General features: G+C 63.5%; 164 protein-coding genes, 1 tRNA gene, 1 other RNA gene and 1 riboswitch. Of the genes, 78 read left to right on the forward strand and 88 right to left on the reverse strand.

Annotated features, from left to right (window positions below; all coding sequences use genetic code 11):
- Positions 1 to 123 precede the first annotated feature (123 nt).
- Both AWB80_RS01860 and AWB80_RS01865 read left to right on the forward strand, forming a co-directional pair.
- Positions 124 to 501 carry a DUF427 domain-containing protein gene (locus AWB80_RS01860; protein ID WP_061172920.1) on the forward strand — a complete coding sequence of 126 codons (378 nt, stop codon included), beginning with the start codon at positions 124 to 126 and terminating at the stop codon, positions 499 to 501.
- A gap of 75 nt (positions 502 to 576) precedes the next feature.
- On the forward strand, positions 577 to 1377 hold the full coding sequence (locus AWB80_RS01865; RefSeq protein WP_061172921.1) for an SRPBCC family protein: 801 nt from the start codon (positions 577 to 579) through the stop codon (positions 1375 to 1377).
- A gap of 4 nt (positions 1378 to 1381) precedes the next feature.
- On the opposite strand, the gene AWB80_RS01870 is transcribed toward AWB80_RS01865, so the two are convergent.
- Positions 1382 to 2338 (reverse strand): helix-turn-helix domain-containing protein, encoded by a 957-nt coding sequence (locus tag AWB80_RS01870; protein ID WP_061173094.1) that lies wholly within the window; start codon positions 2336 to 2338, stop codon positions 1382 to 1384.
- A gap of 125 nt (positions 2339 to 2463) precedes the next feature.
- On the opposite strand from AWB80_RS01870, the gene AWB80_RS01875 reads away from it, so the two are divergent.
- Positions 2464 to 3102 carry a cysteine hydrolase family protein gene (locus AWB80_RS01875; RefSeq protein WP_087130888.1) on the forward strand — a complete coding sequence of 213 codons (639 nt, stop codon included), beginning with the start codon at positions 2464 to 2466 and terminating at the stop codon, positions 3100 to 3102.
- Here AWB80_RS01875 and AWB80_RS01880 read toward each other — a convergent pair.
- Positions 3085 to 3729, reverse strand: a complete 645-nt coding sequence (locus AWB80_RS01880) for a TetR family transcriptional regulator (RefSeq protein WP_061172923.1) — start codon at positions 3727 to 3729, stop codon at positions 3085 to 3087. The two genes, AWB80_RS01875 and AWB80_RS01880, sit on opposite strands and share 18 nt — an antisense overlap.
- A 448-nt stretch (positions 3730 to 4177) precedes the next feature.
- Here AWB80_RS01880 and AWB80_RS01885 point away from each other — a divergent pair, with 448 nt between their 5' ends.
- The 7 genes from AWB80_RS01885 to AWB80_RS45515 all read left to right on the forward strand — a co-directional run bounded on the left by AWB80_RS01885 (position 4178) and on the right by AWB80_RS45515 (position 17787).
- Positions 4178 to 5422, forward strand: a complete 1245-nt coding sequence (locus tag AWB80_RS01885) for an efflux RND transporter periplasmic adaptor subunit (protein WP_061172924.1) — start codon at positions 4178 to 4180, stop codon at positions 5420 to 5422.
- An 18-nt stretch (positions 5423 to 5440) separates the two neighbouring features.
- On the forward strand, positions 5441 to 8605 hold the full coding sequence (locus AWB80_RS01890) for an efflux RND transporter permease subunit (protein ID WP_061172925.1): 3165 nt from the start codon (positions 5441 to 5443) through the stop codon (positions 8603 to 8605).
- 1 nt (position 8606) lies between these two features.
- Entirely contained in the window at positions 8607 to 10136 is a 1530-nt protein-coding gene (locus tag AWB80_RS01895) for an efflux transporter outer membrane subunit (protein WP_061172926.1), read from the forward strand.
- 468 nt (positions 10137 to 10604) lie between these two features.
- Positions 10605 to 11783: an efflux RND transporter periplasmic adaptor subunit gene (locus tag AWB80_RS01900; protein ID WP_061172927.1), complete on the forward strand. Its 1179-nt coding sequence runs from the start codon at positions 10605 to 10607 to the stop codon at positions 11781 to 11783.
- 14 nt (positions 11784 to 11797) lie between these two features.
- Positions 11798 to 14977 carry an efflux RND transporter permease subunit gene (locus tag AWB80_RS01905; protein ID WP_061172928.1) on the forward strand — a complete coding sequence of 1060 codons (3180 nt, stop codon included), beginning with the start codon at positions 11798 to 11800 and terminating at the stop codon, positions 14975 to 14977.
- A 1-nt stretch (position 14978) separates the two neighbouring features.
- Positions 14979 to 16445, forward strand: a complete 1467-nt coding sequence (locus AWB80_RS01910) for an efflux transporter outer membrane subunit (protein WP_061173095.1) — start codon at positions 14979 to 14981, stop codon at positions 16443 to 16445.
- A 187-nt stretch (positions 16446 to 16632) separates the two neighbouring features.
- The gene (locus AWB80_RS45515; RefSeq protein ID WP_087130890.1) at positions 16633 to 17787 is read left to right on the forward strand and encodes an HNH endonuclease signature motif containing protein; all 1155 of its coding nucleotides are present in this window, start codon (positions 16633 to 16635) and stop codon (positions 17785 to 17787) included.
- Between the two features lie 188 nt (positions 17788 to 17975).
- Here AWB80_RS45515 and AWB80_RS01920 read toward each other — a convergent pair whose 3' ends face one another.
- Positions 17976 to 19367: a nucleobase:cation symporter-2 family protein gene (locus AWB80_RS01920; RefSeq protein ID WP_061172929.1), complete on the reverse strand. Its 1392-nt coding sequence runs from the start codon at positions 19365 to 19367 to the stop codon at positions 17976 to 17978.
- A gap of 334 nt (positions 19368 to 19701) precedes the next feature.
- Here AWB80_RS01920 and AWB80_RS01930 point away from each other — a divergent pair, with 334 nt between their 5' ends.
- From AWB80_RS01930 to fghA, 4 genes are all read left to right on the forward strand, one after another.
- Positions 19702 to 21135, forward strand: a complete 1434-nt coding sequence (locus AWB80_RS01930; RefSeq protein ID WP_061172931.1) for a xylulokinase — start codon at positions 19702 to 19704, stop codon at positions 21133 to 21135.
- Between the two features lie 108 nt (positions 21136 to 21243).
- Positions 21244 to 22458: an AGE family epimerase/isomerase gene (locus AWB80_RS01935; RefSeq protein WP_061172932.1), complete on the forward strand. Its 1215-nt coding sequence runs from the start codon at positions 21244 to 21246 to the stop codon at positions 22456 to 22458.
- A gap of 27 nt (positions 22459 to 22485) precedes the next feature.
- Positions 22486 to 23592 (forward strand): S-(hydroxymethyl)glutathione dehydrogenase/class III alcohol dehydrogenase, encoded by a 1107-nt coding sequence (locus AWB80_RS01940; protein ID WP_061172933.1) that lies wholly within the window; start codon positions 22486 to 22488, stop codon positions 23590 to 23592.
- A gap of 14 nt (positions 23593 to 23606) precedes the next feature.
- On the forward strand, positions 23607 to 24455 hold the full coding sequence (gene fghA / locus AWB80_RS01945) for an S-formylglutathione hydrolase (RefSeq protein ID WP_061173096.1): 849 nt from the start codon (positions 23607 to 23609) through the stop codon (positions 24453 to 24455).
- 43 nt (positions 24456 to 24498) lie between these two features.
- Here the strand turns inward: fghA and AWB80_RS01950 are convergent, their stop codons facing one another.
- From AWB80_RS01950 to AWB80_RS02010, 13 genes are all read right to left on the reverse strand, one after another.
- Complete coding sequence (locus AWB80_RS01950) at positions 24499 to 25287, reverse strand: metal ABC transporter permease (RefSeq protein ID WP_061172934.1); 789 nt, start codon at positions 25285 to 25287, stop codon at positions 24499 to 24501.
- Positions 25288 to 25295: 8 nt separating this feature from the next.
- Complete coding sequence (locus AWB80_RS01955; protein WP_061173097.1) at positions 25296 to 26180, reverse strand: metal ABC transporter ATP-binding protein; 885 nt, start codon at positions 26178 to 26180, stop codon at positions 25296 to 25298.
- Positions 26177 to 27058 (reverse strand): metal ABC transporter solute-binding protein, encoded by an 882-nt coding sequence (locus AWB80_RS01960; RefSeq protein WP_061172935.1) that lies wholly within the window; start codon positions 27056 to 27058, stop codon positions 26177 to 26179. The genes AWB80_RS01955 and AWB80_RS01960 overlap by 4 nt, the downstream gene beginning before the upstream one ends.
- A 39-nt stretch (positions 27059 to 27097) precedes the next feature.
- Positions 27098 to 27556 carry a Fur family transcriptional regulator gene (locus tag AWB80_RS01965; protein ID WP_061172936.1) on the reverse strand — a complete coding sequence of 153 codons (459 nt, stop codon included), beginning with the start codon at positions 27554 to 27556 and terminating at the stop codon, positions 27098 to 27100.
- A gap of 245 nt (positions 27557 to 27801) precedes the next feature.
- Positions 27802 to 28326, reverse strand: a complete 525-nt coding sequence (locus AWB80_RS01970; RefSeq protein WP_087130891.1) for an Lcl C-terminal domain-containing protein — start codon at positions 28324 to 28326, stop codon at positions 27802 to 27804.
- A gap of 18 nt (positions 28327 to 28344) precedes the next feature.
- Complete coding sequence (locus AWB80_RS43055; RefSeq protein WP_143327948.1) at positions 28345 to 28794, reverse strand: hypothetical protein; 450 nt, start codon at positions 28792 to 28794, stop codon at positions 28345 to 28347.
- An 11-nt stretch (positions 28795 to 28805) separates the two neighbouring features.
- Complete coding sequence (locus tag AWB80_RS01980; protein ID WP_061172938.1) at positions 28806 to 29483, reverse strand: hypothetical protein; 678 nt, start codon at positions 29481 to 29483, stop codon at positions 28806 to 28808.
- 127 nt (positions 29484 to 29610) lie between these two features.
- A complete protein-coding gene (locus tag AWB80_RS01985; RefSeq protein WP_061172939.1) occupies positions 29611 to 30171 on the reverse strand; it encodes a tetratricopeptide repeat protein in 561 nt (186 codons plus the stop codon).
- Complete coding sequence (locus tag AWB80_RS01990) at positions 30168 to 30914, reverse strand: enoyl-CoA hydratase/isomerase family protein (RefSeq protein WP_143327949.1); 747 nt, start codon at positions 30912 to 30914, stop codon at positions 30168 to 30170. Before AWB80_RS01990 ends, AWB80_RS01985 begins: the two co-directional genes overlap by 4 nt.
- A gap of 160 nt (positions 30915 to 31074) precedes the next feature.
- A complete protein-coding gene (locus AWB80_RS01995) occupies positions 31075 to 31941 on the reverse strand; it encodes a TauD/TfdA dioxygenase family protein (protein ID WP_208635589.1) in 867 nt (288 codons plus the stop codon).
- A gap of 93 nt (positions 31942 to 32034) precedes the next feature.
- Complete coding sequence (gene argJ, locus AWB80_RS02000) at positions 32035 to 33228, reverse strand: bifunctional glutamate N-acetyltransferase/amino-acid acetyltransferase ArgJ (RefSeq protein WP_208635590.1); 1194 nt, start codon at positions 33226 to 33228, stop codon at positions 32035 to 32037.
- Complete coding sequence (locus AWB80_RS02005) at positions 33225 to 34001, reverse strand: enoyl-CoA hydratase/isomerase family protein (protein WP_208635591.1); 777 nt, start codon at positions 33999 to 34001, stop codon at positions 33225 to 33227. Before AWB80_RS02005 ends, argJ begins: the two co-directional genes overlap by 4 nt.
- Before the next feature lie 24 nt (positions 34002 to 34025).
- A complete protein-coding gene (locus AWB80_RS02010; RefSeq protein WP_061172943.1) occupies positions 34026 to 35381 on the reverse strand; it encodes an asparagine synthase family protein in 1356 nt (451 codons plus the stop codon).
- A 1092-nt stretch (positions 35382 to 36473) separates the two neighbouring features.
- Here AWB80_RS02010 and AWB80_RS02015 point away from each other — a divergent pair.
- The 7 genes from AWB80_RS02015 (at position 36474) to AWB80_RS02045 (ending at position 43553) form a co-directional block, all read left to right on the forward strand.
- Positions 36474 to 37247: an L-iditol 2-dehydrogenase gene (locus tag AWB80_RS02015; RefSeq protein WP_061172944.1), complete on the forward strand. Its 774-nt coding sequence runs from the start codon at positions 36474 to 36476 to the stop codon at positions 37245 to 37247.
- 227 nt (positions 37248 to 37474) lie between these two features.
- Positions 37475 to 38833 carry an ABC transporter substrate-binding protein gene (locus tag AWB80_RS02020; RefSeq protein WP_061172945.1) on the forward strand — a complete coding sequence of 453 codons (1359 nt, stop codon included), beginning with the start codon at positions 37475 to 37477 and terminating at the stop codon, positions 38831 to 38833.
- A gap of 68 nt (positions 38834 to 38901) precedes the next feature.
- On the forward strand, positions 38902 to 39840 hold the full coding sequence (locus tag AWB80_RS02025) for a carbohydrate ABC transporter permease (protein ID WP_061172946.1): 939 nt from the start codon (positions 38902 to 38904) through the stop codon (positions 39838 to 39840).
- Positions 39837 to 40688, forward strand: a complete 852-nt coding sequence (locus AWB80_RS02030; RefSeq protein WP_061172947.1) for a carbohydrate ABC transporter permease — start codon at positions 39837 to 39839, stop codon at positions 40686 to 40688. Before AWB80_RS02025 ends, AWB80_RS02030 begins: the two co-directional genes overlap by 4 nt.
- A gap of 10 nt (positions 40689 to 40698) precedes the next feature.
- Entirely contained in the window at positions 40699 to 41412 is a 714-nt protein-coding gene (locus tag AWB80_RS02035; protein ID WP_061172948.1) for an HAD family hydrolase, read from the forward strand.
- Between the two features lie 43 nt (positions 41413 to 41455).
- Positions 41456 to 42592 (forward strand): ABC transporter ATP-binding protein, encoded by a 1137-nt coding sequence (locus AWB80_RS02040; protein WP_061172949.1) that lies wholly within the window; start codon positions 41456 to 41458, stop codon positions 42590 to 42592.
- A 97-nt stretch (positions 42593 to 42689) separates the two neighbouring features.
- On the forward strand, positions 42690 to 43553 hold the full coding sequence (locus AWB80_RS02045) for an MOSC domain-containing protein (protein ID WP_061173100.1): 864 nt from the start codon (positions 42690 to 42692) through the stop codon (positions 43551 to 43553).
- Positions 43554 to 43557: 4 nt separating this feature from the next.
- On the opposite strand, the gene AWB80_RS02050 is transcribed toward AWB80_RS02045, so the two are convergent.
- The 3 genes from AWB80_RS02050 to dalD form a co-directional block, all read right to left on the reverse strand.
- Positions 43558 to 44505, reverse strand: coding sequence for a sugar-binding transcriptional regulator (locus tag AWB80_RS02050; protein WP_061172950.1), 948 nt, complete (start codon positions 44503 to 44505; stop codon positions 43558 to 43560).
- Between the two features lie 148 nt (positions 44506 to 44653).
- Positions 44654 to 46135 (reverse strand): xylulokinase, encoded by a 1482-nt coding sequence (xylB, locus tag AWB80_RS02055; protein ID WP_061172951.1) that lies wholly within the window; start codon positions 46133 to 46135, stop codon positions 44654 to 44656.
- Between the two features lie 236 nt (positions 46136 to 46371).
- Positions 46372 to 47751, reverse strand: coding sequence for a D-arabinitol 4-dehydrogenase (gene dalD / locus AWB80_RS02060; protein WP_061172952.1), 1380 nt, complete (start codon positions 47749 to 47751; stop codon positions 46372 to 46374).
- A 315-nt stretch (positions 47752 to 48066) separates the two neighbouring features.
- Between dalD and AWB80_RS02065 the strand changes: the two genes are divergently transcribed.
- A complete protein-coding gene (locus AWB80_RS02065; protein WP_061172953.1) occupies positions 48067 to 49602 on the forward strand; it encodes an FGGY-family carbohydrate kinase in 1536 nt (511 codons plus the stop codon).
- A gap of 48 nt (positions 49603 to 49650) precedes the next feature.
- On the opposite strand, the gene AWB80_RS02070 is transcribed toward AWB80_RS02065, so the two are convergent.
- A complete protein-coding gene (locus AWB80_RS02070) occupies positions 49651 to 50475 on the reverse strand; it encodes an EAL domain-containing protein (protein WP_061172954.1) in 825 nt (274 codons plus the stop codon).
- Between the two features lie 231 nt (positions 50476 to 50706).
- Here AWB80_RS02070 and hmgA point away from each other — a divergent pair, with 231 nt between their 5' ends.
- Genes hmgA through AWB80_RS02085 form a run of 3 tightly spaced genes read left to right on the forward strand, consistent with a single transcriptional unit; the run spans position 50707 to position 54743 of the window.
- Positions 50707 to 52044 (forward strand): homogentisate 1,2-dioxygenase, encoded by a 1338-nt coding sequence (hmgA, locus tag AWB80_RS02075; protein WP_061172955.1) that lies wholly within the window; start codon positions 50707 to 50709, stop codon positions 52042 to 52044.
- The gene (fahA, locus tag AWB80_RS02080) at positions 52041 to 53327 is read left to right on the forward strand and encodes a fumarylacetoacetase (protein ID WP_061172956.1); all 1287 of its coding nucleotides are present in this window, start codon (positions 52041 to 52043) and stop codon (positions 53325 to 53327) included. Before hmgA ends, fahA begins: the two co-directional genes overlap by 4 nt.
- Positions 53328 to 53387: 60 nt before the next feature.
- Positions 53388 to 54743 (forward strand): MFS transporter, encoded by a 1356-nt coding sequence (locus AWB80_RS02085; RefSeq protein WP_061172957.1) that lies wholly within the window; start codon positions 53388 to 53390, stop codon positions 54741 to 54743.
- A 36-nt stretch (positions 54744 to 54779) separates the two neighbouring features.
- Here the strand turns inward: AWB80_RS02085 and AWB80_RS02090 are convergent, their stop codons facing one another.
- Together AWB80_RS02090 and AWB80_RS02095 are read right to left on the reverse strand one after the other, a co-directional pair.
- Complete coding sequence (locus AWB80_RS02090) at positions 54780 to 55931, reverse strand: MFS transporter (RefSeq protein WP_061172958.1); 1152 nt, start codon at positions 55929 to 55931, stop codon at positions 54780 to 54782.
- Positions 55932 to 55953: 22 nt separating this feature from the next.
- Entirely contained in the window at positions 55954 to 57126 is a 1173-nt protein-coding gene (locus tag AWB80_RS02095) for an MFS transporter (RefSeq protein WP_061172959.1), read from the reverse strand.
- Between the two features lie 311 nt (positions 57127 to 57437).
- Between AWB80_RS02095 and AWB80_RS02100 the strand changes: the two genes are divergently transcribed.
- Positions 57438 to 57881, forward strand: a complete 444-nt coding sequence (locus tag AWB80_RS02100) for a hypothetical protein (protein WP_061172960.1) — start codon at positions 57438 to 57440, stop codon at positions 57879 to 57881.
- On the opposite strand, the gene pdeM is transcribed toward AWB80_RS02100, so the two are convergent.
- The 4 genes from pdeM to AWB80_RS02120 are packed head-to-tail and all read right to left on the reverse strand — an operon-like array spanning position 57844 to position 63772.
- Positions 57844 to 58527 (reverse strand): ligase-associated DNA damage response endonuclease PdeM, encoded by a 684-nt coding sequence (gene pdeM / locus AWB80_RS02105; protein ID WP_061172961.1) that lies wholly within the window; start codon positions 58525 to 58527, stop codon positions 57844 to 57846. The genes AWB80_RS02100 and pdeM overlap by 38 nt on opposite strands.
- Positions 58528 to 61095: a ligase-associated DNA damage response DEXH box helicase gene (locus AWB80_RS02110; RefSeq protein WP_061172962.1), complete on the reverse strand. Its 2568-nt coding sequence runs from the start codon at positions 61093 to 61095 to the stop codon at positions 58528 to 58530. It abuts the gene before it with no gap.
- The gene (locus AWB80_RS02115; protein WP_061172963.1) at positions 61092 to 62747 is read right to left on the reverse strand and encodes an ATP-dependent DNA ligase; all 1656 of its coding nucleotides are present in this window, start codon (positions 62745 to 62747) and stop codon (positions 61092 to 61094) included. Before AWB80_RS02115 ends, AWB80_RS02110 begins: the two co-directional genes overlap by 4 nt.
- Positions 62744 to 63772, reverse strand: coding sequence for a ligase-associated DNA damage response exonuclease (locus tag AWB80_RS02120; RefSeq protein ID WP_061172964.1), 1029 nt, complete (start codon positions 63770 to 63772; stop codon positions 62744 to 62746). The genes AWB80_RS02115 and AWB80_RS02120 overlap by 4 nt, the downstream gene beginning before the upstream one ends.
- Before the next feature lie 241 nt (positions 63773 to 64013).
- Between AWB80_RS02120 and AWB80_RS02125 the strand changes: the two genes are divergently transcribed.
- Positions 64014 to 64511 (forward strand): plasmid fertility inhibition factor family protein, encoded by a 498-nt coding sequence (locus AWB80_RS02125; RefSeq protein ID WP_061173101.1) that lies wholly within the window; start codon positions 64014 to 64016, stop codon positions 64509 to 64511.
- A 53-nt stretch (positions 64512 to 64564) separates the two neighbouring features.
- Here the strand turns inward: AWB80_RS02125 and AWB80_RS02130 are convergent, their stop codons facing one another.
- Both AWB80_RS02130 and AWB80_RS43830 read right to left on the reverse strand, forming a co-directional pair.
- Positions 64565 to 65563, reverse strand: a complete 999-nt coding sequence (locus AWB80_RS02130) for a LysR family transcriptional regulator (protein WP_061172965.1) — start codon at positions 65561 to 65563, stop codon at positions 64565 to 64567.
- Between the two features lie 447 nt (positions 65564 to 66010).
- Positions 66011 to 66178: a hypothetical protein gene (locus AWB80_RS43830; protein WP_160147402.1), complete on the reverse strand. Its 168-nt coding sequence runs from the start codon at positions 66176 to 66178 to the stop codon at positions 66011 to 66013.
- A 15-nt stretch (positions 66179 to 66193) separates the two neighbouring features.
- Between AWB80_RS43830 and AWB80_RS02135 the strand changes: the two genes are divergently transcribed.
- Positions 66194 to 67042: an aldo/keto reductase gene (locus AWB80_RS02135; RefSeq protein WP_061172966.1), complete on the forward strand. Its 849-nt coding sequence runs from the start codon at positions 66194 to 66196 to the stop codon at positions 67040 to 67042.
- Positions 67043 to 67063: 21 nt separating this feature from the next.
- On the opposite strand, the gene AWB80_RS02140 is transcribed toward AWB80_RS02135, so the two are convergent.
- The 10 genes from AWB80_RS02140 to AWB80_RS02185 all read right to left on the reverse strand — a co-directional run bounded on the left by AWB80_RS02140 (position 67064) and on the right by AWB80_RS02185 (position 78082).
- Positions 67064 to 67483 carry a Rap1a/Tai family immunity protein gene (locus AWB80_RS02140; protein ID WP_061172967.1) on the reverse strand — a complete coding sequence of 140 codons (420 nt, stop codon included), beginning with the start codon at positions 67481 to 67483 and terminating at the stop codon, positions 67064 to 67066.
- An 85-nt stretch (positions 67484 to 67568) separates the two neighbouring features.
- A complete protein-coding gene (locus AWB80_RS02145; RefSeq protein ID WP_061172968.1) occupies positions 67569 to 69632 on the reverse strand; it encodes an ABC transporter ATP-binding protein in 2064 nt (687 codons plus the stop codon).
- Entirely contained in the window at positions 69629 to 70492 is an 864-nt protein-coding gene (locus AWB80_RS02150) for an ABC transporter permease (RefSeq protein WP_061172969.1), read from the reverse strand. The genes AWB80_RS02145 and AWB80_RS02150 overlap by 4 nt, the downstream gene beginning before the upstream one ends.
- Positions 70489 to 71496 (reverse strand): ABC transporter permease, encoded by a 1008-nt coding sequence (locus AWB80_RS02155; protein WP_061172970.1) that lies wholly within the window; start codon positions 71494 to 71496, stop codon positions 70489 to 70491. Before AWB80_RS02155 ends, AWB80_RS02150 begins: the two co-directional genes overlap by 4 nt.
- Positions 71497 to 73158 carry an ABC transporter substrate-binding protein gene (locus AWB80_RS02160; protein ID WP_061172971.1) on the reverse strand — a complete coding sequence of 554 codons (1662 nt, stop codon included), beginning with the start codon at positions 73156 to 73158 and terminating at the stop codon, positions 71497 to 71499. It lies immediately after the preceding gene.
- 139 nt (positions 73159 to 73297) lie between these two features.
- A complete protein-coding gene (locus tag AWB80_RS02165) occupies positions 73298 to 73780 on the reverse strand; it encodes a cupin domain-containing protein (RefSeq protein ID WP_061172972.1) in 483 nt (160 codons plus the stop codon).
- A 91-nt stretch (positions 73781 to 73871) separates the two neighbouring features.
- The gene (gene fusA, locus AWB80_RS02170) at positions 73872 to 75977 is read right to left on the reverse strand and encodes an elongation factor G (protein WP_061172973.1); all 2106 of its coding nucleotides are present in this window, start codon (positions 75975 to 75977) and stop codon (positions 73872 to 73874) included.
- Positions 75978 to 76193: 216 nt separating this feature from the next.
- Positions 76194 to 76631, reverse strand: coding sequence for a DUF192 domain-containing protein (locus AWB80_RS02175; RefSeq protein WP_096031967.1), 438 nt, complete (start codon positions 76629 to 76631; stop codon positions 76194 to 76196).
- 280 nt (positions 76632 to 76911) lie between these two features.
- The gene (locus AWB80_RS02180) at positions 76912 to 77121 is read right to left on the reverse strand and encodes a hypothetical protein (protein ID WP_061172974.1); all 210 of its coding nucleotides are present in this window, start codon (positions 77119 to 77121) and stop codon (positions 76912 to 76914) included.
- 385 nt (positions 77122 to 77506) lie between these two features.
- A complete protein-coding gene (locus AWB80_RS02185) occupies positions 77507 to 78082 on the reverse strand; it encodes a pseudouridine synthase (protein WP_061172975.1) in 576 nt (191 codons plus the stop codon).
- A 222-nt stretch (positions 78083 to 78304) separates the two neighbouring features.
- On the opposite strand from AWB80_RS02185, the gene icd reads away from it, so the two are divergent.
- Positions 78305 to 79561 carry an NADP-dependent isocitrate dehydrogenase gene (gene icd / locus AWB80_RS02190; protein ID WP_061172976.1) on the forward strand — a complete coding sequence of 419 codons (1257 nt, stop codon included), beginning with the start codon at positions 78305 to 78307 and terminating at the stop codon, positions 79559 to 79561.
- A gap of 174 nt (positions 79562 to 79735) precedes the next feature.
- Here the strand turns inward: icd and AWB80_RS02195 are convergent, their stop codons facing one another.
- A complete protein-coding gene (locus AWB80_RS02195) occupies positions 79736 to 79942 on the reverse strand; it encodes a cold-shock protein (RefSeq protein ID WP_035497884.1) in 207 nt (68 codons plus the stop codon).
- 522 nt (positions 79943 to 80464) lie between these two features.
- On the opposite strand from AWB80_RS02195, the gene clpS reads away from it, so the two are divergent.
- Positions 80465 to 80779: an ATP-dependent Clp protease adapter ClpS gene (gene clpS / locus AWB80_RS02200; protein WP_061135498.1), complete on the forward strand. Its 315-nt coding sequence runs from the start codon at positions 80465 to 80467 to the stop codon at positions 80777 to 80779.
- On the forward strand, positions 80776 to 83079 hold the full coding sequence (clpA, locus tag AWB80_RS02205) for an ATP-dependent Clp protease ATP-binding subunit ClpA (RefSeq protein WP_061172977.1): 2304 nt from the start codon (positions 80776 to 80778) through the stop codon (positions 83077 to 83079). Before clpS ends, clpA begins: the two co-directional genes overlap by 4 nt.
- Positions 83080 to 83156: 77 nt before the next feature.
- Here clpA and AWB80_RS02210 read toward each other — a convergent pair whose 3' ends face one another.
- The 7 genes from AWB80_RS02210 to AWB80_RS02240 form a co-directional block, all read right to left on the reverse strand.
- A complete protein-coding gene (locus AWB80_RS02210) occupies positions 83157 to 85553 on the reverse strand; it encodes a hypothetical protein (protein WP_244206351.1) in 2397 nt (798 codons plus the stop codon).
- A 534-nt stretch (positions 85554 to 86087) separates the two neighbouring features.
- Positions 86088 to 86534, reverse strand: coding sequence for a dUTP diphosphatase (gene dut, locus AWB80_RS02215; protein ID WP_061172978.1), 447 nt, complete (start codon positions 86532 to 86534; stop codon positions 86088 to 86090).
- 11 nt (positions 86535 to 86545) lie between these two features.
- The gene (locus tag AWB80_RS02220; protein WP_061172979.1) at positions 86546 to 87556 is read right to left on the reverse strand and encodes an LLM class flavin-dependent oxidoreductase; all 1011 of its coding nucleotides are present in this window, start codon (positions 87554 to 87556) and stop codon (positions 86546 to 86548) included.
- Positions 87553 to 88761, reverse strand: coding sequence for a bifunctional phosphopantothenoylcysteine decarboxylase/phosphopantothenate--cysteine ligase CoaBC (gene coaBC / locus AWB80_RS02225; RefSeq protein ID WP_061173104.1), 1209 nt, complete (start codon positions 88759 to 88761; stop codon positions 87553 to 87555). Before coaBC ends, AWB80_RS02220 begins: the two co-directional genes overlap by 4 nt.
- A 53-nt stretch (positions 88762 to 88814) precedes the next feature.
- Complete coding sequence (lspA, locus tag AWB80_RS02230; protein ID WP_061172980.1) at positions 88815 to 89321, reverse strand: signal peptidase II; 507 nt, start codon at positions 89319 to 89321, stop codon at positions 88815 to 88817.
- Positions 89321 to 92152: an isoleucine--tRNA ligase gene (gene ileS / locus AWB80_RS02235; RefSeq protein WP_061172981.1), complete on the reverse strand. Its 2832-nt coding sequence runs from the start codon at positions 92150 to 92152 to the stop codon at positions 89321 to 89323. The genes lspA and ileS overlap by 1 nt, the downstream gene beginning before the upstream one ends.
- 96 nt (positions 92153 to 92248) lie before the next feature.
- A complete protein-coding gene (locus tag AWB80_RS02240; protein WP_061172982.1) occupies positions 92249 to 93244 on the reverse strand; it encodes a bifunctional riboflavin kinase/FAD synthetase in 996 nt (331 codons plus the stop codon).
- Positions 93245 to 93394: 150 nt separating this feature from the next.
- On the opposite strand from AWB80_RS02240, the gene purN reads away from it, so the two are divergent.
- The 6 genes from purN (at position 93395) to nadC (ending at position 100287) form a co-directional block, all read left to right on the forward strand.
- Complete coding sequence (gene purN / locus AWB80_RS02245) at positions 93395 to 94045, forward strand: phosphoribosylglycinamide formyltransferase (protein WP_061172983.1); 651 nt, start codon at positions 93395 to 93397, stop codon at positions 94043 to 94045.
- Positions 94042 to 95358 (forward strand): RsmB/NOP family class I SAM-dependent RNA methyltransferase, encoded by a 1317-nt coding sequence (locus AWB80_RS02250; RefSeq protein WP_061172984.1) that lies wholly within the window; start codon positions 94042 to 94044, stop codon positions 95356 to 95358. Before purN ends, AWB80_RS02250 begins: the two co-directional genes overlap by 4 nt.
- Before the next feature lie 3 nt (positions 95359 to 95361).
- Positions 95362 to 96726 carry a mechanosensitive ion channel family protein gene (locus AWB80_RS02255; protein ID WP_061172985.1) on the forward strand — a complete coding sequence of 455 codons (1365 nt, stop codon included), beginning with the start codon at positions 95362 to 95364 and terminating at the stop codon, positions 96724 to 96726.
- A 238-nt stretch (positions 96727 to 96964) separates the two neighbouring features.
- Complete coding sequence (locus AWB80_RS02260; RefSeq protein ID WP_061172986.1) at positions 96965 to 98161, forward strand: DesA family fatty acid desaturase; 1197 nt, start codon at positions 96965 to 96967, stop codon at positions 98159 to 98161.
- A gap of 114 nt (positions 98162 to 98275) precedes the next feature.
- Positions 98276 to 99403 (forward strand): quinolinate synthase NadA, encoded by a 1128-nt coding sequence (gene nadA / locus AWB80_RS02265; protein ID WP_061172987.1) that lies wholly within the window; start codon positions 98276 to 98278, stop codon positions 99401 to 99403.
- Positions 99403 to 100287, forward strand: a complete 885-nt coding sequence (gene nadC / locus AWB80_RS02270; protein WP_061172988.1) for a carboxylating nicotinate-nucleotide diphosphorylase — start codon at positions 99403 to 99405, stop codon at positions 100285 to 100287. The genes nadA and nadC overlap by 1 nt, the downstream gene beginning before the upstream one ends.
- Here the strand turns inward: nadC and nadB are convergent.
- The 4 genes from nadB to radC form a co-directional block, all read right to left on the reverse strand.
- Positions 100284 to 101882, reverse strand: a complete 1599-nt coding sequence (gene nadB / locus AWB80_RS02275; RefSeq protein ID WP_061172989.1) for an L-aspartate oxidase — start codon at positions 101880 to 101882, stop codon at positions 100284 to 100286. The two genes, nadC and nadB, sit on opposite strands and share 4 nt — an antisense overlap.
- A 186-nt stretch (positions 101883 to 102068) precedes the next feature.
- Positions 102069 to 102236: a 50S ribosomal protein L33 gene (gene rpmG / locus AWB80_RS02280; RefSeq protein WP_006478046.1), complete on the reverse strand. Its 168-nt coding sequence runs from the start codon at positions 102234 to 102236 to the stop codon at positions 102069 to 102071.
- An 11-nt stretch (positions 102237 to 102247) separates the two neighbouring features.
- Complete coding sequence (rpmB, locus tag AWB80_RS02285; protein ID WP_008351171.1) at positions 102248 to 102481, reverse strand: 50S ribosomal protein L28; 234 nt, start codon at positions 102479 to 102481, stop codon at positions 102248 to 102250.
- A 225-nt stretch (positions 102482 to 102706) separates the two neighbouring features.
- Positions 102707 to 103444, reverse strand: a complete 738-nt coding sequence (radC, locus tag AWB80_RS02290) for a RadC family protein (RefSeq protein WP_061172990.1) — start codon at positions 103442 to 103444, stop codon at positions 102707 to 102709.
- A gap of 204 nt (positions 103445 to 103648) precedes the next feature.
- On the opposite strand from radC, the gene AWB80_RS02295 reads away from it, so the two are divergent.
- The 7 genes from AWB80_RS02295 to AWB80_RS02325 all read left to right on the forward strand — a co-directional run bounded on the left by AWB80_RS02295 (position 103649) and on the right by AWB80_RS02325 (position 110591).
- Entirely contained in the window at positions 103649 to 104104 is a 456-nt protein-coding gene (locus AWB80_RS02295) for an FKBP-type peptidyl-prolyl cis-trans isomerase (protein ID WP_061172991.1), read from the forward strand.
- A gap of 2 nt (positions 104105 to 104106) precedes the next feature.
- Entirely contained in the window at positions 104107 to 105069 is a 963-nt protein-coding gene (gene ispH / locus AWB80_RS02300; RefSeq protein ID WP_061172992.1) for a 4-hydroxy-3-methylbut-2-enyl diphosphate reductase, read from the forward strand.
- A gap of 428 nt (positions 105070 to 105497) precedes the next feature.
- Positions 105498 to 106718 (forward strand): branched-chain amino acid ABC transporter substrate-binding protein, encoded by a 1221-nt coding sequence (locus AWB80_RS02305; protein ID WP_061172993.1) that lies wholly within the window; start codon positions 105498 to 105500, stop codon positions 106716 to 106718.
- A gap of 212 nt (positions 106719 to 106930) precedes the next feature.
- Entirely contained in the window at positions 106931 to 107881 is a 951-nt protein-coding gene (locus AWB80_RS02310; RefSeq protein WP_061172994.1) for a branched-chain amino acid ABC transporter permease, read from the forward strand.
- A 24-nt stretch (positions 107882 to 107905) separates the two neighbouring features.
- Positions 107906 to 109075 carry an ABC transporter permease subunit gene (locus AWB80_RS02315; RefSeq protein ID WP_061172995.1) on the forward strand — a complete coding sequence of 390 codons (1170 nt, stop codon included), beginning with the start codon at positions 107906 to 107908 and terminating at the stop codon, positions 109073 to 109075.
- A gap of 16 nt (positions 109076 to 109091) precedes the next feature.
- Complete coding sequence (locus AWB80_RS02320; RefSeq protein ID WP_061172996.1) at positions 109092 to 109868, forward strand: ABC transporter ATP-binding protein; 777 nt, start codon at positions 109092 to 109094, stop codon at positions 109866 to 109868.
- An 18-nt stretch (positions 109869 to 109886) separates the two neighbouring features.
- The gene (locus AWB80_RS02325; RefSeq protein ID WP_087130924.1) at positions 109887 to 110591 is read left to right on the forward strand and encodes an ABC transporter ATP-binding protein; all 705 of its coding nucleotides are present in this window, start codon (positions 109887 to 109889) and stop codon (positions 110589 to 110591) included.
- Between the two features lie 49 nt (positions 110592 to 110640).
- On the opposite strand, the gene AWB80_RS02330 is transcribed toward AWB80_RS02325, so the two are convergent.
- From AWB80_RS02330 to AWB80_RS02340, 3 genes are all read right to left on the reverse strand, one after another.
- The gene (locus tag AWB80_RS02330) at positions 110641 to 111063 is read right to left on the reverse strand and encodes a GNAT family acetyltransferase (protein ID WP_061172998.1); all 423 of its coding nucleotides are present in this window, start codon (positions 111061 to 111063) and stop codon (positions 110641 to 110643) included.
- The gene (locus tag AWB80_RS02335; protein WP_061172999.1) at positions 111060 to 112244 is read right to left on the reverse strand and encodes an acetylornithine transaminase; all 1185 of its coding nucleotides are present in this window, start codon (positions 112242 to 112244) and stop codon (positions 111060 to 111062) included. Before AWB80_RS02335 ends, AWB80_RS02330 begins: the two co-directional genes overlap by 4 nt.
- A gap of 277 nt (positions 112245 to 112521) precedes the next feature.
- Positions 112522 to 113553 (reverse strand): CDP-6-deoxy-delta-3,4-glucoseen reductase, encoded by a 1032-nt coding sequence (locus AWB80_RS02340; protein ID WP_061173000.1) that lies wholly within the window; start codon positions 113551 to 113553, stop codon positions 112522 to 112524.
- 86 nt (positions 113554 to 113639) lie between these two features.
- Here AWB80_RS02340 and AWB80_RS02345 point away from each other — a divergent pair, with 86 nt between their 5' ends.
- The gene (locus AWB80_RS02345; RefSeq protein ID WP_061173001.1) at positions 113640 to 114653 is read left to right on the forward strand and encodes an NAD-dependent epimerase/dehydratase family protein; all 1014 of its coding nucleotides are present in this window, start codon (positions 113640 to 113642) and stop codon (positions 114651 to 114653) included.
- On the opposite strand, the gene AWB80_RS44305 is transcribed toward AWB80_RS02345, so the two are convergent.
- From AWB80_RS44305 to AWB80_RS02360, 4 genes are all read right to left on the reverse strand, one after another.
- Positions 114650 to 114826, reverse strand: a complete 177-nt coding sequence (locus tag AWB80_RS44305; RefSeq protein ID WP_167390421.1) for a hypothetical protein — start codon at positions 114824 to 114826, stop codon at positions 114650 to 114652. The two genes, AWB80_RS02345 and AWB80_RS44305, sit on opposite strands and share 4 nt — an antisense overlap.
- Before the next feature lie 221 nt (positions 114827 to 115047).
- A complete protein-coding gene (locus AWB80_RS02350; protein WP_061173002.1) occupies positions 115048 to 115758 on the reverse strand; it encodes a pseudouridine synthase in 711 nt (236 codons plus the stop codon).
- Between the two features lie 181 nt (positions 115759 to 115939).
- On the reverse strand, positions 115940 to 117037 hold the full coding sequence (locus AWB80_RS02355; RefSeq protein WP_061173003.1) for a TIGR03118 family protein: 1098 nt from the start codon (positions 117035 to 117037) through the stop codon (positions 115940 to 115942).
- A gap of 108 nt (positions 117038 to 117145) precedes the next feature.
- Positions 117146 to 118717, reverse strand: coding sequence for a hypothetical protein (locus AWB80_RS02360; protein WP_061173004.1), 1572 nt, complete (start codon positions 118715 to 118717; stop codon positions 117146 to 117148).
- Between the two features lie 299 nt (positions 118718 to 119016).
- Here AWB80_RS02360 and AWB80_RS02365 point away from each other — a divergent pair, with 299 nt between their 5' ends.
- A complete protein-coding gene (locus tag AWB80_RS02365) occupies positions 119017 to 119436 on the forward strand; it encodes a hypothetical protein (protein ID WP_087130926.1) in 420 nt (139 codons plus the stop codon).
- Between the two features lie 248 nt (positions 119437 to 119684).
- On the opposite strand, the gene AWB80_RS02370 is transcribed toward AWB80_RS02365, so the two are convergent.
- The 3 genes from AWB80_RS02370 to AWB80_RS02380 form a co-directional block, all read right to left on the reverse strand.
- Positions 119685 to 119769, reverse strand: a tRNA-Leu gene (locus tag AWB80_RS02370).
- A 114-nt stretch (positions 119770 to 119883) separates the two neighbouring features.
- Positions 119884 to 121044: an ABC transporter substrate-binding protein gene (locus AWB80_RS02375; protein ID WP_061173005.1), complete on the reverse strand. Its 1161-nt coding sequence runs from the start codon at positions 121042 to 121044 to the stop codon at positions 119884 to 119886.
- Between the two features lie 55 nt (positions 121045 to 121099).
- Positions 121100 to 122041, reverse strand: a complete 942-nt coding sequence (locus AWB80_RS02380) for a CysB family HTH-type transcriptional regulator (protein ID WP_061173006.1) — start codon at positions 122039 to 122041, stop codon at positions 121100 to 121102.
- 247 nt (positions 122042 to 122288) lie between these two features.
- Here AWB80_RS02380 and AWB80_RS02385 point away from each other — a divergent pair, with 247 nt between their 5' ends.
- The 6 genes from AWB80_RS02385 to cobA all read left to right on the forward strand — a co-directional run bounded on the left by AWB80_RS02385 (position 122289) and on the right by cobA (position 128425).
- Positions 122289 to 123965: a nitrite/sulfite reductase gene (locus AWB80_RS02385; RefSeq protein ID WP_061173007.1), complete on the forward strand. Its 1677-nt coding sequence runs from the start codon at positions 122289 to 122291 to the stop codon at positions 123963 to 123965.
- A 10-nt stretch (positions 123966 to 123975) separates the two neighbouring features.
- Positions 123976 to 124515: a DUF934 domain-containing protein gene (locus AWB80_RS02390; RefSeq protein ID WP_061173008.1), complete on the forward strand. Its 540-nt coding sequence runs from the start codon at positions 123976 to 123978 to the stop codon at positions 124513 to 124515.
- Between the two features lie 3 nt (positions 124516 to 124518).
- Complete coding sequence (locus AWB80_RS02395; RefSeq protein WP_061173009.1) at positions 124519 to 125241, forward strand: phosphoadenylyl-sulfate reductase; 723 nt, start codon at positions 124519 to 124521, stop codon at positions 125239 to 125241.
- An 89-nt stretch (positions 125242 to 125330) separates the two neighbouring features.
- On the forward strand, positions 125331 to 126293 hold the full coding sequence (cysD, locus tag AWB80_RS02400; RefSeq protein WP_061173106.1) for a sulfate adenylyltransferase subunit CysD: 963 nt from the start codon (positions 125331 to 125333) through the stop codon (positions 126291 to 126293).
- Between the two features lie 28 nt (positions 126294 to 126321).
- Positions 126322 to 127635, forward strand: coding sequence for a sulfate adenylyltransferase subunit 1 (locus AWB80_RS02405; protein WP_061173010.1), 1314 nt, complete (start codon positions 126322 to 126324; stop codon positions 127633 to 127635).
- Between the two features lie 34 nt (positions 127636 to 127669).
- Positions 127670 to 128425 (forward strand): uroporphyrinogen-III C-methyltransferase, encoded by a 756-nt coding sequence (cobA, locus tag AWB80_RS02410; protein WP_061173011.1) that lies wholly within the window; start codon positions 127670 to 127672, stop codon positions 128423 to 128425.
- Between the two features lie 67 nt (positions 128426 to 128492).
- On the opposite strand, the gene AWB80_RS02415 is transcribed toward cobA, so the two are convergent.
- The 5 genes from AWB80_RS02415 to lptF form a co-directional block, all read right to left on the reverse strand.
- Positions 128493 to 128915 carry a type II toxin-antitoxin system VapC family toxin gene (locus tag AWB80_RS02415; RefSeq protein WP_244206352.1) on the reverse strand — a complete coding sequence of 141 codons (423 nt, stop codon included), beginning with the start codon at positions 128913 to 128915 and terminating at the stop codon, positions 128493 to 128495.
- Positions 128915 to 129160, reverse strand: a complete 246-nt coding sequence (locus tag AWB80_RS02420) for an AbrB/MazE/SpoVT family DNA-binding domain-containing protein (protein ID WP_244206353.1) — start codon at positions 129158 to 129160, stop codon at positions 128915 to 128917. The genes AWB80_RS02415 and AWB80_RS02420 overlap by 1 nt, the downstream gene beginning before the upstream one ends.
- A 90-nt stretch (positions 129161 to 129250) precedes the next feature.
- Positions 129251 to 129628 (reverse strand): sirohydrochlorin chelatase, encoded by a 378-nt coding sequence (locus AWB80_RS02425; RefSeq protein WP_061173014.1) that lies wholly within the window; start codon positions 129626 to 129628, stop codon positions 129251 to 129253.
- A gap of 22 nt (positions 129629 to 129650) precedes the next feature.
- Positions 129651 to 130799 carry an LPS export ABC transporter permease LptG gene (lptG, locus tag AWB80_RS02430; protein ID WP_061173015.1) on the reverse strand — a complete coding sequence of 383 codons (1149 nt, stop codon included), beginning with the start codon at positions 130797 to 130799 and terminating at the stop codon, positions 129651 to 129653.
- A 4-nt stretch (positions 130800 to 130803) separates the two neighbouring features.
- Positions 130804 to 131895 carry an LPS export ABC transporter permease LptF gene (lptF, locus tag AWB80_RS02435; RefSeq protein WP_061173016.1) on the reverse strand — a complete coding sequence of 364 codons (1092 nt, stop codon included), beginning with the start codon at positions 131893 to 131895 and terminating at the stop codon, positions 130804 to 130806.
- Positions 131896 to 132066: 171 nt separating this feature from the next.
- Here lptF and AWB80_RS02440 point away from each other — a divergent pair, with 171 nt between their 5' ends.
- The 3 genes from AWB80_RS02440 to AWB80_RS02450 all read left to right on the forward strand — a co-directional run bounded on the left by AWB80_RS02440 (position 132067) and on the right by AWB80_RS02450 (position 134439).
- Positions 132067 to 133599 carry a leucyl aminopeptidase gene (locus tag AWB80_RS02440; protein WP_061173017.1) on the forward strand — a complete coding sequence of 511 codons (1533 nt, stop codon included), beginning with the start codon at positions 132067 to 132069 and terminating at the stop codon, positions 133597 to 133599.
- A gap of 18 nt (positions 133600 to 133617) precedes the next feature.
- On the forward strand, positions 133618 to 134034 hold the full coding sequence (locus AWB80_RS02445; RefSeq protein WP_061173018.1) for a DNA polymerase III subunit chi: 417 nt from the start codon (positions 133618 to 133620) through the stop codon (positions 134032 to 134034).
- A 63-nt stretch (positions 134035 to 134097) separates the two neighbouring features.
- A complete protein-coding gene (locus tag AWB80_RS02450; RefSeq protein WP_061173019.1) occupies positions 134098 to 134439 on the forward strand; it encodes a DUF2486 family protein in 342 nt (113 codons plus the stop codon).
- An 84-nt stretch (positions 134440 to 134523) separates the two neighbouring features.
- Here AWB80_RS02450 and AWB80_RS02455 read toward each other — a convergent pair whose 3' ends face one another.
- A complete protein-coding gene (locus AWB80_RS02455) occupies positions 134524 to 135612 on the reverse strand; it encodes a type I restriction endonuclease (protein ID WP_061173020.1) in 1089 nt (362 codons plus the stop codon).
- A gap of 479 nt (positions 135613 to 136091) precedes the next feature.
- Positions 136092 to 137765 (reverse strand): dihydroxy-acid dehydratase, encoded by a 1674-nt coding sequence (gene ilvD, locus AWB80_RS02460; protein ID WP_061173021.1) that lies wholly within the window; start codon positions 137763 to 137765, stop codon positions 136092 to 136094.
- Positions 137766 to 137873: 108 nt separating this feature from the next.
- On the opposite strand from ilvD, the gene AWB80_RS02465 reads away from it, so the two are divergent.
- A complete protein-coding gene (locus AWB80_RS02465; RefSeq protein WP_061173022.1) occupies positions 137874 to 138842 on the forward strand; it encodes a LysR family transcriptional regulator in 969 nt (322 codons plus the stop codon).
- Positions 138843 to 138878: 36 nt separating this feature from the next.
- Entirely contained in the window at positions 138879 to 139781 is a 903-nt protein-coding gene (gene lgt / locus AWB80_RS02470) for a prolipoprotein diacylglyceryl transferase (RefSeq protein ID WP_061173023.1), read from the forward strand.
- Between the two features lie 31 nt (positions 139782 to 139812).
- Here the strand turns inward: lgt and AWB80_RS02475 are convergent, their stop codons facing one another.
- The 5 genes from AWB80_RS02475 to AWB80_RS02495 form a co-directional block, all read right to left on the reverse strand.
- Positions 139813 to 140544: an SIMPL domain-containing protein gene (locus AWB80_RS02475; protein ID WP_208635592.1), complete on the reverse strand. Its 732-nt coding sequence runs from the start codon at positions 140542 to 140544 to the stop codon at positions 139813 to 139815.
- Positions 140545 to 140620: 76 nt separating this feature from the next.
- Positions 140621 to 141079: an EVE domain-containing protein gene (locus AWB80_RS02480; RefSeq protein WP_061173024.1), complete on the reverse strand. Its 459-nt coding sequence runs from the start codon at positions 141077 to 141079 to the stop codon at positions 140621 to 140623.
- Positions 141080 to 141159: 80 nt separating this feature from the next.
- A non-coding RNA gene (gene ssrS, locus AWB80_RS02485) (6S RNA) lies at positions 141160 to 141341 on the reverse strand.
- A gap of 105 nt (positions 141342 to 141446) precedes the next feature.
- A complete protein-coding gene (locus AWB80_RS02490) occupies positions 141447 to 141761 on the reverse strand; it encodes a cell division protein ZapA (protein ID WP_061173025.1) in 315 nt (104 codons plus the stop codon).
- Positions 141758 to 142126 (reverse strand): hypothetical protein, encoded by a 369-nt coding sequence (locus AWB80_RS02495; RefSeq protein ID WP_061173026.1) that lies wholly within the window; start codon positions 142124 to 142126, stop codon positions 141758 to 141760. Before AWB80_RS02495 ends, AWB80_RS02490 begins: the two co-directional genes overlap by 4 nt.
- 260 nt (positions 142127 to 142386) lie before the next feature.
- Positions 142387 to 142689, forward strand: a riboswitch (cobalamin riboswitch).
- Between the two features lie 83 nt (positions 142690 to 142772).
- On the opposite strand from AWB80_RS02495, the gene AWB80_RS02500 reads away from it, so the two are divergent.
- Genes AWB80_RS02500 through cobC form a run of 6 tightly spaced genes read left to right on the forward strand, consistent with a single transcriptional unit; the run spans position 142773 to position 148802 of the window.
- Positions 142773 to 144614, forward strand: coding sequence for a TonB-dependent receptor domain-containing protein (locus AWB80_RS02500; protein ID WP_061173027.1), 1842 nt, complete (start codon positions 142773 to 142775; stop codon positions 144612 to 144614).
- Between the two features lie 38 nt (positions 144615 to 144652).
- Entirely contained in the window at positions 144653 to 145651 is a 999-nt protein-coding gene (locus AWB80_RS02505; protein WP_061173109.1) for a FecCD family ABC transporter permease, read from the forward strand.
- On the forward strand, positions 145648 to 146424 hold the full coding sequence (locus AWB80_RS02510; protein ID WP_061173028.1) for an ABC transporter ATP-binding protein: 777 nt from the start codon (positions 145648 to 145650) through the stop codon (positions 146422 to 146424). Before AWB80_RS02505 ends, AWB80_RS02510 begins: the two co-directional genes overlap by 4 nt.
- Before the next feature lie 11 nt (positions 146425 to 146435).
- The gene (cobT, locus tag AWB80_RS02515) at positions 146436 to 147488 is read left to right on the forward strand and encodes a nicotinate-nucleotide--dimethylbenzimidazole phosphoribosyltransferase (RefSeq protein WP_061173108.1); all 1053 of its coding nucleotides are present in this window, start codon (positions 146436 to 146438) and stop codon (positions 147486 to 147488) included.
- A 1-nt stretch (position 147489) separates the two neighbouring features.
- Positions 147490 to 148248, forward strand: a complete 759-nt coding sequence (locus AWB80_RS02520; RefSeq protein WP_061173029.1) for an adenosylcobinamide-GDP ribazoletransferase — start codon at positions 147490 to 147492, stop codon at positions 148246 to 148248.
- Positions 148233 to 148802 (forward strand): alpha-ribazole phosphatase family protein, encoded by a 570-nt coding sequence (gene cobC, locus AWB80_RS02525; protein ID WP_061173030.1) that lies wholly within the window; start codon positions 148233 to 148235, stop codon positions 148800 to 148802. The genes AWB80_RS02520 and cobC overlap by 16 nt, the downstream gene beginning before the upstream one ends.
- Here cobC and AWB80_RS02530 read toward each other — a convergent pair whose 3' ends face one another.
- Genes AWB80_RS02530 through cobU form a run of 4 tightly spaced genes read right to left on the reverse strand, consistent with a single transcriptional unit; the run spans position 148803 to position 152197 of the window.
- Complete coding sequence (locus AWB80_RS02530; RefSeq protein WP_482764094.1) at positions 148803 to 149711, reverse strand: cobalamin-binding protein; 909 nt, start codon at positions 149709 to 149711, stop codon at positions 148803 to 148805.
- Positions 149702 to 150697: a threonine-phosphate decarboxylase CobD gene (cobD, locus tag AWB80_RS02535; protein WP_061173032.1), complete on the reverse strand. Its 996-nt coding sequence runs from the start codon at positions 150695 to 150697 to the stop codon at positions 149702 to 149704. Before cobD ends, AWB80_RS02530 begins: the two co-directional genes overlap by 10 nt.
- A gap of 1 nt (position 150698) precedes the next feature.
- Positions 150699 to 151640, reverse strand: coding sequence for an adenosylcobinamide-phosphate synthase CbiB (cbiB, locus tag AWB80_RS02540; protein WP_061173033.1), 942 nt, complete (start codon positions 151638 to 151640; stop codon positions 150699 to 150701).
- A gap of 5 nt (positions 151641 to 151645) precedes the next feature.
- The gene (gene cobU / locus AWB80_RS02545; RefSeq protein ID WP_061173034.1) at positions 151646 to 152197 is read right to left on the reverse strand and encodes a bifunctional adenosylcobinamide kinase/adenosylcobinamide-phosphate guanylyltransferase; all 552 of its coding nucleotides are present in this window, start codon (positions 152195 to 152197) and stop codon (positions 151646 to 151648) included.
- 56 nt (positions 152198 to 152253) lie between these two features.
- Between cobU and AWB80_RS02550 the strand changes: the two genes are divergently transcribed.
- Entirely contained in the window at positions 152254 to 153729 is a 1476-nt protein-coding gene (locus tag AWB80_RS02550; protein WP_061173035.1) for a cobyric acid synthase, read from the forward strand.
- Here AWB80_RS02550 and AWB80_RS02555 read toward each other — a convergent pair.
- Positions 153723 to 154142 (reverse strand): PaaI family thioesterase, encoded by a 420-nt coding sequence (locus AWB80_RS02555; protein ID WP_061173036.1) that lies wholly within the window; start codon positions 154140 to 154142, stop codon positions 153723 to 153725. The two genes, AWB80_RS02550 and AWB80_RS02555, sit on opposite strands and share 7 nt — an antisense overlap.
- 167 nt (positions 154143 to 154309) lie before the next feature.
- Here AWB80_RS02555 and AWB80_RS02560 point away from each other — a divergent pair, with 167 nt between their 5' ends.
- Positions 154310 to 154936 carry a ParA family protein gene (locus AWB80_RS02560; RefSeq protein ID WP_061173037.1) on the forward strand — a complete coding sequence of 209 codons (627 nt, stop codon included), beginning with the start codon at positions 154310 to 154312 and terminating at the stop codon, positions 154934 to 154936.
- Between the two features lie 54 nt (positions 154937 to 154990).
- On the opposite strand, the gene panD is transcribed toward AWB80_RS02560, so the two are convergent.
- The 4 genes from panD to AWB80_RS02580 form a co-directional block, all read right to left on the reverse strand.
- Entirely contained in the window at positions 154991 to 155377 is a 387-nt protein-coding gene (gene panD / locus AWB80_RS02565; RefSeq protein WP_061173038.1) for an aspartate 1-decarboxylase, read from the reverse strand.
- Positions 155378 to 155387: 10 nt separating this feature from the next.
- The gene (gene panC / locus AWB80_RS02570; protein WP_061173039.1) at positions 155388 to 156221 is read right to left on the reverse strand and encodes a pantoate--beta-alanine ligase; all 834 of its coding nucleotides are present in this window, start codon (positions 156219 to 156221) and stop codon (positions 155388 to 155390) included.
- Positions 156222 to 156281: 60 nt separating this feature from the next.
- Entirely contained in the window at positions 156282 to 157109 is an 828-nt protein-coding gene (locus AWB80_RS02575) for a segregation and condensation protein A (RefSeq protein ID WP_061173110.1), read from the reverse strand.
- 86 nt (positions 157110 to 157195) lie between these two features.
- On the reverse strand, positions 157196 to 157384 hold the full coding sequence (locus AWB80_RS02580) for a DUF3460 family protein (RefSeq protein WP_208635597.1): 189 nt from the start codon (positions 157382 to 157384) through the stop codon (positions 157196 to 157198).
- A 370-nt stretch (positions 157385 to 157754) separates the two neighbouring features.
- Between AWB80_RS02580 and AWB80_RS02585 the strand changes: the two genes are divergently transcribed.
- From AWB80_RS02585 to AWB80_RS02615, 7 genes are all read left to right on the forward strand, one after another.
- Positions 157755 to 159464, forward strand: coding sequence for an autotransporter assembly complex protein TamA (locus AWB80_RS02585; protein ID WP_244206360.1), 1710 nt, complete (start codon positions 157755 to 157757; stop codon positions 159462 to 159464).
- 34 nt (positions 159465 to 159498) lie between these two features.
- Complete coding sequence (locus AWB80_RS02590) at positions 159499 to 163617, forward strand: translocation/assembly module TamB domain-containing protein (protein WP_061173042.1); 4119 nt, start codon at positions 159499 to 159501, stop codon at positions 163615 to 163617.
- Positions 163618 to 164143: 526 nt separating this feature from the next.
- Positions 164144 to 164677: a fimbrial protein gene (locus tag AWB80_RS02595; RefSeq protein ID WP_087130896.1), complete on the forward strand. Its 534-nt coding sequence runs from the start codon at positions 164144 to 164146 to the stop codon at positions 164675 to 164677.
- Positions 164678 to 164906: 229 nt separating this feature from the next.
- Entirely contained in the window at positions 164907 to 165650 is a 744-nt protein-coding gene (locus AWB80_RS02600; RefSeq protein ID WP_061173043.1) for a fimbria/pilus periplasmic chaperone, read from the forward strand.
- A 284-nt stretch (positions 165651 to 165934) separates the two neighbouring features.
- On the forward strand, positions 165935 to 168589 hold the full coding sequence (locus AWB80_RS02605) for a fimbria/pilus outer membrane usher protein (protein ID WP_244206355.1): 2655 nt from the start codon (positions 165935 to 165937) through the stop codon (positions 168587 to 168589).
- A 9-nt stretch (positions 168590 to 168598) separates the two neighbouring features.
- On the forward strand, positions 168599 to 169687 hold the full coding sequence (locus AWB80_RS02610) for a fimbrial protein (RefSeq protein ID WP_061173045.1): 1089 nt from the start codon (positions 168599 to 168601) through the stop codon (positions 169685 to 169687).
- Between the two features lie 37 nt (positions 169688 to 169724).
- Positions 169725 to 170246 (forward strand): fimbrial protein, encoded by a 522-nt coding sequence (locus AWB80_RS02615; protein WP_061173046.1) that lies wholly within the window; start codon positions 169725 to 169727, stop codon positions 170244 to 170246.
- Positions 170247 to 170317: 71 nt separating this feature from the next.
- On the opposite strand, the gene metG is transcribed toward AWB80_RS02615, so the two are convergent.
- Both metG and AWB80_RS02625 read right to left on the reverse strand, forming a co-directional pair.
- A complete protein-coding gene (gene metG, locus AWB80_RS02620) occupies positions 170318 to 172447 on the reverse strand; it encodes a methionine--tRNA ligase (RefSeq protein WP_208635593.1) in 2130 nt (709 codons plus the stop codon).
- Positions 172448 to 172808: 361 nt separating this feature from the next.
- A complete protein-coding gene (locus AWB80_RS02625) occupies positions 172809 to 173465 on the reverse strand; it encodes a YiaD family glycine zipper/OmpA-like lipoprotein (protein WP_061173047.1) in 657 nt (218 codons plus the stop codon).
- Positions 173466 to 173729: 264 nt separating this feature from the next.
- Here AWB80_RS02625 and apbC point away from each other — a divergent pair, with 264 nt between their 5' ends.
- From apbC to AWB80_RS02645, 4 genes are all read left to right on the forward strand, one after another.
- Positions 173730 to 174818 (forward strand): iron-sulfur cluster carrier protein ApbC, encoded by a 1089-nt coding sequence (gene apbC, locus AWB80_RS02630; protein ID WP_061173113.1) that lies wholly within the window; start codon positions 173730 to 173732, stop codon positions 174816 to 174818.
- 119 nt (positions 174819 to 174937) lie between these two features.
- On the forward strand, positions 174938 to 175471 hold the full coding sequence (locus tag AWB80_RS02635) for a superoxide dismutase family protein (RefSeq protein WP_061173048.1): 534 nt from the start codon (positions 174938 to 174940) through the stop codon (positions 175469 to 175471).
- Between the two features lie 76 nt (positions 175472 to 175547).
- Entirely contained in the window at positions 175548 to 176117 is a 570-nt protein-coding gene (gene dcd / locus AWB80_RS02640) for a dCTP deaminase (protein ID WP_035508313.1), read from the forward strand.
- A 106-nt stretch (positions 176118 to 176223) separates the two neighbouring features.
- Positions 176224 to 178509, forward strand: coding sequence for an arginine/lysine/ornithine decarboxylase (locus AWB80_RS02645; protein ID WP_061173049.1), 2286 nt, complete (start codon positions 176224 to 176226; stop codon positions 178507 to 178509).
- A 79-nt stretch (positions 178510 to 178588) separates the two neighbouring features.
- Here the strand turns inward: AWB80_RS02645 and gstA are convergent, their stop codons facing one another.
- A complete protein-coding gene (gene gstA / locus AWB80_RS02650; RefSeq protein ID WP_061173050.1) occupies positions 178589 to 179194 on the reverse strand; it encodes a glutathione transferase GstA in 606 nt (201 codons plus the stop codon).
- A 203-nt stretch (positions 179195 to 179397) separates the two neighbouring features.
- On the opposite strand from gstA, the gene AWB80_RS02655 reads away from it, so the two are divergent.
- The gene (locus AWB80_RS02655) at positions 179398 to 179838 is read left to right on the forward strand and encodes a T6SS amidase immunity protein Tai4 family protein (protein ID WP_160147403.1); all 441 of its coding nucleotides are present in this window, start codon (positions 179398 to 179400) and stop codon (positions 179836 to 179838) included.
- Here AWB80_RS02655 and AWB80_RS02660 read toward each other — a convergent pair.
- The 3 genes from AWB80_RS02660 to AWB80_RS02670 all read right to left on the reverse strand — a co-directional run bounded on the left by AWB80_RS02660 (position 179835) and on the right by AWB80_RS02670 (position 183187).
- Positions 179835 to 180767 carry a bestrophin family protein gene (locus AWB80_RS02660; protein ID WP_061173051.1) on the reverse strand — a complete coding sequence of 311 codons (933 nt, stop codon included), beginning with the start codon at positions 180765 to 180767 and terminating at the stop codon, positions 179835 to 179837. The two genes, AWB80_RS02655 and AWB80_RS02660, sit on opposite strands and share 4 nt — an antisense overlap.
- 154 nt (positions 180768 to 180921) lie before the next feature.
- On the reverse strand, positions 180922 to 182325 hold the full coding sequence (argH, locus tag AWB80_RS02665) for an argininosuccinate lyase (RefSeq protein ID WP_061173052.1): 1404 nt from the start codon (positions 182323 to 182325) through the stop codon (positions 180922 to 180924).
- 55 nt (positions 182326 to 182380) lie between these two features.
- Positions 182381 to 183187 (reverse strand): helix-turn-helix transcriptional regulator, encoded by an 807-nt coding sequence (locus tag AWB80_RS02670; protein ID WP_061173053.1) that lies wholly within the window; start codon positions 183185 to 183187, stop codon positions 182381 to 182383.
- A 114-nt stretch (positions 183188 to 183301) separates the two neighbouring features.
- On the opposite strand from AWB80_RS02670, the gene AWB80_RS02675 reads away from it, so the two are divergent.
- A complete protein-coding gene (locus AWB80_RS02675) occupies positions 183302 to 184066 on the forward strand; it encodes a class I SAM-dependent methyltransferase (RefSeq protein WP_061173054.1) in 765 nt (254 codons plus the stop codon).
- A gap of 41 nt (positions 184067 to 184107) precedes the next feature.
- On the opposite strand, the gene AWB80_RS02680 is transcribed toward AWB80_RS02675, so the two are convergent.
- Positions 184108 to 184362, reverse strand: a 255-nt coding sequence (locus AWB80_RS02680) for a phosphoenolpyruvate carboxylase (RefSeq protein ID WP_143327950.1), incomplete at its 5' end; no start/stop codon positions are given.

Here is a 184362-nt window from a genome sequence, read left to right on the forward strand (position 1 = left end):
CGTCCGAGGCATCGAAAGCACTCACCCAGCCATCCAAGTTTGTCTCATAATCAAGCCACGGGTATCTCGATGCCTCGTGGCTTTTTCTATGGATGACGGTTCGCACGCGGGAGGCGCATCAGGATGGGCACGGAACTCAACGAGGGGCACGAGGCGGCGCATCGCATCGAGATCACGCCGAACGGCCGGCGCTGCCGCGTGATCCATCAGGGCGTCACTTATGCGGACACACACGCGTCCGTCACGGTCGTCGAAGCGGGCGCCGAAAAAGTGCACTACTTCCCGCGCGCCGACGTGAACATGGCGCGTCTGGAACGTTCCATCCACACCACGCAGTGCCCGCACAAGGGCCTGGCCACGCACTATCATCTGCTGACCGAAGACGGTCCGGTCGAAAACGCCGCGTGGAGTTACGAGACGCCGCCCGACGCCGCCGCGCGGATCAAGGGCTATCTCGCGTTTCATCGGTCGCGCGTCGATCGTATCGACGAAACTTCATAGGCGCGCGTCCGAACAGACACCGCCCCGCCCGCTGAGCCATAACGAACGCATGCGATCCTGGTCCCGGAGGCTCGAATGGAAGTCACCGATGCACTGTGCGTTCCGCTCGACCCGGCGCATGTCCGGGAAGCATTGGGCGATCTGGCGCTGCTGCGCGCGAGCCTCGACAACTGCGAGTCGTTCACGCGCACGCCGGGCGGCGAATATGTCCTCACGCTGATCGTGCCGCTCGGCGCGCTGCGGGCGCGTTACGAAATCCGCGCGCACGCCGCCGGGCGCACGCGTCAGGCGGCGCACGCGGAAGGCGAAGCCACCGAATCCACCGAATCCGACGATACCGCCTACGCACGCACGCTGAGCTTCAAGGCGCGCGGCGAGGGCGTCGGCTCGCTGCGCGGGCAGATCGCGGTCGCGCTGAATCCGGACGAAGATGCCGATGCGACCTGGATCGAATACACCGTCTGGGCGACCGTCTCGGGCCCGCTCGCGGGCTTGCCGTCGCGGCAGATCGAAAACGCGCTGCGCGAAGGCGCCGACGATTTCTTCGCCGAGTTCTGCGAAGTGGTGCGCGCGAAGCACGGCCTGCCGTCGATGCGCGCGGTCGGCGAAAACACCGCGCGGCGTCATGTGTTCCTGCGGCCGGGTTCGGTGTCGGCGGCGTTCTCGCGTCGCTCGGGCGCGCTGCGCGGTCCATCCGCCGATGCTCACGCGAGCGGCGTGCTGCGGCATCGTCTGCCTGGACACGGCTTCGCGCATCGCGAGCACGATCATTCCCACGATTCGCATCCGCTCGGCCTGCCCGTCTGGGCGTGGGCCGCGATGCTCGTCTGCGTCGCGCTCTTTGCGTACTTCGCGCAGCATATCGGCCTGCAATGACGCGTCACACGCCGCGAAACGCGCGGCGATAAGCCGACGGCGAAGTCTTCAGCGTCAGCGCGAAGTGCTGGCGCAGCGTTGCGCCGGTGCGAAAGCCGCTGTCTTCCGCGATGCGATCGATCGGCAGATCCGTATCTTCGAGCAGGCGCTGCGCGAACGCGACGCGTTGCCCGGTCAGCCACGCGCCGACCGTCGTGCCCGTCGTTTCCCGAAAGCGCCGCGTAAAGTTGCGGCGGCTCATCGCCATGCGCGCGGCGAGTTCATCGAGTGAATGATCCGTTTGCAGATGCGCGCGCATCCAGTCGAGCAGTCCGGCGAGTTTCTCGCCGTTGGCGCGCTCCGGCAGCGGTTCGTCGATGAACTGCGCCTGCGAACCCTGCCGATGCGGCGGCACCACGAGCCGCCGCGCGACTTGGTTGGCCGCGTGCGAGCCGGCCAGCTTGCGCAGCACGTGCAGGCAGCAGTCGAGGCCTGCAGCGGTGCCGGCGGACGTCGTGAGGTTGCCGTCGTCGATATAGAGCACGTTCGGATCGAGCCGCACGCGCGGATAGCGGCGCGCGAAATCGTCGGCCCAGGCCCAGTGTGTCGTGGCCGCGCGGCCGTCGAGCAAACCCGCCGCCGCGAGCACGTACGAACCGAGACACAGCCCGACGATATGCGCGCCGCGTGCGTGCGCTGCGCGCAGGGCGTCGAGCAGGGCGGCGGGCGGTTTCTCATCGGGATCGCGCCAGGAAGGAACGATGATCACGTCGGCGCCCGCGAGTGCGTCGAGCGAATGCCGCGCGGCGATGGTGAACCCCGCGGACGTGGCGAGTGCATCCGCTTCGAGCGCGCAGACGCGAAAGTCGAACGACGGCACGCCGATCCCGCCGCGCTCCTCGCCGAACACGATGCACGGCACCGCGAGATGAAACGGGCTGATGCGGTCGAATGCGACGACGGCGATCGAATGGCGATGCATGGCAACGACTCCCGCGAAACGACGAATGCAGATATTTTGGCCCGATTCAGGCGAAAGTTGGCAATCGGGCCACTTCTGACCGGTGCGCGGGCGCGGCGACAATGCTTCGACCATCCACGAAGGAGTTGAACATGCCGCGCCGCGCCCTGATCGTCATCGACGTGCAGAACGAATATGTCACCGGCAACCTGCCGATCGAATATCCCGAGGTGAACGTGTCGCTCGCCAATATCGGCCGCGCGATGGACGCCGCCGAAAGTCACGGCGTGCCGGTCGTCGTCGTGCAGAATTTCGCGCCCGCCAGCGCGCCGATCTTCGCGCGCGGTTCAGCGCTGGCGGAACTGCACGAAACCGTGGCGTCGCGGCCGCGCGCGCATTACGTCGAGAAATCGCTGCCGAGCGCCTTTGCGGGCACTGATCTCGCGGACTGGCTGACGCAGCACGACATCGACACGATCGTGATCGCGGGCTACATGACACACAATTGCGACGATTCCACCGTCAAGCACGCGGTGCATGCCGGTTTGGCAGTCGAATTTCTCGTGGATGCGACGGGCGCCGTGCCCTATGAAAACAGCGCGGGCCGGGCGAGTGCGGAGGAGATTCACCGCGTCTTCACGGTGGTGATGCAGTCGCGCTTCGCCGCCGTGCTCGGCACCGACGAGTGGATCGCCGCACTGCAAACGGGCGAGCCGCCCGCGCGCGACAACATCTACGCATCGAACCAGCGGGCGCGCGCCGCGAAATCAGCCGGCAACCGGTGACAGCAACGCCGGGCTGCAACGCAGGGCGTCGAAGCACGCGTCGATGAGCGCTTCGGCGTCGCGCTCGGGATGGACGAGATCCGGCAGCATCAGCGAGTCGCGCAGGATGCCGGTGAAGAGACAGTGCAGCATGGTGGTGGCGCGCAGCGTGTCGAGCGTCGCGGGCAACTGCTTCTTTTCGACGGCGTTGCGCAGCGCGCGCTCGATGCGCTCCATGCCGTCGCGCATGTTGTTCTGATGACGTTCGCGAACCGGCCCCATCTCCTCGACGAACTCGCATTTCGTGAACAGGATGTCGAACACGCGGCGCCGCTGCGCGTCGGTCGTGATGTTGCGCATGCACCAGATGAACAGCTCGCGCAGGCGCGCGAGCGGGTCTTCTTCCTTGCCGTCCAGGGTCGTTTCGATGAGTTCGTCGAGCGGCAGCAGGCTGCGGTCGAACATCGCGTTGAACAGATCGCCCTTGTTGGCGAAGTGCCAGTAAATCGCGCCGCGCGTCACGCCCGCAGCGTGGGCGATGTCCGCGAGCGTCGTGCGCGACACGCCTTTTTCGTAGAAGACGCGTTCGGCTGCGTCGAGCACCCGGTTGCGCGTCGCCTGCGCTTCTTCCTTGGTTCGTCTGACCATATCCTGCGGCCGATGGCCGTCTGCTCCCGCAACTGCAATTGAAGGACCGCGCGATGGCGGTCGTGTCGAAGATTCGTCGAACGTAATCGATTCCCCTGAGCGGTTTTTTCTCGCTTCCAATGGGGATAAACACGTACGGTTTTTTACATTCATCCACGAATGTATATACAATACCACCCGTTCACCAATATTTACAATTCAGCCAGCGAGCAGATTCCGATTTAAGCTTGCATTTCGATTGCCCGTTCTGGCCGTCCTCAGGCCTTGGGGCGGCGCTTTATCAAGCGCTGCGCACGGGCATGACGACCCGGCCGCTGGCCGGCGGTTGCGCTCACTGGTCTCACTGTCTTGTTTATTGGTCGGCGTCTCACGACGCTCGTGCGCGGCATTGTCCGGGGAAGGCCGCCGCGCACCCACTTCACTCTCAGTCTTAGACAGAGGTCGCTCCATGCGCGTCGAACGGGTTCCACTCCGCTTAATCACCGCCGCGACGGCTGCCGTGTTCCTGGCAGCGTGCGGACAAAAACAATCGGCACCTCCGCCACAAACGCCCGAAGTCGGCATCGTCACCGTGCAGCCGACGAGCGTGCCGGTCGTCGTCGACCTGCCGGGCCGCACCAACGCCTACCTCGTCGCGCAAGTGCGCGCACGGGTGGATGGCATCGTGCTGCGCCGTGAATTCACCGAAGGCGCCGAGGTCAAGGCCGGTCAGCGGCTCTACAAGATCGATCCGGCGCCGTACCTCGCCGCGCTGAACAACGCGAAGGCGACGCTGGCGAAGGCCCAGGCGAACGTCGCGTCGCAGAACTCGCTCGTGTCGCGCTACAAGGTTCTCGTCGCGGCCAATGCAGTGTCGAAGCAGGATTACGACAACGCCGTCGCCTCGCAGGGCCAGGCGGTAGCGGATGTAGCCGCCGGCAAGGCATCGGTGGATACCGCGCAGATCAACCTCGGCTACACCGACGTCGTCTCGCCGATCACCGGCCGCACCGGTCTGTCGCAGGTCACGCCCGGCGCGTACGTGCAGGCGAGCGCCGCGACGCTGCTCACGACCGTGCAGCAGCTCGATCCGATCTACGTCGACCTGACGCAATCGAGCGTCGACGGACTGAAGCTGCGCCGCCAGATTCAGGAAGGGCGGCTGCAGACCGAAGGCCTTCACGCCGCGAAAGTGACGCTCGTGCTCGAAGACGGCCGCACTTACACCGAACAGGGCAAGCTGCAGTTCTCGGACGTGAGCGTCGACCAGAGCACCGGTTCGGTGACCGTGCGCGCGATCTTCCAGAACAAGGACCGCGTGCTCCTGCCGGGCATGTTCGTGCGCGCCCGAATTCAGGAAGGCGTGAACGACCACGCACTCGTCGTGCCGCAGATCGGCGTCACGCACGATCAGAAGGGCACGCCGACCGCGCTCGTCGTCAACAAGGACGACAAGGTCGAGCTGCGCCAGCTCGTCACGAGCGCCACCTACGGCAACAACTGGGTGGTCGATAGCGGCCTGAACGCGGGTGACCGCGTGATCGTGAACGGCGTGGAGAAGGCGAAGCCCGGCATGCAGGTGAAGCCGGTCGACGCGAAATTCCCGTATCCCGCATCGGACGCGCAGGCGGCGTCCGCGCCGGGTGCCGCCGCTCCGGCCAACGCGAGCGGGGCGAGCGGTGCGCAGGCCGCATCGGCCGCCTCGGGCGCGTAATAACAGGGAGCCTGTTACATGGCAAAGTTTTTTATCGATCGGCCGATCTTCGCGTGGGTGATCGCGATCATCCTGATGCTGGCGGGGATGGCGTCGATCTTCACGCTGCCGGTCGCGCAGTATCCGACGATCGCGCCGCCTGCGATCCAGATCAGCGCGACGTACCCGGGCGCATCGGCGAGCACCGTGGAAAACACGGTCACGCAGGTGATCGAGCAGCAGATGACCGGCCTCGACCACTTGCTGTACCTGTCGTCGACCTCCGATGACTCCGGCACGGCCACCGTCACGCTGACGTTCGCGGCGGGCACCAACCCGGACATCGCGCAGGTGCAGGTGCAGAACAAGCTGCAGCTCGCCACGCCGCTGCTGCCGCAGGTCGTGCAGCAGCTCGGCACGAAGGTCACGAAATCGAGTTCGAGCTTCCTGCTCGTGCTCGCGTTCGTGTCCGAAGACGGCAGCATGAGCAAGTACGACCTCGCGAACTTCGTGGCGTCGAACGTGGCCGATCCGCTCTCGCGTATCGACGGCGTCGGCACCACGACGCTGTTCGGCTCGCAGTACGCGATGCGCGTCTGGCTCGATGCGACCAAGCTGACGAACTATTCGCTCACGCCGGTCGACGTGAAGAACGCCATCACCAATCAGAACGTGCAGGTGGCGGCGGGCGGTCTCGGCGGCACGCCGGCGGTGCCGGGGCAGATGCTCCAGGCGACCATCACGGAAGCGACGCTCTTGCGCACGCCCGAGCAGTTCGGCGACATCCTGCTGAAGGTGAATCAGGACGGCTCGCGCGTGCGTCTGAAGGACGTCGCGCGGATCGAACTCGGCGGCGAAAACTACAACTTCGACACCAAGTACAACGGCCAGCCGACGGCCGGCTTCGGTATCCAGCTCGCGACGGGCGCCAACGCGCTGCAGACCGCGAAGCTGGTGCGCCAGAAGATCGACGATCTGTCGAAGTACTTCCCGCACGGGCTGGTGGTGAAGTATCCGTACGACACGACGCCGTTCGTGCGCCTGTCGATCGAGGAAGTGGTCAAGACGCTGATCGAAGGCATCGTGCTCGTGTTCCTCGTGATGTATCTGTTCCTGCAGAACCTGCGGGCGACGATCATCCCGACGATCGCGGTGCCGGTGGTGCTGCTCGGCACGTTCGCGATCATGTCGGCGGTGGGCTTCTCGATCAACGTGCTGTCGATGTTCGGCCTCGTGCTCGCCATCGGCCTGCTGGTGGACGATGCGATCGTGGTGGTGGAGAACGTCGAGCGGGTGATGACCGAGGAGCATCTGTCGCCTCGCGACGCCACCCGCAAGGCGATGGACCAGATCACCGGCGCGCTGGTCGGCGTGGCGCTCGTGCTGTCGGCGGTGTTCGTGCCGGTGGCGTTCTCGGGTGGCTCGGTCGGCGCGATCTACCGGCAGTTCTCGCTGACGATCGTGGCTGCGATGGTGCTGTCCGTGATGGTCGCGCTGGTTCTCACGCCGGCGCTGTGCGCGACGCTCCTGAAGCCGCATCCGGAAGGGCACGAGCCGGAGAAGAAGGGTTTCTTCGGCTGGTTCAACCGCACCTTCAACAAGAGCCAGGAGAAGTACCACGGCGGCGTGAAGCACGTGATTCGCCGCTCGGGGCGCTGGCTCATCATTTATATCGTCGTGATCGTCGCGGTCGGGATGCTGTTCCTGCGTCTGCCGAAGTCGTTCCTGCCCGATGAAGATCAGGGCACGATGTTCGTGCTCGTGCAGGCGCCCGCCGGCTCTACGCAGGAATACACGGCGCACGTGCTGAAGGACGTGCAGGACTATCTGCTGAAGGACGAGAAGGCGATCGTCGAATCGGTGTTCACGGTGAACGGCTTCTCGTTCGCGGGACGTGGCCAGAACTCCGGCCTCGTGTTCGTGCGGATGAAGGACTACGCGGACCGCCAGCACAGCAACGAGAAGGTGCAGGCGCTGGTCGGGCGCATGTTCATGCACTTCGCGCCCTACAAGGACGCGCTGATCTTCCCGGTCAATCCGCCTTCGATTCCCGAACTCGGCACGGCGGCGGGCTTCGACTTCGAGCTGCAGGATCGCGGCGGCCTCGGCCACGCGAAGCTGATGGAAGCGCGCAACATGCTGCTCGGCATGGCGTCGAAGGACCCGACGCTCGCGCAGGTGCGTCCGAACGGCCTGAACGACACACCGCAGTTCAAGGTGAACATCGACCGCGAGAAGGCCAATGCGCTCGGCGTCGCGATTTCGGACATCGACCAGACGTTCTCGATCGCGTGGGCCTCGCAGTACGTGAACAACTTCCTCGACGTCGATAACCGGATCAAGAAGGTCTACGTGCAGGGCGACGGCCCGTTCCGCATGAATCCGGACGACCTGAGCAAGTGGTACGTGCGCAATGGCGCGGGAACGATGGTGCCGTTCGGCGCATTCGCGACCGGCAACTGGACCTACGGTTCGCCGAAGCTCGAGCGTTACAACGGTATCTCGGCGGTGGAAATCCAGGGCGCGGCGGCTCCCGGCAAGTCGACCGGTCAGGCGATGACCGCGATGGAAGCGATCGCGGCGAAGCTGCCGGCGGGCATCGGCTACGAGTGGACGGGTCTGTCGTATCAGGAACGCCAGTCCGGTTCGCAGGCGCCGATCCTGTACGGCATCTCGATCCTCGTCGTGTTCCTGTGTCTCGCGGCGCTGTATGAAAGCTGGTCGATTCCGTTCTCGGTGATCATGGTCGTGCCGCTCGGCGTGCTGGGCGCGCTCTTGGCCGCGACGCTGCGCGGTCTGGAGAACGACGTGTTCTTCCAGGTCGGTCTGTTGACGACGGTGGGTCTGTCGGCGAAGAACGCGATTCTGATCGTGGAGTTCGCGCGTGAGCTGCGCATGCAGGGCATGTCGACGGTGGAAGCGGCGATGGAAGCGGCGCGCCTGCGGTTGCGCCCGATTCTGATGACCTCGCTCGCGTTCATTCTCGGCGTGCTGCCGCTCGCGATCAGCAATGGCGCGGGCTCGGCGAGCCAGCACGCGATCGGCACCGGCGTGATCGGCGGCATGTTGACCGCGACGTTCCTCGCCATCTTCATGATCCCGATGTTCTTTGTCGTTATCAGCAAGTTCAGCAAGAGCAAGGACATGCCGGCACCGGGTTCGTCGGGCGACATCGAAGGCACGAACGGTAAGGAAGGACACTGAGATGCTTAAACATTCCTTGATCGCGGCCGCCGTGGCGGTATTCGCCGCGGGCTGCACGCTCCAGCCGAAGTACGAGCGGCCGCCCGAGCCCGTCACGCAGACGTTTCCCGAAGGCGGCGTGTACGCGCACCAGCCGGATGCGTCGTCTTCGGCGAGCAATGGCCGCACCGCGAACGGGCAGAGCGCGCCGGAAATCGGCTGGCGCGACTTCTTCGCCGATGCGCGCCTGCAAAAGATCGTCGAGCTCGCACTGAAGAACAACCGCGACCTGCGCGTCTCGGTCCTCAACGTCGAGGCGGCGCAGGCGCAGTATCAGATCACGCGCGCCGGACTCTTTCCGACGCTCGAAGGCGCCGCGTCGCAAAGCAAGCAGCGCACGCCGAAGAATCTGTCGTTCTTCAACCAGACGATCTCGAACACGTATTCGGTCGGCCTGAACGCGTCGTGGGAAATCGACTTCTTCGGGCGCATCCGCAGCCTGAAGGATCAGGCGCTCGCGCAGTATCTGTCGACGGCGGAATCGCGCAAGGCGGCGGAGATCGCGCTGGTGTCGTCGGTGGCGGACCAGTATCTGACGATGCTCGCCTACGACGACGCGCTCGCGGTTACGCAGAACACGCTGAAGACCGCGCAGGAGTCGTTCCGTATCACCAAGCTGCAGTACGACAACGGCACGGGCACGGAACTGGACTTGCGCCAGTCGGAAGGCGTGGTCGAAGAGGCGCAGGCGAACCTGCAAACGCAGGCGCGTCTGCGTGCGCAGGCGGAGAACGGGCTCGTGCTGCTGGTCGGCGAGCCGTTGCCGGCGGATCTTCCCGCTGGCATGCCGCTCGACACGCAGAACATCTTGTCCGATATCCCGGCGGGCCTGCCGTCCGATCTGCTGACGCGCCGTCCCGACATCGCGGCGGCGGAGCAGTCGCTGCTCGCGGCCAACGCGAACATCGGCGCGGCGCGTGCGGCGTTCTTCCCGCGCGTTTCGCTGACGGGCAGCTTCGGCACGCTGTCGCCCACGCTCGGCGGTCTCTTCAAGCCGGGTTCGGCGGCGTGGTCTTTCGCGCCGCAGATCACGGTGCCGATCTTCGAGGGCGGCCAGAACAAGGCCAATCTCGATCTCGCGAACGTGCAGAAGCGCATCGAGATCGCCAACTACGAGAAGGCGATCCAGACCGCGTTCCGCGAAGTCGCGGACGGCCTCGCCGCGCGCGGCACCTTCGACGAGCAGATCAAGTCGCTCGAGCGTTTCGTGAACTCGCAGAGCCGTCGTCTGGAGTTGTCGGACCTGCGCTATCGCAACGGCGTCGACAGCTATCTCGCGGTGCTGACCGCGCAGACGGCGCTCTACGAAGCGCAGCAACTGCTGATCACGGCGCGGCTGAACCGCCTGACCAACCTCGTCGATCTGTATCAGTTCATGGGCGGCGGCTGGATCGAGCGTTCCGGCGACGCGCCGCGCCCGGCCGATGCACCCGTCGACTACGGCTCGGAGCGCGCGCCGCAGCCGGCCTCGGCGCCGGCGGCGGCGGGTTGAGCTGCGAGTTGAGCTGATTCGACTCGATGTGTTGCAGATGAAGCCCGGCCTCGCGCCGGGCTTTTTCATTGTGTTTCCAATGTCCGCTCCCGCGTCCGCACGCGCGAGACTGTGACAAAACTTTGCTTCTGCAGACGCTTCGCCATCTTTGTTTTAATCACCATCAAATTTTCACAGATTTGCCAGTAGTTTAGGCATCCTCATCGCGGGCGATATCTATAATCGGCTGCTTGTCATAGCCAGTACCGCGCGATCGCTCGCCACATCCGGACCGAAAATTCGCGCTCGGGCCCGGTCTACATTCAGTTATCCCAAAAATATCGTCGCCTTTCAGGAGATGACGGCGCCGTCACGCGCCGGCGGCGCTTTACCGAGCGACGCGACGATCAGCCACTCCCGACGCGCCGTCGAACCGGAACACCGGTTCGCGCACGTTTCATCTTCAGCAACTTCAGAGGTCTGCGTCCCATGCTTCTCAAACGGATTCCATACCGCGTAATCGGTGTCACGACGGCGGCCCTGCTGGCAGCCGGCTGCGGGGAGAAACCTCCCGCGATGGCTTCGCACACGCCGGAAGTCGGCGTCGTCACGCTCGCATCGGTCGCGGTTCCGGTCACAGCCGAACTGACGGGCCGCACGAGCGCTTTCGTCGATGCCCAGGTGCGCGCGCGCGTCGACGGAATCGTGCTGCGCCGCGAATTCACCGAAGGCAGCGTCGTCAAGGCGGGGCAGCGGCTCTACAAGATCGATCCCGCGCCGTACATCGCGCAACTGAACAACGCGAAGGCATCGTATGCGAAGGCGCAGGCGAACCTCATTTCGACGACTGCGCAGGCGGAACGCTACAAGGTGCTCGTCGCGGCGAACGCGGTCAGCAAGCAGGACTACGACAACGCGGTGGCGTTGCAAGGTCAGGCGCAAGCCGATGTCGCTTCCGCGAAGGCCGCGATCGATACCGCGCAGATCAACCTCGGCTATACGGACGTGACCTCGCCCGTGACCGGCCAGGCCGGCATCTCGCAGGTCACGCCGGGCGCTTACGTCCAGGCTGCGCAGGCGACGCTGATGGTCACGGTCCAGCAGCTCGATCCGATGTACGTGGACCTCACGCAATCGAGCCTCGACGGCCTCAAGCTGCGCCGTCAGATCCAGGAAGGGCGTCTTTCGACCAACGGCCCGAACGCCGCGAAGGTCACGCTGATCCTGGAAGACGGCCGCGTCTATTCGGAGCAGGGCAAGCTGCAATTCAGCGACGTGACCGTGGACCCGTCGACCGGCTCCGTCACCGTGCGCGCGGTCTTCCTGAACAAGGACCGCGTGCTGCTGCCGGGCATGTTCGTGCGCGCGCGCATCGAGGAAGGCGTGAATCCGGACGCGCTCGTCGTGCCGGTGCAGGGCGTCACGCATGACCAGAAGGGCACGCCGATCGCGATGGTCGTCGACAAGGACAACAAGGCGGCGTTGCGTCCGCTCGTGACGTCGGGCACGCACGGCCAGAACTGGGTGGTCGACGGCGGCCTGAAAGCGGGCGATCGCGTGATCGTCGAGGGCATCGACAAGGTGCGTCCCGGAATGGAAGTGAAGGCGGTGCCCGCGCATCTGCCGGAAGCGTCCGCGGATGCGGCGACGCCCGCTTCCGGCGCATAAGGGAGGCACGCCATATGGCCAGGTTCTTTATCGATCGCCCGATTTTCGCGTGGGTGATCGCCATCATTCTGATGCTGGCGGGTCTCGCGTCGGTCACGACGCTGCCGGTCGCGCAGTATCCGACCATCGCGCCGCCCGCGATCCAGATTTCCGCCAACTATCCCGGCGCTTCGGCACAGACGGTGGAGAACACCGTCACGCAGGTGATCGAGCAGCAGATGAGCGGGCTCGACCATCTGCTGTATCTGTCGTCCACATCCGATGACAGCGGCACCGCGACCGTCACGCTGACCTTTGCCGCCGGCACCAACGCGGACATCGCGCAGGTGCAGGTGCAGAACAAGCTGCAACTGGCCACGCCCAATCTGCCGGCCGTCGTGCAGCAGTTGGGCATCAGCGTGACCAAGTCGAGCAGCAGCTTCCTGCTCGTGCTGGCGTTCGTGTCCGAAGACGGCAGCATGAGCCGCGACGACCTCGCGAACTACGTGGCGTCGAACGTGCAGGATTCGGTCAGCCGTCTGAACGGCGTCGGCACCGTGACGCTGTTCGGCTCGCAGTACGCCATGCGGATCTGGCTCGATCCGAACAAGCTGACCAAGTTCAACCTCACGCCGGTGGACGTGCAGAACGCGCTGCAATCGCAGAACGTGCAGGTCGCGGGCGGGCAACTGGGCGGCGTGCCCGCCGTGCCCGGCCAGTCGATGCAGGCGACCATCACCGAAGCGACGCTCCTGCGCACGCCCGAGCAGTTCGGCAACGTGCTGCTGAAAGTGAATCAGGACGGCTCGCAGGTGCGCCTGCGCGACGTCGCGCGCATCGGTCTGGGCGGCGAGAACTACAACTTCGAGACGCAGTACAACGGCCGTCCGGCGGCGGGCTTCGGCATTCAGCTCGCGACCGGCGCGAACGCGCTCGCCACCGCCAACGCGGTGCGCGCGAAGATCGATCAGCTTTCGAAGTTCTTCCCGCACGGCCTGGTTGTGAAGTACCCGTACGACACGACGCCCTTCGTGAAGCAGTCGATCTCCGATGTGATCAAGACGCTCTTCGAGGCCATCGTGCTGGTGTTCCTCGTGATGTACCTGTTCCTGCAGAACCTGCGCGCGACGCTGATTCCGACCATCGCCGTGCCGGTGGTGCTGCTCGGCACCTTCGCGATCATGTCGGCGGCCGGTTTCTCGATCAACACGCTGTCGATGTTCGGCCTCGTGCTCGCCATCGGCCTGCTGGTGGACGATGCCATCGTGGTCGTGGAGAACGTCGAGCGGGTGATGACGGAGGAAGGGTTGTCGCCGAAGGAAGCCACGAAAAAGGCGATGAGCCAGATCACCGGCGCGCTCGTCGGCGTGGCGCTCGTGCTCGCGGCGGTGTTCGTGCCGGTGGCGTTCACGGGCGGCTCGGTCGGCGCGATCTACCGTCAGTTCTCGCTGACGATCGTCTCGGCGATGGGCCTTTCGGTCCTCACCGCGATGGTGCTCACCCCGGCGCTGTGCGCAACGATGCTGAAGCCGCATCCGCAGGGGCACGAGGAAAAGAAGACGGGCTTCTTCGGCTGGTTCAACCGCACCTTCGCGAAGAGCCAGGCGAAGTATCACGGCGGCGTGGCGCACGTCATCAAACGCTCGGGGCGCTGGCTCATCATTTATCTCGTGATCATCGTCGCGGTGGGCATGTTGTTCACGCGTCTGCCGAAGGCGTTCCTGCCGGACGAAGACCAGGGCACGATGTTCGTGCTGGTGGCCACGCCCGCAGGCGCCACGCAGGAAATGACGCAGCGCGCGCTGGACGATGTCGCGGGCTATCTGCTGAAGAAGGAAAGCGCGATCGTCGAATCGGTGTTCACGGTGAACGGCTACAGCTTCGCGGGTCATGGCCAGAACTCGGGCCTCGTCTTCGTGCGGCTGAAGGACTTCAATCAGCGCACGAGCGCCAACGAGAAAGTCCAGGCGCTGGTCGGCCGCACTTACGGCACGTTCGCAGGCTACAAGAACGCGCTCGTGTTCCCGGTGAATCCGCCGTCCATTCCGGAACTCGGCACGGCTTCGGGCTTCGACTTCGAGCTTCAGGACCGCGCCGGTCTCGGCCACGAAAAGCTCATGCAGGCGCGCGCGATGCTGCTCGGCATGGCCGCGAAGGACCCGACGCTCGCTCAGGTGCGCCCCAACGGCCTGAACGACGCGCCGCAGTTCAAGGTGAGCATCGACCGCCAGAAGGCGATCGCGCAGGGCGTCGATCCATCGATGATCGACCAGACGTTCTCGATCGCGTGGGCATCGAAGTATGTGAACAACTTCCTCGATACCGACAGCCGCATCAAGAAGGTCTACATGCAGAGCGATGCGCCGTTCCGCATGTCGCCGGAGAACATCGACAGCTGGTACGTGCGCAATGCGTCCGGCTCGATGGTGCCGTTCTCCTCGTTCGCGACGACCGAATGGAGCTACGGCTCGCCCAAGCTCGAGCGCTACAACGGCTTGTCGTCGATCGAAATCCAGGGCGTCGCGACGCCGGGCAAATCCACCGGCCAGGCGATGGCCGCGATGGAAGCGCTCGCGGCGAAGCTGCCGGCCGGCATCGGCTATGAATGGACGGGGCTGTCGTATCAGCAGATCCAGTCCGGCTCGCAGGCGCCGATTCTCTACGGCATCTCGATTCTCGTCGTGTTCCTGTGTCTCGCGGCGCTGTACGAGAGCTGGTCGATTCCGTTCTCCGTGATCATGGTCGTGCCGCTCGGCGTGATCGGCGCATTGCTCGCCGTGTCGCTGCGCGGACTGGAGAACGACGTGTTCTTCCAGGTCGGCTTGCTGACCACGGTCGGGTTGTCGGCGAAGAACGCGATTCTGATCGTCGAGTTCGCGCGTGATCTCCAGGTCTCGCAAAAGATGGGGCCGATCGAGGCGGCGCTGGAAGCGGCGCGCCTGCGTCTGCGGCCGATTCTGATGACCTCGCTCGCCTTCATCCTCGGCACCATGCCGCTCGCGATCAGCAACGGCGCGGGCTCGGGCAGCCAGCACGCGATCGGCACCGGCGTGATCGGCGGGATGGTGACTGCGACTTTCCTCGCCATCTTCATGGTGCCGATGTTCTTCGTCGTCGTGCGCGCGCGCTTCGGCGGCGACAAGGAGGACACGGAGGCCGCGCTCGCGCGTTATGACGCGCAGCGGCGCGCGCAACAGGGCAACGAAGGACACTGACATGCGTAGACTTTCCTTGATAGCAACGGCCATCGCCATGCTGGCGACCGGCTGCACGATGGCGCCGAAATACGAGCGCCCCGCGGCGCCGGTATCGGCGAGCTTCCCGACGGACGGCGTCTACGCGACGCAGCCCGGCGCGGCGAACGGCGGCGCGCGCAGCGCGGACGGCGTGGCCGCCGCGGATATCGGCTGGCGCGACTTTTTCGTCGATGCACGTCTGCAGCGGCTCATCGACATCGCATTGAAGAACAACCGCGACCTGCGCGTCGCGATGCTCAACGTGCAGGCCGCGCAGGCGCAATACCGCATCACGCGTTCGGAGCTCTTTCCGACGCTCGACGCGCAGGGCAGCCAGTCGAAGCAGCGCACGCCGAAGGATCTGTCCTTTTTCAACCAGACGATTCAGAACACTTACTCGGTGGGTCTGAACGCGTCATGGGAAATCGACCTGTTCGGCCGCGTGCAGAGCCTGAAGGATCAGGCGCTCGCGAAGTACTTCGCGACGGCGTACGCGCGCAAGGCGACGGAAATCTCGCTCGTGTCGCAGGTGGCGACGCAGTATCTGCAAGTGCTGCAGGCCGATGACCTGCTCGCCGTCACGCGGCAGACGCTCAAGAGTGCGAGCGATTCCTACGGCATCGTGAAGCTGCAGTTCGACAACGGCACGGCGTCGGAGCTCGATCTGAGCCAGTCGCGCACGGTGATGGAAAGCGCGGCGGCGAACCTGCAGGCGCAGGAACGCGCGCGAGCGCAGGCGGTGAATGCGCTCGTGCTGCTGCTCGGCGAGCCGATGCCGGACGACCTGCCGGGCGGCATGCCGCTCGACGGGCAGAACCTGCTCACGGATATTCCGGCGGGACTGCCGTCGGATTTGCTGCTGCGCCGGCCGGACATCATGGAGGCCGAGCAGAATCTGCTGGCGGCGAACGCGAATATCGGCGCGGCGCGCGCGGCGTTTTTCCCGAGCATTTCGCTGACCGGCAGCTTCGGCACGCTGAGCCCGTCGCTCGGCGGGCTGTTCAAGCCGGGCTCGGCGGCGTGGAGTTTCGCGCCGACGATCACATTGCCGATCTTCGAAGGCGGGCAGAACCTCGCGAATCTGGATCTCGCAAACATCGAGAAGAGGATCGAGGTCGCGCAGTATGAGAAGGCGATTCAGTCGGCCTTCAGCGACGTCGCGAACGGGCTCGCCGCGCGCGGCACTTACGATCAGCAGATCGCTGCGCTCGTGCGTGATACGGCTGCGCAGCAGCGGCGGCTGGAATTGTCGACGCTGCGTTATCGGCAAGGTGTCGATAGTTATCTCGGCGTGTTGACGGCGCAGCAGGATTTGTATGCGGCGCAGCAGACGTTGATTTCGGCGAGGACGCAGCGGCTGGCGAATCTCGTGACGCTGTATCAGGCGCTGGGAGGCGGGTGGATCGAGCGGACGGGGGATGTGCCGCGGGCGGTGGATGCGGGTTAGGGAACCGGGTTGGCCACGTCGATACCATAGAGCGTCGCACGTCGGGATAGGCGAGGCCACTCGTTTAACGAAGCGCAAATCGTAGGATGCCCCACGATTCGAAATCATAGCGGGACGTGATCGAGCTCGCCACGTCCCGAACAACGCGGACCGGAGATTCAGAGTGAACCGAACCTTGAAAGCACTTATGGCGCGAGGTGTTGATTCGATAACAGCCGCGTCGATAAGTGATGGAGGGCATAGCATAGCCGCACTTAGGGCGAAATCTCTTCCGGAACTTCTCTCGCTTGGTTTGCCCGAAAATATTGCGAAAGATATATATTCGAAGCGAACACCGATTCCTGCTAAGACGCTACTGAAACTGCTTCACGACAATAAGTGGGTGTGCTGTGTCTGTCGGTCGGAAAGTGCGCCGGTTGTGATACATCATATTGAACCGTGGGCCAAGAGTCGGTCCCACGAGGCAGACAACTTGGTCGTACTTTGTCCGTCGGATCACGCCAAGGCCCACAGCAAGGGAGCGCTTTCACAAAACCTATCACCCGAAGCGCTTCGCGACGCGAAGCGTCGTTGGGAAGAGCAAGTTCACATTGACGACGCTCTAGTGATTCGTCGGGCGGCTCAGACGGTAGGTGAATATTGGTTTTTTTTCAATCTTCTTCGTCTCCACGAAATTGCGAGTCACGAGGGTATTGATTGGACGTCTCTGCCCCATTATTCAGAGTCAAGACGAGCCGGGATACTAGACGAATGCGGCCACTTGGTTCCGGAAACCACCGACAGTAATTACGCTTACTCAGGAAGGTTCGGCTCGCTGAGATATGCATACGCGAAGGATCTGTTCCTGACCGTGCTCGACCGATTGTCGATAGCTGACCTGTCAGGTTTTTCGAAGCGGGGCCATGTTGTAGCATCGCCCATAAAGAATGACATCATATATGTCGAAGGTGCATTCAATTTCAAACGTCTGAGTCGAACAGAGTTAGGCCCGAATCAACGAGTGCAAGCGTCGCGATTAAAGAAGGGTGTCCGCGTTACATTTTCGTTTGATCGTTGGTATGCGACGTCTACTTCCGCGAACTCCGTGTGGTTGACTGGTCGCAAGGTTGTAGGGTGCTTTTGTAGAGTCGGTGATGTTTCTCGCGAGAACGGAGAAATCGTATATACGTGCACAGTTCTCGCGATTTCTGAAGAGCTATCGAGCCTACGAGACTTGTCTTATCTTGATGCTTTTACGCCGGCCCTTCAAACGCCCCAAGATCAACGAGACACGGAGCGCCCGCCGATAGACCGAGACGCGCTAATCAAGGCTCTTGAATCTCAACTTTGGCACTTTAAGTAACATATTAGAGGTCGGCTCCGGAAGTGTAGAAGGCAAGGCGCGAGTAGGATGCCTGGCTGTGCAATTGTTTGCCTGTCACGGATTTGGAGCAGTTAGTTTGCTTGAGAGCTTTCGAAAAAAAGCGCCGCGATTCTCACCGCGGCGCCCAACGCAAGCCACCAGCCAACACTTCCAGGGTTACGACTTCCTCAATGCGCGTCGCCCGCGTGAGCGGCGCCTTCGAATTCATGCGCTGCCTCACGCGCATCACGCCGCGCTTCACGCTCCTTGCGCACACCATTGAACACGATGTTCAAAATCACCGCCGACACCGAAGCCAGCAGAATCCCGCTGTGAAGAATCGGCTCCAGCGCGTGCGGCAGTTGCGTGAAGAACTTCGGTGCGACCACCGGCACCATACCCATCGCCACGCTCACCGCGACGATGAACAGGTTGTGCTGATTCTTCGAAAAGTCCACGCGCGACAGCGTCTTGATGCCGTTCGCCGCCACCATGCCGAACATCACGATGCCCGCGCCGCCGAGCACGAACGGCGGGACCGAAGCCACCACCTGCGCCATCTTCGGAAAGAGACCGAGCACGACCAGAATCACGCCGCCCGTCGCGCAGACGAAGCGGCTCTTCACGCCCGTCACGCCGATCAGCCCGACGTTCTGCGAAAACGACGTATGCGGGAACGAGTTGAAGATGCCGCCGATCAGCGTGCCGAGACCATCCACACGCAGGCCGCGCACGAGCGCTTTCTGATCGACCGGACGCTCGACGAGATCGCCGACCGCGAGGAACATGCCCGTCGATTCGATGAACGTGACGAACATGACGATGACCATCGTCGCGACGGAGAGCGCATCGAAATGCGGCATGCCGAAATGGAACGGCAGCACGATGCCGACCCACGGCGCGCTCGCGACGCCATCCATGTTCACGTGGCCGAGCGTCGCGGCGATAACGAAACCCACGACGATCCCGAGCAGCACCGAAATATTCGCGATGAACCCACGCGCGAACTTGTTGATGAGCAGGATCAGCGACAGCACCACGAGCGAGAGCAGCAGATACACCGGATTGCCGTAATCCGGATTGCCGACGCCGCCCGCCGCCCAGTTGATGCCGACGCCCATCAGCGAAAGACCGATCACCGCGATCACCGTGCCGACCACGACTGGCGGAAAGAAGCGCAGCAGCTTGCCGATCATCGGCGCGAGCAGGATGCCGATCACGCCCGCCGCGATGGTCGCGCCGAACACGTCGAGAATGCCGAGCGAGGGATTCGTGCCGATCGCGACCATCGGACCGACAGCGGCGAACGTGCAGCCCATGATGACGGGCAACCGGATGCCGAAGATCCAGAGGCCGAGCGTCTGGATCAGAGTGGCGACGCCGCACGAGAACAAGTCCGCGCTGATGAGGAACGCGACCTGATCCTTGGGCAGGCCCATCGCGGCGCCGAGAATCAGCGGCACCGCGACCGCGCCCGCGTACATCACGAGAACGTGCTGTATGCCGAGCGTGAGCAGTTGTCCGGCGGGCAGCCGTTCGTCGCACGGGTGCACGGACGGTTTCACTGAACTTGAAGCCATGTCTCTCTCCTTTATCGCCTTCCATTTGATTGGCCTCCAAGTTAAGTGCATTAAAAGGCGCGAACAAGACCGCGCCGCGCTATACGTCGCGTTCGCGCGCCGATATGGGTTTGACGCGCCATCGGTGGCGCAAACGGTCGCAGACCTTTGCCACAAGGGGTTTGACGCATATCGCGCGAAAATCGTCGTGTGACGGAAGGCCGCTATCTTCGGGTGGTCGTTATGATGTGCATCACGCTGCGCGTATAGTCCGTTTTTCGCATTCTTTGCGCGATGGCGGGGTAAACCCCCGTTTTACGCGTTTTCCCTAACGTCTTTTCAGACTCGATATTCCATGCGTTTTTTAGGCATCGATCTCGGCACGGGCTCCCTGAAACTCGCCATCGTCGACGGCGACGGTCGCGAAACCGCAGCGTCGAGCGCCGCATACGCCGTGACCAGCGCGCAGCCCGGATGGGCCGAAACGACCGTCGACGCGTGGTATTCGGCGCTCGTCAGTGCCGCTTCGCGCCTGCCCGCGAACGAGCGCGAAGCAGTGTGCGCGATCGGCTTTTCCGGACAGATGCACGGCGTCGTGCCTACCGCCGCCGATGGCCACGCGTTGCGCGCCGCGATGCTCTGGCCCGACACGCGCGCCCGCGATCTGCTCGACGCCTGGCCCGGCCCGCAGCCGAATCCCGTCGCGCCCGGCATGGCTGGACCGTTGTTGCGCTGGCTTGCACTGAACGAGCCGCAGACCGCGGCCGCCACGCGCTGGGCGCTCCAGCCGAAGGACTGGCTGCGCGCGAAACTCGGCGGAACGTTCGTGACCGATGCGTCGGACGCATGCGCCACCGCGCTCGCCTTGCCATCGGGCGAATGGGACGATGCGCTCATCGACAAACTCGGTTTGCCGCGCGCGTGGTTCGCGCCGCTCGCGGCATCGCATGAAAGCGGCGGCGTGCTGTCGGCGGAAGCGGCGGCCGGACTCGGCCTGCGCGCGGGCATTCCGATGGCCGTCGGCGCGGGCGATACGCCGTGCGCCGCGCTCGGCAGCGGCCTCGCCTCCGATGGCGACGCGCTGCTCACTACCGGCACGGGCGGCCAGATCGTCGTGATGTGTGCGCGAGCGCCCGCGCCGGTGCACGGCCTGCACACGTATCGTGCCGCGACTGGCGCGTGGTATCGCATGGCGGCGATGCAGAACGTCGGCGTCGCGCTGGAAGCGGTGCGCGGCTGGCTCGGCTATCCGTCGTGGCCCGAAGCCTACGACGACGCCTTCGCCGCCGACGCGAGCGCTTCGTCGAGTTTTCTGCCGTATCTGAGCGGCGAGCGTTCTCCGTGGATGAACCCGAACGCGCGCGGCGGCTGGCTCGGTCTCGGCCTCGACGACACGCGCGGCACGATGATGCGCGCCGCCTTCGAAGGCGTGGCATTCGCCTTGCGTGCGGGACTCGACGCGATACGCGCGAACGGCGCCGCGCTCGATTCGATGTTGCTCGCGGGCGGCGGCTCCGTCGATCCGCGCTGGCGTCAGCTTCTGGCCGACGCGCTGAGCGTCGAGCTGCACGCCGTCGATTGCCCGAACGCGGCCACGCGCGGCGCGGCGCTGCTCGGCGGCATCGCGGCGGGCCACTGGCGCATGGACGATCTCGCCTCGCTCGCACCCACGGCGACGCTCGCCGCGACGCCGCGCGCGAACCCATCGCTCGATGAACGGCTCGCGCGCTTCATCGATCTGTACAGGCGTGCCGAAGACTGGTTCGCAGTGAAGCGCGAGTCCGCTTAAACTTTCGTACCCTTGATCCCGATGCAATTCGCGTCGGGCAGTATGAAGCGACGCTTCATATGAGCGGTAACTGAAGCTCGCTTCGTCACGACAACATCGAACTCAGCCATGTCCGCACCCTCGCCGTCACATCCCGATTTCCGCTCACGCGCGTTCCTGCGCGATCACGCCTTGCGCACGATGGCCTTTTATCACCCGCACTGCATGGACCCGGCGGGCGGCTTCTACCACTTCTACAAGAACGACGGCACGATCTACGACCGCACCTCGCGTCATCTGGTATCGAGCACGCGTTTCGTCTTCAACTACGCGATGGCGTACAAGCACTTCGGTCTCGATGAATATCGCGGCGGCGTGGCGCACGGCATCGACTATCTGCGCGAATTTCATCGCAATGCGCAGACCGGCGGTTATGCGTGGACGCTCGACGGCCGCGACGTCACCGATGCAACCAACCACTGCTATGGCCTCGCGTTCGTCGTGCTCGCGTATGCGAAGGCGGTCGAAGCCGGATTCGACGAAGCCCGCGCGTATCTCGACGAAACCTGGAACCTGATGGAAACGCGCTTCTGGGACGCGCCGCACGGACTCTACAAGGACGAAGCGAGCGCGGACTGGCAGGTGTCCGACTATCGCGGCCAGAACGCGAACATGCATACCTGCGAGGCGTTGCTCGCCGCGTTCGAAGCGACCGGCGAAGCGCGCTATCTCGATCGCGCGGCCTTGCTCGCGGACAACATGGTGAACCGTCAGGCCGGGCTCGCGGGCGGCCTCGTGTGGGAACACTACAAGCCGGACTGGTCGATCGACTGGGACTACAACAAGGGCGACCGCAGCAACATCTTCCGGCCGTGGGGCTTTCAGCCGGGACACCAGACGGAATGGGCGAAGCTGCTGCTGATTCTCGACCGTCATCGTCCCGAGGCGTGGCATGCGAAGCGTGCGCGCGAACTGTTCGACCGCGCGCTGGAACTGTCGTGGGATCACGAGCACGGTGGCATGGTCTACGGCTTCGATCCCGACGGCAAGTTCTACGACGAAGACAAGTATTTCTGGGTGCAGGCCGAATCGCTCGCGGCGGCGGCGCTGCTCGCGGATCGCGCCCAACGCGATGGCGACGCCGCGCTCGCGGTGCGTTACTGGAACGATTACGATCGCCTGTGGGCTTATAGCTGGGAGCATTTCGTCGATCACAAGTGGGGCGCGTGGTATCGCATCCTCACGCGCGACAACCGCCAGTACAGCGACGAAAAGAGCCCGGCCGGCAAGGTCGACTATCACACGATGGGCGCATGCTACGAAGTCCTGAACGTCGTGCGCTGAAACATTCACAACCTTGGGAGTTGAACGATGAAGACGAAAGCAGCAATCGCATGGGAAGCCGGCAAGCCGTTGACGATCGAGGAAGTCGATCTCGAAGGCCCGCGCGCGGGTGAAGTGCTGATCGAAGTGAAGGCGACGGGCATCTGCCACACCGACTACTACACGCTGTCGGGCGCGGACCCGGAAGGCATTTTCCCGGCGATTCTCGGGCATGAAGGCGCGGGCGTGATCGTGGATGTCGGGCCGGGCGTCGGCACGCTGAAGAAGGGCGATCACGTCATTCCGCTGTACACGCCGGAATGCCGCCAGTGCAAGTTCTGTCTGTCGCGCAAGACGAATCTCTGTCAGGCGATCCGCTCGACGCAAGGCAAGGGCCTGATGCCCGACGCGACCTCACGCTTTTCGCTCGATGGCAAGCCGCTCTTTCACTACATGGGCACCTCGACGTTTTCGAATTACATCGTCGTGCCGGAGATCGCGGTTGCGAAAGTGCGTGAAGACGCACCGTTCGACAAGATCTGCTACATCGGCTGCGGCGTGACGACGGGCGTGGGCGCCGTCGTGTATTCGGCGAAGGTCGAAGCGGGCGCGAATGTCGTCGTGTTCGGGCTCGGCGGCATCGGCCTGAACGTGATTCAGGGCGCGAAGATGGTCGGCGCGGACAAGATCATCGGCGTCGATATCAATCCGGGGCGTGTCGAACTCGCGAAGAAGTTCGGCATGACGCACTTCATCAACCCGAAGGAAGTCGAGAACGTCGTCGACCATATCGTGCAGTTGACCGATGGCGGCGCGGACTACTCGTTCGAATGCGTCGGCAACGTGAAGCTGATGCGTCAGGCGCTCGAATGCACGCACAAGGGCTGGGGGCAGTCGTTCATCATCGGCGTGGCGGCGGCGGGCGAGGAGATCAGCACGCGTCCGTTCCAGCTCGTGACGGGCCGCGAGTGGAAAGGCTCGGCGTTCGGCGGCGCGCGCGGGCGCACCGACGTGCCGAAGATCGTCGACTGGTACATGGAAGGCAAGATCAATATCGACGATCTGATCACGCATCATCTCAAGCTGGAGCAGATCAACGATGGCTTCGACCTGATGAAGAAGGGCGAATCGATCCGTTCCGTCGTCATCTATTGAGCGAGGAGAAGTCGATGCTGGAGCTCGTGGAAGAACACCGTTGCTTCGACGGCGTGCAGCGCATCTATCGTCACGATTCGCAGACGATCGGTTTGCCGATGCGCTTTTCCGTCTTCTTGCCGAAGGCGGCCGCGTCGCAAAAGGTGCCGGCGCTGTTTTATCTCGCCGGTCTCACCTGCACCGAGGAGACGTTTCCGATCAAGGCGGGCGCGCAGCGTTATGCGGCGCAGCACGGCATCGCGCTGATCGCGCCGGATACTTCGCCTCGCGGGGCGGATATTCCGGGTGAGAAAGACGCGTGGGATTTCGGCGTCGGCGCGGGTTTTTATGTCGATGCGACGCGCGAGCCTTGGGCCCGGCGTTATCGCATGGATTCGTATGTGACGCGGGAATTGCGTGAGACGGTGCTGGCGGAGTTGCCGGTGCGCGAGGATCGTATCGGCATCTTCGGGCATTCGATGGGCGGGCATGGGGCGCTCGTGCTCGCGTTGCGCAATCCGGAGCTGTATCGGTCGGTGTCGGCGTTCGCGCCGATTGCGGCGCCTTCGCAGTGCCCGTGGGGCGTGAAGGCGTTCTCGGGCTATCTCGGCGACGATCGCGAAGCGTGGAAGCGGTACGATGCGAGCGAACTCATCAAGGGGGATGCTGCGGCGCGCCTCGAAGGCGGGATTCTGATCGATCAGGGGCTGGCGGATCAGTTTCTTGCCGAGCAGTTACATCCGGAGGTGTTCGAGCGCAATGCGCGGGATGCGGGGCATGATGTGATCGTGCGTCGGCACGAAGGTTATGACCACGGGTATTTCTTTATTTCGACGTTCGTCGGTGAGCATGTCGCGCATCATGCGAAGGTGCTGTGTCGGTGAGGGATCTGGCTGGTTTGGTCCACAGCAGCCCAAGCCAGCCGCATCAATGCCCCCGCCGCCCAAGCAGACTCGCGCCATACACGAGCGCCGCCAGCATGGTGATCCAGAAGCTCGTCGGCCAGTCGGTGTAATACGCGAGCGTGAGCCCGACCCACGCTTGCCCGAGCGCGAACAACGCCGCGAGAACCAACCCTGACGACAGCCGCGTCGTCACGTTCTGCGCCGCGGCCGCAGGCCCGACCATCAACGCGAAGACGAGCAGCACTCCAACGATCTGCGTGCAAGCCGCAACCGCCAGTGCGGTAATGGCAAGAAACAGCACGGAAACGAGCCGCAGCGACACACCCTTGGCTTCCGCAAGCTCCGGCTGCAACGACGCGAACAACAAAGGCCGCATGATGAAGCCGAGCGCGCCGAGGCTCACGACCGCGAGCCCCGCGAGCACGACGAGCGTCTCATGACTCACACCGAGCACGTTACCGAAGAGCAGCGCCGTAGCCTGCGTCGCATACGCGGTGAAGAAGTGCAGAAACAGCAGCCCGAAGCCGAGCGATAGCGAAAGAATCACGCCGATCGCCACATCGCGGCCCGACAGCCGCTCGCCGAGCGCGCCCATGCCGACGCCCGCCGCGAGCGTGAAGCCGACCATCCCCCAGAGCGGCGACACGCCGAGCAGCACTGCGCCCGTCGCGCCGGTGAAGCCCACGTGCGACAGCGCATGACCCGCGAAGGTCTGCCCACGCAGCACGAGAAAATACCCGACGATCCCCGCCAGCACCGCGACGATCCCCGACGCCGCGAATGCATTCACCATGAAGTCGTATTCGAACATTGTGCTTTCTATTTGATGTGGCTGTGACCGTGACCGTGCTCATGCGCGTGATCATGCTCATGCTCGTGTTCATGCTCCTCGCCTTCCTCGTGCGCGTGATCGAGCTTGTCGATTTCCACATCGCCCGACATCACGAAGATGCGGCCGTTCACGCGCATCACGTCGATGGGCGATCCATACAGACGCGACAGCACAGGTTTGGAGATGACTTCATCGACGGTGCCGAGCGCCGCGCGCCCGCTGCCGAGATACAGCACGCGGTCGAGCGAATTCAAAAGCGGATTGAGTTCGTGCGCTGAGAACAGCACGGTGATGTTCAACTCGCGCTGCACGCGCCGAACGAGTTCGACGACACCCGTCTGATGACGCGGATCGAGGCTGATCAGCGGCTCGTCGAGCAGCAGCAGACGCGGATTGCCGAGCAGACACTGCGCGAGCAACAGGCGCTGACGCTCGCCGCCCGACAGTTCCGACAGCGGACGCGAAGCCAGTTGATGCGCGCCGACGAGATCGAGCACGCGTTCGACATCCGCGCGCGTGCGTGCATTGCGATGCGGCAGACCCCAGTGATGCCCGTCTGCCGCCATCGCGACGAAATCGCGGCCCAGCACGCGCCGGTTCGCGAGTCCGGTACGAATCTGCGGCATATAACCGATCGACGCATTGCCGCGCTCGACCACCTCACCGTTCACGCGGATCGTGCCGCTCTTGACCGGCACGAGCCCGAGCAGCGCGCGCATCAGCGTGGTCTTGCCCGCGCCGTTCGGCCCGAGCACGCCGATGAACTCGCCGTTGTGCACGGTGAAACTCGTGTCGTTGAGAATCTCGCGTCCGCCGAGCGCGAGCGTCACGCGATCGACTTCCAGCGCGGCTTGCGTTGCGGCGGCGTTCATCGTTGCCATCCTTGCAGTGCGCCCGCGAGCGCGTCGAGTTGCGACTGCATCCATTGCTGATACGTCTTCTGCGCAGGCAAGGTCTCCGTCACGCTGATGCTCGGCACATGCGCGTCCTTCGCGACGTTGAGCAGACGCTTCGTCAGCGCGCCTGTCGCCTGACTGTTGTAGATGAGCACGTGCACGCGGCGCTCGCGCAGATCCTTTTCGAACGCGGCGATATCGGCGGGGCTCGGCTCGGTCTCGTTCATCGACGCCAGCTGGAAGCGCTGGTTGCGCATCTCGAAACCGATCGCGTCGGCCATATAGCCGAACACCGGCTCGGTCGCCGTCACGGGCACGCCTTTGTAGTGCGCCTTCATCTGCGCGACGCTGGCGTCGATGGGTTTCATCGAAGCGAGGAAAGTCGCGAGGCGCGCGTCGTAGTCGCTCTTGTGCGACGGGTCCGCGCTCGCGAGATACGCACTCACCGCTTTCGCGACGGCGGGCATCGTCGCCGGGTCGTACCAGAGGTGCGGATTGTCGCCGGTCTTCTTGCCGACGAGCTTCGCAGCGACGATCACCGTTCGCTTGTCATTGCCCTTCGATGCCGCGAGCAGCTTGTCCATCCACGGGTCGTAGTCCGCGCCGTTATAGACGACGAGCGCCGCGTGCTGCAACGCGCGAGCTGTCTTCGGGCTCGCTTCGAACAGATGCGGATCTTCGTCAGGATTGCTGAGGATGCTCGTCACCTGCACGCGATCGCCGCCGAGCTGGCGGATGACGTCGCCGTAGAAGTTCTCCGCCGCGACGACCGGCACGCGCGCGGTCTGCGCCGATGCCACGTTGCAAAAGCCGAGCGCGAGGGCGAAGCAGGTCAGGACGTGCGCGAATTTCATCGGGTTCCTCGGGTTGTAGTGTTCTCGATGCGAAGCGCTTCAGGCGCCGCGATGCTTTTTCTGGCAATCAGCGCACAGCCCGCTCAGCTCGACGACCTGGTGATGCACCTGAAAGCCATGCGCGGGCGGACTTGCGGACAGCGACGAAGCAAGTTCGCGGCCCTGGATTTCGAGCGTGGCGCCGCATTCATCGCAGATGAGGAACTGGCTTTCGTGCGGCGTGCCCGCGTCGCAGCACGCGACGAACGCGTTCTTCGACTCGATGCGGTGCACGAAGCCGTTCTCGACGAGAAAATCCAGCGCGCGATAGACGGTGGTCGGCGGCACGCGCGCGCCGCGCTTGGGCTCCATGACGTCGATGAGGTCGTAGGCGCCGATCGGCTTGTGCGCCTTCAGCACGAGTTCGTACACCTGGCGGCGCAGCGGCGTGAGTGCGACGCCGCGCTCGATGGCAAGGGCTTCGGCGCGCGCCAGGATGGATTCGAGGGATGCGGTCATGTCAGGTCGGCCACCGGGGCGGCGCATTTGAAGATGTCTACGTCCCGACGCGCGCAATGGCGGACGTCAGGAAAAGTTGAGATGATATAATGTATCACATTGAGCCGCTAGAAGGGCTCCTCAACTTGCGCCTCGGTGAACTCAGAGCAGAAGGAAAGGATTTTCAAGCGATATTGTTGCGATGGTCGCGCGAACGCCACTGCGAAGCGCGACGGAGACTTCCTTCGACGAAAGTGGCCACGCGCTTATCGTGGTTGACTTTCCACGCTACGGACCAGAAGCACGGACAGGGTGAAGCCCGCGCTATGAAAATCGATGGAGCCGTCCGTGAGATTGAAGTAGTAGTACGTGCCGGGCATGGCTACCGTCGAGGTCCAGAATTTTGCGCCTTCGCCGAAGTCAGATAGCGCGACATCCGGAAACGCTCTGGCATCGATCTTGGGCCCCTTGCACGAATTCACGCGGATCGTGTCCATTTCACGTCCAGTAGGAACGCGCCATCCTGGACCTGCTCGTTGCGCAGCCCGTCGTGCTTCGTACTGACTCAGACCGGCTGGCTGACCGGCGCATCGTTGTTTATTCTTGTCCCATTCCCTGCCGACGGCACATCTTTTCCAGATCAGACCGGTCTTTCGGATGACCGCGAGGTCGCCTTGCAGCGTGATGTCTTTATCGAATCCTCGAACGCAGGTTGCCTTGCCTTCAGAGCATGTCAGAAATGACAACAGGGATACAAGAGGCAAACACCATCTCATTTTCGCAATATTCATGGGTTGTGATGTCCTGATTCATTTCGCTGAGTAGCTCAGTCGGCCGGCGCGCGCGTCATGCATGATCGCGTAGATGAGCGGATCGTTCGTGACGCGAATGCGGCCGGTGTGCACGAGCTTGTTGCCGATCAAGGTCGTGCCGCGCACGAACTGGCAGTTGTCGAAGCAACTCAATGTTCCGCTGCTCGCGCCATCCTGATATCGGATGACAGGTTCGTTCTCCTTGCTCGTGCCCGCGTACCAGACCAGCACCAGGCTCTGCACGTCGTCTGCGTCGCCGCCGGGCACCTTTGCATACTCATACGCGTCGCCTTTCCTGCCGACATAGTAGTGATTGGGTATGGGTGTTGACGTAGCGCGCCCGGCAGATGATCGGTCGACCGCTGAGTCCCCGAGAGTCGGGTGAGCGACGAACAGCGCTGGAAGCAGGACCACCTGAAACCTGAGAATGCGAAGAAGCAGGTTCATGTCCCGACACATCACATGCGACGCGGATTGCCCGCGAGACTTCTGGCGTCGAGATCGATATTCTCAGCCCGGGCAAACTCTGGCATGGTGTGCCACTTCGCGACACCGTTCGGCAAACCATACGCGAGCTCGCCATCCTTCGGCTCATCATAGGTATCGGGCGCGCTTGTAAAGCGTGTCTTTCTCCATGCCAAAGCGATGAGCTGCCTCTTTTTGCCAGGCAGCACCTTGAAGACACGGATCCATGCCGGGTGCTCGTCGAGCGCGGACAGCTCAGAACCATCACTGTCGCCCATGGAAGATGCACGTGCCCAGCCGACCTCGATGATCTTCACTGTTTTGCCCGCTTGATCCAGTTGCTCCTGCCTTTGAACCTGTTTGCCCAGTAACTGAAAGCGCGACACCGGAATATGCGAGCCGGCCCGAAAGTATTCTGCGATGACCCAGTCTCCGCCCGAGGAAACAATGGGCACGTCCCGGCGGCGGTCATAGCCATAGATTCCGGTCAGGTGCGACAGCAACGATTGTGGAACTTGAGCATCGGGAAATGCGTAGCGGGCGGGCTTGAAGTCGCCGGTTTCGGATGCGATCGAGTTGGCTGCATTCATATCGAGCTTCAACTGCTGAGGCGGCAAACTAATCGAGATGAGTCGCCCATTGGCGACGATGGCGACGTAGGGCGGATGCACGGATTGGACCGTCCTGGTCAAACGCGGGTTCGAAGTCAGAGTTGTAGCGCCGGAATGTTTCGAAGTGGCGATGAGTGCGGCCGTGAGCAAGAGCCCTATATGCCAAAATTTCATGATTCGGAAATCTTCAACGAGTGAGAGGCGGACGAGCGGTCCGTTCGAGGTCAAAAGAGCAGTGAGTTCCCATCGCATACTTGATTTCTTCAATGCCGCTATCGCCTGCGTGGCAGAACCATTTCACGGCTTCCCGACAATTTGCGGACGTGCCAGTACCGGTCGCATACAGGTAAGCGACGATCATCGCGGCTTCCACGTCGCCGTGTTCCGCGGCGCCAAGAAACGAGGCGAACGCTCGCTTCGAATCCTTCTCCGCGTGCTTGCCTGTCAGGTATGCAGCTCCGATATCGAAGCGCATCTCGTTCGACATCGTTCGCTCCGTTTGCGCATGGGGCGAAGCGATATCGCCGTCAGATGGCAGCCTTTTCGATCTTTGTTCGCTGAGGCGAAATGCAATCGCATTTTCTATATCCACACGGGTGACGATACTTCGCAGTAGCCCGCTTTCGAGCGCGCACGATGCAGGTTGGGCCAAGGTCTGCTGGTGCCCGTGCAAAAGAGATAAGCAGAGGGCGGCGCGTAGCAGGCGCCGCAGGATCGACGTCAGGCCCGCCACAAGCGAGCCCGTCATATCTGGTCTACGTCGAACAGTTTCTTGTACATGTGCCGGGCAGCCGGAAGACACGACTTCAGTTCCTCGACCATGTCGCGCGCGACGATGCGCTTCGTGTGCGCGAAGACCTGCGGCGAATAGCCGGCGAGCCTTTGTGCCCAGTGTAACGCGGTGGGCGTCAGGTCCTGGTCACGCACTGCCGAATTGATCAGGTTGTATTCCATGGCGGCAATCGCACCGATTTCGCGGCAGCCGTAGATCATTTCGGTGGCGACGCCATACGAGACGAAGTGTCGAAGGATCGTTGCACCGACCGCGCATCCCACGCCTTGAGTGAGTTCCGGTTCGGCGAATTGCGCGCCGTATGCCGCGACTCGAATATCGCAGAGCAGGGCAAGCTGCAGGCCTTGCCCCTTTACCTCGCCCTGGATGGCCGCGACGATGGGTTTAGGGCAATTGAGCAACGCAAGGTAGAGCGCGATGATGCTGTCCAGCCAGGCATCGACATCGTTTTCGCCTCTGATTCCGGCGACGTCCCGGACGTCTCCGCCGGCGCAGAACGACGCGCCGGCAGGACCCGAAAGGATCAACGATGCGATCTCGGGGTCGCGGCCCGCGGCCTCGATCGCGCGGACGGTTTTTCGCCGCGCATCCGCATCCAGGAAGTTGCTCGGAGTTGCGCCGTCCAGAGTCAATTGAACGACCTTCGACGAAGGATGTTCCACCCGAACGAGATTGTCCATGAAGCTGATTGTTTTCACTGTCTCCTCCAAACTAACGAGTCACCGCGCGAACGCAGCCCCGCGAGGCCTGCACGCATCAGATCGTCGCATGTAAAAATGTAAAATTGATTCGGATGACAAAATAATACAGCGTCACATCCATGACGGATGAAACGCTGTCGTGGAACCAGCCGGGCGCCTAGCCCAGTGCGACGTCGCGGACCGGGCCGCCCGTGGCCGTCTCAGCCGTCTGTCCGCGCCACAGGACGCGTTCGATGGCAGGGTCGTTGAACTCCTCGCGCTCGTGAATGCTTCGGCGGTTGTCCGTGATCAGCAGATCGCCTTCTTTCCAGTAATGCGTATAGGTGTAGCGCGGGTTCTTGAAGAAGCTCGACAATTCGGTGAAGAACTTATGGGTCTCGTAGGGCGAGAAGCCGACAATGCGAGGTTCCCAGCTTGCAGGTTGGCCTTCATCAAAGGGGAAGTAGAGCAGCATCTTCCTGACCCATCCGAGATCGGTGAAGACGGGCACCTTGAACCAGCCGTCCGGTGAAACGTCAACGTAGTATCCGCGCTCGGTGACGCGCACTTCAAAGGTCTCGTGTTCGAGCACTTCGCGCAGGTGAGCCGGCATCTCCTCCACAGCGAGAACGTGATCGGTCACCAGGGTTGCTCCGCGGAACTTCATATTCTGGATCCGCGCGCCGTAGAGGAAGACCAGATCGACCTGGCTCAGCAGCAGACCGCCGTCCGCATGGAACGGCAACTGACCGCGCCCCGTGACGATTTTTTTCTTGTCGCCGTCGAGTTCAAGGGTATCCCGATAGCCGTAGCCGACCTTTTCGCGCTCATTCACGTACGCGATGATATTGCCGTAACTCGAGTACAGCTTCAGAAAATCCTGCTTCTGAAGAGCTAAATCCCTGATCAGCACAAAGCCCTTTTCCTTCAGGATCTCCTTGATTTTGTGCGGATCGGCGCCTATAAAGGCGTCGCGATTCATCAATGCCCCGAATCCCGAAGGCAACAGCGATTGTTTCTCGAATAGACGTACACGTGTATCCACTTGCTTCTCCTATCTAGAGGTGGGAGGGTTTTTCCGAAAATCCCGTCGAGAGCGGCGACGCGCCGCCGCCGTCAGCGGAATAGTGAAACGCAACTACGTTGTGTAATGGCTGTTCAACTCGACATACGAGGGCGACAGGTCGCATCCCAGCACCTCGGCGCGCCCGTCGCCGATCGCTAGGTCAACGTGGATGTCCAGATGTCGCGAGCCGCGCATCGATTCGCGTACCGCAAGGACATCCGGTTCGCCTGATGACGGGTACACGCGGATGCCACAAATCGAAATGCGTGTGCGTTCCGGATCGATACGGTAGTTGCGATCGCATTTGCCAATGGCCATCGCGACTCTGCCCCAGTTAGGGTCATTGCCGTGAATGGCTGTCTTGACCAGTGGAGAGTTAGCAATCGACTTCGCGATCGCCTTGGCGACCGATGCCGATTCGGCCTGTTCGACGATGACCTTGAAGATCTTGGTCACGCCCTCGCCGTCGCCCATAACCATCGTCGCGAGGTGCGAAGCGGCATCGACCAATGCGTGTTTGAATGCGTCGGCGCCGACCGGACCAGCGAGTCCGTTCGCGAAGATCGCACAACTGTCGCTGGTGGACGTATCCGAATCGACCGTGATGCAGTTGAACGTCTCGTCGATGACCGAGGCAAGACTCGACTGCAAGATGGGCTGGGCGATTTGCGCATCGGTAAAGAAGTAGACGAGCAGCGTTGCCATGTCCGGCTCGATCATTCCGACGCCCTTCGCAACTCCTACGAGCACACTGTTCCCAACCGGAATGCAGACCGCCTTGGGCGTCGTGTCGGTGGTCATGATCGTTTGCGCGAAGGCGCGAAAGTCGGCTGGCGCGGTCAACCGGTCCCGATCAGAAGGCAGCGCCTTCGCGATCCTGTCAACGGGCAGTCGTCTGCCGATGACGCCCGTCGCGGCGCTTTGCACTTCGTCGGGGGCAATGGCGAGTTGCCCGGACAAGCGCCGTATGAGCGAGTCCAGATCCGCCACTCCCTGCGGGCCGGTCGCGACGTTCGCGTTCTTGGAGACAACGAGCAACGCGCGCGCCGAGCCATGGATCAGTTGCCGGCGCGACGCTCGAACCGCCGGACTGGCAAAGTGACTGCGTGTGTAGACGCCGGCCACCGCGCACGGGACTTCGCTGAACATCACGGCGACGTCGCGTGACGCATCCTTGATTCCAGCGGAGGCGACGAACGTTCTGAAACCGCGCGGCATCGGCGAGGCATCACTCAATGGCAGTGAAATGAAATCACGGTCTTTCATTGGGCGTCCATGCTCACTTCGCTTTCACCGAGCACGCGTGCGAAATGTGCGTGCGGACTGCGGGCTAAGAACGCAGCCTTGTGAACGCGCTTGGATGCATCAGCGGATTGCAGCAGCACTTCGCGCATGCTTTGCACGATGGTCTGCTTGGTCGCGCGATAGGGTACTTGCGGGTACGACGCCATCTCTTCCGCACGAGCGATGGCGTCGAGCAATAGTTGCTCGGGCGTCGATAGCCGGTTCACGATGCCATAGGTCATGGCCGTCTCCGCGTCTATCGGTTCGCACGCGAATACGATTTCCTGCATGCTCGAATACCCCAGGGCGTGCCGCAATATCGCTGCACCCACCGAGCAGCCGATACCATGCTTCAACTCCGGCATGCGAAATTCCGCCGACCTGGCGGCTTGCCGCCAGTCGAACATCAACGCGAACTGAAAGCCCATGCCGATGGCGTAGCCATCGATGGCCGCGACCGTGGGCTTGTCGACAGTCAGGACGCTCGAATACAGATCCGTGATTCTGTCGATCCAGCGATCGACTTCCTCGCCGCCCTTCATCAGCTTCACTTCGTTGAAATCACCACCTGCACTGAACGAGCGGTCCGGACCGCCTGTCACGACGACGGCGGTGACGGAGGGGTCGGCGTTCGCTCGCGCGAGCGCTGCCTTGATGCTGTTTTCGAGTTCAGCGCTGAACGGATTCATTCGGCTCGCGTGATTCAGCGTCACGACGCGGACGCCTCGTACATTGGTTTCCATGACCAGCGACATCGATCTTCTCCTGTTGAGGTAACGTTAATGCTTGTGCGTTTCCGCGTCGGGCGGCGCGTCTTCGCCGGACAGATACGCCCGATACTTGCAATAGGTGTATTTCGTCTTTGCTGCGTAGTCGCTGGTTTCGACGCCAACGTGGGCCGCGAAGATGCTGTTCACGGAAGATCCTTCGTGGATCCCGATCTTGCGTCGCCAGACGATCTCCTCCGGAAGCAGCGCGTTCTCCGCCGCGCATTCCCGCAGCATGACTTTGACTTCGTCATCCGAAACCTTCATCTCCGGCGCGAGGTTGAGCGCGAACGTCATGAGACGCGTCGTCCAGAACGGGTGGTGAACTTCGAGGCCGTATCGATTGGCGCCGTATTGAGAAAACTCACCGGTCCAGCGCGTCCGATAGACTTGCCGCCATAGTTCCGCATTTGCGTCATTAGGCGCGCTGCCGGCCTTCAGAACGCCGCCGAACAGCAGATCCGAGCCATAGCCCGTGACGATTCGACCGCCAGTGCTCTCAAGCGACCTGTACAGACACAGGAGACTGGCCTGGATTTCGGCCGACAAGCCGTCGAATATCTCGTTGTAGTAAATGGCTTCGTGGGCTCCTCGTAGGATCGCATCGTCGCTGAAAGTCAACTCGCGATGTGTGGTGCCGACATGGCGCGCCACCGTCTGCGCGAACGCAAATTCGTTGCTTGTGCCGGTGCCAATCGCGAACGTGCTGAGTTCCGGTCGATGCCGTGCGGCGATCGCTGTCACCATGCTCGAGTCCAGACCGCCGGACAGGGGAATCGAAACCGGACCGCTCGTATCCGTAACGCTTTTCACCGACGCTGAAAGCAATGAATAGGTCAGTTGTCGCGCGTGTTCGCGTTTCAGTCGCTGGGGCGTCGCGAGCCTGAGCGTCAGATACTGGCGTGCGTTGATCATCGAATGACCACGTCCATCGAAGCCGAATTGGCAGACTGATCCCGGCCGGATGCGCTCTGCGTTGCGAATGGGCAGAAAGGTATCTGCCCGGTCGTCGTGCGCGATGACCTCGTTCTCGGGCAGGAAATCGAATTCTCCCGGCCCGCACAGGCCAACATTCTTGAGTTCGGAGGTCACCCACAATGCGCGGCCGCGCACTACGTGGACGGGCTGCAAGCCGAGCGCGTCCGTGGCGACGGTCAGCTTGCCTCGCGGCCCGAAGGTCAGGAGGGTGTACGGCCCTTCGACGAGGGAAAGAATCGCGTCGCCGTAGGCTTCGAGAAGGATCACCAAGACTTGAACGATATTCGCCGACAGCGCTTCCGCCGTCACCAAAGTCGCGACCGAGCGCAACTCGTCCGCGTTGGTCGGGCGTCCGATCAGGACGTGAGTCTGATTGTTTTCGACATGCATGATTTCTGATTGATGGGTGCCGCGCCATCTTTTTAACCAGAATTGCCAGCCCGATATTTCGAGAATGTCCCCTTGGCGTCGTAAATCCGCCAGGGAAGCCGTAAGTGGCCGGGCTGCATTCGGAGTGGCGACAAATGAGAATGTCATGGCAATGATCAGTTGAGTTGAGCGCTCTCGCGCGTTAAATGCGCTAAATGCCTTAAAACAACAGGTCGGCGATTTTTAGCGGTGTCTGAATCGGGAATTTCTAGGCGAACAGCGCCAATGGCGCCCGTTCGCGGCCCCGAATCGCCATCGGCAATATTCACTCGTTGAGACTTCGTGCATGCGAGTTTGCTTCGTCGAGCAAGATCGCCATGAAATCCCGGCGAAACAGTCGTATCGCGGCAATAAAGACTGGGTGAGTCCTTTACTCGGCCGAGACGTGACGAAATGGGCTCAAGCGTGGATTGTCGTCGCCCGACTCTCTCTCGGTCAGGAGGCAAGAGGCCGAGCGCATCACGATCGATGTTTTTGTTCTTGCGCGAAATCGCGTCTGTGCTGGATTGGAATTGCTGAATTTAGGCAACATGAGGCGTCTCCTTTTTAAGCGCTCGATAGGGCGCTTCTACTGGTAAAACGTGAATCTATCTTTTCGCAAGTTGAATCGATGGGGAAGATTAAAGCATAACTAAGCATTTTATAAAATGGATTTGATTCGCAAAATTTTGTAACTCTCGTAATGTATCGCTTGTCGTGTGAATTGATTAATTTCGGGATGAGAGAAATTGCGTGATGCGTAATTCTGAAAAGGCATATTTATTGAGCGTGTCTGATCGATATTTAGCCCGACCGATAATTAGGAGAATCTCGGACCGAGATTATGCATCCATAATCGATCGTCCTTCGCGGTACGCTCCTTGCTCATTTGCCCCGTGCCAGACGGGTTTTCCCCAGCACCTCCGGCCGTTTGCGCGCCGCAACATCGAAACCCGCGCCGATGCCTTGACACGATCACGCACAACGCCGATCATTCGATCAAACAGAGAGCAATTGTTCACTCGCAGAGCGTTCGCTCACGCGAGAGGCGATTCAAAGCTATCGGAGACATCGGTGAGACTGAAAGACAAGGTCGCGATCATCACGGGCGCTGCGAGCGGCATCGGCGAAGCGGTCGCGCGGCGCTATCTGGAGGAAGGCGCGCAGGTCGTCGTCGTCGACGTGAAAGACGAGCACGACATGGCGCAGCGCTTCACGGATGTCGCCACGCGCGTGCTCGCGCTCAAGGCCGACGTCACGCGACGCGAAGATATCGAGCGCATCGTTGCGCGTACCGTCGAGCAGTTCGGCGGCGTCGACATTCTCTTCAACAACGCGGCGCTCTTCGACATGCGCCCGATCCTCGACGAATCCTGGGACGTCTACGACCGCCTCTACGCGGTCAACGTGAAAGGCATGTTCTTCCTGATGCAGGCGGTCGCGAAGCGCATGGTCGAGCAGGGGCGCGGCGGCAAGATCATCAATATGTCATCGCAGGCCGGGCGGCGCGGCGAGGCGCTCGTGTCGCATTATTGCGCGACCAAGGCGGCGGTGATCAGCTATACGCAATCGGCGGCGCTCGCACTCGCGAAGGAACGCATCAACGTGAACGGCATCGCGCCGGGCGTCGTCGATACCCCGATGTGGAAGGAAGTCGACGCGCTCTTCGCACGCTACGAAAACCGCCCGCTCGGCGAAAAGAAGCGTCTCGTCGGCGAGGAAGTGCCGCTCGGGCGCATGGGACTGCCCGCCGATCTGACCGGCGCGGCGCTCTTTCTCGCGTCATCGGATGCGGATTACATCACCGCGCAGACGATCAACGTCGATGGCGGCAACTGGATGAGTTGATGCTATTGCACTCGCGCGCGGCTTACGGCTTGAAGCGCGGGAAGCACCGTCTATAGTGAAACGGCGTCAGGACGAAGGCGCCATGGTGACGAAGGAAGGATAAACCCGGCAAGTACGCGATCCACGATCGCGCACCCTCGAAAGCAGGCAGCGGCATACACGGCACGTGCGGTCATGCATCGAGACCATCCGCTGTGCCCGTGCCAACAAAAAGGAGACGAACTTCCATGAAACGCACTCAACGCATCGTTCGAGCACAACCGCGCGCGCGCCGCGCCGTATCGGTTCTGTCGGCCGCGCTGGCCGCCGCCGCGCTCGTGCCGTTGTCGGGGCATGCCGCGACGACCATCACGATCGCCACGCTGAACAACCCCGACATGATCGAGCTGAAGAAGCTCGCGCCGGCGTTCGAGAAGGCCAATCCCGACATCCAGCTGAAGTGGGTGATCCTCGAAGAAAACGTGCTGCGTCAGCGCGCGACGACCGACATCACCACCAACAGCGGCCAGTTCGACGTGATCACCATCGGCACGTATGAGGCACCGCAATGGGGCAAGCGCGGCTGGCTCTCGCCGATGACCGGCCTGCCCGCCAATTACGATCTCGACGACGTGGTGAAGACCGCGCGCGACGGCCTATCGTCCGGCGGCGTGCTCTATGCACTCCCGTTCTACGTCGAAAGCTCGATGACGTACTACCGCAAGGATCTGTTCCAGGCGGCGGGCCTCAAGATGCCCGACCAGCCGACCTACGACCAGATCAAGCAGTTCGCCGACAAGCTCACCGACAAGTCCAAAGGCCAGTACGGCATCTGTCTGCGCGGCAAGGCGGGCTGGGGCGAGAACATGGCGTTCGTGTCGACGGTCGTGAACACCTTCGGCGGGGAATGGTTCAACGAGAAGTGGCAAGCGCAGCTCGACACGCCCGAATGGAAGAAGGCGGTCGGCTTCTACGCGGATCTGCTGAAGAGCGACGGCCCGCCGGGAGCGAGCTCGAACGGCTTCAACGAGAACCTCACGCTGATGTCCTCCGGCAAGTGCGCGATGTGGATCGACGCGACCGTCGCCGCTGGCATGCTCTACAACAAGGCGCAGTCGCAGGTGTCGGACAAGATCGGCTTCGCGGCCGCGCCCGTCGCCGTCACGCCGAAGGGCTCGCACTGGCTGTGGTCGTGGTCGCTCGCGATCCCGAAGACGTCGAAGCAGCAGGACGCCGCGAAGAAGTTCGCCGCGTGGGCGACCTCGAAGGAATACATCGAGATGGTCGGCAAGGACGAAGGCTGGGCCTCGGTGCCGCCGGGCACGCGCAAATCGACCTACGCGCGCCCCGAGTACAAGCAGGCCGCGCCGTTCGGCGACTTCGTGCTCAAGGCGATCGAGACCGCGGACCCCAACGACGCCACGCTCAAGAAGGTGCCGTATAGCGGCATCCAGTTCGTCGGCATTCCGGAGTTCCAGTCGTTCGGCACGGTGGTCGGTCAGTCGATCGCGGGTGTCGTCGCGGGTCAGACGGGCGTCGATCAGGCGCTGAAGGCGGCGAACGCAGCCGCGGATCGCGCCGTGAAGCAAGCTGGCTATCAGAAGTAAATCCGCGCGGTACACGGGCCGTTTCATCATGAAACGGCCCGCAGGCATCATCATCGAGAGGTGAAACGATGAGTCAACTGAATCCCCCCATCACCGATCATCCTCTGGAGGAGTCCGCCGCCGAGCGCGACAAGCGGCGCGCGAAGTCGGTGCGCTGGCTGATCTCGCCATCGACCGGACTGCTCTTCCTGTGGATGGCCATTCCGCTCGCGATGACGATCTGGTTTTCGTTCTCGCGCTACAACCTGCTGAATCCCGATGTCAAAGGCTTCGCGGGCTTCGACAACTTCGAGTTTCTCGTCACCGATCCGGCCTTCGGTCCGTCCATCGGCCACACGCTGACGCTGATCATTTCGGTGCTCGTCATCACGGTCGTGGGCGGCGTGCTGCTCGCCGTGCTGTTCGATCGCAAGTTCCTCGGGCAAGGCATCGCGCGGCTGCTCGTGATCGCGCCGTTCTTCGTGATGCCGACGGTGTCCGCGCTCATCTGGAAGAACATGATCCTGCATCCGGTGTACGGCCTGATCGCCAGCCTGATGCGCTCGATGGGCATGCAGCCGATCGACTGGTTCGCCGACTATCCGCTCTTCGCGGTGATCGTGATCGTCGCGTGGCAATGGCTGCCGTTCGCGTTCCTGATTCTTTTCACGGCGATTCAATCGCTCGACCAGGAGCAGAAGGAAGCGGCGCGCATCGACGGCGCGGGTCCGTTCGCGATGTTCTTCTTCATCACGCTGCCGCATCTGAGACGCGCGGTCGCTGTCGTCGTGATGATGGAAACCATCTTCCTGCTGTCGATCTTCGCGGAAATCTATACGACGACCGGCGGCGGCCCCGGTACCGCGACGACCAACCTCTCGTACCTGATCTACGCGCTCGGCCTGCAGCAGTTCGATGTCGGTCTCGCGTCGGCGGGCGGCATTCTCGCGGTCATTCTCGCCAACATCGTCGCGTTCTTCCTCGTGAGAATGCTCGCGAAGAACCTCAAAGGGGAGTACGAGTCATGAGCACCCAACCGGTTTCCGGCGTGCCGCGCACCACCGCGCTCGGTCACGCCAAGAACATCGTGCCCGGCATCGTCGCGTGGCTCGTGTCGATCCTGCTGTTCTTCCCGATCTTCTGGATGACGATCACCGCGTTCAAGACCGAGCAGCAGGCGTATTCGTCGTCGCTCTTCTTCACGCCGACGCTGGACAGCTTTCGTGAAGTGTTCGCGCGCAGCAATTATTTCGGCTTCGCGTGGAACTCGGTGCTGATCTCGCTGGGCGTCACGGTGATCTGTCTGCTGCTCGCCGTGCCGTGCGCCTACGCGATGGCCTTCTTCCCGACCAAGAAGACGCAGTCGGTACTGTTGTGGATGCTTTCCACGAAGATGATGCCGTCGGTCGGCGTGCTCGTGCCGATCTACCTGCTGTGGAAGAACACGGGCCTGCTCGATACCGTGTCCGGGCTCGTCATCGTGTACACGCTGATCAACTTGCCGATCGCGGTGTGGATGGCCTACACGTACTTCAACGAAGTGCCGAAGGACATTCTCGAAGCGGGCCGCATCGACGGCGCGACGACCTGGCAGGAAATCGTCTATCTGCTGATGCCGATGGCGCTGCCCGGTCTCGCCTCGACGGGCCTCCTGCTCATCATCCTGTCGTGGAACGAGGCGTTCTGGAGCATCAACCTGTCGAGCTCGAACGCGGCGCCCCTCACGGTGTTCATCGCGTCGTATTCGAGTCCGGAAGGCCTGTTCTGGGCCAAGCTCTCGGCCGCTTCGCTGCTCGCGGTCGCGCCGATCCTGATCGTCGGCTGGCTCTCTCAGAAACAACTGGTGCGCGGCCTCACGTTTGGCGCGGTGAAGTGAGGATGCGAGCGTGAACCTCACTCCATCCCACGAAGCCAATCTCGAAGATCGCCTGCTGATCTGCGATTGCGACGGCGTGCTCATCGACAGCGAAGCAGTGGCGGCGCGCATGCTCGTGACCGAGCTGGAAGCGCTGTGGCCGGGCGTCGATGTCGAGCCGGTCGTGATGCCGCTGCTCGGCCTGCGCATCGAGGCCGTGCTCGCGAGCGCCGCCGATACGGTGAACCGCACGCTCACGCACGAACAGGTCATCGTGATCCGGCGTTCGGTCGAAGTCGCGGCGATGCAGGCGCCGACGGTGACGGGCATCGCCGAGGCGCTCGCGGCCGTGCCCTTCACGAAGGCATGCGCGAGCAACAGCTTCTCCACCTATGTCGATGCCGTGCTGCAACGCACCGGCCTGCTGCGCTTCTTCGGCGAGCGGCGTTTCTGCGCCGATATGGTCGAGAATCCGAAGCCCGCGCCCGACGTCTATCTCGCGGCGGCGCGCGCGATGCGTATCGATCCGCTGCGTTGCCTCGTCGTCGAGGACAGCGTGACGGGCGTGACGGCCGCGAAGGCGGCGGGCATGCCGGTGCTCGGTTTCATCGGCGGCGGGCACGCGACTGAAGGACAGATCGGCGCGCTGCAGAGAGCGGGTGCGCAGGCGGTATTCGACGACATGACGCGGTTGCCGGCGCTCGTCGAGCAATGGCTGCAGAACGCGGCGTTCGAAATCAGATAGCGACGGCGCGCGACGCGTCGACAATGAAGACGGGAGACACACCATGGCTAGCCTGACACTGCGCAACATCACCAAGCGTTATGAAGAGACCGAGGTGATGCGCAACATCAACCTCGATATCAACGACGGCGAGTTCGTCGTGTTCGTGGGCCCGTCGGGCTGCGGCAAGTCGACGTTGATGCGCATGATCGCGGGTCTGGAGGACATCAGCGGCGGCGAACTGATGATCGACAACACGCGCGTGAACGAACTCGCGCCCGCCAAGCGCGGCATCGCGATGGTGTTCCAGTCGTACGCGCTGTATCCTCACATGACGCTGTACGACAACATGGCGTTCGGCCTGAAGCTCGCGGGCGAAAAGAAGCCCGCGATCGACGCCGCCGTGAAGAACGCCGCGAAGATTCTGCACATCGATCACCTGCTCGATCGCAAGCCGAAGGCGCTGTCGGGCGGCCAGCGCCAGCGCGTGGCGATCGGGCGAGCGATCACGCGCAAGCCGAAGGTGTTCCTGTTCGACGAGCCGCTCTCGAACCTCGATGCCGCGCTGCGCGTGAAGATGCGCCTCGAATTCGCGCGCCTGCACGACGACCTCAAGACGACGATGATCTACGTGACGCACGATCAGGTCGAAGCGATGACGCTGGCGGACAAGATCGTGGTGCTGTCGGCGGGGAACATCGAGCAGGTCGGCACGCCGAACACGCTGTATCACGCGCCGGCGAACCGCTTCGTGGCGGGTTTCATCGGCTCGCCGAAGATGAATTTTCTGTCGGGCACGATTGCGCAGGTACAGAGCGACGGCGTCCTCGTGAAGTACGCGACGGGCGAGACGCAACTCGCCGGCGTGTTGCCGGGCAACGCGAAGGCGGGCGATGCGGTCACGGTCGGCATTCGTCCGGAGCACTTGCAGCCGAACTCGCCGGGAGCGGGCGATTTCGGTGTTTCGGCGTCGGCGATGACGGTCGAGACGCTCGGCGACGCGGCGTATCTCTATGCCGAAACCGACGTCGCGCCGGATGGCCTGATCTCGCGCATTCCGCCGCTGGAGAAGCACGCGCGCGGCGAGAAGCTGAAGCTCGGGGCGTCGGCGGAGCATTGCCATCTGTTCAACGCGGAAGGGCAGGCGTTCACGCGCAAGGTCGTGGATTCGTGGTTGCGGGAGCATGCGACGGCGGCGTGAGCCTGTCGCCGCTTTTCGCGGGGCACGGGAGAAGAGCGATAATCGCGTTTGCGACCGGTCACACTCGATGACCGGCGCATGCCCACACGATATCGCCATGCCTGTCCTGACCGAACTCTTCGTCTATCCGATCAAGTCCTGCGCGGGCATTTCCCTGCGCCGCGCTACGCTTTTCGACACGGGTCTCGAGTACGACCGCCACTGGATGGTGACCGATGCGTCGGGCGGCATGTTCACGCAGCGCACGCATCCGCGCATGGCGTTGATCAGAACCGCGTTCGACGGTGACGATCTCGTGATCGATGCACCCAATATGCCGACGCTGCGCACGCCCTTGCGCGCCGAAGCATTGACCGATGCTCAGCCGATGCGGGCGACCGTCTGGCGCGATACCGTCGATGCGCTCGACACCGGCGCGCACACCGCGCAATGGTTCAGCGCGTTTCTCGGCCTGCCCGCGTGCCTCGCGCGCTTCGCGCCGTCCGCACGCCGCGACGTCAGCGACGAATGGACCTCGCCGCTTGCCGTGCATACGCGTTTCGCGGATCAGTTTCCGCTGCTGGTGCTCGGCCAGGCATCGCTCGACGATCTCAACGCGCGCCTGTCGACCAAGGGCGCGCCGGGCATCGCCGCCAATCGCTTCCGGCCGAATCTCGTGATCGGCGGACTCGATGCGTACGAAGAGGATTTCGTCGGCGAGATGCAGATTCGCGTGCCGGAGCGCGACGTGCAATTGCGCCTCGTGAAGCTGTGCACGCGCTGTCCGATTCCGTCGATCGATCAGGACACGGGCGCGCCGAATCCGTCGTGGCCGCACGAGCCGCTCGACACGATGAGCGCGTATCGCGGCAGCGAGCAGTTCGACGGTGCGCTGACGTTCGGCAAGAACGCGATCATCGTGGCAGGCGAGGGCGTCGCGCTGGAAGTCGGGCAGGAAGTGGAAGCCGAAATCGACTTCTGACGCGTCACGCGTCGAGCGCGGCCTTTGCGCACAACTCGTCGGTCACGAGTCCCGACAGCCATTGGCCTTTCAGCGCGGCGATCAGCGCCTCGCGCTTGCGCTGTCCGCCTGCGAAGCCGATCGTCGGGCGTTTCGGCGGCGTGTCGAGTTTGAGGCTCGTCACGCGCGCGCCGGTTTTCGACGTCACGCGCTTGCCTTCGGCATTGATCGGCAGCCCGAGCCATTCGGCCACGGCGCCCGCGCCCATCATCTCGTCGACTTCCGCGCGCGTGATGAAGCCGTCTTCGTGCAGCGGGCAGTTCACGCCCACGTTGCCGATGCCGACGAACGCCACATCCGCCTGCTGCGCGAGCGCGCTGACGATGCGATACAGCCGGTGATTGACCCACTGTGCGCGCTCGGTTTCGCTGTCGGCCATGAGCGGCGCGGGCAGCATGAAGTGCTTGCCGCCGGTCTTTTCCGACAGCTGTTGCGCGACGTCGTAGCGATTCGACGAACCGTCCTGCGCGATGGCGCCGACCATCGAGACGAAACGATGCTGCGGCCGGTCGAGCTGGCCGATCTGCGCGACGCAGGCCTTGAGCGTGCGGCCGCTGCCGATCGACACCACGAGCGGCTTCTCTTCGAACAGATAGCGCTCCATCACTTGCGCGCCCGCGACGGCGAGCTTGCGGTCGACCTGCTCGGGGGCGTCGCCGTCGATGGGGACGACTTCGCACATCGCGAGGCCGTAGCGGTCGCTGAGCGCCTTGGCGAGCGACAGGCAATCGGCGATGCGATGATCGACCCGCACGCGGATCAGGTTCTTTTCGACGGCGAAGGCGACGAGGCGCTGCGCCACCGGACGCGAGATCTGCAGTTTTTCTGCGATCTCGTTCTGGGTGTTGCCGGCGACGTAGTAGAGCCACGCTGCGCGCGTTGCGAGGTCGAGTTTTTCAGTGGACTTGGGCACTGGTGGTTTGGCTTTTTGTATTGTTGTTTTTTGGGGGTGTTGCCGAATCCCGTCAGCGGGTCGGTTTATTGGCGTTGCCCCGCACAGGGGCAACGCTAGCAGACTGACACGCCGACAAGTTCCATAGAAGCCCACCCGCACCACAAAATCAAGCCAACCTCGGCCGCGCCGAATCAAACAACGGCCTCACATGCTGATAAAGCTCCCGAAACCCTTTCAAACGCTGCCGAAGCAACTCATGGCGCTGCGGGTTCGGCGTGAACTCCTGCTTGATTTCGGGCTTGGCGAGCACCGTCGCCGGATCGCCGCCTGCCGCAAGCCAGCCAAGCCGGGCAGCGCCCAAAGCCGCGCCTGTTTCGCCACCACCGTGCGTACGTGTCGGCGTATCGAAAGCATCGGCGAACATCTGCGCCCAGTACGCGCTGCGTGCACCACCGCCGAGCATCGACAACGCCCGCGCCTGCGTACCCGCCGACTGCAGCGCATCGAGACCATCGGTCAGCGAGAGCGTCACGCCTTCGAGCACCGAATAGCCGAGCAAGGCGCGATCGGTCGCATGGGTCATGCCGAAGAACACACCTTGCGCGTACGGATCGTTGTGCGGCGTGCGCTCGCCGCTCAGATACGGCAGAAAGAGCGGCGCCGAAGGCAGCACATCGGCGGGCAAGGCTTCGATTTCCGCGAGCAGCGTAGGCTCGTCCGTCGACGTCAGCTTGCACACCCAGCGCAGACAACTCGCCGCCGACAACACCACGCTCATCTGATGCCAGCGATCCGGAATCGCGTGGCAGAACGCATGCACCGCCGACGCCGGATTCGGCCGGAAACGATCGCCGATCACGCACAGCACGCCCGACGTGCCAAGCGACAGGAAGCCATCGCCCGGATCGGTCGCGCCGATGCCCACCGCGCTCGCGGCATTGTCGCCGCCGCCCGCCGCGACGATCACGCCTTCGCCCAGGCCGAACTCGCGCGCGAGTTCGGGCCGCAACGTGCCCGAAGGCGCACTGCCCTCGGCCAGCGACGGCATCTGCTGGCGCGACATGCCGCACGCGGCGAGCAGCTCGTCGGACCAGTCGCGACGCGCGACGTCGAGCCACAACGTGCCGGCCGCGTCCGACGGATCCGATACCTTCGTGCCCGTCAGATGCATCCGCAGATAATCCTTCGGCAGCAGCACGCACGCGGTCTGTTTGAAGATTTCCGGTTCGTTGTGCGCGACCCAGAGCAGTTTTGGCGCGGTGAAGCCGGGCATCGCCAGATTGCCGGCGATCTCGTGCAGGTTCGGCGCGCGCTCGTAGAGTTCGGCGCACTCCTTGTCGCTGCGCATGTCGTTCCATAGGATCGCGGGGCGCAGCACATTGTCGTGTGAATCGAGCAGCACCGCGCCGTGCATCTGACCCGACAGGCCGATGCCGCGTATCTGCGCGAATTCACCGGGAAACTTTTCGCGCAGCTTGAAGAGCGCGGCGCGCGTGCCTTCCCACCAGTCGAGCGGATTCTGCTCCGACCAGCGCGGCTTCGGACGCGATACGGTGAACGGCGTGCCCGCCGTGCCGATCACGGCGCCATCGGCGGCGAGCAGCAGAACTTTCACTTCGGAGGTGCCGAGGTCGATGCCTAAGTACATGAACGGACCCTTTGTCGTTGCCGGGAACGAACCCGGCCAATGGCCAGGCGTGACGCCATCCAGCGGGAGGCGCTAATTTAACGCCACGCAGCGCGCCGCGCCATGGGCACATTACCCGAGCGGCGCGGCTTCTGGTTCTGGGAAGCGATGAGAATGGCGATAACGCGTGGCTTATGGCCGCGCTTCATGGCCGCGCGTTATGGCCGCGTGTTATGGCCGCGTGTTATGGCCGCGTGTTATGGCCGATTTCCGAGCCACGCATCGACCTTCGAAATCGCGTTGCGCATCACGCGCTCCAGCCCTTCGGTCTGCGCCATGCTGCCCCACAGGAGCTTGTCGCCGGTGAACGCCTTGATCGGATCCGGCGCCGTGAAGAAGCCGTGCGCGACGGCCGGGTCCATCACGCCATCCTGATACGCATAGGGCAGCTTGTCTTCGTGCCAGCGTTCGAGGAAGCGGAAGAAGAGCGCGGGCAGGATGGCGGTCGAATCCGGATCGACGTTGCGCGCGAAGCATTCGGAGAGCGTCGGCGCGATGAAGCCGGGGAGCTTCGAGAAGCCATCGGCGGCGACGCGCTGGTTCGTGTCCTTGATATACGGATTGCTGAAGCGGTCGAGCACGACATCGCGATACTTCGCGAGATCGATCGGGCTGGGCGTGAGGCAGGGAATCACATCGTCGGTGACGTAGGCATCCGCGAGCGCGCGGATTTCCAGGTCCTGCGTGCCTTCGTGGATATATTGCAGGCCGACGAGCGTGCCCGCCCACGCGATGCAGCTATGGCTCGCGTTGAGGATGCGGATTTTCGCCTCCTCGTACGGATGCACCGATTCGACCATCTCCGCGCCGACCTTCTCCCACGCGGGCCGCCCGGCGATGAAGTTGTCCTCGATCACCCACTGGATGAACTTTTCGCCCATCACCGGCGCGCGATCGTCGAAGCCCGTCGCGGCCTTCACGCGCTCGGCGACATCGGGCGTCGGACGTGGCGTGATGCGATCGACCATCGCGTTCGGGCACGACGTGTTCGCGATCATCCACTCGCGCAGCGCGTGCTCGCCGCGCCGCTCCAGAAATTCGAGCATGCCCGCCTTGAAGCGGTCGCCGTTGCTGCGCAGGTTGTCACAGTTCTGCAGCGAAACCGGGCCCGCGCCGCTCGTCATGCGCGCATCGAGGATGGCGGCGAGCGCGCCGTAGATCGTCGTCTTCGCGCCCTTGAGGTCGGCAGCGAGATCCGCGTTGGCGGTGTCGAGCTTGTCGTGTTCGTCGAGGTAATAGCCGCCTTCGGTAACGGTGAACGACACGATCCTGCACGCCGGATCGGCGCCCGTCGCGATGAGCGCGTTCAGATCCGCTGACCACGGCACGACCTTTTTGATCGCGCGGATGGTCTCGTACTCGCGCTCGCCTTTCGGCGTGACCGTTTCCAGCGTGTATTCGCCGTTCTGCGCGGCCAGCGCGTCGAGCACCGCGTTCATGTCGCCACGAATATTGCCGACGGCGAGCGACCAGCGCGTATCGCCCGTCTCGATCAGTCGATGCAGATACCACGCCTGATGCGCGCGATGAAAAGACCCGGCGCCGATGTGCAGGATCACGTTGGCTTCGCTAGTCATGTCGTCTCTTCCTCTGATTGGCTGTGCGCCCGTTCTGCGCGGACGGCGGTTCGCGATGCCGCGCGATCACGGTCAAGGCGGTTGAGTGAGCATTTGCTCTATTGATGATCTAATGATCGTATTCGCGGGAACGAAAGTCAAGACGCGTCGCGTCGTGCGATGCCGCGCAATTTACGCACCTCTGCGGCGCACAAATTTCATGGGCGGCAGCGGATCGGGAATAACCCGGATAGTCAACCCGACGGCCATTGAACGAAGGTGCGTGAGCCAATTGCCTATAACGATAGGCGGAAAATTAGAACGCGGGAGACAGACATGGATTACGTGATCGGCATCGACATCGGCACACAGAGCACGAAGGCGTTGCTCGTCGATACCAGCGGCGCGATCGTCGCGCAGCATTCGAGCGCCTACCATCCGGATACGCCCAAGCCCTTGTGGGCGGAGCAGTGGGCGTCGGTGTGGTTCGATGCCGTGACGGCGTGTATCGCGGGCGTCGTCTCGAAGGCGCGGGAGCAGGGCGTCGCGGCAAGCGATGTCAAGTCGCTCTGCGTGAGCAGTCTCTACGGCGGCTCGGGCATTCCCGTCGACGAGAACATGGAGCCGCTCTATCCGTGTCTCATCTGGATGGACCGGCGCGCGACGGCGGAGGTCGAGTGGGTGCGCGAGCATGTCGACATGAAGCGGCTGCAAACGATCACGGGCAACGGCGTGGACAGTTATTACGGCTTCACGAAGATCCTATGGCTGCGCAATCACCAGCCCGATGTGTGGAACAAGACGCGCTATTTTCTGCCGCCCAATGCGTTCGTGATCCAGCGTCTGACGGGCGAGCTCGCCGTCGATCATAGTTCGGCGGGGAACCTCGGCGGCGTGTACGACATCGCGGCGCGCGCATGGTCGAAGGAGGCGCTCGACATGCTCGGCATTCCCGCTTCGATGATGCCGCAGCGGCTCGTCGAATCGTCGGACGTAGTGGGCGGACTGGTGCCGGAGTGGGCCGGCAAGCTGGGTCTCGCCGCGGGCACGCCGGTCGTCGCGGGTGGCGTCGATGCGGCTGTGGCGACGTTCGCGGCGGGCGTTACCAAGGCGGGTCATCACGTCGCGATGATCGGCACCAGCATGTGCTGGGGCTATATCAACCAGACCGTCGATGCGAGTCACGGACTCGTGTCGATGCCGCATGTGTATAACGGCAGGCACGATCTGTATGTGTTCGGCGGCGCGAGCACGGCGGGGCAATGTGTGGCGTGGTATCGCGATCAGTTTTGCCAGGGAGAAATCGCCGCAGCGAAGGCGCTGCCGCATGGCGATCCGCATCGCCTGCTGGAGGAGGCGGCGTCGCAGGTTGCGGCGGGTTCCGATGGCGTCGTGTTCCTGCCTTATCTGATGGGCGAGCGCAGTCCGGTGTGGGATGCGCACGCGAGCGGCACGTTCGTCGGGCTCAATCTGTTTCATACGCGTGCGACGCTTTATCGTGCGGTGCTCGAAGGGGTTGCGTTTGCGTTGAAGCACAACATGGAGGCGGGGCGGCGTGGGGCGCAGTCGCTCGATGACCGGTTGATCGTCGTGGGCGGCGCGGCGCATTCGGATCTGTGGATGCAGATCATCGCGGATGTGACCGGGTATCCGGTGCTGTCGATTGAACAGGATGTCGAAGCGGCGATGGGGGCGGCGTTGCTGGCGGCGCTGGGGGCGGAACTCGTGTCGCGGGAGACCGCCGAAGGCGGGTGGGTGGTTGAGCGGGCTCGGCCGGATGGGGCGCGGGAGAGCGTTTATGCGGAACGCTTCGAGGTATATCGGGAGCTTTATCCGGCGTTGAAGCCGTTGATGCATCGGTTGCGGGGGTGAGGGCGTCTTTGGGGGTTATTTTGACATCCCATAGAAGCCCCAAAAACCCTACCGCCCCCCCAGCACCGGATGCGAATCAAACACCGGCCCCTGCACGAAATGCACGTCGAACTGCTGCAACGCATTGAACTGCGCTTCATCGCAGACATTGGAAAAGATGAGCGGAATCCTCAACCGATGTGCATAAGCCACCAGATGCTTCACCACGGAATCCCGCAAAGCCGCCCCCGCATCCATCTTGATGAAGTCGAGCCGGGCCATGTCCGACACCGCCATGATCTGCCCTGCATTGGGCAAATTCCCCGCGACCTTGAACCCGTAATGCTGATAGCTCTTGGTGAGATACCCAAGAAACGTCTTGTGCGCAACCGCTGCCGCCGGCAATTCGATCACCACCCGCGACGGGCTCATACCGAACTCCATCAGCACCGAAGAGAAGTGCAGCCCATGGTCGTACTTCACGCTCTTCAAAAGCCGCTCATGCACGCGCAAAAACAGCAACCCGGGCCGATGCGGCCCGAAGAAGTTGAACGCATGCAGCGCGCGCGATAACCGGTCCAGCGTGACCAGCTCGCGATCATCTTCCAGTTGCCCGAAAGGATCGCGCGGCGCGTCGCCCTGAATCAGCGTCAGCGCCTGCACGCCGAGCTCGTCGCCGAACCGCTCGGCGCTCTCCGGCGACGCGCTCAAGGTCTGCGGAAAACTGTGCGTGCCGACATCGAAGATCGGCTCGTACGCGCTCGAAATGCACAGGTCGCGGTAATGCGCGATCGCCTCGCCCGCATGCTCGTTCTCGCCGAGCACGACATGCGCGCCAAGAAACGGATGTTCCGCGGCGCGGGCGACGAGTTCAGGCAAGGACGGGGCGATCATGGATGGAGCGTTCGGTTTATGGGGGCGTGCCGCACCGGCGATTTTCGTTGGAATGGTCGATGGTATCAGCGCGCAACACCGCGTCCAGCACCAAATTCACATATTGATATGCCGGAAGAAGCGCGTCGATTAAGGGTTTACGATGAATTTCACTAATCGTAATTGGTTTTACTATGCGTAAAACGCGGCGGCAATGCGCCCGCACTCATTCTTTTGTCGAGGATTTCGACCATGCCAACGTTCGAGACGCACACGGACGCGAACCAGCACTATCAATCCGGCTTCGCGAACGACTTCGCCACCGAAGCGCTGCCGGGCGCGCTGCCGATCGGCCGCAACTCGCCGCAGCGCGCCGCCTACGGCCTTTACGCCGAGCAGCTTTCGGGTACCGCATTCACCGCGCCGCGCGCGCACAATCGCCGCTCGTGGCTGTATCGCATCCGGCCGGGCGCGGTGCACAAGCCGTTCACGCGCGTGCCCGCCGACGCGCTGCGCGCGAAGCTCGTCGCCAATTTCGCCGACGTGCCCGCTACGCCGCCCAATCAGCTTCGCTGGGACCCGTTGCCGATGCCCGCCGCGCCGACCGACTTCATCGACGGCTGGGTGACGATGGCTGGCAACGGCGCCGCCGAATCGATGTCCGGCTGCGCGATTCATCTCTACGCGGCGAACCGCTCGATGCAGGACCGCTTCTTCTACAACAGCGACGGCGAATTGCTGATCGTGCCGCAGCAAGGCCGTCTCGCGATTTCGACCGAACTCGGCAAGCTGGATGTCGAACCGTACGAGATCGCGGTGATTCCGCGCGGCGTGCGCTTTTCGGTGGCATTGCCCGAGGGCGAAGCGCGCGGCTACATCTGCGAGAACTTCGGCGCGCTGCTGCAGTTGCCGGATCTCGGGCCGATCGGCTCGAACGGACTCGCGAATCCGCGCGACTTCCTCACGCCGCACGCCGCCTATGAAGACCGCGAAGGCAGGTTCGAACTCGTCACCAAGATGAACGGCGTGCTGTGGCGTGCGGATATCGGTCATTCGCCGCTCGATGTCGTCGCGTGGCACGGCAACTACGCGCCGTACAAGTACGATCTGCGCCACTTCAACGCCATCGGCTCGATCGGCTTCGACCATCCCGATCCGTCGATCTTCCTCGTGCTGCAATCGCCGAGCGACACGCCGGGCGTCGACACGATCGACTTCGTGATCTTCCCGCCGCGCTGGCTCGCGGCGGAGGATACGTTCCGCCCGCCGTGGTTCCATCGCAATGTCGCGAGCGAGTTCATGGGCCTCGTGCACGGCGTCTACGATGCAAAGGCCGAAGGCTTCTTGCCTGGCGGCGCGAGTCTGCACAACTGCATGTCGGGGCATGGGCCCGATGCGGAGACGTTCGAGAAGGCATCGCGCAGCGATACCTCGAAGCCCGCGAAGGTCGATGCCACGATGGCCTTCATGTTCGAGACGCGCACGCTGATCAAGCCGACGCAGTTCGCGCTCGAAACCGCGCAGTTGCAGGCGAACTACTACGAGTGCTGGCAAGGCCTCACGAAACACTTCAACCCGGAGCAACGATGAACGACGCGCTGCAGGCCACACTCGCGCCCGCCTTGAAAAGCTGGATCGAATCCGCGAACGATCCCGCGAGCGACTTCCCGATCCAGAACCTGCCGTTCGGCGTATTCAGCGACGCGGTGAACCCACAGCCGCGCGCGGGCGTCGCGATCGGCGACTGGATCGTCGATCTGGCCGCGCTCGAACGCGCCGGCCTCGTCGATGCGCACGGCGCGTTCGACAAGCCGCGTCTGAACGACTTCATCGCGCTCGGACGGGAGAAGTGGCGTGAAGTGCGCATCGCCTTGAGCGGTCTGCTCGCGCACGGCAACGCAACCTTGCGCGACGATGAAACGCTGCGCCGCCGCGCGCTCGTGCCGCGCCCGGATGCGACGATGCATCTGCCCGTCGAGATTCCGGGCTACACGGATTTCTATTCGTCGAAGGAGCACGCGACCAACGTCGGCTCGATGTTCCGCGATCCGAAGAACGCGCTGTTGCCGAACTGGTCGGAGATGCCGATCGGCTATAACGGGCGCGCATCGTCGGTCGTGGTGAGCGGCACGCCGGTGCGCCGGCCCAACGGGCAGATCAAGCTGCCGGATCAGGATCGTCCGGTCTACGGCGCGTGCCGCAAACTGGATATCGAGCTGGAGACGGGCTTCATCATCGGCCGGGGCAACGCGCTCGGCGAGCCGATCGCGTGTGAGGACGCGGAAGCGCATATCTTCGGCATGGTGCTGCTGAACGACTGGAGCGCGCGCGACATCCAGCAATGGGAATACGTGCCGCTCGGGCCGTTCAACTCGAAGGGTTTCGCGACCACCATTTCGCCGTGGATCGTCACGCTCGACGCGCTCGAGCCGTTTCGCACCGCGACGCCCGTGCAGGAGCCGCAGCCGCTTGCGTATCTGCGCCACGCGGGCGATCACGCGTTCGAGATCGAACTGGAAGTGCTGCTGCGGGCCGAGGGCGCGCGTCAGCCGGCCAGCATTTCGCGCACCAACTTCAAGCTGATGTACTGGTCGATGGCACAGCAGCTCGCGCATCACACGGTTGGCGGCTGCAATACGCGCGTCGGCGATCTGATGGGCTCGGGCACGATCAGCGGGTCGACACCGCAATCGTGCGGCAGCCTGCTCGAAAGCACCTGGAACGGGCGGCGGCCCCTGAAGCTGGAAGAGGGCGTGGAACGCGTGTTCCTGCAGGACGGCGACGAAATCACCTTGCGCGGATGGTGTCAGGGCGACGGCTATCGCGTTGGGTTTGGCGCGTGCGCCGGGCAGATTCTTGCGGCGCGCGGTTGATCTGCGATCTTGTGAAGCGGCCCGGCGAGGCCGCTTTTTTTTCAAGCAAAGGAAAACGACATGGCGTTCGAGACCACTCCGCAGGGCAACGTGATCGATGTCGAGCGTGCGCTCGGCGACGCACATCGGCCGGCATTCCAGTTCATGCTGCTCGTGCTCTGCGGGCTATGCCTCGTGATCGACGGCTTCGACGCACAGGCGATGGGCTACGTCGCGCCCGCGGTCATTGCGGACTGGCATGTGTCCACGGCCGCGCTCGGACCGGTGTTCAGCGCGAGCCTCTTCGGCATGCTGATCGGCTCCCTGGGATTGTCGGTGCTGGCGGACCGCATCGGGCGACGCCCGGTGCTGATCGGCGCGACCGTGTTCTTCGGATCGTCGATGATCGCTACCGCGTTCACCCACGATCTCGCGCTGCTCACGGTGCTGCGCTTCATCACGGGTCTCGGGCTCGGCTGCATCATGCCGAACGCGATGGCGCTCGTCGGCGAGTTCTCGACTCCCGCGCATCGCGTGAAGCGGATGATGCTCGTGTCGTGCGGCTTCACGCTCGGCGCGGCGCTGGGCGGCTTTCTGAGCGCCGCGCTGATTCCCGCGTTTGGCTGGCGCTCGGTCTTCTGGGTCGGCGGCGCGGTGCCCTTGCTGCTCGCGCTGGTGATGATCGTCGCGCTGCCCGAATCGCTGCAGTTTCTGGTGCTCAAGGGCCGCGAAGCGCGCGCGAAGGCGTGGCTCGCGAAATTCGATCCGGCGCTGCCGATCGATGCGTCGACACGTCTGGTCGTGCACGAGAAGGCGGGCGGCGGTGCGCCGGTGGCCGAACTGTTCCGCGCGGGCCGCGGGCCGGTGACGCTGATTCTCTGGGCGATCAACTTCATGAATCTCATCGATCTGTACTTCCTGTCGAACTGGCTGCCGACCGTGATGCGCGATGCGGGTTACACGCAAGGAATGGCGGTGCTCATCGGCACCTTGCTGCAGACGGGTGGGGTGCTCGGGACGCTTTCGCTCGGCTGGTTCATCGAACGCTTCGGGTTCGTGCGCGTGCTGCTCGCATGCTTCGGTGTGGGTGCGGTGTGTGTCGGGCTGATCGGCGGCGTCGCGCACGTACAGGTATGGCTGTTCGTGGTGGTGTTCGCGACCGGCTTTTGTATCATCGGCGGGCAACCGGCGGTCAACGCGCTCGCGGGTCATTTCTATCCGACGACGCTGCGCTCGACCGGCATCGGCTGGAGTCTGGGCATCGGGCGCGTCGGATCGGTGATCGGGCCGCTCGTCGGCGGGCAGATGATCGCGCTCGGCTGGAGCAATGTCGCGTTGTTTCACGCCGCGGCGGTGCCGGTGTTGTGCTCCACGCTGCTGGTCGCCGTGCTGGCGGTCGTGCAGCGCGAAAAGGGCGGAACGCTGCGCACGGCCTGACGGTTCGGAGCGCGCGTCGGGCGGCGTGATCGATGCTCAGCGCGTCGCGCGCCGTTCCCACCAGACCGCCACCAGAAACGCCGCCGCCGCCGCAGTCAACACGCCGATCAAGGCATCCGCGCCGATACGCTGCATCAACGTCCCCGCGACGATCGGACCGCCGAAGCTCGCCACACTCCACGACGCCCCGATGATCGCTGTCGCCGACACGAGCGTCGGGCCGCGGAAGCGCTCGCCGCACGCGACGATCGAAAGCGTGTAGACGCTGCCCGCCGCCGCGCCGATCACGAAAAGCAGCGGCCAGCAGATCCACGGATGCTCGACAGCCCATGGCAGCAGCGGCAACAGCACCACGACGACCACTCCCGCGCCCGCATGCACCTTCGCGCGCCCGATGCGATCGGCGAGCCAGCCGATCGGGAATTGCATCGTCGTGTCGCCGAACAGGATGGCGGAGGCGAACAGCACGCCGGTCTCCTCGCCGATACCGTGCGACATCGCGAAGAGCGGCATCAGCGAGAGCGCGAGCGTGTCGAAGAGCGCGAAGAAGCCCGTGCCGATCACGAGCGCCGGCATACGCGGCAGCACTTGCCGCCAGTCGCCGTGCTCGCCTTCGCCGTCGCCGGAAGCGAGCGCGTGCGGCGTGCCGCGTATCGACGCGAGCGCGGGCAACGCCAGCAGAAAGATCGCGCCGCAGATCGCGAAGCGCATCGAGGGCAGGCCGCCGATCACGCTGACGAGCACCGGGCCGGTCATCTGGAAGAGCGTGAAGTTGGTCGCGTAGATGGCGACGACGCGGCCGCGCGTCGTATCGTCCCCGAGCTGCGTGACCCACGCCTCGCCGATCGTGAAGAGCAGCATCAGCGCCGCGCCGCACAGAAAGCGCAGCACGGCCCACAGCCAAAGATCCACGGTGAACTGCATCGCGATGGTGGACAGCGCCGCGACGATCACCGTGCCGACGATCGTCTCGCGCGCGCCGCAACGCGCCGCGACGCGGCTCGCGAACGGCGCGACCGCGAGGCCGCCGCCCGCCTGCATGGCAGTCATCAGGCCGACCAAGCCGGTGCCGTAGCCCGCTTGGGTCAAGGCGAGCGCGGTCAGCGGCAAGGTCGCGCCCAAGCCCAGGCCGACCACCGCGACGCTCAGGATCAGCGCCAGAAAATCACGCGAAAGGATGCCCTTCATGCAACGTACCGCCCGATAAGAATCAGGCGGCCTGTCCGATCGAAAGACGGCGCGCGCGCTTGTCGAGCGTCGCCGACAGCAACGTGAGACCGAACGCGCTCGCCGCCATCATGATGCCGACCCACGGCAGCGACGTGAGCGGCGCGCCCGCGCTGATCACGCAGCCGCCGAGCCACGCGCCCGTCGCGTTGCCGAGGTTGAACGCGCCCTGATTCAACGTGGACGCGAGGTTGGGCGCGTCGCTCGCGCGGTTCACGATCAGCATCTGCAGCGGCGGCACGATCGCGAACGCGAGCACGCCCCAGAAGAAGATCGTGATCATCGCCGGGACGGGCTCGTGCATCGTGCCGGCGAAGATCGTCAGAATGACGACGATCGCGAGCAGAAACGTCAGCAGCGAGCGCAGCAGCTTCCAGTCCGCGAGCTTGCCGCCGAGCGTGCTGCCCACCGTCAGCCCGAGGCCGAAGAGCAGCAGCACGTAAGTGACCGCGTGCGGCGAAAAGCCCGTGATGTCTTCGAGGATCGGCGTGATATACGTGAAGACCGAGAACAGACTCGCCGACGCGAGCACGCTGATGCCGAGCACCATCAGCACTTGCGGGTTCTTGAGCACGTCGAATTCGCGCAGGATGCTGGTGTCGCGCATCTCGATGTGCTTGGGCAGGCACACGGCGAGCGCGCCCGCTGCCGCGACGCCGATCAGCGTCACCACCCAGAACGTCGCGCGCCAGCCGGCCGCCTGGCCGAGCGCGGTGCCGAGCGGCACGCCGAGCACGTTGGCGAGCGTGAGTCCGGTGAACATCAGCGCGATGGCCTGCGCGCGGCGGTTCGGCGCGACGAGATCGGCGGCGACCACCGAGCCGATGCCGAAGAACGCGCCATGACAGAACGCCGTGACGATGCGCGCGCCCATCAGCACCCAGTAATTCGGCGCGAGCGCGCACAGCAGATTGCCGACGATGAACACGCCGATCAGGTTCATCAGCGCTTGCTTGCGCGGCATCTTCGCGGTGACCACAGCCAGGATCGGCGCGCCGATCGTGACGCCGAGCGCATAGCCGGAAACGAGCATGCCGGCAGCCGGAATCGACACCGCGAGATCGCGCGCGACATTGGGCAACAGGCCCATGATGACGAATTCGGTCGTGCCGATGCCGAACGCGGCAATGGCGAGAGCGACGAGGGGCAGAGGCATGGCGGAGGGCGCGCGCGGTGTCACGCTTCACGCGCATCGTCGGATTGAGATGCAGGCGCAAAGGCGGAGTTGAAGGCCCGGATTGTACCGAAAGGTAATTTTTGATGCTGGTATAAACCCTGATATCGACCGCCACGCGCCACGCCGCGCCTGAACGGATATTCTTCCGGACGCGGCGACGGCGCATGAGTCTTGCCAGCGCATCGCCGCGATGCGTCAGATGTTTCCGGTAACACACCCGCAGCCGCGCATTCCTTGCGCGTCACCTGCGCGGGAGAGTGTTGGAAAAACGCTGCAACTATCGAACGAACATGTCACCGACAAAAATCTGTATCCGCTTCGCCATCGCATCCACGCTGCTGCTCGGCGCGCTCGCGCACGCCCAGAGCGACGCCGCCGGTCCCATCGCCACGAAGGCCGGCGCGCTGCATTTTCTGCGCGACGAATCCGGCATGGCCGCGCTCATCGACACGCAGGTGTTCGATCGCTTCGACGCGAAACGCATCGCGCATTTCGATGAAACGTCGGGCGCGAGCGACACCGTCACTCGCATGCTCGTGCAATCCGATACCGGCCCGCTGCTCTACGACTTCCGCCGCAATCCGCCGCTCGTGCAGCGCGTGAATCAGCGCATGACGGTCAAGCGCGTGTTCTGGCAGGGCGAGGAAGTGGTGATGCAATCGAATCTCGGCTGGTTCGGTTTTCAGCGCGGCAAGCTCACGAAGCTGCAATCGTCGACGACGACCTATCACTGAGCGGAAACACGCGTTCGCCGGCGACCACATAGAGCGCTTCGCCGCGCACCTGGCCGTTCACCTCGAAGCCGCCCGTGAACGCGCCGAACGCCGGCAGCACGCCCGCGCGCGCGCCGAAGCGAAAGCACGGCAGGCGCGCGCTGTCGACGCGCGTCGCGAGCCGGTACACCGGATGCTCGTGGCCGGCGAGCGCGTAAGCGCCATCGACCGTCTGCGGATGATGGCAAAGCGCCCACGGCCCGAGCGCGTGCGGCTCCTTCACGACATCGACGCCGAACATAGCGGGCAGCGCGCCCGCGTGCCTGTCGTGATTGCCTTCGACGAGCACGAGCGCGAGTTCGCGATGTTTCGCGCGCCACGCGGCGAGCGCGTCGAGCGTTTCGTCGGCGTGCGATTCGCGCGCGTGCAGCAGATCGCCGAGAAAGACGATCGATTCCGGCCGATGCGCGGCGACGAGCGCATCGAGCCGCGCCAGGCTCTCGCCGGTCGTGCCGACAGGCACCGGAATGCCGCGCGCGCGAAACACCGCGTCCTTGCCGAAATGCGCGTCGGCGATGAAGAGGCTTTTGGCCTGCGGATCGAACGCCGCGCGCTCTGCCGACAGGACGAGTGCGTGGCCGTTCACATCGATGGTCAGTGCTTCCATTTATGCTTTCGCCGCTTTCTCTAAATCCGCGAGCATGCGCTCGACGCGATCCGACAGCTTCTCCGTGCTCACCCTTTCCCGCAAACGCGCGACGATCAGCGGAAACGCGAAGGGCGTCGGCTTCTTCGGGTGCGTGAGCGCAAGCCGGCTTGCGCACATGCGTTCGAGCGCGGCCCGGATGCGTCCGAGTTCCAGTTCCTGCAGCATCACTTCCTGATCCGCCTGCGTGAGCAGCAGATTGCCGCTGTCGTGCTTGCGGAAGACTTCGTAGAACAGTCCGCTCGACGCCTGCAACTGGCGCGCGCTTTTCTGCTGCCCCGGATGACCCTGATAGATCAGCCCCGACACGCGCGCGATCTCGCGAAAACGCCGCGCCGAAAGCTCGGACGCGTTGAGGCTCGCGAGAATGTCGTGCTCCAGATTCTGCGGAGAAAAGAGACCTTCCGCGATGAGCGTCTCCCAGTCGAACGGCTTGGCCGACAGCAGTTCGAAGCCGTAATCGTTCATCGAAATGGAGAACGTGCCCGGCTGGTCGCGCGACGCGCGCCAGCCGAACAGCGATCCCAGACCGATATGCGCCATGCGGCCCGCGAACGGATAGCAGAAGAAATGATGCCCTTCGCGCGAGCGCACCAGTTCGACGACGAGCACACCGGGTCCCGGCAAGGCCGACCATTTCGCCTGCAAGTCGAGCAGCGGTTTGACGGCGCGCATCTCGGGTTCGTCGTAGATGCCGTCGCTGGCGCGCGCGAGCATCACGAGTGCGGCGTCCGCGAGTTCCGACGAGAGCGGCATCTTGCTGCCCGCCCATTGCGGCATCGCGCCGCGCGATGAGCTCGCGCGCTTCACATAGGCGGTCATGTCGCGCACGCGCACGAGTTCGAGCGCGCGTCCGCCGAAGGTGAAGACATCGCCGGGCTTGAGACGCGAGATGAACGATTCCTCCATCGCGCCGATGCGCCCGCCGGTCATGTACGCCACGTTGATGGTTGCGTTTGCAACGATCGTCCCGACGTTGTTGCGATGCCTGCGCACGAGATCCTCGCGCGGCACGCGATACACGCCGTCATCGTCCTTCACGACGCGATGAAAGTCCGGATACGCCCCGAGCGACGCGCCGCCGCGCTCGACGAACGCGAGCGCCCAGTCGAACTCCGGCTGCGTGAGATCACGATACGCATACGCGCTGCGGACTTCAGCGAGCATCTCCGCCGATGTGAAGCCGCCGCCGATCGCCACCGTCACGAGATGCTGCACGAGCACGTCGAGCGGCTTGAGCGGCATGTCGCGGCCTTCGATGCGACGTTCCTGGATCGCCCAGCGCGCCGCCGCCGCTTCGACGAGTTCGAGCGCGTGCGTCGGCACGATCGTCACGCGCGACACGCGGCCCGGCGCGTGACCCGAGCGTCCCGCGCGCTGCATGAGGCGCGCGACGCCCTTCGGCGAGCCGATCTGGAACACGCGATCGACCGGCAGGAAATCGACGCCCAGATCGAGGCTCGACGTGCACACGACCGCCTTCAGTTGCCCGTTCTTGAGTCCCTGCTCGACCCAGTCGCGCACCTCCTTGTCGAGCGAACCGTGATGCAGCGCGAGCAGGCCCGCCCATTCCGGCCGCAGTTCGAGCAGCGCGCGATACCAGATTTCCGCTTGCGAGCGCGTGTTGGTGAAGACGAGCGAGCTTTGTGCCTGATCGACTTCATCGGCGACGGGTCCGACTTGCCGCACGCCGAGATGCCCGCCCCACGGAAAGCGCTCGATCGTGTCGGGAATCAGCGTATCGACGACGAGCGTTTTCGGCTGCGCGCCGCGCACGACCACGCGCGGCGTTTTCACGGGATGCAGCAGGGCGTCGTGCGCGAGCGCGAGATTGCCGAGCGTCGCGGACAGGCCCCAGATCTGCAGATCGGGCCGCCAGTGCGCGAGCCGCGCGATCGCGAGTTGCGTCTGCGTGCCGCGCTTGTTGCCGAGCAGTTCGTGCCATTCATCGACGACGATCATGCGCAAGTGCTTCAGTTCCTCCTGCGCGTTGGCGCGTGTGAGCATGAGCGTGAGGCTTTCGGGCGTCGTGACGAGCGCGGACGGCATGCGCCGGCTCTGCCGCGCGCGTTCGGTCGATGACGTGTCGCCTGTGCGCAGCCCGACCGTCCACGGCACCGACAGCGCGCTCACCGCGCTTTGCAGCGCGCGGGCGCTGTCGGCGGCGAGCGCGCGCATCGGCGTGATCCAGAGGACGGTGAGCGGCGCGGGCAGCGCGGCCGGTTTCGGCGGCGCGTGCGCGTAGGCCGCGAGCGCGCCGAGCCACACAGCCCAGGTCTTGCCCGCGCCGGTCGTCGCGTGCAGCAGACCGCTCGCGCCGCGTTCGATTTCACGCCACGCCTCGCGCTGAAACGCGAAGGGCTGCCAGCCGCGTTCGTCGAACCAGCGCGCGATGCGCTCGTCGATCGGCCTCACGGCTTCGTTCGCGTCGAACGCGAATGGCGCGGGCGTGAACAGTTCGGCGGCGGCATCGAGTTTCGCCTGCGCCGCACGCGTACGCGGCACGCGGCGAGGACGCGGCGCGCTCATGCCGTCGCCTCGTTCAGAAAGCCCTTGAGAATGTCGAGCGTATCGGCGTCTTCGATCTGCTTGTCGGTGCGCCAGCGCAGCATGCGCGGAAAGCGGACCGCGATGCCCGACTTGTGGCGCGGGCTCGCCTGTATGCCTTCGAAGCCGATCTCGAAGACGAGCGTCGGCGTGACACTGCGCACCGGACCGAACTTCTCGATGGTCGTCTTGCGCACGATCGCATCGACCTGGCGCATTTCTTCGTCGGTGAGGCCGGAATAGGCTTTCGCGAACGGCACGAGCGTGCGCGTGCCGTTCGCCTCGTCCCAGACGGCGAAGGTGAAATCCGTGTAGAGGCTCGCACGCCGTCCGTGGCCGCGCTGCGCGTAGAGCAGCACGGCGTCGATCGAATACGGATCGATCTTCCACTTCCACCACGTGCCCGATGCCTTCGTGCGCCCGACGCCGTACATCGACGCGCGCTCCTTCAGCATCAATCCTTCGACGCCGCGCGCGCGGCTTTCGTCGCGCAACGCGGCGAGCGCCCGCCAGTCCGATGCGACGACCACCGGCGACACGCGCAGCAAGTCCACCGCGAGATCGGACGCGAGCGCGTCGAGCTTCGCGCGGCGCGCATCGAGCGGCTCGGTGCGCAGATCGCGGCCGTCGGCTTCGAGCAGATCGTAGGCGAGCAGCGCGGCGGGTGAATCGGCGAGCACTTTTTTGGTGAGCGACTTGCGCGTGATGCGCGGCTGCAAACGCGCGAACGGCAGTGGCGCGTTCGCGCCCGGTTCCCACGCGAGAATCTCGCCGTCGATCACGGTGCCATCCGGCAACGCGGCGCCAAGCGCGGCGAGTTCGGGAAAGCGCTCGGTGACGAGATCCTCGCCGCGTGACCAGATCCACACGCGGCCCGCGCGCTTCACGAGCTGCGCGCGTATGCCGTCCCACTTCCATTCGACGATCCAGTCAGCGGGCGAACCGAGCGTCGCCGGATCGGCCTGCAGCGGATGCGCGAGAAAGAACGGATAGGGGAGGCCGAGATCACTTTCGTGCGGCGTGTCGACATCGTCGCCTTCGGCTGCGGGCGCGATCAGCCGCAGATAACGCGCGGCGCTCGGCGTCTGACGCGAATCGGTCCAGCCGACCATGCGCTGCGCGATGCGCTTGTGATCGACGCCCGCGACGGCGGCCAGCGCGCGCACGACGAGCTGCCGCGCGACGCCCACGCGAAAGCCGCCGCCGATCAGCTTCGTCAGGAGAAAGCGCTCGCTCCAGTTCAGTTCGTCCCAGTAGCCCAGCAGCCGCTCGCGCAATTCAGCCGGATTTGCGCCACGCAGCGTCAACACACGTTCCTCGATCCACTGCGCGAGCCCGAGCGACGATTCGCCCGACGCGGGCGGCAACACGTGCGCGATGGTTTCGGCGAGATCGCCGACCGCCTGATACGACTCCTCGAAAAGCCATTCCGGCAGGCCCGCGCGTTCGCGCGCGAATTCGGTGATGAGACGCGTCGGCACCGACTGGCGCGGCTTGCCGCCCGCGAGAAAGTACGACGCCCACGCCGCGTCTTCCGGTTCCGCACCCGAGAAATACGCGATCAGCGCTTCGAGCTTTTCGTTAGTCGATGTGGTCGCGTCGAGCGCGGCGTAGAGCGTCGCGAAGCGCTTCATGACGCTACGGCCGTATCGGCTTCGATGGCGTCGTCGCCGTATTCGGTCTTGAAGGCGCCCGCGTCCAGTCCCTGTTCGCAGAGCCAGCGCACCATCGGCTCGATCTGTCCGTGCGTGACGATCACGCGTTGCGCGCCCGTCGCGCCGATCGCCAGTTGCAGGCCCGGCCAGTCGGCGTGATCGGAGAGCACGAAGCCGCGATCGACGCCCTTGCGCCTTCGCGTGCCGCGCAGACGCATCCAGCCGGACGCGAAGGCATCGCTGTAATCGCCGAAGCGGCGCATCCACGTGCTGCCTTGCGCGGACGGCGGCGCGACGATCAGTGCGCCCTTGAAGGCGGCCTTGTCCTTCGCGGCGATCTCGCTGACGAGGCGCGTGTGCGGCAACGCGACGCCGGCCTCGCGGTACGCGCGATTGAGCGGCTCGACCGCGCCGTGACAGAAGATCGGGCCGATGGCGGCATCGACGCCCGCCAGCAGGCGCTGCGCCTTGCCGAACGAATAGCAGAACAGCACCGACGCGCGCCCTTGCGCCGCGTTGTGCCGCCACCATGAATCGATGCCGTCGAAGACGTCTTGCGAACGGTCCCATCGATAGATCGGCAGGCCGAACGTCGATTCGGTGATGAAGGTATCGCAGCGCACGGGTTCGAACGGCGCGCAGGTCGGATCGGGTTCGACCTTGTAGTCGCCGGACGCGACCCACACACGCCCCTTGTATTCGACGCGCACTTGCGCCGAGCCCAGCACGTGTCCGGCAGGATGCAGCGACACGCGCACCCCGTTCACTTCGATGGCTTCGCCATAGGCGAGCCCTTGCACGTCGATGCCGGGCAGCCTCGACAACAACACGCCGACGCCCGGTTGCGCGGCCAGATAGCGCGCGTGGCCAAAGCGCGCGTGATCCGCATGCGCATGCGTGATGACGGCGCGTTCGACGGGCCGCCACGGGTCGATATGGAAGTTGCCCGGCACACAGAAAAGTCCCTCGGGCCGCGCGACGATGAGATCGGAAGAAGTGTCCACTGGTCGATAGGCAATGCGTGTGTGACAGCCGCATGACGCGCGCGCCGCCGGGCAACGGGAAGTGTTCGATTCTGGCAACAAAAGCACGCCACGTGCCCGTCACGGCGCTTTCATCAATCGCGTGCAGGGTGTAAAAGTTTGATTGGCCTGAGCGCTCGTTCGCATGTGTCCGCTCAAGCCGCCGTCAGCGAAACACGCGCGCACGGGGCGCGCGCGCCGCAGTCTTCTTGATAAGCCGAACATGGATACGATGGTTGCGCCGACCGCCGCAGAAGCGGTCTGGATCGTCAGGCTCCAGGGCCATCCTCAGTACGACTTCGTGCGTCTGAAGCGCGTGTTCACCGGCCACGGTTCGCGCCATCAGGTCGTGCTCGTGGATGTCGGAAAGTTGCTCGCGTGCGCCAATCGCGACGACACCGATTACGTGCTCAAGGCCGTCGACGACTGGCACGCGGGCAAAGTGCGCGGCATCCGCGAATTTCTCGACCCGGACAATCCGCGCGTGCCGGAAATGCCCTACGTGACGATCAGCGTGCGCCGCTCGTCGGGCTTGCTCGGGCTGCTCGGCGTGCACAGGGAAGGGGTCGTGGCGTTTCGCAACGGGCAGCATCGCGCGCGCTACATGGCGCACGCCGGCGCGTTGTGCATGCCGGTGGAAGTGCATGAGCGCGAGGCGGCGCTGCTGCGCGAGATGTGCGCCGCGCCCGATGTATCGAGCGCGGAGTACGGGGAGAATTGAGTGCGGCGCGATCAGCCAGACGGCAGGATCGCCGCCTGGCTTTCGCGGATGCTTCAGTTGGCCGTCGCCGACGCGCCGCGCATCGTCTGCATCGGCATGATCGACGACATGGGCGGGCGCATCACTTCATCGGGGCGGCCGTTGCCAGAGGCGAATTCCCGGCTCAGATAGTCCAGCGCATAGTCGATGAAAAAGCGCGTCTTGGCGGGCAGATATTGCCGGCCCGGATAGACGATCGACACTTTCATGTCCGGGTCGTCGATGGAGTAATCCTCCAGAAGGCGCACGAGCGTGCCGTCGTTCAGATCCGCCTGCACGATGCCCTCGGGCAGGATCGAAAAGCCCATGCCCTTGAGCGTCGCGAGACGCACCATGAGGCCGTTGTTGACCGTGTACACAGGCGCGAGCGTGATCTGGTCGGCGTCGCCGAGACGATGCCGGAAGTGCCAGGTCTGGCTGCGCATCTCGTTCGGCAGCCCGACGGAAGGCAAGTTGTGCAGATCCGTGGGCGAACCGGGCATGCCGTGCTCGGCCACGAACGCCGGCGTCGCGACCGGGACGAGCGCGTTGGTGCCGACGGGGCGCTCGATGAGCGCCGTGCTCGACACCATGAACGCGGTGACGATGCCCACGTCGTAACCGTCCTCGACGAGATCGACATGGCGCTCCGCGAGCGTCAGGCGCACATTGACCTTCGGATAGAGCTTGCGGAAGCCGTCGACGAGCGGCGTCAGCGTAAGCAGCGAAAGCGCGCTCGACGCCACCACGCGCAACGTGCCACTCGGCTCACCCTCGGTGTGCGTGACCGTGGACTCCAGATGATCCAGTTCTTCGAGCAATGCGCGGCAGCCCTCCAGATAACGCGTGCCGGCTTCGGTTAGAGAAAGATTACGGGTGGTGCGGTTGATCAGGCGAGTTCGCAAATGCGCTTCGAGCATGGCAATCGCCCGAGTGACCAGCGCATTCGATACATCGAGTTGTTGAGCGGCGCGGCGAAAGCTTTCCGTATCCGCCACGCGCACGAAGACGCGCATTGCATGGATCTGGTTCATCTCAGGTGCCCTCTCGGTTGGGTCACATCGCGGCAGGCCGGCTCAATGCGACATGCGCATGTCCGAGCATTGAAGGATGTGTGAAGTCGATAATATTGACAGACGGCAAATATTGCAATAACGACGTTAGAACGATGTGGTAACTCAGGCAGATTTTTGAATCCTCCATTAGCGCTGCGCCCATGTGGGCGCGTATTTTGTCAGTTTGGCGCCATTAGAAATGACCGTGCGAATTCGTTTTGCACCCCGGACTATAAGGCGCAGCGGCCATTCCGACAATAAGTTTGTAGATTTTCTTATGATATATGTTGTGAATCCTTAATAAATCGCATTTTCTGCTGCGTTCACGAATCGAGATGAAATTGATATATCTACCCGTTAATTATTTTTATCGGTTTTTATGCTCGATTAACATTCTTGCTGTTTCCTTACAGCGCGAGTCGAGTTTCAATCTGCAGGAAGCGGGTTAATCGTTTTGCCGACCCGATCAGGAATATCGATTCCGTGATGCGCGCTTTTCATCGCCTCGCCTGATGTCCGATTCCTTTCAAACTCGACGGTGTTTGCGGCATGCTTCTCGTCGCGCTGATTACCGGTGTCATAATCGGCGGACACACATGGAGGCTTTGAATGGCTCAATCCAATCCGGCGACTGTCACGCTCCCGAGCGGCGAAGTGATCCCGAAACTCGGCCAGGGAACCTGGGAAATGGGCGAACGCGCGAATGCGCGCAGGAGCGAGATCGCCGCGCTGCGCGAGGGCGTCGAGCTGGGAATGACGCTCATCGACACCGCCGAGATGTACGGCGACGGCGAAAGCGAGAAGCTCATAGCGGAAGCGCTCGGCGACAGGCGCGAGGAACTGTTCATCGTGAGCAAGGTGTATCCGCACAACGGCAGCGAACGCGGCGTACAGACCGCGTGCGAGCGCAGCCTGAAGCGCCTGAAGACCGACCGGATCGATCTGTATCTGCTGCACTGGCGTGGCGGGGAAGATCTGGAAGGCGTCGTCGCGGGGTTCGAAAAGTTGAAGCGCGACGGCAAGATTCGTCACTGGGGCGTCAGCAACTTCGACACCGACGACATGGAAGAACTCTTTTCGCTCGATGGCGGCAGCGCCTGCGCAACCGATCAGATTCTCTACAACGTCGCGCGGCGCGGGGCGGAGTTCGATTTGCTGCCGTGGCTGCGCGAGCGACGCCTGCCCGCGATGGCGTACAGCCCCGTCGATCACGCGCGTCTGCCGCGCGGCGGCGCGCTGGAAAAGATCGCGGCGGCGCGCGGCGTGTCGGCGTTTCAGGTGGCGCTCGCATGGGTTCTGCGGCAACCGGAAGTGTTCGCCATTCCGAAGGCGGCGGACGTCGCGCATGTCCGCGAGAATCGCGCGGCGCTCGACCTCGATCTGTCCGCCGACGAACTCGCGGACATCGATCGGCAGTTCAGGCCGCCGAAGTCGAAACGCTCGCTCGAAATGCTTTGACTGCTTCGATGCCGCGCGCGATCACGTGCACGCGTGATGCGCGTGAACGGAGCCGAGCACCGCGACTTCCGCGGGCGTGCGCCTCAAATCTGCTTCGTTGACCTGCTTCGCGTCGGCGAGGAAATCGTCGACGATCGAGGACACTTTCGTGTCCGTCAGGCACAGCGACACGCGCTTCGTGTCGTTATCGGAAAGCGACGCGCGCTGCGACAGGAACAGCACGCCGTACTGATAACCGCGCACGATGCCGCGCACCGCGCCCACGCATTGGCCTTGCGCCGTGTTGTCGGACTTCGCGGCGCATTGCTGCGCGAGCGCGTAGGCGGAGAAGCTGGGGTCGGCGGCGCCGGGCGTCGGGGCTTGCGGTGCGGTTTGCGCGTGCGCGGCCATCGCGACACTGAAGGCGAAGGTGCTGAGCGCGACGGAAAGGGCGGGTTTCATCGGTTGAATCCTCGTTGTTGTTGAACATCGAACCGATGAGAGACGCGCGAAGACGCTTTGGTTCCGACAAATGGCCGCTTTGCCTTCACTGACGCTGCAGCGCGCGCAGTTCGTCGACGGGAATGTGGCAATGAATCGCGTGGCCATCGCCGGCGTCGCGGCACGGCGGCGTTTCGGTCTCGCAGATCGCGCCGACCTTGCGCCCGCAGCGCGTGTGGAACACGCAGCCCTCGGGCGGATTCGCCGCGCTCGGCAATTCGCCCGACAGACGGATGCGCTTCGCGTGCGTCCCGTCAAGCGACGGCACCGACGAAAGCAGCGCTTCGGTGTACGGATGCTGCGGGCCGTCGAAGACCGCCGCCGCGCGCCCGATTTCCATGATGCGTCCGAGATACAGCACCGCGATGCGATCCGACAGATAGCGCACGACATGCAGATCGTGCGAGATGAACACGTAGCTCACGCGCCGCTCGCGTTGCAGGTCGGCGAGTAGATTGAGGATCGCGGCCTGCACGGAGACGTCGAGCGCGGAGGTCGGCTCGTCGCAGACGACCACGCGCGGATCGCCCGCGAACGCGCGCGCGATCGCGACGCGCTGCTTCAGCCCGCCCGACAGTTGCCGTGTGCGCGAAGTCAGATAGCGCGCCGGCAGGCGCACGGCTTCGGTCAGCGTTTGCAGGCGTTGTTCCTTCGCCTCGCCGCGCAGCGCCGCGAGCTTCGACAACGAACGCGCGATCAGTTGCCGGACCGAATGCGCGCGGTTGAGCGCGGAATCCGGATTCTGGAACACGATCTGCAGCGACTTCACCTGTTCTTCGCTGCGCCGGGTCACGCGTTCGGGCAGCGCCGCGCCGTCGAGTTCGAGCGACGCGCCCTTGTCCGGCGCCACGAGGCCGAGCAGGAGCTTGGCGAGCGTGGTCTTGCCGCTGCCGGATTCGCCGACGAGACCGAGCGTCTCGCCTTGCACGAGATCGAGCGAGACATCGTGGACGGCGCGCACCTCTTCATCGCCGACACGGAAGGTTTTGGAGAGATTGCGCGCCGATAGCGCGAGCGGCTGCCCGTCGCGAGGTTCGACCGGCGCGGGCGCTTCGTCGGTCGAGCGCGGCAGCGTCTGTGCGCGCTCGTGATAGTGACAGCGCGCCATCTGATCGCCGTGCGCGGACGCGACACGATAGGGCGGCGGCGCATCGTTGAGACAGCGCTCGTCGGCGAGCTTGCAGCGCGGCGCGAAAATGCAGCCCTGCGCGATCGATCCCGGCAGCGGCAGCGAGCCGGGAATCGTGTCGAGCCGCCCGGTTTCCTTGCCGCGTCCCTCGCGCGGCAGGCAGCGCAGCAAGCCGACCGTGTATGGGTGACGCGGCTGCGCGAACACGTCGGCGGTGGCGCCTTCCTCCACGAGCTTGCCCGCGTACAGCACGCCGACGCGATCGCACATGCGCCCGATCACCGCGAGATTGTGGCTGATGAAGAGCACGGCCGTGCCGAGTTCCGCACGCAATTGCGCGATGAGATCGAGCACTTCGGCTTCGACGGTGGCGTCGAGCCCGGTGGTCGGCTCGTCGAGAATCAGCAGTTCGGGATTGCACGCGAGCGCCATTGCGATGACGACGCGCTGCTGCATCCCGCCCGACAGCTGATGCGGATAACTATCCATCACGCGCTCGGGCGACGCGATACGCACGCGCTTCAGCATCTCGGCGGTGCGGGACAGCGCTTCATCGGCGGACGCGCCCGTGACTTCGAACGCTTCCGAGACTTGCCGCGCGATCGTCAGCGACGGATTCAGTGCGCGTCCGGGGTCCTGATAGACCATCGATACGGCGTTGGCGCGCATGCCGCGCAGCGCGTCGGCGTTGAGCGTGGCGACGTCGCGCCCGGCGATGGAAATGCGGCCCGCCTTCACGCGGCCGTTGCGCGGCAGGTAGCGCAGCACCGCGAGCGCGGCGGTCGACTTGCCGCATCCCGATTCGCCGACGAGCCCGTATGCCTCACCGCGCTTCACGCGCAAGGTCACGTCCTGCAGCACTTCGCGTTCGCGTCCGCGCGCCCGATAGGCCACCGTCAGGCCGACGATCGTGAGCGCGTCGGCCTGATCGCCTTTGGCGGCGCCGAAGGTGGGAAAGGCCGATGGCGGCGGTCCGTTCATCGGTCGAGCGCTCCTTGCACGGCATCCGCGACGAGATTCACCGCGACGACCAGCGAGGCGATCGCGGCGGCGTCGAACACGACGGTCCACCACGCGCCGCCCGCCATCAGCGTATAGCTCTCGGACAGCGCGAGGCCCCAGTCGGCCGATGGCGGCTGGATGCCGAAGCCGAGGAACGAGAGCGTCGCGACGGCGAAGATCGCGTAGCCGAGCCGCACCGTCGCCTCGACGATGATCGGCGGCAGCACGTTCGGCAGAATCTCCGCGAACATGATGTAGAGCGCGTTTTCGCCGCGCAGTTGCGCCGCGAGCACATAGTCGAGATGCCGTTCGCTCAGCACGGCGGCGCGCACCGTGCGCGCGGTGATCGGCGCGAAGGTCAGGCCGATGACGAGAATCACCGTCGTGTTGCTCGCGCCGACCGCCGCCAGCGCGAGCAGCGCGACGATCACGAGCGGCAGCGCGAGCAGCGCATCGATCGCGCGGCCAATGACGGCGTCGACCCAGCCGTCGAAATAGCCGACGACGAGCCCGATCGCGGTGCCCGCCGCCGTGCCGAGCAGCGTCGCCAAAGGCGCGATGGTCAGGATGTCGCGCGAGCCGACGATCACGCGCGCGAACACGTCGCGGCCGAGCTGGTCGGTGCCGAACCAGTGATCGGTGGACGGGGCGATCAGCGAATTCAGCGGGTCCGACGCGTACGGATCGTGCGGCACGAGCCACTGGCCGGCGAGCGCGCACGCGACCCAGAACAGCAGGATCAGCACGCCGAGCACGAAGGTGCCCGAGCGCAGCAGCGCGCCGAGCGCTTCGAAGCGTTTTGGCTTGACGGGCGCGGGCGACGCGGTCGCGGTGCTCATCGCGAGGCTCCGGTGCGCAGGCGCGGATTGAGCACGACGTAGAGCGCGTCCGCGATCAGATTCGCCGCCGTATAGATCACGCCGATGGTCAGCACGCCGGCTTCGAGCATCGGAAAGTCCTTGCCTCGCGCGGCCGTGTAGATCAGCGAGCCGATGCCCTGGTAATGAAACAGCGTCTCCACCACGACGAGCCCGCCGATCATGTAGCCGAGCTGTGTCGCGGCGACGGTCACGGTCGGCAGCAGTGCGTTGCGCAGCACATGCCGCACGATCACGACGCGTTGCGGCAAGCCCTTGAGAATCGCGGTGCGCGTGTAGTCGGCGTCGAGCGCCTCGACGGTGCCCGCGCGCGCCATCCGCGCGATATAGCCGAAGAACACGAGCACGAGCGGCAGCACCGGCAGGATCAGATGCTTCAGTTGCACGAGGATGTTCGCATCGGCGGGCGCGGTCGCTTCGATCGGCAGCCATTGCAGCCATACGCCGAAGATCAGGATCAGCACGATCGACGAGACGAACTCCGGCACGACCGTCGCCGTCAATCCGCCGATGCTGATGAGCCGGTCGATCCAGCGTCCCGCGTGCAGCGCCGCGTACACGCCGCCCGCGATGCCGAGCGGCACCACGACGACGAACGCGAGCGCGCCGAGCTTCGCCGAGGCCCACAGCGCGCTGCCGATGAACGGCGCGACCGGCGCGCGAAACGCATAGGACTCGCCCATGTCGCCGCGCAGGAAATGGCTGATCCAGCTCGCGTATTGCGTGAGCAGCGGCCGGTCGACGCCGAGCTGATGATTGAGCGCCGCGACGGCGCGCGCATCGGCGAGCGGGCCGAGAATCGCGCGGCCGACGTCGCCGGGCAGGAGCTGGCCGCCGGCGAACACGATCATCGACAGCAGCCAGAGCGTGACGAGCGCGAGCAGCAGCCGCACGCCGACGAAGCGCACGATGCGTTTCATTTTGGCGAAGTCGGCGACGTGCGCCGTCGGCGTGATCGTGCTCATTTACGCGGACACCGTCGCGCGGTCGAACCACATCTGCGAGATCGCGTTGAAGCGCACGCCGGAGACATTGGCGCGCGTGACGATCAACTGGTCGTAGAAGTAGGGGATCACGACCGGCGTTTCGTCGAGCAACAGACGCTGGATCTGGCCGGAGAGCTTCTTCTGCGACGCGACATCGAGCGCCGCGACGAACTGCGCGACGAGTTTGTCGTACTCCGGATTCTTGAAGTGCGCCGCGTTCCAGGTGCCGCTGCTCGTCAGCGGCGCGTTGAGGAACACGTTCGGCACACCGCGATGCCCGTAATCGGTGATGCCGAGCGGCGAATCCAGCCAGTCCGATTTGCCGAACGTGCCCGAGCCGTAGTAGAGATCCTGGCTCTCCACCTTCAATTGGATGCGGATGCCGACCGCCTTCGCCGCGTTCTGCACGACCACCGCGAGATCGGGAATCTCCATGTACTTCTCGGTCGTCAGCGTGATGTCGAAGCCGTTCGCGACGCCGGCATCGCTCATCAATTTTTTGGCTTGAGCGATATCGATCTTGCGTTGCGGCACGGTGAGATCGCTCGACGGAAACACCGGCGCGAACGGGCTGTCGTTGCCGACCTGCGCGCGGCCGCGAAACAGTCCCTTGACGATCACTTCACGGTCGATCGCGAGCGCCAGTGCCTGACGCACGCGCTTGTCCTTGAACGCGCCCATGTCGCAGCGCATGTGAATCTGCCGGTGCGAACTCGACTTCGTGCCCAGCACCTTGAATTGCGGATTCGTGAGGATCGAGACGCCGCCTTGCACGGTGAAATCGCCCATCACGTCGGCCTGGCGGCCTTGCATCGCGAGGAGTTGCGCCTGCTGGTCCGCGTAGAAGGAGAACGTCACGCGATCGGGCAAGGACTTCTCGCCCCAGTAGTCGGGATTGCGCACGAACGACGCGCCGACCTTCGGCGTGTATTTCTCAAGCTTCAGCGCGCCCGTGCCCATGAAGGTCTTTTCATAAGGGCCGGTGAAACTGGCCGGCAGAATCACCGCGTTATACGTATTCGACGAAACGTAGTACGGGAAATTGCCGTTGGGCGCGTCGAGATGAAACTCGACGGTGTGATCGTCGACGGCCTTCGCCGAGTCCTTCGACAGCACGCCCTTGAGCACCGAAAGCGCGGCCGAGCCCGCGCCCGGATCGGACAGGCGGTTGAAGGTCGCGACGACGTCCTTCGCGGTCATCGGCTGGCCGTCGTGGAACTTCACGTTCTGGCGCAGCTTGAAGGTCCACACGTCGCCCTTCGCATTCGACGACCACGACAGCGCCAGCGCGGGCTTGAGCGTCAGATGCTCGCTGTCGTCGTCGATCAGGAATTCGCCCGTCTGGTTGATGAGCGCGAGACCGGCTGCATCCGTCACGGTGAGCGGATCGACGGCGCCCGCCGGCATCAGATGCGCGACGCGGATCGTGCCGCCCGGCTTGCCCGCGCCCTGCGCGCGTGCGAACGGCATGCCGAAGAGGCCGCCAGCGGAAAGCGCCACGCCCAGCACGCTCGCGTGGCGCAGCAGTTCGCGGCGCGTCAGGCGGCCGGCCTTGAATTCGTCGATCGCGTGATTGCCCAGTTCACCCGCATGCGGGCGGGCGAGATCGAGGAGATGCGCGTCGGTCGAAGGTTTCTTCATCGTGTGCGGATGTCGGTAATGTCGCGCTCGCGCGATTCGCCGCGCAAGCGCTCAGGATAGCCGCGCCAGAAGCGCCGCCGCGTCTTGGTGGGGTAGCAAGGAACGCGCCGGGGTTTCATCGCGCGCGCCTTGGCCCGCTTCAGTGATCGTGTGGATGCTTGTGAATGGGATCGACCCAGTAGACTGCCTCGGGCTGCTCCACGGCATCGATATTCAGGTTCACCACCACCGCTTCGTTATCGCTGCGCACGAGCACGCATTCGAGGGGATCGTCGGTGCTGGCGTTGATTTCCTGGTGCGGCACGTAGGGCGGCACGAAAATGAAGTCGCCGGGACCGGCCTCGGCGGTGAATTCGAGGTGCTCGCCCCAGCGCATGCGCGCCTGGCCGCGCACCACATAGATAACGCTTTCGAGCGCGCCGTGATGATGCGCGCCGGTCTTCGCGTTCGGATGGATCGTGACCGTGCCGGCCCAGATTTTCTGCGCGCCGACGCGCGCCGCATTGATCGCGGCCGCGCGGTTCATGCCCGGCGTCTGTGGGGTGTTGGTGTCGAGCTGATCGCCCTTGATGACCTTGACGCCGTGTTCGCGCCAATCAATGTGCTGATGTGGGTCGCTCATGTCGGTTTTATCGTCTGCGGATATGAAAAGTCCGTTGCCGCCACCAACCGAGCGAGCAACGGACTTCCGATACTACACGCTTAAGCGCCGGTCATTTCGCTTTCGCGTTGACGATCGCCTCCGAGACATTGTTCGGCGTTTCCGCGTAGTGCTTGAACTCCATCGTGTAGGTGGCGCGGCCTTGCGTCAGCGAACGCAGCGACGTGGAGTAGCCGAACATCTCGGCGAGCGGCACTTCCGCGCGCACCAGCTTGCCGCCGCCGCCCGCGATGTCCTCCATGCCCTGTACGATGCCGCGTCGGCCGGAGAGATCGCCCATCACGTTGCCCATGAAGTCCTCGGGCGTTTCCACTTCGACGGCCATCATCGGTTCGAGCAGCACCGGCCGCGCGCGGCGCATGCCTTCCTTGAACGCCATCGAGCCGGCCATGCGGAACGCGTTTTCGTTCGAGTCCACGTCGTGGTAGGAGCCGAAGGTCAGCGTCACCTTCACGTCGACGACCGGATAGCCCGCGAGCACGCCGGCCTTCAGCGTTTCCCGAATGCCTTTGTCGACCGCCGGAATGAACTCGCGCGGAATCACGCCGCCCTTGATCGCGTCGACGAATTCGTAGCCCTTGCCCGGGTCCGGCTCCAGCGTGATGACCGCGTGACCGTACTGGCCGCGCCCGCCCGACTGCTTGACGAACTTGCCCTCGACATCCGCGACCTTGTTGCGCACGGTTTCGCGATACGCGACCTGCGGCTTGCCGACCGTCGCCTCGACACCGAATTCGCGCCTCATCCGGTCGACGAGAATTTCGAGGTGCAGCTCGCCCATGCCGGAGATGATGGTCTGGCCGGATTCCTCGTCGCTCGTGACGCGGAACGACGGATCTTCCTGCGCGAGACGGTTCAACGCGATGCCCATCTTTTCCTGATCGGCTTTAGTCTTCGGCTCGACGGCCTGCGAGATCACCGGCTCCGGGAAGATCATCCGTTCGAGGATGATGACGTGATTCGGATCGCACAGCGTGTCGCCGGTGGTCGCTTCCTTCAGGCCGACCGCCGCCGCGATGTCGCCCGCGCGCACTTCCTTGATTTCCTTGCGCTCGTTCGCGTGCATCTGCAGGATGCGGCCGAGGCGCTCCTTCTTTTCCTTCACCGGGTTGTAGACCGTGTCGCCCGAATTCACCACGCCCGAATAGGTGCGAAAGAAGATCAGCTGGCCGACGAACGGGTCCGTCATGATCTTGAAGGCGAGCGCGGAGAACGGCTCGTCGTCGCTCGGATGGCGTTCCGCTTCCTTGTCGTCTTCGGTGTGGCCGAGAATCGCGGGCACGTCGACGGGCGAGGGCAGGTAGTCGATCACCGCGTCGAGCATCGCCTGCACGCCCTTGTTCTTGAACGCGCTGCCGCACAGCATCGGCACGATTTCATTGGCGATGGTGCGCTTTCTGATCCCGCTCTTGATCTCGTCTTCGGTCAGGCTCTCGTGATCTTCGAGATACTTTTCGAGCAGTTCCTCGCTCGATTCCGCTGCCGCCTCGACCATCTTCTCGCGCCATTCGTGTGCGAGCTCCTTGAGGTTGTCGGGAATCTCCTCGTAGTTGAACTTGATGCCCTGGCTGTCGTCGTCCCAGACGATCGCCTTCATCTTCACGAGGTCGACCACGCCCTGAAAATGATCTTCCGCGCCGATGGGAATCTGGATCGGCACCGCAACGCCCTTCAGGCGCTCGCCGATCTGCCGCTGCACGCGAAAGAAGTCCGCGCCGACGCGGTCCATCTTGTTGACGAACGCGATGCGCGGCACCTTGTACTTGTTCGCCTGACGCCACACGGTTTCGGACTGCGGCTGCACGCCGCCGACCGAGTCGTAGACCATGCACGCGCCGTCGAGCACGCGCATCGAGCGTTCCACTTCGATGGTGAAGTCGACGTGTCCCGGCGTATCGATGATGTTGATGCGGTGTTCCGGATAGTTGCCGGCCATGCCCTTCCAGAAAGCCGTCGTGGCCGCGGAGGTGATCGTGATGCCGCGCTCCTGCTCCTGCTCCATCCAGTCCATCGTGGCCGCGCCGTCGTGAACCTCGCCGATCTTGTGCGTCACGCCGGTGTAGAAAAGGATGCGCTCGGTAGTCGTCGTCTTGCCGGCATCGATGTGAGCGCTGATCCCGATATTCCGATAGCGCTCGATGGGAGTCTTGCGGGGCACGTGAACCTCCTGTTGATATGTCGACCCGTGGCCGTCATGCGGCGGCGGTCAGCGCGGCCTGAAGTGGTTGAAACCGGTCGCGCTGAATCCTTTTAGGATAGCGCGTCGGCAGGCTCTTTGCAGGAATCCTGCCAGCCCGCTGCCAGAGACTTTCGAGGCGCAAAAAAACCGGCGTGTCGTGCGACGACGCCGGTTTTCCGATGGAGCGCGGACGCGTTACTGCACGCGCGGCAATCCCTTGATCTGCGTGCCCGGCTTGATGCCCTTCGCCGCGAACCAGCCCTTGGGCATCTCCAGCGCGTACACGCCGTTATTGCGCGGGCAGTGATTGTTCTCGGTTTCGGCCTGCATCTCGTCGATGTCGGTGATCGTGCCGTCGGCGCGGATGAACGCGATCGACAGCGGGATCAGCGTGTTCTTCATCCAGAAGCAATGCACCGCATTTTCGTTGAACACGAAGAGCATGCCTTCGTTCGGTGCGAGCTGCGAGCGATACATGAGACCTTGCTCGCGATCGGCATCGTTCGCGGCGATAGCGGCGTCGATCACATACATGCCCGCAGTGAGTTTCGCGCGCGGAAAATCGGATGGCTGCTTGGCGCCAGGCGGCATCGTCTGCGCTTGCGCGAGCGGAAGCGCCGCGAACGGCAACATCAATGCAATGACGCATGCGCGGATCGTGGCGGCGATGCGCGAGCGCCGGGCCGAAGCCGTCGAACCGAATGAAGACACCAAGGCACGCAACAACAGATTCACGACGCTGCTCCTCTCAAGAGAATCGTTCTGCCGGAAGTTCCGGCGGCCCCGCGCATGTTACTCGATGCGCAGCCACAAAACAAAAGGGCAGATGCCTTGCGGCGATCTGCCCTTCAACGCCGTAAAAACGGCGGTAATGCTCGTTCTTGACTTCGCTATACCGCCGTTTACAACGAACTTACTGAGCTGCCGAAGCGGCTTCCGGAGCCGAAGCGGCTGCCTTCTTGTGCGACGACTTGTGCGACGACTTGTGCGACGACTTCTTGTGCGCCGACTTGTGAGCCGACGAAGCAGCTGCCGGAGCAGCAGCAGCCGGTGCCGAAGCTTCTTGTGCGAAAGCGGCGGTTGCGAACAGGCCAGCGACGAGAGCAGCGATCAGTTTGTTCATGTGTGAATCCTTTAGCTTGAGTAAATTAACCAAACGACCCGGTCATTGAGTCATGTCGGTAAACGAGCCACCTACCTTTCGGTTGACAGTCATATCGATAATTTGATTTTCGATACGGCCGCCGACGCTTGAACCTTTCAAACTCCCTGGAGCACACAGGTTGTTGTAATCAGTTTTCGCTCATGCCGGATAGCTTTCTGCGGCATCTGTGGCCCTTAACGCCTCGCGCGATGAGTCGGTTGACGCGATTTACAGAGAATTGCGCAGCAGACCAAAAAAATTTATTCGACGCGCGATAAGCGCTACTCGATCTTCGTGACACGCGTTCAAGCACATCGCCTTGAATCGTGCAATGTTGCTTATTTTCGAGATAGTTGAATGCGATTCAACGAACGCGCTGCCACGGCGCGCCCGGCGCCACCTCGACGGACTCGCCGGGCGCGATGCCCAGCGCGAAGATATCGAGCGCGCCGATCGCGACGCGCACGAGCCTTAAGGTTGGAAAGCCGACCGCCGCCGTCATGCGTCTGACCTGCCGGTTCTTGCCTTCGGCGATGGCGAGCTCGATCCACGTCGTCGGGATGGCGGCGCGATAGCGGATCGGCGGCGTGCGCGGCCAGAGCGCATCGATTCCGTTTGCGTCGACGAACGCGGTGCGGCACGGGCGCGTCACGTAGTCGCCGAGATCGACGCCCTTCGCGAGCCGCGCGAGCGCGTCGTCGCCGGGCGCGCCTTCGACTTGCGCCCAATAGCGCTTCACGAGCTTGTGGCGCGGCTCGGCGATGCGCGCCTGCAGCGCGCCGTCATCGGTGAGGAGCAGCAAGCCTTCGCTGTCCGCGTCGAGCCGGCCCGCGGGATAGACGCCCGCTGTCTTCACCCAGTCGCCGAGCGACGCGCGCGTTTCGTGCGCGGAGAACTGGCAGATGGTGCCGAAGGGCTTGTTGAGGGCGATGAGCGGCATCGAAGACTCTGGTGCGGGGGCTTTGATCGAATGCGGCATCTTAATGCATGCGCGTGGCCGCCTCGGGCGCGCCGGGGCAGGCCAGCATGGTTAGAATGATGTCCTGACCAACATCGCGGCAGCGTTTGTGCCTGCACCCGCGCCCGCGCATGCTGCATCGCATTGCTCTCTCTGTTCAGTTGCCAGTTTCCAATTCAAGCCCGGCCTTATTTGGAGTCGACCATGTCGTATCAGCACATCAAGGTTCCGGCGGACGGTGACAAGATCACCGTCAACGCGGACTATTCGCTCAACGTCTCGGATCAGCCGATCATCCCGTACATCGAGGGCGACGGCACGGGCGTCGACATCACGCCGGTGATGATCAAGGTCGTCGACGCGGCGGTGGAAAAGGCCTACGGCGGCAAGCGCAAGATCCAGTGGATGGAAATCTACGGCGGCGAAAAGGCGACGCGCGTCTATGGCCCCGACGTCTGGCTGCCCGATGAAACGCTCGACGCGGTGAAGGACTACATCGTGTCGATCAAGGGGCCGCTCACGACGCCGGTCGGCGGCGGCATCCGCTCGCTGAACGTTGCGCTTCGTCAGCAACTCGATCTGTATGTATGTCTGCGGCCGGTGCGCTACTTCAAGGGCGTGCCGTCGCCGGTGCGCGAGCCGGAAAAGATCGACATGGTGATCTTCCGCGAGAACTCGGAAGACATTTACGCGGGCGTCGAATGGCCGGCGGAGTCGCCCGAGGCGAAGAAGGTCATCAAGTTCCTGCGCGAGGAAATGGGCGTGACGAAGATCCGCTTTCCGGAATCGTCGGGGCTCGGCATCAAGCCGGTGTCGCGCGAGGGCACGGAGCGGCTCGTGCGCAAGGCGATCCAGTACGCGATCGACAACGATCGCCGTTCGGTGACGCTCGTGCACAAGGGCAACATCATGAAGTTCACCGAAGGCGCGTTCCGCGACTACGGTTACGCGCTCGCGCAGAAGGAGTTCAACGCGGAGCTGATCGACGGCGGCCCGTGGATGAAGGTCAAGAATCCGAAGTCGGGCAACGACATCGTCGTGAAGGACGTGATCGCCGATGCCTTCCTGCAACAGATCCTGCTGCGTCCCGCCGAATACGACGTGATCGCGACGCTCAACCTGAACGGCGACTACATCTCGGATGCGCTCGCGGCGCAGGTGGGCGGCATCGGCATCGCGCCGGGGGCGAATATGTCGGATTCCGTCGCGATGTTCGAAGCGACGCACGGCACCGCGCCGAAGTACGCGGGCAAGGATTACGTGAACCCGGGCTCGGAGATTCTCTCGGCTGAAATGATGCTGCGCCATCTCGGCTGGTTCGAGGCGGCGGACCGCATCATTTCGTCGATGGAGCAGTCGATTCTTTCGAAGCGCGTCACGTACGACTTCGCACGCCTGATGGAAGGCGCGACGCAGGTATCGTGTTCGGGTTTTGGAGCGGTGATGATCGAGAATATGTGAGGACTCACCTCGGTTCGTTCGTCGTGTTGAATAAAAACCCCGGAAGACCTACGGTCTCCGGGGTTTTTAACAGGCGCGGGTGTCTCATATATGAGCAAGACACAGCGGTAAAAAGCAGGCGTAAAAAAACCCGGCGCGCGGCCGGGTTTCACGAGGCAAAGTCCGATCGAACGGTCAGGCCGATTCCTGGATGTTCGAAGCCTGCTTGCCCTTCGGTCCCTGGACGATCTCGAAGCTGACCTTCTGGCCTTCCTTGAGTGTCTTGAAACCGTTCATTTGAATCGCCGAGAAATGTGCGAACAGATCCTCGCCGCCTTCATCGGGCGTGATGAATCCGTAGCCTTTCGCGTCGTTGAACCACTTGACCGTACCAGTAGACATTCGTACTTCCCCTCTAACTCTCGTCGCAACCTGAGCACGCTCGAAAAGCGGCCACCCCACAATGTGAACCGCCCCCTCCTCACAAGCTCACCTCGGCCTCTTTTTTTTGGTCCGCGGTTGGCCCCCGGAAAAAAGTGCCAGTTTGATTGTTAAATCTCTTAAATCGAGTGTCAAGGAATTTTTGGGATAGCCGTTAAGCTCGTTGCAAAGCGCGCATTCGTAGGGTAATTCCTGCATTGCGTGTGCGCTGCCGTCCAAGCACGTCATCTTGAAAAGTCGCATAATCGACTCACCTGTGGGTTATCCGGCGGCCCGCGACGCCCGGTGCTCGGTTTGTTTTTTTTGTAGCTGTGCGATACTGGATTCGACGAGGTGCAAGCGGGCCGCGCCGAATGGTTGGGCAGCGGCAGGATTCGATGGACGAGAGCTGAGCGAGTGCGATTCCGGCAGTTCATACCGACCAGGCGGTCGGTTCGCTGGAGCGGCAATTGCGGGGGCGTCCGTGTTGTTTAGAATGGGTGTATGGCGACAAATCCCAACAAGCAGGATGGCACGGTACTGGAGCGGCAGGAGCAGAAGCTCAAGAAGCCGGCCATGTACAAGGTGGTGCTGCTGAATGACGACTTCACGCCGATGGAATTCGTCGTGATGATCGTGCAGGAATACTTCAATAAAGATCGTGAGACTGCGACGCAGATCATGCTGAAAGTTCATCGCGAAGGCAGGGGAGTTTGTGGGGTCTACACGCGAGATATCGCGTCGACCAAAGTTGAGCAAGTCGTTAGCCATGCACGGCAAGCGGGACATCCGCTGCAGTGCGTGATGGAGGAAGCATGATTGCCCAGGAACTGGAAGTCAGTCTGCACATGGCGTTTATGGAAGCACGTCAGGCGCGGCACGAGTTCATAACGGTCGAGCATCTCCTGCTCGCCCTGTTGGACAATCCGACCGCGGCTGAGGTGTTGCGCGCCTGCGCAGCCAACATTGAAGATTTGCGTCAGAACCTGCGCAATTTCATTCATGACAACACGCCGACCGTGCCCGGCACGGACGACGTCGATACTCAGCCGACGCTTGGTTTCCAGCGCGTGATCCAGCGCGCGATCATGCACGTGCAATCGACCTCGAACGGCAAGAAGGAAGTGACCGGCGCGAACGTGCTGGTCGCGATCTTCGGCGAGAAGGATTCGCACGCGGTGTACTACCTGCAGCAGCAGGGCGTGACGCGTCTGGATGTCGTGAATTTCATTTCGCATGGCATCGCGAAGACGAACAGCGGCGATGCCGCGAAGGCGAACAGCGAAGTCAATCCGGAATCGGAAGACGCCGCCGCGCAGAAGGAAACGCCGCTCGCGCAGTTCACGCAGAACCTCAATCAGCTCGCGAAGGACGGCAAGATCGATCCGCTGATCGGCCGCGAGCTGGAAGTCGAACGCGTGGTGCAGGTGCTGTGCCGCCGACGCAAGAACAATCCGCTGCTCGTCGGTGAGGCCGGCGTCGGCAAGACCGCGATCGCCGAAGGTCTCGCGTGGCGCATCACGCGCGGCGAAGTGCCGGACATTCTGGCCGACGCGCAGGTGTATTCGCTCGACATGGGCGCGCTGCTCGCGGGCACGAAGTATCGCGGCGATTTCGAGCAGCGTCTGAAGACGGTGCTCAAGGAACTGAAGGAGCGTCCGCACGCCATTCTGTTCATCGACGAGATTCATACGCTGATCGGCGCGGGCGCGGCTTCGGGCGGCACGCTCGACGCATCGAACCTGCTGAAGCCGGCGTTGTCGTCGGGGCAGTTGAAGTGCATCGGCGCGACCACGTTCACGGAATATCGCGGCATCTTCGAGAAGGACGCAGCCTTGTCGCGTCGTTTCCAGAAAGTCGATGTCACGGAGCCGACCGTCGAACAGACTGTCGCGATCCTGCGCGGGCTCAAGACGCGCTTCGAAGAGCATCACGGCGTGAAGTACTCGTCGGGTGCGCTGTCGGCGGCGGCGGAACTGTCGGCGCGCTTCATCACGGATCGTCATCTGCCGGACAAGGCGATCGACGTGATCGACGAAGCGGGCGCGGCGCAACGCATCCTGCCGAAGTCGAAGCAGAAGAAGACCATCGGCAAGAGCGAGATCGAAGAGATCATCTCGAAGATCGCGCGCGTGCCGGCGCAAAGCGTGTCGCAGGACGACCGCAGCAAGCTCCAGACGCTCGACCGCGATCTGAAGGCTGTCGTGTTCGGGCAGGACCCGGCCATCGACGCGCTGTCGGCATCGATCAAGATGGCGCGCGCGGGCCTCGGCAAGCTGGACAAGCCGATCGGCGCGTTCCTGTTCTCCGGGCCGACGGGCGTCGGCAAGACGGAAGTGGCGAAGCAGCTCGCATTCACGCTGGGCATCGAACTGCTGCGCTTCGACATGTCGGAGTACATGGAGCGTCACGCGGTGAGCCGGTTGATCGGCGCGCCGCCGGGCTATGTCGGATTCGATCAGGGCGGTTTGCTGACCGAAGCCGTCACGAAGAAGCCGCACTGCGTGCTGCTGCTCGATGAAATCGAGAAGGCGCATCCGGACATCTACAACGTGCTGCTGCAGGTGATGGATCACGGCACGCTGACGGACAACAACGGCCGCAAGGCGGACTTCCGCAACGTCATCATCATCATGACGACGAATGCGGGCGCCGAGGCGATGGGCAAGGCGGTGATCGGTTTCACGTCGCGTCGCGAGTCGGGCGACGAAATGGCCGACATCAAGCGCATGTTCACGCCGGAGTTCCGCAACCGTCTGGATCAGATCATCAGCTTCCGCTCGCTGGACGAGGAAATCATCCTGCGCGTGGTCGACAAGTTCCTCATGCAGCTGGAAGATCAGTTGCACGAGAAGAAGGTCGATGCGGTCTTCACCGACACTTTGCGCAAGCATCTCGCGAAGCACGGTTTCGATCCGCTGATGGGCGCGCGCCCGATGCAGCGTCTGATTCAGGACACGATCCGTCGTGCGCTGGCCGACGAACTGCTGTTCGGCAAGCTGCTCAACGGCGGCCGCGTGACGGTGGATGTCGATGCGGACGACAAGGTCCAGTTGACGTTCGACGAGAACTCGACGCCGCCGCGCAATCCGAATCCGGAAGCGATCGAAGTCGACTGATTGGCTTGAAGCAGGACAAAAGGCGTGGACTTGAAAAAGTCCACGCCTTTTTCGTTTTTGCGCTCAACGCGTGGCGCTCATTGATCGAACCTGATCGGCGCGTTCATGTAGTCGTTGAGCTTGTTGCGCGTCCACGCCTCCGGATTGCCGACCGATGACACGATGCCCGTGGTCGATCCGCCGCCGAGCAGCACGGCGAAGATGCCTCGCAGCGCGAAATCCGTGTACATCGGCAGCGATACATCGAACGGTTCCGAGCGGATGAACATGTCCTTCGCCGTGTTCCCCATATACTGGGTCTCGTTCGGAAATACGAGCGCAAGAATGTTCGCGTTGACGTTGTTGTAATCCGAACCGATCGCGGCATCGCCCATGATGCAGCTTCCGCCCGTCCCCCAGTGTTGCGAGTCGAAGCTGGTGGGAACGGAGTCGGACGTGTTCGGCGTGCGGCTCGCGGGAATCTGCCATGGCATCACCGGCATTTTCAGCGCGAGACTCAGTTGCTCGCAAAAGTCGAAGTATCGGCCCCATTCGCGCGTCCAGTAGCAGTATCCGTTGACGTAGGCGCGTTGCGTGAAATCGTCCGCCTCGTAGCGGTCGACGGCGAGGAAGTCGGGCACATTGGGGCCGCCGTAAGCGCCGAGCGAGTTCACGTAGCTGGCCATCTGGCTCGCCATGGCGGCCGGATCGTCATCGCGGTAGATCCACTCCGAATCGCCCAGTCCCCACAGATTGACTTGCCAGCCGAAGGTCACGCTCGGAGCGACCGTGCGCGTCAGCCAGTTCACTGCGGCGACATAACCCGCCAGGGTGTCGGTGATGGTCGAGGGCACTGTTGCCTTCACCTTTCTGGCGGCGAGCGCATCCTTGAGCGGCTTGACCACGGGCATCGCATAGCTTGGTCCGAGTTTCATCTGCTGACATTCGCCGAGGAAATCGGGATTCACGATGAAGCCGGCCGGCACGGGATGCGCGCGGTCCAGCGCTTGCGTCGCGATGTCGAGCGCGAGGATGTAATTGGCGAAGCTATTGGTGTGCGCGGTCGCGTCCTGCAATACGTGGTCCGCGTCGCCGCCGGAAAGGTTGCAGGTGTACGAGACCATCACCGGCAGCACGGGCTGAACATTGCCGAGGGCCGTTTCCGTGTCGCGCGCGAGCTGGATGATCTCGCGCGTCTTCGGGTCGTCGTCCAGTATGACGCTTGCATCGCCGGCGCCGTCGTTCCCCGCGTACGAGAAGACCGACGTCGCGCGGGCCGCGACGAAATCGGCTTTGTCGTTCGGCGTCAGGTCCGCGCATCCGCCAAAGCCGAGATAGGGCGGGAAGCCTCGCACGTTGAGATTGGCCGAGCGCGTCACCGATACGGCCAGACTGTTCGTGCCCGACGCAGACACCGTGATCTGAGCGGGCGCGGTCACGGCGTACACAGTGCCGTTGTCGAGGAAGTTGCCGGTCACCACCGTATAGGCACCCGGTTTCACCGGTGTGCTGAACGCCGTCTGCTGCGTCTGCACGTCGAACGACTGCGAGTAGTTCGTGCTGCCGGTGAGACGCACCGTGATCTGCCGGTCGACGGTCTGATCGGCAGTCAGGCTGACCGGCAACGCGACGAAACCCTGCGTGTCGACGGGCGTCTGGGTCACGTTCGAGTCAGTGATACTGACGGTCTTCAACGCGTTCTCCAGCGCCACGGGGGGAACCACGAACGTGAAGTTGACGTTGTTGAGCGCGATCGGCTTGATCGAAACCTGAGCGGTCACGCCCACGGGCAGGCGGCGCAGTTGCGTCGTCTTGCTCACGCCTGACTGAAATTGCGCGAGCGTCGCGCCTGTGGCGGCGTTGCTCACTGTCACGTCGAGGGTTTCGGTCGAGAGGTCCGACAGATCGCCGATCGCGATGTCGAGCGCGGCAAAGCGTTGCACCGGCTGGAACGAGACCGTCACATTGGTGGTCTGTCCGGTTGCGATGTTAGCCTGGCCCGGCTGGATCAGAAGGTCGGCGACGACGGTTTGCTCCGCGTTGCTGAGCGGCTTGCCAGTGATGGTGTACGCGCCCTGCTCCAGATCGATCGAAGCGGATTGGCCGTATTGAAGGTTGAGCGGCGTGGATGTGCTGCCGAGCGTGAAGACGATCTGCGGTGTCACGGTGTCGAGCGCCGGATCGGGACTCGGCCCGCATGCGACCAGCGCGGTTCCGGTGATGGCGGGCGCCGCGTCGGCGGCGAAGATGAATGAGTTCAGCCAGGTATCGGTGTTCTTCGTCAGGTCGCCGTTGACGCCGATCGAGATCGCGTCGCCGGATGCGAGCGCATAGCTTGTAATCCCGGAAATCAGCGGCAAGGTCGCGGTCACCGAGAATGTACCGCCGTCGAGTTGCGTGTTGGTCACGATCGTGGCAGCCGGGTCGATCACCCACTGCGTGAACTGCACGGAGATAAACGTCGAATCGACGGATGCGGGAGATTTGAAATTCATTGAAAGAAACTTCGTGAATTTCACTGACGTGCCATCTTCGTAGCGCAAATTCTTCACGATGATATTGCCATACCACTCCGTTGCGCCGGATTGCACTGTCGCGTCGTACAGGATTTTCATCATATTTTCCTTGGGCCGAATTTCGCCGGTAAAGCGGCGTGTATCGGTTAAGTTGAAACATTTTTAACTAAGGATAACGAAATAAATAATCTGATTTTGGATGGGTAATGATTCCCTCCTTTATTCAAGTAATCGAGTTGGCGCCTGCGTGCTTGGGCGCGGGAAGGCGCGACGGTCGCTCACGCTCCGCGAGCCTGACCAACGATCATATGTATACCTTTCAAATTGCTTAAAAAGTATGAAAATTTGTAGTAAACAGCGTCTTGCGGCTACCCCGAATTGCGCTCATTTCTCAATGTCTGATTGGCCGCCGCGCGAAAAAAGAAAACGCGGATTATCGAGTGGATAATCCGCGTCATTTGCGAAATCTGATTCAAACTGAGTGGGTGAATACCCGTTTGTTTCAACGCCTGCTCAATGCTTGCCCGTGCTGCCGAAACCGCCCGCGCCGCGCTCGCTCGCCTCGAAATCGTCGACGATATTGAACTGCGCCTGCACGACCGGCACGATGACCATCTGCGCGAGACGCTCCATCGGATTGAGTGTGAACGCGGTGTCGCCGCGATTCCATGTCGAGACCATCAACTGGCCTTGATAATCCGAGTCGATCAGTCCGACGAGATTGCCGAGCACGATGCCGTGCTTGTGGCCGAGGCCCGAGCGCGGCAGGATCACCGCGGCGTAGCCGGGATCGGCGAGATGAATGGCGAGGCCGGTCGGCACCAGCACGGTCTGATGCGGCTCGATGACGAGTGGCGCTTCGAGACACGCGCGCAGATCGAGGCCCGCGCTGCCGGGCGTGGCGTAGGCGGGCAGATAGTCGCGCATGCGCGCGTCGAGAATCTTGACGTCGAGTTTCATGGATCGAGGCGTTATTGATGCGATCGGCCGAGCTCGAAGGCTTCGGCCAAAAGTTGATAGGACCGCGTGCGCGCGGCGTAGCTGCCCGAGACTGTCAGAACGATCAGTTCATCGGCGTTGAATTGTTCCTGCAGCGCGTGCAGCTTTTCCGTCACGCGCTCCGGCGTGCCGATGATGCTGCGCGCTTTCTCATGCGCGATCACCGCCAGTTCGCGCTCGCCGTAGACCTGCGAGATGCCTTGCGCGATGCTCGGAATCGGCTGGTTGACGCCATACGCCATCTGCACACGGCGCAGATCGACGGCGCGTTCGAGCGCCTCGGCTTCGCGATCCGTATCAGCGCAGATGACGAACACCGCCGCCGCCAGATACGGCTTTTCCTCGTGGCCAGCGGTGAAGCGCTCGCGATACGCCTCTGCCACGCGATGCCCGTATTGCGCGTTGATGAAATGCGCGAACGCGAAGCGAATGCCGAGCTGGGCGGCGAGCAAGCCGCCGAAATCGCTGGAGCCGAGCATCCACAATTGCGGACGCGTATCGATCTGCGGCTGCAACAGCACGCCTTTGGCGAGCGAGTCGTCGGGAAGATTGCCGCTGAAGAGCGCGACCAGTTCCGCCACCTGCTGCGCAAAGATGTCGCCGCGATTGTACGAACCCGCCGCGACCGCCTGCGCCGTGCGCATGTCGCCGCCGGGCGCGCGTCCGACGCCGAGATCCACGCGATTCGGAAACAGCGCTTCGAGCATGAGGAACTGCTCGGCGACCTTGAACGGCGAGTAATACGGCAACATCACGCCGCCCGAGCCGATGCGGATGCGCTTGGTCAGACTGCCGATGCGCGCGAGCATCACTTCGGGGCATGGGTTCGAGACGCCGTATAAACCGTGATGCTCCGCGCACCAGTAGCGCGTGTAGCCGAGGTCGTCGGCGAGTTGCGCGAGATCGAGCGTCGCGGCGATCGCATCGGCGACACTATGGCCGTGGATGACCGGCGTCTGATCGAGAACGGAAAGCTTCGTCATGACAGCAGCGGGCCGCCGGTTTTCGGTGCGCGCCGGGCGATTTCCGCGATCAGCGTGCGCGCGAGTTGCAGCTTGTCTGCGCGTGGCAGTGGCGTCGCGCCTGAGGCTTCGAACAGCACGACCTCGTTGTCGTCGCGGCCGAAAGTGAGCGGGCCGAGATTGCCGATCAGAAGCGGCACGTTCTTGCGTTTGCGCTTGTCTTCGCCGTGGACATCGAGATCGCCGCTTTCCGCCGCGAAGCCGACACAGTAGGGCGGATTCGGCAGCTTCGCTACCGTCGCGAGAATGTCGGGATTTTCGACGAAGTTAAAGGTCGGCAAGGCGTCGCCGGTCTTCTTGATTTTCTGTTCGCTCACATGATCGACGCGCCAGTCCGCGACCGCCGCCACCGCGATGAAGATGTCCGCGTCGGGCGTCGCCGCCATCACGGCGTCGTGCATTTGCTGCGCGGTCTGCACGTCCTCGCGATACACGCCCCACGGCGTGGCAAGCCCAACCGGACCGGCGACGAGATGCACATCCGCGCCCGCCTGCGCCGCCGCGCGCGCGAGCGCGAAACCCATTTTCCCCGACGAGCGATTGGTGATACCGCGCACAGGATCGAGCGGCTCGAAGGTCGGGCCCGCCGTGATCAGCACGCGCTGGCCACGCAAAATCTTCGGCTGGAAGAAGGCGCAGATCGCTTCGAACGCGGCTTCCGGCTCGATCATGCGGCCGTCGCCGACTTCGCCGCACGCCTGCGAGCCCGAATCCGGTCCGAGCACCTCGACGCCATCCGCGCGAAGCTGCGCGACATTGCGCTGCGTCGCCGGGTTCTGCCACATTTGCCGGTTCATGGCCGGAACCACAAGCAGCGGACAATCGCGCGCGATGCACAGCGTCGAGAGCAGATCGTCGCACCTGCCTTGCGCGAGCTTCGCGAGGAAGTCGGTGGAGGCGGGCGCGATGACGATGGCATCGGCCTCGCGCGAGAGATCGATGTGCGGCATGTTGTTCGGCATGCGCGCATCCCATTGCGACGTATAGACGGGACGGCCCGAGAGCGCCTGCATCGTGACGGGCGTGATGAACTGCGTGGCCGCTTCGGTCATCACGATCTGCACGGTCGCGCCGGCCTTGATGAGCAGGCGCGTGAGTTCGGCGATCTTGTAGCAGGCGATGCCGCCGGTCAGGCCTAAAACGAGATGTTTGCCCGCGAGTTCCAACTTGCCTCCATCGCAAAAGAACACGGCTCCGGTGAGGGAGCCGTGCGTGAAGATCAGCGCGAGCCGCGCACGCGCCGCAATTCGTCGAACACCAGCAGCACCGCGCCGACGGTGATCGCGCTATCGGCGAGATTGAACGCGGGCCAGTGCCACGCGTTCACGTGAAAGTCCAGGAAGTCGATGACGTGCCCGTACGCGATCCGGTCGATCACATTGCCGATCGCGCCACCCATGATGAGCGAGAGCGCGAGACAGAAGAGCCGTTGCGTTGCGTGCTTCTTCAGCAGATAGCAGATCACGATGGCCGCGACGACGCCCAGCGCCGTGAACGCCCAGCGCTGCCAGCCGCCGGCCATCGCGAGGAAGCTGAACGCCGCGCCGCGGTTGTACACGAGCAGCAGGTTGAAGAAGGGCGTGAGCGCGTGCGGATCGCCGTAGGCGAACACGCGCTGCACGGCGATCTTCGTCAACTGGTCGAACAGGATCACGATCAGCGCGACGCCGAGCCACGGCGCGAGCGACCCACTGCTGGAAGTTTGTTTCGCCATCGTTCGAGCCATTATGCTGCGCCTCGCGTTTCGCCGGCGCCGAAGAGGTTGGAGAAGCAGCGGCCGCACAGACCCGGATGATCCGCGTGCGAGCCGACGTCCGCGCAATAGTGCCAGCAGCGCTCGCACTTCATGTAGCTCGATGCCGTCACGTCGACGCCTTCATCCGCTTCGCCCGCCACCTTTTCCAGTCGCGCCGATGACGTGATGAGCACGAAGCGCAGCGCATCGCCGAGGCTTGCGAGCGCGTCGTAGCGCGCGCCGCTCGCGCGAACCAGCACTTCGGCTTGCAGCGACGAACCGATCTGGTTCGCCGTGCGCGCTTCTTCCAGCGCCTTCGTCACGTCGCCGCGCGCGTTACGGATGAGCGTCCACTTGTCGAGCAGATCGCCGCCGTTCGCGATGTCCGGATACGCCGCGAAGACTTCGTTGAAGATCGTGTCCTGACCGGGCTTGAGCACCTTGTACGCTTCTTCCGCCGTGAACGACAGATACGGCGCAACGAGCCGCAACAGGCCGTGCGCGATATGGAACAGCGCGGTCTGCGCGCTGCGGCGTTCGCGCGAATCGGGCTTCGTCGTATAGAGGCGGTCTTTCAGCACGTCGAGATAGAAGCCGCCGAGGTCTTCCGAGCAGAACGTCGCGATCTTCGCGACCACCGGATGGAACTCGTACTTCTCGTAGTGTGCGAGCGCGTCGTCCTGCAGGTTGCGCGTGAGCGCGATGGCGTAGCGATCGATCTCCAGCCAGTCCTGAACCGGCAGCGCGTTCTTCTCGAAGTCGAAGTCGGAAAGATTCGCGAGCAGGAAGCGCAGCGTATTGCGGATACGTCGATACGTCTCGGTGACGCGCTTGAGAATTTCCTCGGAGATCGCGAGCTCGCCGGAATAATCCGTCGATGCGATCCACAGGCGGATGATTTCCGCGCCGAGCCGGTTCGACACCTCATGCGGATCGATGCCGTTGCCGAGCGACTTCGACATCTTGCGGCCTTCGCCATCGACGGTGAAGCCGTGCGTGAGCAGCGCGTCGTAGGGCGGACGGCCGTCGAGCATCGACGCCGTCAGCAGCGACGAATGGAACCAGCCGCGATGCTGGTCCGAGCCTTCGAGATACAGATCGGCCGGGAATTGCAGCGAATCCTTGTGCGAGCCGCGCAGCACGTGCCAGTGCGTCGTGCCGGAATCGAACCACACGTCGAGCGTGTCGCGATTCTTTTCGTACATGTTGGCGTCGTCGCCGATCAGCTCGCGCGGATCGAGCTTCTGCCACGTTTCGATACCGCCTTCCTCGACGCGCTTGGCGACTTCCTCCAGCAACTCCAGCGTGCGCGGATGCAGCTCGCCGGTTTCCTTGTGGACGAAGAACGCCATCGGCACGCCCCATTGACGCTGACGCGAAAGCGTCCAGTCCGGGCGGTTCGCGATCATGCTGTAGAGACGCTGCTTGCCCCACGACGGATAGAACGCCGTGTTCTCGACGCCTTCGAGCGCGGTCTCGCGCAGCGTCTTGCCGCCGTCCTTCGGCTTCACGTCCATGCCCGCGAACCATTGCGAGGTCGCGCGATAGATGATCGGCGTCTTGTGGCGCCAGCAGTGCATGTAGCTGTGCGTGTACTTTTCGCTCTTCAACAGCGAGCCCGCGCCTTCGAGCGCCTCGACGATCTGCGGATTCGCCTTCCAGATCGACAGCCCGCCGAACAGCGGCAGCGATTCGATATAGCGGCCATCGCCCATCACCGGATTGATGATGTCGGAATCCGACATGCCGTGCGCCTTGCACGACACGAAGTCTTCCACGCCATACGCCGGCGACGAATGCACGATGCCCGTGCCGCTTTCGGTCGTCACGTAGTCGCCGAGATAGACGGGCGCGGTGCGCTTGTAGCCCGGATGCGCGGCCGCGAGCGGATGATGGAAGCGCAGATTGGTGAGCTTCTCGCCGGGCGCCGTCGCGATGACTTCACCGGGGATGCCGTAATTCTGCAGGCACGCTTCGACACGTTCTTCCGCCAGGATCAGCAACCCGCGCGGCGTATCGACGAGCGCGTAGACGATCTCCGGATGCACGTTGAGCGCCTGGTTGGCGGGAATGGTCCAGGGCGTCGTCGTCCAGATGACGATGCCGCCTTCAGCCTTCGGCAGCGCGGGCAGGCCGAACGCCTGCGCCGTCTTCCCGGGTTCCGCGAACGCGAACACCACGTCGATGGTCGGATCGGTCTTGTCCTTGTACTCGACTTCCGCTTCGGCGAGCGCGGAACCGCAGTCGAAACACCAGTTCACCGGCTTCAGACCACGGAACACATAGCCTTTTTCCATGATCTTGCCGAGCGCGCGGATTTCGCCCGCTTCGTTGGCGAAGTTCATCGTCTTGTACGGATTGTCCCAGTCGCCCAGCACGCCCAGACGCCGGAAGCCGGCCTTCTGTTTCTCGATCTGCTCGCCGGCATACGCGCGCGCCTTCTGCATCACTTCGGCGGCGGGCAGCGACTTGCCGAACTGCTTTTCGATCTGGATTTCGATCGGCATGCCGTGGCAGTCCCAGCCCGGCACGTAGACCGCGTCGAAGCCCGCGAGATTGCGCGCCTTGACGATCATGTCCTTCAGGATCTTGTTGACCGCGTGACCGAGGTGGATGTCGCCGTTCGCGTACGGCGGGCCGTCGTGCAGGATGAACTTCTTGCGGCCCTTCGAGGCGGCGCGGATCTTCTCGTAGACCTTGTTGTCCTGCCATTCCTTGACCCACGCGGGTTCGCGCTTCGGCAGGTCGCCGCGCATCGGGAAAGGCGTGTCGAGCAGGTTGACGGGGTACTTCGAGGAGGCTTTCTCTTTCTTGTCGCTCATGGGTGACTCAGTGAATTCGGTGAGACGGCGCTTTGACTTGCGCGCGGTGTGTCGATGAGGGCGGGGCAGCGGGCGACGCAAAGATGCGCCGCGCGCTCACCTAATTCGGTCGGTCGCCGAAATGGCGAAGCCCGTGGCGCGGCTGCCCGCGTTGCTGGCGGGCGGAAGGCCGAAGTACGCGCGCGCGTTGTCGACATCCCGCGCGATGGCGGCGGACAGCGTTTCGAGGTCGACGTACTTTTCCTCGTCGCGCAGCTTCTTCAGGAATTCGACGCGCACGAGCTTGCCGTACGCGTCGCCGTGCCAGTCGAGCACGAAGACTTCGAGCAGCACGCGGCCGGAATCGTCGACGGTCGGACGCAGGCCGAGACTTGCGACGGCCGGCAGCGGTTCACCGCCAAGTCCATGCACGCGCACGACAAAAATGCCCGCGAGCGCCGGCCGCTTGTGCGCGATCGGCAGGTTCAGCGTGGGAAAGCCGAGATCGCGGCCGAGCTTCGCGCCGTGCACGACGTGTCCGCTGATGATGTACGGCCGCCCGAGCGCGACCTGCGCCGCGTCCAGATCGCCCGCGACGAGCGACGCCCGCACCGACGACGACGAAATGCGCGCGCCATTCGGATGCGCGACGGTGGCCATCTGCTCGACCTCGAAGCCGTAGGTCTCGCCGGCGGCCTTGAGCGATGCGAAGTCGCCCGCGCGTTTCGCGCCGTAGCAGAAGTCGTCGCCGACCATCACCCAGCGCGCGTGCAGGCCATCGACGATGACGTTCTTCACGAACGTATCCGGCGACTGGCTCGCGAACGTCTTGTTGAAGTGCTCGACCACCACGCGATCGACGCCGTTGGTGCGCAACGCTTCGAGCTTGTCGCGCAGCATGGCGATGCGCGGCGGCGCGCCCGCCGGATTGAAGAACTCGCGCGGATGCGGCTCGAAGGTCATCACGCAGACCGGCAGGCCGCGCGCATCGGCGGCGGCCCGCACGTGCGCGAGCAGCGCCTGGTGGCCGCGATGGACACCGTCGAAGTTGCCGATGGTCAGTGCGCAGGGCGCCCGGCTTTCGGCATTGGGAAGGCCGCGAAAGACTCTCACGATAGGCGATGGTCAGTGGGAGGGGCTGATGCCGCAAAGCGTTAGATTATAAACGCTCGCACGGATCGTCGGGCGCGCACGGCCGCTCCGGCGCCTGCGTCGGTCCCTTTTGGCACGATTTTCGCACCGTTCAAATGATAAAATCCGCGGATGAAAAAAATCGTCATTCTGATCTCCGGGCGCGGGAGCAACATGGAGGCCGTCGTGCGTGCGTGCGCGCGCGACGGCTGGCCAGCCCGCGTCTGCGCGGTCATTTCCAACCGGCCCGATGCCGCCGGGTTAGGCTTCGCGGCCGCGAACGGCATCGAAACCAAAGTAGTGGATCACCGTCAATTCGACGGGCGCGAATCGTTCGACGCCGCGCTCGCGCGTGAAATCGACCGTTTCGAGCCCGATCTCGTCGTGCTGGCGGGCTTCATGCGCGTGCTGACCGACGCCTTCGTCGGGAAATACGCCGGGCGCATGCTCAATGTTCATCCGTCGCTCTTGCCGTGCTTTCCGGGCTTGCGCACGCATCAGCAGGCGCTCGACGCCGGCGTGCGCGTACACGGCGCCAGCGTCCATTTCGTGACGCCGACGCTCGATCACGGGCCGATCGTCGCGCAGGGCGCAGTGCCGGTCGTCGCCGGCGACGACGCCGCCGCGCTCGCCGCGCGCGTGCTGAAGGTCGAGCACGACATCTATCCGCGCGCGGTGCGCTGGTTTATCGAAGGGCGTTTATCTATCGAGGGCGAACGTGTCGCCCTCGCGCCGTCTGAGCCGCAATGGCTCTTTGCCGACATTGCCGGGGAGGGCGTATGAGGCTGCATGGATTTCTGATCGGACAAACCGAAACATTGCTCGCGGACGTATTGCGCTTTTCCGGCCCTGCCGACGCCGCGACGAGCCGCTTCTTCCGCGCGCATCCGAAGCTCGGGCACGGGGAGCGCGGCGTGATTGCCGAAGCCGTATTCGCCGTGCTGCGCCGGAAAATGGAGTTTTCGCATCTCGCGGAAAGCGGCAGCGGCAACCTTGCGCGCCGTCTCGCGCTGCTCGGGCTGATGCAGACCGCCGGGCTCTCCGCGCTGAAGCCGTTCGTGTCGGCGGACGAGTATCAATGGCTCGCGCAAGTCTCGAAGATCGATCCGGCGAGCCTGCCGGTGCGCGTGCGCACCAACCTGCCGCAGTGGATCTACGACGCGATGGGCAAGCGTTTCGCGCCCGAGGAACTCGCGCAACTCGCCGCCGCGCTGAACTATCCCGCGCCGCTCGACCTGCGCGTGAATCCGATCAAGGCGACCCGTGAGGCCGCGCTCAAGGCGTTGACCGAAGCGGGCATCGACGCGGGCGAAATGCCGTTCGCGCCGTTCGGCGTGCGCGTGGACGGCAAGCCCGCGCTGACGCGTCTCGCGCCGTTTCAGGAAGGCTGGATCGAGGTGCAGGACGAAGGCAGCCAGCTGCTCTGCTCGCTGATGGCCCCGCGTCGCGGCGAAATGATCGTGGACTTCTGCGCGGGCGCGGGCGGCAAGACGCTCGCGCTCGGCGCGATGATGCGCTCGACCGGCCGCCTCTACGCGTTCGACGTGTCGGACCGCCGCCTCGCCAAGCTGAAGCCGCGTCTCGCGCGCAGCGGTCTGTCGAACGTGAATCCGGTGCTGATCGACAGCGAGCACGACGCCAAGATCAAGCGTCTCGCGGGCAAGATCGACCGCGTGCTCGTCGATGCGCCGTGCTCGGGTCTCGGCACGCTGCGCCGCAATCCGGACCTGAAGTGGCGCCAGTCGCCCGCCACCGTCGCGGAGCTGACGCCCAAGCAGTTGTCGATTCTCACGAGCGCCGCGCGCCTCGTGAAACCCGGCGGCCGCCTCGTCTACGCAACCTGCTCCATGCTCGAAGCGGAAAACGAAGGCGTCGTGAAGCAGTTCCTCGAAACGCATCCGAATTTCCGCGTGGTGCCCGCGCGCGACGTGCTCGCGGAACAGCGCATCGATCTGGACACGGGCGAATTCCTTTCGCTGTGGCCGCACAAGCACGGCACGGACGGCTTCTTCGCGGCCGTGCTGGAACGCGTGCCGGACGCCGCGAAAGCGCCGAAAGCACCGGAAGCGCCGGAAGCGCCTGAAGAAACCGCGTAAGCAATGCAGAACCGCTTCCTGAACGAACTCTCCGCGCGGCTTTTTCGCGATTTCGGCGAGCCGGAAGTGATCTGGCAGGTGGCGGTTCTGCTCGGCCTGCTCGTGGTGGCCTGGTGGTGCGCGCGGCTGCTTCGCAAGAAGCTCGATGCGCGCCGCCAGTCGCGTTTCGAAGCCGTGCGCTTCGGCGCGGAAAGTCTCAACAAGGCGCTGTTTCCGCTGCTCGGCACGGTTTTCGTGTCGATCGCGCAGGTGGCGGTTGCGCCGTTCATCCACACGTCGTTCCTGCGCCTCGCGCTCGTTCCGCTGTGCGGCATCACCGTCATCTACACGATGCTGTACGTCGCGCGGCGCGTGTTCAGCCGCGGTCAGGCGGAGCATCAGGCGAACGCGCTGCTGTATCTGTTCGAAAAACTCGTGACGGCGATCGTCTGGATCGCGATGCTCTTTACCGTCATGGGCATCCAGGACGACGTCGTGCACTGGATGGGAAGCGTGCGCTTCAATTTCGCGAACGCGCACATGACGCTGCTCTCGCTCGCCTCGGGCGTGCTGTGGGTGTGCGTGACGCTGATCGTCGCGATGTGGGCGGGCGCGCTGCTCGACGACCGCCTGATGCGCGCCCGCTCGCTCGACGGCAATCTCAAAGTGGTGCTCGCACGCGTCGGCCGGGCGCTGATGATCCTCGCCGCGATTCTGGTGAGCCTGTCGATCGTCGGCATCGACATCACGGTGCTCGGCGTTTTCGGCGGCGCGCTGGGCGTCGGTCTTGGCTTCGGTTTGCAGAAGATCGCGAGCAATTACGTGTCGGGCTTCATCATTCTGCTGGACCGCTCCTTGCGACTCGGTGACATGATCAGCGTAAGCGGCAGCCAGGGCACCGTCACGCAGATCCGCACGCGTTACACGGTCGTGCGCGGGCTGGACGGCATCGAAACGCTGATTCCGAACGAAAAGCTCATCACCGATGTGGTGCAGAACCATTCGTCGTATCTGACGCGCGGCAACGCGAAGATCGCGGTGCAGGTGAGCTACCGCTGCGACGTCGAGCGCGCGATGCAATTGCTGGTCGAAGCGACGCAGGGCGTCGAACGCGTGCTGCAGGATCCGGCCCCCGCCGCGCTGCTCGCGAGCTTCGGCGCGGACGGCATCAATCTGGAGCTGAGCTTCTGGATCGAGGAAGCCGCGAAGGGCACGGGCGGCGTAAAGTCGCATGTCAACCGCGCGGTCTGGCGGTTATTCTCCGAACATGGCATTGAAATCCCGTACGCCCAGCGCGAAATACGGATTATCGATGGCGTGGTCCGGACAAGGGACGAATCGGTACTTAATTCCGAAAACCGCGAACCTGGCGCCGCGCCAACGGCGTGACCGGTAGCGAAAGCTGAATCTTTCGATTTGACCGGGGAATCAACCTCAATTCGGGGCGTGAGTTTTTCCTCGTTTTGCTACGATTCAAAAAATTTCACCTTTAGGACAAAGACTTGGAACGCATGCAGTAGAATGCGATCGAACTTGCGCACATTCCTTTCATGCGCACAACAAGTTGCCCGACGTCAGTTTGACTGGCCATTTTTCCCGAATTTCACAGCTACTCAGGTAAACCGCCTTGCTGAATTCTTCCCTCGAATTTCTCGCCAACGGATTGCTCGACTTTTCCTGGTGGCAGATTCTGCTGTTCACGCTTGCGATGACGCACGTCACGATCGCCGGCGTCACGATCTATCTGCACCGTTGCCAGGCGCACCGCGCGCTGGACCTGCATCCCGTCGCGAGTCACTTCTTCCGCTTCTGGCTGTGGATGACCACGGGCATGCTGACCGGCCAGTGGGCGGCGATCCACCGCAAGCACCACGCCAAATGCGAGACCGAAGAAGATCCGCATAGCCCGCAGACGCGCGGCATCTGGAAGGTGCTGCTCGAAGGCGCGGAACTCTATCGCTCCGAAGCGAAAAACGAAGAGACCATGCGCAAGTTCAGTCACGGCACGCCGAACGACTGGATGGAGCGCTACGTCTACACGCGTTACCCGATTCTCGGCATCAGCGTCATGATGGTGATCGATGTCGCGCTGTTCGGCATCGTCGGGCTGTCGGTGTGGGCCGTGCAGATGATCTGGATTCCGTTCTGGGCGGCGGGCGTTGTGAACGGTCTCGCGCACTGGTGGGGCTATCGCAACTTCAATTCGGCGGATGCGTCGACGAACATCTTCCCGCTCGGCATCCTGATCGGCGGTGAAGAACTGCATAACAATCACCACACGTTCGCGACCTCCGCGAAGCTGTCGAGCAAGTGGTACGAGTTCGACATCGGCTGGATGTATATCCGCCTGATGTCGATGGTCGGTCTTGCGAAGGTGAAGAAGGTCGCGCCGACGCCGAAGCTCGCCGCGAGCAAGGCTGTCGTGGATCAGGACACGCTGCAGGCGGTGCTGTCGAACCGCTACGAAGTGATGGCGCGTTACGGCAAGGCGCTCAAGCGCGCCTACGCGCAGGAACTGGCGAAGCTGAAGGAAGCCGGCGCGCGCGAGAAGTATCAACTGATGCGTGGCGCGCGCACGTGGTTCCACAAGGAAGAAGACGGCCTGAACGAGCCGCAGCTGAAGCAGTTGCCGGAACTCACGTCGGATAACCAGAAGCTGCGCACGTTCATCGAGCTGCGCAAGGATCTGGCGGCGATGTGGGACCGCTCCAATGCCTCGCGCGAGCAGCTCGTCACGCAATTGCAGGACTGGTGCCATCGCGCGGAAGAGAGCGGCATCAAGGCGTTGCAGGATTTCGCGTTGCGTCTGCGCCGCTACGCCTGACGCGCGATATCCGTTAAAATTTAAGCACGTCACAAGACCCCGCTCTGGCGGGGTCTTTGTTTTTGTGCGGCCGAATTTGCATCGCGTTGTTGGCATGGAGCAGGGGACAGGGACATGGAAGCGATCAGGAGTGTCGAGTACGACCGGCCGCAAGGCCTGACGTGTGGGGTGGGCGAGGCGTGGGCGCGGGTGCCCGGCGCGCCGTCGCCGGAAGAGCGGCGCGAGTTGAAGGAGCGCATTCGCGCGCTTCTGAAGCGGGAAGAGGCGGTGCTCGTCGCGCACTATTACGTCGATGCCGAACTCCAGGAACTGGCCGACGAAACCGGCGGCTGCGTCGCCGATTCGCTGGAAATGGCGCGCTTCGGCCGCGATCACGCGGCGAAGACGCTGGTTGTCGCGGGCGTGCGCTTCATGGGCGAGACGGCGAAGATCCTGAGCCCGGACAAGCGCGTGCTGATGCCTGATCTCGACGCGACCTGTTCGCTCGACCTCGGCTGTCCCGCCGACGAATTCTCCGCGTTCTGCGACGCGCATCCGGACCGCACGGTCGTCGTGTACGCGAATACGAGCGCGGCAGTGAAGGCGCGCGCGGACTGGATGGTCACGTCGTCGATCGGGCTCGAGATCGTCGCGGACCTGCACGCGCGCGGCGAGAAGATCCTGTGGGCGCCGGACCGTCACCTGGGCGGTTACATTCAGAAGAAGACCGGTGCGGACATGCTGTTGTGGCAGGGTTCGTGTCTCGTCCACGACGAGTTCAAAGGCATCGAGCTCGATCTGCTGCGCCACGAATATCCCGACGCGAAAATTCTCGTGCACCCGGAATCGCCCGAAGGCGTCGTCGCGCTCGCGGATGTCGTCGGCTCGACCACGCAACTGATCGACGCCGCCGTGAAGCTCGACGCGACGCGCTTCATCGTTGCGACCGACCTCGGGATTCTGCACAAGATGCGGCTCGCCGCGCCGGGCAAGACGTTCATCGAGGCGCCGACCGCCGGCAACAGCGCGACCTGCAAGAGCTGCGCGCACTGCCCGTGGATGGCGATGAACGGCCTCGCCAATCTCGCCGAGGTTCTGGAGCGCGGTCACAACGAGATTCACGTCGATCCGGCCATCGGTTTGCGTGCGCGCCTGCCGATCGACCGCATGCTCGATTTCGCCGCGCGTCATAAGAAGCGCGTGCAGGCGAGCGGCGATCTGGCGAAGGACACCACGCTGTTCTCGAACGTGGGAGCCGCGTAATGACGAATGAAGCGACGTATCCGGCGATTTTCGAGGAAGTCCGCAAGCAATACGGCGCAGCGTTCGACGCGGCGCTCGCGCGCAATGTCGTCGATGCGCTCGATGAAGACGTCGGCAGCGGCGATGTCACCGGCCGTCTCGTGCCGGCCGATTCGCGGCGCACGGCGCGCATCATCGTGCGCGAGGACGCCGTGCTGTGCGGCGCGCCCTGGTTCGATGAAGTGATGCGTCGCGTCGATCCGTCGATCGAAGTCGAATGGCAGTATCGGGAAGGCGCGCGCATGGCGGCGAATTCGCCGGTCGTGCTGCTGCACGGCACGTCGCGCGCGCTGCTCACCGCGGAGCGCAACGGGCTCAACTTTCTGCAACTGCTGTCGGGCGTGGCGACGGCGACGCGCCGCTATGTCGATGCGATCGAAGGCACGCGCGCTCGCATCCTCGATACGCGCAAGACGCTGCCGGGCTTGCGGCTCGCGCAGAAGTACGCGGTGCGCGTGGGCGGCGGCGCGAACCAGCGCCTCGCGCTCTACGACGGCATTCTGATCAAGGAAAACCACATCGCGGCGGCGGGCGGCGTCGGTGCGGCAATGGACGCGGCGCTCGCGCTGAATTCAGGCGTGCCGGTCCAGATCGAAGTGGAAACGCTCGAACAGCTCGAAACGGCGCTCGCACATCGCGCGGAATCGATCCTGCTCGACAACTTCACGCTCGACACGATGCGCGACGCCGTTCGCATCACGGCGGGCCGCGCGTTGCTCGAAGTGTCCGGCGGCGTGAACTTCGACACGGTCCGCGCAATCGCTGAGACGGGCGTGGACCGCATCTCCATCGGCGCGCTCACGAAGGACGTGCGCGCGACCGATTTCTCGATGCGTCTCGTCTAGATAGCCGTACGGCGCGCGGCCGGCGGCATCAGCACCGTCGGCAGCGCCTTCGGCAACGTCCCGGGCCAGTCGCGGCTGTAGTGCAGACCGCGGCTTTCGCGCCGCGAACACGCGCTTTCCACGATCAGCGACGCGACATCGACGAGATTGCGCAACTCCAGCAGATCGCGGCTCACCTTGAAGTTCGCGTAGTACTCGTGGATCTCGTCGCGCAAGAGCGCGATCCGATGCTGCGCGCGCGCGAGGCGCTTGTCCGTGCGCACGATGCCCACGTAGTTCCACATGAGACGCCGTAGTTCGTCCCAGTTGTGCGCGACGACGACTTCCTCGTCCGGATCGGACACGCGGCTTTCATCCCAGTCGGGCAATTCGGCGTGGCAGCCGTTCGAGAAACCATCCGCTTCGATCGCGTGCGCCGCCGCGCGGCCGATCACGAGGCATTCCAGCAGCGAGTTGCTCGCGAGCCGGTTCGCGCCGTGCAGCCCCGTGTACGACGTCTCGCCGACCGCATATAGCCCCGGACGATCGGTGCGCCCGGCGAGATCGGTGACGACGCCGCCGCACGTGTAGTGCGCGGCGGGCACGACGGGAATCGGCTGCTTCGCGATATCGATGCCGAATTCGCGGCAGCGCGCGAGGATCGTCGGAAAGTGTTCTTCGAGAAACGCGCGCGGCTGATGGCTGATGTCGAGATACACGCAGTCGATGCCGCGCTTCTTGATCTCGAAGTCGATCGCCCGCGCGACGATATCGCGTGGCGCGAGTTCGGCGCGTTCGTCGTGCGCGGGCATGAAGCGCGTGCCGTCCGGCAGACGCAGGACGCCGCCTTCGCCGCGCACCGCTTCGGAAATGAGGAACGACTTCGCGTACGGATGGAACAGGCAGGTCGGATGGAACTGGATGAACTCCATGTTCGCGACGCGGCATCCCGCGCGCCACGCCATCGCGATGCCGTCGCCGGTCGCGGTGTCGGGGTTCGTCGTGTAGAGATAGACCTTGCCCGCGCCGCCTGTTGCGAGCACCGTATGTGGCGCCTGAATGGTCACCGTGCGGCCCGAGTTCACATCCAGCGCGTAAAGCCCGTGGCAGCGGTGGCCGGGCAGCCCGAGCCGGTCGGACGTGATCAGATCGATCGCGTAATGATCTTCGAGAACGGTGATGTTCGGATGGTTGCGCACGCGCGCGCTGAGCGTCGTGACCACCGCGTGGCCGGTGGCGTCCGCCGCGTGAATGATGCGGCGATGGCTGTGACCGCCTTCGCGCGTCAGATGGAAACCGAGTTCGGCGGAGACATCGCGCGTGAAGGGCACGCCTTCCTCGATGAGCCATTCGATCGCCGCGCGCCCGTTCTCGACGATGAAGCGTGTCGCCGCTTCGTCGCACAGGCCGCCACCCGCGATGAGCGTATCGCCGACGTGGTTATCGACGCTGTCGGCCGAGTCCAGCACGGCGGCGATGCCGCCTTGCGCCCAGTCGCTCGCCCCGACGCTCGCCGCGCGCTTGGCGAGGATCGCGACCCGCCGCGTTTCGGCCAGATTCAGCGCCACGCTCAGTCCAGCGAGCCCGCTCCCTACGATCGCCACATCGAAATTCATGCTGCCGGTTCTCCGTCCGTGTTCTCATCGATAGCCGGCAAGCATACCCCGCGTGAACAATCAGTGACAGTGAAAACCCCCGCACGATCGTGTGTAAAGCGCGTGAAAAAGGCGGGCGAAAAAACAAAAAGCCCCGCGATTTGCGGGGCTTTTTGCTGTCTTCGTACAGGTTCTCAAGTTCAAGGCTTACTTGATCTTGGTTTCCTTGTACTCAACGTGCTTGCGGACGACGGGATCGAACTTCTTGATCGCCATCTTTTCCGGCATGTTGCGCTTGTTCTTGGTCGTCGTGTAGAAGTGACCCGTGCCTGCGGTCGATTCCAGCTTGATCTTGTCGCGTGCGCCCTTGGCCATATGCGTGCTCCTTAGATTTCACCGCGTGCGCGCAGGTCTGCGAGCACGGCGTCAATACCGTTCTTGTCGATCAGGCGCAGACCGGCGTTCGAAACGCGCAGACGGACCCAGCGATTTTCGCTTTCAACGAAGAAACGGCGGTTCTGCAGGTTCGGCAGGAAACGACGCTTGGTCTTGTTGTTTGCGTGGGAAACATTGTTGCCCGACATCGGGCCTTTCCCAGTTACTTGGCATACGCGTGCCATGAGGACACTCCTAATACACGTTGAGTCTGAATCGAACGCTCGAGACGAAAACACTCGCTTTCATTTCGATGCCTCTTATCGCCCAATTTGCCGATCGGGGACTTGGCAGCACGGTTATGCCAATGAGGACCGCGTAAGTTCAGAGCAGGCGGGTTGAGAAAAGCAAACGTGGATTCTAGCAGGAAAAACGCTGCAATATCAAACCTTTTGTCGCTTTCTCGTGCGTTACAGCCAGCCGTGGCGCGCAAACGAGAAGACATCGTTGGCCGCGACGACGATGTGATCGAGCAGCCGGACGTCGATTAGCGTCAGCGCGTCCTGCAGCGTCTTGGTCAGCCGGCGGTCGTTGGCGCTGGGCTCGACGCCGCCCGACGGGTGATTATGCGCGACGATCAGCCCCGCCGCGTTGAGCGTGAGCGCGCGCCGCACGATTTCACGCGGATAGACCGCCACGCGCGTGAGCGAACCGCGCGCGGATTCCTCTGCTTGCAGCAACTGATGACGCGCGTCGAGATATAAACAGATGAATACTTCATAGGGCCGCGTACCGATCAGCAAGCGCAGATAGTCCTCGACCGCGCCCGGTGAGTTCAGCAGCGCGCGATCCTGCGCTTTCTCCGCCAGCGCCCGCCGGCACAGTTCGGACACGGCGAGCAAGGTCGCCGCGCGCGCCGGCCCGATCCCGCGCTGTTCGCGCAGGTCGACCGCCGACGCCTCCAGCACGCCGCGCAGCGAGCCGAAGCGCCCCAGCAACTGACGCGCGACATCGACGGCGCTCGCGCCGGGCAGGCCGGTGCGCAGGAACAGGGCGAACAGTTCCGCGTCCGATAACGCCTCCGGCCCAGTGTCGAGCAGCCTTTCGCGTGGCCGGTCGCCGCGCGCCCATTTGTGGATCGGCACATGGGGCGCGATGATCGGGTCGTCGGTTGCGGGCGGCGTCACGAGCCGCAGATCGGCGCTCATCGCTGCGCTCCGGGACGTCTTGTCGCGCGGGCGAGCGCACGCAGGACATCGCGGCGTGACGCGTCCCGACACAACTCTGTCTTACAATAGCGGCTTTGGCGCCCGGTTCGCACCGGCGCCGCGCGGTTCGCTGCTTCGCGCCGAAGAGCCGCCCCATGCGGAGCCCACGCTCTGCCTTCAAATGAACGGCCACATCCAATACTCATGAGCATCATCGATATCTCCGAGGTGAAACCCGGTTCGCACGTCACGCTTCATTACCGGCTCGCGCTTGCCGATGGCGCCGACATCGTCAACACGTTCGCCGACAAGCCCGCGACGCTCCTGCTCGGCGCAGGCCAGCTCGCGGAACCCCTGGAAGAGATTCTGCAGGGCATGAAGGTCGGCCACCATTCGACCGTTCAGCTAACGCCCGATCAGGCGTTCGGTCCGCGCAATCCGGAACTCGTCCAGTGGGTGTCGCTCGCGACGCTGCGCGAAAACAGCATGATCGGCGAGGATTTTTCGCCCGGCGATCTCGTCGAATTCAACGCGCCGAACGGCGGACGCTACGCGGGCGTGCTGAAGGAAGTCGGCGAGACCGCGGCGCTGTTCGACTTCAACCACCCGCTCGCGGGCCAGGCGCTCGTCTTCGAAGTGAAAATCATCGGGATTCTGTAACCATGATTGAAAGCCTCAACGAAGTTCAGACCGACGTCGAAATCCTGCTCGCGCAGCCGCGCGGGTTCTGCGCGGGCGTCGATCGCGCGATCGAAATCGTCGAGCGCGCGATCAAGCTGTTCGGCGCGCCCATCTACGTGCGCCACGAGATCGTCCATAACGCTTATGTCGTCGCGGATCTGCGCAAGAAGGGCGCGATCTTCATCGAAGAGCTCTCCGACGTCCCCGAAGGCGCCACGCTGATCTTCAGCGCGCACGGCGTCTCGAAAGCGGTGCGCGGCGAAGCGGAAGCGCGCGGTCTGCGCGTGTTCGACGCCACCTGCCCGCTCGTGACCAAGGTGCATATCGAAGTGGCGAAGATGCGCCAGGAAGGCTTCGATATCGTGATGATCGGCCACAAGGGCCATCCGGAAGTCGAAGGCACGATGGGGCAGTCGGGCGAGGGCATGCATCTCGTCGAGGATATCGAGGACGTGCTGAAGCTCGATCTGCCCGATCCGCAGCGCATCGCGTACGTCACGCAGACCACGCTGTCCGTCGACGACGCCTCGGCGATCATCGACGCGCTCAAGGCCAAATATCCCGACGTCAAGGAACCGAAGAAGCAGGACATCTGCTACGCGACGCAGAACCGCCAGGACGCGGTGAAGTTCCTCGCGCCGCAATGCGATGTCGTGATCGTCGTCGGCAGCCCGAACAGCTCGAATTCGAGCCGTCTGCGCGAAGTGGCCGAGAAGCGCGGCATCCCCTCCTATATGGTGGATTCGCCGGCGCAGATCGATCCGCAGTGGGTCGAAGGCAAGAAGCGCATCGGCGTGACGGCGGGCGCCTCGGCGCCGGAAGTGCTGGCGCAGGCGGTCATCGCGCGCTTGCGCGAACTCGGCGTGCGCAACGTGCGCTCGCTCGAGGGCATCGAGGAGACGATTTCCTTTCCGCTGCCGCGCGGCCTCTCACTGCCGCAATGATTCGACGAGTTATTCGAAAAAGCGCCTCCGGGCGCTTTTTTTTCGCCTGGAGAAACACATCACGCGGCGCACTAGGGAACCCGTGCGCGAGATACGAAACCAAGCGTAGGCACCGTTTCGGGGCGCGCATTCAATGGGCGTTTTCCTCTAAAACTCTTCAGGGCTTCCCCGTAAATCCGATAAGCAAACGTAACCCTCGAAATTCACCCGATTAAACCTGTTTCCGTTATGGTGCAACTACTGCACAAAATCGAATCGCAACCCGGTTGCGACTTTGCGGGAAAATGGCCGGAAAATGGCGGTTGCAATGCTGGAAAACCCCGCCACGCAAGAATATTGCTCGTCTCATATTTAGCGTTACAATGCGCGCGTCTTGAGGCCAGAAGGGTTCACGACGACTGTTTTTAGAGGCGCAGGAGACCTATTTGATGCGATTCAAGTTTGCTCACGCCGTGTCCATCGCGGCTGCGGTTGCAATGGTCACCGCATGCGGCAAAAAGGATGAGGGTGGGGCGAGCACGGCAGCGTCGGCAGCGAGTTCCGCTGCTGCGCCGGCTGCGTCCGCGCCTGCGCCGGCGAGTGAGGCAACTGTCGTGAAGATCGGTCACGTCGCGCCCCTGACGGGCCTGCAGGCGCATCTCGGCAAAGACAATGAAAACGGCGCGCGGCTCGCCCTCGAAGAGATCAGCGCGCAGGGTTTGACGATCGACGGCCATTCCATCCATCTGGTGCTCGACGCCCAGGACGACGCCGCCGATCCGCGCGTCGGCACGGAAGCGGCGCAGAAACTCGTCGACGACCATGTGGTCGCGGTGATCGGGCACATGAACTCGGGCGTGTCGATTCCGGCGTCGAAAATCTACAGCGATGCGGGCATCGCGCAGATTTCGCCGTCGACGACCAACCCGCAGTACACGCAACAAGGCTACAAGACGACGTTCCGCGTCGTGGCGACCGACGCGCTGCAAGGCCCCGTGCTGGCCGGCTACGCGATGAAGACGCTGCATGCGAAGAAGGTCGTGGTGGTGGACGACGCCAGCGCCTACGGGCGGGGACTCGCCGACGAATTCGTGAAAACGGCGCAGGCCGGCGGCGTGAAGGTCGCGGCGCGCGAGGCCACTACTGAAAAGGCGCGCAACTTCAAGGCGATCCTGACCAAGATCAAGCGCATCCAGCCGGATGTCGTCATGTACGGCGGCATGGACGTGACGGGCGGCCCGTTTGCGAAGGAAGCGGCGGCGCTCGGCATCAAGGCGAAGATCCTCGCCGGCGACGGCGTCTGCACCGACAAGCTGGCCGAGCTCGCGGGCGACGCGGTGCAAAACATCATCTGCTCGGAGGCGGGACTCGCGCTTCCGAAGATGGACAAGGGAGCGGACTTCGAAAAGAAGTACGAAGCACGCTTTCACACGCCGGTGCAGATTTACGCGCCGTTCACGTATGACGCGATGTACGTGATCGTCGATGCAATGAAGCGCGCCAACTCCATCGAAGCGCCCAAGGTGCTGGCTGCGATCGCCACGACCGACTACAACGGTCTGACGGGGCATATCGCATTCGACGACAAGGGCGATCTGAAGGCGGGGACCATCACGCTGTACGACTTCAAGGACAAGAAGAAAGACGTACTCGACGTCATCAGGCAGTAGGCAGTCTGGCGGCGCCAGCTATCCGGCGGCGCCGTTTTCGTATCCGTCCGTGAAACGCTTGCAGCCTCATCCGGCCGCGAGCGGACGATCGGCGCTCAACCTTTACCGGTTTTTTAAAAAGTACGCGCAGTGCCGCTTAGATTTCGCTTCCCACCGGTTTATCGGCCGGTGATAAAAGCGTTATCGAAACGCACGGGGCTAAGGAGCTTTGAATGGATATTTTCATCCAGCAGATCATCAACGGTCTGGTGCTTGGCAGCGTCTACGCCATCATCGCACTGGGCTATACGATGGTGTACGGGATTCTCGGCATCATCAACTTCGCGCACGGGGACGTGCTGATGGTCGGCGCGATGGTGGCGCTCTCGGCCATCGGCGTCATGCAGAATCACGTTCCCGGTCTGCCCGGGCCGATCATGCTGACGATCGCGCTCGTGGTCGCCGCGGTCGTTTGCGCGCTCGTTGGCTACACGATCGAAAAAGTCGCGTACCGGCCGCTGCGCAAAGCGCCGCGTCTCGCGCCACTGATCACTGCGATCGGCGTGTCGATCCTCTTGCAGACCGTCGCGATGATGATCTGGGGCCGCAATCCGCTCGCCTTCCCGCAGCTTTTGCCGACCGATCCGATCAACATCATCGCCGCCGACGACACCCGTCCGGGCGCGGTGATCTCGATGACGGAAATCGTGATCATCGTGGTCGCGTTCATCGTGATGGCCGGCTTGCTGCTCCTCGTGCACAAGACGAAGCTCGGCCGCGCGATGCGCGCGATCGCCGAGAACCCGGCGAACGCCTCGCTGATGGGCGTGAATCCGAACTTCGTGATCTCAGCGACCTTCATGATCGGCTCGGCGCTCGCTGCGCTGGCGGGCGTGATGATCGCGTCGGAATACGGCAACGCGCACTTCTACATGGGCTTCATCCCCGGCCTGAAGGCGTTCACGGCGGCGGTGCTGGGCGGTATCGGCAACCTCGGCGGCGCGATGGTCGGCGGCGTGTTGCTGGGTCTCATCGAACAGTTGGGCGCCGGTTATATCGGCAATCTGACAGGCGGCGTCTTCGGGTCGAACTACCAGGACGTGTTCGCCTTCATCGTGCTGATCATCGTGCTCGTGTTCCGTCCGTCGGGTCTGCTCGGCGAACGTGTCGCGGACCGCGCTTAAAGACCGTGTGAGGAGCTCAAAAAAATGACATCGATTCAACCGATTGAGCCGTCCACGACGCTCATCCCCGAGAAAAATACGACGAAGACGCTCGTCATCGGCATTCTCACCGCCGTGTTCGTGATCGCCGCACCGATGGTGATCGGCGCCGCCGGCGGCAACTACTGGGTCCGCGTGCTCGACTTCGCGATGCTGTACGTGATGCTCGCGCTGGGTCTGAACGTGGTGGTCGGTTTCGCCGGCCTGCTCGATTTGGGCTACATCGCGTTCTACGCGGTGGGCGCGTACACGGCGGCATTGCTGTCGTCGCCGCAGCTGACGACGCATTTCGAATGGATCGCGCAGCTCGCGCCCGGCGGATTGCATGTGCCGTTCCTCATCATCGTGCCCTGCGCGATGGCGCTCGCGGCCACCTTCGGCGTGCTGCTCGGCGCACCGACCTTGCGTCTGCGCGGCGACTACCTCGCCATCGTGACGCTGGGCTTCGGGGAAATCGTCCGGATCTTCATGAACAACCTCGACCGGCCGATCAACATCACGAACGGTCCGAAGGGCATCACGGGCATCGATCCGGTGACGGTGGCGGGCTTCAACCTGTCGCAGACACACGAGTTCTTCGGCATGAAGTTCCCGTCGGTCTACATGTATTACTACCTGTTCGTGCTCGGCGCGCTGCTGGTGATCTGGGTGTGTACGCGCCTGCAGCATTCGCGCATCGGCCGCGCATGGGCGGCGATCCGCGAAGACGAAATCGCCGCGAAGGCGATGGGCATCAACACCCGTAACGTGAAGCTGCTCGCGTTCGCGATGGGCGCGTCGTTCGGCGGTCTGTCGGGCGCGATGTTCGGCGCGTTCCAGGGCTTCGTGTCGCCGGAATCGTTCACCTTCTGGGAATCGATCGTCGTGCTGGCGTGCGTGGTGCTGGGCGGCATGGGCCACATCCCCGGCGTGATTCTCGGCGCGGTGCTGCTCGCCGTGTTCCCCGAATTCCTGCGCTCGACGATGGGCCCGCTGCAGAACGCCATCTTCGGCCATCAGATCGTCGATACCGAAGTCATCCGTCAGTTGCTCTACGGTCTGGCGATGGTGCTGATCATGCTGTATCGCTCGGAAGGCCTGTGGCCCGCCGCGAAACACGAAGACAAGATCGCGAAGATCGCGAAGCGCGGCGGCAAGAAGCCGGTGCGCGCATAAGGCGGAGATCCAGAACATGAGCGAAAAACAAACGCGACTTTCCGTCAAGGGCGTCAACAAGCGCTTCGGCGGCTTGCAGGCGCTGTCCGATGTCGGCCTGCAGATCAAGGAAGGCGAGATTTACGGTTTGATCGGCCCGAACGGCGCCGGCAAGACGACCTTCTTCAACGTGATCACCGGTCTGTACACGCCCGATTCTGGCGAGTTCAAGCTCGATGGTCAGGCGTACACGCCGACCGCCGTCTATCAGGTGGCGAAGGCGGGCATCGCGCGCACGTTCCAGAACATTCGCCTCTTCGGCGGCATGACCGCGCTGGAAAACGTGATGGTCGGCCGTCACGTTCGCACGAAGCATGGTCTGATCGGCGCGGTGTTCCAGACGCCTGCCGAGCGCCGTGAAGAGCGTGAGATCAAGGAGCGCGCGCTCGAACTGCTCGAATACGTGGGCGTGCTGCAATACGCGGACTACACGTCGCGCAATCTGTCGTACGGTCACCAGCGGCGTCTGGAGATCGCACGCGCACTGGCGACCGATCCGAAGCTGCTCGCGCTCGACGAACCGGCCGCCGGCATGAATGCGACGGAGAAGGTCGAACTGACGCGTCTGCTCGACAAGATCCGCTCGGACGGCAAGACGATTCTTTTGATCGAACACGACGTGAAACTCGTGATGGGATTGTGCAACCGCATGACGGTGCTCGATTACGGCAAGGTGATCGCCGAAGGTCTGCCGCAGGACGTGCAGAAGGACCCGAAGGTGATCGAGGCATATCTGGGTGCGGGGGTGCACTAAATGGCGACCACAAGCGCAATGTTGAAGGTCAAGGGTCTACAGGTGAATTACGGCGGCATCCAGGCGGTGAAGGGTGTCGATCTGGAAGTCGGGCAGGGCGAACTCGTTACGCTGATCGGCGCGAACGGCGCGGGCAAGACCACGACGATGAAGGCCATCACCGGTCTCAAGCCGTACTCGGGCGGCGATATCGAGTACATGGGCCAGTCGATCAAGGGCGTGCCCACGCACGAGCTGCTCAAGCGCGGCCTCGCGATGGTGCCGGAGGGCCGCGGCATCTTCGCGCGCATGTCGATTCTCGAGAACATGCAGATGGGCGCGTATCTGCGCAACGACACCGACGGCATCCAGAAAGACACCGAGCGCATGTTCGGTTTCTTTCCGCGCCTGAAGGAACGGGCGTCGCAATACGCGGGCACGCTCTCGGGCGGCGAACAGCAGATGCTCGCGATGGCGCGCGCGCTGCTCTCGCGTCCGAAGCTGCTGCTGCTCGACGAACCGTCGATGGGTCTGTCGCCGATCATGGTCGAGAAGATCTTCGAAGTGGTGCGCGAGATTTCGTCGGAAGGGCTGACGGTGCTGCTCGTGGAGCAGAACGCGCGTCTCGCGTTGCAGGCCGCGAATCGCGGTTATGTGATGGATTCGGGCACGGTCACGATGTCCGGCGATGCGAAGATCATGCTCGATGATCCGAAGGTCAGAGCGGCTTATCTGGGCGAGTAAGCGTCGCTTGTTTGTCGATGAAAGGCCGGCTCTTGCAGCCGGCCTTTTTTCAAAGCCGCTTCCCCAGACTCACGACTTCATCCATCCGATAGCCGAGCTTTTCATAAAAGCCGCGCAATTCCGTCTTGACCGACAGAATCTGCAAATTCACCTTCGGACACCCAAGCTTCGCCAACGCCGCCTCCGCGTGCTTCATCAGCGCGCCGCCAAACCCGCGTCCGCGCAGCAACGGCGTGACGGCCAGCGAATACACCCAGCCACGATGCCCGTCGTATCCGGCCATCACCGTGCCGACCACGCGGCCATCGGCCAGGCCGACGAAAAACAGTTCCGGCTGCGTCGTCATCTTGTTGGCGATCGACAAGGCCGGATCGCGCTGCGGCCGCGATGCATCCGCGTACTCGGGAAACACCTCGCGCCACAGCGCGATCACGGCATCGCGATCGGCTGTGTCGAACGTGCGGATGATCACAGCGAATCGAGCACCGAGCGCAGCATGGCCATCATCTGGTCGATCTCGTCCTTCGTGACGTTGAGCGCGGGCATGAAGCGCAGCAGATTCGGGCGCGCTGCGTTCAGCAGCAGGCCATCGGGCTGCATCAGACGCGCTTTCTCGACGATCTGCGGACCCTTGTCGCTGTCGAGCAGCAACGCGCGCAACAGGCCTTCGCCGCGTTCGCCCTTGAAGCCGCGCTCCGCCGACAGCTTCAGCAGTTCCTGCTTCAGATACTCGCCTTGCTCGCGCACGCCTTCGAGAAAGCCCGGAGCCACGAGCTGCGAGATCACGGAATAACCGACCGCCGACATCAGTGGATTGCCGTTGTAGGTGCCGCCCTGATCGCCCGCTTCGAAGCACGCGAACTCCGCCTTCGAGAGCAGCGCCGCGAGCGGCACGCCGCCGCCGATGCCCTTGCCGAGCGTCATGATGTCCGGCTCGATTCCCGACAGCTCGTACGCGAACAACGTCCCCGCGCGGCCGCAACCGCTTTGCACTTCATCGACGATCAAGAGCAGGTTGTGCTTCTTCGTCAGCTCGCGCAGTTGCTGCATGAACTCGCGCGTCGCCGGAAGCACGCCGCCTTCGCCCTGAATCGGCTCCAGCATCACGGCGACGGTCTTCTCGCCGATGAGCTTCTCGACCGACGCGATATCGTTGAGATCGGCCTTCGGAAAGCCCGGCACTTGCGGCGCGTAGATCGTGTCCCAGCCGGCCTTGCCGCTCGCGGACATCGTCGCGATCGTGCGGCCGTGAAAGCTGTGATCGAACGTGATGATTTCGTACGCGCCGTTCCTGAACTTCTTGCCCCACTTGCGCGCGAGTTTGATCGCGCCTTCGTTCGCTTCCGCGCCGCTGTTGGCGAAGAACACCTTGTCGAAGCAGCTGTTCGCGGTGAGCAGGCCCGCGAGCTGCGCCATCGGCGCGTTGTAGAACGCCGGCGAAGGATTGATCAGCGTGCGCGCCTGCTTTTCCATCGCCTCGATCATGCCTTCGTTGCAGTGGCCGAGCGAGTTGACGGCCCAGCCCTGGATGAAGTCGAGATAGCGCTTGCCCGTGTTGTCGTAGAGCCAGGAACCTTTGCCGTGCGTGAACACGATCTCGGGACGGTTCGTGATGTACATCAGCGAATCAACGGGGTACTCATTGAAATTCATGACAGCGGGCTCCACGAAAGCTAGTGCGAGAGAAAGAAAAAGACGGCGCGAAAAAAACAAAAGCCACGGAATTCCGTGGCTTCATTTCGTACGCTTCGAACAAACCGAACCGTGAGCGCAAATGCATGACGAGCCAGCGGCATCCCTAGGGAAGCGGCGAGCGGCGACGTCGAAGTGCGTTCAGGATTTTGATCATTCGCGAAGGATACGTTAAGCGGTTGCCGCCTGTAAACCGTGCACGCGGATTTTTTATCCGCGTGCAGGCTTTCATGCGGAATCAGACCGGATGCGCGAGATCCGCCGCGCTGGTGAACGAATCCGCGTAGAACTCGTCCTCCGGCAGGCGATGATGCTGCGTGAAATCGCGCTGCGCGGATTCCACCATCACGGGCGCGCCGCACGCGTACACCTGGAACGCGCTCAAGTCTGGCAGATCCTCGATGACAGCACGATGAACGAAGCCCGTGCGGCCCGTCCAGTTGTCGTCCGCGTCGGGCTCGGAGAGCACCGGCACGAAGGCGAAGTTCGGGATGTCCTTCGCCCATTGCGTGGCGAGTTCCATCATGTAGAGGTCCTTCTTGCGGCGGCCGCCCCAGTACAGCGTCATCGGCCGGTTCAGGTTCTTGAACACCGCATGCTCGATGATCGCCTTGATCGGCGCGAAGCCCGTGCCCGACGCGAGCAGCACGATCGGTTTCTCGGATTCATCACGCAGGAAAAACGTGCCGAGCGGACCCTCGAAGCGCAGGATGTCGCGCTCCTTCATCGCGCCGAACACGTGATCCGTGAAAGTGCCGCCCGGCATATGGCGGATATGCAGTTCGAGCGGGCCTTCGTGATGCGGCGGGCTCGCCATCGAATAGCTGCGGCGCTTGCCGTCCTTCAGGATAAATTCGATGTACTGACCCGCGTAGTACTGCAGGCGCTCGTTGGCAGGCAGTTGCAGCTTCAGTTCGATGACGTCGTCGGCACGGCGTTCGAGCGCGTTCACGCGGCACGGCAGCTTTTTCACCTGCACGTCGCCGACGCCCGCGACTTCGCGCACGTCGATTTCGAGGTCGGTCTGCGCGGTCGCGCAGCAGAAGAGGGCGAGGCCGCGCGTTTTTTCGTCGTTCGACAAGGCCGACGACGAATGCGGCGCCTGCTCGACTTCGCCGCTCACGACCGCGCCCTTGCAGGAACCGCACGCGCCGTTCTTGCAGCCGTACGGCAGGCCGATGCCCTGGCGCAGCGCGGCGCTCAGCACGGGTTCGTCGGGTTCCACTTGAAACTGCCGGCCGCTTTGCCGGAGCGTTACGTTAAAAGCCATAGATCGATTTCTGCGATGTGTGGAGTTGTCTCGTTCGTCTTTTGCGACGCCGCACGCGGGTTTCAGGCGACGGATAGAATGCCCGGATGATCGCCACTCGAAACCTTCGCCGCGCGCGTGTCCTGATCGTCGGATGCGGCGATGTCGGCATGCGCGCGCTGCCGCTTCTGCATGCGCGGGCCGGCGCGCCGCGCGTGATCGCGCTCACGCATCATCCGGAGCGCGCGGGCGAGTTGCGCGCGGCGGGCGCTACGCCCGTTTCCGGCGATCTCGATGCGCGCCGCAGCCTCGAAAGGCTCGCTGGCCTCGCGCGCAACGTGCTGCATCTGGCGCCGCCTCAGCGCGACGGCGACGCGGACCGCCGCACGCGCGCGCTGCTCGCCGCGTTGCGCCGCCCGCGACGCTCGGCGGCACGTGGCGCGAGGAGCCACTGGCTGCATCCGGATCGAGCCGGAAAATCGTCTTTCATTGTACCCGACCGCCTTCGCGCGGCGACCAAGCGCCTGAGCGGTCCGCGCACGCGCTTCGTCTACGCGAGCACGAGCGGCGTCTATGGCGATTGCGCCGGCGCGTGGATCGACGAAACACGTCCGGCGCGGCCCGAGAACGAGCGCGCGCGGCGGCGCGTGTCGGCGGAGCGGCAGTTGCGCGAGGCCGGCGTCGGGAGCGGCTGGCGCGTGTCGATCGCGCGGATTCCGGGCATTTACGCGGCCAATCGCCTGCCGCTGGCGCGCATCGAGAAGGGCATGCCGGCGCTGGTCGAATCCGACGACGTCTACACGAATCACGTTCACGCCGACGATCTCGCGGCGATTCTCGTGCGCGCGTTGTCGCGCGGGCGTCCGCAGCGTGTGATCAACGCCTCTGACGATACCGACCTGCGCATGGCGGAGTATTTCGATCGCGTGGCCGATGCATACGGCCTGCCGCGCGTGCCGCGCATTTCACGGCGCGACGCCGAAGCGACTCTGGAACCGGTCACGCTTTCGTTCATGCGCGAATCGCGGCGGCTCTCCAACGCGCGCCTGAAGCGCGAGCTGGGCTATGCGCTGCGCCATCCGACCGTCGACGATTTCCTACGCGCGAACGCGCGGCGCTAGATCAGCGCCGGAATCGTTTCGAGCAGGACGAAGCACATCAACGCGCCGATCAATGCGCCGATGAGATTCGGCGAATACTTGTGGCGCATGTGCATGACGACGGCCAGCACCCCGATGAGGACAGCGCTCAGCGCGACGAACGCAACCAGCGCGGCGGTCGAGTGGGAGACCATGATGCCCTCCTGCTTTTTTGATAGTCATTATTGGTATCCGTAAGACCAGTATATGAGTGCGGATCGCGGAAGGCATGCTGCGCCGCAACGCCCGTGCTTAAGGGCTTGTACTGATTTGCATGTCGAATGTGCGCCGGTCGGGCGCGTCATGGCCCGCGCGGGCTTTCGGGCTGTCGATGGCGTCGTGCGCGCACAACGCGCGCGGCAGCACAGAAGAGGTGTTATGGCGTCCCGCGCAAAGCGGCGAGATCGCTTTCGTCGAGCCAGCGCCACGCGCCTTCGGCGAGCGACACGGGCAGCGCGTACCCGCCGACGCGCTCGCGATGCAGCTTCTCCACACGGTTTCCCGCCGCCGCGACCATCCGCTTCACCTGATGGTATTTGCCTTCGAGCACGGTCAGTTCGAGCAGCCGTTCGTCGCGCTGTTCGGCCGCGAGCGCGGCGCTCGGTTTCGTTTCGCCGTGCAGCAGCACGCCTTCGCACAGTTTCGCGAGTTGCGCGTCGTCGAGCGGATGACGCACGGTCGCGAGATAGACCTTCGGCACCTTGCGTTTCGGCGATGTGAACGCGTGTACGAACGCGCCGTCATCGGAGAGCAGCAGCAGCCCGGTCGTGTCCTGATCGAGCCTGCCGACGGCCTGCACGCCGCGCTCGACGAGCTGCGGCGGCAACAAATGAAACACGCTCAGATGATGTTGCGGATCGCGCGAGCATTCATAGCCCGCGGGCTTGTTCAGCGCGATGTACGCCTTTTCACGATACGTCCAGCGATGATCGTCGACTTCGAACTCGAGACCGGGTGTGACGGGGAGATCGGCGTGCGGATCGTCGCGCATGACGCCGTCGATGCGCACGCGGCCTTCGGCCACGATGCCGCGGCACTGGCGGCGCGACCCGAAGCCTTGGGAGTAGAGGAGGGTTTCGAGGTCCATCGGATGAGCGGAGTTGAAGCGCGCATTCTAGCAAGCCGCGCTTGGCCGCTCGCGGAGCGCGTTTCGCGTCGGCAAAAAAAGCGCCGCCCCGACAACGGGCGGCGCCGAGCGTGGCGATGCGCATACGGACGAAGGGGCGTCCGAGGCCGGCGTCATCGCCCAGGGAAACGCGCTGCGCGCGTCACTGCATGTCGATGCGGCCGTACACGCCATCGGCTTCGAAATTCGGCCCGGCGGCGAAGAAGAGCGTGTTCGTCGGCTGCGCCTGCAGACCGTTGCCGAACGCGATGCCCCACAGGCCGCGCTGCACGAGCGTCGTGCCGTCGCTGTTCATCAACTGGCCGACGAACGCGCCGCTCGTCGGATCGAACGCGTTGATCGTGCCGTCGCCGAAATTGCCGACCAGAATGTCGTTGCTGAACGTGCCGAAGTTGCCGGGCGCCTGCGCGAGACCCCACGGCGCGTTCAGCGGACCGTTCTGGGCGAAGCGCTGCATGAGATTGCCATCGATGTCGAACACGTCGACGAAGCCCTGGCCCGCGCCCGGCACGTCGTCTTCCGCGTCGGCGTCCTGCTTCGCGTAGGTGACGAAGATCTTCGAGCCGATCGCCTGGATGCCGAACGGCGCGAAACCCGCCGGAATCTGCGCGTCCCTGAATCCGCCGGGCACGACGATCTGCGTGAACGTGCCGTCGAAGACGTCGATCCTGTTGTTGTGGAAGTCGGTCGCGTAGAGGCGATGTCCGCCCGCCGCCGTGGCGGCGATCGCAAGCCCTTTGTAGATCGCGCCTGAGGCGCTCGCATCGACGACGGTGAACGCGTGCGTCATATCGACCGCGGGCGCCCACGCGGTGATCGAGCCGCCTTCGCCCGCGAAGATGAACGCCGCGACGCCCGACTTGCCGTTGCGCGCGAGCGTGAGGTCCGGTCCCTTGTTGAAGACGATGCCCGTTGGGTTCGCTGGGCCCGTCGCGTTCGGCGGAATCGAGACGACCAGCGACTGCACGACGCCGTTGCCGTCGTAGAGCGAGGCCGTCTGCGTGCCGTTATTGGCGACCCACACGAAGCCGTTCGGGTTGAACGCGACACCCCAGCCGTTCTTAAGATTCGGGTCCGTGTGCGGCGCGGCGACGGCGCCATCGGACACGACGATCGACATCTTGAAGCGCGTGGCCGATGGCATGCTGTTGTCCGAGCCGCCGCCGCACGAGGCGAGGGCCGTCAACGTCACGACCGCGGCGGCGCAAGCGACGAGGCGGGTCCACAATCCGGTTTGCATGATGGTGACTCCTCGAGCGCGACGCGCCTTCAGTTCTTTCGTCACCTCTAAACGGATAGGCGCGGACGCTTATTCCGTTCGCAATCGGCGGAATTGTTTCGCCGTGCTTCAGTGCGCGTCGCCGCGTCCTTTCGATACCACCGGCACGCCCCAGCCGAACAGCGTGACGCGCGCGTCGTCGTCGGACGTCGAGCCATGCCGCGTGCCTGCGCGCCAGTGGCCGTCGAAGGCCATCGTCGGCGTAAGCGGCTTTGGAATTCCGCTGGCCTGGCGGAAGTACTCGGTGTTGGTCTCGTTCTGCACGGCGAGCGCGCGGCGCAGCGTCGCTTGCGTTTGCGCGTTGCGCGGGTCGAGCGCTACGGCGCGGCGGGCGTTGCGTAACGCGCACGCCGGGTCCTCGTTGGCGGCGCATGTGCGGGCACTTGCCATCGCGCTGTCGCGCGCGCGTTCCTGACGCGACAGTTCGGCCGCAAGCTGCTGGATTTCCGGACTGCGCGGCTCGTTCGCATAGAGGCCGCGCATGTGACGGCGCGCGGCCGCGAGATCGCGGCTGGCGAGTGCCTGTTGAGCTGCGGCAATGCTGCGTGCAACGGCTGCGGGAAGTGGTTCCTGGACCGGTTGAGCCGGAGGTGCGGCGGGCTTTTCGATCGAGGCCAGCGTCGGCGCGGGGGTTGATTTGCGGGGTGGCTCGCTAGCCTGTGCCGCTGGTTTTGCCGCGACGCTCAGCGTCGCGTTCGTGCGCTGCTCTGGCTTCTGCGCCGAAGCGATCGCTGGCGTTGCCGGTTTGATCGATGGCGCTGCTGCGGCGATGGACGCGCCTGCCGGAGCCGCCGCGCTCGTCGCGACGTTCGGCGTGGCGGGCTTTGCTGCGGCGACCGCGACCGATGGTGCGACGCTGGGCGCAGGCGGATTTGCCGTGGTGCGTATCGTCGTGGGCGCTGCGGGCATGGAAGGCTTCACCGGCGCAGCGGCCGCAAGCGTGCTGACCGATGCCGACGCCGGCGCGCTCGCTACTGCGACGCGCGGCTCGGCGCGCGGCTCGGCGCGCGTGACGACCGTTGGCGTTTCCGTCGCCGGTCGAGCGGTGACCGAAACAGCCGGCGCGACAGGCGCGCGTTCATTTCGCGCGTGGTTCGCCTGCGCCATCGCCGATGACGCGGGCGCGACGGCCTGCGCATTCGTCGATTCCGCTTTGGACCGCATCGCCGATGCATGCCGCGAAGCCTCGGCATTGATCGCGGCTGCGCGCTCGTGAACCAGGCCGGCCACGCTGATGCCGGGTTCCACGCTCGCGGGCGGGGCGTTGTCGTCCAGTTGCACGTAGAAATACGCGCCGACCGCGAGACTCGCGACCACTCCGCCGACCAGCACCGCGATGCCCGTGCGCGCGGGCTTGCGTTGCGTCTCTTGCGTTTCGCCGGGTTCGACGAAATTCGGATAGGACGTCAACATCCTGCGGCGCACCATGCGCTGGAGCCAGTGGCTGTCGTCCCAGTCCAGTATGTCGAGCGGCACCGGCACGGCCGCCGATGGCGCGCGGGTTTCCGCCGCACTCGTGAATATCGCGCCCTGACGATCGGCCCCGCAGGACGGGCAGGTGTCCTCCTCGGCAGGCGACACGAAGTTGCAGCGATGGCAGATGACGGAGTCGAGAGACAGCGAGTATTCAGGTCGATTCATGTCGTACTCTTCTTCGAGTTATGGCTCGCCGCGTCGCGCGAGCGGATCACGACATCAGGAAAGTCCTAAGCAACCCGAACTGCGGGCGCCGCGCGCGCAAGCATCCCCGCGATGCCCCGCGCGCCGGGATTCTGATTGCCGATGGTGACTCATTCTTGCGGGTGCGTTGCGGTCCGTCTACGCGATTGCGCACATTCGCGCGCGCGTCACGTTCGACACGGGCTGGCCATTCGGACGACTTTCGCGGTGTCACGTTGTCGGCGAAATTGCGTGTCATCGGCTACGAAAGGATGACGACAATGCAATCGAACGGCTTCGAGGCGACGGCGCGGCAGTTGATCGTCGGATTGCCGCTCTTCATGGGCGCTATCGAATACATATTGCGAGTGGCACTCAAGCAGCCCGGCCGCGACGAATTTTTTCCGATCTCGCTCGTCGCGTCGAGCGTCAGTCTGAACATCGCGCTGGCGGTGCTGCCGGGTGAAATGCGCAACGGACTCCGGGCGTCGAGGAAGCGAATCGGTCAGGCGATCGTTATCGCAAATATGGGAATTTTCGCCTCTCTGATTGGCGTGCTTCTGTGGATATACTTGCTCGTCGCTTCGTTCAGTGGCGAGGTCAGAGCAATCTTGCCGATGCATCCGCTGCGGGATGCTTTGGGCTACTACGTTTTTTCAATCGGGTTGAATGAAAGCAAGGCTTGGGTGGCGAAATGTTGAACTTCGTATTGGGATTCTTTAGGGAGTATTGGCCGGTCGTGGTCGCCTGCGCGTTCGCCCGATTCGGCGTACCGGTTCTGGTCGACTGGCTGTTTCGTTATTTGGACAAGGAAGCGTCTCATGGCAGAACAGAACACCGCTCGGGCGTCGAGTGAAAACGCTCGGGCGCGAATCCGTCAGCGCGGCGGAACACACCGCGCCCAAACGCAAAAAAGCCGCTCACATGGAGCGGCTTTTTCAGAAAATCCTGGTGCCCAGGGCCGGAATCGAACCGGCACGCCTTGCGGCGGGGGATTTTGAGTCCCCTGCGTCTACCAATTTCACCACCTGGGCCTGAATCGGCTCGTACCGGAGAAGACATGGCAACGAGCTAATCGAGTCGGCGATTATGACCGAAAACGCCCGCGCCGGCAAGCAACAACAGCGGCGTCCTCGCAAGCTCGGAATTTACTGGGCGAGATACGTGAACGCGCCGTTCCTGATCACGCCCATCACGCTCGCGCGCTGATCCAGACCGACGTGATCCGTCGCGCTCGTGTTCACCACGCCGTTCGGCACGACGAGTTCATGCGCGTGCTCCAGTTCCGAGCGCAGCGCCACGCGAAATTCCTTGGTGCCCGGCTGGGCCGTCTTGAGCGCGCGCGCCACCGCGTCTTGCAGGCGCGGATACACGCCGGCCGCATCGCCCGCGAATTGCGTGACGGAGCCCTTGCCGTACTTGTCCTCATACGCATTCGCGAACGCCAGCGCCGCCTTCTTCGACGGATGATCGGCCGGCAGCGTGCGCGCAACGACGACCGGCTGCGTCGGGAACAGCGTGCCTTCGACATCCTTGCCGCCGAGCTTGATGAACTCCGGCGTCGCGATGCCGTGCGTCTGGTAGATCGCGCCCTTGTAGCCGCGCTCGACGAGCGTGCGCTGCGGCAGCACCGTCGGCGTGCCCGCGCCCGCGATCAGCACGGCATCCGGCTTCGCGGCCATCAGCTTCAGAATCTGACCGGTCACGCTCGCATCGGTCCGGTTGAAGCGCTCGCTCGCGACAATCCTGATATGCCGGAGATCGGCGAACTTGGTGAACTCGTTGAGCCAGCTATCGCCGTAGCTGTCCGCGAAGCCGATGAACCCGACCGTCTTCACGCCGTGATTTGCCATGTAACGCGTCATCACATCGGCCATCGCGCGATCGGTCTGGGCCATCTTGAACGCCCACACCTTCTTGCCTTCCTGCGGCTCGACGACCGATGCCGAGCCGATCAGCGTGATCATCGGCGTTTCGGATTCGGCGACCGGATCGAGCGCGGCGAGCGCGGCCGGCGTGATGTTCGGCCCGACGATCACGTCGACATGGTCCTCGCTGATCAGCTTGCGGATATTGCGCACGGCCGCACCAGGGTCCGAGCCGTCGTCGAGGATGATGTACTCCGCGTTCTGCCCGGCGATGGTCTTCGGCCACATCAGCATCGCGTTCTTGCTGGTGATGCCGATCGCGGCGGCGGGGCCGGTGCTGGACAGATCGATGCCAACCTTCAACTGCGCGTGCGCGGCGGCGGTCAAGACAGACAATGCTGCGCCGGCCACGAGCCGGCGCGTGAACTTCGACAACGTCATCGGAAAGGTCTCCAAGGGAGGGAATTTTTTGCGGCAGCGCGCGCTGCCATTTTATTCAGAGCTCGTAGCTCTCGTGCTCGCCCGACAGCGCCTGCTCGATCAGCTTGCGGTTCAGCGAAGGCGACAGCAGTTCGACGAGCGTATACACATAGCTGCGCAGATACGCGCCCTGTTTCAGCGCGAGCCGCGTGACATTGGTGCCGAACAGATGGCCGACCGGCATCGCGCGCAGATGTTTGTCGCGCTCCGGGTTGAACGCGATATCCGCGAGAATGCCGACGCCGAGCCCCAGTTCGACGTAAGTCTTGATCACGTCCGCGTCGATGGCTTCGAGCACGATGTCCGGCGTCAGATTGCGCAGCGCGAACGCCTGATTGATCTTGGTGCGCCCGGCGAACGACGCCTCGTACGTGATGATCGGAAATTGCGCGAGATCGTCGAGCGTGAGCGTCTTGCGTTCGAGCAGCGGATGATCCGGCAGCATGACCGCGAGGTGCTGCCACTGGAAGCAGGGCAGCGACACCAGTTCCTTATAGTTGGCGATCGCCTCGGTCGCGATGGCGATATCCGCCTGATCGTGGATCACCATCTCCGCGACCTGCGTCGGGCTGCCTTGCAGAATCGAAAGGTGCACCTTCGGAAAGCGCTTCTTGAACTCCGCGATCGCCGCCGGCAACGAGTAGCGCGCTTGCGTATGCGTCGCGGCGATGACGAGATTGCCTTGATCCTGCGCCGCGTAATCCTTACCGACGCGCTTCAGGCTCTCCACTTCCTGCAATATTTTCTCGACCGACGCGAGAATGATTCGCCCCGGCTCGGTCAGCGATCTCACGCGTTTCCCGTGCCGCGTGAAGATTTCGACGCCGAGTTCGTCCTCCAGCTCGATGATCGCCTTCGAGACGCCCGGCTGCGATGTATACAGCGCCTTCGCGGCTTCCGTGAGGTTGAAGTTCTGCCGAACGGCCTCACGCACGAAGCGGAACTGATGCAGATTCATTTATAACCTTTGCTTATTACCACCGGGCATATCAAAGTAATTTTTCAGTCGTTTGCAATATATAGCAGGTTCTTTACTATCAGTCCAATTTTTCCAATATCCATATCTGTTTTTGTCATTAGCAAATGAGCGTTTCGTCTGAACGACGCTCGCGACAGGCACTCAATGGATATTCGATGGACGAGACGCGCTGCGGGTCTGGACACTGAGCTAGGACGTCGCGCTTAAAAGAACTTGGGGCCCCCGAATGTACCAATACGATCAGATCGACCAACGCATCGTCGACGAACGTGTCGCGCAGTACGCTGACCAGGTCCGCCGCCGTCTGTCGGGCGAATTGACCGAAGAGGAATTCCGCCCGCTGCGTTTGCAGAATGGCCTGTACATGCAGCGTCACGCGTACATGCACCGCATCGCGATTCCTTACGGCAACCTGCGCAGCGACCAGCTCCGCATGCTCGCCACCATCGCGCGCGAGCACGACCGCGGCTACGGTCACTTCTCGACGCGCACCAACATCCAGTTCAACTGGGTCGAGCTCGAAGAGACGCCTGAAATCCTGCGCAAGCTGGCTTCGGTGCAGATGCACGCGATCCAGACGTCGGGCAACTGCATCCGCAACATCACCGCCGACCAGTTCGCGGGCGTCGCGCCCGATGAAGTCGTCGATCCGCGTCCGTGGTCGGAAATCCTGCGCCAGTGGTCGACCTTCCATCCGGAGTTCGCGTGGCTGCCGCGCAAGTTCAAGATCGCGGTGAACGGCTCGGCGGAAGACCGCGCGGCCGTGCAGGTTCATGACCTCGGCGTGTATCTGAAGAAAAACGCGCAGGGCGAAGTCGTGATGGACATTCTCGCGGGCGGCGGTCTCGGCCGCACGCCGATCGTCGGCGCGATCATCAAGCGCGATCTGCCGTGGCAGCACCTGATCACGTATTGCGAAGCCGTGCTGCGCGTGTACAACCGCTACGGCCGCCGCGACAACATGTACAAGGCGCGCATCAAGATTCTCGTGAAGGCGCTGTCGGCGGAGAAGTTCTCGAAGCAGGTCGAGGAAGAGTGGCAGCATCTGAAGGACGGCCCGTCGACGATCACGCAGGAAGAAGTCGATCGCGTGTCGAAGTTCTTCGCGCCGCCGGTCTACGAAAAGCTCGCCGACACCGACGCCACGTATGAAAAGCACCTGATCGAAAGCAAGCCGTTCGCGCGCTGGGTCGAGCGCAATGTGCGTCCGCACAAGGTGCCGGGTTACGCGGCGGTGACGCTCTCGCTCAAGCCGCGCGAGATCGCGCCGGGAGATGCAACCGACAAGCAGATGGACGACGTCGCCACGCTCGCCGACGAGTTCTCGTTCGGCGAAATCCGCGTGTCGCACGAGCAGAACCTGATTCTCGCGAACGTGCCCAAGCGTGACCTCTACACCGTGTGGGAACGCGCGAAGGCGCTCGGCTTCGCGACGGCGAACATCGGCCTGTTGACGGACATCATCGCCTGCCCGGGCGGTGACTTCTGCTCGCTCGCGAATGCGAAGTCGATCCCGATCGCGCTGGCGATCCAGGATCGTTTCAACGACCTCGACTACGTGCACGACCTCGGCGACCTGTCGCTGAACATCTCGGGCTGCATCAACGCGTGCGGTCATCACCACGTCGGCAACATCGGCATTCTGGGCGTCGATAAGGACGGCTCGGAGTGGTATCAGGTGACGCTCGGCGGCGAGCAGAGCTCGGGCGCGACCGGCGCGCATCTCGGCAAGGTGATCGGCCCGTCGTTCTCGGCGGAAGAAATGCCCGACGTGATCGCGCAAGTGATCGATACCTTCGTCGACAACCGCGTCGAGGACGAGCGTTTCATCGAGACGTTCAACCGCATCGGCATGGCGCCGTTCAAGGAGCGCGTGTACGCATCGCGCCAGGCTCACGCTTAAGGATTTGCAAATGACGTTGATTATCAAGAACCGCGCGGTGGTCGAAGACAATTTCACGGTGGTGCGCGCAGCCGAAGACGGCGCATTGCCCGCGGTCGACGCGCTGCCCGCCGGCAAGATCATCGTGCCGTTCGCGCTGTGGAAAGAGCACAAGGCGGCGATCGTCGCCTCGCGCGCGAAGGAAGACATCGGCGTGTGGCTCGCGCCGGACGACGAACCCGCCGACCTCGTGCCGGACTTCGACTCGCTTGCCGTGATCACGGTCGACTTCCCGGTGTTCCGCGATGGCCGCGGCTTTTCCATCGGCCGCCTGCTGCGCGAGCGCTATCAGTGGACGGGCGAGCTGCGCGCGATCGGCGACGTGCTGCGCGATCAGGTGCTGTTCCATTCGCGCTGCGGCTTCGATGCGTTCGCGGTGCGCGCGGACAAGGACATCAACGACGCGCTCAACGCGTTCAATGAGTTCACCGAGCTGTACCAGGGCGCGACCGACAATCTCGAACCGCTGTTCCGCCGTCGCGCGGCGCTCGTCGCAGCGTCTGGAGCCTGATGTATGACGCCTGAATTGCAAGCCAAGGTTGAACGCCTGGATGCGCTGCTCGATTCGATCGCGGCGCGTCACCAGAGCGTCAAGCTAGCCAGCAGCCTCGCTGCCGAAGACATGGTGCTCACGCACGCCATTCTTTCGCGCGGCGTGAAGATCGGCATCTTCTCGTTGAACACGGGCCGTCTGCATGCGGAAACGCTCGGCATGCTCGATACCGTGAAGGAACGCTACGGCTACGACATCGAGCAGTTCCTTCCGCAGCAGGACGCGGTCGACGCCTACGTGCGCGATCACGGCCTCAACGCGTTCTACGAGAGCATTGATTTGCGCAAGAGCTGCTGCCATATCCGCAAGGTCGAGCCGCTCAATCGCGCGCTGTCGGATGTGTCCGCGTGGGTCACGGGTCAGCGTCGCGAGCAATCGGTGACGCGCGCCGAGCTGCACGAGGAAGAGCAGGACGCGCCGCGCGGCATCGCGAAGTTCAATCCGCTCGCGGACTGGAGCGAAAGCGATGTGTGGGATTACCTGAAGGCGTTCGATGTGCCCGTGAACCCGCTGCATGCGCGCGGTTATCCGAGCATCGGCTGCGAACCCTGTACGCGCGCGGTGCGCCCCGGCGAGGACAGCCGGGCGGGCCGCTGGTGGTGGGAATCGCGCGATACGAAGGAATGCGGCCTGCACATCACGAATATCAAAGTCGTCGAAGAAGCTCCGAGCTCGGCGATTTAAGGCGCACAAGACGCCGCATCAAACCCTGTCATTGAACGCATCGTCACATCAGGAATTGCATGACGCTGCATAAAAAAGGATCGACGAACATGAGCACGACGCTCGACTCAACCGTCACCGCACCGATCGCCAACAAGGCGACGCGCATGGATCACCTGGATTGGCTCGAAGCCGAGTCGATCCACATCATTCGCGAACTCGTCGCGGAATGCAGCAAGCCCGCGCTCCTGTTCTCGGGCGGCAAGGATTCGGTCGTCGTGCTGCACCTCGCGCTGAAGGCGTTCGGTCTCGGCGCGGGCCGCAAGACCCAGTTGCCGTTCCCGCTGGTTCATATCGACACGGGTCACAACTTCCAGGAAGTGATCGACTTCCGCGATCGTCGCGCAGCCGAAATCGGCGCGGAACTGGTCGTCGGTCATGTCGAGGATTCGATCAAAAAGGGCACCGTGCGTCTGCGTCGCGAGACGGACTCGCGCAACGCCGCGCAGGCGGTGACGCTGCTCGAAACCATCGAGCAATACGGCTACACGGCGATGATCGGCGGTGCGCGCCGCGACGAAGAGAAGGCCCGCGCGAAGGAGCGCATCTTCTCGTTCCGCGACGAATTCGGCCAATGGGACCCGAAGGCGCAGCGCCCGGAACTGTGGAGCATCTATAACGCGCGTCTGCATGCGGGCGAGCATCTGCGCGTGTTCCCGATCTCCAACTGGACCGAACTCGACGTGTGGCAATACATTGCGCGCGAGAAGCTCGAACTGCCGTCGATCTACTACGCGCACGATCGCGAGATCATCCGCCGCAACGGTTTGCTCGTGCCGCTCACGCCGCTCACGCCGCTGCGCGAAGGCGAAACGTCGGAAGTGGCGCAAGTGCGTTTTCGGACCGTCGGCGATATCAGCTGCACGTGCCCGGTCGCGAGCGATGCTGATGACGTCGAGAAGATCATCGCCGAAACGGCCGTGACGGAAATCACGGAACGCGGCGCGACGCGCATGGACGATCAGGCATCCGAAGCCGCGATGGAACAGCGCAAGAAACAAGGTTATTTCTAAGCCACACGCCCCGAGGAACGAAAGAATCATGAGCATTTATCAAGCTGAAGACCTGGGCGTGTTGCGCTTCATCACGGCGGGCAGCGTCGACGACGGCAAGAGCACGCTGATCGGCCGTCTGCTGTACGACAGCAAGGCTGTGTTGTCGGATCAGTTGTCGGCGATTTCGCGCGCGAAGAACAAGCGCACCGTCGGCGATGAAATCGATCTGTCGCTGCTGACGGACGGCCTCGAAGCCGAGCGCGAGCAGGGCATCACCATCGACGTCGCGTACCGCTATTTCGCGACCGCGAAACGCAAGTTCATCATCGCCGATACGCCGGGCCACGAGCAGTACACGCGCAACATGGTGACGGGCGCATCGACTGCGCATGCCGCGATCATTCTCGTCGACGCCACGCGCGTCACGTTCGAAGACGGCGTCGCGCAACTGCTGCCGCAGACCAAGCGCCATAGCGCGATCGTCAAGCTGCTCGGTCTGCAGCACGCGATCGTCGCGATCAACAAGATGGATCTGGTCGATTACAGCGAAGCGCGCTTCAACGAAATCCGCGACGCGTATGTCGTGCTCGCGCGTCAGCTCGGTCTGTCGGATGTGCGCTTCGTGCCGGTGTCGGCGCTCAAGGGCGACAACATCGTTTCCGCGAGCGAGCGCATGCCGTGGTACGCAGGCGAGCCGCTGCTCGATCTGCTGGAATCGCTGCCTGTCGCGCAGCCGAACGATCAGGCGCTGCGTTTCCCGGTGCAATGGGTCGCGCGTCAGGATGGCTCGCAAGCCGACGACTTCCGCGGCTACATGGGGCGCGTGGAGGCGGGCGAAGTGCGCGTCGGCGATTCGCTGCTGGTGCTGCCGGCCAATCGCGAAGCGACGGTTGCCGAGATCATCGCGCCGGTGCCGGGCGGCGTCGCGCCCGTGGACCGCGCGTTCGCAGGCCAGACGGTGACGATTCGCCTGACGGAAGACGTCGACGTGTCGCGCGGCGATACCTTCGTGCCGGCGGCTCAGAAGATCGAGCCGGCGAAGAAGCTCGAAGCCGACATCTGCTGGTTCGATGAAGAGCCGCTTTCGCCGCAGCGCAAGTATCTGCTGAAGCAGACGACCAGCACGGTGTTCGCGCGCATCGGCGCGGTGAAAGAGGTGCTGGACGTGCACACGCTGTCGCATTCGGTCGACCGCGGCACGCTCGCGATGAACGATATCGGCCGCGTGTCGCTCACGTTGCAGAAGCCGATCGTCGCGGACGAGTACGATACGCATCAGGGTACCGGCGCGTTCGTGCTGATCGACGAGGCGACGCATCACACGGTCGCGGCCGGTATGATTCGTGCATTCTCTGCGTGAACCATCTGACCGCTTGATTTCATCGATTAAAGCTATGGGTAAGGTCTATCTGATCGGAGCGGGGCCGGGCGCGGCGGATCTCATCACCGTGCGCGGCATGCGGTTGCTCGAACAGGCGGATGTCGTGCTGCACGACGCGCTCGTCGAGCGGGCGATGCTCGATTACGCGCCGAACGCGAAGAAGATCGCGGTCGGCAAGCGCTGCGGACAGCGTTCGACGGCTCAGCACTTCATCAACAAGCAGATCGTCGATGCGGCGCTGGAGCATGGTGTCGTCGTGCGTCTGAAGGGCGGCGATCCGATGCTGTTCGGCCGCGCCGACGAGGAAATGCGCGCGCTGGAGGCGGCTGGCATCGAATTCGAAGTAGTGCCGGGCATCACGGCCGCGCTCGCGAGCGCGGCGACGCTCAAGCGCTCCCTGACCTTGCGCGGCGTGGCGCGCAGTGTCGCGCTGGCGACGCATTCGCGCGCCGCCGACAGCGACGAGATTCGCGAGCAGGCCAAGGCGGACTCGCTCGTGTTCTACATGGGCCGCGACAGCGCGCCGGATATCGCGCAGCAATTGATCGATGCGGGCCGGCCGGGTTCGACGCCGGTGGCGATCGTCGAGGCGTGCAGCACGCCGCGCGAGCGCACGTTGACGTTGACGCTGGCGCGCATGGCGTTGGGTGAGGCGCAGGAATGGCTGGACCCGTCGCAGCCGAGTCTGCTGATGATCGGCGAGGCGTTTCGCGAGCGGGCTTCGGCGAAGCCGAAGGTGCATTTGAAGGGGATGCAGGCGGCGGCTTGATGCGATTGAATCGGCAGATAAACGAAGCGCACCCATTTTCCGGTGCGCTTTTTGTTTGCCCGTTGGCTCAAAACTCCACCGGCCTGATTTTCTTCCTCTTTGAATTGTTCGCCAAAACGGTATCCAGTGTTGCGATCGTTCTGGCCTTGCAATCGAGCGCCGCGGCAAGGTGAAGCGCATCGCCAGCCCGGAGTCCGGTCGATGCATCGAGCGTGAGCACGGCCGCCTGATGGAAAACCGGCGGCTCGATCGGCGTGAGGTGCAGGTCGCTTGCGCACATTCGTTCGAAACTGCGCCACGCGAAGGCCGATTGTTCTTCGGTTAACTGTCCGGTGCGCCGTTTGATGCCGAGCGCGCTGGCGAACTCCGTCACGCACCAGACTCCGGATATCAGATCGTCCTTGACCGACGCATACCATTGGGACACGGCGGCGGTCATTCGCTCCCGTACGCACAGCGCGACGAGGACGCTCGTATCGACGTAGACCATCAGTAGCGCGCCCCACGTCGGAGTTCATCGATAACCGATTCTGTCATCGGCATGGCGTCGCGCGTTTCGGCAAGTTCCGCCATGAACGCCCGGCGGTCCCATTTGGCCGGACGAAGGCAGATTCCGCCGTCGACCGTGAGACTGGCCTGGACCTGATCGCCCTCCGAGAGTCCGGTATGCCGAAGGTAATCGGCCGGGAGACGTACAGCGAGGCTGTTGCCCCACTTTGAAATGAGCAAGTTCACCGTGAACCTCATGGATATACTGGAATGTATATCCAGTATAGCTCGCGATTTCGAGCGCTGGAATTCGGCCGAATGGCCAACGCTGAACGATCAGCTCTCTTGGCCGACCTGCCGCAAACAATACGCCTTCACCGCCTCCAGCACCGCATCATCCTCCCCAACCGCCGTCGCGCAGGAAATATCCACACCCGGATTCGCGGCCCGGCACTGATCGACGATCTCCGGCAGGTCCTTCCTCACATGCCCGCCTTGTCCGAAGAACACAGGCACGACGGTGATCGCATCGCAACCATCCGCGGCTTGCTCGGCGACCGCAGCCGGCAAATCCGGCGCCATCAGTTCGAGGTAAGCCAGCGACACCGGATCGTTCCGTGAAGCGCGCAGCTTCAACGCGAGCCGCTCGAACGGCTCGGCCCAGCGCGGATCGCGCGCGCCGTGGCCGAACAGGATGATGCCGTGCTTCTTCATTGCGCGCTCCTGGCAGGAAACGTCAGTGCCGCTCCACCCACTTCAGCCCGATCAGGCCGACCACCAGATAGGCGAGGGCGGGCGCCGCCGCGGTGATCGGCGCGGGCCACGTGTTCAGATTGCCGATATGCGAGAACAGCGTGTTGACCAGTTGAAAGCTCATCCCGATCATGATGCCGCCGAACACCTTCACGCCGACCACGCCCGCGCGCGTATGCAGATAAGCGAACGGCAGCGACAGAATCAGCATCACGAACACCGCGAACGGATAAAGAATCTTGCGCCAGAACGCGATCTGATACCGCTGCGTATCCTGATGATTCTCCGTCAGATGCTGGATATAGCGGAACAGATTGAACATCGACATGCGATCCGGCGACACCAGCAGCACCGACAGAATCTGTGGCGTCAACTCGGAGCGCAACGAGTACTCGGGCAGCGTCGTCTGCTGCGCGCGATACACCGGGTTCAGCGTGTCGCCAGGATTCGCCGCTTGCGGCGGTGCATCGCTCAGTTGCGTGTCCGTCACGCCCGTGAGCTTCCAGTGTCCCGGCGGCTCGTACGCGCCGCTTTTCGCGATACGTACGTTCGTCAGCCGGAACTTCGAATCGAACTCGTAGATGCGCACGTTGGCGATCGTCGTGTCGGGATTCAGCGTGCCCACGTTGACGAAGCGCGTCACCTGCTCGCCGTTTTCCTTCGCGGTCAGCGTGTCCTTCACCCAGACGCCCGACTGAAAGTTCGACGACACCGACGACCCGAGCGCCTCCAGCCGCACGCGCTCCGACAGCTGATCGGTGTAAGGCCCGACCACTTCGCCGATGAGATACGTGATGAGCACGAGCGGCACGCCGATCTTCAGCAGCGAACGCAGCGCCGCGCCGGTCGACAGGCCCGACACGCGAAAGATCGTGAACTCCGACGCCGCCGCCATCTGCGCGAACACGTAAATGGCCGAGATCAGCGCCGCGACGGGAATGATTTCGTAGAAGCGTGACGGCGTCTGCAGCCCGACGCGCAGCACCGCGAGCGTGAACTTGTAGTTGCCGTGCCCGACCGTGTTCAACTCGTTGATCAGGTCGAAGAAGAAGAACAGGCCCGAGAACGCGAACAGGATGAAGATGAACGCGAGATAGATCTGGCGCGCGAAGTATCGTTCGTAGATGCGCATCGCGTCAGGCCCCCTTCGACAGCGACGGCAGCTTGAAGAGCGGCCGGTTGCGAATCCGCAGCCAGAAGATGAACGCGACGAGCGCCCCTACGATCACATGTAGCCCGACCAGCCCCACGCCGAACGACAGCTTGCCCTGCTCGATCCACGACTGCACGACGTTCAGCAGGTTCGAGTAAGTGAGGTAGATCAGCACGGCCATCACGAGATTGATCGTGCGGCTGCGGCGCGGGTTCTGATAGGAAAGCGGAATGGCGAGCAACATCAGATTGATGGCGATGAGCGGCAGGCCCAGACGCCAGGCGAATTCCGCAAGATTCTCGTTGGTCGGATTGGCGAGCAGGTCAGGCGTGTAGATACCCGTGGTCGTCGGCGTATTCACGACCTGGTGGCTCAAAATCTTCACACCATAGCGCTCGAACTCCATGATGCGAAAGTTCGGCTGGCCGGGCTCGCCGTCATAACGGCGGCCATTGTCGAGCACGATGAAACGGTCGCCGTCTTCACGCGTTTCCGTGTGGCCGGTCTGCGAGACGATCACATTGACCTTGCCGCCTTCCGTGCTCGTCACGAACACGTTCTGCACCTGGCTCTGGTCAGGCGACATCTTCTCGATGAAGAACACGCGATGGCTCGACGGCGATTCGCGGAACTGCCCGGGCGCGAGCAAGGACACTTCGTCGCGCTGCTGAAAGCGCTGCTTGATGAGCTTGCTCTGCTGGTTCGACCACGGCCAGCCGACCAACGCGAAGAAAATGATGAGGATGATGATCGGCGTGGAGAACACCGCGATCGGCTTGATGAGCTGCGTCTGACTCACGCCCGACGCGAGCCATACGACCATTTCCGAGTCGCGATACCAGCGCGTGAGCACAAAGAGAATGGAGACGAACAGCGTCACGATCAGCATGACCGCGAGATAGCCGATGACGGTGAGCCCGATCAGCACGACGACGTCTTTCGGGTCGATTTGACCCTGCGCCGCGAAGCCGACGATGCGGATCATCATTGTCGTGAGCATGATCGTGAGCAGCACCATGAACACGGCGCCGGCCGTATACGCGAGTTCGCGCTGCAGGGAGCGTTCGAAGATCATTGAATTTTTGCTTGGAGCCGGCGGCGATGCGGAAATCATGCACGCATCTCGTGGCTTACGGGAAGGGTCTTCGCTTACCCTCACGCCGCCTGCCTGTGACCGCCGCGGAAAAAATAGCGGATAATTGCGGCTTTCATCCTTCAGCCAAGATTTTATCCGAGGATAAGCGCGATGGACTTTAGCATAAAAGCCTGTGATTGGAGCAAGGGCGAGGCAAATGGTTTCCTTACCGGAAAGTCGGATGTCATCGTGCTCGGCATCTTCGAAGCGCAGACGCTCACAGGCGCCGCGCGCGACATGGATGTCGCGACCAAAGGCCTGATCACGCGCGTCGTGAAAGCCGGCGACATGAGCGGCCGTGCAGGCACGACGCTGATGGTGCCCGAAGTGACCGGCATCGGCGCATCGCGCGTGCTGCTCGTCGGTCTCGGCAAGCAGGACGCCTTCAATCAGAAAGCTTATGGCGAAGCCGTGCGCGCCGCATGGCGCGTCGTGCTCGGCTCGAAGATCGGCCAGGCGACCTTCACGCTCGCGCAATTGCCGATCCAGGAACGCACCGGCGACTGGGCCGTGCGCGCCGCGATCCTCGCGCTGCGCGAGCTGACCTACAAGTTCACGCAGATGAAGAGCAAGCCCGACAACGGCGCGCGCTCCTTGAAGAAGATCGTATTCAGCATCGATTCTGCCGACGAGAAAGCCGCCAAAGTCGCGGTGAAGCAGGGCGTCGCGATCGCGAACGGCATGGATCTCACGCGCGATCTCGGCAACCTGCCGCCGAACGTCTGCACGCCGACCTATCTCGGACAGACCGCGAAGAAGCTTGGCCGCGACTGGAAGCTCAAAGTCGAGGTGCTCGGCCAGAAGCAGATCGAAGCGCTCAACATGGGCTCGTTCCTTTCGGTCGCGAAGGGCTCGGTCGAGCCGCCGCAATTCATCGTCATGCAATATCAGGGCGCGGGCGCCGAGACGGGCAAGACGAAGGGCAAGAACGCGCCGGTCGTGCTCGTTGGCAAGGGCATCACGTTCGATTCGGGCGGCATCTCGATCAAGCCGGGCGAGGCCATGGACGAGATGAAATATGACATGTGCGGCGCGGGCTCCGTGTTCGGCACGATGCGCGCGGTCGCCGAGATGGGTCTGAAGCTCAACGTGATCGGCGTGGTCCCGACCTGCGAGAACATGCCCGCGGGCAACGCGGTGAAGCCGGGCGACATCATCACCGCGATGAACGGCACGACCATCGAAGTGCTCAACACCGACGCCGAAGGCCGCCTCATCCTGTGCGACGCGTTGACCTACGCGGAGCGCTTCAAGCCTGCCGCCGTGGTCGATATCGCGACGTTGACGGGCGCGTGCATCATCGCGCTGGGTCATCACAACACGGGCCTGTTCTCGAAGGACGACGCGCTCGCGGGCGAACTGCTCGACGCCTCGCGCGAAGCGGTCGATCCGGCCTGGCGTCTGCCGCTCGACGATGAGTACCAGGATCAGCTCAAGTCGAATTTCGCGGATGTCGCGAACATCGGCGGCCGTCCGGCGGGCAGCGTGACGGCGGCGTGCTTCCTGTCGCGCTTCGCGACGGCTTATCCGTGGGCGCACCTCGATATCGCCGGAACCGCGTGGAAGAGCGGTGCGGCGAAGGGCGCGACGGGCCGTCCCGTGCCGCTGCTCTCGCAGTTCCTGATCGATCGCGCGGGCGCGTGAAGCACACATGAGGCAGGCATGACCCGCATCGACTTTCATACGAACGTCGGCGATCCGCTCGCGTACGCCTGCCGCCTCGCGCGCAAGGCGTATCTGAGCGGCAAGCCGCTCGTCGTGCTCGCCGAACCGCAGCGCCTCGCTGCGTTCGACGAGCAGTTGTGGACCTTCCAGCCGCTCGAGTTCGTGCCGCATTGCATGGCGAAGAGCCCGCTCGCGCAGGACACGCCCGTCGTGCTCACGTCGAATCTCGACGAAGCGCCGCATCATCAGGTGCTCGTGAATCTCGGCGCGCCGGTGTCCGCGCAGTTCGCGCGCTTCGAGCGGCTGGTGGAGATCGTGGGCAGCGATGGCGACGAACTCGCCGCGGGCCGCGAGCGCTATCGCTTCTATCGGGATCGCGGCTATGCGATCGAGACGCACAATCAGGGCGGTTGAGCGCACAGAGAGCGCCAGCGCGCTGCACTATGCTCCGCTTAGATAAAGAGGAGACCTCCCGACATGACCAATACGCCCGAATCCTTCGATCCGTCGATCCCCGTCCTGACCGATGTCGTCGTGCCCGGCAGGCCCGAATATGCGCGCGCGCCGTCCGCAGGCGCCGAGGCGATCGAATACGATGCGGAGCAGATCGCCGAGCGGCTGCGCGGCCGCTTCACGGGTTTTCTGACGGGCGAGGCGCGCGCGCTGATCGAGGAGCGCTGTCGCGAAGTGCTGCGCGAACATTCGACGCAACTCGTCTCGGCGATCACGCGTGAAGTCGCGATGGCGCTCGAAAGCCGGATGAGCGGATGGGTGCGCGAGGCGGTCGAAGAAGAGTTGCGGCGTCAGCGGGGGGAATGATGCCCATCGGGCGTGAGAGCCGATAAGCGCGACCAAGTCGCGCGCGCGTCCGTGAGGCATTGAAGCCGGCGAAAAAGTCAGTCTCTATAAGGCCGCGGCCTCTTCGTCTCGCGTGTACCGCGCGACACTTGCCTTCAGCCTGTCGGCGAGTTCGAAGAGATCGTCCAGGCTGTGCAGCGGTACCCGTTCTTCCTCCTTCTTTTCATCAAACACTCCGACGACGAGCCGGTTCTCGTTCTTGAATCGCAATCGGCAAATGGGCTTCCGATTGTTGTCGTCGAACAAAACGGCGCAGTAGCTGGCCGCACCGCGTATCGCCACCCTGTCGGCGGATACAACGGATCTCAAAATGGCGCGAACGATCTGGTACGCCTCGACCTCAATGGCTGTCGGTTCCGTTGTTTCACCGGGCAAGGAGTCTGCTTCGGCATGAGTGACGGAGGCAAGCAGTGCCGGCTCCGGAGTCATTGCGCCTTTCAGACGCTCATTGATTTTGTCGGCCACCAATTGCTGAAACGCGTGTTTCGCAATCTGTGTGAACTGGTCCTTCACTGTATTCTTGAAGTGCTTGCCAGCCAAAAATTCTGCGGACACGAGCCGAACGAAGTCTTCAGGTGGCTCAGTCATCCAATCATTCAATGTGTTTTTTATCGCGCGTGTGTATTTCAGGTGATTCGCCGTTGTCAATATGCTTTCCAGGTCGAAGACAGTCTTGGCGAATTTCTTCAACTCGTCGACGTCCTGATCGCGAAAGTCTGCGAAACTGAATTCGAAGAACGGCTTCTCATCCATCTTATTTGGTTGCTCAAGATCAGTGAAAAATCGATAAACGATGCCGTTTGTCAACACACCAAATCGTGCTTCCGTCACGTGGAAATATCGGAACAGTTGGCTCGCATGATTGATGTTCAAGTCTCCGCCACATTTTTTGCACTCGAACAACATAATTGGCTTGCCGTCCTTCAGGATAGCGTAGTCAACCTTTTCGCCTTTCTTTGTCCCAACATCAGCGGTCAACTCGGGCGTCACCTCCAACGGGTCAAACACGTTGTAGCCAAGCAGGTGAATGAACGGCATCACCATCGCGTTTTTGGTCGCCTCTTCCGTTTGCACCATGTCCTTAGCGGCGGCTACGCGTGCTGCCAATGCCCTTACTTCATCGATGAAATCCATTTCTTACCTTTTCTTTTTGAGATAATCAGATGCCCGAGTTCAACTGAAAAAACTTTGCGGTGTTCGTCGCTTGGCTCCAGTTCGTCGAAGTGACATTGAGCGAGCGCGGAACTATGCTCGGTCATCAAGAGAATTCACGCTGATGAGATCGGCGACACGAAGCGAAGCGACGATTGTGTTTATAAAACATTCTGATCCGTTTTAACAAGCCCGCTGCGAGAGACGGGCGAGTGCTGACGATGGTGTGTAAAGAGACGTCGTTAAATATCGCAAAACGACAAATGACTGTGCAGCGTCAATTATTTGAGTCGAGTTGCACGACTTTCGGCAATAAGACAGGAGCGGTAAAGTCCTCTGCTTTGATCAATTTGTGCAAGAAATAATAAGGGCCGCCCCAACGTTACTGGGCAGCCCTATTCGTCGATCGAAGCACGTCATGAAGAACGCGCACTATTGAATCATTCGGCTTTGTGTACCGATCACCCCGTCACCGCCCCCTTGTTCGCCGGCTGCACGAGCGCCGCGAACTTCGCCAGCACGCCGCGCGTGTACTTCGGCGCGGGCTGCTTCCACGCGGCGCGGCGGCGCGCGAGCTCGGCATCGTCTACATTCAGTTGCAGCAGCAGCTTGTGCGCGTCGATGGTGATCGAATCGCCTTCCTGCACCAGCCCGATGGTGCCGCCCGCGTACGCTTCCGGCGCGACGTGGCCGACCACCATGCCCCACGTGCCGCCCGAGAAGCGCCCGTCGGTGATGAAGCCGACCGATTCACCCAGCCCCTTGCCGATGATCGCCGATGTCGGCGCGAGCATCTCCGGCATGCCGGGACCGCCTTGCGGGCCGAGATAGCGCAGCACGAGGATATCGCCGGCCTTGATCTTGTCGGCGAGAATCGCATCCATCGCGCTTTGCTCGTCGTCGAACACGCGCGCGGGGCCGGTGATGACCGGATTCTTCAGGCCCGTGATCTTCGCGACCGCGCCGTCTTCCGCGAGATTGCCGCGCAGGATCGCAAGATGGCCTTGCTTGTAGAGCGCCTGCTCGATCGGAAAGATGACCTTCTGATCCGCGCGCGGCTTGCTCGGCACATCCTTCAGTTCTTCCGCGATGGTGCGGCCGGTGATCGTCATGCAGTCGCCGTGCAGGAGGCCCGCATCGAGCAGGATCTTCAGTACTTGCGGGATGCCGCCGGCCTTGTGCAGATCCGTCGCGACATATTGACCCGACGGCTTCAGATCGCAGATCACCGGCACTTTCTTGCGCATGCGCTCGAAGTCGTCGATGCTCCATTCCACTTCCGCCGCGTGCGCGATCGCCAGAAAGTGCAGCACGGCGTTGGTCGAGCCGCCCGTCGCCATGATGAGCGCGACCGCGTTCTCGATCGACTTCTTCGTGATGATGTCGCGCGGCTTCAGATCCTTCTTCACCGCCTCGACGAGCACGCGCGCCGATTCCGCCGCGGAATCGACCTTTTCCTGATCCGGATTGGCCATCGTCGATGAATACATCAGCGACATGCCGAGCGCCTCGAACGAAGAACTCATCGTGTTCGCCGTGTACATGCCGCCGCACGAACCGGTCGACGGGCACGCGTTCTTCTCGACGCCCTTGAAATCCTCTTCCGACATGCGGCCGGCCGTGAATTCGCCGACCGCCTCGAACGACGACACGATCGTCAAGTCCTTGCCCTTCCAGTTGCCGGGGCGGATGGTGCCGCCGTACACGTAGATCGACGGCACGTTCATGCGCGCCATGCCGATCATGCCGCCGGGCATGTTCTTGTCGCAGCCGCCGATCACGACCACGCCGTCCATCCACTGGCCCTGCACGGCGGTCTCGATGCAGTCCGCGATCACTTCGCGCGACACGAGCGAGTACTTCATGCCTTCGGTGCCCATCGACATGCCGTCGGAAATCGTCGGCGTGCCGAAGATCTGCGGATTGGCGTCGGACTTCTTGATCGCTTCGATGGCGGCATCCGCGAGACGCTGCAGGCCCGCGTTGCACGGCGTGATGGTGGAATGCCCGTTCGCGACGCCGATCATCGGCTTGTCGAAGTCTTCCTCCTTGTAGCCGAGGGCGTAATACATCGAACGGTTGGGCGAGCGCGCGACGCCCTGGGTGATGTGCTTCGAGCGACGATTGAAGGCCATGGTGTGCTCCTGAGGGGATGTTTTTGGTCTAGTGCAGCAAGAATGCAGCCCCCGCGATGTGTCTGTCCAATATATTATTCAAGGCTTACTAGGTCGCAAAACATATCAATGGAGCAGAGAAATCCGCCCATCGAGCTGCGTCTGCTGCGCTATTTCGTGACGGTCGCCGAGGAGATGCACTTCGGCCGCGCCGCCGCGCGTCTCGCGATGACGCAGCCGCCGCTCTCGCAGGCGATCCGCGCGCTGGAAGACGCGCTCGGCGTCGCGCTCTTCGTTCGCACGAAACGGACCGTGGAACTCACGCCCGTCGGCAAGGACCTGTTGCCGGAAGTGCGCCGCCTGCTCGCGTCCGCCGATGCGCTGCGCCCGCTTGCGCAATCGCTCGCGCGCGGCGAGGCGGGCGTGCTGTCGCTCGCGTTCGTGTCGACGGCCGATTACGGTCTTCTGCCGGCGCTGCTGCGCGATTTCGGCGCGCGCTATCCCGGCGTGCGACTGCAACTGACCGAAGCGACCAGCGACGTGCAGATCGAAGAACTCGTCGCCGGGCGCATCGACGCGGGCCTCGTGATTCCGCCGCTGCCGCCGCGCTACGCGAGCGCGTTGTCGTATGTGGCCGTGGCGCGCGAACCGCTCGTCATCGCGATGTCCGCCGATGCGGCGCTGGAACTGGGGCAGGGCGCGCAGGAATGGGCCGATACGCCCGTCGATCTGCACGATCTCGTCGCGGCGCCGCTCGTCGTCTTCCCGAGACGGCTCGCGCCCGGTTTGTATGACATCATCATGGGCTGCTACGGCGCGGCGGGACTGACGCCGCGCATCGGCCAGGAGGCGATCCAGATGCAGACCATCGTGAGCCTCGTGTCCGCCGGCATGGGCGTCGCGCTCGTGCCGCAATCGCTGCGTCATCTGCGGCGCACGGGCGTGGTATACCGTCCGCTGCGCGTGGCGGGCGAGTCGGGCGTGTCAAAAATGGTCGTCGAAACCGGGCTCGTGTGGCGCGCGGCGGAAGTGAGCCCGGTGCTCGCCGGGTTCATCGAGATCGTCCGTTCGCGGGCCGAAAGCGCGGGTTCTGTATGATTCGCCCTTGTAGTTCGCTCAAGCTCTCACTTCAGAATGCTCATACATCCCAATTTCGATCCCATCGCGATCCATCTCGGACCGCTCGCCGTGCGCTGGTACGGCCTCATGTATCTGGTGGCGTTCGTATCGGCCATCGTCATCGGGCGGCTGCGTCTGCGGCTGCCGTATGTCGCGGCACAAGGCTGGACCGCGAAGGACATCGACGACATGCTGTTCTACGGCGTCCTCGGCACGATTCTCGGCGGGCGTCTCGGTTATGTGGTCTTCTACAAGGCGAGCTATTACGCGGCGCATCCGCTCGACATCTTCAAGGTGTGGGAAGGCGGCATGTCGTTTCACGGCGGCTTTCTCGGCGTGACGCTGGCGATGGTGCTGTTCGCGTTCCACCGCAAACGCACCTGGCTGCAAGTGACCGATTTCGTCGCGCCGATGGTGCCGCTCGGCCTCGCGGCGGGGCGTCTGGGCAACTTCATCAACGGCGAGCTGTGGGGCCGCGTGACGGACCCGAACGCGCCGTGGGCGATGCTGTTCCAGAATTCGACCAACGACGACGCGATCTGGCTCGCGAAAAATCCGCAACTCGATGCGCAGTACCATCTCACCGAGATTTTTCAGCGCTATCACATGCTGCCGCGCCATCCGTCGCAACTGTACGAGATCGCGCTGGAAGGGCTCGTGCTGTTCATCGTGATCTGGACGTTCTCGCGCAAGCAGCGGCCCGTGGGCGCAATTTCCGCGCTGTTTCTGATCGGTTATGGACTGGCGCGCTTCACCGTGGAATTCGCGCGTGAGCCGGACGATTATCTCGGCCTGCTGGCGTTCAACCTCTCGATGGGCCAGTGGCTCTCGCTGCCGATGATCATCGCGGGCGTGCTGATGATGGTATGGGCGTACAAGCGCAATCTGCGCCTGCCGCCCGAATCCGCGCAAGCCTGAGCGCGTGGCGGGGCGGCGTGCCCCGCATCGTTCAACGTCCCATCTGCACCGAGCCGGAGACGTCGACGGTCACCGTCGACGTGCCGGCTTCCATGGCGATCGGCGCGGCCATCTTCGCGTCGTTGCTCATCGCGCGCGCCTGCATCATCATGACCGGGCGCGGCTGACTCCCGCTGCGTCCGACATTCACTTCCCGAATCGTGAAATTGCTATAGCCGAACGCTTGCGCGGCGGTTTGCGCCTGCTTGCGGAACGAATCGATGGCTTGCGACACGAGCTTCTGCTCCGCCGCGCGCTGCGCTTCCGGCGACAGCGAGAACGCGACGCTGCCCACCTGCATCGACGAACTCATCTTGCCCGCGAGCTTCGACGCCGCCGCGAAATCGTGCGATTCGAGCACGACTTCCGTGCGGCCGCGCCATGCGGAGATCTTGCCGTCGCGGTCGGTGGTCGGGTAGACGGTGAACGAGCCGCTCTTGGCGGTCACGTTCTCGACGCCCTTGGCTTCGCGCAACGCGGCTTCTGCGCGCTGATTGAGCGTGTTGGTGAGCGAGGAGGGATCGGCCGCTTCCTGCTCGTAGAAGAGCGTGATGTCGACGACATCCTGCGGCACTTGCGCGTTGGCCTGCGCCGATAGGGACAGCACGCCCGAAGGCTGCGGCTGCGTAATCACCGTTTGTGCGGCGGCCATTTGAGAGAAGCTGAGCGCTGCGCCCGACATCGCGAGAAGCGCGAGCGCGGCAGCGGTTTTCTTGTTGATCATCGAAGGACTCCGAACGCGGGATATCGCGTGATTCGCGACGGACTTTAGGCGCGGCCCGCGTGTCGTAAGTTCCTTGTTAGACGAGTTGCTCGGTAATAAATCGCCATTGCGCTTCGGTCACCGGCGTGATCGACAGGCGATTGCCGCGCGCGAGCACCTGCATGTCGGCGAGTTCCTCGTGCTCGCGCAGCGCGGCGAGAGGAACGAGCGGCGTCTTCTTCACGAACTTCACGTCGACGAGCATCCAGCGCGGCGTTTCCTGCGTGGATTTCGGATCGTAGTAATCGCTCTTCGGATCGAATTGGGTGGGATCGGGATAGGCCGTCGAGCACACTTTCGCGATGCCCGCGATGCCCGGCTCCGGACAGCTGGAATGATAGAAGAGCACGCCGTCACCGATCTGCATCTGATCGCGCATGAAGTTTCGTGCCTGATAGTTGCGCACGCCGGTCCACGGCAAGGTTTTTTTCGGCGCGTGCGCGAGATGATCGATGCTCGCTTCGTCCGGTTCGGACTTCATCAGCCAGTAGCGCATGGTTGTTCGCTATGCGTGAATCGACGATGTGCCGATGCAAATGAAAACGGCACCGGAAAAACCGATGCCGTTCTTTTGAAGAGGTCCCCGCCACAGCCGCTAGGCCGGCATCCTGAACCTGGGTTCAAGATTGGTCGCGGTAAGCAACACTTCGGGTACATCGGACTAGCGACGCGCGCGCCCATGTTGCAAGGTTCCGCAACCGTGCCAATGTAGCATTGGTTCAAGGAATATATGACCTTGGCGAACCAGGCAGGGAAACGTCACTCTACACCAATCGTTTGCCTTCTGCAGCCTCTTGTCATCGATTCGGCGGTTTCTTTTTTCGATTGACATTGCGCGCTGATTGACTCAACGCGTGGACGCGTTACTGCGCTTCGTATTGCGCGATGACGGCGCCCAGTTGCTCGTTCATCGAATGCATCGTGCGGCGGATTTCTTCGGCGGGGAAAGCTTCGCCGTGGCGCACGCTGTCCTGCAGCTTAAGCAATTCCGACGCCAGCGAAAGCGCCGCCATGACCGCGATGCGATCCGTGCCGCGCACGTTGCTTGCATTGCGCACCTTGTTCATCTCGGCGTCGACGCGCGCGACCGCTTCACGCAGCGCGCCTTCCGTTTCCGGCGAGCACGCGAGGCGATACGGCTGCCCGAGAATGGAGACTTCGATCTGCGTGTTCGTCATGCCTTCTCTCCCTGATGATGTTCGCCGTGCAATTCCGCTTCATGTGCTTCCTGGGAATCGGCTTCGAGGAGATTGAGTTGATTGTCCGCTTCGGCATGTTGCGCGGACTTCGCACGCGGCAGCTTTTCGAGAATCGCGTTGAGGCGCACTTGCGCGTCGTCGATTTTCGCGGAGAGCGAGTCGCGTTCGGATTGCAGCGTGTCGCGTTCTTCACGCACCTGCTCGAGTTCGGCCTGCACGTTCGCGTGATCGGCGCGCAGCTGTTCGAGTTGTTCCTGCAGCGCTTCACGCGCCTGCTTGTGGCGCTCGCTGATCTGGATCAGCCGGCCGATATTTCCTGACAGTGATTCGAGTTCGTTGAGCATGTGCTGCGTCCTCTAAAGACCTCGCATTTTAGCGCGGTTCAACGGAGCTTCCGATAATTGTCTCGTTTCGAGACGTAACAGCATGCGATCTCGCGCTTAATCCATCGAATCAAGCGCATGTCGCCATGCATTCGTGTGCAGAAAAACGCGAGCGCCGATGCTTCGCTCGTGAAGGACAGGCCCGGCTGATTCTCGTTCGATTCGTCATGCGCCGCGCCAATCTGTCCGCGCCGTTTTCTTGACGGCCCCAACCCGCGCTCCTACACTTGCCGCACTTTTGGTGCTCGCATCCGCGGATCTCGCGGATGCAGTCAAACGGGAAACAGGGAGCGAAGTCCCCGAAGTTCAACCGGGACGAGCCAACCTGTGCTGCCCCCGCAACGGTAAGCGACCGCAACGCAAGTTGCAAGTCGTCTCATGCGCGTTTTTGCAGCGCGAGCGTGTGGATTTTCATCACATGGACTCGACTGCAAGAAACGTGTCGACGCCACTGCGCACGAATGCGCGGGAAGGCGAGACGATCCGTCGCCAGCCCGGATACCGGCCAAGGCTCGACGCATCGGCGTATATCGCGCGATGCGTTCGTCGCGCATCGTCCTCGCGGGGAGCGGGGTCGCGCTCACGCTCCACGGGAACGCTTTACACCATGTCATCGCCTCGGGGCGCGCTCGCCGCTCTCATCACCTTGCCGCTCGCCAGCGTCGCGCATGCCGCCGACGACCCATCGCAAACGCTTGCGCCGGTTGTCGTCACCGCGACGCGCGCGCCGCAGCCGCTCGCCGAATCGATCCCGCAGACATCGGTGTTCGACGAACAGGACATCGCCGACACCAACGCCACCGACGCGCTCGGCCTCGTCGCGCTCGCGCCCGGCGTGCAGGTCACGCGCAACGGCGGACCGGGCGCGAACTCGGGTCTCTACATCCGCGGCGCGGCGTCGTCGCAATCGCTGGTTCTGATCGACGGCGTGCGGGTCGAATCGGCGTCGCTCGGCGCGGCGCAGTTGTCGCAACTGATGCTCGACCAGATCGGGCGCGTCGAGGTCGTCAACGGCAATGTGTCGGCGCTGTACGGTTCGAATGCGATCGGCGGCGTCGTGCAGATTTTCACGAAGGAAGGCGAGCCGCATCCGCCGCGTTTCAGCTTCGAGGCCGAGTACGGCAGCTATCACACGCAGCGCCAGTCGGCGGGCGTGAACGGCGCGCTCGACAAGGACGGCCGCACGACCTTCAGCCTGAACGTGTCGCGCGAGAAGACCGACGGCTTTTCGTCGCTCGATCCGGCCATCGCGCCGGGCGCGAATCCGAACGCGAACGGCTATCTGAACGAGAGCGTCGCGGCGACGCTGCGTCATCAGTTCAGCGACAAATGGGATGCGGGCGTGCGCTTCCTGCAATCGAACGGCATCAACAGTTTCGACGATGCCTACGGTCAGCCTACCGACATCAACGAAACGCACGACCGCGTGCGCTCCACGTCCGTGTTCGCGAACGGCAGGATCACCGACGACTGGACCACGCACTTCATCATCGGGCAGGGACAGGACCGCGCGAATATCGAGCAGAACGGCGTCTATACGAGCCGCTTCAACTCGGAGAACCGTCAATACACCTGGCAGAACGATGTCAGGATCACCGAGGCGCACAAGCTGCTGTTCGGTTACGAGCATCTCGATCAGACGCTCGATTCCGATCAGTTCAGCGCGCCCGATCGTCACGTGAACTCGGTGTTCGCGGGCTACGTGGGGCATATCGGCGCGAGCGATTTGCAGGCGAATCTGCGTCACGACCAGTATTCCGATTTCGGCGGCGCGAACAGCTACTATCTGGGCTACGCGTACAACTTCGATACGCACTGGAAGGCGAGCGCGAGCTATGCGGCGTCGTTTCGCGCGCCGAGCTTCGACGACCTCTACTATCCGTTCAGCGGCAATCCGTCCATTCAGCCGGAGCGCAGCCATTCGGTGGAGGCGGCGTTGCAGTACGCATCGAATGCGCTCGGCGTCGCGCGCGTCACGCTGTTCCAGACGCGCTACTCGAATCTGATCGACTATGTGTCCGATGGCGGCTTCTACTATGTCGCGCAGAACGTCGGGCGCGCGAAAGTGCAGGGCATCGAGGGATCGTGGGCGGGCCATGTCGGCGCAACGGATGTGCGCGCGGGCGTGACGTTCCAGAATCCCGTCGACGAAACGAATAACCAGGACCTGACGCGGCGCGCGCGGCATTTCGCGACGTTCACCGCGCATCGCACGATCGGGCGCTGGCGCGTCGGCGGCGAGTGGATCGTGAGCGGAGAGCGCAGCGATTACGACTCGACGCTCGCGGGATATGGCATCGTGAATCTGTCGGCGCGCTACGACATCTCGAAGTCGTGGTACGTCACGGCGCGCATCGACAACCTGTTCGACAAGGACTATGAACTCGCGTACTCGTACAACACGCCACGACGCGGCGCCTATGTCACGCTCGGCTGGCATCCGTCGTGATCGGCGTCGTGAGCCGCGTCGTTGAGCGTTCGCGCGCGATGAACGCGAGTCGCGCGGCCGCGATCTGGTGCGCGCTCGGCATCGCGACGCTCGTCGTGCTCGTCGCGTCGCTCGCGTTGGGCAGCGTCGCGTTGCCGGTATCGCGTGCGATCGGCGCGCTCTTTCACGCGCATGCCGCGACACCCGATATCGCCGATGAAATCGTGCTCACGCTGCGCCTGCCGCGCGCGCTCGCCGGCTTCGCATCCGGCGCGCTGCTCGCGCTCGCCGGCGCGCTGTTGCAGGTGCTGTTGCGTAATCCGCTCGCAGAACCGTACGTGCTCGGCGTGTCCGGCGGTGCGGCAACCTTCGCGCTTACCGCGATGCTCGTCGCGTTGCCGTGGTGGGGCGTCGATATCGCCGCGTGCGCGGGCGCGTTCGCATCGATCGTCATCGTGCTCGGACTCGCGCGCCGCGATCTCTGGCAAAGCGGACAGGACGCGTCGCCGCGACTCTTGCTGACGGGCGTCGTGATCGCATCCGGATGGGGCGCGTTGATCACGCTGATGCTGAGCATCGCGCCCGAGAACCGGCTGCGCGGCATGATCTTCTGGCTGACGGGCGATCTCAACGGCGCGTCGGCGCCGTGGCCCGCATTGATCGCGCTCGCCGTCGCGCTCGTCGTGATCGTGCCGGTCGCACCGCAACTGAACGTGCTGCTGCGCGGCGACACCGCGGCGCGCGCGCTCGGCGTGCCGGTCGAACGCCTGCGTCTGCGTGTGTATCTCGTGGCGTCGATCGCCGCGGCGGCGGCGGTGACGACAGCCGGGACCATCGGCTTCGTCGGGCTCGTCGTGCCGCATCTGCTGCGCCTCGCGTTCGGCAACGATCAGCGCATGCTCGTGCCCGCCGCCGCGCTCGCGGGCGGCCTCGCCGTAATGGCCGCCGATCTCGCCGCGCGCACCGTGATCGCGCCCGCGCAATTGCCGGTGGGCGTCGTCACCGCGTTGATCGGCGTGCCGATGTTCCTGTGGATGCTCCTGCGGAGACCGCGATGACGCTGCGTCTCGATGCCATCGTGCTTCGCGTGGGCGCTCGCACGCTGATCGACGGGCTGACGCAGACGATGTCGGCGGGCGAGGTGTGGTGCATCGCCGGGCCGAACGGCGCGGGCAAGACGACGCTCATCAACGTGCTCGCCGGTCTCATGAAACCCGCATCGGGCCGCGTGTCGCTCGAAGGCCGCGCGCTCGCGTCATGGCGCGCGGCGGACCTCGCACGCGCACGCGCCTTGATGCCGCAAGCCACCCACGACGCCTTCAGCGCGACCGTGCTCGATACCCTGCTGCTCAACCGTTTTCCGTATCTGACCGGCTGGGGCTGGGAAAACGACGACGATCGCAGCGCCGCGCGCGCCGCGCTCGACATGCTCGGCCTTGCGTCGTTCGCCGCGCGCGATGTGCTGACGCTGTCCGGCGGCGAACGCCAGCGCGTCGCACTGGCGGCGGTGCTGTGCCAAAACGCGCCGCTGCTGTTGCTCGACGAACCGCTCTCGCATCTCGATCTGCATCATCAGATCGATTGCCTTCACGCACTGCGCGACGCGGCGCGCGAGCACGCGCGCACCATCGTGTTCTCGTGCCACGATCTGAATCTCGCGCGCCGTTTCGCGACGCACGCATTGTTGCTCGACGGTCACGGCGGCGCCTTCGCGGGCCGCGTCACCGACGTTCTGACGCCCGAACGCGCGAGCGCGGCTTTCGGCTATCCGCTCGCGTTGATCCGCGACGGCGAGCACGAAGCGCTCGTGCCATCCATTCATCGTTCATGAAAGGAATTTCGATGTCCACCCTCAACGACCTCCCGCTGCCCCGCGCACTCGACCGCGCCATCGAAGCGGAACTGCGCCGCATCATCGACATGAAGACGAAGCCACCGGGCAGCCTCGGCCGGCTCGAATCCCTCGCGCTGCAGATGGGTCTGATTCAACGCACGGTCGAGCCGCGCATCGAGCGTCCGGCGATGATCGTCTTTGCCGGCGATCACGGCATCGCGAAGGAGGGCGTGAGTTCGTATCCGCAGGAAGTGACCGCGCAGATGGTCGCGAATTTCTTGAGCGGAGGCGCGGCGATCAACGCGCTGTCGCGCTCGGTCGGCATGACGCTCGAAGTCGTCGATGCGGGCGTCGCGACGCCGATTCCCATCGATCACAGCTATGAACGTCTGTCGCTCGGACTCGGCACGCGCAACTTCGCGCAAGAACCGGCGATGTCGCGCGAGACCGCGCTCGAAGGCATTGCGCGTGGCGCTGCGCGCGTGCGGCATCACGCGTCGCTCGGCACCAACGTGATCGGCTTCGGCGAGATGGGCATCGCGAATACATCGGCGGCGGCGTGCCTGATGAGCCGCCTGTGCGGTTTGCCGATCGACGAATGCGTCGGGCGCGGCACGGGTCTCGACGATCGCGGCCTCGCGCATAAACGCGATGTGCTCGGCCGCGCGCTCGCGCTGCATCGCCATGAGGGCGACGCGATCGATACGCTCGCGACCTTCGGCGGCTTCGAAATCGCGATGATCACGGGCGCGTATCTCGCCGCCGCGTGCGCGGGCATGACGATTCTCGTCGATGGTTTCATCGCGACATCGGCATTGCTGGTGGCCGCGAAGATCGCGCCTGACGTGCTCGACTATTGCGTGTTCGCGCATGCGTCGAACGAGACGGGGCATCGCCGCATGCTGGCGCATTTCGATGCCGCGCCGCTGTTGCAACTCGATCTTCGGCTCGGCGAAGGCACGGGCGCGGCGCTCGCGCTGCCGATCCTGCGTGCGGCTGTCGCGTTCGTCGACGAGATGGCGAGCTTCGAGTCGGCGGGTGTATCGAACAAAGCCGATTGAGATGCGCGCGCTCGACGAACTGCGCTATTTCTTCACCGCGCTCGGCTATTTCACGCGCGTGCCGGTGCCGCGTTGGGTCGGCTTCGAGCGCGCGTATCTGAATGCGGCGGCGCGTTACTTTCCGCTCGTCGGCGCGATGGTCGGCGGCGTCGCGGCGCTCGTCTATCTCGCGGCGTTGCGTGTGTTTCCCGCGAGTGTCGCGGTGCTGCTTTCGATGGCCGCGACGCTCGTGCTGACAGGCGCGTTCCACGAAGACGGACTCGCCGATTGCGTCGATGCATTCGGCGGCGCGTACACGCGCGAAGATGCATTGCGCATCATGCACGACTCGCGCATCGGCGCGTTCGGCGCGATTGCATTGATGATCGCGCTTGCGTTGAAGTGGCAGACGCTTGCGCTTATGCCGCCGCAACGCGTCGCGTGGACGATGATCGCCGCGCACGCCGCGAGCCGCGTGTTCGCGATCAGCTATCTCGTCACGCTCGATTACGTGCGCGCGGAAGGCAAGGCGAAACCCGTCGCGCAGCGCATGAGTCTTGCGTCGTTCGCGCTGGCGCTCGTGTTCGGCTTGCCTTGGCTTTTCGTGATCGACTGGAAGTTCGCGTGCTTCACGATCGGTGCGCTCGTCGTGTTGCGCTTTTTCATCGGACGCTACTTCGTGCGGCGCATCGGCGGCTATACCGGCGATTGCCTCGGTTTCGCACAGCAGGTGTTCGAAATCGCGATCTATCTCATCGGGCTCGCATGGATCTCGTTCTGATCCGGCATCCGGAAGTCGCCATCGAGGCGGGCGTTTGCTATGGGCAAACCGATGTGCCCTTGCAACGCGATGCGCGTGAACTGGCCAGTGCATTGACGGCGCGCATGACGGCGCTGAACGTGCCAGCGTGTGTCGATGGATGGCATGCGAGCCCGCTTCGGCGCTGTGCATCGCTCGCGCATGCGCTGGCCGTTGATCCGCATATCGACGCGCGGCTTTCAGAAATGCACTTCGGCGCGTGGGAAGGCCTTGCGTGGGATGCGATCGATCGCGCGCTCATCGATGCGTGGGCCGGCGATATCGAACATGCGCGTCCGCATGGCGGGGAGAGTCTCGCGCAGTTCGCGCAACGCGTGATCGCGTGGTTCGAATCGACGTGTGTCGATCAGAAGGCCGTGCATGTGATCGCGCATGCGGGCGTCGTGCGGGTGATTGCGGCGCATCTGCTCGGGATCGCGCGTGAGGACGCGTTGCAGTGGCCGCTGGATTTCGGCGCGGTCGCGTGGTTCAGGCGCGTGCGCGGGGAGTGGGTGCTCGTGCGGTGGAATGCTTAGTCATTTCACCCGCCGCCCCCGCGCCGCTTCCAGATCGCGGCAAAGCTCCGCCGCACCCAGCGCAAGCCTCGGCGTAGGCCGATTGATGAGATCCCCGTCGATGCCAAAGAGATTGCCCCGCGCCACCGCCGTCAACGACTGCCAACGCTTCCATCGGTCGAGCGCTGGCAACGGGCGATCCGGTTCCGTCGCGCCGGGCGTCGAGGTGACGATCGCTTCGGGATTCGCCGCGAGCACGGCTTCGGTCGATATCGTCGGCACGCGCGGCTTTTCCGCCGCGAACACGTTCACGCCGCCGCACAGCCCGATCACTTCGTCGAAGACGTTGTCGCGATTGAGCGTCATCAGCGGATCGTCCCAGACCTGATAGAACACGCTCACCGGCGGCCGCTGCGCATAACGCGCGCGCAACTGCGCGATGTCGCGGGTGAACGCATCGGACGCGTCGCGCGCGCGTGCCTGCGTGCCTAGCAGCGCGCCCAGTTTGTCGATGCTCGTCGCGATATCGTCCAGATGCTTCGGCTCGCTGAAGTAGATCGGGATGCCGAGCGCCGTCAGCCGGTCCATCTGGCGCGCCGCATTGCCATGCCGCCACACGACGATCAGGTCCGGATGCAGCGCGACGATGCGTTCGAGATCGAGCGCCTTGTTGTCGCCGACGCGCGCAATCGCCCGCGCTTCCTTCGGATAGTCGCTGTACGTCACCGCGCCGACGATGCGCGCGCCGCCGCCCGCCGCGAACAGCAATTCGGTGACGTGCGGCGCGAGACTGACCACGCGTTCGGCGGGTTTGGCGAGCGTGACGGATGCGCCGCTGTCATCAATGACGGTGATCGCATGCGCTTGCGTCATTTGTGTCATCCAGCAGCCGATCAGCAATGCGAACACACGACGCAGCATCACGCGCAAATCTCCCGCAGCGCGAGCGTGAGGCGCGCCCAATCACCCTCCGTGCCCGGCAAGCCGACGCGCAGACTCGGCGTCATGCCGGGCGGATCGAAGAGGCGCGTCCAGATGCCGCGCAGCGCCAGTGCGTGTTGAAGTTCGGGCGCTCCGGGCGTCGGTGTCCAGGCGAAAAGCGGCGTCCCACGCACGTCGAAACCGTGGCTCGCGATCAAGGCGGCGAGACGCGCGCCATCGCGTTGCAGTTGCGCGCGCGTTTCGCGCTGCCATCCGATATCCGCGAAAGCGGCGACGACGGCATGCCGCGCCGGACCGCTCACGGTCCACGCGCCGAGCGCATCGCGCAAGGCATCGGCGATGGAAGGCGCGGCGAGCACGAAGCCCGCGCGGATGCCCGCGAGCCCGAAAAACTTGCCGACCGAACGCAGCACGACGAGGCCATCGCGCGCGGTGTCGCCTGCCAGGGACGACGCGGGATCGACATCGGCGAACGCTTCATCGACGATCAGCGTCCCGCCGCGCGATGCGAGTTGCGCGTGCCAATGCAAAAGCGTGTCGCGTGACATGCGTTGCGCGGTCGGATTGTTCGGATTGGCGACGATCACGTGATCGAGCGTCGCGGGCAAATCGTGCGCGTCGATATCGAGCGTCGCGATGGCGTGCCCCGCGCGCATGAAGGCCGGCGCATATTCGCCGTAGGTCAACGGCGCGACGCCCGCCGTGCCGCGACGCAGAAGCGTGGGCAACGCGCGGATCGCCGCCTGCGAGCCCGCCACGGGCAACGCGAACGGCGCGCCGTAATAGCGCGCGGCGCACTCGTCCAAACCATCGCCGTCTTCGGGCAGACGCCGCCATGCATCGGGCGGCACGGGCGGCACCGGATAGCCGCGCGGATTGATGCCGGTCGACAGATCGAGCCAGTCATCGAAGGCAATCGCGTAGCGGCGCGCGGCTTCGCGCAGATTGCCGCCGTGTCGGATGGTTTGCGCCATGTCAGCCACTCGTCGTCGCGCCCAGAGCCGCGAGCACTAAAAATACCGCGAGCCACATCAGCGTCGCGCGCTCGACGAGCCGCAACGCCGCGACCACATGCTTCGGGTTCGCCGTGTGTCCCGCGCCGAGCGTCGGCCGCGTTTCGGTCACGCCGTGGTACACCGCCGCGCCGCCGATCAGCACGTTCAGGCTGCCCGCGCCCGCGGCCATCACCGGACCCGCGTTCGGGCTGTCCCACGAGCGCGCCTGCGTGCGCCAGCAGTGCCACGCCATCTGCGTATCGCCCGCGAGCGCGTAGGTCGCCGCCGTGAGCCGCGCGGGGATGAAGTTGAGCACATCGTCGAAGCGCGCGGCCGCCCAGCCGAAGCGCAGATAGCGCGGCGTGCGATAGCCCCACATCGCGTCGAGCGTATTGGCGAGACGGAACATCAGCGCGCCCGGACCGCCCGCGACCGCGAACCAGAAGAGCGCGCCGAAGATCGCGTCGTTGCCGTTTTCCAGCGCGGATTCCACGGCCGCGCGCGACAGGGCGTTCTCATCGGCTTTCGATGTATCGCGCGACACGATGCGCGAGGTCAGCGTGCGCGCACTGTCGATATCGCCGAGGCTCAACGCTCGCGCGATCGGCGCGATATGCTGGCGCAGGCTCTTCGCGCCGAGCGCGAACCAGAGCAGCAGCACATGCACGAGACACGCATAGCCGAACGGCAGCACGCTGACGAGCCACCACGCGATGACCACCGGCGGTGCGACCGCGACGAACCACGCGAGAATGCCCGCCGGCCGCGCGCGAAAGCCGGTGTTCATGCGCGCTTCGAGCTTCGTCGCGAACTGGCCGAAGCCGACGAGCGGATGCCGCGCGCGCGGCTCGCCGAAAATGCGATCGACGATCACGCCGAGCACCGCGAGCAGCGCCATCGCGTAGGCGGAGAGCAGGAGCATCGCGCCTATCCCTTGAGCGTGAGCGGTAGACCCGCGACCATCATCGTCACGCGCGTGCTCGCGGCGGCGACGCGCTGGTTCAGGCGGCCGAGTTCATCGACGTAAAGACGCGTGACCGAGCCGAGCGGCACCACGCCCAGCCCGATTTCATTGCTCACGACGATCACCTTGCCGCGCGTATTTGCGAGCGCGGTATCGAATTGCGCGAAGGCATCGCGTGCGCTGACGGGCAAGACGGCGATCTCATCGTTCGCGCTCGCCGATGCGAACAGCACATTCGCGAGCCACAGCGTCAGGCAGTCGATCAGCACGCAATGCCCCGCGCGGTCCGCTTCGCGCAACGCGCCCGCGAGATCGAGCGGCGCTTCGAGCAGCGCCCAGTGCGCGGGCCTGCGTTCGCGATGATGCCGCACGCGCTCGGCGAATTCCGCATCATCGCCGATGCGTGCGGTCGCGATATACGTGACGGGCAATCCGCTTTCGGCGGCAAGGCGTTCGGCGTGCGCGCTCTTGCCGGAACGCGCGCCGCCGAGGATGAACGTGAGATCGGGAGTCATCGCGATATTGTACTGACGGGCTAAGATAGCGCGTCGTTCTTCATGAGACTCTTCCGATGCCATTCACGCCACGCGGCTCGCTGATGATCCAGGGCACGACGTCCGATGCCGGCAAGAGCACGCTCGTCGCCGGATTGTGCCGTCTCGCGCGGCGCGGCGGTGTGCGGGTCGCGCCGTTCAAGCCGCAGAACATGGCGCTCAACAGCGCGGTGACCGTCGATGGCGGCGAGATCGGCCGCGCGCAGGCGCTGCAGGCTGTCGCGGCCGGCGTCGATGCGCGCATCGACTTCAATCCGGTGCTGCTCAAACCGACGAGCGATCGCGGCGCGCAGGTCATCATCCACGGTCACGCGCACGCCAATCTCGATGCGCGCGCGTATCACGACTACAAGCGTATCGCGTTCGACGCCGTGCTCGCGTCCTACGCGCGCTTGCAGAGCGAGTTCGACGCGGTGATCGTCGAAGGCGCGGGCAGTCCCGCCGAAATCAATCTGCGCGACGGCGATATCGCCAACATGGGATTCGCGGAGCGCGTCGATTGCCCGGTCGTGCTCATCGCCGATATCGATCGCGGGGGCGTGTTCGCGCACCTCGTCGGCACGCTGGCGTGCCTGTCGGAGAGCGAACGCGCGCGCGTGCGCGGCTTCGTCATCAACCGGTTTCGCGGGGATATCGGCTTGCTCGAACCGGGGCTCGACTGGCTTACGGCGCAGACCGGCAAGCCGGTGTTCGGCGTGCTGCCGTATCTGCACGGCCTGACGCTCGACGCCGAAGACATGCTCCCGAGCCAGCCGCACGTTCGCGGCGCGGCGAGCGTTTTGAAGGTGATTGTGCCTGCCTTGCCGCGCATCAGCAATCACACGGATTTCGATGCGCTGCGCGCGCATCCTCAGGTCGATTTCAGCTATGTGCGCGCCGGCGTCGCGCCGCCGCCCGCCGATCTGATCGTGCTGCCCGGCTCGAAAAGCGTGCAGCGCGATCTCGCGTGGCTGCGCGCGAACGGCTGGGATCGCGCGATCGAACGGCATCTGCGTTACGGCGGCAAGCTGATCGGCATCTGTGGCGGCATGCAGATGCTCGGGCGCACGATCGACGACCCGGATGGCGTCGAAGGCGCGCCGGGTTGTGTTGAGGGACTCGGGTTGCTGGAACTCTTCACCGTGCTCACGCAGCAGAAGCAGCTGGAGAATGTCGTTGGCCGATTGACCATCGACGGCACGCACGCGAGCGTGCGCGGCTACGAAATCCACATGGGCCGCACGCACGGCGCGGCGCTCGCGCGTCCACTCGTCGCGCTGGATTCGGGGCGCGTCGACGGTGCGGTATCCGACGATAGCCAGATCGCCGCGACCTATCTGCACGGCATATTCGATACACCCGAAGCGTGCGCCGCGTTGCTCGCGTGGGCGGGCGTGCAGGGCGCCGAGCCGCTCGATTACCCGTCGCTGCGCGAAGCGTCGCTCGACCGGCTGGCCGATTCGTTCGCGCAATCGCTCGATCTGGACGCGTTACAGGCCGCGTTCGCTCAATAAAGAATCATCTGCGTGCAGCGGAACATGGCGATGAGCTTGCCGTCGCCATTCGTCACCGTCGCGTCCCACACCTGCGTGCTGCGCCCGAGATGCACGGCTGTCGCCTTCGCGACGATTTTCCCGTCGCGCGCGGTCGAGACGTGGTTGCTCTTCAGTTCGAGCGTCGTGAAGTTCTGCGCCTTGTCTGGCAGATGCGCGATGCACGCGTAGCCGCAACACGTATCCGCCAGTCCGATGACGGTCGCCGCATGCAGAAAGCCGTTCGGCGCGAGCAACTCCGGACGGATCACGAGTTCGCCGCTCAACTGGCCCTGATCGAGCGAAATCAGTTGTACGCCGAGCAGGTCGGGCAGGCGGCCTTTCTGGCGGTTGCGCAGGAAATCGAGAGTGACGTCGGGGCGGAGTGCGGTCATGGGTATCGTCGTGTCGAAGAGTTGAATTTGGCATGGCCGTTCGGTCAACATGCCGGATGCATCACTTTTGCCGATAATATCAACGCTCGAATCATGCACCTGTTCTCATCAAGACGAAATCGCGCGCGGTGGGGCGTGCGCGCGCTCAACAAAATCCAGGACACTTCATGACCGTGATCGTGGTGGCAAATCCGAAGGGCGGCGTCGGCAAAAGCACGCTCGCAACCAATCTGGCAGGGCATTTCGCGGCAGGCGGCGAATGGGTCGCGCTCGCCGATCTCGACAAGCAGCGCTCGTCGCACGCGTGGCTGTCACTGCGCGACGACACGCTGCCGAAGATCGAGGAATGGGCGATCGACGTCGATGCCCCCGCCAAACCGCCGAAAGGTCTGGAGAAAGCCGTGGTCGATACGCCTGCCGGCGTGCACGGCAACCGGCTCGCGCTCGCGCTGGAACTGGCCGACAAGGTGATCGTGCCGCTCCAGCCGTCGATGTTCGACATCCTCGCGACGCAGGACTTTCTCGCCAAGCTGGCGAAGGAAAAGGCGGTGCGCAAGGGCGCGATCGAAGTCGGCGTGGTCGGCATGCGCGTAGATGCGCGCACACGCTCGGCGGACCAGTTGCATCGCTTCGTCGAAGGGCTCGACCTGCCGGTGCTCGGCTTCCTGCGCGACACGCAGAACTACGTGCAGCTCGCCGCGCATGGACTCACCATCTGGGACGTGGCGAAAAGCCGCGTCGAGAAGGATCTGGAGCAGTGGGCGCCCATCATCGAATGGGTGGTGAAGAAATGAAAAAGCCGGCATCCTTCGAGGAGTCGCCGGCTTCTTCATGCAACAGCGTTGAAATCAGGTCCAGTTCTGCGTCGGGACGTGATCGCGGCTGCCCTTGATGCGGTTGTCGTCGTCGACGAATACGAGATTCGGCTTCCAGCCCGCCTTGATCTCTTCTTCGTCCACCTGCGCGAACGCCGCGATGATCACGAGATCGCCCAGTTGCGCGCGGCGCGCCGCCGAGCCGTTCAGCGAGATCATGCCGCTGCCGCGCTCGCCCTTGATCGCGTAGGTGGTGAGGCGCTCGCCGTTGTTCACGTTCCAGATGTCGATCTGCTCGTTTTCCATCAGGTTCGCGGCTTCGAGCAGGTCTTCGTCGATCGCGCACGAGCCTTCGTAGTGCAATTCGCAGTGCGTGACCGTCGCGCGGTGGATTTTCGATTTGAGCATAGTGCGCTGCATGATGCTTCCTTCAGATTTCCAGATTGTCGATGAGTCGGGTCGCGCCGAGCTTCGCCGCTGCGACCACGACGAGCGGCGCGTCCACGTCCGCTTCGCCCGGCGGCAGCAAGTTCGAGCGCTTGCGTACGCTGATGTAATCGGGCTTCCAGCCGCGTTCGGCGAGCGCGTTCATCGCGTCGCGTTCGAGCGCGGCGATATCGCGATTGCCGGACAGCAACGCTTCACGCACGCGCTGTAGCTGTTCGGCGAGCTTCGGCGCTTCGGCGCGTTCGTCCGCCGAGAGAAACCGGTTGCGCGAGGACAGCGCGAGCCCGTCCTCATCCCGCACCGTTTCCGCCGCGACGATTTCCGTGGGCAGCGCGAACTGGTTGCACATGGCCCGCACGATCATCAACTGCTGGTAGTCCTTCTTGCCGAACACCGCGACGCGCGGCTGCACGCACGACATCAGCTTCATCACGACGGTGCATACGCCGGTGAAGAAACCGGGGCGGAACTCGCCTTCGAGAATGTCGCCGAGATTGTGCGGCGGGTGCACGCGATACTCCTGCGGCTCCGGATACATGTCCCGCTCGGTCGGCGCGAAGAGCACGTAGACGTTCTCTTTCTGCAGCTTATCGATGTCGTCCTGCAGCGTGCGGGGGTATTTGTCGAAGTCTTCGTTCGGCCCGAACTGCAGGCGGTTCACGAAGATGCTCGCGACGACCGGATCGCCATGCTGGCGCGCGAGGCGCATCAGCGAGAGATGGCCTTCGTGGAGATTGCCCATCGTCGGGACGAAGGCGGTTCGGTTCTGGCCGCGCAACTGGTCGCGCAGTTCATGGATGGAGCTGATGACTTTCATCGAGCGGGTGTCTCCTGTCGGGCGGCTCTCGTTGCCGCCACGCGGGAAGGGTAAGAAAACCTAGGCGGGGGAATACGCGAGCCGCACGTAGATCGGCGCGTACGGCTCGGGCTGCGTGATTTCGATCAGCGCTTCGCGCGACAGCTCCAGCATCGCGATGAAATTCACGACGACCACCGGCACGCCGCGCGAGGTATCGAAAAGCTCCGTGAACTCCATGAAGCGCGCGCTTTGCAGGCGCCGCAGGATCACGCTCATGTGCTCGCGCACCGAAAGCTCCTCGCGCGAGATCTTGTGATGCTGGACGAGCTTCGCGCGCTTGATGACGTCGGCCCACGCGGCGCGCAGGTCGTTCATGTCGACGTCGGGGAAGCGCTGCTCGGCGGCCTGCTCGATATAGATATCCGCGCGCAGGAAGTCGCGGCCGAGCTGCGGCAACTGGTCGATCCGCTGCGCGGCGAGTTTCATCTGCTCGTATTCGAGCAGGCGGCGCACGAGTTCGGCGCGCGGGTCTTCGGCTTCCTCGCCGGTGTCCGCTTTTCTGACCGGCAGCAGCATGCGCGACTTGATCTCGATCAGCATCGCGGCCATCAGCAGGTATTCAGACGCGAGCTCCAGATTCGATTCGCGAATCTGGTCGACATAGCCGAGGTACTGCGCGGTGACATCCGCCATCGGGATGTCGAGCACGTTGAAGTTCTGCTTGCGGATCAGGTAGAGCAGCAGGTCGAGCGGGCCTTCGAACGCTTCGAGAAAGATTTCGAGCGCGTCCGGCGGGATGTACAGATCCGTGGGCAGCTTCCAGAGCGGCTCGCCGTACAAGTGCGCGATCGCGACGCCGTCGATGATGTCGGGCGTCGAATCGGTCGCGGGCGTGGCGAGCGCCACTGCGCGGTCATCCCGTGCACCGTCGCGCGCCGGCTCGTGCGGCCCATGCGCGGGCGAGTGCGGCTCGTGGCCGGCTGCGCTCACGTTCAGAAGTTCTGGTAGTAAACGTAAGGCGTCTGCTTCACGCGCGATTGCTGTTGCTCGCCGCGCTCGTCGAGGTCGATCGGCTGCTTGTCCCACAAGAGCGCGCGGCCGCGGCGCTGTTCGTCTTCCAGCGACGGCTTCTGCTCTTTCAACTGATTGATGAACTGGGTGATGTCCGACTGATACATGATCCGGCTTCCGTTGGTTCGAGGCGTTTGAATTCGCAATTTTACCGCAAGCGTACGGCGGCAACGCATCTCGACGCGCGGGTTGTTCCATGCTTTGAAAGTCGCACGCACGTGCAGGTTTCGCGGAACCCCGCCGGCTTGACGCCGTCCAAAGGCGCACGCCGGGCGCGAACCGGGCCGCTTTGCGGTGCCGGCGCATGGCGATGTGGTGAAATAGCGCCTGCGCCCGTTTCGCACGGCCGCATGTCTTACCTTTCAATTCCAATATCCCGATGCCGGAGGTCGTTTGGCGGGGCGTTCGTTTGATCCGCTGCGCGCACTGCGCGTGAAGCCTCCCGGCGCGAGGCGCTTGCCGTCCGTGTCGATCCTGGTCATGGCGCTCATCGCGTTCGGCTTCGCCGTGCCCGCTTTCGCCAAGTACGACGTCGACATCGACGCGCCGCGCAGCATCAAGAAGCTGCTCAAGGAGAATCTCGACATCTCCCGCTTCGCGAAGCGCGACGACGTGAGCGACGACCAGTTCCAGTTCCTCGTCACCGCCGCGCCGAAGGACGTGCGCGATCTCGTCGCGACCGAAGGCTATTTCACGCCCGTCGTGCGCACGGACGTCACGACCGTCGACGACAAGCGCAACGTCAGGGTGAGCGTCGATCCCGGCCCGCGCACGATGATTGCCTCGGTGCAGCTTCATTTCACCGGCGCGGTGACGACCGAGGACCGCTCGCGGGAAAACGCGGCGCGTTTCGCCTTTTCAGTGAATGAAGGCGATCCTTTCACGCAAGGCGGCTGGGACGACGCGAAAAACGCGGCGTTGCGGGCGCTGCAAGCCAAACGGTATCTCGGCGCAAAGATCGTGCGCTCGCAGGCGCGCATCAATCCGCGCGCGCATCTCGCCGATCTCTCGGTGACGTTCGACAGCGGCCCGACCTTCACGCTCGGCAAGCTCGACGTCGCCGGGCCGAAGCGCTATCCCGCCTGGATCATCGATCATGTGAATCCGATCGAGCCGGGCGAGATATACGACGTCGCGCGCCTGAACGAGCTGCAGCGGCAGATCCAGAACACGCCATATTACGCGAGCGTCGCCATCGACGCGGACGCCGACGTCAACAAGCCGGTCGAAACGCCGCTGCATGTGAAGGTGAGCGAGTACCCGTATAACAGCATCCGCTACGGCGTGGGCTACGCGACCGACACGGGTTTCCACATTCAGGGCGCGTACAGCTATCTCAACACGTTCGGCGCCGCGTATCCGTTCACGATTTCCGGCCGGCTCGATCAGACCCAGCAGTACGGCCGCGTGCAGCTCGCGATGCCGCCCGATTCGCACGGCTGGGTGAACGCCGTGTTCGGCTCCTACACGATCACCGATGTATCGAGCACGAAAATCTACAGCGCGCGTGTGGGCGTGCAGCGTTCGCGTTCGCGCCAGAACATCGACACGACCTATTCGCTGACGTTCTACGACGACCGCCTGACGCAGAACGAGCCGAATCCGTCGACGGCGCGCGCGCTCGTGCCGGCGTGGAGCTGGGTGCGCCGCGATGTCGACGATCCCCTGTTCCCGCGGCGCGGCAACATCATTCGCGCGGAGGCGGGCTTTGCCGTCAAGGGCGTGATGTCCGACCAGACCTTCGCGCGCCTGTACACCAACGCGCTGCAATACGTGCCGCTCGGCAAGAACGATCTGCTCGTGTTTCGCGCGGAGTTCGGCGGCGTGTTCACGAGCGGGCCGTCGAGCGGCGTGCCCGCGTCGCTGCTGTTTCGCGCGGGCGGCGCGAACTCGGTGCGCGGCTATAGCTATCTGAGTATCGGCAACAATGTCGCCGGCTCGATCCTGCCGACCAAATACATGGTGACCGGCAGCAGCGAATATCAGCACTGGTTCACGCACGACTGGGGTGGCGCGGTGTTCTTCGACATCGGCACTGCCACCGATACGTGGGGCGAGCGCGTGTTCCAGCCGGGCGTGGGCGTCGGGGCGCGCTGGCGCAGCCCGGTCGGCCCGGTCAACGTCGACGTGGCGTATGGATTGAAGAACAAGAGCATCAAGCCGTATCTGACGCTCGGCATCGCGTTCTGATGCGCGTGAGAACGATGAAGGATAGTGAACCGGCATGACGGACCCGACCAGGCAAAGAGACGCTGAAGCACCGCCGCCCGGCGACGAAGGCGGCGGCGCGAACGAGACGCCGCCGCGCAAGAGCGGCTGGCGGCGTCTCGCGCGCTGGATCGGCGCGCTCGTGCTGGTCGTCGTGCTGATCGCCGGGCTGGCCGTCGGCGGCGTCTTTTACGTGCTGACGACCGAGCGCGGCACGCGCTACGCGTGGGATGCGGCCACGTCGTTCCTCAAAGGGCAACTGACCGGCAAGCTCGACGGCGGCGCGATCGCCACCGGCCTGCAACTGCGCGACGTGCACTGGAAGGACGGCAAGGGCACGGACATCGCGGTCGACAGCGTGTCGGGCCGCTGGGCGCTCACGCGCGAGCCGCTGCGCTTCACGATCGACTATCTGCATGTCGGGACCGTCGATGCGCGCATCGCGCCGTCGAACGAGCCGAGCAAGAAGACCGAATTGCCGAAGGATCTGCGTCTGCCGATTCAACTCGCGATCAACGACCTCTCCCTTGAAAAGCTGCGCGTGCATCAGGGCACGACGACCACCGAATTCTCGCGCCTGCTCTTCAATGGCCACAGCGACGGCCAGCATCATCAGGCAACGGTCCAGCGTCTCGATACGCCGTTCGGTTCGGTGACGGCGTCGCTGAAGCTCGACGGCGGCGCGCGGCCGTTTCCGCTGTCGGGCGACGCGGGCTATGCCGGCAAGGTCAACGGCGAAGCGGTGAACGTGAGCGCGCGGTTGTCCGGCTCGCTGGAAGACCTGATCGCGGACGTCGATGCGAGCGGCATGAAGCTCAAGGGCGAGGCGCACGTCGAGGCGCTGCCGTTCGCCGACGTGCCGCTCAAATCCGCGCTCGTCACTTTCGATCACGTGAATCCGCAGGCATTCAGCCCGAGCGCGCCCGAGGCCGATCTCGCCGTGCGCGCCGAGGTGAAGCCCGTCGAGGGCGCGGACCCGAAGGCGTTCGTGGTGAGCGGGCCGGTGTCGATCGTCAACGCGAAGCCGGGTTCCATCGACAAGAAGCTGCTGCCGCTCATCGACGCGCACGCGAACGTGCGGCTCGATGCATCCGAGCAAAGCATCACGGACCTCAATGTGCGCCTTCTGAAGAACGCGACGGTGACGGGCGGCGGCACGCTCGCGGGCAGTAAGGGCAAGTTCGACCTGAAAGTGGCGAAGCTCGACCTGAACGCGATCGAGCCGACCCTGCGCCCGACGGATTTCGCCGGGCCGATCGGCATCGTGCTGGATGGCGACACGCAGCGCATCACCGCCGATCTGAACGATCCGAAAGCCGCGATCCGCGCACAGGCCAAGGTCAAGCTCGATCCGAAGCAGACCACGCTCGACGACGTGAAGCTGACGGTCGGCAAAGGCCGTGTCGAACTGAACGGCGCGCTGAAGAAGGACGCCAATTCCACCTACGATCTGAAGGCGAAGATCGTCGACTTCAATCCGCTGCTGCTGCAACAGCAGTTGATCGCGCAGAAGCCCGCGCCGGCGAAGAAGGGCACGGCGAAGAAGGCCGCCGCGCCGCCGCGTGTCGTCGAAGCGCGCGTCAACGGCACGCTGGCCGCATCGGGCCAGCTCGCGCCGACGCTCACGACCAAAGCGACCTTCAAGCTCACCGACAGCATGTACGACAACCTGCCGCTGACAGGCGAGGGCACCGTGCAGGTTGCGGGCACGCGGCTTCTGCCGAGCAAGGCGGCGCTGTCGGTGGCGGGCAACAACGTCGATCTGAACGGCAGCTTCGGCGCGCCCGGCGATCGCCTGCGCTTCAAGGTCGACGCGCCCGCGCTCGAACGGCTCGGCTTCGGCATCACGGGCACGGTCAAGGCAGACGGCGACCTGACCGGCTCGATCGCGCACCCGAACATCGCGGCGAACTATCAGGCCGATGGCGTCGTGTTCGGCGCGAATCGTCTGGGTCACGCGGAAGGCCGCGCCGATATCCGCGACGGCGCGAACGGCGCGCTCGTCTTCACGCTGAAGGCCCGCGATGCGAGCACGGAAGGCATCGAAGTCGCGAACCTCGACGCGAATCTGAACGGTACGCGCGCGCATCACACGCTCGATCTCACTGCGACCGGCAAGGTGCGCGGCCAGCCGGTGAATGTCGCGCTCGGCGCGAACGGCAAGTTCACCGATGCGCCCGACGGCCCGCACTGGGACGGCGCGATCACCAAGCTCTCGAACAAGGGCGTGCCGTCGCTGAACCTTGAATCGCCGCTGACGGTGAGTTACGGACCGAAGCGTCTCGTGCTCGGCGCGACGCGGCTCGCCGCGGAAGGCGCGGTGCTGAACCTGAAGTCGTTCGCGATGGAAAACGGCCGCCTGCAATCGGCGGGGACGCTCACGAACCTCTCCGTGCCGCATCTGCTCGACGTGCGTCAGGAACTGACGGGCGCGGAGCCGCCGATCCGCACGGACCTCGTCTTCGATGGCGACTGGAACTTCACGCTCGGCGCTACCGCGACCGGCTACGCGCAGATCAAGCGCCGCACCGGCGACGTGACGATCGACGGCGCGCGCGGACTGGCCGCGCTCGGCATCACCGATATCTCGGCGCGCGCGGATTTCAGCGATGGCAATCGCCTGAACGCGTCGCTGCATGCGCTGGCGAGCCGCATCGGCGTGATCGATGCGAACGTGCACACGCCGCTCGTAAATCGCGACGGCATGCTCACGCTCGACGACAACGCGCCGCTCACCGGCGGCATCGACGCGAACATTCCCGAGCTGCGCACGACGGGCGGGCTGCTCGGCGCGAACTATCTGCTCGGCGGCAAGATCGCGCTCAAGCTCGCGATTGCGGGGATCGTCGCGAAGCCGAATCTGTCGGGGTCGCTGACCGGCGACAACATCTCCGCGACGGTCGTCGATCAGGGCGTGCAACTGAAGGACGGCATCATTCGCATCGCGCTGTCGGAGAATCTCGTCGATTTTCAGCGCGTGGAATTCCACGGCGCGAGCGGCACGCTGCGCGCGACCGGCAAGGTGCGGCTCGATCAGCAGCAGCCCGATCTGACCGCGAGCATCATCGCGGACAAGCTGGAGCTGTTCGCCTCGCCGGACCGCGAGCTGATGCTGTCGGGCAGCGCGACCATCGCCAACGCGGGACTGCAGGGCGGCATGGCGATCGACGGCAAGTTCACCGTCGACCACGCGTTGTTCGATCTTCCGGAATCCTCAGCGCCGTCCCTCGGCGACGATGTCGTGATCGAACGCCCCGACGGCACGATCAAGGGCGAGAACCAGCCGGTCACGGCGGCCGCAGGGAAACCGGTCGGGCCATTCACGCCGCGCGCGAACATCGAGATCAATCTCGGCCAGCGCTTTCGCTTCAAGGGCGCGGGCGCGGATCTCGGCCTTGCGGGCACCATCACGGCGATGAGCGCGCCGAACATGCCGCTGCGCGCGGTCGGCAACGTGCGCGTGACGACGCCGGGTTCGTCGTACACCGCGTTCGGGCGCAAGCTGAATATCGAGAACGGCTTTTTCACGTTCAACGGGCCGGTGGCGAATCCAGGCATCAATATTCTCGCGATGCGGCGCAATCAGGAAGTCGAGGCAGGCGTGCAGGTGACGGGCACCGTGCAGGCGCCGGTCGCCAGGCTGATTTCCGAGCCGAGCGTGCCCGATAACGAAAAGCTCTCGTGGCTGCTGTTCGGGCATGGCACGGATCAGGGCAACAACGTCGGCCAGCAGAGCGCGATGACGAGCGCGCTCGCGCTGCTCGGCAGCAAGGGCGGCGCGAAGATCGCGCAGACGGTCGGGCTGGACGAGTTCACCGTCGGTTCGAGCGAAGTGGGCCTGACCGACCCGCAGGTCGTGCTGCTCTCGAAGGCGATCAACGAGCGGCTCGTGATCGGTTATGAACAGGGATTGCAATCGGCGAGCAACGCGGTCAAGGCGACGCTGAACCTGTCGCGGTACTGGGCCGTGACGGCGTATGGCGGGACGTATCAGGGCGTCGATCTGTCTTATACGCGAAGGTTCAATTCGTGGGCGCGGTTGTGGTCGTCGTCTTCGTCGGCCTCGCGAGCGTCGGCGGCGGATTCGGCGTCGGCGGCGTCGGATGCATCCGCGGGCGTCGATTCTTCGGATTGAGTCATCGGTTCGCCGCCGCTCTCCGCGAGCGGCGGACCTGCTGGATGGTCGGAATCCGCATCGTTGTTATCGCCGCGCCATTCACGCGTGATCGGCGGCATTTAGCCACCATCGGTGATATTCCTTCTCTTTATCGTAATCGAATTCGAACCTGAATTTAATTAATAATGAAGGAATAATGCTGTCTGCGCTGCTGTTTTTTTGCGAATAATTAATATATCAGATAATGCGACATTCAATGAAAATATAGCTTTCCCCCTTATTGTTCAATGAGTTGAAATGTTGAAATGGCAAAAAACGTTTAACTAAAATGGCTTCTAAAAGAGAGGCATTTTTTAGGAAATTAATCAAAGAAATTCTATTGCCCAGTCTTTATAGTTAGCGCGGACCGTCAGTGTCTGCGTCGGCGCCAAGGCGTGATCACCAACCGTCATGCCTGGTTTAAGCGTGCTGTTGCAATCCTGAAAGGTCCGGCGAATATATCTGGTTTGATAAATCGAAATCCGTTCGATAAGGAATGCTTAAAATGAAAAAACTCGCTCTCTCGTTAGTCGCGGCAGCAATGGGTCTGGCCAGCGTCGCCGCGCACGCTGGCAATGTGCTGACCATCAATGGCCAACTGGTCGCCAATACCTGTGATATCAGCGGAAGTGGCCAGGGCCCGAATTTCACGGTCACGCTGCCGACGCTTTCCGCCAGTCAACTCTCGCAAGCGAATTCGACCGCCGGGGCAACCGGTTTTAACATCGCCTTGACGAACTGCACGCCGTCCACCGGTAACGTGCATACCTTCTGGGAATACGGCGCGAACACGCTGGCCGACGGCAATCTGAAGAACAACGGAACCGCAGCGTCCGTCGAAGTTCAACTGCTCGACTACAACGGCGCTGCAAAGATGCTCGACGTAAGCAAGGCAGACGGCGCGCAAGGTTCGCAAAGCGTTGCGCTTACGGGTGGCCAGGCAAACCTCAAATACGCCGCGCAATATATCTCGCCGGCCGGTTCCGCGGGCGCGGGCAGCGTCACGACGAGCGTGACCTACTCGATCGTCTACCAGTAAGCAGGGTCGCACGAACCTCGCTCGTTCAGGCGCGGCGTGCAACGCGGTCGCCGTCGCCCGCCTGAAACGGGTCGAAAAGATCCGGTCCGGATTGCTGTCCAGCCGGCTTTCGGCTGGTCCCAGTCGTCCGAGTCCTTGATGAATCCGTGCGCATATCGCGGTGCCGCGTCACAGGCATCCGATTGAATCGCGGGTCTCGCCGTCGGTTGTCGCTTCCATCGTTGGTCCCATGAATTTTCTGACATTCGCGATCAGGTTTTTTGCTACGGCTCTTCTGGCCACCGGTGCATTGTTCTCGCTGCCGGCTCACGCGTCCGTCGTGATAGCCGGGACACGTGTCGTGTACAACGCCGCGGACAGCGAAGTCACGCTCAAGCTCACGAACATCGGCAAAAATCCGGCGCTGACGCAGGTCTGGCTCGACAAGGGCGATGCCAGCGTAGACCCGAGCAGGCTCGACCTGCCATTCCTGCTGACGCCGGCGCTTGCGCGCATCGAACCCGGCAAGTCGCAGACCATTCGCATCTCGTACACCGGCGAACCGCTGGCGCAGGATCGTGAAACCCTGCTGTGGCTCAACATGCTGGAAGTGCCGCCCAAGCCCGTAGCCGCTCAGGCCGGCGCCAACTACGTGCAGCTCGCGTTTCGCTCGCGTCTGAAGTTCTTCTTTCGGCCGGCCGGGCTGCCGGGCGATGCGAATGACGCGCCGGGCAAACTGACCTGGCGCCTGGTCACGGAGCAGGGCAAGTCCGTGCTGCAGGTATCGAATCCCACGCCTTATCACGTCACGATCATCGAGGCGCATATCGGCGCCGGCGATCACGCGCCGAAATTCGATGAAGGAGACATGGTGGCGCCCCACGGGCAAGCCTCGCTGCCGCTGACCGGGATGGCGCCCGCGGACGGCAAGGTTTCGTTTACGACGCTCAACGATTACGGGGGCGCCATGAAGTACGAAGCGGCATTGCAGTGATTGTCGCGCGCCAGCAGTAGCCGATTGTTCGGAGCAGTCAGGGTCGCGACTTCCGCAGGCTCGCTGCGAAGCAGGCAATCAGCATCGATCGGACTCGAGCCCCGGCTCGCCAACCAACAGCAGGCAGTAGCCCTCTATCGGGCTTGCAGCCGGTGCGTATCCGCATCGGCTGCAAGCCCGGGGTTTGCCTGTGATTCCGGCTTAGTATGAACCATCGCCATTCAAGACCGACGATAAGACCACTGAACGCTGACGTCCTGTCGCTGAGTCAGGCCAGCGTCGCCGTGCTGCTGGCGTTCTCCGCTGCGCATGCACAGGCAGACGAAGCCACGGACGCGGCTGCGGTGGTGCAAAGTGGCAACGACAGGCAATGGTCCGCGGGCGGAGGGGGCGCGACGCCGCCTGCATCCGCGCAGCCCGCACAGCCCGCGCAGCCCGCACAGCCCGGTCACGCGGCCTCGCAGGTTCCGCCTCCGGCGCCCGAACCCGCAACGGTCGAGTTCAACCCGCAATTTCTGAACGGAAACGGCGCGGCAAGCGTCGATATCACGCGCTTCAACAAGGGCAATCCGGCGGCGGCGGGCCGCTATCGCGCGGCGCTGTATGTGAATCAGACGTGGATCGGCGTATCCGACGTCACATTGCGCGAGACCAATGGTCCGGGACATGGCGTGCAGCCGGCGTTCACCGAGGAACTGCTTCTGCGCATCGGCGTCGATATCGCGCGCCTGAGCGAAGCCGCCCGTGCAAAGCTGAGCAGCGCGGGCGAGAACGGCGTGCCACTACCCGAACTGATTCCGATGGCCACGGCCGTATTCGACGTGGGCGAGCAGCGTCTCGACGTGAGCGTGCCGCAGGCCATGATGAGCCGACGCGCGCGCGGTTGGGTCGACCCGAAATACTGGGACGACGGCGTCAATGCCGCCGTGCTTCAGTACAACGCCAACGTCTATCATGCGACTGGCAATGGTTTCTCGACGACCCAGAGCTATCTCGGGCTGAACGCGGGCGTCAACATCGGAGCCTGGCGCTTTCGCTATCTCGGCAACGTCACCAATGCGTCGGGATCGGGTTACAGCAACGGCACGCACGTGCAGAGCATGCAGACGTATCTGCAACGCTCGTTCGCGCGCGTCAAGAGTCAGCTCACGATCGGCGACGCGTACACGGATGGCTGGATCTTCAATTCGATCGGCGTGCGCGGTCTCCAGCTCGGCACCGACGATCGCATGTATCCGGAGTCGGAGCGCGGCTATGCGCCCGTGGTCCGGGGTATCGCGAACTCGAATGCCAAGGTTCAGGTCAGGCAGAACGGCAACATCATCTATGAGACGACCGTAGCGCCTGGGCCGTTCCAGATCGACGATCTTTATCCGAACGGCTATGGCGGCGATCTGCAGGTCGTCGTGACCGAAGCGGACGGTAGCCAGCATGTTTCGTCGGTTCCGTATGCGGCGCCCGTCAACGCGCTGCGTGAAGGGCGGTGGCGTTACAACGTGGCGGCGGGCCTGTACCGCAACGCCGCGCTGAACACGTTGCCGTTCGTGTTTCAGGCAGGCGTGCAGCACGGCCTGAACAACCTCGTGACGCTGTATGGCGGCGTGCTCGGAGGCGAGGACTACATGTCCGCGGCTCTTGGCGTTGCGCTCAACACGCCTATGGGCGCGTTCGGATTCGACGTGACTCAGGCGAGCGCGACGATTCCCAAGGCGCCGGGCCGCAGCGGTCAGAGTTTGCGGCTGTCGTATTCGCGCACGTTCACGCCCACGAACACCGATGTGACGCTGGCCGCCTACCGCTATTCGACGAGCGGCTTCCTGAACTATCAGGACGCGATGATCCTGCGCGAGCTCGCAACGGGCGGCACATCGTTCGCCAATCAGGGCATTCAGAAGGGCCGCCTGCAGCTCACGCTCAATCAGAACCTGAACCGGTACGGCTCGATCTACCTGTCGGGCTACACGCAGAACTACTGGAACCAGCCGCGTCGCGACACGTCGTTCCAGGTGGGCTACAACGTCAACATCGGCCGGGTGGGGGTAGGCGTATCGGCATCGCGTGAAATCGATACGAGCACCGCTCGCTGGGATAACCGCTACATGCTCAATCTGAGCATCCCGCTCGATATCGGCTCGTCGACCGCCACTTCGATGACCAGCTATTCGCACGATACGAGCGACAACAGCAACCTGATTCAGGAAACGTTCACGGGTTCGGCGGGCAAGAACAACGCGTTCAATTACGGCGTCACCGCAGGGCATCAGTGGGGCGGCCAGAGCGGCAACAGCATCAACGCAAATGCGGGATATCTGTCGCCATTCACTCAGGTGCGCGTCAACGTGGGTCACGCCAACGGATACACGCAGGCGGGCGGCGGACTGGCGGGTTCGATCGTCGCGTACAACGACGGCGTGGTGCTCTCGCCGCAGACAGGCGACACCTTCGCGATCGTGGAAGCGAAGGACGCCGCTGGCGCGCGCGTCGCCACGTCGCCGGGCGTGAAGGTCGACCGCTTCGGTCACGCGCTGATCGCGGGCATGGACCCCTATTCGCTGAACACGGTGGAAATCGACACCAAGGGCCTCGCGCTCGGCGTTCAACTCAAGAGCACGGAGCAGCGTTTCGCGCCGACTGCCGGTTCAGTGGTACGCGTGAAGTTCGACACCGAAGATCGCGGGCAGGCGATGGTTCTGCGCGTGCGTCGTCCGGGCGGCGATCCGGTGCCGTTCGGCGCGGACGTGATCGATGCCGACAGGAAGATCGTCGGCACGGTCAGCCAGGGCAGTCGCGCGATGTTCTACAGCAAGGCAAAAAGCGGGGACCTCGCGATCAGATGGGGCGAGGCCGTCGAGCAGACTTGCAGGATCCATTACGAGATGCCTGTCACGAGCACGAGCAAGTCAGCAATGCCCGTGTTCTCCGACGTAACCTGCCAGTAGGCGACAAATATGAGCAAGCGCGTGATTTTCAGGAATGCCGATGGCAAGCGACACACCGGCATGCGGTTCCTTCTGCTCGCTTTCCTTCTGTGTCTCTCGTGCGGGCGTTCATTCGCGTCGACGTGCAGCGGCACCGTGCAAACCTTCACGTTGACGCTTCCCAGCAGCATTTCCGTGCCGCGCGATGCACCCGTCGGCTCGCTTCTGACCAACTGGGTCTACAGCACATCGAGCACGAATCTGTGGAGTTGCAGTGCCAACAATGATGCAGCGGGCGTCAGCGGCAAGGTCGGGCCGTCGTTCACCGTTTCCTCGGGGGTCACGTATGGTAGCGGTCCCGGTGGAGCGAGCGTCAACGTCTACCAGACGAACATACCGGGCGTGGGTATTGCGCTCGCCGGATCGCTCTATCACGGCTATGCCGGGTGGACTTCGTGGAACGGCTTCAACACGTCATGGGGTGGCCCGGTTTTTTCGCCTCTCTCAGGCACCTTTCCGATGGGCGGCCAGATTGCCGTCGCGCTCGTGAAAACGGGCGCGGTCACCGCGAGCGGGACCATCGCTTCCTCCACCGTGCTCCAGCTCGCGCCCTATACGAGCAGCGGCGCCCAGTCCGGCCAGGCCGATTCATACGTCATCACGGCTGTCAATGTCGTCCCCATGAGTTGCACCACGCCGGACGTCAACGTTCCGATGGGCACCTTCACGCTCTCCGACTTTCCTGCGGTCGGTTCGCTTTCACCGAGACCGGCTGCGTTCAACATCCAGCTTCTCAATTGCCCGGCAGGCGTCGCTGTTTCCGGCACGCAGTCCGGCACCATCCATAGTGTCATGTACAGAATCGATCCCACCAATGGGCTTGCCGCGACGAACGTCGCCAAGCTCAGTGGAAGCCCGACTGCAGCCGGCGTCGGAATTCAGTTGTTCACGTCCACCGGGAGCGTGTTCCCGCTGGCGAGCCTTCAGACCCTGAGCGGTTTCAGCGGTACGGCAGGCGGCAATTACACGATCCCGATGACCGCGCGGTATTACCGCACGGGTACGGTGAGCGCAGGTCCGGCGAACACGACGATGACCCTGACCGTTTCCTACCAGTAAGACAGTGCGATCACGCTTCTCGAGGAGGACTACGTCCATGAAGCAATCCATCAAGGTTGTCCTGAGCATTTCCGCCATGACCATGACCGGTGCGGCGCTTGCAGCGGACGCCAACCTGAATTTCACCGGGCAGATTCTGACGTCTTCCTGCACCGTCGACACCGGGTCGGTCACACAGACGATCAATCTGCAAAGCGCATACGTCAGCAGTTTCGCGGCGGTCGGTGCGACCAGCAATCCGACGCCGTTCAGCCTGAAGCTGACGAACTGCTCTCCGTCCGCAAAGGTCTCGATGACAGTGGCAGGCACCATGGACACGGTGGCGAGCGTGCTGAAAAACACGGGCCTGGCCACGCAAGTGGGCGTGCAGTTGCTGCAAGCGAGCGCGATAGGCGGGACCACCGGCACGCCGATCACGCTCAACAGCGCGATCAGCCTCGGCACCGTGGATGCGACCGCGAGCATGACCATTCCGATGGTGGCTCAGTTCTATCGCCTCGGGACGATGACGGCAGGCACGGTGACGACGTCCGCGACGGTCAACTTCACCTATAACTGAGGTTTTGCGCGCCTGGCGTGTGGAAAAAAAAGGCTCGTCCGTGGATGAGCCTTTTGCGGAAGACGCGCGTCTTATTTCACGCGCATGCCCGGCTTCGCGCCGCTGTGCGGTTCGAGAATGTACAGCCCCGGTTCGGCTTTCTCGTCGGCCGCTGACGCCGCGAGCACCATCCCTTCCGACAAGCCGAACTTCATCTTGCGCGGCGCGAGATTCACGACCATCACCGTGAGCTTGCCGATCAGATCCTGCGGCTGATACGCCGACTTGATGCCCGAGAAGACATTGCGCGTCTTTTCCTCGCCGACATCGAGCGTGAGTTGCAGCAGCTTGTCGGAGCCTTCGACCGCTTTGCAATCGACGATTTTCGCGATGCGCAGATCGACCTTCGCGAAGTCGTCGATGGAGATGACGCCCGCGTCTTCCTGCTTCTTCGCGACGGTTTTGGCGGGCGCGGCCGCTCCCGTTTCTGCAGACGGCGCGAGCGATTCGCGATTCGCGGCCAGCAACGCCTCGATCTGCTTCGGATCGACGCGCGTGGTCAGATGCTTGTACGCGTTGATCGCATTCGCCGACGACAGCGGTTTCGCGGCATCGGCCCACACGAGCGGCGCGATGCCGAGGAACGACTCCACCGCTTCGATGAGCTTCGGCAACACCGGCTTCAGCGCGAGCGACAGCAGGCGGAACGCTTCGAGACTCACGCTGCACGTTTCATGCAATGCAACGCCGTTTGCCGGGTCTTTCGCCTGTTCCCACGGCTTCGCCGTATCGACATAAGCGTTGACGGCGTCGGCGAGTTCCATCGTCGTACGCAGCGCGCGGCCGTATTCGCGCGACTCGTAGAAGCCGGCGATCTGCGCAATCGCGGCGCGCAACTGGCCGATCAGCGGATGATTCATCGCGCTGTCCTGCACGCGGCCGTCGAAGCGCTTGATGAGAAAGCCCGCCGCGCGGCTCGCGATGTTCACGTACTTGCCGACGAGATCGCTGTTCACGCGCGCCTGGAAGTCCTCCAGGTTCAGGTCGATGTCTTCCATCGTGCTGTTGAGCTTCGCCGCGAAGTAGTAGCGCAGCCACTCGGGGTTGAGGCCCGTGTCGATCACGCTCTGCGCGGTGATGAACGTGCCGCGCGACTTCGACATCTTCGCGCCATCGACGGTCAGAAAGCCGTGCGCGAACACGTTCGTCGGCGTGCGATGGCCGGAGAATTCGAGCATCGCCGGCCAGAACAGGGTGTGGAAATAAAGAATGTCCTTGCCGATGAAGTGATACTGCTCGGTCTTCGAGCCGGGCTTCACGAAGGCATCGAAGTCCACGCCGACGCGGTCCGCGAGATTCTTGAAGCTCGCGTAATAGCCGACCGGCGCATCGACCCAGACGTAGAAGTATTTGCCCGGCGCGCCTGGAATCTCGAAGCCGAAGTACGGCGAGTCGCGCGAGATGTCCCAGTCGGCGAGTTTCGCTTCGCCCTTGTCGCCGAGCCACTCGCGCATCTTGTTGGTGGCTTCCGGTTGCGCGAGGCCGCTCACCCAGCCGCGCAGGAATTCTTCGCAACGCGGATCGGAGAGCTTGAAGAAGTAGTGCGTCGACGTCTTGCGGATGGGCGTCGCGCCCGACACGACCGAATACGGATTGATGAGCTCGGTCGGCAGGTAGGTCGAGCCGCAGACTTCGCAGTTGTCGCCGTATTGATCCTTCGCGCCGCATTTCGGGCACTGGCCCTTGATGAAGCGGTCCGGCAGAAACATTTCCTTGACCGGGTCGTAGGCCTGCTCGATATCGCGCGCCTCGATCAGGCCCGCTTGCTGAAGCGCGCCGTAGATCGTGTTGCACAGGGCGCGGTTTTCCTCGGCATCGGTCGAGTAGTAGTTGTCGAACGAGATGCCGAAGCTGTCGAAGTCGCGCTTGTGCTCTTTCCACACGCGCTCGATCAGCTGTTTCGGCGTGATGCCTTCCTTTTCGGCGCGCAGCATGACTGGCGTGCCGTGGGTGTCGTCCGCGCCGACGTAGTAGACCTCGTGGCCATGCATTCGCAGCGTCCGAACCCAGATATCCGTCTGAATGTATTCGACCATATGGCCGATATGAATCTGACCGTTTGCGTACGGCAACGCGGACGTGACGAGGATCTGGCGGCGGCCGCTTTCGCTGGCGGAGGCGGCAGGCGCGGCGGTGGCAGTGGCTGAAATCGGTGCTGACATAAAGGCGCGGCCCGTGTGGGAGTGCTTGGGGTTGGAGAAAAAGGCGGATTTTGATTTTAGCAGGGCGGGGGAGAACGCCGGGGTGCCGAGCGATCCTTGGGCCATTCAGGGGAGGAGGTGCCGCGCAGAGCGCGCGCTGAGAAAATCACGCGCACAAAAAAAAACCGGGGTCCAATCGGGCCCCGGAGCAACAACGACAAGAGGAGAATGGCAGGTGATGGCCTCGCCATCCACCTACCGTAAAGAAAGACCCGCGCCACGCGCTCAAGTTTCAAATTTTTTTCAGCCTGATGCGCGCGACGGCCGGACCGCTCTCGCCACCGCGCTCACGGTGGCGATTTCTCCTTTCAAATCAAAAGCTTTACTGCACCTGACCCGGCTGCGCCGTCGCGCGCAGATAGATTTCCACGCGACGATTCTGCGCGCGGCCCGCTTCCGTCGAGTTGTCGGCGATCGGCTGGTTCTGGCCCATGCCCGAAGCCGACAGACGTTGCGCCGGCACGCCGTGCGTCGCGACGTACGACGCCACGCTCTGCGCGCGGTTCTGCGACAGCGTCTGGTTGTAAGCCGGCTGGCCCGTGTTGTCCGTATGGCCGACCACGCTTGCGACCAGCTCCGGATGCTGCTGCATCGTCTGCGTGACGGAATTCAGCACCGGATCGAACGACGGCTTGATTGCGTAGCTGTTCGTGTCGAACGAGATCGAATTGGGGATGTTCACCTTGAGCGAGCCGTCCTGCTGCTCGGTCACTTGCGTGCCGGTGCCCTTCGAGTCGCCGGAAATCTTGTTCTTGATCGACTGCCAGTTGTAGCCGGTGATGCCGCCGACCGCCGCGCCCGTGGCCGCGCCGATCGCCGCGCCCTTGCCACCGCCGAAGATGGCGCCGATGCCCGCGCCGGTCGCGGCTCCAACGCCGGTGCCGACTGCGGTGTTGGTGCCTTGCTGCGAGGCGCAGCCGGCGACGAGTGCGCCTGCCACGGCAAACACGGACAGACGGGTGAAGAATTTAGTGTTCATCTTCGATCTCCTTAAAAACGACGAGCGATTCGGCGAGATGTGCCGACAGTGCGAAAGGGTCTTCGGACGAGCCTCCTGACGACCCTCTACAATAATGAGAAAGGCGTCCGGTTGCCCGATGCGATGCGTCCCCGGAAAGATTTGCAGCAGGATAGTGCAGTGCGCCAGAGCCTGCGCGCAACGGCGCTAACATTTACTTTCAATTTCCTCAGTTTGTTGCAAACCGCCGAGGGCGAAAAGCAACAACCGTTCCATGGAGTCTCGATGAGTATTGACCGCGCGAAGATCGACATCGCACTCGCCACACTGACCGATCCGAACACCAACCGCAAGTTCGTCGATACCAAAAGCATCCGCAACGTGGCCGTCGACGGCGCGAACGTCGCGGTGAGCGTCGTGCTCGGTTATCCCGCGAAAACCCAGTTTGCCGCGATCCGCGAGCAGGTCGCGGGCGCGCTGCGCGAGGTTGACGGTGTCGCGAACGTGACCGTCGACGTTTCTTCGCAAGTCGTCGCGCACGCGGTGCAGCGCGGCGTGAAGTTGCTGCCGAACGTCAAGAACATCATCGCGGTGGCATCGGGCAAGGGCGGCGTCGGCAAGAGCACGACCGCCGCGAATCTCGCGCTCGCGCTCGCGGCCGAGGGCGCGTCGGTGGGCATGCTCGACGCCGACATCTACGGCCCCTCGCTGCCGATGATGCTCGGCATCACCGGCCGCCCCGAATCGCCCGACAACCAGACGATGAACCCGCTCGAAGGCCACGGCATCCAGGCGAATTCGATCGGCTTTCTGATCGAGCAGGACAACCCGATGGTCTGGCGCGGCCCGATGGTCACCTCCGCGCTCGAACAACTGCTGCGTCAGACCAACTGGAAGGACCTCGATTACCTCGTCGTCGACATGCCGCCGGGCACCGGCGATATCCAGTTGACGCTGTCGCAGAAAGTGCCGGTCACGGGCGCGGTGATCGTCACGACGCCGCAGGACATCGCGCTGCTGGACGCGAAGAAGGGCCTGAAGATGTTCGAAAAGGTCGGCATTCCGATTCTCGGCATCGTCGAGAACATGAGCACGCACATCTGCTCGAACTGCGGTCACGAAGAGCACATCTTCGGCGCGGGCGGCGGCGAGCGCATGGCGAAGGAATACGGCGTCGAGATTCTCGGGTCTTTGCCGCTCGATATCTCCATTCGCGAGCGCACCGACGCTGGCCAGCCGTCCGTCGTATCGCAGCCGGATAGCCGCATCGCCGAGACCTATCGTGCGATCGCGCGCCGCGTCGCGATCTCGGTCGCCGAGCGTCAGCGCGACATGACATCGAAGTTTCCGAGCATCGTCGTGCAGAACACCTGATTCAGAGCAATCCATCGAGGCTTCGCGAGCCTTGTGCAATGCGGCTCGCGGTATCATGTCGCCTTCGATGCGCGGCAGCGTGGACGCACTGGGCGTCGGCGGGCCGCCGAGAGGATCGCATGAGAGACAGATTCGACGGGAGGGCGCTGCACGCCTTGATCGCGATGGCCGCTTGCAGCGTCATGCTGAGCGGTTGCGGCCTCATCTTCCAGAATCACGAGAAGCGCGCGGACGCGGTGCTGAAACCCACGCCCGGTAACGCGACGCGCGGCACCGTCACGCTGATCGAGCGCTCGGACGGCGTGCAGGTTTCGTACAGCTTCACCGACATGCCGCCGAACAGCGACCACGCGCTGACCGTGCACGAGCGCGGCGACTGCATCGCGGTGAACGATCAGGACACGAGCCCGGTGTTTGCGCTGCCCGCCGAGCGCAGAAAGCCGTCGTCGCGGCTCGAAGGCGAACTCGGCAATATCCACGCGGACGCGACCGGCGCGGCGACCGGCTTTATCGTCGCGACGGACGTCTCGCTCGACGGCGTGCGCTCGGTCATCTCGCGCGCGATCATGCTGCACCGCGAGGCGCTCGACCCTTACGCGAGCGCGCCGCACAACGTGGGCCCGTCGCTCGCCTGCGGCGTGATTCGCCGCTAGAGGCCGCGCCCGTTTGCGTCGCGGCCCGATCGCGTAAAATACGCGCTTTCGCGTTCACCGTTGAGTAGCGTCCCCTATGAGCATCAAGTCCGACAAGTGGATTCGCCGCATGGCCGAAGAGCACCGAATGATCGAGCCGTTCGTGCGCGATCAGGTGCGCGTGACCGAGGATGGCCGCAAGATCGTGAGCTACGGTACGTCGAGCTACGGCTACGACATCCGCGTCGCCGACGAATTCAAGATCTTCACGAACATCAATTCGACGATCGTCGATCCGAAGAATTTCGACGAAAAATCGTTCGTCGACTTCAAGGGCGATGTCTGCATCATTCCGCCGAATTCTTTCGCGCTCGCACGCACGGTCGAGTATTTCCGCATTCCGCGCTCGTGCCTGACGGTGTGTCTCGGCAAATCGACCTACGCGCGCTGCGGGATCATCGTCAACGTGACGCCGTTCGAGCCGGAGTGGGAAGGTTACGTGACGCTCGAATTCTCGAATACGACACCTTTGCCTGCCAAAATCTACGCAAACGAGGGCGTCGCCCAGGTTCTGTTCTTCGAAAGCGATGAAATGTGCGAGACGTCGTACGCCGATCGCGGCGGGAAATATCAAGGACAGCACGGCGTGACGCTGCCAAAAACCTGACGTCCGTTGCGCTTTAAGAAACGCATATAGCAAACGCTTGTCGAAAGACCGCTGGCCTCGGGATTGCATCCCAGGCGGCGGTCGTTTCCATTTGGAGAATCGCCTCATGAAGTTTCGCTTCCCCGTCGTCATCATCGACGAAGATTTTCGCTCCGAGAACATTTCGGGTTCCGGCATCCGGGCGCTTGCCGAGGCGATCGAGAAAGAAGGCGCCGAAGTGCTCGGCCTCACGAGCTACGGCGATCTCGCCGCGTTCGCGCAGCAGTCGAGCCGCGCGTCGTGCTTCATCCTTTCGATCGATGACGACGAACTGCTGCCTTACGCGGATAACGTCGTCGTCGAAGGCGACACGCCGGAGCTGGCATCGGCAATCGTCGCGCTGCGCGCGTTCATCAACGCCGTGCGCCGCCGCAACGCCGACATCCCCATCTTCCTGTACGGCGAAACGCGCACCTCGCGCCATCTGCCGAACGACATCCTGCGCGAGCTGCACGGCTTCATTCACATGTTCGAGGACACGCCGGAGTTCGTCGCGCGGCACGTGATCCGCGAGGCGAAGGTGTATCTCGATTCGCTCGCGCCGCCGTTCTTCAAGGAACTGGTGCAGTACGCGGAAGAAGGTTCGTATTCGTGGCACTGTCCGGGGCACTCGGGCGGCGTCGCGTTCCTGAAGAATCCGCTCGGGCAGATGTTCCATCAGTTCTTCGGCGAAAACATGCTGCGCGCGGACGTGTGCAACGCAGTCGACGAACTCGGCCAGTTGCTCGATCACACCGGCCCGGTCGCGGCGTCGGAGCGCAACGCGGCGCGCATCTTCAGCGCGGATCATCTGTTCTTCGTGACGAACGGCACGTCGACGTCCAACAAGATCGTGTGGCACGCGACCGTGGCGCCGGGCGATATCGTTCTGGTCGACCGCAACTGCCACAAGTCGATCCTGCACGCGATCACGATGACCGGCGCGATTCCCGTGTTCCTCACGCCGACGCGCAATCACTTCGGCATCATCGGGCCGATTCCGCGCGACGAGTTCAAGCCCGAGAACATCCGCAGGAAGATCGAGGCGAATCCGTTCGCGCGCGAAGCGCTCGCGAAGAACCCGAAGATCAAGCCGCGCATCCTGACGATCACGCAGAGCACGTACGACGGCGTGATCTACAACGTCGAGATGATCAAGGACCTGCTCGGCGATCTGCTCGACACCCTTCACTTCGACGAAGCCTGGCTGCCGCACGCCGAGTTCCACTCGTTCTATCAGGACATGCACGCGATCGGCGCGGGCCGGCCGCGCACCGGCGCGCTCGTGTTCGCGACGCACTCCACGCACAAGCTGCTGGCGGGCATTTCGCAGGCATCGCAGATTCTCGTGCAGGACAGCGAGAACAGCACGTTCGACCGCCATCGTTTCAACGAGGCGTATCTGATGCATACGTCGACGTCGCCGCAATACGCGATCATCGCGTCGTGCGACGTGGCCGCCGCGATGATGGAAGCGCCGGGCGGCACGGCGCTCGTCGAGGAATCGATCGCCGAGGCGCTCGATTTCCGCCGCGCGATGCGCAAGGTCGACGCCGAATATGGCGACGACTGGTTCTTCAAGGTCTGGGGCCCGGACGCGCTGGCGGAAGAGGGCATCGGCGACCGCGAGGACTGGATGCTGAAGCCCAACGACCGCTGGCACGGCTTCGGCGCGCTTGCGGAAAACTTCAACATGCTCGATCCGATCAAGGCGACGATCATCACGCCCGGACTCGACGTGGACGGCGAATTCGGCGAGTCCGGCATTCCGGCCGGGATCGTGACGAAGTATCTGGCGGAGCACGGCATCATCGTGGAGAAGACGGGGCTTTACTCGTTCTTCATCATGTTCACGATCGGCATCACGAAGGGCCGCTGGAACTCGATGGTCACCGAACTCCAGCAATTCAAGGACGACTACGACAACAACCAGCCGCTGTGGCGCGTGCTGCCGGAGTTCGTCGCGCAGCATCCGTCGTATGAGCGCATCGGCCTGCGCGATCTGTGCGAGCAGATTCACAGCGTCTATCGCGCGAACAATATCGCGCGCCTGACCACCGAGATGTATCTGTCGAGCATGGAGCCGGCGATGAAACCGTCCGAGGCGTTCGCCAAGCTCGCGCACCGCGAGATCGATCGCGTACCAATCGACGAACTCGAAGGCCGCGTGACGTCGATTCTGCTGACGCCGTATCCGCCGGGCATTCCGTTGCTGATTCCGGGCGAGCGCTTCAATCGCACGATCGTCGATTACCTGCGTTTCGCGCGCGAGTTCAACGAGCGCTTCCCGGGCTTCCATACGGATATCCACGGGCTCGTGGGCGAGATGATCAACGGGCGCATCGAGTATTTCGTCGATTGCGTGCGCGATTGATGTTCGTCTGATCCGCTGCTGCAAAAAACAAACGGCCCTTTCAAAGGGCCGTTTGTCGTTTCAGGCACTGCCGAACGGTTCAGATCAGCCCTTCCGCCTTCATCGCTGCCTGCACGCCGGGACGCGCGCCGACACGCTCCTGATACGCGACGAGCGCGGGCCACTTGCCGAGATCGATATCGACGTGCTTCGCCCAGTTGAGCACGGTGAAGAGATAAGCATCGCCGATGCTGAATTCGTTGCCGAGCAGGAACTGCTTGTCGTCGACCTGTTGCGCGACGTAGGTGAGACGGCGCTCGAGGTTGGCCATCGCGGCGGCTTTCCAGTCGCTGCTGGCGGCCGGATTGAAGAACGGCGAGAAATTCTTGTGCAGCTCGGTGCCGATGAACGTCAACCAACTTTGCAGGCGATAGCGCGCCATGGCGTCGTTGAGCGGCGCGAGATGCATCGCCGGAACCTGATCCGCGATGTATTGCATGATCGCGGGGCCTTCGGTCAGCAGTTCGCCGTTGTCGAGCAGCAGGGCGGGAATGTAGCCCTTCGCGTTGATCTTGTTGAAGTCCGCGCCGCTCGCGGTGATCTTGGTCTTGAGATCGACGGCTTCGATTTCGTAAGGCAGCCCCGATTCTTCGAGGGCGATGTGCGATGCGAGGGAACAGGCGCCTGCTTTGTAGAACAGTTTCAAAACGATTTCTCCAGGATGAACCGGCACGATTATGAACTATGTCGATCGCGAATAAAGGTCGAAAATGTGAAATTGTCTGTGCCGCATTGATTGATGAATGCGTTCAAGTACGCGCAAACTGCGGCCCGAAGTGAAAGCGCTCTCGGAAATAAGAATTTCCGTGTATGTACTTAGCATTACAAAGAATAGTATTCAATCAGACTGTGGCTCAACCCAAAGAAGATATTTATGAATGCGAGGCCGTCATTTGCTGGTGTGTGACTTTGACATTGCTGCGGACCACCGCTCTCGCATTCGTTGCGGTGAACCAATTAGCGAACGCCGCGACGGAAGTCGCCCCCAAAGACGTGCAAATCACGCTCCTGAAAGACTGGGCCCTGAGTCGATGTCTTGCGAAGGTGTACGTCGAAGCTGCTGCGAAAAGCGACGCCAACGCCTCGGCGAGCGCTTACCTCGAGAAGGGTGATTTGCCGATGGAGGCGTACGATGCAGCCGACCGCCTGGCTTCGGACTACGCAAACCGGAAGTACACGGGCTCGATCGAATCGGAGTTCGGCACAAAGAAGTGCATCGATCTTTTCGAAAGCGAGGCGCTGAGCGAACTCGCGACGAGACAAGTCGGCGCGCAGCGAAAGGCTCGCTAATCGATCACGAACTTCCGCTGCAACGTCGGGCCGCCTGCCGGCGGCATCGCGAATTCAGCATCGGCGGCCATATCATGCAGCGCGGTCTCGATGGCTTCGCATATCGCGTTCAGTGCGAGATCGTTTTCTTCGAGCCCGAACGGATCTTCGATCTGCGCGGCGATCGCTTCCAGCGCCATGAAGGCGTAGGCCACGAGCAACGCGAAAAGCGGCGTGAGCAAGCCCGCACCATCGACGAGCCCAAAGGGCAGCAGCGCGCAGAAAAGATAGATCGTGCGGTGAATCATCACCGAATACGAGAACGGCAGCGGCGTGGTCGCGATGCGCTCGCATCCGCCGATCACTTCCGACAGCGCATTCAGATTGTGCTCGATCGCGAGCACCGCATAACCGTCGATGGCGCCTTCGCGTCGGCGTTGCGCGACCCATTCGCCGAGCCAGAGCAGAATCAGCGCGGGCCGGAATCTGGCGGCGGCCACGCGCGCGTGGAGATCGGGCGGCAGACGCGGTGAGAGATCGGCGAGTGCGTCGGTGCCGCGCAACTGATGCCGCAGCGCATGCGCCAGCCCGCCGAGCGCGGCGAGAAAACTTCGCGAGTGCGCGCGATCGCGCGGGTCAGGCAGCGACAGCACCTGCTGCGCCAGCGCGCGCGACGTATTGAGCAGCGAACCCCACAACTTGCGGCCCTCCCACCAGCGTTCGTAACTCGCGCCATTGCGAAAGCCGAGAAACACCGCGAGCGCGATGCCGACGAGCGCGAACGGCGGCGTGCCGAGCCCGATCGGATAGGTTCGCATGTGGTCGTGCATGAAGATCGCCGCCACAGACAGCGCGAAGATCAGCCCGAGGCGCGGCAGCAGTTGCGGCAGCACGGAGCCATGCCACACGAACAGCAGCCGGAACCAGTTGAGCTTGGGGCGGATGATCATGACCGGCCGTTTCGATGAGCGCGAGTGACTAACACTCGATTATCTCGAAAATGTCGCGCATCGCGCAGAGACATGTCGCCGCGTCGGGCAACAAAAAAGGCCGTCCTTGCGAACGGCCTTCAATGTCACGAAGAAAACGCCTCGGAAGAAGCGATCAAAGCGCCGCGCGCGCCGCCTTCGCCGCCGCGCGGACCTGATCCGGCGCGGTGCCGCCCGGATGATTGCGGCTCGCAACCGAGCCTTCGAGCGTCAGATACTCGAACACGTCTTCGCCGATCAGATGCGCGACATTCGGCAATTCGCGACGCATCTCGTCGAGCGACAGATCCGCGATGTCGCATTCGCGATCCACGCAGATCCGCACCGCATGCGCGACGGCTTCGTGCGCGTCGCGGAAGGGCAGGCCGCGCTTCACGAGGTAATCCGCGAGATCGGTCGCGGTCGAGAAGCCTTGCAGCGCCGCCGCGCGCATCGCTTCTGGCTTGACCGTGATGCCCGCCGCCATTTCCGCAAAGATGCGCAGTGTGTCCGCGACCGTATCGACGGTATCGAACAGCGGTTCCTTGTCTTCCTGATTGTCCTTGTTGTACGCGAGCGGTTGGCCTTTCATCAGCGTGAGCAGCGCCATGAGATGGCCGTTCACGCGACCGGTCTTGCCGCGCGCGAGTTCGGGCACGTCGGGATTCTTCTTCTGCGGCATGATCGACGAACCCGTGCAGAAGCGGTCCGCCAGATCGATGAACCCGACGCGCGGGCTCATCCACAGCACCAGTTCTTCGGAGAAGCGCGACACGTGCGTCATCACGAGCGCGGCCGCCGCCGTGAATTCGATCGCGAAATCGCGGTCGGACACGGCATCGAGCGAATTCGCGCAGATGCCGTCGAAGCCGAGCGTGGCCGCCACCGCGTGACGGTCGATCGGATAGCTCGTGCCCGCGAGCGCCGCCGCACCGAGCGGCAGACGGTTCACACGCTTGCGCAAATCGCGCATGCGCTCGGCATCGCGCGCGAACATTTCGACATACGCGAGCAGGTGATGCCCGAACGTCACCGGTTGCGCCACTTGCAGATGCGTGAAGCCGGGCATGATCGTGCCGGCGTGCTTCTCGGCCATGTCGATGAGCGCGAGACGCAAGTCCTTCAGCAGATCGCCGATGCGGTCGATTTCGCCGCGCAGCCACAGGCGGATATCGGTCGCGACCTGATCATTGCGCGAGCGGCCGGTGTGCAGGCGCTTGCCCGCATCGCCGATCAGGGCCGTCAGGCGCGCCTCGATATTCAGATGCACGTCTTCCAGATCCAGCTTCCACTCGAACTCGCCGCGCTCGATCTCGCCCTTGATCTGCGCCATGCCGCGCTCGATGGCGGCGAGGTCGTCCGCGCCGATGATCTTCTGCGCCGCGAGCATCGACGCGTGCGCGAGCGAGCCCTGAATGTCGACGAGTGCGAGCCGATTGTCGAAGAACACCGACGACGTATAGCGTTTGACGAGCTCCGACATCGGCTCGGAGAAGCGAGCCGACCAGGCTTCGCCTTTTTTGTGCAATTGGGACGTCATGGTGATGTTCTCAGCGGTTTGTGCTTCGGGAAGAGGAAAATTTTAACATTCGGCACTATGCCGACCCGACGAGAATCACCAGCTTCAGATCCTCCCGGTGCGCTGGCTTGAACGTGATCTGATTGAACACGATGCGCCCGCGCGCCGGATGATTGAACGCGCGCTCGCCGCCTTCGCGCTCGAACACGTCCTGCGACGCCCAGTAGCGCGCGAACGCATCGCTCGCGGCGCTCAGACTGTCGATCAGCGCGCGCGTCGGCGCGTCGTTCAGATGACGGATCGAATCGGCGCGGAATTCGGCGGCGAGACGCCGCGCGCGCGTGTCCCAATCGACGATCAGCGCGCGCGCCGCCGGCGACGTGAACGTGTACGTCAGAAGATTGCGGTCATGCTCGCCATCCAGCCAGCCGACGAACAACGCCGATGCCGGCTCGTTCCAGCGCAACGCGTTCCATTGACGGTCGAGCACGTAGGCGGGCGCGCCGATCAACGCGACCGTCTGCAACAGCGCGGCGGGCGCGTCCTGGCTCGCGGGATCGGGCTCGGCGGGATCGCGTTGGGCGGCGAGTTCGAAGAGATACGCGCGTTCGGCGCGCGACAGTTGCAGCGCCACGGCGATGCGCGCGAGCGCATCGGCGGAAGCGGACACCGGGCGGCCCTGCTCGATCCACGTGTACCAGGTCGGGCTCACGCCGCACAGTTGCGCGACTTCCTCGCGACGCAGCCCCGGCGTGCGGCGGCGCGGGCCCGGCGCGAGCCCGACGGCCTGTGGCGACAGCCGTTCGCGATGCGCGCGGATGAATTCGCCGAGCGCGTGGGCGGGCGTTTCGGCGAGTGGTTCGTTCTTGTCGGTGAGGTTCATTCAAACATCGACGGGTGGTTTATATACCAGGATAGCTGCACAACTTGTACTGGTACAAAGCGGGCTCTATTGTACTGGCAGGTCCCTCACCCAGAACGAAAATCGGAGCGCACGATGAAACACCACGACCAGGTCGCAGACGCATTCGGCAGCACGGCCGCCGCCTATCTCACGAGCGCCGTCCACGCGAGCGGCGCGGATCTGCAAAATCTTTCCGCGACTTTCGCGGCCACCTGCGGCAACGCGAGCGTGCTGGACATGGGCTGCGGCGCGGGTCACGCGAGCTTCGCGATCGCGCCGCACGTGCGCGAGATCGTCGCGTACGACATCGCGCCGCAGATGCTCGCGACAGTCGAAGCCGCCGCGAAAGCGCGCGGCCTGACGACGGTCCGTACCCAGCAGGGCGCGGCCGAGACGCTGCCGTTCGCCGATGGCACGTTCAACTGGGCCGTGAGCCGCATGAGCGCGCATCACTGGCGCGACGTGCCCGCTGCGTTGAAGGAAGTGCATCGCGTGCTGAAGCCGGGCGGGCGGCTCAAGTTCATCGATATCGCGGGCATCGACGATCCGCTCTACGACACGCACATTCAGGCGATCGAACTGCTGCGCGACGCGTCGCACATCCGCGACTATCGCGCCGACGAATGGATCGCGATGCTCGATGCCGCCGGTTTCGATGCGCAAGTCACCGAGCGCTGGCGCATCGCGCTGGAATTCGAATCGTGGGTGACGCGCATGCGCACGCCGCCCGAGCGCGTGACGGCGATCAGATCGATGTGGACGAGCGCGCCGGATGAAGTGCGCCAGTACTTCGGCGTGAAGGAAGATTGTTCGTTCGAACTCGATGCGGTGATGATCGAGGCGAAACGAAGAGACTGACAAAACGGCGTCGTGCGCTAAACGCACGACGCCGTCCGGACTCAACCCGTATTGCGCAATCCCGCCGCAATCCCGTTGATCGTCAGGTGAATGCCGCGCCGCAACCGCACGTTCTGATCCCCCGAGCGATGCCGCTTCAGCAACTCGACCTGCAAGTGATTGAGCGGATCGAGATACGGAAAGCGGTTCTTGATCGAGCGCGCAAGCAGCGGGTTGTCCGCGAGACGCTCGCCTTTGCCGGTGATCTCGGCCAGCACGTTCGACGTGCGCTCATGCTCCGCGACGATCTTGTCGAA

This window comes from Caballeronia pedi (assembly GCF_001544915.2).
Taxonomy (GTDB): Bacteria; Pseudomonadota; Gammaproteobacteria; order Burkholderiales; family Burkholderiaceae; genus Caballeronia; species Caballeronia pedi.

Coding starts and splice junctions, on each gene's coding strand:
- AWB80_RS01860 (WP_061172920.1), top strand. CDS start 124: ATGGGCACGGAACTCAACGAGGGGCACGAGGCGGCGCATCGCATCGAG.
- AWB80_RS01865 (WP_061172921.1), top strand. CDS start 577: ATGGAAGTCACCGATGCACTGTGCGTTCCGCTCGACCCGGCGCATGTC.
- AWB80_RS01870 (WP_061173094.1), bottom strand. CDS start 2,338: ATGCATCGCCATTCGATCGCCGTCGTCGCATTCGACCGCATCAGCCCG.
- AWB80_RS01880 (WP_061172923.1), bottom strand. CDS start 3,729: ATGGTCAGACGAACCAAGGAAGAAGCGCAGGCGACGCGCAACCGGGTG.
- AWB80_RS01885 (WP_061172924.1), top strand. CDS start 4,178: ATGCGCGTCGAACGGGTTCCACTCCGCTTAATCACCGCCGCGACGGCT.
- AWB80_RS01890 (WP_061172925.1), top strand. CDS start 5,441: ATGGCAAAGTTTTTTATCGATCGGCCGATCTTCGCGTGGGTGATCGCG.
- AWB80_RS01895 (WP_061172926.1), top strand. CDS start 8,607: ATGCTTAAACATTCCTTGATCGCGGCCGCCGTGGCGGTATTCGCCGCG.
- AWB80_RS01900 (WP_061172927.1), top strand. CDS start 10,605: ATGCTTCTCAAACGGATTCCATACCGCGTAATCGGTGTCACGACGGCG.
- AWB80_RS01905 (WP_061172928.1), top strand. CDS start 11,798: ATGGCCAGGTTCTTTATCGATCGCCCGATTTTCGCGTGGGTGATCGCC.
- AWB80_RS01910 (WP_061173095.1), top strand. CDS start 14,979: ATGCGTAGACTTTCCTTGATAGCAACGGCCATCGCCATGCTGGCGACC.
- AWB80_RS45515 (WP_087130890.1), top strand. CDS start 16,633: ATGGCGCGAGGTGTTGATTCGATAACAGCCGCGTCGATAAGTGATGGA.
- AWB80_RS01920 (WP_061172929.1), bottom strand. CDS start 19,367: ATGGCTTCAAGTTCAGTGAAACCGTCCGTGCACCCGTGCGACGAACGG.
- AWB80_RS01930 (WP_061172931.1), top strand. CDS start 19,702: ATGCGTTTTTTAGGCATCGATCTCGGCACGGGCTCCCTGAAACTCGCC.
- AWB80_RS01935 (WP_061172932.1), top strand. CDS start 21,244: ATGTCCGCACCCTCGCCGTCACATCCCGATTTCCGCTCACGCGCGTTC.
- AWB80_RS01940 (WP_061172933.1), top strand. CDS start 22,486: ATGAAGACGAAAGCAGCAATCGCATGGGAAGCCGGCAAGCCGTTGACG.
- fghA (WP_061173096.1), top strand. CDS start 23,607: ATGCTGGAGCTCGTGGAAGAACACCGTTGCTTCGACGGCGTGCAGCGC.
- AWB80_RS01950 (WP_061172934.1), bottom strand. CDS start 25,287: ATGTTCGAATACGACTTCATGGTGAATGCATTCGCGGCGTCGGGGATC.
- AWB80_RS01955 (WP_061173097.1), bottom strand. CDS start 26,180: ATGAACGCCGCCGCAACGCAAGCCGCGCTGGAAGTCGATCGCGTGACG.
- AWB80_RS01960 (WP_061172935.1), bottom strand. CDS start 27,058: ATGAAATTCGCGCACGTCCTGACCTGCTTCGCCCTCGCGCTCGGCTTT.
- AWB80_RS01965 (WP_061172936.1), bottom strand. CDS start 27,556: ATGACCGCATCCCTCGAATCCATCCTGGCGCGCGCCGAAGCCCTTGCC.
- AWB80_RS01970 (WP_087130891.1), bottom strand. CDS start 28,326: ATGAATATTGCGAAAATGAGATGGTGTTTGCCTCTTGTATCCCTGTTG.
- AWB80_RS43055 (WP_143327948.1), bottom strand. CDS start 28,794: ATGAACCTGCTTCTTCGCATTCTCAGGTTTCAGGTGGTCCTGCTTCCA.
- AWB80_RS01985 (WP_061172939.1), bottom strand. CDS start 30,171: ATGACGGGCTCGCTTGTGGCGGGCCTGACGTCGATCCTGCGGCGCCTG.
- argJ (WP_208635590.1), bottom strand. CDS start 33,228: ATGAAAGACCGTGATTTCATTTCACTGCCATTGAGTGATGCCTCGCCG.
- AWB80_RS02005 (WP_208635591.1), bottom strand. CDS start 34,001: ATGTCGCTGGTCATGGAAACCAATGTACGAGGCGTCCGCGTCGTGACG.
- AWB80_RS02010 (WP_061172943.1), bottom strand. CDS start 35,381: ATGCATGTCGAAAACAATCAGACTCACGTCCTGATCGGACGCCCGACC.
- AWB80_RS02020 (WP_061172945.1), top strand. CDS start 37,475: ATGAAACGCACTCAACGCATCGTTCGAGCACAACCGCGCGCGCGCCGC.
- AWB80_RS02025 (WP_061172946.1), top strand. CDS start 38,902: ATGAGTCAACTGAATCCCCCCATCACCGATCATCCTCTGGAGGAGTCC.
- AWB80_RS02030 (WP_061172947.1), top strand. CDS start 39,837: ATGAGCACCCAACCGGTTTCCGGCGTGCCGCGCACCACCGCGCTCGGT.
- AWB80_RS02040 (WP_061172949.1), top strand. CDS start 41,456: ATGGCTAGCCTGACACTGCGCAACATCACCAAGCGTTATGAAGAGACC.
- AWB80_RS02045 (WP_061173100.1), top strand. CDS start 42,690: ATGCCTGTCCTGACCGAACTCTTCGTCTATCCGATCAAGTCCTGCGCG.
- xylB (WP_061172951.1), bottom strand. CDS start 46,135: ATGTACTTAGGCATCGACCTCGGCACCTCCGAAGTGAAAGTTCTGCTG.
- dalD (WP_061172952.1), bottom strand. CDS start 47,751: ATGACTAGCGAAGCCAACGTGATCCTGCACATCGGCGCCGGGTCTTTT.
- AWB80_RS02065 (WP_061172953.1), top strand. CDS start 48,067: ATGGATTACGTGATCGGCATCGACATCGGCACACAGAGCACGAAGGCG.
- AWB80_RS02070 (WP_061172954.1), bottom strand. CDS start 50,475: ATGATCGCCCCGTCCTTGCCTGAACTCGTCGCCCGCGCCGCGGAACAT.
- hmgA (WP_061172955.1), top strand. CDS start 50,707: ATGCCAACGTTCGAGACGCACACGGACGCGAACCAGCACTATCAATCC.
- fahA (WP_061172956.1), top strand. CDS start 52,041: ATGAACGACGCGCTGCAGGCCACACTCGCGCCCGCCTTGAAAAGCTGG.
- AWB80_RS02085 (WP_061172957.1), top strand. CDS start 53,388: ATGGCGTTCGAGACCACTCCGCAGGGCAACGTGATCGATGTCGAGCGT.
- AWB80_RS02090 (WP_061172958.1), bottom strand. CDS start 55,931: ATGAAGGGCATCCTTTCGCGTGATTTTCTGGCGCTGATCCTGAGCGTC.
- AWB80_RS02095 (WP_061172959.1), bottom strand. CDS start 57,126: ATGCCTCTGCCCCTCGTCGCTCTCGCCATTGCCGCGTTCGGCATCGGC.
- AWB80_RS02100 (WP_061172960.1), top strand. CDS start 57,438: ATGTCACCGACAAAAATCTGTATCCGCTTCGCCATCGCATCCACGCTG.
- pdeM (WP_061172961.1), bottom strand. CDS start 58,527: ATGGAAGCACTGACCATCGATGTGAACGGCCACGCACTCGTCCTGTCG.
- AWB80_RS02110 (WP_061172962.1), bottom strand. CDS start 61,095: ATGAGCGCGCCGCGTCCTCGCCGCGTGCCGCGTACGCGTGCGGCGCAG.
- AWB80_RS02115 (WP_061172963.1), bottom strand. CDS start 62,747: ATGAAGCGCTTCGCGACGCTCTACGCCGCGCTCGACGCGACCACATCG.
- AWB80_RS02125 (WP_061173101.1), top strand. CDS start 64,014: ATGGATACGATGGTTGCGCCGACCGCCGCAGAAGCGGTCTGGATCGTC.
- AWB80_RS02130 (WP_061172965.1), bottom strand. CDS start 65,563: ATGAACCAGATCCATGCAATGCGCGTCTTCGTGCGCGTGGCGGATACG.
- AWB80_RS02135 (WP_061172966.1), top strand. CDS start 66,194: ATGGCTCAATCCAATCCGGCGACTGTCACGCTCCCGAGCGGCGAAGTG.
- AWB80_RS02140 (WP_061172967.1), bottom strand. CDS start 67,483: ATGAAACCCGCCCTTTCCGTCGCGCTCAGCACCTTCGCCTTCAGTGTC.
- AWB80_RS02145 (WP_061172968.1), bottom strand. CDS start 69,632: ATGAACGGACCGCCGCCATCGGCCTTTCCCACCTTCGGCGCCGCCAAA.
- AWB80_RS02150 (WP_061172969.1), bottom strand. CDS start 70,492: ATGAGCACCGCGACCGCGTCGCCCGCGCCCGTCAAGCCAAAACGCTTC.
- AWB80_RS02155 (WP_061172970.1), bottom strand. CDS start 71,496: ATGAGCACGATCACGCCGACGGCGCACGTCGCCGACTTCGCCAAAATG.
- AWB80_RS02160 (WP_061172971.1), bottom strand. CDS start 73,158: ATGAAGAAACCTTCGACCGACGCGCATCTCCTCGATCTCGCCCGCCCG.
- AWB80_RS02165 (WP_061172972.1), bottom strand. CDS start 73,780: ATGAGCGACCCACATCAGCACATTGATTGGCGCGAACACGGCGTCAAG.
- AWB80_RS02175 (WP_096031967.1), bottom strand. CDS start 76,631: ATGTTGCCGTTCGCGGCGCTTCCGCTCGCGCAAGCGCAGACGATGCCG.
- AWB80_RS02180 (WP_061172974.1), bottom strand. CDS start 77,121: ATGAACAAACTGATCGCTGCTCTCGTCGCTGGCCTGTTCGCAACCGCC.
- AWB80_RS02185 (WP_061172975.1), bottom strand. CDS start 78,082: ATGCCGCTCATCGCCCTCAACAAGCCCTTCGGCACCATCTGCCAGTTC.
- icd (WP_061172976.1), top strand. CDS start 78,305: ATGTCGTATCAGCACATCAAGGTTCCGGCGGACGGTGACAAGATCACC.
- AWB80_RS02195 (WP_035497884.1), bottom strand. CDS start 79,942: ATGTCTACTGGTACGGTCAAGTGGTTCAACGACGCGAAAGGCTACGGA.
- clpS (WP_061135498.1), top strand. CDS start 80,465: ATGGCGACAAATCCCAACAAGCAGGATGGCACGGTACTGGAGCGGCAG.
- clpA (WP_061172977.1), top strand. CDS start 80,776: ATGATTGCCCAGGAACTGGAAGTCAGTCTGCACATGGCGTTTATGGAA.
- AWB80_RS02210 (WP_244206351.1), bottom strand. CDS start 85,553: ATGAATTTCAAATCTCCCGCATCCGTCGATTCGACGTTTATCTCCGTG.
- dut (WP_061172978.1), bottom strand. CDS start 86,534: ATGAAACTCGACGTCAAGATTCTCGACGCGCGCATGCGCGACTATCTG.
- AWB80_RS02220 (WP_061172979.1), bottom strand. CDS start 87,556: ATGACGAAGCTTTCCGTTCTCGATCAGACGCCGGTCATCCACGGCCAT.
- lspA (WP_061172980.1), bottom strand. CDS start 89,321: ATGGCTCGAACGATGGCGAAACAAACTTCCAGCAGTGGGTCGCTCGCG.
- ileS (WP_061172981.1), bottom strand. CDS start 92,152: ATGAGCGACAAGAAAGAGAAAGCCTCCTCGAAGTACCCCGTCAACCTG.
- purN (WP_061172983.1), top strand. CDS start 93,395: ATGAAAAAAATCGTCATTCTGATCTCCGGGCGCGGGAGCAACATGGAG.
- AWB80_RS02250 (WP_061172984.1), top strand. CDS start 94,042: ATGAGGCTGCATGGATTTCTGATCGGACAAACCGAAACATTGCTCGCG.
- AWB80_RS02255 (WP_061172985.1), top strand. CDS start 95,362: ATGCAGAACCGCTTCCTGAACGAACTCTCCGCGCGGCTTTTTCGCGAT.
- nadA (WP_061172987.1), top strand. CDS start 98,276: ATGGAAGCGATCAGGAGTGTCGAGTACGACCGGCCGCAAGGCCTGACG.
- nadC (WP_061172988.1), top strand. CDS start 99,403: ATGACGAATGAAGCGACGTATCCGGCGATTTTCGAGGAAGTCCGCAAG.
- nadB (WP_061172989.1), bottom strand. CDS start 101,882: ATGAATTTCGATGTGGCGATCGTAGGGAGCGGGCTCGCTGGACTGAGC.
- rpmG (WP_006478046.1), bottom strand. CDS start 102,236: ATGGCCAAGGGCGCACGCGACAAGATCAAGCTGGAATCGACCGCAGGC.
- rpmB (WP_008351171.1), bottom strand. CDS start 102,481: ATGGCACGCGTATGCCAAGTAACTGGGAAAGGCCCGATGTCGGGCAAC.
- radC (WP_061172990.1), bottom strand. CDS start 103,444: ATGAGCGCCGATCTGCGGCTCGTGACGCCGCCCGCAACCGACGACCCG.
- AWB80_RS02295 (WP_061172991.1), top strand. CDS start 103,649: ATGAGCATCATCGATATCTCCGAGGTGAAACCCGGTTCGCACGTCACG.
- ispH (WP_061172992.1), top strand. CDS start 104,107: ATGATTGAAAGCCTCAACGAAGTTCAGACCGACGTCGAAATCCTGCTC.
- AWB80_RS02305 (WP_061172993.1), top strand. CDS start 105,498: ATGCGATTCAAGTTTGCTCACGCCGTGTCCATCGCGGCTGCGGTTGCA.
- AWB80_RS02310 (WP_061172994.1), top strand. CDS start 106,931: ATGGATATTTTCATCCAGCAGATCATCAACGGTCTGGTGCTTGGCAGC.
- AWB80_RS02315 (WP_061172995.1), top strand. CDS start 107,906: ATGACATCGATTCAACCGATTGAGCCGTCCACGACGCTCATCCCCGAG.
- AWB80_RS02320 (WP_061172996.1), top strand. CDS start 109,092: ATGAGCGAAAAACAAACGCGACTTTCCGTCAAGGGCGTCAACAAGCGC.
- AWB80_RS02325 (WP_087130924.1), top strand. CDS start 109,887: ATGTTGAAGGTCAAGGGTCTACAGGTGAATTACGGCGGCATCCAGGCG.
- AWB80_RS02335 (WP_061172999.1), bottom strand. CDS start 112,244: ATGAATTTCAATGAGTACCCCGTTGATTCGCTGATGTACATCACGAAC.
- AWB80_RS02340 (WP_061173000.1), bottom strand. CDS start 113,553: ATGGCTTTTAACGTAACGCTCCGGCAAAGCGGCCGGCAGTTTCAAGTG.
- AWB80_RS02345 (WP_061173001.1), top strand. CDS start 113,640: ATGATCGCCACTCGAAACCTTCGCCGCGCGCGTGTCCTGATCGTCGGA.
- AWB80_RS44305 (WP_167390421.1), bottom strand. CDS start 114,826: ATGGTCTCCCACTCGACCGCCGCGCTGGTTGCGTTCGTCGCGCTGAGC.
- AWB80_RS02350 (WP_061173002.1), bottom strand. CDS start 115,758: ATGGACCTCGAAACCCTCCTCTACTCCCAAGGCTTCGGGTCGCGCCGC.
- AWB80_RS02355 (WP_061173003.1), bottom strand. CDS start 117,037: ATGCAAACCGGATTGTGGACCCGCCTCGTCGCTTGCGCCGCCGCGGTC.
- AWB80_RS02360 (WP_061173004.1), bottom strand. CDS start 118,717: ATGAATCGACCTGAATACTCGCTGTCTCTCGACTCCGTCATCTGCCAT.
- AWB80_RS02365 (WP_087130926.1), top strand. CDS start 119,017: ATGCAATCGAACGGCTTCGAGGCGACGGCGCGGCAGTTGATCGTCGGA.
- AWB80_RS02375 (WP_061173005.1), bottom strand. CDS start 121,044: ATGACGTTGTCGAAGTTCACGCGCCGGCTCGTGGCCGGCGCAGCATTG.
- AWB80_RS02380 (WP_061173006.1), bottom strand. CDS start 122,041: ATGAATCTGCATCAGTTCCGCTTCGTGCGTGAGGCCGTTCGGCAGAAC.
- AWB80_RS02385 (WP_061173007.1), top strand. CDS start 122,289: ATGTACCAATACGATCAGATCGACCAACGCATCGTCGACGAACGTGTC.
- AWB80_RS02390 (WP_061173008.1), top strand. CDS start 123,976: ATGACGTTGATTATCAAGAACCGCGCGGTGGTCGAAGACAATTTCACG.
- AWB80_RS02395 (WP_061173009.1), top strand. CDS start 124,519: ATGACGCCTGAATTGCAAGCCAAGGTTGAACGCCTGGATGCGCTGCTC.
- cysD (WP_061173106.1), top strand. CDS start 125,331: ATGAGCACGACGCTCGACTCAACCGTCACCGCACCGATCGCCAACAAG.
- AWB80_RS02405 (WP_061173010.1), top strand. CDS start 126,322: ATGAGCATTTATCAAGCTGAAGACCTGGGCGTGTTGCGCTTCATCACG.
- cobA (WP_061173011.1), top strand. CDS start 127,670: ATGGGTAAGGTCTATCTGATCGGAGCGGGGCCGGGCGCGGCGGATCTC.
- AWB80_RS02415 (WP_244206352.1), bottom strand. CDS start 128,915: ATGGTCTACGTCGATACGAGCGTCCTCGTCGCGCTGTGCGTACGGGAG.
- AWB80_RS02425 (WP_061173014.1), bottom strand. CDS start 129,628: ATGAAGAAGCACGGCATCATCCTGTTCGGCCACGGCGCGCGCGATCCG.
- lptG (WP_061173015.1), bottom strand. CDS start 130,799: ATGCGCATCTACGAACGATACTTCGCGCGCCAGATCTATCTCGCGTTC.
- lptF (WP_061173016.1), bottom strand. CDS start 131,895: ATGATCTTCGAACGCTCCCTGCAGCGCGAACTCGCGTATACGGCCGGC.
- AWB80_RS02440 (WP_061173017.1), top strand. CDS start 132,067: ATGGACTTTAGCATAAAAGCCTGTGATTGGAGCAAGGGCGAGGCAAAT.
- AWB80_RS02445 (WP_061173018.1), top strand. CDS start 133,618: ATGACCCGCATCGACTTTCATACGAACGTCGGCGATCCGCTCGCGTAC.
- AWB80_RS02450 (WP_061173019.1), top strand. CDS start 134,098: ATGACCAATACGCCCGAATCCTTCGATCCGTCGATCCCCGTCCTGACC.
- AWB80_RS02455 (WP_061173020.1), bottom strand. CDS start 135,612: ATGGATTTCATCGATGAAGTAAGGGCATTGGCAGCACGCGTAGCCGCC.
- ilvD (WP_061173021.1), bottom strand. CDS start 137,765: ATGGCCTTCAATCGTCGCTCGAAGCACATCACCCAGGGCGTCGCGCGC.
- AWB80_RS02465 (WP_061173022.1), top strand. CDS start 137,874: ATGGAGCAGAGAAATCCGCCCATCGAGCTGCGTCTGCTGCGCTATTTC.
- lgt (WP_061173023.1), top strand. CDS start 138,879: ATGCTCATACATCCCAATTTCGATCCCATCGCGATCCATCTCGGACCG.
- AWB80_RS02475 (WP_208635592.1), bottom strand. CDS start 140,544: ATGATCAACAAGAAAACCGCTGCCGCGCTCGCGCTTCTCGCGATGTCG.
- AWB80_RS02480 (WP_061173024.1), bottom strand. CDS start 141,079: ATGCGCTACTGGCTGATGAAGTCCGAACCGGACGAAGCGAGCATCGAT.
- AWB80_RS02490 (WP_061173025.1), bottom strand. CDS start 141,761: ATGACGAACACGCAGATCGAAGTCTCCATTCTCGGGCAGCCGTATCGC.
- AWB80_RS02495 (WP_061173026.1), bottom strand. CDS start 142,126: ATGCTCAACGAACTCGAATCACTGTCAGGAAATATCGGCCGGCTGATC.
- AWB80_RS02500 (WP_061173027.1), top strand. CDS start 142,773: ATGTCATCGCCTCGGGGCGCGCTCGCCGCTCTCATCACCTTGCCGCTC.
- AWB80_RS02505 (WP_061173109.1), top strand. CDS start 144,653: ATGAACGCGAGTCGCGCGGCCGCGATCTGGTGCGCGCTCGGCATCGCG.
- AWB80_RS02510 (WP_061173028.1), top strand. CDS start 145,648: ATGACGCTGCGTCTCGATGCCATCGTGCTTCGCGTGGGCGCTCGCACG.
- cobT (WP_061173108.1), top strand. CDS start 146,436: ATGTCCACCCTCAACGACCTCCCGCTGCCCCGCGCACTCGACCGCGCC.
- AWB80_RS02520 (WP_061173029.1), top strand. CDS start 147,490: ATGCGCGCGCTCGACGAACTGCGCTATTTCTTCACCGCGCTCGGCTAT.
- cobC (WP_061173030.1), top strand. CDS start 148,233: ATGGATCTCGTTCTGATCCGGCATCCGGAAGTCGCCATCGAGGCGGGC.
- cobD (WP_061173032.1), bottom strand. CDS start 150,697: ATGGCGCAAACCATCCGACACGGCGGCAATCTGCGCGAAGCCGCGCGC.
- cbiB (WP_061173033.1), bottom strand. CDS start 151,640: ATGCTCCTGCTCTCCGCCTACGCGATGGCGCTGCTCGCGGTGCTCGGC.
- cobU (WP_061173034.1), bottom strand. CDS start 152,197: ATGACTCCCGATCTCACGTTCATCCTCGGCGGCGCGCGTTCCGGCAAG.
- AWB80_RS02550 (WP_061173035.1), top strand. CDS start 152,254: ATGCCATTCACGCCACGCGGCTCGCTGATGATCCAGGGCACGACGTCC.
- AWB80_RS02555 (WP_061173036.1), bottom strand. CDS start 154,142: ATGACCGCACTCCGCCCCGACGTCACTCTCGATTTCCTGCGCAACCGC.
- AWB80_RS02560 (WP_061173037.1), top strand. CDS start 154,310: ATGACCGTGATCGTGGTGGCAAATCCGAAGGGCGGCGTCGGCAAAAGC.
- panD (WP_061173038.1), bottom strand. CDS start 155,377: ATGCAGCGCACTATGCTCAAATCGAAAATCCACCGCGCGACGGTCACG.
- panC (WP_061173039.1), bottom strand. CDS start 156,221: ATGAAAGTCATCAGCTCCATCCATGAACTGCGCGACCAGTTGCGCGGC.
- AWB80_RS02585 (WP_244206360.1), top strand. CDS start 157,755: ATGGCGCTCATCGCGTTCGGCTTCGCCGTGCCCGCTTTCGCCAAGTAC.
- AWB80_RS02590 (WP_061173042.1), top strand. CDS start 159,499: ATGACGGACCCGACCAGGCAAAGAGACGCTGAAGCACCGCCGCCCGGC.
- AWB80_RS02595 (WP_087130896.1), top strand. CDS start 164,144: ATGAAAAAACTCGCTCTCTCGTTAGTCGCGGCAGCAATGGGTCTGGCC.
- AWB80_RS02600 (WP_061173043.1), top strand. CDS start 164,907: ATGAATTTTCTGACATTCGCGATCAGGTTTTTTGCTACGGCTCTTCTG.
- AWB80_RS02610 (WP_061173045.1), top strand. CDS start 168,599: ATGAGCAAGCGCGTGATTTTCAGGAATGCCGATGGCAAGCGACACACC.
- AWB80_RS02615 (WP_061173046.1), top strand. CDS start 169,725: ATGAAGCAATCCATCAAGGTTGTCCTGAGCATTTCCGCCATGACCATG.
- metG (WP_208635593.1), bottom strand. CDS start 172,447: ATGTCAGCACCGATTTCAGCCACTGCCACCGCCGCGCCTGCCGCCTCC.
- AWB80_RS02625 (WP_061173047.1), bottom strand. CDS start 173,465: ATGAACACTAAATTCTTCACCCGTCTGTCCGTGTTTGCCGTGGCAGGC.
- apbC (WP_061173113.1), top strand. CDS start 173,730: ATGAGTATTGACCGCGCGAAGATCGACATCGCACTCGCCACACTGACC.
- AWB80_RS02635 (WP_061173048.1), top strand. CDS start 174,938: ATGAGAGACAGATTCGACGGGAGGGCGCTGCACGCCTTGATCGCGATG.
- dcd (WP_035508313.1), top strand. CDS start 175,548: ATGAGCATCAAGTCCGACAAGTGGATTCGCCGCATGGCCGAAGAGCAC.
- AWB80_RS02645 (WP_061173049.1), top strand. CDS start 176,224: ATGAAGTTTCGCTTCCCCGTCGTCATCATCGACGAAGATTTTCGCTCC.
- AWB80_RS02660 (WP_061173051.1), bottom strand. CDS start 180,767: ATGATCATCCGCCCCAAGCTCAACTGGTTCCGGCTGCTGTTCGTGTGG.
- argH (WP_061173052.1), bottom strand. CDS start 182,325: ATGACGTCCCAATTGCACAAAAAAGGCGAAGCCTGGTCGGCTCGCTTC.
- AWB80_RS02670 (WP_061173053.1), bottom strand. CDS start 183,187: ATGAACCTCACCGACAAGAACGAACCACTCGCCGAAACGCCCGCCCAC.
- AWB80_RS02675 (WP_061173054.1), top strand. CDS start 183,302: ATGAAACACCACGACCAGGTCGCAGACGCATTCGGCAGCACGGCCGCC.